Origin of the sequence: Thermoactinospora rubra (assembly GCF_002093975.1) — a bacterium.
GTDB lineage: Bacteria > Actinomycetota > Actinomycetes > Streptosporangiales > Streptosporangiaceae > Nonomuraea > Nonomuraea rubra_A.
In genome coordinates this window covers 1-189,509 of sequence record NZ_KZ084332.1, presented here as the reverse complement: position 1 = coordinate 189,509, position 189,509 = coordinate 1, and the positions used below count along the sequence as shown (strand labels likewise).

The following is a 189,509-nucleotide window of genomic DNA, read 5'->3' as shown; positions in this document are numbered from 1 at the left end:
CTCCCGGCCCTGAAGGACCGGGCTTCCTCCGGTGGTCTAGGTGAGAGCTCAGCCGCGCCGGGCGACCGCCTCGGCGTAGCAGCGGTCGAAGCTGTCCAGCACGACCGGCCAGGACCCGGCCGTGGGCTCCGCCGCCCGGTTGTGCGCGGCGATCGACGCACGCAGCTCCCCGTCGGCCGCCAGGCGCGTCACGCACGCCACCAGCTCGGCGAAGGAGCGCCCCAGCAGCCCCTCCCGGCCGTGCCGGACGAAGTCGGCCACGCCGCTCTGGGCCCGCGCCACGACCGGCAGCCCGGCCGCGCGGGCCTCCAGGGCGGCGATGCCGAACGACTCGCGCGGCGCGGGCGCGACGAACACGTCGGCCGAGGCCAGCACCTTGGCGATCTGCTCGCGCGTGTAGCGCCCGGGCAGCGAGACCCATCCGGTCATGCCGTGCCTGGCCAGGTAGCGCTCCATCGACCCGCGCGCCGGGCCGTCGCCGATCACCGTGGCGCGCAGCGGGACGCTCGCGGGCACCCCGGCGCGCACCCGGCGCAGCAGCTCCAGCAACCGCACCGGCTGCTTGCGCGGCGCCAGGCGGCCCACCGCCACGATGTGCACCTCGCCGTCGTGCGCGGCCGGCGCCGTCGTGGCCCGCCAGCCCGACAGGTCCAGCCCGTTGGAGACCACGTGGACCGGCACCCGGCGGCCCGCCACCGCCCTGATCGGCGCGGCGGCGGCCGTGCTGACCGCGGTGCCCACCAGGCCCCAGCGGTGCCAGCCGTACGCGAGCCTGAGCAGCCGGTAGACGCCCGCGGTGACCGGGTCCCACATGCTGTGCACGGTCACCACGACGGGCAACCCGGCCCGTACGGCGGCGCGGACCCCCATCCAGGCGAACGGCGAGACCGCCCCCGTGTGGACGTGGACCACGTCGGGACGCCGCAGCGCCATGAGCCGGGTCAGCCGCCCCACGCCGCGGGGGTGGACGGGCAGGTCGAACGGCACGCGGGCGACGATCCTGTGCACGCCGGCCAGGGCCTCCCCCCTGGTCGCCGTGGCGACCTCCACCTCGTGCCCGCGCTCGCGCTGCATCCTGACCAGATCGGCCACCTGCACCTCGATGCCGCCCAGCCGGGGCAGGTAGCAGTCGCTCACGTGAAGGATCCGCACTCGATCCACCCTACTGAGCGTCCAACCCGGCGGCCCCGCCCGTGGCCTGTCAGTAATCTGGGCTCGTGCCTCCACGTACCGCTGTGTTCTTCCACGCCCACCCCGACGACGAGGCCCTGCTGACCGCCGGGACCATGGCCATGCTGGCGGCGGAGGGACACCGCGTGGTCCTGGTCGTCGCGACGGCCGGCGAGCGCGGCCTGGCGGATCTGGAGCCGGGCGAGCAGCTCGGCAAGCAGCGGCTCAAGGAGCTGTACGAGTCGGCCGCGGTGCTCGGCTGCGCGCGGGTGGAGTGCCTGGGCTACGGCGACTCGGGGCTCAGCCCGACCGGCGGGGTGGCGGCCGAGCGGCCGGGCAACGCCTTCATCGACGCCGACACCGAGGAGGCGGCGGGGAGGCTGGCGGCGATCCTGCGGGAGGAGGAGGCCGGCCTGCTCACGATCTACGATCCGGCGGGCGGGTACGGGCATCCTGACCACGTGCAGGTGCACCGGGTGGGCAGGCGGGCGGCCGAGCTCGCGGGGACCCCGGTCGTGCTGGAGGCCACCGTCAACCGGGATCCGCTGGTCAGGGCGCTGCGGCTGGCCGGGCGGTTCTACCGGTTCCCGCCGGACTTCGACCCGCGCGTCTTCGAGAGCGCCTACACGCCGGGGGCGGAGATCACGCACCGGGTGAACGTGCGGCGCTACGCGAGGCAGAAGCGCGCGTCGATGGCGGCGCACGCCTCGCAGGCGGCCGGTGGCGACGGCGAGCGCACGCTGGCCGTGATGCTCAGGATTCCGGGGCCGTTGTACCGGCTGGTGTTCGGGACCGAGTGGTTCGTGCGCCGCGACCTGCCTCCGGGGACGCGCCTGCGGCATCCCTTCGACGCCTTTCCGTCCTAGGCTCCGTCCTAGGCCGGCCCCGCCCTGCCGTACCCGCGCGAGGGGATCACCCGGCAGACTGGGGGACGATGAAGAACTCCTGGCTGCAGATCGCGCTGTCCGTCCTGTCCCTGGCGCTGGCGGCGACGCTGGTGGTCTACCTGCCCCAGATCGTCCAGGCGCTCACCGGCAAGCCCGTGTCCTGGACGGAGATCGGCAGGGAGTTCGCCGCGCTGAACCCGGCCGTGATCGGCCTGATGGCGGTCACCTGGCTGGGGAGCCTGCTGGCCTACACCTTCGTGCTCACCAACTCCCTGCCCGGCCTGACCCACATGCAGGCCCTCACCCTCAACGCCGCCGGCAGCGCGGTGAGCAACCTGCTGCCCTTCGGCGGCGCGGCGGGCGTGGCGCTGACGTTCGCCATGACGCGGGGCTGGGGCTTCGCCAACCGCCCGATCGTGGTCATGACGCTGGTCAGCGGCGTGTGGAACATGCTGTTCCGCTTCCTGCTGCCCGCCGTCGGCATCATCGCGCTGCTGATCGCCGGGGTGGTCCCCGATCCCGAGGTGGCCAGGCTGGCCTGGACGGGAGCGCTGTCCCTGCTCGGCCTGGTCGCCGTGCTCGCGGCGGCGATCTACTGGGACCGCGCCGCGCAGCTGCTCGGCCGCGGCCTGGACAAGGTGACGCCCCGGCGCTTCCACGTCGCCGAGGCGCTCCACAAGCTGCGCGCCGACATCGCTGGCATCGTCAGGACCCGCTCGCCCGGCCTGTCCGCCGGCATGGCGGCGTTCCTGGCCTTGCAGTGGCTCATCATGATCGAATGTCTGCATGCGACGGGCGCCTATCCCGGCCTGGCGCAGTCGGTCGCCGTGTTCGCGGTCTCGCGTGTCCTCACCAGCGCGTTGGTGACGCCGAGCGGAGCGGGCATCATGGAAGGAGGGGTGGTGCTGCTGTTGACGCAAGTCTTCGGGGTGGCCGCCGCTTCCGCGACCGCCGCCGCGTTGCTCTTCGGCTTTTGGACCTACACAATCGAGATCCCCTTCGGTGGCCTGGCGCTGGGGGGGTGGGCCCTGTTTCGCAGGCGGGGCGGCCGGGCCGCGACCGCAGAACCGGTGAGGGCCGAACAGTGAGTGACCAGAACGAAACAAAGACCTTGTGCGTGCTTCACGGGCCCGCATAGCGTGGCGGCTGACATGATGGCGTTCCGGGTTCTGGGCCCAGTCGAGGCGTATGACAGCGACACCGGCGACGAGATCGACCTCGGCGGGCTGCGTCAGCGTGCCGTCCTGGCACGCCTGCTCGTGGCCAGAGGGCAGGTCGTGCCGGTCGACACGCTGCTGTACGACCTGTGGTCCGACGACGCCGCCAAGGGCGCCCAGTCGGGGCTCCAGGTCTACATCTCACGGCTGCGCCGGGTGCTGGAGCCCGGCCGGCCCCGCGGCGGCCCCAACCGGCTGCTGGTCACCGTCGCGTCCGGCTACGCGCTGCGGGTCGCGCCCGAGCAGGTCGACGCGCTGATGTTCGAGCAGCTCGTGCGCGCGGCCGGCGAGCACCTGGAGCACGACGACCCGCAGTCCGCCCGCCTCCGGCTGGAGAAGGCGCTGGGGCTGTGGCGCGGCACGCCGTACTCCGACTTCGCCGACCAGCCCTGGGCGGAGGCGGAGGTCAACCGGCTGGCGGAGCTGCGGCTGGTGGCCCGCGAGCGGCTGGCCGACGCCGGGCTGCGGCTGGGCCTGCACGCCGAGACCGTGCCCGACCTGGAGGCCATGACCACCGAGCATCCGCTGCGCGAGGAGGGCTGGCGGCTGCTGGCGCTGGCGCTGTACCGCTGCGGCCGGCAGGGCGACGCGCTGGCCTCGCTGCGCCGCGCGCGCACCATCCTGGCCGACGAGCTGGGCATCGACCCGGGGCCCGCGCTGCGGAAGATGGAGTCCGACATCCTGGCCCAGTCGCCGGAGCTGGAGCTGACCCACAAGCCGGTACGGCAGGCGCCCCCGCCGGTCAGCGAGACCTGGCCGCCCCGCCCGTCGGTCCCGGTCGAGCCGCCTCCGCTGGAGCCCGAGCCGTTCGTCGGCCGCGACGCCGAGCTGGGCAGGCTGCTGGCGGCGGCCGGCCGTACTGGAAGGTTCCAGGCGGCGATCGTCACGGGCGACGCGGGCGCGGGCAAGACCACGCTGGTGCGCCAGCTGGAGAGCCGGCTGACCGCCGACGGCTGGCGCGCCGCCTCCGGCGCGTGCCCCGACTCCAGCGCCACCCCGCCGGGCTGGGCGTGGGTGCAGATCCTGCGCAGCCTCATCGACGCGACCGGCCCCGGCGAGTACGGCGCGCTGCTGGCGCCCATGCTCGACGACGCCGAGCCCGACCCGGAGGACGACGAGGTGTCGGGCGGCTTCCGGCTGCACCGGGCGGTCGGCGGCTACCTGGCGGGCGTCGCGCGCAAGACCCCGGTGCTGCTCACGCTGGAGGACCTGCACTGGGCCGACGACCAGACGCTCGCGCTGCTGCGCGCGCTGCCCAGCCTCCTGGCCACCAGCCGTGTCATGCTCGTGGTGACCTGCCGCGACAGCGAGCTCGACGACCGGCAGACCGACGTGCTGGCCTCGCTGGCCCGGCTGAGCCCGGTCCGGGTGGCGTTGTCGGGCCTGGACCCCAAGGCCGCGGCCGAGCTGGTCAGGGCCACGTGCGTGCGGGAGCTCGACGAGCAGGCCGTCGAGTCGATCGTCGAGCGCACGGGCGGCAACCCGTTCTTCGTCAGGGAGACCGTCCGCCTGGTCGACGCCGAGCGCGCCGACCCGTCGGAGGTGCTGTCGCAGGTGCCGTCCGGGGTGCGCGACGTGCTGCGGCGGCGCATCTCCCGGCTGCCGCAGGAGGCGCAGCAGATCCTCCTGCAGGCCGCGGTCATCGGCCGCGACGTGGACGTGGACATCCTGGTCGACGTCGCCAAGGACGCCGGCAAGGACGAGGACGCCGTGGTCGACGCGGTCGAGGCGGCGATCCTGGCCGGCCTGGTCGCCGAGCCGGGGCCGGGCCAGCTGCGCTTCGACCACGACCTGGTGCGCGACACGATCTACAACGACGCCTCGCGGCTGCGCCGCACCCGGCTGCACCTGGCCGTGGCCAACGCGATCGAGCAGCGCCACCCCGGGGACGTGGCCGCGCTGGCGCACCACTACTTCGCCGCCGACGCCGCCGACAAGGCCGTCCACTACGCCAAGCTGGCCGCCGAGCAGGCCGAGCGCCGCTTCGCGCACCGGGAGGCGGCCCAGCTGTGGGGGCAGGCGCTGGCCGCCTTCGACCGCACCGGGCGCGACATGCGCGAGCGGCTGAACCTCATGCTGGGCCAGATCAGGGCGCTGGCCATCTGCGGCGACATGACGGCGGCGCGGCGGCTGCGGCGCGAGGCCATGGACCTGGCGCTGCCGCTGGGCGACCAGGTGCTCACCGCGCGGGTGGCCGCCTCGCTGGCGGTGCCGCACAAGGGCATGGCGCGCGACTTCACCCGCACGGCGTGGGAGATCGTCGACGTCACCGAGCGGGCGCTGATGGAGCTGCCCGAGGAGGAGCAGACGCTGCGCGCCAGCCTGCTGACCACGCTGGCGCTGGAGCTGGAGGGCTCCTCCTCGCCGGAGCGGGGGCGGCAGGCGTCGCTGGAGGCGCTGGAGCTGGCCCGGCAGAGCGGCGACCCGGCGCTGCTGGCCGCGGCGCTCAGCGGGCGGCTGCGCCAGTCCTACGACATCCCCGCGGTCGACATGCGGGAGAACATCGGCCGCGAGCTGCTGGAGGTGGCCCGCAGCTCGGGCCAGATGGAGGTGCAGGCCCTGGCCCACCTGGTGCTGCTGGAGTGCGCGGCCGCCCGCGGCGACTTCGCCGAGTCCGACGAGCACGCCAAGCACGCCGAACGGCTGGCCCGGCAGTACGACATGTCGGCTCCGGCGGCCGTGGTGGCCTGGTACTCCGGCATGAAGCTCATGATCGCGGGCGACTACGCGGGAGCGGAGAGCGCCTACCGGGAGGCAGCCAGGATGACGGCCCGGGCCGGCATGCTGGAGGGCCGCCAGGACCTGCCGCTGATCACCACGTTCTGCCTGCACCTGGTGCAGGGCAAGGCGGCCGAGACCGTCGACCTGCTGGCCGAGGCCCACCAGCGGGGCGCCAAGTGGACCCTCGACGCCTACGCGGTGGCCCTGGCCAGCGCCGGGCACCTGGCCGACGCCAAGGCGGTGGCCAGCGTGCGCCCGCCCGTGCGGCCCGACTTCCTCTACGAGCTGGCCATGACCTGGCGGGCGCTGGCGGGCATGCTGCTGGAGGACCGCGAGCGCATGGTCGACTGCTACGACAAGCTGGGGCCGTTCTCCGACCGCATCGCGGGCGCCGGCACGGGCGTGGTGGCCCTGTGGCCGGTCGCGCTGACGCTGGGAGACCTCGCCGTACGGCTGGGCCAGCCCGAGGAGGCCCGGCGGCACTACGTCAAGGCGCTGGAGGTGGCCGAGCGGGTCGGGGTGGAGCGCTGGGTGGAGGCGGCCAGGCGGGCGCTCAGCAGCTCACCTGGAAACGGTCGCTCCTGAGCGTCTTGCCGCCGCGCACGGCCAGCTCGATGCGGTACCAGCCGGGGTTGTCGGCCACGACGGCGCGCCATTCGAGGGTCTCGCTCGCACCGCCGAACCCGGCGTAGTCGGCCACGTGCGTGCGCCACTCGCGGGCGGTCGGGCTCCAGCGGGACAGGCGCCAGCCGTACAGGGCGGTCCCGTCGGGGTCGGGGTTGAGAAGGACCGTGCGCGCGGTCAGCGTCCGGCGGCACGGGCCGGCCGCGGCCGAGGTGACCGTGATCGTGCCGGGGGTCGCGGGCGGTTCCGCTGTCACGGTGACCTGGCCGGTGGCCTGCGCGGTTGCCTGCGCGGTTGCCTGGGTGGTGGTCGCCTGGGTGGTCAGCGTGAGGGCGTTGGCGGGGGCCGAGTCGGCGCTGCCGTACGCGGACAGACCGGCGTACGCGCCCGCGAAGGCCAGGGTCGCCACGACGAGCCTGACGGCGTGGCCCGCGCCGGTGGCCAGGACGGCCGCGCTTCTCGACACCATGATCAACACCTTCCCTTTCACCTTCAGGTGTAGGGGAAGGCGGTTGAGCGCTACTTGTCCGCCGCTTGCAGCCGGGTGATCGAGGAGATCAGCAGGTCCAGGCCGAACTCGAAGTCGGCGTCGTGGTCGTCGGCGACCAGCTCCCCGGCCAGGGCGCGCACCCGCCTGAACTCCTGGCCGGGCAGCTCCGCAGGCAGATGCTTGATCATTTGCTGGAACATGGTCTCGCGGGCGATGGTGCCGACGGCGTAGGAGATGAGCGCGCGCATGATCCGCACGGCGGTCGGGCCGTCGAACCCGGCGTCCTCGGCGATGGCCAGGGCGTGCTCGACGGGGCGCAGCGCGCTCGGCGAGGCGGCCTGCCGGGTGAGCGCGAGCTGGACGCAGCGCGGGTGGGCGCGTGCCACGCCGCGGAAGGCGCGGACCAGGGTCCGGCCGCGGTCCTGCCAGGAGGCGCCGGGCTCGTCGGCGAAGTCCAGCGCCGACATCACCCGCTCGGCCACGCCGTCGAGCAGCGCGTCTTTGCTCGGCACGTGGTTGTACAGGGACATGGCCGCCACGCCCAGCTCGGCGCCCACGCGGCGCATGGACACGGCCGCGACGCCCTCCCGCTCGATGAGGTCCGCGGCGACGTCGAGGATGCGCTCCCGGCTCAGCCTCTTCACCGGACAATCCTATTGACCTGCGTTGCAAGCGTGATGGCTGAGGTGATCATCCGGTGCGGCGGCCGCACGCTGGCGCCTCGCGCCGGCGTCCATCCCGGCTGCTGGCGGGCGGCCTTGAGCCAAGGAGGCACCGGCGGCTTCGGTAAGCGCGCATCGCCGTGCTGTCATAGCGTGGACCCTGCGCGGGGCGATCGCGTCCTTTGCGGAGATCGGCCTGATCGACGACCGGGGAGGCGGGTGTGGCACCGGTTCGGGTCATCAAATAAGGTAAGCCTGACCTAATGTATAGCTAGGGGTGGTGATGCACTGCCATGACAGCCTTTGTAGCCATCCCTGGCCGGATCTTGAGCGTCATTCCCGACCGGATCTTGAGCGTCATCCCCGACCGGATCTTGAGCGTCATCCCCGACCCCACCCGGGCGTACTGGTTCGGCCTGCCGTTCTGGCTGTGGGTCCTGCTGGGCGCGATCGCCCTCTTCGGAGCGTTCCAGGCGTACTACTGGATCGGCTACAAGCTGGGCGAGAAGCTGTATGAGTCGCGCCTGGGCAAGCGCCTGCCGCGGGAGCAGATCCGCAAGGTGGAGCGGGTCGTGGAGAAGTGGGGCGCGCTGGCGGTCTATGCGTGCTTCTGGGTGCCCGTGCTCCGGCACACGCTTCCGTGGGTCGCGGGCGTGCTGCGCGTGTCGTACCCCTGGTATGTGGTGGCGAGCGCGCTGGGGTGCCTGACGTGGGTGCCGGTGACGTCCTTCGCGCTGTACGGGGTGATCTGGGGGTGGCTGCAGCTCGCGGCGCACTCGCCCGTGATCGCGGGGATCGTCGCGGTCGTGGCGGTCACCGTGGTGGTGGGGGTGGTGAGCTGGCGGAGGCGGCGGAAGGCGCTCGTGCCCTGATATTTCTCGATTTGTCACGATGCGCCGGTCCTTGGGGCGGATGAACCTCCCTGACACCTTCCCGGCACCTTCCCGGCACGACGATCTTCCCGTTTGCCGCAGATGACGATCATTTACCCACGTCACCCGCGTGTTTCCCGGATTGCCGGGTCAAGTTCCTGCCATCCTGGCGCCATGCGCATGGGGGCATTGATCCGCGTTCTGTTGTGCGCCTTGGTGTGCACGCTCGCCGGCTTCGCCGTACCCACCGCGGCCTCGCCCGCGCGGGCGGAGGCGAGAGCAGGTGTGCAGGCCGGAGCGCCGCCGGTCGCCGCCCGGGCCGCCTACGTCGCCGACTCCGAGGGCACGGTGCACGTCGCCAAGCGGGCCGACCGCAGGACGGCGGTGGCGAGCCTGGTGAAGATCATGACGGCGTACGTGGTGCTGCGCGAGGCCGAGCTGGACGACGTCGTCAGGGTGACCAGGGCCGACGTACGGCACGCGGCGGCCAACGGCGCCACGGCCGCGGCGCTGCGTGCGGGCGAGCGGCTGACCGTGCGCGACCTGCTGTACGGGCTCATGCTGCCCTCCGGGGCCGACGCCGCCAACGCGCTCGCCAGGACGTACGGCCCCGGCAAGGCGGCCTTCGTCGCCAAGATGAACGCCGCGGCCAGTGCCCTCGGCCTGCACGACACCCGCTACGCCAACGCCGACGGGCTGCCCTCCAGCGGCTACTCCACGGCCGCCGACCAGGTCAAGCTGGCCCAGGCGGCGTTGCGGCAGCCGGAGTTCCGCGCGATCGTCGGGCGGCAGGTGTACCGCGTGGCGAAGACGACGTGGCATTCCGCGCACGTCTGGAGGAACACCAACAAGCTGTTCGGGATGAGCGACGGGGTGATCGGCGTCAAGACCGGCTACACGCGCGCGGCCGGGTACTGCCTGCTGTTCGCCGCCGAGCGTGACGGCGTGCAGGTCGTCGGGGCGCTGCTGGGCGATCAGGACTCGCGCCGTTTCGCCACGGCCGCCAGGCTGCTGGACTACGCCTTCCCGCGCGTCGCCGCGTGACGGGCCGTTAAGGCATAGCAGGTCGCTCTTCAGCCAATACGTCTTGGCTAGCGCGGGTTTGACCGAAAGTCGGCCCACAGGTCTACCGCCTTCTGGAGATCCAGAGCGGCGACCTCCTCCCGCGACATCCCGACGGTGTAGATCAAGCGGTCCGCAAGCCAATCCGGAACCGGTTCCCTGGAGGGCGATCGATCGACCCGGAGGTGATCGGCCAGGGCGCCCAGGCGCTCAATGATCTGACCGAGCCGCACCACCTCGGGACGACTCTTCCCGGCGGCACGGACCCTGGCCGCGGCCTCGGCGTACACCTCCGCGTCGGCTCTTTCGCCCACGGCCCATATCTCGCAGATCTCGACCGACTTGTCCTCGGTGATCCGATAGACGACTCGCCAGGTGCTACGCCCGACCACAAGCTTGCGGAAGCAGGTCAGCTCCCCGCCCAAGGGATAGCCGGCCTCGGGATTCTCGAGCAGAAGAAGAATCTTCTTGAGCACCTTGGGCACCGCGTCGGGACCGATCCGCCGGAGATCGTCAACGGCGGCGGCCGTGAAGACGACGTCGGCCATGCCTACTCATCGTCCCCATCGTTCTCATCGTCCGGCATCGCGGCCAGCGACTCCCGGGTGTGCCCGAAGGCGCCGAGCACGTCGTCGAGCGGGATCCGCTCCCCCGTGTCGGTGATGGCGCGTGCGAGCACCAGCGCCAGGTCCCGCAGGTCGGCCGCCGTCTCCTCCAGCTCCTTCAGCCGCCGGATGCCGACAACCGCCGCCACCGGCCGATGCCGGCGGGTCACCACCAGGTCGGCCCCCTGCTCGGCGTCGGCAACCAAACGCGCAACGCCGCGCTGGGCGGCCTCCGTGACGCTCAGTTCGGTGGCGTCGTGCAGCATGGCCATACAGCTACTGTATAGGAATCTGCACAGGAGTTCGACCGTCTTGACCCAGAGAGAAGGCGCCTCCGCACGTAGGCGCTGGGGATTCTCGCCCTGAGTAGCGAATGTCCTCGGCGACTTGAAGGACGAGGCCAGCCTGAACGATCGCGGTTGCTCGACGGGGCAGCAGAGCTTGGCCAGCACGAATGATCCCTACCGAGCATGCTGCTTGAACCGATCCGGTTTTCGTGGAGGCTAAGGTGTGCCCCGAGTTTGGTGGAGTCGCGTTCCTGGATTGTCATGCCACGGTGGACGTGTTCTCGAACTGTATCGGGGTGAGCATGCCCAGGCTGCTGTGCCGTCGTTGCCGACGGTGCCAGATCTCCAGGTATTCGAAGATCGCGTTGGCGAGCTCGATGCGGGTGTTCCAGCGCTGACGGTCCAGGAGTTCGACCTGCGTCCGGGACCAGAACGACTCCATCATGGCGTTGCCGGAGCAGTCCCCGACGCTGCCTATCGACGGCAGCAGGCCGCAGTCCTTGGCCCGCCGGGTGAAGCCCCGGGAGCCGAATTGCACCCCCTGGCCGGAGTGGATGATCGTTCCTGCGAGTGGCGTGCGGTTGTCGATGGCCACGCCTGGGGCGCTGGTCACCAGGGTGGCGGTCTGGGTGGAGTCGATCGACCAGCCGGCCACCCGGCGGGAGTAGGCGTCCAGTACCACGCAGCAGTACACCTTGCCCTCGCGCGTCGGGTGTTCGGTGATGTCGGTGACCCACAGCTGGTCTGGCCCGGTCCGGGTGAAGGCCCGCTCGACCAGGTCGGTGGCAATGTCGGTGGCAATCTGGCCGGCTGGGTGCGCCGCCACGTGGGCCGGCCGCTGAGGCCTTCCGGCCCGGCCCGGCGCATGAGCAGCTCCACCGCGCCGTGGCTGACCGGCACCTGGTGGCCCAGGAGCAGTTCGGCGTGTACCCGCCGGGCTCCGTAGGTGCCGCGGGAGTGCTGATGGATCTGCCGGATCAGGTTGGTCGGCCAGGCGTGCTGGATGCTCCGCGGCGAGGGCGGCCGGCCCCGCCAGGCGTAGTAGCCGGACACCCACAGCCGGACACCGACACAGCCAAGACCCGGCAGGCCACCTCGACCGGGATGCCTTCGCCGGCCATCACGGCGATGGCTTCGAACCGTCTTTTGGGGTGCCGCCTCGCGGATCAGCTCGATCGCCCGGCAGGTGGCCTGCAGTTCGGTCTCTGACTCGGCGATGCGCCGTTTGGCGGCCGCCGGCTCGGCCTTCTCACCGCTGGTCAGGCCTGGCTCCAGGCCGCGGTCGATGCGGTCTTGACGCCGCCAGGTGTAGATCGTCTGGGTGCTGATGTCCAGGTTGCGGGCCAGCTCGGTGGCCGTGCCGCCCGCCTCCAGCAGATCCAGTACCCTGCGCCGGAACTCCGGCGGGTAGCCCCGTCGTCCCATGCCACTTCCTCTCATCAAGTGGCACAAGAATCCAGAAATCCGCCTCCACTCAAGCCGGGGCACACCATCCCGCCGCTCACGCTTCAAGATCGCAAGAATGGCCAGAGTCGAGCCTGCTCGTAAACCAAGTGCCGTCCAGCAATTTAGTTTCCGGTTAGGAGACTTCAGCGTCGGCGACTATCGCTGATGCAACAGCCGGCTCTTTGAGAATTCTCACTATCGCCTCCGGGGTGTTCTGCACGACGATTCCATGGATACGGACGTTCTCTGCCTGCTCTTGCAGCTCCGAGAGACTCAGACCGAGGGTCCCAAGCGCAGCGCTGTCACTGGCGCGCAGCTGTGATACCCATTTTTGGAAGCTAGCCGTAGCGGACTGCACTTTATGACAGAAGTCAAAGCCGCGGCGGCTCGCACAGGAAAGACCGGCGGTTCCCCAATCCCAGCTAATCGGGTTTTCATCACTGCCTCGAGGGGCAAATAAGAATACCTCCGGATTTGAGGCAAACGTTCTCACCTCAGCCTCAGCGAGTGGCTTTACCAGCCTGACTACAACCTTTATCGTCGCATTGGCGTTGAGCTTGCCGATGACTTTTATTTGCTGAGCTTTCTGTGGCCAGTCCTGCGCGTTCCCGAGAGATTGAATTGCATCAGTCATCCTCCACGGCCCGAGATTGGAAATGATAGAAGCTTGAGCGGCGAGATCCACCGTAAACATGGGGCGCAGCGAATTGACGCTGACCAGCCTCGGCGAAACGCCAATCCAAGGAAGGAATTCCACACCATACTTCTCGTTGAAGCATGCATGATTGGAGTCATAGGCTGACCAGCTGACACTATAGTCGGGATAGGCAACCGACAGGGCGGTCATCTGAACGAGCCTGAATCTCTCGCACGAGAATGATAATCTGCTCGATTGGTCTGGCCTAGTTAAGAACAGTACGGCGGCAGCCGACAGTAGTATGGCTATAGCGGCGATGCCGAGCTTCCTCATCCCTAGCCTCCTGGCTAGATTGTCATGATGCCGGTTTGATCTCTTCATTCAAGAAAGCATGCCCTCCCCGAAGGCGTTACATTAGCGCACCTCGCCTACTACAGCGATGCCCGATACAAGTTCACTCTTCGAGGAAAGCAGGCGGAGCACAGCGGCGGTCTGCCAAGTTACAAATCCGTAAATGCGGCCTTCGGCCGATGCCCGCTGGAGGACGTCTGCCTGCAATCCGATCTTGGCAAGATCTACCTGATCATCGGTGGAGAGGCTTGCCACCCATCGTTGGAATTGAGTTACAAGCTTGCGCTCCGCACCGCCCGCACAGGCGTCAAACCCGCGTGCCTGGCAAATTGTTGTGTGATCCCATGAGAGCGGTTTTCTGCCGGAAGCACTTGGAGATAAGAGAACCGTGTCCACCCATCCCGTCCAGAGCTTTCGCAGTTCGTCTTCTGTCATGGGCTTCCTGAGGTAGACGACTGCAAGATATGGGTTCTCCGCCGGTAGTGACGCCAGCCTCGCGGTCATTGCCTCTGGCAGGCTCAGGGCGCCAGCGAACCGGAGGGTCTCGGTCATTCTCCAACTCGGAAGACTCGATGGCAGTTGCTCGCTCATGGGACGCCGATAGTCGACCCATGTGACCACCGATGGAGATCCGTCGCCTCGCGCGGTACGTGCGCCGACTCTCAGAACAGCCCCGCCGACACCGGAAGGGCACTCTCTGTCAGGTGCCGGGAAGTCCACTCGATAATCCGGATTTTGAACGGCGAGCCCGTTCAACAGGACCCGACGAAACTTGTCACATTCGATGGCCCAGTTCTTCGGCCTCTGCCGCTCTCCCGGGAGACCGGCAGAAGGTTGCCGGATAAGCAACAGCAGAGTAGTTGTCGCGGCGACGATGGCTGCAAGCGCAGCAATGGATGCCCTTTGAGCGCCTGGACGCGAAAATAACACCTGACGAATCCTACTGCAAACATGATGGTTGCCGGAGGTACGAAGACGATGGTCCCGGACAGTTTCCTGAGCCCCGCCTTCATTTACTGAGTTTAACGTGTGAAGTTACAATGGCTTGAGGGTCAGGCCGGTCCCGGCCAGACAGCCGTCGATCGCCCTGGCTCTCGAACCAGGGCGATCGTGTACCCGACACTACGCATTCAACCTGTGGACCCCCACATGGGGGTGATTTCCACCACGTCGTCCTCGACCACGTGATCGGCGGTGCCTCAGCTCCTCGCTTCGAGGGCGGAAAGAACACTTTCTCGACATCACCGTGCCAAGCTGCCTCCACTTCTCCGGGGGTCAGTGGGCGCTCGAACCAAGCGACGGCGGTCACCCAGAAGGGGCCACGCACACCCGCCAGCATGTCCTCGACAGGCTCTGTCTTGAACGCGAGCCTCCTGTAGGCGACGGTGATGCGCGAACTCCACAGTGTAGGCAGTCTGATGGAGCCACCCGGGAGCAGCTCGCTCGTCGTCTCGAAGCGGAGATCACTGCCCAGCTGGCCTGGCCGGGGTGACAGAACCAGCCGCAGCCTGCCCCCCTGATCCGAAAGTTCGGCGTCCTCCTGGCGCGATTCCAGAAAGTCGATCGCGTAGTCAGGGTTTGCTGAGGCGAAGCCGTTCACCAGAACTCGCCAAATGTCGTGGATGGTGTGTCTGTCCCGCCAAAAGCTCTCGGAAGGCGTTGGATGGGTGATTACGTAGGTGCCCACAGCGGCCAGCGCGACCACGACCACAGCGATGATCACGCTCCAGTGGCGAGCCTTGGCTCTCGCAGCTGACAACCTGACTCCACAGAGCTGAGGGTGGCAGAAAACGATGTGCGAGTCATCGCACGAATTGGCCTCCGAGCTCCATACGTTTCACGAGCTCCAATCCGACGACCGCATCAGCCCGTGGCATGCGATCGCGGCCGCGGCGACGACGTTGAGCGAGTCGACTCCCGCCTCCATGGCGGCCGGGCTCATCGGGATGCACACCGCCTCATCGGCCTCGTGCAGCCACCGCGAGGACAGCCCGTCCCCCTCCGACCCCAGCAAAAGAGCCACCCGCTCCCCCAGCTTCACCCTGTCGACAGGCGTCGCACCCTGATCCGGCGTCAACGCCAGCAGCCGGTACCCCGCCTCCCGGACCTCCCCCAACCCCGCATACCAGTCGGCCATCCGCGCGTACGGGATCGCGAACACCGCCCCCATCGACACCTTCACCGCCCGCCGATACAGCGGATCAGCGCACCGCGGCGACAGCACGATCCCATCCACCCCCAGCGCCGCCGCACACCTGAAGATCGCGCCGACGTTCGTATGGTCCACGATGTCCTCGAGGACCACGACCCGCGTCGCCTTCCCGATCACCTCGGACACCGAGGGCAGCGGCAGCCGTTCCATCGAGGCCAGCGCGCCCCGGTGCACCTGGAACCCGGCGATGCGCGACATCAGCTCGTCGCTCACCAGGTAGACCGTCGCTCCCCCGAGCACGTCGGCCAGCGGCTTGAGCCACCGCTCCGTGGTGAGCACCGAGCGGATCGGGTGACCGGAGGCGATCGCCCGCCTGATCACCTTCTCGCCCTCGGCCAGGAACAGCCCCCGTTCGGCCTCCAGGCTCTTGCGCAGCTCGACGTCCCGCAGGCTGGTGTAGTCCGCCAGGCGGGGATCGTCGAAGTCGGTGACGTACTCGATGACGTACTCAGCGCGCGCTTGACCCACGCCTTGAATACTGCCAGTGCCATCCGGCCGCGTAGGCCAGGAGCACGACGGCCGGGCCCACGAGCGTGCCGGCGCCGACCTTGGTGATCACGGCGGGGAGGCCGAAGAGCGGGTTCGGCTCGTCCACCAGCGGCCACAGGAGCGCGCCCGCGACCATGCCGGCGCCGCACGCCGCCAGCATCACCCGTCTGAGGCGGGCGGTGGTGGACAGGTGCGCGGGTACGGCGGCGCCCGCCATCCGCGACAATCCCCGCCACACCCACCACCCGACGATGGCCAGGCCGGCGACCGACGAGATGTACTGCAGCAGGCGGAAGACGCTGATCACACCGAGCACGCGATCGTCGAGCCAGCTCCAGCCCCAGATCTCGATGGCGTAGGAGTGGGTGAAGGAGTCCCACAGGACGTGGGTCGCGGCGCCGGCGGCGGCCCCCGCGACGACGGGAAGCGGGCGGAAGTCCCGGCGCAGCGTGGCGGCCCGCCCGGCGAGCGCCGGAGGCAGCAGTGAGATCAACGGCTCCCACAACACCTGCTGGACCAGCCCGAGGACCACGATCACGGCGACCACGTCGATCGTCACCACGCCGTGGACGCTGTGCCAGTCGTCGTAGTCCGGCAGGAAGGGCAGGAAGATCGGCATGTCGGGAATCATCGCGCCGATCACCAGCGCCCACGGGTCGAGCCAGCGACGCGCCCGGCCCGAGGACACCAGCGGCAGCACGGCCGCCACATGGGCCGGAGTGAACGGCATGGCCGCAATCTACCCAACTCGCCCCTACCCTGACGGCCCATGTTCTGCCCGGGTTCGCCCAGCCGGCCCTCATGATGCGACACGTCAGGAAGTTATCCACAGCCGCCGGCCAACCCGGGCTGGAAACGCTGCGTAATCGCTAATGTGCATATCGTGCATGCCGTACAGACCCAGCAGACTCATCCGCCGGCATGGTTGCGCGACGCCCGCCGGGCCCGCACGCTGGCGCAGCTCACCCTCGCCTGGCTCGCCGTCGAAAGCGTGCTCGGCTTCGCCGCCGGGCTGCAGTCGCATTCCGTCGCGCTCATCGGGTGGGGGCTCTCGGCCTTCGTCGAGGCCCTTGCCAGCCTCATCGTCGTGTGGCGCTTCACCGGCGCCCGGACCCTCTCGCCGCGCGCCGAGCACCACGCCCGCCGCGCCGTCGCCGTCAGCTTCTGGCTGCTCGCGCCGTATCTGATCCTTCACGTGTGGCACGACGTGGACGTGGGGCACCGCGTGACCCCGACCGTGCTCGGCGTCGTCGTGACGGCCGTCAGCCTGGTCAGCATGCCGGCCCTCGGCATGGCCAAGCGCAGGCTCGGCCGCAGGCTCGGATCGCCGGCCGCCCGCGGGGAGGGCACGCAGAATCTCATCTGCGCCGCCGACGCCGCGGGCGTCCTGACCGGTCTGTGGGCCGGGACGCAGGGGTGGTGGTGGGTCGATCCGGCCGTCGCTCTGGCGCTGGCCGCGGTAGCCGTACGGGAGGGTTGGCGGGCCTGGCGCGGTCACGAATGCTGCCATTGACCGTGGCGCCGCGTAATCGTTGCACCAAAAGAGTGGTTTTGTACCGCAAAGAGCAGCGAGTATCGTTCCTCAAGCATTGCGGAGCATCTCCCGCCAGGATCTCCGAGGGGCTCGACGCAGCACAACCAGGACCGAAGAGGAACCACCGTGGGGCGACACCGCACAGACGACTACGACCCTGGATACCGGGCCCAGCAGGCAGGCCCGAGCAGACGCCGGAGCCGGGGCGGGCGCGGCAGGGTGCTGGTGCCCCTGGCCGGGGCGGTGGCGCTCGCCGTCCTCCTCGGCGTGGCCGCCTTCGTGATCTTCACCAGGGAGAACGCCTGCTCGGGTGACAAGATCACCCTGCGTGTCGTCGCCTCGCCGGACATCGAGCCGGCGGTCACCAAGGTCGCCAACACCTACAACAAGACGTCCCACGACGTCGACGGCCGGTGCGTTGAGGTGGCGGTGACCAAGGAGTCGTCGGCCAAGACAGCCGCCGCGCTGGCCGCGGGCAAGGCGCCCGCCGAGGTGTGGGTGGCCGACTCCAGCCTGCTCGTCGCCAGGCTGAAGGCGAGCGCCGAGGGGGTCGCGGTGTCGCTGCCGGAGGCCACCGCGAGCGTCGCCAGCTCGCCCATCGTCCTGGCCGCCTCCGCCGCCTCGGCCAAGAAGCTCGAGGGCACGCTGCAGCCCAGCTGGGAGGGCATGATCAGCGCGGCCAACGTCGCGAACCCCGACGGCCTGGCCAAGAAGATCCGCGTGCTGGCGCTGGACCCGCAGAAGAACTCCGCCGGCCTCAACGCGCTGCTGGCCGCCGCAGGTGCGGCCCAGGCGGCGGGCACCGACAACAGGGCGCTCATCGGCGCGCTGAAGAAGCTGTCCCGCGAGGTCGTGGCCGAACCCAGCGCGCTGCTGGCGAGCCTGACGGTGAAGTCGGGGCAGCGGGTGCCGATCGGCGTGGCCTCCGAGCAGAGCATCTGGGCCCACAACGCCAAGAAGCCCGACCTGCCGGTCGTGCCGCTCTACCCGGCCGAGGGCACGTTGAGCCTCGACTACCCGTACGTGGTGACCACGCCCGACGCGGTCACGCGCAAGGCGGCCGAGGACTTCGCCAAGGAGCTGGCCACGGAGCCGGCCAAGAAGATCCTGCGCGACTACGGCTTCCGCACGCCCGACGGGAAGGGCGGCCCGGCGCTGTCGGAGAACAAGGGCTTCTCCCCCAAGGCCCCGCAGGCGCTGCCCGCGCCCGACGCGCAGACGGTGGCGAGCATGAGCCAGTCGTGGAGCCGGCTCAACCTCGGCACGCGGCTGCTGGCGTTGCTGGACATCTCCGGCACGATGGCACTGCCGGTGCCGGGCACCAACCCGCCGCAGACGCGCATGCAGGTCATCGCCAAGACGGCGCTGGGCGGGCTCGGCATCTACGACGCCAAGGCGGAGATCGGCGCCTGGCTGTTCTCCACGCACCTCGACGGCCAGGGCAAGGACTACCGGGAGGTCGTCCCGGTCGGACCGCTCGGCGAGCCGATCAACGGCGTGCTGCGCAAGGACCGCCTGGCGCAGATGCTGACCACCGTCCAGGCCAAGCCCACGGGCGACACCGGGCTGAACGACACGATCAAGGCCGCCTACGGCCAGATGGTGGAGAACTACGCCGAGGACAAGATCAACGTTTTGCTGATCTTCACGGACGGCGCCGGCAACGACGACCCGGACGGCGGCGTCGGCGACAGGGAGATCCTCGACTACCTGAAGAAGACCTACGACCCGAAGCGCCCGGTCAACATCCTGCTCATCGCGTTCGGCCCGGACGCGCCCAAGGGCAAGTCCAAGATGGACGCGCTCGCCCAGGCGACCGGCGGCGAGGCGTTCATCGTGGAGAACCCGCTGGATGTGCGGGAGGTGTTCCTCAAGGGCATGGAGCGCCGCCTGTGCGCGCCGAACTGCAAGGACGAGGGCTGACGCGACCCGGCGCCTCGTCGTCGTGACCCGCCGGGAAGTGTCGTGACCCGCCGGGAAGTACCGCCGGCGCGCGTCCGCCCGATCCGTCCGAGGCGGACGCGGCGCCCCAGGCGTCCCAGGCGTCCCAGGCAGCACAGCCGTACCGCCCGCCCCACCCCGATACCCACTCGTTATGCGCAGTCCTCCACACCCGCCAACCCGGCGTCCTTCCGAACGTGGGGCTCACCCGCACACGTTCTTCTGGGAGGACCTCCCGTGCCCGGATGGCCTGACGTCGACCGCGCCGACGACCACCGAATCCTGGACGCTCTGCGCCGTGGCGACGGCCAAGCCCCCGCCCGCCTGTACGACGCCTACGCCGAGCGCCTCCACGACTACGCCTGCGCCCTCCTGGGCGACCGCGACGCGGCCGCGGAAGCCGTACACGACGCCCTGGTCACCGCCCACGGATGCGCCGCCAGGCTGAAGGAGCCCGCCAGGCTCCGGGCCTGGCTGTATGCGCTGGCACGGTTCCAGTGCGTCGCCAGGGCCAAGACGGCGACCGGCCAGGGCACGCCGCCGCCCGTGCTGGACGACCCCGAGGACCACGAGCTGGCCGAGCTGGTCCGCGAGGTGGTGGCCGGCGAGTTGAGCAAGCAGGAGCGCGAGGTGCTCGAGCTGTCGGTGCGCCACGGGCTCACCCCCTCGGAGGCAGGCTCGGTGCTCGGGCTGACCTCCCGGCAGGCCGCGTCGAGGCTGGCACGGGCCCGCGACCATCTGGAGAACGCGGCGGCCGCCGTCGTGCTGGCCAGGACCGGCCGCGCCCACTGCCCCGACCTGTCGGCGATGGTGGACTCCTGGGAGGGGCCGCTGACTCCGATGCTGCGCCGGCGGCTGTCGGGGCACATCGGCGGGTGCGAGGTGTGCACCGAGGGCAAGCAGCGCCAGGTGTCGGCGGCGCGGCTGCTCGACATGGCGCCGGTGGCGTTCCCGCCCATCTCGCTGCGCCGCAGGGTGATCGAGACGTGCGGCTCGCCCGAGCTGGACCACACCCGCACGCTGATCATGGACAGGGCCGAGAGCTTCGACCGGACCGGCTTCCCCGTGGCCGCCGAGCACCGCCGGTCCCGCCGCCGGCCGCGCCGCCTGGCGCCCGTGGTGGTGCTGGCGGCGGGCGTGCTGGCCGCGACCGGCGCGGCCGCCTGGCTCGGGGGCGGCGACGAGCCCGGCACGCCCACGGCCATGCGCCTGCTGCCCACCGGCGGGCCCAGCCACGCCGTCGCGCTCCCGGAGCCCGACCCGCAGACCCAGGACCCGGAAGCCCGGAACGACCCGGAAGACGACGCCGAGCCGGAGGAGGACGCGGCGGCGACGCCCACCCCCACGCCGCCCGCCGCCCGCCCGACCGTCACCCGGCCCCCGGCCCGCCGCCCGGCGACCCAGCCCACCCGGCGCCGGCCGGTCCCCGCGGCGCCGCGCCTGAGCGTCGGCTGCCCCGCCGGGTTCGACGGCGTGGGGTCGGTACGGCTCAGCGCCGCGGGCGCCGCCGTGCGGTGGCACGCCACGGTGTCGGAGGGCCTGCTCCTGCTCCCGTCGAGCGGGACGCTGAGGGCGGGCGGCTCGGCGTCGCTGTCGCTCGTCGCGGAGGACCCGGCGGCTCCGGGCAGCGGCACGGTGGCGTTCAGCTCCAACGGCGGCGCCGCCACTTGCACTGTGAGCTGGGACGGTGAGAAACCTCACACGTCCGACCCGCCCACCGACGGCCCGACGCCGTCGGTGGGGCCCAGCGAGTCGCCGCAGGCCAGCGAAACTGCGGAAACCGAGCATTCCTGATCGGTCGCAAAAATCTTGGCTATCCGGTAAACCTGGACGGACTGTCAACCGTCGCCGTTGACGTGCAGGATGCCAGATTGGTCCCATGAATTGGATCAAATGTCTTCCTGCCTGTCCAGGAGCCTGAACGTTGCTTCGCAGAGTATTGAGCTGGGCGGTCGCCCTCGCGTGCGTCGCGGGCGCGGTCATCGCGCTCGCCGACATCCACACGCCGCTGCGGCCGTACTTGGTGTCGATGTTCCTGCTCGTCGTGCCGGGTGTGGCCGTCGCAGGACTGTTGCGAGATCGTGATCCAGTCGCCGGACTATCGGTAGCGGCCGCGGCGAGTCTGGTGCTGAACGTTCTTCTAGCGCAGGCCATGCTGCTGTTCGATGCGTGGTCGCCTCGTGCGGGCGTCGCGACGGTCGCCGTCCTGGGCGGCTTCCTGTACGTCCTGCGAGTGCTCTACCGGGGACGGGACACGTTGGCCGAACAGGGGGTCGGGTCGCAGTGAACATCCAGGTGACACGCCCGGGAGAGCTGGGTGCCGCGGAGCGTTCCCGATGGCGGGAGCTCCAGAAGGCCGATCCGAGCCTGGACAACCCGTTCCTGTCGGTGGAGTTCGCGCTGGCGATGGACCGGCTGCGCGACTACGTGAGGGTCGCGGTCGTCCACGACGGCGGGCGGATCGCCGGGTTCTTCCCCTTCGAGCGGCACGCCTTCGGCATCGGCAAGCCGCTCGGCGGCTTTCTGACGACCTACCACGGGCTCATCTCCGAGCCCGGCCTCAGGCTTCCGGCCAAGGAGCTGCTGCGGGCGTGCGGGCTGACCGTCTACGAGTTCGACCACCTGGTGGCCGGGCAGCCGACCTTCACGCCGTATGAGACGGACGTGCGTCCCGCGGCGGTGATGGACTTCTCGGCGGGGTTCGACGCCTGGCTGGCGCAGGTGCAGAAGAACTCCCCGAAGAACCTCAAGACCGTCCGCTACAAGGAGCGCAAGCTGGCCCGCGAGCAGGGGCCGCTGCGCCTGGAGTGGAACTCCGCCGACGCCGGCGAGCTGGACCTGCTGCTGCGGTGGAAGTCGGACCAGTACCGGCGCACGGGCCGGGTGGACAGGTTCGCCCAGCCGTGGATCGTCGAGCTGACCCGCCAGATGCACGCCGAGCGCTCCCCCGACTTCTCCGGCGTGCTGACCATGCTCTACGCCGGGGACACCCCCGTCGCGGGCCACTTCGGCCTGCGCACCGCCACCACCCTGGTCGGCTGGTTCCCCGCCTACGACACCGACTTCGCGCGCTACTCGCCCGGCATCGTCCACCACCTGCACATGGCCAGGCGCGCCTGCGAGGCCGGGATCCGCCAGGTGGACATGGGCAAGGGCGGCAAGGAGTACAAGGACTGGCTCAAGAGCGGGGTCGTGTACGTCAGCGAGGGCCGCGTCTCACGGCCCTCCCCCGCGGCCGCCGTCCACTGGATCGGACGAACTCCTTTCACCAAGGCGCGAACAATCGTGCTCGATCGGCCGTCTCTCTATAAGGCAGCCGATCGGGTACTCAAGAGCTTCGGTCGGTTGCGTAGCCATTTGCACCCTCAGTCACCCAACGCAGCCACCAAGCAACAGTGGGGGGTCCGCTGATCTTTCGCTGAACGACCCGACACCGCACAACATCCTCACGCCAGCTGGACCCGCCCATCGGCACGTCAGGCCACCGCGCCGTGGACGAGGTCCTGGAAGGATTTCCCCGACAATGAGTCCCGAGAGCATTCGGCACAACAGAGCAGTGCACACCACGCCCCTTCGTCCGGACCAGCCGCTGCGGTCCATCCCGCCTCTGGAACAGTTCGTCCCGGTCACCCCGCACCTGGCGATCTCGCCGACGGTGTCGGTGGTGATCCCGGCGATGAACGAGGCGGACAACCTCCCGCATGTCTTCGCCACGCTGCCGCATTGGGTCGACGAGATCGTCCTGGTGGACGGCAACTCCGTCGACGACACGGTGGAGGTGGCCAGGCGGTTGCGGCCCAACGTGAAGATCGTCACCCAGCCCGGCAGGGGCAAGGGCGACGCGCTGGCCGCGGGGTTCGCCGCCGCGTCCGGCGACATCATCGTGATGATCGACGCGGACGGGTCGACGGACGGGCGCGAGATCATCTCCTTCGTGGCCGCTCTGGTGAGCGGCGCCGACTTCGTCAAGGGGTCCCGCTACGCCTCCGGCGGCCACAGCGACGACCTCACGTTTTCGCGGCGGTTTGGTAACAAAATCCTGACAAAGATCGTCAACTTGCTGTACGGCACGCAGTACACGGACCTGTGCTACGGCTACAACGCCTTCTGGGCCCACCACCTCCGCACGCTCGACCTCGACTGCGACGGCTTCGAGGTCGAGACGCTGATGAACATCCGCGCCGCCAAGGCCGGTCTCAAGGTCGTGGAGGTGCCCAGCCACGAGCGCTGCCGCATCCACGGGGAGAGCAACCTGCGCGCCGTCCGCGACGGCCTGCGGGTGCTGCGGACGATCGTCCGCGAGTGGCGGCGCGGGCCCGTCTACCTCGAGGTGGAGCCGGCCGGCGCCCCCGCCGCCGACCGTGGCGTGGCGTAACGCGGCAGGGAGATCCGTCAGTGCGCACGTCAGTGATCATCTGTGTCTACACCGAGGAACGCTGGGAGGACATCAAGCAAGCCGTGGGCTCGGTGGAGCGCCAGACGCGCCCTCCGCATGAGCTGATCCTGGTCGTGGACCACAACCCCGGGCTGCAGCGCAGGCTCGAGGAGGCCTACCCGCAGGCGCGGGTGGTGGCGAACGCGCACGAGAAGGGCCTGTCAGGCGGCAAGAACACCGGCGTGGAGGTGGCGACGGGCGACCTCGTCGCGTTCCTCGACGACGACGCCGTGGCGGACCCCGGCTGGCTGGAGGCGTTGGAGGAGGGCTTCCAGGAGCCGGACGTGGTCGGCGTGGGCGGCAGGACCGAGCCCGTCTGGGCCTCGGGCCGCCGGCCACGCTGGTTCCCGCCGGAGTTCGACTGGACGGTGGGCTGCACCTACCGGGGCATCCCGCTGGTCAAGGCGCCGATACGCAACGTCATGGGCGGCAACGCCGCGTTCGTGCGCAAGGCCGTCGCCGAGGTGGGCGGCTTCCACAGCGGCATCGGCCGCAGCGTGCAGGGCCGCAAGAGCCGCCCGCTGGGCTGCGAGGAGACCGAGTTCTGCATCCGGCTGGCCCAGCGCAAGCCGGGCTCGGTCATGCTCTACCAGCCGGCCGCCGTGATCGGCCACAAGGTCTCCCGCCAGCGCGAGAGCGTAGGCTATTTCCTGTCACGGTGCTTCGCCGAGGGCCTGTCCAAGGCCCTGGTGACGCGGGAGGTCGGCGCCGCCCAGGGGCTGGCCAGCGAGCGGGCGCACGCCATGAAGACGCTCCCGCTGGGCGTGCTGCGCAGCCTGGGCGAGGCGCTCAGGGGCGACGTGGGCGGGCTGGGCCGGGCGCTGGCGATCGTCGCCGGCCTGGCCTGGACGACGTGGGGCTACGTCCTGGGCAGCTGGAGGGTGAGGTCGAGATCATGACGCGCGTGCCGATCCTCATGTACCACTCGGTCACCGACCGGCCCAACCCGCTGACCGCGCCGCTGGCCGTACGGCCGGGCGACTTCGCCGAGCAGATGGCCTACCTGGCCGACCGCCGCTTCACCCCGATGACCATGTCGGGGCTGGTGGCGGCGCTCAACCAGGGCAACGTGCCGCCCAGGCCGATCGTGGTGACCTTCGACGACGGGTACGCCGACTTCCACGAGCACGCCCTGCCCGTGCTGGAGCGCCACGGCTTCCCCGCCACGGTGTTCCTGACCAGCGGCTGGGTGGCCGACGCCGGTCCGGATGCGGCCGGCCGCCCGCTGGACCGCATGCTGAGCTGGAGCCAGGCCCGCGAGGCCGCCCAGGCCGGCATCGAGATCGGCGGGCACAGCCACAGCCACCCCCAGCTCGACCAGCTGCCCGACGCCGAGCTGCGGCAGGAGCTGCGCAGGAACAAGGCGCTGCTGGAGGACAAGATCGGCCAGCCGGTCGCGACCATGGCCTACCCCTACGGCTACTCCAGCGCCCGGGTGCGCCGCGAGGTCTACAAGGCCGGGTACTTCGCCGCCTGCGCGGTGAACAACGCGGTCGCCGCGGACCGCCACGACCTGCTGGCCATCCCCAGGCTGACCGTGGGCAGGCACACCACCGCCGAGCGGTTCCGCCGGGCGGTGGAGGGCAGCGCCGTGCCCATGATCTACCTGCGGGAGCGGCTGCTGACGAAGGGCTACGCGATCGTGAGGCGGACCAGGTACGGCATGCGGCGGGTCATGGGCCATGTCTAGGGCCATGTCCAGGGCCCTGTCCAGCCTGCGCCGCCGTCTCCTGAACGACCTGCGCAACCCCCTGCTGCGCAACGGCTACGCGCTCATGGCCAACACCGCCGTCACGGCCGTGCTGGGCATGGGCTACTGGCTGCTGGCCGAGCGGCTCTACACGCCCGAGGAGTTCGGCAGGGGGCAGGCTCTCATCACCGCGATGCGGCTGTTCGCGTCGCTGACCGCGCTGGCCATGGGCGGGGCGCTGGCCAGGTTCCTGCCGATCGGCGGGCGCCGTACGGCGGAGCTGATCCTGCGCGGGTACGGCCTGGCCGCGGCCACGGGCGGCGCGGCGGCGGTCGGCTTCCTGCTCACGGTGCCGCTGTGGGGCTCGACCTACTCCTGGCTCGGCGGGTTCGGTCCCGGCCTGTTCTTCCTGGGCGCGGTGCTGGTGTGGGCGGTCTTCACGCTCCAGGACGTGGTGCTGACCGGGCTTCGCCAGGCGGTCTGGGTGCCGGTCAACAGCCTGGTGTTCGGCCTGGTCAAGATGGGCCTGCTGGTGGCGCTGGCCGGGGCCATGCCGGACGGCGGGATCTTCGTGTCGTGGATCGTGCCGACGGCGATCGCCCTGATCCCGGTGAACTGGCTGATCTTCGGCGTGATCGTGCCGCGTCACCTGAAGGACAGGGGCACCGAGGGCCGCCCGCCGCGCCTGCGCGAGATCGGGCGGTTCCTGGCCGGCGACTACCCGGGGACGCTGTCCATCCTGGCCATCATCTACCTGGTGCCGACCGCCGTGGCCACGCAGATCGGCCCCGCGCAGTTCGGTCGCTTCTCGATGGCGCACACGCTGGGCTGCCTGATCGAGCTGCTGGCCATGAACATGGCGGTGTCGCTGACCGTCGAGGGCTCCTTCGACCCCGCCCGCCTGGCCCGCCAGTGCCGGCGGGCGCTGCGCCGGGCGTTCACGATCATCGTGCCGATCGTGGCCGTGACGCTGGTCGCCGCGCCGTACATCCTGCTGGTCTTCGGCCGGGAGTTCGCCGACGAGGGCAGCACGCTGCTGCGGCTGATGGCGCTGGCCGTGCTGGCGCGGGTGCCGATCGAGGTGTACCTGAGCGTCCTGCGGGCGCGGGGCCAGGCGCGGCTGCTGGCGCTGGTCCAGATGGGGCTGGCCGGGCTGATCCTGGTGTCGGTCTTCGCGCTGTTCCCGCTCGCCGGGATCAACGCGGTGGGGTGGGGGTTGCTGGGCAGCGAGGCGCTGGTCGCGCTGCTGATTTCCGGACGGCTGCGCTCAGTCCTTAGGCTTGACCGGACAGACCAGGTCAGGCCGACACGACAGGCAGCGACATGACCGACTCGGCGGACGACGACACCACGGTGAACCGTCGGCGCCCGGCGCCCTCAAGCGTGCATATCGGACATCCTCCGACGGAGGAGGATCCACCGACGGTGGAGCTGCCGGCGATCTCCGCGTCGCCGGCGGCGGCTGAAGCCGAGCCGGAAGCCCGGACAGAAGCCCAGCCGGAAGCCGAGCCGGAGGATGACGTCCACGACCAGACGGTGCCCGTGGCGCGCCCGCTCCCGGCCCGGCGCCCGCCGGAACCGGCCGAGGCCCCACCGGCCCCACCGCCGGTCACCCCGTCGGCCACGCCGGCGCCTGAGGCACCGCCGGCGCCCGAGGCCGCGCCGAAGCCCGAGGTTTCGGCTGCGGCCGCGGCTCCGGCGCAGGCCGCTCCGGGGAGGGCCCCGGCGACGCTGCTGACCCGGGTCCACCGCTGGCTGCCCGTGGTGCTCATGGTCGAGGGCGTCATCATGTACTTCCTCGCCATGACGCTCGACCCCGGCCCGCTGCGCGGGGTGCGGCCGGTCGACATCGACGGGCTCGGGCTGATCTCGGCCATGCCGCTGAGCGCGTTCGCCGGGATCCTCATCATGATCGTGTCGTTCTTCGTCACGGTCACCCAGGCGGTCGACCGCAAGATCCTGCTGCTGGTGCAGATCTCGGCCATCACGCTGGCCCTGCACGGCGCGGGCTCCCTCGTGGCCGACGAGCCGCGCTTCCCGACCGCCTACGTCCACGCCGGGTTCGTGGAGTTCATCGCCAGGACCGGGGAGGCGGCCACCTCCATCGACGCCCGCATGGGCTGGCCCGGCTTCTTCGCCCTGTTCGCCTTCGTGACCAGGACGGCGGGCGTCACCGACCTGACGACGATCCTGCAGTGGACGCCGCCGGTGATGAACCTGCTCTACCTGCTGCCGCTGGTGCTGATCTTGCGCCAGGTGGTGGCCACCACCCGGGCCAGGTGGTACGCGGCGCTGCTGTTCGTCATCGTCCAGTGGATCGGCCAGGACTACTTCTCCCCGCAGGGCTTCACCTTCGCGCTGTACCTGGCGTTCGTGGCGATCGTGCTGCGCTGGTTCGGCCGCGTCGAGCCGCGCGTGAAGCCGCTCCCGCGCAAGGGGCTGCGGCGGCTGCTGGCCAAGCTCGACGCGATGACGCCCGGCGAGCTGGCCAACCCCGGCGTGCACGGCGCGGACCGGGTGCTGCTGCTGTGCCTGCTGATCGCGCTGTTCGTCGCCGCGACGGCCTCCCACCAGATCACCCCGTTCATGATGCTGGGCGTCGTGACGGCGCTGCTGCTGGTCCGGCGCACGTCGCTGTCGTGGGCCCTGCCGTTCTTCCTGGGCCTGATCGTGCTGGCGTGGATCAGCTTCCAGGCGGTCGGGTTCTGGGCGGGCAACATCGAGAGCATGTTCGGCAGCCTCGGGCAGATCTTCACCAACCTCCAGCGCAACACCGGCGACCGCATCGCCGGCACCGACCCCGAGCACGCGCTGGTGCTGAAGGCGCGGCTGGGCATCTGCGCGGCCGTCCTGGGGCTGGCCGGGGTGGGCCTGCTGCGGCGGCTGCGCCGCGGCGTGGTCGACAGGGCGGCGCTCGTGCTGCTGTGCGTGCCGGTGATGGCGCTCGGCCTGCAGAGCTACGGCGGCGAGATCGGGCTGCGCATCTACATGTTCACGCTGCCCGGAGCCTGCCTGCTGGCCTCCTACGCCTTCTTCCCCAACCTGCCGGGCGCCAGCGGCGACGCACGCGACGAGACGATCCCGATGCGCAAGCGGCGCGTCCGCCTCAACCCCCAGGTCACCAGGAAGGTCTCCCTGGCCCTGGCGCTGTGCGCGGCGATGGCCTTCTCCATGGCCTTCCTGGTCGCCCGCTACGGCAACGAGAAGTTCGAGCGCGTGACCACCGGCGAGATCCAGGCCATGCACTACATCTACGAGCACGACAGGCCCAGCGCCCGCGTGCTGTACCTGGTGCCGAACCTGGGCCCGGAGAGCACGCCGATCCTGCCGTGGGGCGAGCGCGACGTGGACCGGATCGAGTACCGCAAGGCCCTGGTCCACAAGGACCCCACTCAGATCAAGGACGCCCTCGACGCGCTGCGCCTGAGCGAGCGCAACACCTACCTGGTGGTCACCACGGCCCAGGCCGACTACCTGAAGCTCAACGAGGACTTCCCGGCCGACTGGGGGCGGCGCTTCCGCACGGCCCTGGACGCCTCGCCGGACCTGCGCAAGGTCGTCGACAACCGCGACGCGGCCGTCTACGTCTGGAAGAACGTCCCGAAGAGCACGCCGATCCCCGACCCGGCCGCCTACACCGGGCGGGACGATCCCGGCTCGCCGTGGACCCCGGTGGGCGCGGTCGCGCTCGCGGTGACCTGGGCGGCGCTGTTCGCCTACGAGGTGCTGAGCCTGCGCGGCAGGGAGCGCGGCGGGCGCGGCAGGCGGCGCCTGCTGTTCGTCGCCGTCCCGGCGTTCCTGCTGTCGATGGCGGTGATCGTCGAACGCTTCCTGGTGATCGCCGGCAGTTAGGGGGCGGCCCGCCAGTGCGCGGGCCGGGCCAGCGAGGGCGGCAGCACGGTCCGCGAGTCGCCCCTGGCCGACTCCAGCTGCGACTGGATGAGGAACAGGCTGCCGGACAGGTCGGCGCCCGACAGGTCGGCGCCGCGCAGGTCCGCCCCGGTGACGTCGGCCTGCCGCAGGTCGGCCCGCCGCAGGTCGGCGCCGATCAGCACCGCGCCGCGGAGGTTGGCGCCGCGCAGGTCGGCGCCCGCGAGCCGGGCACCGATCAGCATGGCGCCCCGACGGTCCTTCCTCTTGCCCAGTACGGCGGAACGGGCCAGCTCGCTGGCGGCCAGCAGCAGCTCGCTGACCGCGGCGCGCAGCGGCCCCACGTCGAGCCCGGCCAGCACGTCGGCGCCGGCGGCGGTGAGCGCCTCGATCTCGGCCCTGCGGGCCTCCAGGTCGCCGCGCAGGGACCGGGCCGGCTCCAGCGTCAGGGCCTCGGTCAGGTAGGCCAGCAGCTCGTGCAGGTGCCGCATGACCGGGAAGACCTCCGCCATGCGCGGGTCCCGCCGCCCGCCGAAGGTGACCTGGGAGACCTGCTGCCCCGCGCCGAAGCAGTCGTAGACGGCGCAGCCGGGGAAGCCGCGCTCGCGCAGCGAGTCGTGGATGCCGCAGCGGTGGTCGGCCAGCAGGTTGGGGCAGGGGCGGCCGGCCGGCTTGTCGATGGCGAAGTCGGCGGAGGCGGTGAAGGCGGGCACGACGCAGCACAGCGCGAAGCAGCGGCCGCAGTCGGCGCGAAGAGATGCGGACAAGAGCGGTCTTTCACGGCAAGAGCGGATTTCTCAGCCGGTCACGCCGCGCGGGCTCCACTTGATCTCGTAGGGCTTGAGCGTGACGGTCTTGCCGTCCACGGTAGCCGACAGCTCGGCGTCGGTGGTGTTGACCATGACCATCATGCGTTCCTGGGCCAGCACGCGGACCCGCTGGTCGGACACGCTCACCTGCGCCAGCGGCACCCCGGCGGGGAACCACTTGGTGAAGCCGCTCAGCAGCCCTGCCATGGGCATCTCCCGGCCGTTGCCGGGGACCCACAGGCAGCCGGGGCAGTCCTTGCCGGTCTCGCGCTGCGGGTTCCAGTACAGGGCCGTGGTCGCGCCGCTGGCGGCGAACTCCATCATGGCCACGGCCTGCACGGCGGTGCGCTTGGCCTCGCTCCAGCCGGAGTTCGTCGGCTCGATGTACCACTCGGCCCACCACACCGGCAGGTCGCCGCTCTTTTGGCGCAGCCAGGTCGTGATGGCGCTGAACTTGGCCAGCGCGCCGAAGTCGTCGGGCACGTTGCCCTTGTCGGTGGTCATGGAGGCGCCGTCGACGACGATGAAGTCGGCGCCCTTCTTCTCCGACAGCCAGTACCCGATGGCGTCCAGCACCCGCTGGTCCATCACGCCCCACGGCCCCTTGAGCTCCGAGCCGGCGTCGCGCTGGGTGCTGTCCATCGGGATGTACGGCCCGCCCACCTGGATCTGCGGGTTCACCTTCTTCAGCGCGTCGTAGACCTTGTTGTACATCTCGGTGTACGCCTCGGCGTCCCAGCGCTGGTTGACCGGGTCCCAGAAGCCCTTGAACTCGTTCCACACCATGTAGTGCCTGACGTTCGGGTAGCGCTTGGCGATGCGGGCCGCGAGGTTGGCGAAGTCGTCGAAGTGCTCGCGCTTGGGGGCGACCGTCGCGTTCTTGGTCCAGTCGGTACGGCCCGGCGTGCCGCCCTTCATCCAGTCGGGCGCGCAGCACAGGGTGATCACGGGCACGCCCTTGGACTGCGAGATGAACTTCATGCGGTCGTCGAGCTGGCGGAAGTCGTAGCGGCCCGGGGAGGGCTCGGGGTTGCCCGCGCCCCAGCCCATGATGTGCTGGTTCTGCAGCATGGGCTCGCGCTCCAGCATGTGGGCGGCCTGCTCGCGGACCTTGGCCGGCTCGTGGTCGGCGCTGAACTGGGTGTGGGTGATGCCCCAGCGCGGCCAGTTCTCCACCGGCGGCGCGGGGTCGAGGCTCGGCGGCGGCGCCGGCGAGGTGGCCGCGGTGGCCGGCTCCCCCTTGGGCGCGGGCTCGCGCATCGCCGCGAATCCCAGGATGCCCCCGATCAGCAGCAGGGCCAGTAGACCGATCACGACGGCGACGATCGCTCCGGGCCGCTTGGCATGCCGCCCGCCGGATGGAATCACGTGGCCCTCCGCTTACGCTCTGCCTGCTTACACTCTGTCTTCCTCCTGCTGTTTATCAAGGTATATGCCGGTACTTGCACGATGCTTGCCACGGGACTTGCTCACAGCTTGTTGGGAGGTGGACGGCTCGTTCACCGCGAGGTAGACGGTGGCCGCTGCCCGCCCGCCGGCCCTGGGACGCCTGCGTGCCGGTAGGGTACCGGCTGCCTGCCCGGCTGGACGACCAGGAGCGTGCCGGGCTCCTCGGCGTAGAAGGCCGACTCGACCGCGGCGGCCACGTCGTCCGCGGTCAGCAGGGGGAAGCCGGCGTCGAGGAAGACCTTGCGCATGCCGGCCACCAGCGGCGTGTCGGTGAAGCCCGGGCACACCGCGCCGATGCGGATGTTCTGCTGGGCCAGCGGGGCGGCCAGCGCCCGCACCAGCCCGACGACGGCGTGCTTGGTCATGGTGTAGATCGGGTCGCCGTCGTAGCCGACGAGCCCGGCGAGCGAGGCGGTGACCACGATGGCGCCGCCTCCCGAGCGCAGCAGGGCCGGCACGGCCGCGGTGACGCCGAAGACCACGCCGTCGACGTTGACGGCCATGGCCCTGCGGTACTGCTCCAGGTCGAAGGCGGCCAGGTCGACGCCGCTGGAGATGCCGGCGTTGAGGTGCACCAGGTCGAGCCTGCCGTAGCGCTCCTCGGCCAGCGCCACGGCCCGGCGGGAGACCTCCGGGTCGCCCACGTCGCCGGCCACGGCCAGGCCGCCGACCTCCTTGGCCAGCCGTTCGGCGCCCACCTCGTCCAGGTCCACCAGCACGCAGCGGGCCCCGCCGCGGGCCAGCCGCCGGGCCACCGAGGCCCCGATCCCGCTCGCCGCCCCGGTGATCAACGCGACAGTCGACATCTCTCAGACCTCCTGGTCGAGCATCCGGTGGGCGCGGGCGATGAGGGTGGGCACGGCGCCGCCGATCCGGTCGAATCCCTCCCCCACCGTCTTACCCTGGCGGAAGCGGGCATGGATGCCCTCCACGATCACCGCCAGCTTGAAGTTGCCGAAGGCGACGTAGAACGGCAGGTCGGTGACGTCGCGGCCGGAGGCCTTGGCGTAGTGCGCGGCGAACTCGGCGGCGGTCATGAAGCCCGGGGTGAGCGTCACGTCGCCGGCCACGGGGATGCTCGCGCGTTCCGCGTCGCCTGGGTCGTGCCAGTAGGTGAGCGTCAGGCCCAGGTCGGCCATGGGGTCGCCGAGCGTGGACATCTCCCAGTCGACCACCGCCAGGATCTCGGCGTCGGGCGCGAGCCGTACCAGCGTGTTGTCCAGCCGGTAGTCGCCGTGGACCAGGGTGGAGGCGGAGGTCGCGGGCAGCCGCGCCCGCAGCCGCTCCACCAGGCGGGTGAACTCGGGCACGTCCCGGTCGGCCGACCGCTCCCACTGCTGGCACCACCGCTCCAGCTGCCGGGCCATGTACCCCTCCGGGCGGCCGAAGTCGGCCAGCCCCACCTCGCGGTAGTCGACGGCGTGGATGGCCGCCAGCACCTCGGCCAGCCGCTCCGACAGCCGCCGCGCCTGCTCCGGCGTCGCCCGCAGCTCCTCGCGGGTCCGGATGGCGGTGCCGTCGACGTGTCCCATGAGGTAGAAGGGCGCGCCGAGGACCTCGGCGTCCGGGCAGAACGCGACCGGCTCGGGGACCGGCACCGGCGTGGCCGCCAGAGCCGAGATGACGCGCCACTCGCGGCGCATGTCGTGGGCGGTCGGCAGCACGTGGCCGAGGGGCGGCCGGCGCAGGACCACCCGCCGCGCCGAGGCCGTCACGAGGTAGGTCAGGTTGGATCTGCCGCCGGAGATGAGCGAGACCGACTGCGGCTCCCCCGCCTCGGGGACGTGCGTGCGCATCCACGCGACCAGCTTCGGCCAGTCGATGCCGGGAACGTTCATGGGTTCACATTAGAACGTGACTCGGTACAAAGTGACCGGCTAAGAATTGCATGAGAGATCGTCCCGTGGTCCTGGGGATCCCGTACGGTGTAAACGTGCACCTCACCGTCGTTCACCCCCGTGATCTGACCGAGCAGGAGATCGGCCAATGGCGTGCGCTCCAGGAGGCCGATCCCGCGCTGGACAACCCGTTCCTCTCCCCCGAGTTCACGCTCACCGTGGGAGAGCTGCGCGACCGGGTCCGGGTGGCCGTCCTCCACGACGGCGGGCAGATCGTGGGCTTCTTCCCGTTCGAGCGCCACGCCTTCGGCATCGGCCGGCCGGTCGCCCACGGTCTCACCGACGCCCAGGGCCTGGTCGGTGTCAAGGACCTGGAGCTGGACCCGCGATGGCTGGTCCGGCAGTGCGGCCTGGACGTCTTCGAGTTCGACCACCTGGTGGCCGGGCAGGCCCTGCTGGCGGTCAGGCACGAGACCTATCCCTCTCCCGTCATCGACCTGCGCGCCGGCCACGACGCCTACACCGCCCACCTGCGGGCCAACTCCGGCAAGACCTACAAGACGACGCTGGCCAAGCGCCGCAAGCTGGAGCGTGACCGGGGCCCGCTGCGCCACGACTTCGCCATCGAGGACCTGGCGCCGCTGCACACGCTGCTGCAGTGGAAGACCGACCAGTACCGGCGGACGGGCCGCACCGACCGGTTCGCCCACCAGTGGATCGTCGAGCTCGTCGAACGGCTCCTGGCCATCAGGACCGACTCCTTCGCCGGCGTCCTCGACATGGTCTACGTCGACGGCACGCCCATGGCCGGGCACTTCGGCCTGCGCACCAGGACGACCCTGGCCGGGTGGTTCCCCGCCTACGACACCGCCTTCGCCAAGTTCTCCCCCGGCCTCATCCACCACCTGGCGCTGGCCGAGCAGGCCGCGGCGAACGGCATCGAGCTGATCGACATGGGCAGGGGCGACAAGGAGTACAAGGACAAGCTCAAGAACGGCGAGCTGCGGGTCGCCGAGGGCCGCGTCGTAACGCCCAGCGTGGGCGCGGCGCTGCACTCGCTGGTGCGCGTCCCGCTGCGCAAGACCCGGGCCACGGTCATGGCCAACCCGCTGCTGCTGCGGACGGCCGACCGCGCGCTGAAGACCTTCGGACGCCTGCGTACCGCGCTGTGAGCCGCACCACCCCCGACGGGCTGATCGCCGCCCGCACCGGACGCGCCTGCCTGCCGCTGCCCTCCAACCGCCTGGGCCTGTACCTGGCGTTGCGCCACTGGTGCTCGCCCGGCCAGCGGCTGCTCATGTCGCCGGTGTCGGCCGACGAGATCCTCTTCCTCGTGCTGGCCGCCGGGCTGCGGCCCGTGATGGCGCCGCTGTCGCCGCGCGACGGCAACATCGACGTCTCCCGGATCGACCTGGCGGCCGTCGACGCGGTCCTCACCACCAACCTGTACGGCCTGCCGGACCAGGTGGCCGCCTTCGCCGGGAAGATCCTCATCGAGGACGTCGCCCACGCCCTGGAGACGACGGTCGGCGGGCGCCCGCTGGGCACGTTCGGCCAGGCCGGGGTCTTCAGCCTGTCCAAGCACGCCGGGGCCGGATCCGGCGGCGTGCTGGCGGTGGCCGATCCGAGCGACCTCAAGGAGCTCACCCAGGCCAGGGATCGGCTGCTGGAGCCGGGAGCCTGGCGCGCCGAGCTGCTGAGCGTGGCCACCTCGGCGGCCCGCCGGGCGGCGATCAGGCTGGGCCTGGTGCGCCCGGCGCTGCGGCTCATGCGCGCGCTCGGCATGCAGGAGGAGCGCGAGGGCTACCGGATCGCGCTGCGGGCGGAGGAGCTGGAGCGGGCCGGGCGGAAGGCCGCGGAGCCGGCCGACGCCGAGCCGCTGCCGCTGTTCGACTCGTGGGTCCGCGCCGACCTGCACGACTACCGGGCCCGGCGCGGCCGGCCGGCGCGCTGGTACCAGGCGCGTGCGCTGGCCAGGGTGCCGAGGGAGCGGGACCGGCGGCTGGCGGGCGTGGCCGAGCTGGCGCGGCTGCCCTGCGTCGCGCCGGGCGTCCGCGACCACCTGGACCAGCCGCTCTTCCGCGTCCCGATGCTCGTGGAGGAGCGCGACGCGGCCGTCGCGGAGCTGGAGCGGCACGGGGTGTCGACCGGCTACCTCTACGATCCGCCCTACGACGACTACGCGCCCGGGTTCGTGGCCCCCTCCCCCGACCCCGGACCCGCCCGCTGGTGGGCGCGGCACGTGCTGCCGGTCGACCCGCTGCAGGCCCGCCGGGCGCTGCCGGTGCTCAGGAGGCTGCGCCCGGCCCGGTGGTGACGCCCGGCCCCGCGACGTCCGGCCCCGCGACGTCCGGCCCCGCGACGCCCAGCTCGGTGACGAGCTCGGCGACGATCCGGCAGCCGCGCCGCACGTCGGCGAGCGAGGCGGAGCCGTACCCGATGACCAGGCCGTGCACGCGCGGGCGCCCGTAGTGGTAGCGCTCGACGGAGTCCAGGCAGACGCCCCGGTCGCGGGCCATGTCCACGATCTTGGGGACGGCCTCCCCGGGCAGTTCGGCCAGCACGTGCAGGCCGGCGGTGTCGCCCCGCAGGCGGCAGACCGGGCCGAGGATCTCCACCACGGCGGCGCGGCGGCGGGCGTACTCCAGGCGCATGCGGCGCAGGTGGCGCTCCAGGTCGCCGCGGTCGAGCAGGTTGACCACGGCCTGCTGGACCGGGCCGCTGGTCCGGTCGGAGACGTCGTCGCGGCGGCGCGCGATGGCGTCGACGAGCCCGGGAGAGCCGACGAGCCAGCCCACGCCCACGTCGGGCGCGAGCGTCTTGGACAGCGTGCCGAGCAGCACCACCCGCGAGGGGTCCAGGCCGTAGAGGGCGGGCAGCGGCGCCACGTCGTAGCGGAACTCGGCGTCGTAGTCGTCCTCGACGATCAGCGCGCCGGTGCGGTCGGCCCAGGCCAGCAGCCGCTCGCGGCGCGGGATGGGCAGCCGGCCGCCCAGCGGGTACTGGTGCGCGGGCGTGGTGTAGAGGACGTCCAGGTCGTCGGGCAGCTCCTCCACGATCACGCCGTCCTCGTCCACCGGGCACGGCACCACCTCGGCGCCCCGCGCGGCGAAGACGTTGCGCGCCACCCGGTAGCCCGGCTCCTCCACGCCCGCCCGCGTGCCGTGGCCCAGCAGGGCCAGCGCCACCAGGTCCAGGCCGTTGCCGGTGCCCCTGGTGACCAGGATGTTCTCGGCCCCGGCGGGGACCGCGCGGGCGCGGCGCAGGTGGGCGGCCAGCAGCTCGCGCAGGTGCGGCAGGCCGTGCGGGTCGGGGTCGTTGCCCGGCGGCAGCTCGGCGGCCTTGCGCCAGGCGCGCTTCCACGCCGCGTTGTCGTAGTCGTGCACCCAGGGCTCGCCCGGCGTCAGGTTGATCAGCTGCCTGGCGGGGCCGCGGCGGGCGGGGGGCCGGGCGGGCGCCTGCCGTACCGGCTCGGGCGGGGCCTCCCTGGGCTGGACCGTCAGATCCGTGACGAAGGTGCCCGAGCCGTGGCGGCCGTCGAGCCAGCCCTCGGCGTACAGCTGCTGGTATGCCTCGGTCACCACGGTACGGCTGACGCCCAGCTGCCGGGCCAGGCCGCGGGAGGAGGGCAGGCGCTCCCCCGCCGGCAGCGTGCCCGCCCGCATGGCGGCGCGCAGCCAGTCGCTCAGCTGGGTGGTGAGCGGCACGTCGGAGTCCCGCGAGAGCGAGACGGGCAGGTCGACGCTGGAGCGCATGGTGAGTGGTCTCCCGGAAAGCAAGGAGTGTGGCCATGGTCTGCCAGTCCACTATCTCACTACCGTCGGGCCATGCTTTCGACCACACCCCGTACCAGGCTCGGCCGTGAGAAGCAGCGCGGCAGCAGCGACCGCGACGACCTCTACGACGTGCTCGACACCGGGCTGGTCTGCCACCTCGGCGTGGTGGCAGACGGCTTTCCCATGGTGGTCCCGACGGGGTACGGCCGCATCGGCGACACGCTGTACCTGCACGGATCCACCGGCGCCCGCTCGCTGCGCGCCGCCGACGGGGCGCAGGTGTGCGTCACCGTGACGCACCTGGACGGCATCGTGCTGGCCCGCTCGATCTTCAACCATTCGGTCAACTACCGCTCGGCGATCGTCTACGGCCAGGCGCGCCTGGTCGCCGACGAGGAGGAGCGCATGGCGGCGCTGCGGGCGCTGTCGGAGCAGCTGGCGCCCGGCCAGTGGGACTACGCGCGGCGGCCGACGCGCAAGGAGCTGGCCGCGACGGCGGTGCTGGCGCTGTCCCTGGTGGAGGCGTCGGTGAAGATCCGCCGCGGCGCGCCCGGCGACGAGCCGGAGGACTACGAGCTGCCGGTCTGGGCTGGCGTGCTGCCGCTGGTCACGTCCTGGGGGGCGCCGGAGCCGGACCCGGCGCTCCGCTTCGATGTGGAGGTTCCCGCACACATCGCCACAAGACAGTGAACCTTGGGCGCTGATCGGACGTCTCATCGGATGGGCCTTTCCTGACGGGAGATCGCCATGACCGAATGGACCGCTCCGGGCTACACCGAGATCCGGCAGCTCGGGGCGGGGGGAAGCGGCCGGGTGGTCCTGGCCGTGCACGCCGAGACCGGCGTCAAGGTCGCCATCAAGTACCTGGCGGACGACCTGCGCCGGGATCCCGTCGCGCTCGGCAGGTTCCAGTCGGAGGCGCGGCTGCTCACCACCTTGCGCGACCAGCACATCGCCACGCTGTGGGAGTACATCCAGGAGCCCGAGGGCGCGGCGATCGTGATGGAGCTGGTCAACGGCGTCTCCCTGCGCGCCCTGCTGCGCGAGCACGGCGCGACCGGGCCCGAGGCGGCCCTCGTGGTGCTCAAGGGCTCGCTGCTGGGACTGGCCAGGGCGCACCAGGCCGGCGTGGTCCACCGCGACTACAAGCCCGAGAACGTCGTCGTCCGCGAGGACGGGTTGAGCAAGCTCGTCGACTTCGGCATCGCCGTACGGCGGGGCGCCGCCACCCGGGCGGAGGGCACCCCGCCGTACATGGCGCCCGAGCTGTGGGCGGGTGCGCCCGCCTCGCCCGCGACCGACGTCTACGCGGCCACCGCGACCTTCTTCGAGTGCCTGGCCGGGCACCGGCCCTACCGCTCCACCGAGCCCAGCGTGCTCGGCTACCAGCACCTGCACGCGCCGGTCCCGGTGGGTGACGTGCCGGAGCCGCTGCGCGGGCTGGTCATGCGCGGCATGGCCAAGAACCCCGCCAACCGGCCGCCGGGCGCGCTGTCGTTCCTGCGCGAGCTGGAGCAGGCGGCGTCGGCCGCCTACGGCGAGGACTGGGAGGAGCGCGGCAGGCGGCGGCTGGCCGCGCTGGTGGCGTTGCTGCCCACGCTGCTGCCCGAGCAGCCCGCCGCCCCCGCGCCGCCCGCCACCGGGTCCACCCTGTTCCGCAGCGTGCTCAACACGGCCCGGCGCAACGCCGTACGGCTGACCGCGGGCGTGGCCAGCGTCGTGGTCGCCGGCACGGTGACGTGGGCGGTGCTGGCCAGTCGGGACGGCACGCCACCGGTCACGCCCGTGCAGGCCGTGGCCGCGACCCCTGGGCCTTCCGAGTCCCCCGGCGCGGGGTCCCTCGTCGACCCGTCGCCCTCGCCTGTCGAGCCGTCCGCCGAGCCGTCCGCCGAGCCGTCCACCGAGCCGGGGTCGGCCGAGCCGACGTCGGGGGAGTCCGGGGAGCCCACCGCCGGGCCGACGCCGAGCCGGGAGCCGGTGGCCCAGCCCTCGGCATCCCCCACCGTCAAGCCGACGAGCAAGCCGACGGCCAAGCCCACGGCCAAACCGACGGCCAAACCGACGGCCAAGCCCACGAGTAAGCCGACGGGCAAGCCGACGCCCACGGTGACGCCCACGCCGCCCACCCGGATCGCGGGCATGGGCGTGTCCGGGCTGAGCGTGACCGAGGACGGCCGGGCGAGCGCCACCCTGTCCGTGCGCACCACCGGCCAGGCCGAGATCGCCCTCACCGCGCGGTTCGCCGTGGACGGCGAGACGATCCTCACCCAGCGCGTACGGCTGAGCGGCGCCACCTCCTACACCCGCACGCTCTCGCGCGACCTGGGCGAGCACCCCTGCGGCCGGCGCGTCACGCTGACCGTCACCGCGCCCGGCTGGTCGCGCGGCGCCGCCTACGACGTGCCCAGGTGCCCGACCCGGGTGACCGGCCTGTCGGCCTCGGTCCGGGTCAACGCCGACGGCGTGGCCCAGGGGCAGGTCACGGTGCGCGCCAGCGGCACCGACGCGGTGGAGCTGGCCGCCGAGCTGCGCCTGGACGGCAGGCGGATCGCCGGGACCGCCGACACGCTGTCCGGCGACACCTCCTACCAGCGGAGCCTGCGCCATGTCTTCCGGCAGCCGCCGTGCGGTCAGGTGGTGTCCATCGTGGCGCGCGCGGGCGGCCAGACCGCCACCGACCAGGTGCGCGTCACCTGCCCCGCCGCGGTGCAGGCCGTCGCGATCCAGCGGGCCGCCTTCGGCGACGGCGTCTTCTCCGCGCTGGTGCGGGTCACCGCGGAGAACGCCCAGCCGGTACGGCTGCGCGTGTCCTACCTGCTCGACGGCCAAGTGGTGAACACCGGCGAGTACACCCTGTCGGGTGAGACCGTCTACCAGCAGCAGGTGCGCTCCTCCACCTCCCTGAAGGTCACGTGCGGCGGGAAGTGGGCGATCACGGCCTCCACCGTGCCCCAGGCGGCCGGCGGCTCGGACACCGCCTCGGGAGCCACGCCACCCTGCCAGCAGCCCGGGTGATTCACGACATTCACCAAAAATCAACCACTAAACTCCCGGACGTTAGTCACATGAGTCGGCTACCGTACCGTCCGTCTGATGCGGGATGGGGGCCCAGAATTAGGAGACCCTGATGAACGGCATGCCCGACGGACGGTGGCGGGTCCCCGGCTACACGCACGTGCGCGAGCTGGGCGCGGGAGCGTCCGGGCGCGTGATGCTGGCCACCCGCGACAGCGACGGCGCCGAGGTGGCCGTCAAGTACCTGTCCGACGAGCTCAGAGCCGACGTCGGCTTCGTCGCCCGGTTCCGCCACGAGGCCAGGCTGCTGGCCTCGGTGCGCAGCCCGCACAACGCCCGGCTGATCGACTACGTGGAGACCGGCGAGGGCGCCGCCATCGTCATGGAGCTCATCGACGGCGTCTCGCTGCGCGAGCTCCTCGGCTCGGAGGGGCCCACCGGGCCGGAGGCGGCGCTCACCGTGCTGAAGGGCTCCCTGCGGGGGCTGGCCGCCGCGCACGCCGCGGGCGTGGTGCACCGGGACTACAAGCCCGAGAACGTCATCGTCCGCGGCGACGGCGTGAGCAAGCTCGTCGACTTCGGCATCGCCGTACGGGCCGGGACGGGCGCCTCGGCCGCGGGGACGCCCGCCTACATGGCGCCCGAGCAGTGGAGCGGCGGGGCCGCCACGCCCGCCACCGACGTCTACGCCGCCACCGCCGTGTTCTTCGAGTGCCTGACCGGCACCCGCCCCTACCGGGCGGCCAACATCGCCGCGCTGGCCAGGCAGCACCACAGCACGCCGCCGCCGGTGGAGCAGGTGCCCGAACCCCTGCAGGGGCTCGTGGAGCGCGGGCTGGCCAAGAACCCCGACGACCGGCCGCCCTCCGCCGAGGCGTTCGTGACGGAGCTGGAGGCCGTCGCGGCGGCGGCGTACGGGCCGGACTGGGAGGAGCGCGGCAGGCGCCGCCTGGCCCGGCTGGCCGGGCTGCTGCTCGTGCTGTTCCCCGGCGGCCAGGAGCCGCCGGCGCAGTCGGCCAGCACGCTGGCCGAGAGCAGGCTGCCCGGCATGCGGGGGCGCGCGGTCAAGCTGGCCGTCGGAGCGGTCTGCGCGGGCTTGGTGATCTCCACCGTGGCGATCCTCGTGTCGGGGCGCGGCGACGCGGAGCTGCGGGCCCGGACGAGCGCGCTCTCGCCCGCCACCCTGTCGCCCACGCTGCCGCCGCCGCAGGCCGAGCAGGGCGGGGAGGATCCCACCCCCACCGCGTCCGAGCCCACTCCCGAGCAGGCCGAGCCGAGTCCCACCGCCCCAGCGACGGGCCGGCCCACCGTCCCGCCGAGCGCCACCCCGACGCCGACGCAGACGCGCGCCCCGACGCCCAAGGCGAGCCCCGCCAAGAGCACCGCCAAGCCGTCCCCCTCCAAGGACGCGCCCGGCCGGACCTGGCCGGGTCAGACCGGCGAGCCGTCGCGCGGCAAGCCCACGCCCACCCCCTCGGCGACCACCACGTCGCAACGGCCCCCCACGCCGCGTCCCACCAGGCCCACGCCGACCCGGACGCCGACCTCCACGCCGTCCCAGACCGCGACCGCCACCACGACGCCCACGACCTCGTCCTCGCCCACGACCTCCAGCACCGACACCGACGGGCCGCCCGCCCCCTCGGCGACCCCGCCCGGCCCGACGCCGTCCGCCATGGCCGCCGCCCCCGCCGCGCTGCTCGCGCTCGGGCTGGTGACGTCGGGGACCGTACCCGTCACACTGACGGTGACCGGCCACGTCGCCGGGCGGCGCCGCAGGAGGATCGGAGGATGAGCGACCAGTCGGCCAGGCACGGGATCGCGGGCTTCCAGCTCACCGAACGCACCCGGGTGACCGAGCTCGGCACGTGGATCGACGCGGTGGGCCCCGACGGGCGGCGCGGCGGCGCGCTGCGCTTCGACCCGGCGGTGATGAGCCTGCCGGGCGTGCGTGACCGGGTGGTCTCCACCGTCGTGACCGACCGGCAGCTCACCCAGGCCGGGATCGCGGGGCTGGTGCCCGTCGCCGACATGGTGGCGGCCGGCGAGGAGGTGTGGCTGCTGACCCGCCAGGCCACCACGCCGACGCTGTCGGACCTGATGTCCCGCCCCGGGCTGGACCCGCCCTCGGCCGCCGCCGTTCTGGTGGAGACCGCGCAGACCCTGCTGGCCCTGCACTCCTCGGGCATCGCCCACGGCTCGCTGCACCCCGGCACGGTGGTGATCGCCGAGGACGGAGCCGCGCTGCTGGCCGAGCGCGGGCTGGCCGACGCCGTCCGCGGGCAGCAGCCCTCCGCCGACCGCGACGTGGTGGCCTGGGCGGCGCTGGCCCGCGGCCTGGCGGCGGTGGCGGGTACGGCACGCGCCGCAGACCTGTTCGAACGCGCCGCCGCCACGGCCACGACCCACGGCCTGGCCGCCGCCAGGGACACGCTGCTGGCCGGGCGCGACGCGCTGGGCGCCATCGGCAGGGACCGGCTGGCGGAGGCGGCCCGCCGGTGGGCGGTCCCGGCCGCGCCCCCGGGCCATGCGGCGGGCGAGGGGGAGGACGAGGGGGAGATCGTCACCCTGCTCCACGTCCCCGGCTCGGCGCAGCACTTCGGGCCCGGCGTACCCGGCCGTCCCACCGAAGCCGGCGCGCAGCAGACCACGGCCGAGAAGATCTGGGCCGCCGGCGCCGCCCCTCCCCGGGCCCGGCGCCGCCGTACGGGCCGCTGGACCACCGTCGGCGCCGCGGCCGTCTTCGCGCTGATCCTCGCGGGGGCGGTGCTGGCCTGGATGCGGCTGGGCGGCTCCTCGGCGCCGCTGGCCGTGCAGTCGGTGGAGGTCGTGGCGCCGAAGAAGACGCAGGGCTGCGACGCGGTCGTGCGGATCGTGGGGACGCTGCGGACCAACGGCTCGGCCGGGACGATCGTCTACGAGTGGCAGCGCAGCGACCGCAAGGAGCGCATCCAGCAGAAGGAGGTCGTCTCCGAGGGCAAGACGTCGGTGACGGTGCCGCTGGAGTGGACCGTGAAGGGCGAAGGCAAGAAGAAGTACACCGCCACGCTGCACGTCCTGTCCCCGGTGCCCGCCGGGAAGGCCCTTCGCGACAAGGCCACGTTCAGCTATTCATGCTGAACAATGCATCTCAAACCGGTTCTTACTACTCTGACGTCCATGACTCCGCAGACCCCCGCAGGCTGGTATCCCGACCCCTACGGATCGCCGCTTCTTCGCTGGTGGGACGGCAACCAGTGGACCGACGCCACCCACCCGCTGGAACAGCCCGCGGGCACGGCCCAGCCGCAGCCGGGGACCGGCCCCTCCGCGCCGCCCTCCCCTGACCCGTCGGCCAGCCCGGCCAACCCGACGCTGCGGTTCGGCGAGCCCATCTACGGCCAGGGTCAGCAGGGGGTGTACGGCCAGCCGCCCAGCGGAGCGTCACCGGGAAGCGGGGCCCAGCCGTACGGCGGAGCGTCTCCGGGGAGCGGGGGCCAGCCCGCGTGGGGCGGCCAGCCGGCGCCGGGCGGCGATTTCGCGCCGGGCGGCCAGCAGCAGCAGTGGGGGGCGTGGCAGGGCCAGCCGGGACAGCCGGGACAGGGCCAGCCGCAGTGGGGCACCGCCCAGATGCCCGCGCCGGGCTTCGGCGCCCCGCCCAAGAAGGGCGGCGGCGCGCTGCCCTGGGTGCTGGGCGGCATCGCCGCGCTGGTCGTGGTGGGGCTGATCGTCACGGTCGCGGTCGTGCTCATCAACCGGTCCGGCACCGTCACCGCCGAGCCCTCCCCGGTGCCCACGCTCTCGGAGTCGCAGCCCACGCCCGAGGAGACCGAGCCGCCCACGCAGGCGCCCACGCAGCCCGCCGGCGAGCTGCCCCAGCCGCAGAACGGCCGCGTCACCGACCCGCAGACCGGCATCTCCTTCGAGGTGCCCGAGGGCTGGACGGTGCCGCAGTACTCGCAGATCAACGGCACCGACCCGCGCATGCAGGTGTGGACCGCCGCCGTCCAGGCGGTCTCGCACGAGAAGTACAACGGCGAGGACGACTGGATCGGCAACGTCTACACCGGCCCGCTGAACCAGATCTACCCCTACACCGGCAAGGAGAGCCTGCAGAGCACCGTCGCCACGGTGTTCGTGGACTTCTCCCGCTTCTACGGCATCAAGCACTCCCGCAAGATCCTGCAGAACAAGGCCATCAAGGTCGGCGACCACGACGCCTGGCTGCTGGAGTTCGAGCTGGACTTCTCCGAGGAGTCGGAGAAGAACGGCTACAAGTGGAAGAAGGAGCGCGGCGCGCTGGTGCTGGTGGACCGCAACGGTGAAACGCCCGCCCTGGTCTACGTCTCGGTGCCCGACAACCTCGGCACCGACGTCGTCGGCAAGGTGCTGGACTCGCTGCAGGCATCCTAAGACTTGTTCGACACTTCCCACATTCCGGGCAACGGATGCGCTGTGTCACACAACCCCTACCCTTGTCTGTAGAGGCAAGGAGACTGCATGAGTGACTTCCTGGTCTGGATCGACTGCGAGATGACCGGGCTCGACCTGGGGCGTGACGCGCTCATCGAGGTGGCCTGCGTGGTCACCGACAGCGAGCTGAACCAGCTGGACGAGGGCGTCGACGTCGTCATCAAGCCGCCGCCGGAGGCGCTGGAGCAGATGTCGCAGGTGGTGCGCGAGATGCACACCGCCTCCGGCCTGCTGCCGGAACTGGCGGAGGGAGTCACGCTGGCCGAGGCCGAGTCGCTCGTGCTCGACTACGTGCGCCGGCACATCGCCGAGCCCAAGAAGGCGCCGCTGTGCGGCAACTCCATCGGCACCGACCGCACGTTCCTCGCCCGCGACATGCCCGCGGTCGACGCCTACCTCCACTACCGCATGATCGACGTCTCCTCCATCAAGGAGCTGGTGCGCCGCTGGTACCCGCGGGTGTACTTCGCCGCGCCCGAGAAGCAGGGCGGGCACCGCGCGCTCGCCGACATCACCGAGAGCATCCGGGAGCTTCGCTACTACCGCGCCGCGGTCTTCGTCGGCCAGCCCGGCCCCGACTCGGCGACCGCCCGCGCGCTCGCCGAGGGCGTGACCCGCTAATCGGGTGGCGTGAGAACTCCGGAACACCGCTACACTTTTCCTGTGCCGCTCGCGCGGCGCGCATGGTGGGCGTAGCTCAGTTGGCAGAGCGCCAGGTTGTGGTCCTGGATGTCGTGGGTTCAAGTCCCATCGCTCACCCCACGGGGAAGGCCCGGTCACCGAGGTGACCGGGCCTTTCGCATGGAGAGAACCGTCACTCGCCGAAGCGGGACAGCTTGCCGTGCGCCCTGGCGTACCGCAGGGCCCAGCCGAAGACGGCCAGGGAGATCCCCAGATAGACGACGTCGAGCAGGGCCGCGAGCGCCAGGTCGCCCCACGGCACGGCGCCGCCGTTCAGCACCGTGCGCATGCCCTCGAAGACGTACGTGCCCGGGATGAGGTGGGCGACCGTCTGAAGAGGCGCGGGCAGCACGCTGACCGGGTAGAAGATGCCGGTCAGGGGCTGCGCGACGAACACCAGAGACCAGGCGATGACCTGGGCGTTCTCGCCGAACCTGAGCACGGCCGCGATGCCCACCAGGCCCAGGCTCCAGCCCATGACCAGCAGCAGGGCCATGAACGGCACCAGGCCGAGGCCCATGGCGGTGACGCCGAAGCCGTACAGCGCCAGGCACAGCGCCGACATGACCGCGACCGCGAAGGCCACCTTGCCCAGCGAGAACACCATCAGCCCGATCAGGTACTCCACGCTGGACAGCGGGCTGACCTGCACGTTGAGGAGGTTCCTGCTCCAGATGTCCTCCAGGAAGGCGATGGAGATCTCGTTGCTGGCCTTCTGCAGGACCTGCCAGAGCAGCACCGCGCCGAGCAGGAAGCCGACCGCGAAGGGCACCTTCTGCGTCTGCAGGAAGAGGGTGACGAACCCCCACAGCACCAGCTCGACCGTGGGCCAGAACACGATCTCGAACATGCGGATGGGGCTGCGCCGCAGCGCCGCGAAGTCACGGCGTACCACGCCGAGCACACGACGGCCGCGCGCCCGGGCGCCGAGGGGAGGGAGGGTGGCGAGAGGGGGGAGGGTCGTCGTCATCCGCGTGCCACCTTCAGGAACACCGCTTCCAGATCGTCGGCCTCGAAGGAGGCCGCCAGCTCGGCGGCGCTCCCGCTGGCGACGATGCGGCCCTCGGCCATGAAGTGGATCCGGTCGCACATCCGCTCCACCTCGGGCATGTTGTGCGAGGTGATCAGCATGGCCCTGCCCTCCTCCCTGGCCAGCCGTACCAGGAGCGTGCGGATGCGGTCGCCGGCGTCGGGGTCGAGGTTGGCGGTCGGCTCGTCGAGGATCAGCAGGTCCGGCTCGTTGAGCAGGGCCTTGGCCAGCTGCACGCGGGTCCGCTGGCCGGAGGACAGCTCCATGACCTTCCGCCTGCGCAGGGGGCCGAGCTCCAGCAGGTCGAGGAGCGCGGCGACCTTCGCGGCGGGCCGGTCGACGGCGTAGAGGTCGGCGAAGACCTCCAGGACCTCCTGCACGTGCAGGGTGCCGGGGAGGTCGACGTAGCTGGCGGCGAAGTTGATGCGGCTGAGGACCTCCACCCGGTTGCGGTGGAGGTCCTTGCCGAACATCGTGACGCTGCCCTCGTCGGGGGTGATGAGGCCGAGCAGCATGTGGAGGGTCGTGGACTTGCCCGCGCCGTTGGGCCCCAGCAGGCCGACGACCTCGGCGCGGCCCACGGCGAGGTCGAGCCCGTCCACGGCCGTGACGGCGCCGAACCGCTTGGTCAGGGAGCGCGCTTCCAGGATGGCCACCAGGCAAGGATGCGGATGGTGGGAGCGGTTCCGCAAACGGTTTCCTGGGCGCCGGCGGGAAGGGTCAGCGCTCCCCGCGGGGGCCGAGCCACAGGCCGCCGTTGGTCTCCAGGACCTGGCCGGTGACCCACCGGGCGTCGTCGGAGGCGAAGAACGCCACGGCGTCGGCGATGTCGCCGGGCTGCCCGTGGCGGCCGAGCGCCGTCATGCCGGCCACCTTCTGGGCCGACTCCGGGTCGCCCAGCCAGCCGTTCATGTCGGTCTCCGTGATGCCCGGGGACACGGTGTTGACCGTGATGCCCCGCGCGCCCTGGGTGTGGGCCAGCGAGCGCGTGAGGACGTTCAGCGCGCCCTTGGTCATGGAGTAGACGACCTCGGGGATGGCGAACCACGTCACGCCCGAGGAGACGTTGATGATGCGCCCGCCGTCCGGCATGATCTTCAGCGCCCGCTGGGTGATGAACAGCGGCGCCCGCACGTTGACCGCGAACAGCCTCTCGTACGCCTCGGGGGTCGCCTTCTCGATCGTGGCGTCGTAGTCCATGATGGCGGCGTTGTTGACGAGGATGTCCAGCGGCCGCCCCTCCAGCCCTCGTTCCAGCCCGGCGAACAGCGTGTCGACGTCCCCGTCCACGCCCAGCTCGGCCCGCACGGCGAAGGCCTGGCCCCCGCTCCGCCGTATCGCCGCCACGGTCTGCTCGGCCGCGGCGTCGTTGCTGCCGTAGTGCACCGCCACCAGGGCGCCGTCGGCGGCCAGCCGTTCGGCGATCGAGCGTCCGATGCCCCGCGAGGCGCCCGTGACCAGTGCCGTCTTCCCTGTGAGTCCAGTCATCGCTCCATCCTTTGTTAGGGATCGTTCCCTAACAACAGGTGGCAGGGCGCCGTGATTCCGGCAGGCCACCGTGACGGGGATCACACCCCCAAGGGAACGATCCCTAACAAATGGCTACACTCGATGCCATGGCGAAAGCGAGAGCGGCCCGCCGCAGCTCGGCCGAGACCCGCCGGCACGTGCTGGAGGTCGCCCACGAGCTGTTCTACTGGCAGGGCATCCGGGCCGTGGGCGTGGACAAGGTGGCCGCCGAGGCCGGGATCGCCCCGACGACGCTCTACCGGCTGTTCCCCTCCAAGGACGACCTCGTCGCCGCCTACGTCGAACGCGCCGAGGCCGGGTACCGGGAGTGGTTCGACGAGGCGGTCCGCCGCGCCGGGCCCGACCCGCGGGAGCGCATCCTGGCGGTGTTCGACTCGCTCATGGAGCAGATCCATCCGGACCGCTGCCGCGGCTGCCCCTTCCTCATGACGCTGACCGAGTTCCCGGATCCCGGCGTGCCCGGGCACCGGCACTCCGTCGCCCTCAAGGAATGGGTCCGCGCCCGCTTCGGCGAGCTCGCCGACGACCTGGCGCGCGGCGCCCCGGTGGACGACCCCGCGGTGCTGGCCGACCGGCTCGCGCTGGTCATGGAGGGCGCCTACGCCTCCGTCCAGGCCCTCGGCGCCGACGGACCGGCCCGGCAGGCCCGCGCCCTGGCGGAGGCGCTGCTCCCCCCGGCTCCCCACCCCGTCCGGCGGTGACAATCCGCTAGACGGCGGAATCGGACTGTTGTGGTTTTCTGCGTCTCGTCCCAAAATCATGACAATGCGAGTTATGCTCGCTGTCTAGCGTTCACGCCGGAAGCACGGGGGCCCTCGGCGATCTGACCGTCTTCGCCGCCCCGGAGGCCGGATGAGAGTCGACGACGCAACGTCCGAGCACGTGGCCGTCTCGTTGAGCAAGCGAGAAGCCGAGGTCATGGACCTGATCGCCCGTGGCGAGTCCAACGGGCAGATAGCACGACGGTTGTTCCTCAGCGAGAAGACCGTCAAGAACCATGTCAACCGCATCTACGCGAAGCTGGGCGTCGACTCGCGGGTCACCGCCATCAAGGTGTGGCTCAGCCGTCCATCCGGACAGGACACCGCGCTCGTGCAGGGCCAGGATTCCTAGCCGGACCCACAACGGGGAAGGCGAGGGGACGCGCGTCCCCTCGCCTGCGCCGGCCGGGCCCTGTCGCGTTCCCCGGCCGCGGGAGCGTCAGACGCGGGACAGGACCCGCGAGAACGCGGCCAGGGCGAACTCCAGGTCCTCCTCCGCCACGTTGAGCGCCGGGCGGAGGCGGATGGACCGCTCGCCCGAGGGAAGCACGAGCACCCGCTCCTCCTCACGCAGCCGCGCGATGACGGCGTCGCGCACGCCGGGGTCCGGCAGGTCGAAGGCGCACATGAGCCCCCGGCCGCGCGTGTTGGAGACCAGCTCGGGGTGTTCGGCCTGGAGCTTGGCGAGCCGTTCGAGGAGCCACTCGCCCAGGCGCCCGGCGCGCGGGATGAGCGAGTCGCGTTCGATGATCTCCAGGAGCAGCCGCGAGCGGACCATGTCGGTCAGCCCGCCGCCCCAGGTGGAGTTGATCCGCCCGCTGACCCGGAAGACGTTGTCCGGCACCAGGTCGACGCGGCGGCCCGCCATGATGCCGCCGACCTGGACCTTCTTGGCGAACGCGACGATGTCCGGGGCCAGGCCGAGCTGCTGGTAGGCCCAGGGGGTGCCGGTGGTGCCGCCGCCGGTCTGCACCTCGTCCAGGACGAACAGCGCGTCGTACTCGTGGCAGAGCGCCTGCATCGCCTGCAGGAACTCCGGCCGCATGTGGTTGTCGCCCCCCTCCCCCTGGATGGGCTCGGCGATGAAGCAGGCGATGTCGTGGGGGTGGCGTTCGAAGGCCGCCCTGGCCTGCGCGAGCGCGCGTTCCTCGGCCGCCTCGACGTCACCGAGGTGGATGGCGGGGACGTCGATGCGGGGCCAGGGGAACTTGGGGAAGCGCTCGGTCTTGTTCGGGTCGGTGTTCGTCAGGGACAGGGTGTAGCCGCTGCGGCCGTGGAAGGCGCGGGTCAGGTGCATGACCTGGGTGCCGAGCTCCGGGGAACGGCCGGCCGCCTGGTTGCGGCGGCTCTTCCAGTCGAAGGCGGTCTTCAGGGCGTTCTCGACGGCCAGCGCGCCGCCCTCGACGAAGAACAGGTGCGGCAGCTCGGGGTCGCCGAGGACGCGCGTGAAGGTGTCGACGAAGTCGGCCAGCTCGGCGGTGTACATGTCGGGGTTGGCGGGCTTGTTCGCGGCGACCCGGCCTAGGAGCTCCCGGTCCACGGGCGGGTTCACGCCGAGGGGCGCGGAGGCGAAGAAGGTGTAGAAGTCCAGGTAGCGGTGGCCGGTGCGGGCGTCGACCAGCCAGGAGCCGCGGCTGCGCTCAAGGTCGAGCACCAGCCGGTAGCCGTCGACCAGCAGGTGGCGGGCAAGCCTGTCCAGAACGTCCATACCGCATATCTTCCCCGCCCAATCGTGGATGTACCGGAAAACTTTTCGCAATCAGTACGTCACAGCGTGAGGTTCTTCACCGCGGCGCTAGGCCGTGGCGGCCAGCTTGCGCACCCTGAACGACAGGATCGTCAGCGCCACGCCGTACACCAGCGCGAAGGCTCCGATGAGCACGACGAGGGCCAGCGCGCCCGAGGCCGGCATGGCCACCAGCAGGATCCCCAGGATGACCGACAGGGCGCCGCCGACGATGAGCATCCACTCGTTCTCGATCTCCTTGCGGAGCCGGATGCCGGCCACGATCTCCGTCACCCCCGTGAAAACGGCCCAGAAGGCGATCACGTACAGCAGGACCAGCGCGGTGATCCCGGGCCAGACCAGCGCGATGATCCCCGCCAGGACGCTGAGGACTCCCGTGACGAGGAGCCACACCTTGGACCGGCTCGAGTGCCGGAACGCCGCGCCGATCGCGAAGACCCCGTCCACCACCGCGTAGGCCCCGAAGAGCCAGACCAGGGCCAGCAGCGTGATGCCGGGCCAGACGATCGCCAGGATCCCGAAGATGATCGCGGCGATGCCCCGGATGAGCAACATCCACCAGTTGCGTGCCAGAAGCTCCATGCGCACGCTCTTCCCTGGATCATCCAGGAAAAGCACCATCCGCAGCTAAAGTCCGCGTAGAAATCGGGCCGCGACCGTGGGCGCGTCCGTCGCGGCGCCGGAGCCGCGCACCACCAGCACGGAGAACGCCAGGTCGCCCCGGTAGCCGACGAACCAGGAGTGGAACTCCCCGCCCCAGACCGCCGCCACGTCCTCCGGCGTCTCCTGGGGCGGCACGGCGGCCTCCATCATGCGGCGGAGCTGCTCGGCGATGCCCGCATCCACCCCCACGGCGTCCGCGGTGCCCCCGGCTTCGCCGTCCCGCTCCGGCAGCAGCCAGGGCTCCCGCCACACCCCGCCCCGCACCGTCGCGGCGATCACCGCCATGCACAGCGGCGTGACCGCCACGCCCCCGTAGCCGACCGCCGCGTCCTCCACCTCGTCGGGCGTCGCGAGCCGGTCGGGCGTACCCCCGCAGGTGCCCTGCGCCCCGGTGGCCGGCAGGTACCGGCCAAACCCCCACTCCGCCGCGGCGGCCACCAGGTCGGCGCCGGTGAGCCGCCGCATCGCCTGCTGGGCCAGGGTGGTGGCGCACGGCCGGCCGAAGGCCTGCTCGAAGGTGAGCGCGCCGCCGTCGAAGAGGTCGTCGTTGCGTACGGCGCCCGCGTAGGGAGGACACTCCACCGGGCTGCCGGGGTCGAGTCCCGCCTTCAGCAACGCCGCCGCGGTCACGATCTTGAAGGCGGCGCCGGGCGGGTAGAAGCCGGTGATCGCGTCCGCCTGGACGAGCCGGTCGGACACGGCCAGGATCTCCCCGGTGCCCGCCCGCACCGCGACGATCGCCGCGTCCGTGACGCCGTCCAGGGCCCGCGCCGCCGCGGCCTGCACCGGCCGCGACAGCGTCAGCCGCTGCTCGCGCCGTTCGGGCCGGATCTCCTTGAGCTTGCGGCCGCCCGCGACCAGCTCCCAGCCCTCGCGCTCCGGGGCCAGCCCTTTGGCGATCTCCTCCAGGTACGGCTCGTTGTAGCTGTTGCGCGGGATCGGATCGCCCTCCGCGGTGAGCAGCTCCACCCCCGGGCTCAGCGTCCGCCGCACCTCCACCCTGCCGCCGTCCTTCAGCAGCGGGTGCAGCGTCTCGGGCGACCACAGCACCTTCCACTGCCGGTGCCGTACGGCCAGCCGCAACGTCGCGGTGAACTCCCACGGCCCGAACTCCCGCAGCCGCAGCGTGCCGGTGAAGGGCGCCTCCGCGGTCTGCTCCCCGGTACGGCGCAGCGGCATCGGCCGCAGGGTGATCGACTCCACGTGGAGCGCTTCGGCCAGGGCGAGGTGACGGGCGGCGAAGTCCTCGGGCGGGTCGTCGACCAGCTTCTTCATGGCCTCCAGCTCGCCCCTCCCCCAGGCGCCGAAGTACGCGGCGGCGGTCTGGGCGGCGCTGCCGCCGACCGGCTGCCGGCCCGCCGCGACCGCGAAGGCCCCCGAGACCACGACGGCCAGGAGCGCCACCGCGAGGGCGATCAACCTCCGGCGTCGCATACCGTTTTCTCCATGAAGAGGGGACTGCGGGAGCCTGTGCCCGGCATCTACCAGACGACCTTCGGCGAGGTCGAGCTGCTGCGTGACCTGGACAGGCAGGACGGCTGGATGCTGTCCAAGGATGGCGTACCGCAGTCCTATGTCGACCTTCAAGACCCGACATATCTGGATTTCGAGTACGTACGGCTCATCGCCGACGTCGTCGACCTGCTCGACGAGGGCCCGCTCAGCTGCGTCCACGTCGGCGGCGGCGCCTGCACGATCCCCCGCTACATCGCCGCCACCCGCCCCGGCTCCCGCCACATCGTGGTCGAGCACGACGGCCTGCTCGTCAACCTGGTGCGCGAGCAGCTGGACCTGAAGTCGGTGCCGCGGCTGAAGGTCCGGATCCAGGACGGCCGCGAGGGCATCACCGGGCTGTGGGACGCCTCGGCCGACCTGTTCGTCCTGGATGCGTTCACCGGGGCGACCATGCCGGTGGAACTGGCGACCGCCGAGTACATGGCCGACGTCGCCCGCGTCCTGCGCCCCACCGGGACGCTGGTCGTCAACATGGCCGACGGCAAGGGGCTCGCCTTCGCCAGGCGTGTGGCGGCGACCGTGAACGGCGCCTTCAGGCACGTCGCGCTGCTGGCCGACCCCGGCGTGCTGCGGGGGCGGCGCTTCGGCAACCTCATCGTCGCGGCCTCGCCGTCCCCGCTGCCGGTGGACCTGCTGAGCCGCCGCGCGGCGGGCGGCCTCACGCAGGCCAGATGCCTGTACGGCGAGGCGTTGACGAACTTCGTGGCGGGAGCGGCCCCGATCAGGGACGGCGAGCCGGTCCCCGTCCCGCAGCCGCCCCCGGCGATCTTCGAGTGACCTTCCGTACGGCGCGGCCTCAGCGGCCGGCGGCCAGGTCCAGGAACAGGGCGGCCGACCAGCCGAAGCCGGCCGCGGCGCGCTTGGCCCGGGCGCCGGTCAGCGGGTTCCAGTACTCATACAGGCCGCCGCCATCCCTGACCATGGCGAGCACGCGGCCGGCGAGGCGGTCGGCGACGTCCGGGTGGCCCGAGCGGTGCAGGCCCTCGATGAGCAGGTGGTTGACGTTCAGCCAGACCGGGCCGCGCCACATCGCCTCCGGGTCGAAGCGGGGGTCGTCGAAGGCCACCGACGGCACCGGCGCCCAGAAGCTCGGCGAGGTCAGGTCCGCCACCAGCCGGTCGGCGACGGGCCCGGGCAGCCTGCCGGTGACCAGCGGCATCAGCTCCAGCGGCGTCCTGACGTCGGCGACCCGGCCGCCGGACAGGGTGACGAAGCGGTCGCCGCTCCAGCGCCGGGCGACCATCAGGTCGACGAGCGCCTGCGCGTCCCGGCGCCATCGGGCGGCCTCCTCCCGGCGGCCGAGCGCGTCGGCGATGTCGGCCAGGCAGTCGGCCTGCAGGGCCAGGTAGGAGTTGAGGTCCGGCGGCTCGGCGCGCGGGCCCAGGTCCCAGATGGGCGAGTCGTCCAGGCCGGAGGAGTAGGGGTGCAGGTACTCGGCCAGGCCGTCGCCGTCGGGGTCGGAGCAGGCGAACCACCAGCGCTGCGCGCGGACGAGCGGCTCGTAGACCTCGGCCAGGAAGGCGGGGTCGGGGGCGGCCTCGTGGACCTTCCACACCGCCCAGGCGGCCAGCGGCGGCTTGGTGACCGGGACCGGGTCGCGCGGCGCGCCGCCGCCCACGTGCCGGTCCATGCGCTCGATGTCGGAGCGGGGCAGGTCGGCGGTCTCGGCGAGCACGCCGTGGTCGTGGATCACGTCGGGGAGCTGCCCGTCGGGGCGCTGGTGGGCGAGGAGGAGGCGGATCTGCTCGCGGGCCAGGCCGGGGTGGCCGTGGCGGAGGCCGACGGCGTGGAAGAGGGCGTCCCAGTTCCAGAGGCCGACGTAGCCGTTCTTGGCGGGCACCAGGGCCTGGCCGCCTTGGATGTGGAGGATGTTGACGCCGAGGGTCCACCAGGCCGTCTCGGCGATGTCCTGGAGGTCTTCCGGTACGGCGGGCATGCGGGCGAGCCAGTCGCGCCACCGGGCTTCGGCGGCGGCGAGGACCGTCTCGGGGTCGAAGGAGCCTTGGCCGACGAGGGTGAGGGAGTCGCCGAGGCTCGCCGACCCGCCGTCCCAGACGACGCGGAACGTCCCGCCACAGGTGGTGGAGAGGACGAGGGTGTCCGGGTCGGCGAAGGCCAGCGTCACGCCCTCGTCGAAGTCGACGCGCCACGGCAGCGCACGCCGTACCGCCAGCTCGCGGTCGCCCGCGAAGACCCGCAGGCCCGTCAGGACGGCCGCCTCCGTCGGCGGGGTCTCGTAGAGCGCCCGGGCCACCCACAGCGAGCCGTCGTCGGCGGCCATGACCAGCAGCCGCGACCTCGGCTCGGTGAACGGCCGTTCCCGCAGGTCCAGCTCCATCAGCGGCCTCCCAGGCCCGACGCCGCCAGCGAGTTGATGATCCGCTTCTGCCCGATGAGAAAGGCGATGAGGGTCGGGATCACCGAGATCGCCGAGGCCGCCAGGATGAGCCCGTAGTCGATCGCCCCTCGCTCGCTCGCGAAGCGCTGCAGCAGCAACGGCACGGTGAAAAGCTCCTCGGAGGTCAGGAAGATCATCGGGAAGAAGAACGAGTTCCACGAGGTCAGGAACACGATGATGCCCAGCGCGCCGAGACCGGGCCGGATGGCCGGCAGCACGATGCTCCAGAAGATCCGCAGCCGCCCGGCGCCGTCGAGCTTGGCCGCCTCCTCCAGCTCCAGGGGCACCGCCCGGATGAACTGCCGCAGCAGGAACACCGCGAAGGGGTTGGCGATCGCCGGGACGATGAGCGCCAGGTGCGAGTCCACCCAGCCGAGCCGCGCCAGCACCAGGTACAGCGGCACGATCGTCACCTGGACCGGCACCATCTGGGTGACGAGGAACAGCAGGAACAGCGCCCCGGAGCCGCGGAAGCGGATGCGGGCGAAGGCGTAGGCGGCCATCGCCGAGGTCAGCAGGGTGAGCCCGACGGTCAGGACGGCCACGTAGAAGCTGTTCCAGTACGCCAGGCCGAAGGGCATCTTGCCGAGCGCCTCCGGATAGTTCTGCGGCACCCAGGGGTCGGGCAGCCAGGCCATCGGATCGTTGATCATCTGGCGGACGCCCTTGAAGGAGGTGAGCAGCATCCAGACGAAGGGGAACAGCATGAGCAGCCCGCCCGCGGCGAGCATGCCGTGCAAGGCGATCTGGCCTCTGCGCATGGGATGCCTCTAGGTGTCGTAGTGGACCAGGCGCTTTTGCGCCGCGAACTGGGCGAGGGTGGCCAGCAGCGTCAGCACGAGCAGGATGAGCGCGGCGGCGCTGCTCATGCCCAGCTCGAACTCCTTGAAGCCGAGCCGCCAGACCTCGTAGACGATCGTGCGGGCGCCCTCGTTGTGCTCGGGGTTGACCAGCACGTAGATCTGGTCGAACGCCTGGAAGGAGCTGATGACCGCGACGACGGTGGAGAAGAAGACCGTGGGCGACAGCAGGGGCAGCGTCACCGACCGGAAGGCCCGCCACGGCCCGGCGCCGTCGATCCGGGCGGCCTCCAGCAGCTGCGGCGGGATGGTCTGCAGCCCGGCCAGGAAGATGACGACGTTGAGGCCGAGCGAGGACCAGATGGTCACGATCGCGACGGCCACGATGACCCAGCCGGGGTCGCCCAGCCAGTCCGGCCCGGTCACGCCGAGCCAGCGCTTGAGCGAGGTGTTGAGCACGCCGTTCTCGTCGCTGGCGAGGATGACCTGCCAGATGAGGGCGACGGCCACCGAGCTGGTGACGACGGGCGTGAAGTAGACGACCCGGTAGACGTTGGCGGCCCGGCCCTTCAGCGAGTTCAGCCCCACCGCGATGGCCACCGCCAGGCCCAGGCCGACCGGGACGGTGATGAGGCCGAGCTTGACGGTGTTCCAGACGGCGCGGAGGAACTCGGGGGAGGTCAGCTGGGCGGCGAAGTTGCCCAGCCCGGCCCAGCGGATCTCGGTCAGGCCGTCCCACTGGACGAAGGCCAGCGCGACCGCGATGACCAGCGGCGCGAGCAGGAAGGCCAGCAGCGCCGCGACCTGGGGAGCGAGGAAGAAGGCGGCCCACCAGCCGTCCCGGGTGCGCACCTTGACGGGCGCGGCCGGGACGGCGGCGGACCTGGCCTTGGTCAGGACGGCCACGGCGTCAGCCCAGTTTGCTCTCGACGAGCCGCTGCAGCTCGGTCATGCCCTGGTCGAAGGGCACCTTGCCCTGCCAGACCTTGAGCAGGTGCTCGTTGATCTCGGCGGTCAGGCCGGGCACCGACACCTCTTCCGGGTAGTTGGCGAAGCCGGTGTCGCGCACGTCGATGAACGTCTGCGCGTGGGCCGGGTAGCCGGTGAGCACGACCGACTCGGCGCCCTTGACCGACGGCACGGCGCCGCCGTCCTTCAGCCGCAGCGTCTGGCCCTCCTTGCTGACGAACTCCGTCAGGAAGGTGAAGGCCTCCTTGGGATGCGCGGTGTCCTTGTTGATGGCCAGGTAGGAGGCAGCCACCGCGCCGGAGATCGGCTCGCCGGTCTCGGAGGGGAAGGGCACGATGTCGTAGTTGTCCGGCTCGCCGCCCTTCTCGACGACGTCGACGACCCAGCGGCCTCCGGCGTAGAAGCCGGCCTTGTGCTTGACGAACTGGGTGTCGGCGCCGTTGCTGGCCGGCAGGAGGTCCACCGAGACGAACGTCTTGTCCCGGTAGCCCTTGGCCAGGGTCTCCAGGGCCTTGCGCGCCTTGGGGTCGGTGGTGGCGACGAACTTGCCGCCGTCCCAGACCTTGCCGCCGAAGCCGTGGATCATGCTGTAGGTCGAGCCGTACCAGTTCCACAGCAGCGATCCGGACTTGCCCGCCTGGACCAGCTTGGCGTTCATCTCCAGATATTTCGCCATCGTCCACTGCCCGGCCTCGTGGAGGGCGGCGGGGTCCTCGGCGATCCCGGCGTCCTTGAGCGCCTTCTTGTCGTACCAGAGGACCTCGGGGTTGACGTCGTTCGGGACGCCGTAGATCTGGCCGTCCTTCTTGGCTCCGCCGTACACGCCCTCGAAGAAGTCCTCGGGCCTGCTCTTGGAGTCGGGGCCGGACAGCTTGTCGTTGAGCGGGGTAAGCACCCCGGCCGAGACGAACTTGCCGATGTTGTCGTCGCCGACGAAGAACACGTCCGGCGCCGTCTTGCTGGTCAGCTGGGTGAGCAGCTTGGGGTGGTAGTCGGCGTACTTGGGCACCGACTCCAGCTTGAGCTTGATGCCCGGGTGGCGCTTTTCGAAGTCCGCCACGAACGGCTCATACAGCTTCATGTCGTCCGCCGAGCCCCAGGTGGCCCAGCGGACGACGACCTGGCCGCCCTGCTGCTTCACGCCCGGCCCGCTCCCGCCTCCGCCGCTGCAGGCGGCGGTCGCGGCGGCGAGGAGGAGTACGGCTAGCGCACGTTTCATGGGAACACTCCGTTAGGCAAGCCCGCCGCCGTCGACGACGAGGGCGGAACCGGTGATGTAGCTGGCGGCGTCGCTCGCCAGGAAGAGCACGGCCCGGGCGATCTCGTCCGGCGTGCCCGCGCGGCCCATCGGCCGGTCGGCGGCGTCCTTCTCGAACGCCGCCCAGTCCTCCCCGAGCTGGCGGGCTTCCTCCCGCAGCATGGGCGTGTCGGTGTCGCCGGGATTGACGGAGTTGACCCGGATCCCGGCCTTGGCGTGGTCGATCGCGAGCGCCCGCGTCATGTTGACCACGGCGGCCTTGGAGGCGCAGTAGGAGACCGCGTTCGCGCCGCCCTTCAGGCCCCATCCGGAGCCGGTGTTGACGATCGAGCCGCCGCCGGTCATGGCGGGGATCGCGTACTTGCACATCAGGAAGACGGAGCGGACGTTGACCGCCATCACGCGGTCCCACTCCTCGACGTCGAGGTCCAGCACGGTGGTGCGGCGGATGATCCCGGCGTTGTTGAACAGCACGTGGAGGCCGCCGTAGGCGTCCACGGCCGCGGCGACGACCCGCTCGCAGTCCTCGGGGCGCGACACGTCCGCCTGGACCGCCACGCCGCCGATCTCCGCGGCGACCCGGCGGGCGCCCTCGCCGTCGAGGTCGGCGACGACGACCCTGGCGCCCTCCTGCGCGAACAGCCGCGCGGTGGCCCTGCCGATCCCCGAGGCGCCGCCGGTGACGATGGCGACCTTGCCGTCGAGTGCCTTCACGTTGTCTCCATCCGGTAGATCGTGCTCTCGCGGTATCCGGTGATCACCTGGACGTGCCCGCTGAGCTTTCTGTCGGTGTCCTCATCGCCCGTGTCGACCAGGAGGGGCCGCCCGCCGAGCGCGGCCAGCTTCTGCTGGGTGGCCAGGACCAGCAGGCCGCCGGTACGGCTGAGCACCCGGGGCGAGATCTGCTGGTTGCCCCGGCCGAGCACGAAGCCCTGGCCGCCGATCACCGACAGGACCAGCACCGCCCCGCCGGCCAGCCCGGCCAGCTCGCGCTCGGCGACGTCGGCGGCCACGATCCGGCCGTCCCTGACCACGTCCACGCCGAGCAGCGTCGTGGCCAGGCCAAGCGCCCTGCCGACCGCCTGGGTGGTGGCGCCGGGGCCGAGGATGTAGGGGACGCCCGGCCGCATGCGGGAGACGACCTCGCGGGCGATGCCCTCGACCGTGCCGGGGGCGGCCGCCGCCGAGCCGGTCTTGCGTCCCGACAGCCGGGTCCTGGCCGCGGGGACGCGCAGGACGCCGTAGAGGCGGGGGCTCACCCGGCCCTGGCGGTAGCGGTCCTCGTCCAGGTCCACGACCTCGGCCTCGACGGTCGCGCCCGAGGTCCACAGGCCGGCGAGCTCCCCGGCGGCGGCCGGGCCCACGGCGAAGCAGCCCGAGTAGACCTTCACCCCGGCCGGGACGCCGAGGACGGGCGGCGCCTGGCCGCCGAGCTCCCGGACGGCGTCGAGCACGTCGCGCGCCGTGCCGTCGCCTCCCGCGAACAGGAGGAGGTCGACGTCGCGTAGCGCCAGGACCGCCGCCCGGGTGTCGGCCGCCGTCGTGGTGGGGGCTGCCGGTCGCGCAAGCCGGACGAGGCCCGGTGACGCGCCGGCCGCGCGGGCGCTGTCCTCCCCCATCGCCCCCGGCACCGTGACCAGCCGCACGCCGGGGCGGGCGGCCAGCAGGGCGCGCACGGCGCGGGCCGCGCGCTCGCCCGAGCGGGGCGTGGCGCCCGCGGCCAGCGCGGCGCGCTGCACCTCGGCGCCGTCGCTGCCCTTGAGCCCCGCCGTGCCGCCCAGCCCGGCGACCGGGTTGACCACGAGTCCCACCACGAACCCCACTGTCGTCGCCACGGCTCAGCCCAGGTGCTTGCGGACGTACGCGCGCCAGGTCGGCGCCCACTGCTTGGGGTCGTCCAGCGGCGTCGGGTCGATCTTGTGGATCGTCTGGTTGTACGGCGCGCCCTTGACGAACGCCGGATCCCTGCGCGCCTCGTCCGCGACGTGGGCGAGGATGGCCGCGTACTCGTCGAGGTCCTCCTTGGAGTAGGACTCGGTGGGCTCCAGCGTGAACGGCTCGGGCACCACGTGGGGGTGGTGGGAGGTCCAGTAGTGCACCCCGAAGTCGGCCGCCCGCACGCCGATCTCCTCCGAGTGCACGCCGGTCTCCTCCGACAGCTCCCGCCAGGAGTAGCGGACCTGCTCGATGCGCCGCTTGTCCCAGGGGGCCGACGTGCCCGGGATCCGCAGGACCCTGCTCATGAGGTAGTTGTTGTTCAGCGCCGCGGTCTCCGCCACGGCGCGCAGCCCCTCGGCGCCCAGCGCCATGATCCATGCGTAGGCGCGGACGATGTTCGGCGTCACGCCGAGGCCCGGCCGGATCTTCCCGATCGACCGCTCGGGCGTCTCCAGGCCGTAGGAGGTCCCGTCGAAGGTCACCACCGGCCCCGGCAGGAACGGCGCGAGCGCCTCCGACACCCCGCACGCGCCCGCCGCCGGGCCGCCGCAGGCGTGCGGGGTGGAGAACGTCTTGTGCAGGTTGAAGTGCCCCAGGTCGAACCCGGCGTCGCGGGCCCGCGTGATGCCGAGGATGCCGTTGGCGTTGGCCTGGTCGTAGCAGGCCAGGCCGCCCACGGAGTGGACGAGGTCGACGAACTCCTTGATGCGCGGGTTGAAGATCCCGGTGTCCTCGGGGTTGGTGATCATCAGGGCGGCGGTGCGCGGGCCGATCGCCGCCTTCAGCGCCTCGATGTCGGGGTAGCCGTCGGCGTCGGGCATCAGCGTGACGATTTCGTAGCCGGCCGTCTTGGCGCAGGCCGCGTTGGAGGGGTGCGAGAACAGGGTGGTGATGACCTGGTCGCGGTGGCCCTCGCCGCGCGAGGCGTGGTAGGCGCGGATCATCGCGACGTTGGCGTAGATCGCGGCCGAGCCGGAGCCGGGCTGGAGCGACACGCGCGCCATGCCGGAGATCTCGGCGAGCATCCGCTCCAGGCGGTGGTAGATCTCCAGCACGCCCTGGACCGTGTCGACCGGCTGGGCGGGGTGCAGCTCGGCCACCTCGGCGGCGAAGCGGTCGTTGACCTTGGGGCTGTACTTCATCGTGCAGGTGCCCTGGCCCACGTCGACGTTGAGGTCGGCGCCCAGGTTCTCCTGCGACAGCCGCAGGTAGTGCCGCAGCACGTGCGGCTGGGACAGCTCGGGCAGCCTGGGCGGCTGCGCGCGCCGTACCGCCTCGGGCAGCTCCACCTCCGGCGCGCCCGGTTCTGGTACGGCGATGCCGCGCCGGCCCGGCCGCGACAGCTCGAAGATGATCGGCTCGTCCCAGCGGGCCTGGTGGAAGCGGCGCAGCGGCGGCTTCGGCCGCACGGGCAGCTGCCCGTGCGGCTCGGCGAAGGACTCTCCCGTGCTGTGCTTATTGGTTCGCTCGGCAAGCTCGCTCACGTCATGACCTCCCGTACGGCTGCCGCGAGCCGGTCGATGTCGGCGATGGAGTGGCGCTCGGTCACGCAGACCAGCACCGTGCGGTCGTCGAGCGGGACGCCGCCGAAGATGCCCTTGGCGCGCAGCCGCTCCAGCAGGCCGGGCGGCGCCTCGATCGCGAACTCGCGGAAGTGGATCGCGTCCTGGTGCAGGACGGTGACGTGGGGCGCGAGGGCGTCCATGGCGTAGCGGGTGCGGGCCAGGATGGTCGCGCCGATCTCGCGCATGCCCTGCGGGCCCATGAGAGCCAGGTACACCCCGGCGGTGATGCCCCACAGCGCGGCCGCGGTGCCGACCCACTCCTTGCCGTCCTCGCGGTGGGCGAAGGAGGTGCGGTCGTAGAAGACGTCGCCGAAGCCGTACTCACCGGGCACGGCGGTCGGCGCGATGCCGAACAGGCGGCTGGGGAACTCGGCGACCAGCGGCTCGTGGTCGTGGGTGGCGATGTAGCCGGCGTGGCCGCCGCCGTAGGACTGGTGCATGCCGAGCGACTGGATGTCGCCGCAGGCGATGTCGGCGCCGTAGGCGGCGGGCGGGGCCAGCACGCCGAGCGAGATCGGGTCGGCGCCGACGACCAGCAGCGCGCCGTGCGCGTGCGCGAGGTCGGCCAGATCCCGGCCGCGCGTCTCGACGACGCCGTAGACGTTGGGGGTCTCCAGGTAGATCGCGGCGAAGCTGTCGTCGATCCCCACGTCGCCCATCTCGCCGTTGCCCGCGACAGGGGCGAGCACGATCTCGATGTCGGGGGCGAGGAAGTCGCGCAGCTTGCTCAGCTTGTCGGCGCTGATCGCGGAGCTGAGCAGGACCCTGGCCCGCCCGGTGTGGCGGCAGGCCATGCGCAGGGCGGTGCCGGTGGCCTGGAAGCCGTCGTAGGTCGGGACGTTGACCACGTCCATCTCCAGCAGCTCGGCCATCATGCTGGTGTACTCGAACAGCGCCTGGAACCGGCCGTGGTCCTCGTACGGCTCGCCGGCGTAGGCGGTCAGGAACTCGCTGCGGGAGTTGACCTCGTCGCACACCGCCGGGACGTGGTGCGGGTAGATGCCGTGGCCGAGGAAGCTGAGCGTCTCGACCGTGTCGGTGTTCCTGCGCAGCAGGGCTCGCATGTGGCGGACCAGGTCGTGCTCGGCGACCAGCGGCTCGGGCAGGTCGAGGGGGCGGTTCAGCCGCAGCTCGGCGGGGATGTCGGCGTAGAACTCCTCGACGCTTTCGACGCCCAGCTCGGCGAGCATCTCGGCGCGGACGCCGGGTTCGGAGTTCGGAATGTACGGGTGTGTTTTGAGACCTCCTTCGTCGGTCTCAAAACACGAGTGTGCTGTGCTCATTGGTGTCCTCACTTCGTTCGGCCACGGCTTCCTTCGATCCTGAGCACGACGGCGTCCCTCGCCGGGAGCTCGACGTGGTCTCTCATGGGCTTGCGGGTGAGCAGGTCGAAGCCCGGCCACGGCAGGGCGACCCGGCGCGGCTCGGTGGTGTGGTTGAGGAGGAACAGGTGGCCGCCCCTGCGGACGGCCTCGACCCCCGGCGGGACGTCGAGGCCCGCCACGCCGGCCCGGGTCAGGACGTCGTCCAGGACCGGGGTGACGTCGTCGAGCAGGCAGCTCAGGTAGGTGACCTCGCCCCTGCGGGTGATCGCGGGACGCCCGTCGAGGTCGCCGCCCTCGTAGCGGGCGACGGGCTCGGCGCCCTCCAGGCGGATCCACTCGGCCCACGTGCGCGCCGCGCCGAGCGTGGTCCGCTGGACGCGGCCGTCGGGCAGCGGCCAGAACTCCTCCACGGCCACGCCCAGCAGCTCGCACAACGGCCCCGGGGCGCCGCCGGGATGCACCTGGTCGCGGGCGTCCACGACGCCGCTGAACGGCCCCACGACCAGCTGCCCGGCGAAGCGGGCCAGCTCCTTGGCCGTCTCCTCGGTGCATAGGTAGAGGTTCGGCGCGATCACCACGCGGTAGCCCGACAGGTCGCGTCCGGGCGGCGCCAGGTCGACGAGGATCCCCCGCGCGTGCAGCGGCGCGTACCAGGCCAGCATCAGCTCCTTGAGCCTGAGCCGGTTCGACGGCATGGACTCCGGCGCCTCCAGCCCCCACCAGCTCTCCCAGTCCAGCAGCAGGGCGACCTCGCCCGGGGAGTGCGAGCCGGCGACCTCGGCCAGGGCACGCAGGTCGCGCCCGAGCCGGAGCGTCTCCCGCCACCCCCTGGTCCGCTCGCCCCCGTGGGGCAGCAGCGCAGAGTGGAACTTCTCGGGCCCGTAGCGCGCCTGGCGCCACTGGAAGAACATCGCCCCGTCCGACCCGCGCGCCACCGCCTGCAGGCTGTGCAGGCGCATGACCCCCGGCGGCTTGGGGACGTTGACCTCCCGCCAGGAGACCGCCGACGGCGCGGACTCCAGCAGCAGCCACGGCCGGCGCTTCAGCGAGCGCATCAGGTCGTAGCTCAGCGCCACGGCCACGTGGGAGGACGGGTCGGCCGGGTCGGGGTAGGCGTCGTCGGAGACCACGTCCTCGGCCTCCGCCCACTTCCAGTAGTCCAGCCCGTGCAGGATGCTCATGAAGTTCGTGGTCACCGGCACCCGCGGGGTGACCTCGCGCAGCACGTCCCTCTCCGCCTCGAACAGCTCCAGCAGCGCGTCGCTGCAGAAGCGGCGCCAGTCGAGCAGCTGGCCGGGGTTGACCGGTCCCGGCGCCCGGCGGGGCGGCGCGACCTGCTCGAAGTCCGTGTAGTGCTGGCCCCAGCAGGAGGTGCCCCACGCGGCGTTGAGCGCCTCGACCGACCCGTGGCGGGCGGCCAGCCAGCGGCGGAAGTGCCGCGCCGACTCCTCGCAGAAGCACTCCAGCGTGTGGTCGGCGTACTCGTTGCCGACGTGCCACATCCGCAGCGCCGGGTGCCGGCCGTACCGGGTGGCCATGGTCCGCGCGAGCCGTACGGCGTGCTCGCGATAGACCGGTGAGCTGGGGCAGTACCCCTGCCGGGAGCCGAACTCCAGCCGCACGCCGTCCGCGGTCACGGGCATGACCGACGGGTGGTCGCGCACGAGCCACGGCGGCGGGGTGGCGGTCGCGGTGGCCAGGTCGGCCGCGACGCCGTGGGCGTGGAGCAGGTCGAGCACCCGGTCCAGCCAGGCGAAGTCGTGCTCGCCCGGGCGGGGCTCCAGCCGGGACCAGGCGAACACGGCGACGGTGACCATGGTGACCCCGGCCTCGGCCATGAGGCGGACGTCCTCCGCCCAGACCTCCTCCGGCCATTGCTCGGGGTTGTAGTCGCCGCCGAACAGCAGGCCCGGCATTCCCAGCACGTCGACTCCAGTTCTGTGACATGTACTATTTTGTATTCAGAATTCATAGTGCAGAATTTTGTATGACGTCAAGGGGTAAGGTGTGGCCATGCCGATCGAGAGACGACCCCTGCGGGAGCAGATCAGAGACGAGCTCCTGCGCAGGCTGGACCGCGGCGACTTCTCGGCGGGGACCGATATCAACGAGGCGGCGCTGGCCGCCGAGCTGGGCGTGAGCCGCACCCCGCTGCGGGAGGCGCTCATCACGCTGGCCGGCGAGGGCGTGCTGGAGAGCAACCAGGGCCGCGGGTTCCGCTTCGCGCCGGTCAGCCGCAAGGAGTTCAGGGAGCTGTGCGAGATCGTGGCGGCGCTGGAGTCGCTGGCGCTGGAGCTGTCGGATCCCGAGCACCTGCGGAAGATCGGCCCGGAGCTGCTGCGGCTGGCCCGCGAGTTCCCCGACTCCGTCGCCGCCCAGCAGGACATCGAGCGCCACGACGACGAGTGGCACGACCTGCTGCTCAGCGGCTGCCCCAACGAGCGGCTGCTGGACCTGGTGACCAGCGTCAAGGCGGGGATGCGGCGCTACGCCCACCTGCGGGCGGGCGACGACGCGCCGCTGGAGCGCGAGGCCGACGAGCACTGCCGCGTCGCCGAGAGCCTGATCGCGGGCGACCTGCCCGCGGCGACCCGGGCGCTGCGCGACAACTGGGTCAACGGGATGGAGCGCATGATGGCCCGCATCCCGGAATAGCTATGCCTTGGCGAGCGTGAGGCAGGCCACCCGCGGCCCCGCCGTACCGTCGCGCTTGGTGGTCTTGGCGTGCACCACCACGGACCCCGGCAGGCGGTCGGCGCCGAGCTTCCACGTGTGCCGGGCGGTGGAGCGCGCGGCGCCGGAGGAGTCGGTCGTGAAGTCGAGCCACACCTCGCTGTTGGCGTCGACGTGGCCGGGATCGTGCTGGTAGTGCGGCCCGGAGTCGTCAGGCTTGGCGCCGCACCGCTTGGCGTGCAGGTGGGCGCCGTAGGCGCGGCCGGGCACGAACCCCTCGACGGTGAGGGAGGAGATCGTGCCGGTGTCGGAGGAGTCGACCGTGGCGCTGAGCCGCGCCCCCTCGGGGGCGAGCTTGCTGTCGTAGACCATCAGGTCGCCGCTGCCGGTCAGCCGGATCGGCTGGATCGGCTGGCTCGGCTGGGTGTGATGCGCGCCCGAGGGGCCCGAGCATCCGGTGGCGAGAAGGACGAAGACGAGGACGGGCAGGCGCATGACGACCCCCAGAGTGTACGGCTACGCCGTACACTCTAGTGACTACGCTCCGTGTCTGGCGGCGATGTCGTCGATGATGTCGGCCAGCTTGTAGTCCAGGTCCGTCAGCCCGCCCTTGTCGTGGGTCGTCAGCGACAGGTGGAGCTTGCGCCAGCGGATGTCGATGTCCGGATGGTGGTTGAGCTCCTCGGCCTTGACCGCGATCTCGTCCACGATGCGGATGGCCGTGGGGAAGTCCGGCGCCTCGATCGTGCGCCGCAGCTCGTTGCCTACCTGTGTCCACATGAGGGCCACGTTACTTCAGGGCGCCGGCTCCGAGCCCGGACTGGATCTGCCGCTGGAAGACGATGTAGACGATCAGCACCGGGATGATGGCCAGGTTGAGCGCGGCGAACAGGGCCGGCCAGTCGGCCTCGTAGCCCGCGATGGTGGAGATGTCGGCGATGCCCTGGGTGATCACCCACTTGCTCCGGTCGCTGGGCACCAGCGCCAGCGGCAGCAGGTACTGGTTCCACTGCCCCAACACGTTGAAGATCGTGATGCTGACCATGCCGGGTTTCGCCATGGGGAGCATGACCTGGAAGAACGTCCGCGTGTGCGAGGCGCCGTCGATCCTGGCCGCCTCGGCCACCGCCTCCGGCAGGGTGCGGAAGAAGGCCGCCAGGAAGAACACCGTGAACGGCAGCGAGTAGGCGATGTAGACGACGATCAGGCCGACGTGCGACTCCAGCAGGCCGAACTGCTTGACGACGAAGAACAGCGGCCCGATCGCGAGGAACACGGGGAAGGCCATGCCGGAGACGAACAGCAGATAGATCAGCCGGTTGCCGGGGAACCGGTAGCGCGCCAGCACGTAGGCGGCCATGGAGCCGAACAGCATGGTGCCCGCCGTGCTGAAGAACACCACGACGACCGTGTTGACCATGTAGATGCCGACGTTGGCCTTCTCCAGCGCCCGCGCCCAGTTGTCCCACCGCAGGGCGCCCGGGAGCTGGAGGGCGTCGCCGAAGATCTCCGTGTTGTTCTTGAACGACGCGAGGAAGATCCACAGGAGCGGCAGGATGATCAGCAGCGTCCAGACGATCAGCGCGACGTGGGACAGCGCGCTGAAGACGCTCGGCTTGGGCTTGTCACGCATGCTCTACAGCTCGATCTTCTCGCGCCGCGTGACGCGCAACGTCAGCACGGCGAAGGTGATGGTCAGGAAGAACAGGGCCACGCCCATCGCCGAGGCGTAGCCGACCTTGGAGTAGCTGAAGAAGTTCTTGAAGATCTCGACGGGCAGCACGGTGGTGGCGCCGTCGGGACCGCCCGCGTCCACGGTCAGCACGTTGACCAGCGCGAAGCAGTCGAACGCCGCGATGCCCAGGTAGACCCAGGCGACCTGGAGGGTGTCGCGCAGCAGCGGCAGCGTGATGGTGAAGAACAGCCGCACGCGCCCGGCCCCGTCCAGCATCGCCGCCTCGAAGTAGTCCTTCGGGATGGCCGCCATGCCCGCGGAGAAGAGCACGACGTAGAAGCCGACCGCCTGCCAGACCATGACCGCGAGCAGCGCCCACAGCGCGGTCTCCGGCTCGCTCATCCAGCCGACGGGCTCCATGCCCAGCTTGACGAGCGCGCCGTTGATCACGCCGTTCTCGTCCGGCCGGTAGATCTGCTTCCACAGCACACCGACGATGGCCACGGCGAGGACCTGGGGAGCGAAGAAGACGACCTTGTAGAAGGCCGACCCCCCGACCCCCGCCATGCCGGCGCCGCGCGAGCCGCCGCCCAGGTTCAGCAGGAACGCGAAGACCAGGGCGATCGCGATGGTGACGAGCGGCAGCACGAGCAGGGTGATCCCGTGGGTGCGCAGCGCCTGCCAGAAGACCTCGTCGCGGACCAGCCGGGCGAAGTTGTCCAGCCCCACGTAGGTGACGACGGAGGAGATCCCGTTCCAGCCGGTCAGCGAGAGCTGGAACGCCTGGATGTACGGGCTGATCACGAACACCACGTAGAGCGTCACCGGGACGGCCAGGAACCCGGCGACGAAGCCGTACTTGCGCAGCCGCTCGCCCATCGGCTCAGGCGTCCCTGGTCTGCTTGGTGACCGAGGAGTCGGCCTTGATCTCGTCGGCCTTCCTCTGGACCTTGTCCATGAACTCCTCGACGCTGATCCGGCCGCCCATCAGCGAGTTGGTCTGCTGGGTGGCGTAGTCGAACAGCGGCTTGTACCAGCCCTCGAACCGCGCGTCGGTGATGATGTTCGCCCCGGCGGCGTCCTGCGCCTTGGCCGCGCTCATCAGGCCGGGCGGCAGGTCCAGGCCCTCGGCGGCGCCGTTGACGACGGTGAGGTTCTTGGTCTTCTCGGTGAAGCCGCGCGCGCCCTCCTTGGACAGCATCAGGCGCAGGTACTCCAGGCCGCCCTGCGGGTTCTTGCCCTTGGCCGCGACGAAGAAGACCTCGCCCACGCCGACCTGGATGGCCTCATACGGCATCTTGTCGGCGGCGGTGACGCTGGGCACCGGCGCGATGGCGTACTCGAAGTCGGCCGGCTTGTCCTTGGCCATCTCGTTCTCGATCCACGAGCCGACCGGGTAGAACAGCACCTTGTTCTGCAGGTGCTTGATCTGGGTCTGGGTGTGGTCCAGGCCGAGGTAGGACTTGTCGGAGTAGCCGGTCTGGATCTCCAGCCAGGCGGTCAGCGACGCCTTGACCGCCTCGGACTTCCAGGCGCCCTCGACGAGGTTGTCGATGTCGACGATGACCTGGTTGCCGCCGATCTTCGCGGCCGTGTAGAGCATGTTCCACAGCTGGTAGTAGGGGCCCTTCTGGCCGGGGTAGGCGAAGAGGTGGATGCCCTCCTTCTTCGCGGTCTCGCCGAGCGCCTTGAACTCCTCCCAGGTCCTGGGCACAGTCCAGCCCTTGGCCGCGAAGAGCTTGGCGTTGTACCACAGCGCCCGGTGCGACACCGAGTAGTTGAGCACCAGGTCCTTGCCGTTGAGCTTGGCGTTGGTGATGGCGGCGGGCGTGATGGTGTCGCGGACCTTCTTGGCCGGGTCGTCCGCGGAGGGCGCGTCCCACAGCGCGGTCAGGTCCGCCAGGTGTCCCTCGGCGGCCAGCGCGGCCAGGTCGAGCGCCTCGGGGCCGGAGTTGTTGACCACGTCGGGCACGTCGCCGGACAGGAAGCGGGGGCGCAGCTGGGTGCCGATGTTCTGGGTGGCGTTGTGCTTGATCTGGGCGCCGGCGTACTTCTTGGCGTACAGCGCCTCGTGGATGTCCTTGGCGTAGGCGTCGCCGTACCCGCCGCTGAAGATGGTGACCTCGAGCGGCTTCTTGGCGTCCACGCCGAACGGGTTGGCGGGGCTGGTGGCGACGCCGCCTGCGGTGGTCGCGGGGGCCGCGGAGGGCTGGGAGCCGCCCCCGGTGGCGCAGGCCGACAGCAGGCCCGCGCCCGGGCCGACGACGACGGCGGTCAGGCCGATCCGGCGCAGCAGGTCGCGCCTGGTGAGCTCTCCCGGATGGGTCATGCGGGCTCTCCTGTCCGAGATTTAATAGGAAAGTTTCCTAAACGATTGCCCGACAGTACGAACGGGTGCCGAGCTGCGTCAAGAGGCGCAACACAGCCGTGACCCAGGGGGATCCGAAATGCGATCGGCGCCGCGACCGGCTAGGGTCCGCGTGCATGAGGGAACTGCTCTGCGAGTACGGCAGGCGCGCCGTCGAGCTCGGCCTGGTCCTCGGGACCTCCGGCAACCTGAGCGTACGGCGGGACGACCTGGTCGCGGTCACGCCGGCGGGCCTCGCGCTGGACCGGCTGACGCCGGAGCGGTGCCCCGTCGTGGACGTCGGGGGGCACCTGGTGGAGGGCGACCTGCAGCCTTCGTCGGAGACGCCCATGCACCTGGCGGTCTACCGGACCACGCCGGCGCGGGCCGTGGTGCACACGCACTCGACGTTCGCGACCGTCGTGGCGAGCACGATGCGGGAGCTGCCGGCGATCCACTACAACGTGCTGCAGCTCGGGGGGCCGGTGCGGGTGGCGCCGTACGCGACCTACGGCACGGCGGAGCTGGCGGCGAACGTGCAGGCGGCGCTCGAGGGGCGGACGGCGGCGCTCATGGCCAACCACGGGGCCGTGGCGATCGGGGAGTCGATGGAGGAGGCCTTCGAGCGGGCGCGGCTGCTGGAGTGGCTGTGCGAGGTCTACGTCCGGGCGTCGGGGGTCGGGACGCCGGCGCTGCTCACCGAGGCGCAGCTCGCGGCCGTGGCGGAGCGCTCACGCACCCCGCCCACCTTCCCCCGCCGGAGTTAGCCGAGGGCGGCGCGTTCCGCGAGGCCCAGCGGCAGGCCGCCCGAGCCCGCGATGCGGTCGTGGAAGTCCTTCAGCGACCCGGAGAACCGCTCCCTGATCCGCTCGATCTCCAGCGCCCCCGTCAGGTACGACGGCGCCTGGGTCGGCCAGGCGCAGTAGCGGTTGACCTCGCCCTTGGCCGTCTCCGCCGACAGCGCCGACTTGGTGGCCATGAACAGCTCGGCCTCCTCGATCGACATGTCGTCGCAGTGCAGCGCCGTGTCCACGACCATGCGCGCCGCCCGGAAGATGCGCCCGTCCAGGAACGCCAGCTCGGTCGCCGGCGTGTCGAAGTACCCCTGCTCGTGCATCATCTTCTCGACGTACAACCCCCACCCCTCGGTGAAGTACGGCGTGCGGAACACCTTGCGCACCGCCCGCGGGTTGCCCGCCATGTGCGACAGGTGCCAGTGGTGTCCCGGATACGCCTCGTGCACCGCCGTGTCCGGCATGCTGGCCCGGTAGTTGCTGCGCAGGCGCTGCCGTACCTGCTCCTCGGTGAAGTCGTCGGGGGTGTAGGGCACGAAGAAGTACCCCTTGCGCGACGGGGTGAGCGGCGGCGGCGCGATGTAGTGGGCGACGGCCAGGATGGGCCGGTTGTACTCGGCCGAGGGCAGCACGACGCACTCCTCCCCCTCGGGGAAGGTGACGAGGTCGCGCGCCAGCACGAACTCGCGCGCCCGCCGCGTCTCCGCCTCGTATTCCTCGCGCATGGCCGCCAGGGTGGGCGGATGGTCGTCCATCAGCGCCTCCAGCGCCGCGCGCCAGTTGTCCTGGCCGAGGCGCGCGGCCACCCGGGCCATCTCCGCGTCGAGCTCGGCCCACTGCCGCCGGCCCTTCTCGTGCAGCTCGGCGGCGCCGTACCCGAGCATCTCGCGCTCCAGCAGCAGCGTGGAGTAGAGCTTCTCCCCCATCCGCCAGGTGCCCCCGGCCCGGAAGCCCTCCAGGAAGGCGACGAAGTCGTCGAAGGCGCGGGCGGCGGGTTCGGCGGCCTCGGCCAGGCGGGCGCGCAGCGCCTCGTCCCGCACCATGCCGGGGATCGTGCGGGTGATCAGGCCGCGGGCCGTGCGCGCCTGGCCCAGCCCCCGCTTGACCAGCAGGTCGGCCGCCAGGTCGGGGTCCAGGTTGGCGCGGCAGGCCGCGAGCACCCCGGGCACCTCGGCGAGCTGGGCGACGGCGGCCTCCACCAGCTCGGCCTCGGGCTTGAGTGCGCGCTGGAACGGGACGAACAGGGACGAGAAGACGGCGCCGAGGTAGGCGGACGGGTCGCGGCGCCACCACGGCCACTCGGCCAGGGCGAGCTCGCCCCGTAGGTGCGACATCACCAGCCCCCGGTCGAGCTGGTCGTCGAGCGAGCCGTCCTCGGTCGCGGAGAGCCGCTCCAGCCAGGAGGCGGCCTCCCTGACGTAGGACTCCAGGCCGGCCGCGGTGAAGTCGCCGAGGGTGCGCTCGTAGCCTTCCGCCCCGAGAAGCGTGGCGCTGATGGGATTGTGAGAGAAGTACCAGCTGAGAAACTCGTCCACGTCCGCACCATATCCTGAGATCCATGGCCCTCCAGATCACCGGCGCGCTGGGCGAGCCCGAGCTCATCCGCCTTCCCTGGCACCTCCCCCTCGCGGAGTGGCCCGAGCACCACCTCGTCGACCTCCCCCGCGGCATCTCGCGGCACGTGGTGCGCTTCGCCAGGCTCAACGGCAGGGTCTACGCGATCAAGGAGATCAGCGAGCGGTACGCCAAGCGGGAGTACAAGCTGCTGTGGGACCTGGCCAGGCTGGACGCGCCCGCGGTGGAGCCGGTGGCGTACGTCACGGGCCGCGAGGAGGGCCTGGACGCCGCGCTGATCACCCGGCACCTGCAGTTCTCGCTCCCCTACCGGGCCGTCATGTCCGGCACGCTGCGCCCCGACACGCTGACCCGGCTGCTGGACGCGCTGGTCGTGCTGCTGGTGCGGCTGCACCTGGTCGGCTTCTACTGGGGCGACTGCTCGCTGTCCAACACGCTGTTCCGCCGCGACGCGGGCGCCTTCGCCGCCTACCTCGTCGACGCCGAGACCGGCGAGGAGCACCCCATGATCAGCGAGGGGCAGCGGCTGCACGACATCGAGATCGCCCACACCAACATCTTCGGCGAGATGCTGGACCTGCAGGCCGGCGAGCTGCTGCACCCCTCCGTCGACCCGGAGGAGACCGCCGACGACATCGTGGCCCGCTACCACCGGCTGTGGGCGGAGCTGACCCAGGACGAGATCATCGAGGAGGTCGACTGGCACCGGGTCGAGCAGCGCATCCGGCGGCTCAACCTGCTCGGCTTCGACGTGGCGGAGATGATGGTGCGCCGCAAGGTCGGCACCGGGCGGCTCATCGTGCGGCCCAAGGTGGTCGACGCCGGGCACCACCAACGCCGCCTGCTGCGCCTGACCGGGCTGGACGCCGAGGAGAACCAGGCGCGGCGGCTGCTGAACGACCTGGACGGGTTCCGGGTGGCCAAGGGGCTGCGGCACGAGGACGAGGCGGTGGTGGCCCACCGGTGGCTGGCGGAGGTCTTCCAGCCGACGATCGCGGCCGTGCCCGAGGAGCTGCGCAGGAAGCTCGATCCGGCCCAGCTGTTCCACGAGGTGCTCGACCACCGGTGGTACCTGTCGGAGGCCGCCGGCCGCGACGTGGGGCTGGACGCGGCGGTGAAGTCGTACGTGGACAACGTCCTGGTGTTCAAGCCGGACGAGAAGGCGCTGCTGCCCGAGAGTGACAGTTGAGGAAGCTGCCAACCGGTGGACATTTCCTTCTATGTAGGTAGAAGGATCTGTAGTTCCTGAAATTTCTTCACCTGTCAGGTGAGGGGGTCTTCCTTACGCTGTCCCGGTGCTTGGACTCGACGACTTCGTCACCGAGGTCATGGCCATCCCGGGCGCCCTCGACGCCCTGATCGTCGACCACAACAGCGGCATGCCGGTCGCCTCCGGAGGGCTCGGCCCCGGCCTGGAGCACTCGGCCGCCGCGCTGAGCGAGACGCTGCGCGCCGCCATGGAGGGCCTGGCCACCTCGGCCGGCGGGACGGTCCGCATCGCCGACATGATCGTCGTCAGCGACCGCGGCTACCACCTGTTCCGCCCGCTGGAGACCCGCTTCGACGGCCCGCTCGTCGTCTACGTCCACCTTGACCTGGAGCGTTCTAACCTGGCCCTGGCCAGGCACCGGCTGGAGTCCATCGCCGCGAGGCTGGACGCCTAGCCGATGGCCCCGCTCGACGACACGCTCACCGGCCTGGCCGCGGAAGGAGCCTCCGGCGCGCTGCGCGTCGGCCGGATGGGCACGCTGTTCCTCACCGGCGGGCGGGTGACGTACGGCGAGTGCGTCACGGCCGTCCGGCTGGAGGACCTGCTCGTCGCGGCGGGGCGCGGGTCGAGGGCGGCGCTGCGCAGGGCCATCCAGGGCGAGGGTCCCGGCCTGGTCGAGCAGGGCGTGGTCAGCCGGGGCGAGCTGCAGTACTGCGCGCTCCTGGTGACCATGGACGCCGCCTTCTTCCTGCTGCCCGCCGCGACCGGCCGTCCCAAATTCGTGCCAGGCGAGCGGCACTGGCTCAGCCCCCAGTGGTACTTCGAGGTGACCGGCCTGCTGCGCGAGTGCCGGAGGAGGAGGGCCGCGTTGGAGCAAGCCTGGCCCTCGGCCGAGTTCGACGGGCGTCCCGTCGTCCCGGCCGCCCGGCTGCCCGGCCACCACGTCGTGCTGAGCGCGCTGCAGTGGGAGATCCTCACGCGCGCCGACGGCCAGGCCACCCCGCTGGAGCTGGCCAGGCGGCTCGGGCGGCCCGCGTTCACCGTGCTGCTGGCCGTACGGCGGATGGCCGCGGAGGGACTGCTGGACAGGCCGCCCGACGGCGAGGGTCGGGCGGCCCTCCCCCGGCGTCCCAGGACGGGCGGCCCGCCGCCCCCGCCGCCGACCGGCCACACCGACCTGGCCGTGCTGCTCAGGCTCAGGAAGGCGCTGGAGGAGCTGGCGTGAGGTTCCTCTCGTTCGTGAGGGCTGGAAGGAGACCGTCCATGGAGACGCGCGAGGACGTGCTCAAGGAGCTGATCCGCCTGCGCGAGCGCACTCCGGGCATCGCCGGCAGCCTCGCCTGCACGGTGGACGGCTTCATCGTGGCGTGCGAGCCGGAGTGGGACACGGCCGAGCAGATGGCCGCCCTGTCCTCGGCCCTGCTGTCGCTCAGCCGCCGCATGCTCACCCTCTCGTCCAAGGGCGCGCTGGAGGAGACGGTCGTCTCGGGCAGCGCCGGCCTGGCCGCCTTCTACGCGGCTGGCCCCACCATCGTCCTCGCGGTCGTCGCGGAACCGGGCGCCAACCTGGGCCTGCTGCGGCTGGAGGGCCGGAAGACGGCGGCGAACCTGGCCGCCATCGCATCCCACACTGGAGGAAAGTGATGGCAAGCATGGACGTCTCCCTCAAGGAGATGATGTCCATCGACGGCGCCCTCGGCGCCTCGGTCGTCGACTACAGCAGCGGCATGGCGCTCGGCATGCTGGGCGGGTCCAAGGAACTGGACCTGCAGGTGGCCGCCGCCGGCAACACCGAGGTGGTCAAGGCCAAGATGCGGACCATCGACACGCTCGGCCTCAGCGACAGCATCGAGGACATCCTCATCACGCTGTCCGGCCAGTACCACATCATCCGCCCCATCACCGGGCGCGGCGGCAAGGGCCTGTTCCTCTACCTGGCCCTCGACCGCGCCAGGGCCAACCTCGCGCTGGCCCGCCACCACCTCAAGTCCATCGAGGAGAAGCTGGAGATGTGAGCGCCGGGACGGCTCGCGCCCCGAGGGGGACGGGCGCGAGCCGTACCGGATCTAACGGGAGGCCGTCAGCGCGGCGATCTCCCGGATGATCGGGTCCCACAGCGGGCGGGGCAGGTCGTGCCCCATGCCCGGGTAGGTCACCAGCCGCGCGCCGGGGATGGCCGCGGCGGTCGCCTTGCCGCCCTCGAGCTGGACGAGCGGGTCGGCCTCGCCGTGGATCACCAGGGCGGGGATCCGCAGGGCGGCCAGCCGTTCGGTGCGGTCGCCCGAGGCCAGGACGGCGGCCAGCTGGCGGCTCACCCCGGCGGGGTCGTGGCCGCGGTCGTAGGCGAGTCCGGCGATCCGGGCGATCCGGTCGCGGTCCATCTCGTAGCCCGGCGAGCCGAGGATCCGCCACACCTCCAGCGCGCCGGCCACGACGGCCTCGCGGTCCCGGGCGGGCGGCGAGAACAGCACCGCGGCGGCCTCCGGCGTGGGCCGGCCGATCTCGGGGCTCGGCGTGGACATGATGGAGGTGAGGGTGAGCACCCGGTCCGGGTGGCGGATGGCCAGCTCCTGGGCGATCATGCCGCCCATCGAGGCGCCCACCACGTGCGCCGCCTCCCACCCGAGCGCGTCGAGCAGGCCGGCGGCGTCGTCGGCCATGTCGGCCAGCAAGTAGGGGGCGGTGCCCGTGCCGGCCATGACCGCCCCGAGGTCGGGCGCGCCCAGCTCCGTCAGGTGCGTGGACAGGCCCACGTCGCGGTTGTCGTAGCGGACCACGTGGTGGCCCTGCTCGGCGAGCCGTTCGCACAGCTCGTCGTCCCACATGATCATCTGGCTGCCGAGACCCATGATGAGGAGCAGGGGCTGTCCGCCGGGACGGCCGAAGCTCTCGTAGGCGATCTCGATCCCGTTGGCGTTGGCGCGCATGGTCACGGGAACCAGAATGTCATTCGGTTTCGCTGTAGTAAAGCCCGGGGTCAGCGACTCGCCCGGCGGCGCAGCACCTTGCCGCGCGCCAGGTACAGGCCGCCGCCCAGCACGCCCAGCCCGGCCAGCAGAGCGGCGGGGGTCGTCGAGCCGTCCTGCTCGCCGCGGGTCTTGGCGGCCGCCGCGGTCGTCTTCGTGGTCGCCGTCGTGGTCGCCGTCGTGGTCGCCGTCTTGCCGGTGATGGCCTGCTGCCCGGCGCCGCCCGAGCCGGCCGGGGCCTTGTTCGCGGCCTTGTTCGCGGTCTCGTCCTCGGCCGGGATCTCGGTCTTGGCCTTGGCGGGCGCCTTGGCGACCTGGACCGGCTGGTCCTTCGGCGGCTTGGCGGGGTTGCGGTCCCTGCGCGACCAGGCGCCGGTGGAGAAGGGGACGGGGTGGTTCTTCTTGCCCACGCCCGGGCCCCACTTGGTGATGACGTACTCGACCTTGATGTGGCCCTGGCCGCCGACGCCGTCGACGTGCAGCGTGCGGCTGTTGAACCGGCCGCCGAGGAGGTAGGCGAAGGTCTTGGCGTCGAGGTCGAGCATGATGCCGCGGTTGGAGGGGGAGCCGGGGCCGCGGTCGCCGACGAAGAAGGGCGCCTTCCTGCCCTTGTAGACCACGTAGCCCTCGGTGAACAGCGGCCAGCTGGGGCTGGCGGCCATGCCCTTCTGCATGGGGTGGCCGCTGGCGGGCAGGCCCGTGTCGCCGGCGCGGCCGGAGCCGTCGTCCCAGTAGTAGGAGGCGGTGGTGGAGCCCTTGAGCAGGACCTGCTTCTCCAGCTGACGGCTCACGGGGGTCACGTCGACGTCGGCGGAGACGGGCGAGGCGAAGACGGCGAGCCCGGCGAGGGTCGCGGAGGAGACCGTGGCGAAAGAGCGCAGGGCAAAGCGGACGGACATGGAAAGGTGAAGTCCTTCGTGCGGGGACAGGGGGAAGGGCGCCGGAGATCAGCGGAGATCAGCAGGGCGTAGCCGGGCAGGATGGCCGGACGGTCGCTACGCGCGGCGCCTGAAGAAAAGGGGGAAAGCCTGGGGAAGGCTGACGATCAGCACCCGGGCGCGGTCAGGGCACGGCGATCCGGGCTGTCGTGGTCAAAGCGCCTGTCGTGGTCAAAGCGCATGGCAAAGGTCCTCTCCATCTCGCCTACCGGGTTAGCTGACGGGTTCGGACATGGAGCTGCCCTACCGACATGGCTGTCGGATTCACCCCAGAAGTTGGGTCCCCGGCTCCCGCGCGGCGCGGGACTCGGCATAGGCCCCCTTGGGGGCTTCTTGACGTCAAAGGACACTAGGCCAAGAAACGGGCAAGTGCAAAGCTAAACCCATAAAACGCACAAAAGATCTACCTGATCAGCCAAAACAGGAGGCGCGGCATGCATGCCGCGCCTCCTGTTCAACCGGCTCCCGACCAGGGCGTCGGAGCCTTCGGGTCAGCCGCTCTTGCGCCGGAACTGCCGCTTTCCGCCGACGGGGCCGTGGGCGCCGTGGATCTTCGACGAATCCCTGCCCCTGCCACCCGCGTCGCCTCCGGCATGCTGGTTGCGCTTGCGCTCCAGCGCCTCGCGGAACTTGCGCTTCATCTCATCCTCTGGAGCTTGCTCGGCCTTCTCGGGCTCCTCTGCGGACTCAGTCATGAGGACCTCCTGGGTGTAGGGACATCCACAGCTTCGCACGGTCCAACCGCAGGTGCGACACCAGGTCCGCCCGGCACGCGGAAACGGCCGGTCACGCGCGGCCGCCGCGGGGGAAGCGCCGCTCGTTCACGTCGATCTTCTCGTGCGCGGCGGCGACCAGGTCCACGCCCAGCACGTCCGCCAGCCGTACCAGGTAGAGCGTCACGTCGGCGAGCTCGGAGCGGATGCGGGCGGCCGAGGCCGGGTCCTCCATGACGCGCGCCGCCTCCTCGGGCGTGAGCCACTGCAGCTCCGCCAGCAGCTCCCCCACCTCTCCGGCCAGGGCCATCGCCAGGTTCTTGGGCGTGTGGTACCGGTGCCAGTCGCGGTCGTCGGCGAAGCGGCGCAGCCGGTCGGCGAGGTCCTTCATGGGTCACATCCTCACAAACCATCTGGTCTGTTGGTGTGATTTGTGGCACAGCCACGAAACTAGAACGAGATTTTAGAACTCGGCTCGGGACGAGGAGGGCACATGGTCGTCGCACCGGACCGCGGGCGGCTGGGAGCGCCGCCCAGCAGGGGCATCAGCGCCAAGGACCTGGCACCGTTCGGCTGGGCGCCGCTCGTCGTGCTGTTCGTGGTGGGCCTCGTCGACCGCATCGAGGCCAGCCTGATCAGCGGCGTGCTGCCGCTGATCCAGGAGGAGTTCGCCATCGGCGACACCGCGGCGGGAGCCATCCCGAGCGCCGCGGCCCTGGCCGCCGCGCTGGTCGCCCTGCCCGCCGGCTGGCTGGCCGACCGCTACAGCCGCACCGGCGTCATCGCGGTCGTCGTGTTCTGCTGGGGCCTGGCCACGCTCGGCTCCGGCCTGGCGGCCACGTTCTCGATCTTCTTCCTCATGCGCGTGCTGCTCGCGGCGGCCGAGAACATCGACAACCCGGCCTCGGGCAGCCTCCTGGCCGACTACTACCCGCCCGTCAACCGGGCCAAGGCGTACGGGATCGTCCGCATCACCACCTACCTGGGCGGCATCGGCACCGCGCTGGCGGGCGTGCTCGGCCAGGCCCTGGGCTGGCGGATGACCTTCATGGTGATGGCGATCCCCGGCGTGCTGACCGCGCTGCTGGTGTGGTGGCTGAAGGAACCCCCGCGCGGCTTCCTCGACCAGGTCATCGCCCGCGGTGGGGGGGAGCCCGTCCCCGTCCCCGCGGCCACGGCCCGCCGTACCGGGGAGAAGCTGAGCGACCGGGTGACCGCCAGGCTGCGCTTCGCCGGGCAGTTCGGCGAGCTCATGCGCGTGCCGACCGTCACCCTGGTCTCGGTCGGCCTCGGGCTGCTCACCCTGGGCCTGGCCGGCATCCACTACTGGCTGCCGTCCCTCATCTTCCGTGAGTTCAAGGTACCGCTGGCCCAGGCGTCGTCCACCGCCGGGCTGCTCAGCGTCGCCGGCGTGGTCACGGGCACGCTCATCGGCGCCTGGCTGGCCAAGCGCGTGCACGGCGTCCTCAAGGGCGGCCAGCTGCTCGTCGGCGGCGTCGGCATCACGGCGGGCTCGCTGGTGCAGGGCGCGGCGTTCCTGATGGGCTCCTACGGGCCGTTCCTGGCGCTGTGCGTGCTCGCCTGGACGCTGTCGTCGGTGGCCATCCCGACCATGACCGCCTCGATCGCCGACGTCGCCCGCGCCGACTCGCGCGGCCTGGCCTTCGCGATCGTCCAGCTGTTCATCACCGCCGGCGCGGCCTTCGGCCCGCTGGTCGTCGGCTTCTCCTCCGACCAGGCCGGCTCGCTGCTGACCGCCATGTACATCCTCATCGCCCCGATGGTGACCGGTGGCCTGCTGTGCCTGCTGGCCAGGGGCTTCTTCGGCCGTGACGCGCAGCGCGTCCTGGACGCCGCCCGGGAGGCCGCCATCCGCTGACGACCGGCCCGGTCAGGCGGCCTCGAGGGTGACAGACCCCGAGATTTCCGTACGATCACCACATGACCGAAGTGCCAGCAGGCATCGACCCCACCGTGCCGAGCGTCGCCCGCATGTACGACTACTACCTCGGCGGCAAGGACCACTTCCCGGCCGACCGGGAGGCCGCCGAGCAGATCATCGCCCTGGCCGGCGAGCTGGGCGCGGACGTCAGGGAGATGGCCCTGGCCAACCGCGGCTTCCTCATCCGCGCGGTGGAACACCTGGCCCGCTCCGGCGTGCGGCAGTTCCTCGACATCGGCACCGGGCTGCCGACCCAGGACAACGTGCACCAGGTGGCCCAGCGGGTCGCGCCCGGCGCCAAGGTCGTCTACGTCGACAACGACCCCATCGTGCTGGCGCACGCGCGTGCCCTGCTGGCCGACAACCCCGACACCGTCATCATCGACGGCGACCTGCACGACCCGGCGGGCATCCTCGCCTCGGCCGCCGAGCACCTCGACTTCAGCCGGCCCGTCGCCGTCATCGTGGCGGCGGTGTTCCACTTCTTCCCCGACGACGAGGAGGTCGCCCGGATCGTCGCCGCGCTGCGCAAGCCGCTGGTGTCCGGCGGCTACCTGGTCGTCTCCCACGCCTACGTCGAGGAGGACTCGACCGTCCCCGAGAAGGTCGAGGAGGCCAGGGGCGTCTACCGGCGCACCCGCTCGGGGGCCATCGCCTGGCGGGACCGGGAGACCGTCCGGGGCTACTTCGACGGGCTGGAGCTGCTGGAGCCGGGCGTGGTGCCGGTGCAGGACTGGCGCAACGACGAGCCGTTCACCCCGCCGGGGCTGGGCATGGGCGGGGTGCTGGGCGGCGTGGCCCGGGTGCCGTAGCCCACCCCCGCAGCCGTCCTACAGCCGTCCCCGCCGGCACGGGTGACCGCCGGGCTCACTCGGGCACGAGCTCGACGAACGACACCCCCGGCATCGGCAGCTCGAACGACAGCTCCACGTCGCCTGTCACGGTCCGCGCGGGCTCCAGCTCCTCCAGCGTGTTCGCCGCCCGCAGCTTGTCCCACTGGCCGGCCGCCGGCCAGTCGCCGCCGCCCATCGACTCCCACACGGCCTCGATGTTGGAGTGCTCGGAGTCGATGCGGTGGTGGGTGACGGTGTGCCGCCCGGACAGCCCGGTGACGGCCAGCCGTACCCGCCGGGCCAGCTCGGGGGCGCCCGCGGCCTGCGCGTTGTTGAGCGTGCCGTTCCACACCAGCACGCCCACCCGGCCGTCGGGGTGCCGGGCCGCCCACGCCTCGACGCCGCCGACGTCGCCCGACAGGCCGGTGGCCAGCTCGAGGTCGCCGAGCCGGTGGGCCAGGGTGAGGGCGTGGAAGCGCGGCTTGCGGAGGTTGCCCACGGTCAGCAGGCCGAACCCGCCGTGGAAGAGGCGGGGCGGGCGGCCCAGCTCCTCGAAGTGGTCGGAGGCCACCCAGTGGGAGACGGCCTCGACCCGGCCCGCGGCGGACTTCATGCCGTGGAGCAGGAAGGCCGCGCCGAAGGGGCCGTCGCCGATGCCGTGGAAGTGGGTGGGCGTGGGGCCCCACTCGGTCCACCAGACGGGCGTGCCGGCCCGGCCGTGCCGCTCCAGCGCGGGACGCCAGTCCAGCGGCGCGTTGCCGTAGGTGTGGGTGGAGACGAAGTCCAGCGGCGCGCCCGAGGCGCGGACGTGGGCGAGCAGCTCCTCCACCCAGCCGTTGGCGGCCGAGCTGGGCCCGCCGACCCGCAGGCCGGGGTCGACGCTCTTGACCGCGGCGGCCGTGACATCGTAGAGGCGGAAGTACTCCTGCGGCGTGCCGGACCAGAAGACCGCCAGGTTGGGCTCGTTCCACACCTCGAAGGCCCAGTTGTCGACCAGCTCGCGCAGGCCGTACCGCCCGGCCAGATGCTCCACCAGGGCCCGCACGAGGTCGCCCCACGCGCCGTAGTCCTTCGGCGGGGAGATGATCGCCTGGTAGGCGAAGACGGTCTTGCCCGGGTCGGCGGCCAGGTCGCGGGGCATGAACCCGATCTCGACGACGGGGCGCAGCCCGAAGGACATGATCGTGTCGTACACCTGGTCGACCTTGGTGAAGTCGTAGACCGGCGCGCCGTCGACCTCCCGGTAGACACCGAGGTCGTCGCCCAGGATGGCGTGGGCGCGCACGGTCCGCACGCCGAACTCCTCCCGCATGATCCGCAGGGCCTCGGCCAGCTCGGCGCCGATCGGGCGGCCGCCGGTGCGGTCCCGGCACAGCAGGTGGGACAGGTGCTCCGAGCCGATCATGTGGGTCCACGGCCGGGCCAGCGTCCCGGTGACCGCCGAGGCGTCCACGGCCACCGACACCTCGGCCACCTCGGCGTGGTCCGACGGCGGCAGGGGCGCGGCCGACACCGGCTGCGACGGCGGCCCGGTCAGTTCCATCGTGGCGACCGCGGCGACGGTGTAGGTCGCGGGCCCGTGCCCGGTGTCGACGTACCGGCATCCGGGCACGGCGGGCACGTCCACGTCGGGCTGCGTCACCGGGACGCCGTCGCGGTGGACCAGGTAGCCGATGGCGCCCGGCACCGGGTCCCAGGTCAGCGTCACGTGACCGGCGCCCGGAGTGGCCCGCAGGCCGGCGGGCGCGGGCAGGGCGATCTGCGTCACCGGCGCGACCTGCCCGGAGGCCTGGTGGATGCGTTCCCGCCAGTCGCGTCGTGCGGCGTCAGCCGTACTCATCGAAAGACTTCTCCCCGATCGTTAGCGTGCGTCCCATTCCTCGAGCGAGAGGACGGGCTTGAGCTTGGCGGCCACCTGCGGGGTGGCGAAGTAGCGGCGCATGGCGTCGCCGGCGAGCGCGTTGCCGATCGCCGCCATGATCATGCCCTGGTCGAGGGCGAGGTGGTATTTGGAGACCTGCCCGGACCGTACGGCTATCGCGTCGTAGAAGCCGCCCGGCCCGTAGGCGTCGAAGTTCCTGCGCAGCCTGGCCAGGTTGTCCAAGGCCTGGCGGGGCGCGTAGCGGTAGGCCAGGAAGACCGCGTGGGGGGTGACCACGCCGTCGCCGTAGGAGGCGGGCTCGGGCTGGGCCGGGCGGCAGCCCTCGTAGCCGGGGTCGACGCTCGTGCGCTCGCGGTCGGAGGTGTATCCGGCGGCGTCCATGCCGAGCGGGTCCACGCCGTACTCGCGGTAGCCGCCGTGCGGGTCGTTGGACGGCGAGAAGCCCCAGTAGCCGTATCCGGCCTCGTGGAGGCCGTGCTCGATGTGGGCGCGCACGACCACCGGGTGGTTGCGGCCCCAGGACTTGGCCGCCCACACGTTCTCCGGCACGATGAGGTCGTTCATCAGCTCCTCGAACATCGAGCCGCCCCAGGTGGGGACGAACCGCATGCCGCGGTAGCCGTAGGTGCCCTGCCAGACCTTGACGCCGAGGTACTCCTTCCAGGAGCCGACCGGCTTCTGCTCCTGCCAGGCCCAGTCGCAGCCCGCGTCGGGGAAGGTGCGGTACAGGCCGAAGTAGTGCTCCCTGGGCAGCTGGCCGAGCGCGATGCCGACGTAGGTGGCGATCCTGGTCTCGGCGGGCGCGCCGTAGTGGTGGCAGGTCATGAACAGGCCGGAGGGGGTCTCGACCGAGCAGCCCTCGGGCCGCTCGACCCAGAAGCCGCCGCGCAGCAGCCCGGTGCCCGCGTCGGGCCGGGCGGCCGGGTCGTAGTAGGCGCGGAAGTCCATGGTCTGGAGGATGGCCCGGGCCTTGGCGCCCTGGGAGGGCACGGCCTGCGGCACCATCATGAGCGCGGCGGCCAGCCAGCCGTTGTCCACGCTGGAGGCGAACGGCCGGACGGGGTCGCCGGTGTCGGGCCAGGTGCGGACGAGCTGGAGCGTGGCCGGGTCGTACCAGTTGAAGAACTGCCCGGTCGGCGCGTGCCGTTCGAGCCTGGCGACCGAGTCCAGCGCCTTGGCCACCCGCGCCTCGGCCTCGCGGCGGCCGATGAGGCCGATGTCGCGGGCGGCGAACACCGACCACAGGTAGGTGGCGACGTTGGTGGGCGAGGTGACCTTGGCGCGGGTCTTCAGGTCGCCGGTGACCTTGTCGGCGGGCAGGCCGGTGGCGGGCTCGACCATGGCGGCCATCGAGCGCCAGGTGGCCGCGGCGTAGGTCCGTAAGGTGTCGGCGGGCGGGTGGAGCGGGCCGAGCGCGAGCACGCCCGACAGGACGATCTTGAGCATCGGGGTCTCCCTACTTGATGCCGGTGGTGGCGATGCCCTGGACGAAGAAGCGCTGGAGGAAGACGAACAGGACCAGGATCGGCGCGATGACGACGACCGATCCGGCGACGAGCAGGTTGTAGTGGGTGCCCTCGTGGCCGTTGAGGATGTTCAGCGCGACGGGCAGCGTGTACATCTCCTCGCTCTGGGCCACCACGGCGGGCCACAGGAAGTTGTTCCACGCGCCGAGGAAGGTGATCAGCCCGAGCGTGGCCAGCGCCGGCCCGCACAGCGGCAGGATGACGCGGAAGAAGATGCGCAGCTCCCCCGCCCCGTCGACGCGGGCGGCGTGGATGAGCTCGTCGGGCAGCTCGGAGATGAACTGCCGCATCATGAACACGCCCAGCGGCGTCACCACGGTCGGCAGGATGATGCCGAGGAAGGTGTTGACCAGGCCGAGGTTCGCGATCAGCACGAACTGCGGGATCATCACCACGATGGCCGGGATGGCCAGCTGGACCAGCACGAGCGCGAAGGCCAGGTTCCTGCCGCGGAAGGGCAGCTTGGCGAAGGCGTAGCCGGCCATCGAGCAGAGCAGCAGATTGGTGGCCACCAGCACGAGCGCGATGAGGAGGCTGTTGGCGAACGCCTGGCCCATGTTGACGCGCTCGAACAGCTCGGTGAAGTTGTCGAGCGTGAACGTCCGCGGCCACAGGGTGGGCGGGTCGCGCCTGATCTCGGCCTCGGGCTTGACCGAGCTGAGCGCGGTCCACACGAACGGCCCGACGACCAGCAGCAGGCCCAGGCCGAGGCCCAGGTAGACGACCGCCCGCTGGCGGCGGGTGCGCCTCACGTCCGCCTCCCTGCCCTCAGCTGGAGTACGGCCAGCGCCACGATGACGGTGAACAGCACGCTCGCCGCCGCGCCCGCGTAGCCGTAGTTGCCGACGCCGAACTGGTTGAAGATCGCCAGCGAGGCGGAGATCGTCGAGTTGAGCGGCCCGCCCCTGGTCATGACCAGCACCTCCTCCATGAACTGCATGAAGCCGACGGAGGTGTAGACGGTGCAGAACAGCAGCACCGGCCGCAGCGCGGGCAGCGTCACGGCGCGGAAGCGCTGCCAGCGGCCCGCGCCGTCGACCTCGGCCGCCTCGTACAGCTCCCGGGGGATGCCCTGGAGCGCGGCCAGCAGCACGACCATGTCGAAGCCGAAGCTGCGCCAGGCGGTCATGACGATGATCGACGGCAGCGCGGTGGACTCGTTCTGCAGCCAGTTCGGCCCGTCGATCCCGGCCATTCCGAGCAGCCGGTTGACCAGCCCGGCCTCCGGTTCCAGCAGGAACTTCCAGGCGACCGCGATGCCGATGATGCTGGTGATCGTCGGCAGGTAGTAGCCGAGCCGGAAGAAGGCCGCGGGCAGCCGGGCGATGCCGGAGTTGAGCAGGACCGCCGACCCGAGGCCGAGCGCGATGGTCAGCGGCAGGGCGGTGGCCACGAAGATCACCGTGTTGACCGCCGCCCTGCGCATCGTCTCGTCGTTCATCAGGCGCAGGTAGTTCTCGACGCCCACGACGTCGACCGCCAGCGGGTCGGCGACGTCGGTGCTGCGCATGTCGGTAAAGCTCATGCCGATGCCGACGAGCAGCGGCCCCAGGTAGAACACCGCGAACATGACGACGAACGGCAGGACGAAGATCCAGCCGACGCCGCCGGGGCCCATGCCCAGCCGTACCGGCCTCGCCAGGACGGCCATGGCGCTACAGGCCGGTGCCGATGGTGTCGGCCTGGGCCTGGATGGCCTTGGCCGTCTCCTGCGGGGTGGACCTGCCCTTGGCCAGCTTCTCCAGCTCGGCCTCCAGGACCTTGGCCACCTGCTCCCACGTCGGGTACGGCGGCGGCGTCTTGGCGTCCTTGAGCTGCTCGCCGAAGACCTTCAGCTGCGGGTCGGCGGTCAGCTCCGGCTCCTGCCAGGCGGCCTGGACGCTGGGCAGCGCCTTGACCGTGGTGTACCACTTGGCCTGGACCTTGGGGTCGGCGAGCCACTGGACGAACTTCCAGGCCGCGTCGCGGTTCTTGGCCTTCTTGAAGACGACCATGGCCGCGCCGCCGACGAAGCTGGTCGCCGAGACGGGTCCCTTGGGGTACGGCGCGACGTCGAACTTGTCCTTGAAGCCGGGGCCGCCGTCGCCCGCGAGCACGCCGATCATCCACGGGCCGGAGAAGAAGCCGCCCACGTCGCCCTTGATGAAGTTCTGCGGGAAGGCGCCCTCGGGGGTGTCGTTGCGGGCGAGCTTCTCGGTGAACATCGACTGGTAGAAGGTCAGGGCGGTGACGGCCTGCGGCGTGTCGAAGGTGTACTTGCCGTCCTTGACGATCTCGCCGCCCGCCTGCCAGATGAGCGGGAGGACCTCCTGCCAGGAGGCGCCGAGGGTGTAGCTCTGCTGGAAGCCGTCCTTGGCGCCGCCCTTCTCCTTCAGCGCCTTGGCGAACGCCTTGAACTCCTCCCAGGTCCGCGGCGGCTCGGCGCCCGCCTTCTCGGCCTGGTCGGTGCGGTAGTACAGGACGCGGGTCTCGACGTACCACGGCACGCCGTACGCGGTGCCGCCGACCTCGACGGTCTGCCAGGCGCCGGGGAAGAACGCGGCCTTGTCCACCAGGCCCGAGGGGGTGGGGTCCAGGACGCCGGTCTTGGCGAACTCGCCCGACCACGTCGAGCCGATCATCGACACGTCGGGGGTGGCGTTGCCGGCGATCGCGGAGGTGAGCTTGTCGTGGGCGACGTCCCAGCCCATGGGCGTGACGTTGACCTTGATGCCGGGGTTGGCCGTCTCGAAGTCCTTGACGAACGCGCCGAGCGCCTTGCCCTCCTCGCCCATCGCCCAGACCGTCACCTCGCCGGTCGCCTGGCCGGTGTCGACGGGGGCGGCGCGCTCCGCCGTACGCCCGCCGTCGCGGCCGCACGCCGTCACCGCCAGCGCGACGGCGAGCAGGGCCACGGCCGATCGCCTGCTGATGGGATTCACTTCGGGTCCTCCTGGGGGTGTTCGCCGCAGCTCTTCCTGATGACGAGCTCGGTGGCCAGGGTCTGGTGGGCCGAGGTCGCGCGGACGCCGCCGATCAGCTCGTCCAGCGCTCTCGCGGCCCGCGCCCCCAGCTCACGCATCGGCTGGCGGATCGTGGTGAGGGCCGGGCGGGCGTGCCGCGCGGCCATGATGTCGTCCCAGCCGGTGACGGCCAGGTCATCGGGTACGGCGAGGCCGAGCTCCTCGGCGGCCAGCAGCGCGCCCAGGGCGACCTCGTCGTCGGAGCAGATGAGGGCCTGCGGCCTGGTCCTGCCGCGCAGCAGCTTCAGGGCGGCCTCGTAGCCGCTGTCGACGGTGTACTCGGCGGTCAGCACCGGCTCCACCGCGTCCTTCAGCACCGCGGAGACGCCCTCCCAGCGCTGGGAGATGTCGTCGCCGGGCTGGTGCGGCGCGCCGAGGAAGGCGAAGCGGGCGTAGCCGTGGCCCTGGAGGTGGCAGGCCAGCCGCCTGGCCGACTCGACGTTCTCGCTGCGCAGCGTGTCGGCGCCGGACATCGGCTCGCGGGAGATGAACACCAGCGGCATCCCGGTGGCGACGAGCTCGGCGACCAGGTCGTCCGGCGCGGTGCTGCCGAACACCACCAGGCCGTCGACGCGGCCCGCCAGCTCCTTGATCGCCTCGCGCACGTTGGGGCGGCCCTTGGTGGACAGGATGACGACGGACCGGCCCAGCTCCGAGGCCACCTCCTCGTAGCCCAGCAGCACCTCGGTGTAGTAGGGGCCCGAGAGGTTGGGGAACACGATGCCGTTGGCCGCGTGCCGGCCCTCCGCCAGGCTCACGCCCAGCCGGCTGGGGGTGAACCGCAGCTCCTGGACCGCCTTCAGCACCTTCTCCCGGGTCTTGGCCGACACGGGGCCGGTGCCGCGCAGGGCCCTGGACACGGTCGCGATCGACACGCCCGCCCGCTCGGCGACCTGGTAGATGGTGACGTCCATCGGCCTCCCATCCGGTGGTGTAAGCGCTTACACTCCGGCGTGTGCGTCGGTGTAAGCGCTTACAGGATTTGGCCCATTGTGGCAGCGGGTGAGGATTCTGTAAAGGGCGCGTAACATGCGGTGAATCATGAGGGTGCTGGGCGTCGACGGGTGCAGGCGGGGCTGGATCGGCGTCGCGCTCGACCCGGGCGGCCCGGTGCGCGGGTACTTCGCCGAGGACATCGCGGCCCTCACCGCGCTGGCGGGCCCGGTCGACGTCGTGGCCGTGGACATGCCCATCGGGCTGCCCGACGCCGGGGTACGGCAGGCGGACGTGCTGGCCCGCAGGGCCGTCGGGCGGCGATGGCTGTCGGTGTTCCTCACCCCGTCGCGGGCGGCGCTGGAGGCCGGCGACCACGCCTCAGCCGTCGCGGTGAACCGGCGGCTGACCGGCCAGGGCGTCTCGCGGCAGGCCTACGCCCTGCGGGAGAAGGTGCTGCAGGTCGACCGGTGGGTCCGCGGGTGCCCGTCGCGGGTGGTGGAGGTCCATCCCGAGGTGTCCTTCGCCCGCCTGGCGGGGGCCGCGCTGCCGTGGAGCAAGACGACGTGGGCGGGCATGTCGCAGCGGCGCGCCCTGCTGGAGGGCGCCGGGATCGTGGTGCCCGCCGATCTCGGGGCCGCGGGCGCCGCGGCGGCCGTGGACGACGTGCTGGACGCCGCGGTCGCCGCCTGGACCGCCCGCCGCGTCGCGGCCGGGCTCGCCGTACCGCTGCCGGACCCGCCCGAGGTCTTCGGCGACGGCCTGCCGTGCGCGATCTGGTCGTGAGCCGGGACGGGGGCCGACCGGCGGGTTTGCCCGGCGGGCGGCGGGTAGGCGCAGGGTATGGACCAGAACGCGCTGATCGACAAGATGAACGAGGACCTCGGCACCGAGTACCGCTCGATCGTGCAGTACGTCCAGCACATCGCCACGATCAAGGGGGCCGAATACCAGAGCATCCTCGACGAGCTCAAGGAGCATCTGGCCCAGGAGCTCAACCACGCGATGACGCTCGCCGAGCAGATCGACTTCCTCGGCGGGACCCCTTCGGTGCAGGTGCCGCAGGTGCCGGTGGAGACCGACGGGGCCGCGGCGCTCCAGCTGGACCTCGACCTGGAGGAGCAGCAGCTCCAGCGGTACCGCGAGCGCGTGGCGCAGGCGCAGGAGCTGGGGCTGCCGGACGTGGCCGAGGCGCTGCGCCCGCTGCTGGAGCAGACCCAGGACCACGTGATGGAGCTGCGCACCGCGCTGGGCAAGTGACCCGGCGGTCCCGGACGGGATGATGGACAGGCCGAGCGGCGCCCGCCTGCTCGGCCTCCTCCTTGACGCGGCCGGTTGACGCGGCCGGCGGTACGGCCTAGCCGCCCGACGCGGCCCCGACGTGGTCGGCCAGCTCGGTGACCCCCTCCTCGCGGGCGCAGTGGGCGCAGCAGTAGAAGTGGCCGCCGGCCTCGACGCCGTGCCCGATGATCCGGCACGAGCAGTGCTCGCAGATGGGCGCCATGGCCTGGATCGCGCACTCGAAGCAGTCGAACGTGTGCGACGCACCCTGGGCGTGGATCTCGAAGGCCATCGCGTAGTCGTTGCCGCATACCTCGCAGCGAGCCATCTGGACCCCCTCCTTCGATGGTCGGCGTCGTCGCCTACCCGCGATCCCGCGCGTTACACCGCGGCCGGGAACGTCTCGTACTCGGCGTCCTCGGGAGGCTCGCCGTGCAGGGGGCGCAGGGCCTCGGTCCGGTCCAGCCACAGGAAGGCGTCGTAGCGGCGCCCGGCGACGGTGGGCACGTAGTTGCCGTAGCGTTCCCGTTCCGGGTGGTAGACGACGCCGATGGCGCGGTGCCCCATCGTCTGGTCGTACCAGGGCGCGCGCTTGTCGCCGAAGACGAACAGCGCCTGCTCCGGCCCGGAGTCGTGCAGCAGCGCCTCCAGGGAGCCCGGCCGCGCGGGCGGCACCTCCATGACCCTCGCCGGGGCGCCCCAGCGGCCCGCGGCGATCACCGTGCCGCGGTGGGTGCCGAACCCGACGAGCACCGCGTCGTCGTGGTGGCGCTCCCTGGCCAGCTGCCCGAGGTTGGTCATCCCGGCCGCGGCCATGTCCGTGAACCGCGCGTCGCCGACGTGGGTGTTGTGCGCCCAGACCACGCCACGGGAGTCCGGCCCGTAGAAGCCGGCGAGCCGGTCGAGCGTGTCGGCCATGTGGATGTCGCGGATGTTCCACGACTCGGGCCCGCCGCGCACCATGGTCCGGTAGTACCTCTCCGCCCCGGCTACGACCTCGGCGTTCTGCCGTACGGCCAGCCCCGCCTCGTCGCGGGGCGCGCGCTCGGCCAGCGTGGCCAGCAGCTCGACGACCTCGTCCTCGCAGGTGTCGGGCAGCAGCCGGGCCAGCATGCCGTACTGCTGCGGGTCGTGCCCGTAGGCCTCGAAGCAGTGCAGGGCGCGCAGGACCGTGTCGGCGTGCTCGGGCAGGTGGGTGAGCGCGTAGCGGCGGATGGCGCGCAGCGAGTCCCACAGGCTGTAGACGTCCAGGCCGTGGAAGCCGCAGCGGCGCTCGGGCGGCCGGGCGTCGTTCCAGCGCCGCAGCCACCGGGCGAAGGCGGCCACCTCCTCGTTGGCCCACATGAAGGTGGGCCAGCGGGCGAAGCCGTACAGCGCCTCGAAAGGAGCCTCGACGGGGTCGCCGGCGCCGGTCACCGCGGCGTGGACGCGCCGGCAGTCGGGCCAGTCGCCTTCGACGCCGACGAAGCGGAAGCCCTTCTCCTGGATCAGGCGGCGGGTCAGCGCGGCACGCCAGGTGTAGAAGTCGTGCGTGCCGTGGCTGGCCTCGCCGATCAGGACGTACCGGGCGGCGCCGACGCGGTCGAGCAGGGGATCGAGGTCGGCCTCGCTCTCCAGCGGCAGCGCGACCCGCGTGACCGCGTCCATGGCGTCACAGCTCTCGCAGCGCGGGCAGCAGCTGCCGCTCGGCCCAGGTGACGAACTCCTTCTGGTGCTCGGCGCCGATCTGGCACAGCGCCACGTGGGTGAACCCGGCGTCGGTGAACGCGCGTACCGCCTCGACGTACGGCTCGACGTCCGGCCCGCACGGCACGCCGGCCACGACGTCCTCGGGGCGCACGAACCGAGAGTGGGCGGCGAAGTTGACCGGCCCGGGCAGCTCGGCCATCACCTTCCAGCCGGCGACGCCCCAGCGCCACAGCCGTCCCGCGCGTTCCCTGGCGGCGTCGGCGTCCTGGTCGTAGCAGACCGGCACCTGACCGTACTTCGGCCCCTCGCCGCCCGCCTCCTCGAAGGAGCTGACCAGCTCCGCCCGCGGCTCGGTGGCGATGAGCCCGTCGCCCAGCTCGGCGGCGATCTCCACCGACTCCTGTCCGGAGGCGGCGACCGCGACGGGCACCGGGTTCTCGGGCAGGTCGTAGAGCTTGGCCGAGTCGACCGTGAAGTAGTCGCCCTCGTAGTCCACGTACTCGCCGGAGAACAACGCCGTGATGATCTCCAGCGCCTCGCCCAGCATCTCGTGGCGCACCCGGACCGACGGCCAGCCGCGCCCGACGACGTGCTCGTTGAGGTTCTCGCCCGCGCCCACGCCGAGGGTGAAGCGCCCGTCGGACAGCACCCCCATCGTGGCCGCCTTCTGCGCCACCACGGCCGGGTGGTAGCGCATGATCGGGCAGGTGACGAAGGTCATCAGCGGGATGCGCTCGGTCGCCTGCGCCGCCGCGCCGAGCACCGACCAGGCGTACGGCGAGTGCCCCTGTTCCTCGATCCAGGGGAAGTAGTGGTCGGAGATGACCGAGAAGCCGAACCCCGCCTGCTCGGCGTCGACGAGATCGGCCACCAGCTGCTTGGGCGGCGTCTGCTCGCACAGGAGCGTGTATCCGAATTCCGTCATGGGCCGCCCCTACCCCGCAGGTCAGGGGGCATGCCGGCGTCACCAGAGGGTCGCGGGGAGCTCCACGCCGCGCGGGTGGTCGAACAGGATGACGGCGTCGGACAGCCGGCGCACCAGGATCTGCCGGGCCAGCCCGGCCCGCCGCAGGTTGTGCGCCGCCTCCCGGGCGATCTCCGGGAAGTGGTAGCGGTCCTCCGTGACGCCGTAGACGCCGCGGTCGCACCGCACCTCGTAGCGGTCGGGCGGCCACGGGTTGGGAAGGTCGGCGCCGCCGCGCGGCGTCCTGAGAGGCGTCATGCCCGGATCCTCTCATCCGCCGGTGGGTAGACGTGCCCGCCCTCGTGTCCCACCGGCAGCACGCAGCGCCGCCCGCTTCCGTTCACGCTGTGGCAACGCTCCGCTTCGTCGCGCCGCGGCAGTTCCTCACGTTGCATGCTCAGGTGTTCGTCTCCGGACGGGGGCCGAAGGAGTCTCCGGACAGTCTTCGAGGAGGTGAGGCTACCGGCGGGCGGGGGCGGGCAGGTCGCGCGACGGCAACGATCGGACGTCTGACCCGTCACAGTCCGGCCGGAGTCATGTTACCGTCAGTAACATGGCGCGGGGCGGTCTCTGAGCCGGCGCCGGGCGTCCTGTGCGTTCCCGGCGGTGCCGGTGCAGGAGGTGCCGTGACGGACGCCTGGCCGCGGCCGCGGAGCCGGCCGGCCGGTAGACTCGCCTCCGATGCGGTGGTGGGGCCCACCGCCCGCGCCCGCGGAAACCGCGGCGTTCGCCGCCAACGGTCCCTGCCAGGAGCCCGTGCTTGGTAGGAGACGACCATGCCGACCTCGAAGCCCACCCCTATGCCTACATCACGCGCCCTGGCCGCGGTCGCCGCGGGCGGCGTCGTCGGAGCGCTCGCCCGCCACGGCCTCACGACGGCCTTCCCGCACCCGCCCGGCGCCTTCCCGTGGACGACCCTGGCCGTCAACCTGTCGGGCTGCCTGCTGATCGGCGTGCTCATGACGGTGATCACCGAAGTACGGCCCGCCCACCCGCTCGTGCGGCCCTTCCTCGGCGCCGGCGTGCTGGGCGGGTTCACCACCTTCTCGGCCTACGTCGTGGAGGCGCTGTCGGCCCGCTCGGCGGCCGTCGCCGTGGCGTACCTCGGCGGCACTCTGGCGGGCGCGCTCCTGGCCGTTCTCGCGGGCGCGTGCCTGGTGCGCCGGATCGCGGGGCGGCGATGACGGTCCTGCTGGTGGCGCTGGGGGCGGCGGTCGGCGCGCCGCTGCGCTACGTGCTCGACCGGCTCGTCCAGTCCCTCGTCCGATCCCGCCACTGCACCGCGTTCCCGTGGGGCACGCTGGTGGTCAACGTCGCCGGGTCCGCCCTGCTGGGGTTCCTGACCGCGCTGCCGGCGAGCGGCGCGGTGATGGCGCTGGCCGGATCGGGCTTCTGCGGGGCGCTGACCACCTACTCGGCCTTCGGGTACGAGACCGTCCGGCTGGCCGAGGCCGGGGCGCGCCTGCACGCGGTGCTGAACGCCGTCGTCAGCGTCGCGGCGGGCCTGCTCGCGGCCCTGGCAGGCATGGCCCTCGCCGGGGCGGTCAGCTGAGCGCCTTCGCGATCTCCGCCCTGACCTCGGGGGTGTCCAGGCCCCGGACCGTGAGGGTGGTGCGCCGCCGTACGACGTCGTCCACGGTCACGGCCCACTCGTGGTCGCGGGCGTAGACGACCTGCGCCCAGATGTCCGGCCCGCCGGGATGGACGCGCTCGCCCAGCCTCGGGTCCTCCCGGATGAGCCGGGCCACGTCGAAGGCCAGCGTGCCGTAGTGGGTGGCCAGGTGGCGGGCCACGATCGGGTCCATGCGCGCGCCCGGCTCCCGGTCCGTCCACAGCCGCATGGCCACGGCGTCGGGGCTGGCCAGGCCCGGCAGCGGCACGGCGGGCAGGACCGGGGCCAGCTCGTCGCCGCCGAGCAGCCTGCCGAGCGTGCCGAGCACCACCCTGCCGATGTGCCGGTAGGTCGTCCACTTGCCGCCCGCCACCGACAGCATGCCGCCCGGGCCCTGGGTGACCACGGTCTCGCGCTTGGCCGCCGCGGTGCTGCCGGGGCCGCCCGGCAGCACGCGCAGTCCCGCGAAGGCGTAGGTGACGTCCTCGCGGCGCAGCCCGGCGACGGCCTGGCCGGCCTCGGCGAGGATCTGGTCGACGTCCGCCTCGGTGGCGCGCACCTCGGCGGGATCGCCGTCGTACTCCTCGTCGGTGGTGCCGAGCAGCAGGTGGTCCTCCCACGGGATGGCGAAGGACACCCGGTACTTGTCGATCGGCGTGGTCAGCGCGGCCTTCCAGGGCTCGCCCCGGCGCATCACCACGTGCGCACCCTTGGACAGGCGGATGCCGGGCGCGGCGCCGGGGTCCTCCATCCGGCGCAGCCGGTCCACCCACGGGCCGGTCGCGTTGAGCACCAGGCGGGCCGAGACGCCGAACTCCGTCCCGCCGACGCGGTCGCGCAGCTCGGCGCCGCACACGACGCCCCTGGACAGGCGCAGGCCCACCACCTCGGCGTGGTTGAGCACGACCGCGCCCGCCTCGACGGCCGCGCGGACGGTCATCACCGCGACCCGGCTGTCGTTCATCTGGTGGTCGCCGTAGAGCGCCGCCGCTCGCAGCCCCTCGGTGCGCAGGGCGGGCACGCGCGCCACCGCCTGGTGCGGGGTGATGAGCCGCCCGACGCCGTCCCCGAAGGCCGACAGCGCCGAGTACAGGAACACCCCGGCGCCCGTCTTGGCCGCGCCGTGCGGGCCGCCGCGGTAGATCGGCACCACGAACTCCAGCGGCTTGACCAGGTGCGGCGCGATGTCCTCGGCCAGCGCCCTGCGCTCGCGGTGGTTCTCGGCCACGAGCCTGAGGTTGCCCGTCTGCAGGTACCGCAGGCCGCCGTGGACCAGCTTGGAGGAGGCGCTGGAGGTGGCCCCGGCGAAGTCGCCCGCGTCGACCATGGCCACCCGCAGCCCGGCCTGGGCCGCCATCCAGGTCACCGAGGTGCCCAGGATGCCGCCGCCGATGACGAGCAGGTCGAAGGCGGCGCGGGCGAGCTCCTCGCAGGTCTCCTCGCGGGTGGCGCGGACACGGACGCTCATGAGGTCTCCTCCTCCGGATCGTTCGGCATAGTCGAACGCCTACTGGATGGTATCACCGGGCCAATTCCCGGCTGACGGCGCGTGCCGCGTCTCGCACGTAGGAGACGTAGTCCCGGCCGGGCTCGCCGTGGGGCGCCAGCCGTTCGATCGCGCCCCTGATGCCGATCGCCCCGACGACCACCCCGCGCCGGTCCTTGATGGGGGCGGCGATCGACACCTCGCCCTCCTCCAGCTCCTCCATGTCGGCGGCCCAGCCCCGGGCGGCGACCAGCTCCAGCTCCCGGTCCAGCGCGTCGCGGTCGACGATGGTCTTCTTGGTGCAGGGTGCCAGCGGCGTGAGCGGCTCGCCGTACGGGTCGCCGGCCAGCAGGACCTTGCCGAGGGCGGTGGCGTGCGCGGGCAGGTGGGCCCCGACCTGGAGCACCTGCATGCTGTCGTCGGGGCGGAAGACGTGGTGGATGACCAGCACCTGGCCCTCGTGCAGGGTGCCGATCCACACGCTCTCGCGGCTGCGCACGGCCAGCCCGTCGGCCCAGTTCAGCGAGCGCGCCCGCAGCTCGTTGACGTCCAGATAGCTGCTGCCCAGGTGCAGGAGCGTGGCGCCGAGCCGGTACTTGCCCGTCGTCTCGTCCTGCTCGACGAAGCCGACGTGGACCAGCGTGCGCAGGATCCCGTGCAGGGTCCCCTTGGGCAGGCCCAGCGCCCTGGCCAGCTCGGCCACCCCGAGCTGCCGCGTGCCGGAGGCCAGCAGCCGCAGGATGGCCGCCGCGCGCTCGACGGATTGGATCGTCTCTGCCACGCCGATCACGATATCTCCGTTCGGTATTGCCGAACAATGATGGCGGCCATACGCTCCGGGGCATGGCAGAGTTCAGCTTCGCGGGCACGCGCGGTGAGATCACCGCCCGCGTCTGGCCGCACGAGTCGCCCCGCTACGTGGCCGTCCTCGTGCACGGGTACGGCGAGCACATCGGCCGCTACGAGCACGTCGCCGATCATCTGGTACGGCACGGCGCCGCCGTCTACGGCCCCGACCACCTCGGGCACGGCAAGTCGGCCGGCGAGCGCGTGCTCGTCGAGGACTTCGAGGACGTCGTCACCGACGTGCACACGATGGTGGAGCGGGCGCGGGCCGACCATCCCGGGGCGCCGGTCGTGCTCATCGGCCACTCGATGGGCGGGATGATCGCCGCCCGCTACGCCCAGCGCCACCCCGTGGACGCCCTCGTGCTGTCGGGGCCGGTGATCGGCCGGTGGGCGGCGCTGGAGACCCTGCTCGCCTTCGAGGAGATCCCCGACGTGCCGATCGACCCCGCCACGCTCTCGCGCGACCCGGCCGTGGGTGCCGCCTACGCCGCCGACCCGCTGGTGTGGCACGGCCCGTTCAAGCGGCCGACCCTGCAGGCCCTGGCCGCCGCCCTGGAGACCATCGCGAAAGGGGGCGGCCTGGGCGCGCTGCCCACCCTGTGGATCCACGGCGAGGACGACCGGCTCGTCCCGCTCGCCGACAGCCGCACCGGCATCGAGGCGATCCGCGGGGAGAACCTGACGGAGATCGTCTATCCCGACGCCCGGCACGAGGTCTTCAACGAGACCAACAAGGAGGAGGTCCTCGGCGAGGTGACCGCCTTCGTGGACCGCGTCCTGGCTGGCCGCTGACCGCGCAGCCGAACACATGCTCGCCCGGCCCCGCCGCCGGCACGGTCCGCCGGGTTTTCCACAGGGCGGCAAACCCGTTGGCCGCGTGGGCGGCGCCTGTGGCACGGTGGTGCCCGTGTCCGACCAGCTCCCCCGCACCGTTGACGAGGCGATCGCCGCCGAGCGCGCCGGTCGCGCGCTGCGCTACCTGTTCTTCTGGGGCCACCGGCCCGCCCGCGACGGCAGCTTGGGCCCGGGGTGCCTGTCGCAGTGGTGGCCGGTGTCCTTCACCGAGGAGGGCCGCGTGTTCGCCTCGGCCGAGCACTACATGATGGCGCACAAGGCGTGGTTGTTCGGCGACGAGGAGAGCGCCGAGCGGATCCTCGCGGCCGGGCATCCCGCCGAGGCCAAGAAGCTGGGCCGCGCCGTGCGCGGGTTCGACGAGGAGGTCTGGGCCGCCCGCCGGTTCGACATCGTGGTGCGCGGCAACACCGCCAAGTTCGGCCAGCACGACGACCTGCGCGCCTTCCTCCTGGCCACCCGCGGCCGGGTGCTCGTGGAGGCGAGCCCGATCGACCCGGTCTGGGGCATCGGGCTGGCCGCCGGCGACGAGCGCGCCGCCTCGCCGTCCTGCTGGCGCGGGCCGAACCTGCTGGGCTTCGCGCTCATGGCCGCCCGCGACGCGCTGGAGCCGGTGACGTGAGCTTCGGCACGGAGGCGCGGCGCGTGCGTGACACCGCCCTGCCGCATCGCAGGCGCTACGGCGCCCTACGCTCCGCGGTCTCGCGCTACAAGCCGCTGGGCTTCCTGGCGACCTGGAGCTACATCACCAGCCACGCCGGTGATGTGCGCCGGGACGAGCGGGCCCTGGTGCGCGCGCTGGAGGTCCTGGAGGCCAGCCGTACGGCCTGGCATGCGGAGCTGGCGGCCTTCGCGCGGCGACGGGCGATCGACAAGCGGCGTCGGCGCGATGTGACGGTCGAGGAAGGGCGGTATCGCCACGGCTGGCGGTGGCACGGGCCGGACGCGCACGACGCGATGGCACGGACCGTGGCGGCGTTGTGGAGGCAGCACGAGGCCGCCCACGTGCCGGAGGCGGACGGCGGGATCGCCGAGATCATCCGCGGCTACGTCGAGCGCGGCGGGCGTCTCGACCCGGCCTGGGCTCCGCCGCTCCGGCGCTGGCTGGCGGACCGGCATCGGCTGCTGGACGGGCTCGCGTACGGCGACCTGCACAAGATGGCCGAGCTCATCGCGCATGACGCGCTCGCGCTCATCCGGCCGGGCGGGTTGGGCGACGCCGAGGAGATCGCCCGGGTCTTCCTGGCCGCGCGCGCCCAGATGACGTATCTGCCCCGCCTGCACACCGACGAGGAGACGCGGTGGTGGATCCGCGAGGTCGTGATCCCGGGCTCCCGGGTGTGGGTCGCCGAGCGGGAGGGCCGGGTGATCGGCTTCGCGGCGCTGCGCGGCTCGTGGCTCGACCACCTCTACGTGGCGCCCGCATCCCAGGCCGCGGGCGTGGGCACCGCGCTGCTCGACCGGGCCAAGCGGGGACGGCGAAGCCTCGACCTGCACGTGTTCCAGCACAACACCGGCGCCTGGCGGTTCTACGAGCGCCACGGCTTCACGCTCGTCTCGACGGGCGACGACAACGAGGAGGGTCTGCCCGACGCCCACCTGCGATGGGCGCGCCCGTGATCCCCGTCGTCCGGCGACGCGACAGCCGCCGGCCACGGCACCTCTCTGGGCGCGGCGGTCAGGCGGGCCGGTGGAGACCGCCGCGGCGGTAGCGCGCGTCCGGTCAGCGGCCGGCCGGCGGCAGGCGCCGGAGCAGGTACGTGTCCATGATCCAGCCCTTGCGCTCGCGCGCCTCGGCACGCAGCTCGCGGATGCGCTCGCCCACCTCGGCCACCGGCCCCGACACCAGGATCTCGTCGGGCGTGCCGAGGTAGGCGCCCCAGTAGATGTGGAAGCCGGACCCCACCCCGGTGAAGGCGCAGTGCGCGTCCAGCATGACGACCACGTCGTCGGCCGTCGGCCCCTCCTCGGCCAGGCGGCGGCCGGTGGTGATGTGGACCGGCCTGGCCACGCTGGTGAGGCTGGTGCGGTGGCGGGCCGTCAACGCCGACACGCTGCTGATCCCGGGGATGACCTCGTAGTCGAAGGCCACCCGGCCCCGCCGCAGCACCTCCTCCAGGACGCCCAGCGTGCTGTCGTAGAGGCCGGGATCGCCCCACACCAGGAACGCCCCGGTCTGCCCGTCGGTCAGTTCCTCGGCCACGAGCCTCTCGTAGACCTCGGCGCGCCGGGCCCGCCAGTCGGCCACGGCCTCGGCGTAGGCGGCGGCGGTCCGGTCCCGCTCGGGGTCGCGGGCCTCCACGATCCGGTACGGCAGGCGCCCATGCTCGGCGACGAGGTCCAGCCGCAGCCGGACCAGCTCATGCTTGACGCTCCCCTTGTCGATGAGGAAGAACACGTCGGTGGCCGCGATGGCCTTGACCGCCTGCAGGGTGAGGTGGTCGGGGTCGCCGGCGCCGATGCCGATGATCAGAAGGCGCTTCACGGACAAAGTGTCCCAGATCCCCACCGATACGATGCTTTCCGTGAACCTGGTCGACCTCGGCGAAGGCTTCGCCGCGTTCTGGCGCGAACGGCACCTGTGCACCCTGTCCACGGCCCGGCCCGGCGCGGCACCCCACGTGGTGCCGGTCGGCGCGACCCTCGACCTGGACGCCGCCGTCGCCCGCGTGATCACCTCCGCCGCCTCGCGCAAGGCCAGGCTCGTCGCCGCGGCCGGGCCGGAGGGCGCGCCGGTCGCGCTGTGCCAGGTCGACGGCCGCCGCTGGTCCACCCTGGAAGGCGTGGCGGTGGTCCGCGACGAGCCGGAGCGGGTGGCCGAGGCCGAGCTGCGGTACGCCACGCGCTACAAGCCGCCACGGCCGAACCCGTCCCGCGTGGTGCTGGAGATCCAGGTCACGCGCGTCATGGGCAACGTGTGATCACGGTCGTCGGGATCGGCGCGGACGGCTGGGCCGGGCTGTCCGGGGAGGCCCGGCGGGCGGTGGCGGAGGCCGAGGTGCTGATGGGCAGCCGCCGCCAGCTGGACCTCGTGCCGCCGGCCACGCCGACTGTGCCCCTGACCAAGCCGTCTGTGCCCCCGTCCGTGCCACCATCCGTGCCCCCGTCTGCGGCCGAGCGTGTCGCCTGGCCCTCTCCCCTGCTGCCGGCGCTGCCCGGGCTGCTCGCCGAGCACGCCGGCCGCCGGGTGTGCGTGCTGGCCAGCGGGGACCCCATGTTCTACGGCATCGGCACCACCCTGGTACGCCTGCTGGGCCCCGACCGGGTGCGGGTGGTGCCGCACCTGTCGTCGCTGTCGCTGGCCTGCGCGCGGCTGGGCTGGCCGGTGGAGGAGGTCGAGACCGTCAGCCTGGTCGGCCGCCCCGCCGCCGCCCTGCGTGCGGCCCTCTTCCCGGGCCGCCGCGTGCTGGTCCTCGGCGGCTCCCCCGCGCGGGTGGCCGAGCTGCTGGTCACGAGCGGGTACGGCCCGAGCCGCATGGTCGTCCTGTCGGACCTGGGCTCCCCCGGCGAATCCCGGGTCAGCGGCACCGCGTCGGGCTGGACGGCTCCCGCGCCCTCGGCGCTGCACGTCGTCGCCGTGGAGTGCGCGGCCGATCCTGACGCCGGGCCGCTGCCCGCCGTACCGGGCCTGCCGGACGAGGCGTTCGAGCACGACGGGCAGCTGACCAAGCGGGAGGTGCGCGCGGTCAGCCTGTCCCGGCTGGCGCCGCTGCCCGGGCAGCTGCTGTGGGACGTGGGCGCTGGCGCGGGCAGCATCGCCATCGAGTGGCTGCGCGGCCACCGCGCCTGCGAGGCGGTCGCGGTCGAGAGCGACCCGGAGCGCGCGGCCAGGATCCGCCGCAACGCCGAGACGCTGGGCGTGCCCAGGCTGCGCGTCGTCGAGGGCAGGGCGCCCGCCGCGCTGGAGGGGCTGCCCGCGCCGGACGCGGTCTTCGTCGGCGGCGGCCTGACCGAGCCCGGCCTGCTGGAGCTGTGCTGGGCGGCGCTGCGTCCGGGCGGCCGGCTCGTGGCCAACGCCGTCACCGTGGAGTCGGAGGCCGTGGTCTTCCAGTGGTACGGCAGGCTGGGCGGCGACCTGGCGCGGCTCGCGGTCCACAGGGCGGCGCCGCTGGGCCGCTTCGCCGGCTGGCGGGCCCTCGCGCCCGTGACCGTCTGGTCGGTCACGAAGGGCACGACCGCCGGAGACCCGGACGCAGAGGAGGGACAGCCTTGACCGTGTACTTCGTCGGCGCCGGGCCCGGCGCGGCCGACCTGATCACGCTGCGCGGGCTCGGGGTGCTCCGCCGGGCGCCGGTGTGCCTCTACGCCGGGTCGCTCGTCCCGCGCGAGCTCCTGGCGGAATGCCCGCCCGGCGCCCGCCTGGTCGACACCGCCCACCTGACACTGGACGAGATCGTCGCCGAGCTGGCCCGGGCCCACGCGGACGGGCTCGACGTGGCCAGGCTGCACTCGGGCGACCCCTCGGTGTTCTCCGCCATGGCCGAGCAGATGCGCAGGCTGGACCGGCTCGGCGTGCCGTACGAGGTGGTCCCCGGGGTGCCGGCGTTCGCGGCGGCGGCCGCCTCGCTGGGCAGGGAGCTGACCGTGCCCGGCGTCGGCCAGACGGTCATCCTGACCCGCACAGCGGCCAGGGCCACGCCGATGCCGGAGGGGGAGGACCTGGCGACCCTGTCGGCGAGCCGGGCCACGATGGTGCTGCACCTGGCCGTGCAGCGGATCGACCAGGTGGTGGCCGAGCTGCTGCCCGCCTACGGCGCCGACTGCCCGGTCGCGGTCGTGGCGCGCGCAAGCCGGGACGACGAGGTGATCCTGCGCGGCACGCTCTCCGGCATCGCCGCTCAGGTGCACGAAGCCGGGATCAAACGCACCGCGGTCATCGTGGTGGGCCGGGTGCTGGCGGCCTCGGAGTTCCCCGACAGCCACCTGTACGGCACCGGCAGGGACAGAACGTGCGCGTCCTGATCCTCGGCGGCACGGCCGAGGCCAGGGCGCTGGCCGCCGAGCTGGCCGCCCGGGGCGTGCACGTCGTCTCCTCCCTGGCCGGGCGGGTGTCCAATCCCCGGCTGCCGGTGGGCGAGGTGCGCGAAGGCGGCTTCGGCGGGCCCAAGGGGCTGGCCACCTGGCTGCGGGAGCACGCCGTCGACCGGCTGGTGGACGCCACGCACCCGTTCGCCGCGCGGATGACCGCCTCGGCGGCGCGGGCGGCGGGCGCCACCGGCGTGCCGCTGCTGGTGCTGCGCCGCCCCGGCTGGCCGGCCGAGCCGGGCTGGCAGCGCGTGGGCTCCCTTCAGGAGGCCGCCGCCCGCCTCCGGGCGCCGGCCAGGGTGTTCCTCACCACCGGCCGCCGCAGCCTGCCCGTCTTCACCGGCAGGCCGGGGATCTGGCTGCTCGCCAGGAGCGTCGATCCGCCCGAGCCGCCGATCCCGCCCAATGTCCACGTGGTGCTGGACCGCGGGCCGTACACGCTGGAGGGCGAGCTCGCGCTCATCCGCGAGCACCGCCTGGACGTGCTGGTCACCAAGGACAGCGGCGGCGAGCTGACCTCCGCCAAGCTCGACGCGGCCCGCCTGCTCGGGATGCCGGTGATCATGGTTGACCGGCCGCCCCCGCCCGCCGGGGTGCGCCTGGTGGAGACGGTGGCCGAGGCGGTGGCGTGGATCGAGGGAGCGGGGGCTCAGGGGTAGCGGCGCGGGGTGTAGACGGCCCCGGACGGGGTGACGCGCGTGCGCGAGGAGCCGACGATGACCAGGCAGCGCATGTCTGCCTGCGAGGGGTCCAGCTCGCCGAGGGTCGTGACGGTGACGCTCTCCTCCTCGCTCCCCACGCCGCGGCCGATCACCACCGGCGTGCCCGGGTCCCGGTGCTCCAGCAGCAGGTCGCGGGCCGCGGCCAGCTGCCACGTACGGCTGCGCGAGGCCGGATTGTAGATCGCCAGCACGAGATCCGCCCGCGCCGCGGCGGTGATGCGGCGCGCCACCACGTCCCACGGCTTGAGCAGGTCCGACAGCGACAGCACGCAGTAGTCGTGCCCCAGCGGCGCCCCCACCCGGCTCGCGACGGCCTGCGCGGCGGTCAGCCCGGGCACCACGCGCACCGGGACGTCCGGGAAGTCCCCGGCCGCCTCCAGCACCGCGCCGGCCATCGCGAACACCCCCGGATCGCCCGAGGACACCACGGCCACCCGCCTGCCCTCGCGGGCCAGCTCCAGCGCGTGCCGCGCGCGGTCGGCCTCCTCGCGGTTGTCCGTGCGGTGCCGCGTCTGGCGCGGGTTGGGCGGCACCCGGTCCACATACGGCCCGTATCCCACGATGTCGGTCGCCCACGCCAGCGCCTCATGCGCCTCCGGCGTCAGCCACGCCCGCCCGGCCGGGCCGAGACCGACCACCGCCACCTCTCCCCGCCCCGCCTCGGCGACCGGCGCCGGGACGAAGCCGTCCTGGGCGGGGCTGGTGAGCAGGGCCAGGGAGAAGTACGGCACGCCCTCGGGGTCCACGTCCTTCAGCGGCGCCACCCGCTGGGCGCGCATCGTGGCCCGCTCGACGTACCAGGCGTCGTCGAGCCGTCCGGCCTCGGCCAGGGCGTCGCGCACCTTGGCGAAGGCCCGGCCCAGCTTGAGCACGGCCGCCGAGTCGGTCGAGCGCAGCCGCTCGGCCAGCTCCCCGGCCTCCAGCGTGCCGGGCAGGACGGTGAGGATCTCCTCCTTCTCCACCAGCGGCCGGCCCAGCACCGCGGCGGCGGCGCTGACGGAGGTGACGCCGGGCACCACCTCGGTCGGGTACCGGTGCGCGAGCCGCTTGTGCATGTGCATGTAGGAGCCGTAGAACAGCGGGTCGCCCTCGGCCAGCACGACCACGGTACGGCCCGCGTCCAGGTGGGCGGCCAGCCGCTCGGCGCAGTCGGCGTAGAAGTCGTCCAGCGCGCCCTGGTAGCCGCCCGGATGGTCGGTGGTCTCCGTGGTGAGCGGGTAGAGCAGCAGCTCCTCGATCTGGCCCTCCCGCATGTACGGCGCCGCGATCGAGCGGGCGATGCTGCGGCCGTGCCTGGCCGCGTGGTAGGCGATCACGTCGGCCTCGCCGATCAGCCGGGCGGCCTTGACCGTGACCAGCTCGGGGTCGCCGGGGCCCAGGCCCACGCCATACAGCCGTCCCGTCATGTCAATCCGCCTCACTCGCGATGGCGTTGACCGCCGCCGCCGTCATCGCGCTGCCGCCGCGGCGGCCGTGCACCACCAGGTACTCGAGGCCGCTGTCGGCCAGCGCCCGCTTGGACTCGGCCGCGCCGACGAACCCCACCGGGACGCCGAGCACGGCGGCCGGCCGGCCCGCGCCCTCGGCGACGAGCTCCAGCAGGCGGAACAGCGCGGTCGGGGCGTTGCCGATGGCGACCACCGAGCCCTCCAGGCGGTCGCGCCACAGCTCCAGCGCGGCGGCGCTGCGCGTGGTGCCGAGCCTGGCGGCCAGCTCGGGCACCTCGGGGGCGTCGAGCGTGCAGACCACGTCGTTGGCGGCGGGCAGCCGGCTGCGGGTGACGCCGGAGGCCACCATCATCGCGTCGCACAGCACGGGCGCGCCGGCCCGGAGCGCGGCGCGGCCCCGCCGTACGACATCGGGGGAGAAGTCCAGGTCGTCGACCAGGTCCGTCATACCGCAGGCGTGGATCATCCGCACGGCGACCCGCGCCACGTCCGGCGGCAGGCCGGACAGGTCGGTCTCGGCGCGGATGGTGGCGAACGAGCGCCGGTAGATCTCGGTCCCGTCGCGTAGGTAGTCGATCACGGCTGCCTTTCGTCGTAGCCACGTCCGGTGGCGACCATCTGGACGACCTCGCCCCTGGGCAGGCCGCACCGCCGTTCGCAGCCCGCCCAGTGCGTCGGGGCGCGGGAGGGGCGGCTCGCGACCCAGGCGGCGGCGTCGGCGCGCACGTCGGCCAGCGCCTTGCCGCACCCGGGCCGCCCGGTGCAGGCCGTGACGCCCACCCAGGGCGAGCCGGGGTCGGTCGCCAGGCCGGCCGCCTCCAGGGCGGCGGCGAGCTCGGCGGCCTGCTCGCGCGTGAGGTCGGGGACGATGACGGTCCGCCAGGGGGTGAACCGGGGGGCCGGGCCGGCCGCGTCGGCTGGAGTGCGGGCCGTGGCGCGCATGGTGGGCCGGGTGACGGCGTCGGCGACCGCCTGTGCCTGGAGCGCGGTCAGCCGTCCCAGCGGCGGCACGGCCTCCAGCGCCACGCGGCCGTCGCGCTGCTCCAGCAGCCCGGCGCGTTGCGGGCGCGGCGGCGAGGGCGGCCTGCCGGACAGCGTGCCGCCGAGCAGGGCCGCGATGGGGGCGGGGCCGCCGGGCAGCTCCGCGATGCGCCAGGCGCCCAAGGCGACGTCGAGGAACGCCTCGGCGGCGGCCAGCATGAGCGCGACGGGATCGCCGTCCAGGCGGAGGGCGGCTCCGGCCAGCAGCAGTCCGGACGGGGTGAAGGTGACGTCCGCTCCGAGCCCGGCCACGTCGCCCGTGCCGTCGTCGACGGCGAACAGGAACCGCCCGGGCAGCCGGGCCAGCCGCGGCCGGGCGCACAGCCCCTCGTCCAGCGCCTCCACCAGCGGCTCGGTATCCACCCGGCCCGCGACCTCGCGCCCGCCTGACGACTCGGGCTCCGCCCAGGCCGCGAGGCCGCGCCCGCTCAGCGGCGAGGCGACGATGTTGCGCACGCGCTCATGGGACGGCGACGGCAGCAGGCCGGCGGCGGCGACGCGCCCGGCGAAGGCCGCGGGGTCGCGCAGGCCGCGCACCTGCACGTTGGCCCGTGAGGTCAGCTCGATCACGCCGGAGCCGAGCTCCGCGGCGCAGGAGGCCAGCTCGCCCAGCTGGGAGGGCGCGACCACGCCGCCCGGCAGCCTGACCCTGGCCAGCGGGCCGTCCGCCGCCTCGTGGACCTGGAGCGCCCCCGGACAGGCGTCTGGACGCGCTCGTCCGGGAAAGTCGGCTATGGCCACGAAGAGGATGGTAACGCCGGATCTTGGCGTCGATAGTCTTACCCAGCCGACCGCCCCGAGGGAGGATTGTCCACGTGCGCGACAGCCGTACCGTCCTGTTGCTGTCCACCTCCGACACGGACCTGCTGAGCGCACGTGCCAGCGGCGCCGCCTACCGCCTGGGCAACCCCGCCAGGCTCGCCGTCGACGACCTGCCCGCCCTGCTGGAGGGCACGGACCTCGTCGTGGTGCGCGTGCTGGGCGGGCGCCGCGCCTGGGAGGAAGGGCTGGACCGCCTGCTCGCCGGTCCCCGCCCGGTCGTCGTGCTCGGCGGCGAGCAGGCGCCCGACGCCGAGCTGATGGAGCTGTCCACCGTCAGCGGCGGCGTCTGCGCGGAGGCGCACGCCTACCTGGCCCACGGCGGCCCGGCGAACCTGGCCGAGCTGCACGCCTTCCTGTCCGACACGGTCCTGCTGACCGGCCACGGCTTCGCCCCTCCCCAGGCCGCGCCGTCCTGGGGACGGCTGGAGCGCGCCGCGCGAGGCGGCGCAGGCCCGGTGGTCGGCGTGCTGTACTACCGCGCCCACCACATGGCCGGCAACACCGCCTTCGTCGAGACGCTCTGCCGGGCGATCGAGGACGCGGGCGGCCGGGCGCTGCCGGTCTTCTGCTCCTCGCTGCGTACGGCGGAGCCGGAGCTGCTCGACACGCTGCGGGAATGCGACGTGCTCGTCGTCACCGTGCTGGCGGCGGGCGGCACCCGTCCCGCGCTGGCCGGGGCGGGCGGCGACGACGAGGCGTGGGACGTGGGCGCGCTGGCCGAGCTGGACGTGCCGATCCTCCAGGGCCTGTGCCTGACCACCGGCAGGAGCGAGTGGGCCGGCAACGACGACGGCCTGTCCCCGCTGGACGCCGCCTCCCAGGTCGCCATCCCGGAGTTCGACGGCCGCATCATCACCGTGCCGTTCTCCTTCAAGGAGGTCGACGCCGACGGGCTGACCGTCTACGTCGCCGACCCCGAGCGGGCCGCCCGCGTGGCCGGCATCGCCGTACGGCACGGCCTGCTCCGGCACACGCCTCCCGCCGAGCGCCGCCTGGTCGTCATGCTGTCGGCCTACCCCACCAAGCACTCGCGCGTGGGCAACGCGGTCGGCCTGGACACCCCCGCCAGCACGGTACGGCTGCTCGCCCGGCTCGCCGAGGCCGGCTACGACCTCGGCGAGGGCTTCCCCGGCGTGGCCGAGCAGGACGGCGACGCGCTCGTCCACGCGCTCATCGCCGCGGGCGGCCAGGACGCCGACTGGCTGACCGAGGAGCAGCTGGCCGCCAACCCGGTGCGCATCTCCGGCGAGTCCTACAGGCAGTGGTACGGCACGCTCCCCGAGGACCTGCGCACGGATGTCGAACGCCACTGGGGCCCGCCGCCGGGCGAGCTGTTCGTCCACGACGGCGACATCGTGCTGGCGGCCCTGCGCTCGGGCAACGTCGTGGTCATGGTCCAGCCGCCGCGCGGCTTCGGCGACAACCCGATCGCCGTCTACCACGACCCCGACCTGCCGCCCAGCCACCACTACCTGGCCGCCTACCGCTGGCTGTCGGCCGAGTTCGGCGCGCACGCCATGGTCCACGTGGGCAAGCACGGCAACCTGGAGTGGCTGCCGGGCAAGTCCGCCGGGATGTCGGCCTCCTGCGCCACCGACGCGGCCATCGGCGACCTGCCGCTGGTCTACCCGTTCCTGGTCAACGACCCCGGCGAGGGCACCCAGGCCAAGCGGCGGGCGCACGCCGTCCTCGTGGACCATATGGTGCCGCCGATGGCCCGCGCGGAGACCTACGGCGACATCGCGCGGCTGGAACAGCTGCTGGACGAGCACGCCACGATCGCGGCCATGGACCCGGCCAAGCTGCCCGCGATCAGGGCACAGATCTGGACCCTCATCCAGGCCGCCCGGCTCGACCACGACCTCGGGTTGACCGACCGGCCCCACGACACCGAGTTCGACGACTTCCTGCTGCACGTGGACGGCTGGCTGTGCGAGGTGAAGGACGCGCAGATCCGCGACGGGCTGCACGTGCTGGGCGAGGCGCCGACCGGCCCGGCGCGGGTCAACCTGGTGCTGGCCATGCTGCGCGCCCGCCAGCTGTGGTCGGGCCGGGCCGCCCTGCCCGGGCTGCGCGAGGCGCTGGGGCTGGCCGAGGACGGCACGGCCGGGCTCGGGGAGGTGGACGCGGCGGAGGCGGCCGCCCGGGCGCTGGTCGAGGCGATGGAGGAGCGCGGCTGGGACCCGGACGCCGCCGCCGAGGTCGCCCCCACTCCCCAGGTGCGGAAGGTCCTGGAGTTCGCCGCGACCGAGATCGTGCCGCGCCTGGCCCGCACCACCGACGAGCTGGACAACATCCTCCACGCGCTGGACGGCGGCTACGTCCCGGCCGGGCCCAGCGGCTCGCCGCTGCGCGGCCTGATCAACGTGCTGCCGACCGGGCGCAACTTCTACTCCGTCGACCCGCGTGCCGTACCGAGCCGGCTGGCGTGGGAGACCGGCCAGGCGATGGCCGAGTCGCTGCTGGAGCGCTACCGCGCCGAGACCGGCGGATGGCCGCGCTCGGTGGGGCTGTCGGTGTGGGGGACCAGCGCCATGCGGACCGCGGGCGACGACGTGGCGGAGGTGCTGGCGCTGCTGGGGGTGCGGCCCGAGTGGGACGAGGCCTCGCGCCGAGTGACCCGCCTGGAGCCGATCCCGCTGGCCGAGCTGGGCCGTCCCAGGATCGACGTGACCGTGCGCATCAGCGGCTTCTTCCGCGACGCCTTCCCGCACGTCGTGCGCATGCTGGACGATGCGGTGCGGCTCGTGGCCGGGCTGGACGAGGCGCCGTCGGACAACTACGTGCGAGCCCACGTGAATGCTGATATTTCCGGACACGGGGATCGCCGCCGCGCCACCATGCGCATCTTCGGCTCCGCCCCCGGAGCCTACGGCGCCGGGCTGCTGCCGCTCATCGACAGCCGCAACTGGCACGACGACGCCGACCTGGCCGAGGTCTACGCGGTCTGGGGCGGCTACGCCTACGGCCGCGACCTGGACGGCGTCCCGGCCCGCGCCGACATGGAGAACGCCTACCGCAGGATCGCGGTCGCCGCCAAGAACGTCGACACCCGCGAGCACGACATCGCCGACTCCGACGACTACTTCCAGTACCACGGCGGCATGATCGCCACCGTCCGCGCCCTCACCGGCCGCGCCCCGGCCGCCTACGTCGGCGACAGCACCCGCCCCGACGCCGTCCGCACCCGCACGCTGTCGGAGGAGGTCTCCCGCGTCTTCCGCGCCCGCGTGGTCAACCCCTCCTGGCTGGCGGCGATGCGGCGCCACGGCTACAAGGGCGCCTTCGAGCTGGCCGCGACCGTGGACTACCTGTTCGGCTACGACGCCACGACGGGCGTGGTCGCGGACTGGATGTACGACAGGCTGGCCGCCGCCTACGTGCTCGACGAGGAGAACCAGGCGTTCATGGCCAGGTCCAACCCGTGGGCGCTGCACGGCATCGCCGAACGGCTGCTGGAGGCCGCCTCGCGCGGCATGTGGCAACACCCGGCCCCCGACGTCCTCAGCGGGGTCCAGGAGGTCTACCTCAAGACCGAGGGCGACATCGAAGGCGGTCAGGAGTAGAGGTCGCCGAGGGCGACCAGGTGCACGTCGCCCGCGTCGCCCGACAGCAGCTCACGACTGAACCCGGCGCCGGAATAGCAGGCCAGCACCGTGTCCCTGGTGTCGAAGCCCTTCACGGCCAGCAGGTCACGCGCCCGGGCGAGCCGGGCGACATGCTCGGCTCCCATGACACGGTCCCACTTCGCCTCTCCCAGGGACAGGATCCGGCGCGGCCGTCCGTGGTCCGCGGGCGCGAGGACGGCCACGTCGACCTGGATCCGGGAGCGGTTGGCCGGGTCCGCGACGATGCCGCTGCCCACCTCGCCGGCCTCGGGATCGGCCTGGAGAGCGTACTCCCGGCAGAGCGCCTCGAAGTGCGGGCCGACGACCTGGGACAGGAAGCGTGCCCGGCTGCCCCGCCAGACGGTGGCCGCCGCGCCGCGTTCCAGGCGTGTCCACTCCCTCGCCATGATCGCCTGGTAGAAGGTGATCAGGGGTTCGGCGATGCGGTAGAGGGCCCGTGCCGGCCGGAAGACGTCGCGCTCCTTGACGAGGAGGTGACAGTCCTCCAGCACCCGCAGCGGGTGCGCGATCTCGTTGGACTTGCGTCCCACGTAACCGGCGATCCCACCCGACGTGGTGTTGCCTTCGGCGACGGCGGCCAGGACGGAGTGGTAGAGCGAAGGGTCGCGGATCTCGGTCTCCTCCGCCAGGAGGTACCGGGCCTCCCTGAAGAGCGGAACCTGGGGGTTCAGCACGGTCCTGACCACCCAGTCGTCGAAGTCGTCCAACCCGCCGGGCGTGTCGTCGCCGACGAACTCCCGCCGGTACGCCGGGGTGCCGCCGACCACCGCGTGGACCAAGACGGCCAGCCGCGGATCGGTGATCCCCCAGAAGCCGGCGGCCTGCCGGTATCCGAACGGCCGCACGTCCAGCTCCAGTCCCGCCCGGCCGCGCAGCGGAGCCGTGCCGGACAGCAGACCGCCCATCACCGACATCGCCGACCCGCACAGCAGCAGCCTGGCCGTGCTGTCCTTGCCGGAGCCGCCGGGGCCCAGTTCGCGCTGGATGACCGACGGCAGCTCGGGAGACGCCTTGACCAGGTAGGGGAACTCGTCGAAGACCACGGGCACCGGCCGGTCCCGCACGATGCCGAACAGGTAGGGGATGGCGTCGATCCAGTCACGGAAGGCCGGAACGGGGGCCCGGGTGAAGCGGATCAGCTCCTCCGCGAACAGCCGCAGGGCCACCGCCTCGGTGACCTCCAGCGCGGGGAAGTAGATGCCGCCGAGGCCTGTCGCCAGCGCCTCCAGCAGGTAGCTCTTGCCCTGCCTGCGCCGGCCGCTGACCACGCCGAGCCGGGCGCCGCGACGGGAGTCGGCGGAGAAGGACACCAGCCCCCTCCACTCGTCGTCCCGGTCGAACACATGCTCCGGCTTCCTCATGGTGTGAAGTATAGTTGAGCGAACCACAGTTGACTCAACTACACTTCACCACTCTTGAGGCGAGGGCCGGGCAGCCTGCCCAGTGCAGGTGCAGGTAGGAGGCGGTCAGGCGGGCCTCGCCGTACCCGTCGCCGCCTCCCGGCCAGGCGAACACCGGCCGCTCGGGAGCCGGTACGGCGGTGCGGTGGAACTCGTGGCCCCTGAAGCGCTCGCCTGGCCGGGTCAGCAGGGACTCCCGTACGGCTGTCGCCTCGCGGTAGCCGAGGGTGAGGTGATCGGTCATGCGAGCTGTTGTCCGGATTTTTCCGCACATGGGGTGACCGTCGAGCGCCTCGCACAGGTACAGCAGCCCCGCGCACTCGGCCGCGATCGGCCCGCCGAAGGCGGCGATCCGGGCGCGCAGCGGCTCGTTGGCCGCCAGGTCGGCCGCGTACGCCTCCGGGAAGCCGCCCCCGACGACCAGCGCGGCCGTGCCGTCGGGCAGCTTCTCGTCGCGCAACGGGTCGAAGACCGCGACCTCGGCCCCGGCGGCACGCAGCAGCTCGACGTGTTCGGCATAGCCGAATGTGAACGCCGCTCCCCCGGCCACCGCCACGACAGGACCGCTCCGGGCCACGCCTGGCGCCTCGGGGACCGTCGCGCGGACCGTCTCGCTGGCCCCATCCGGGCCTTTCACCGCGAGGACCGGATCCCAGGGCGTCGCCTCCAGCGGCGGGGCGGCCCGCGCGAGCCGTACCAGAGCCTCCAGGTCGCAGGAGCGGGCCACCAGCGCGGCGAGGCGGTCCACCGCCGCCACGGCCTCGGCCCCGCGTTCGGCGGCCGGCACCAGGCCCAGGTGGCGCGACGGGACCGCCACGGCGTCGTCGCGGCGGATCGCGCCCAGCACCGGTATCCCCCTCTCGCCCAGCGCCGCCCGGCACAGCTCCTCGTGCCGGTCGGAGCCGACCCGGTTGAGCACCACCCCGCCCACCTGGATCCGCGAGTCGAACGAGGCGAACCCGTGCACCGTGGCCGCGACCGACCGGCTCTGCCGCGAGACGTCGACCACCAGCACCACCGGGGCCGCCAGCAGCCCGGCCACGTGCGCGGTGGAGGCGAAGCCGGTCCCGCCTCTGCCGTCGAACAGGCCCATGACGCCCTCGACCACCGCCACGTCGCACCCCGACGCGCCGTGGGCGAACAGCGGCGCCACCAGATCCTCCCCCACCAGCCAGGGGTCGAGGTTGCGGCCGGGGCGCCCGGTGGCCAGCGCGTGGTAGCCGGGGTCGATGTAGTCGGGCCCCACCTTGTGCGGGGAGACCTTCAGCCCGCGCCCGCGCAACGCGGCCATCAGGCCCGTGGCCACCGTGGTCTTGCCGCTCCCGGAGGCGGGCGCGGCGACCACGAGCCGCGGGACTACCACTCGATGCCCTTCTGCCCCTTCTGCCCGGCGTCCATGGGGTGGCGGACCTTGACCATCTCCGTCACCAGGTCGGCGGCCTCCAGCAGGCGTCCGGGGGCGTCCCTGCCGGTGATCACCACGTGCTGGGCGCCAGGCCGGGTGGTCAAGGTCTCCACCACGTCGTCCAGGTCCAGCCAGCCCCACTTCAGCGGGTAGGTGAACTCGTCCAGCACGTAGAAGCGGTAGGTCTGCGCGGCCAGGTCGCGCTTGATCTGCGCCCAGCCCTCGCGGGCGTCGGCGGCGTGGTCGGCCTCGGCGCCGGGCCGCTGGATCCACGACCAGCCCTCGCCCATCTTGTGCCAGGTCACCGGGCCGCCCTCGCCGGTCTCGCCGAGCACCCTGAGCGCGCGCTCCTCGCCGACCCGCCACTTGGCCGACTTGACGAACTGGAACACCCCGATGGGCCAGCCCTGGTTCCAGGCGCGCAGCGCCATCCCGAAGGCGGCCGTGGACTTGCCCTTGCCGGGGCCGGTGTGCACGATCAGCAGCGGCCTGGCCCTGCGCTGGCGCGTGGTCAGGCCGTCGTCGGGGACGACGAGCGGTTTGCCCTGCGGCATCTCATCCAGCCTTCCTGTGGTCACGCCGCCTGTAGTCATCGACCGCCGGGCCGAGGTCGTCGAGCGTGACCAGCCGGGCGCGCAGCCGGGCCGCCAGCCCGCGGGCCAGGCCCAGCCGTACCGGGCCGGTCTCGCAGTCGACCACGACGCTCGCGGTGCCCTCCAGCAACGCGGCGGCCGCGTCCACCGGGGTGCCGGAGGTCGCGCGCCCGTCGGTCACCAGCACCAGCAGCGGGCGGCGGGCCGGGTCGCGCAGCCGCTCCACGCGCAGCACCTCGGCGGCCTTCGCCAGGCCCTCGGCGAGCGGGGTGCGTCCCCCGGTGGGCAACTCCCGCAGCCGCGCCGCGCCGGCCTCCACCGACGAGGTCGGCGGCAGCACCACGCGGGCCTCGCGGCCGCGGAAGGTCACGAGGCCGACCTTGTCGCGCCGCTGGTAGGCGTCCAGCAGCAGGCTCAACACCGCGGTCTTGACGACGGTCATGCGCCTGCGCGCGGCCATCGAGCCGCTGGCGTCCACCACGAACAGCACGAGGTTGCCCTCGCGGCCCTCGCGCACCGTCTCGCGCAGGTCCTCGCGGCGCAGGAGCAGGCCGGGCCCGGTGCGCCCGCGTTCCTTCTGGTACGGCGCGGCCGCGGCGATCGTCGCCGTGAGGTGCGGCTCGCTGAGGCGTCCGGCCCGTGGCCGCCTCGCCCCGATGGCGCGCCCGTGGCGGGTGCGCGCCCGGGAGCGCCGCCCGGCCGCCCCGCCGCCGACGCCGGGGACCTGCAGGAGCGGCACCCGGTACGGCCGAGCCACCCGGGCCACCGCCTGGGCGCCACCCGCTCCCCCGCCCTCGGCCCCCGCCTGGACACCGCCCGCTCCCCCGCCCTCGGCACCGGCCTGGGCGCCACCCGCTCCCCCGCCCTCGGCACGGTCACGTGCCTGCCCGGTCCCGGCACCTGACGCCCCAGGGCCTCGCGCTTCCCCGGCCCCGGCATGGTGCGTCTCCGGGGCCCGCGCTTCACGGTCCCGCGTTCCGGCGTCGTGCGCTTCTCCCGGCGGGGCGTCCTGCGCCGCGCCGGATATTTCATGATCCGGCGGCCCTTGTCCCCCTCCGGGATCGTCCGGCCCCTCCGGCTCGGACTCCCGCAACAGCTCCTCCAGCAGCGCCTCGTCCAGCCCCGGCGCGTCGAACGGGTCGCGACGCCGCCGGTGCGGCAACGCCAGCCTGGCCGCCGCCCGCACGTCCTCCCCCGTCACCTCCTCCCGCCCGTGCCAGGCCGCGTGCGCGATCGCCGCGTTCGCCGTGACGAGGTCCGCCCGCAGGCCGTCCACCTCGAACCCCGCGCACACCGCCGCGATCTGCCGCAGCCGCCCATCCGCCAGCCGCACCCCCGGGATCCTGGCCCTGGCCTCGGCGATCCGTGCCGCGAGCGCCGCCTCCTCGGCCGCCCAGCGAGCCGCGAACCCCTCCGGGTCGGCCTCGAAGGCCAGGCGCCGCCGTACCACCTCGGCCCGCTCGGCCGGGTCGCGCGAGGCCCGCACCTCGACCGTCAGCCCGAACCGGTCCAGCAGCTGGGGCCGCAGCTCGCCCTCCTCCGGGTTCATGGTCCCCACCAGCAGGAACCGTGCCGCGTGCCGTACCGACACGGTCTCCCGCTCCACGTAGCAGGTCCCGAGGGCGGCGGCGTCGAGCAGCAGGTCCACCAGGTGGTCGTGGAGCAGGTTGACCTCGTCGACGTAGAGCACGCCGCGGTGCGCGGCGGCCAGCAGGCCGGGCTCGAACGCCTTGACCCCCTCGGTCAGCGCCCGCTCCACGTCCAGCGACCCGACGAGGCGGTCCTCCGAGGCGCCCACCGGCAGCTCCACCAGCGCGGCGGGACGGCGCAGGCGCGGCTCGCCCGGCTCGTGCGGCCCGTCGGGACACGCCGGGCCGGGCGCGTCCGGATCACACGCGAACCGGCATCCGGCCACCACGTCCACCTCCGGCAGCTGGGCGGCCAGCGCCCGCACGATCGTGGACTTGGCCGTGCCCTTCTCGCCCCGCACCAGCACCCCGCCCACCCGCGGCGAGACGGCGTTGAGCACCAGGGCCAGTTTCAGGTCCGCCAGCCCGACGACGGCGCTGAACGGGTAGGTGACGATCACGATGCGACCTTCCGGTTGACGTGGGCGACCCGCCAGCCGCCGTCCCCGGCGCGGGTCAGCTCGGTGGTGGACAGCGGCGCCAGGTCGAACCGCGCCGCCGCCCGCGAGTCAAGGCCCAGCGCGTGGCCGAGCGCCGCCCTGATCGCCCCGGCGTCGCAGACGGCGACGACCGGCCCGTCCGGCGCGGCCTCGAGCCAGGCCGCCACCCTCGCCGCCAGCTCGGCCAGGCTCGTGCCGCCGTGCGGGACGGCGTGCGGGTCGCGGAGCCAGCGCGCCAGGTCCTCCGGCTCCTCGCGGGCGACCTTCTCGTACGGCAGGCCGCTCCAGCGCCCGTGGTCGGCCTCCGCGAGCGCGGGCGCCACGGTCGCGGTCACGCCCATGGCCTCGGCGGTCTGGGCGGCGGCCGGAGCGGGAGAGACAAACCCGGCCATCCCGGACACCGCCTCCCGGAGCGCCGCCGCCCTGGACAGACCGGCCGGATCGGCGCGATCGAGCCGCGGGTCCGGGAAGCGCGCCGCGCGCATGGCGGGCGTGCTCGCCTGCCGTACGAAGATCACGAGGTTCCGCCCCGCGCTCAGGCCGGGACCGCCGACGGGCGGGCGGCACGCTCGGCGAGCAGGCCGAACAGGACGCCGAGGGCCGTCCAGAAGACGAGCTGGGTGCCCAGCGACGCCAGCCTGAACTCCCACAGCAGGGTGGCGGGGAAGCCCTCGGGCACCTCGTCGACGGCGGGCAGCAGCACCCAGGCGGCGACCACCGGGACCAGGAACGCCGCCACGGCCGCGCTCCAGCGCGCCCACGGGCCGCCCGTCACCCGCCGCGCCGTGGCGACCGCGACGGCCGTGGCCGCCAGGCCGACGAGGACCATGACGACGTAGAGCAGCGTGCGGCCGGTGATGGTGCCGGGATCGCCCACGGCCGGAGGATTGGCCGGGTACTTCACGAACGGCACGAGGACGGTCGCCACGAACCCCGTCCCTGCCGCCGCCAGCGCCAGCCCGCCGTCCGAGCGGGGGCCGACCCGGTTCCGCAGTCCGGCGTACACCAGCGCGAAGATCCCTCCGGCCGCCACGCCGTACAGGCCGGTGGCCAGGAACAGCCCGGCCTTCTGCAGGGGCCTGCCGACCACCGCCTCCTCGCCGTGCTCGTGACCTTGCTCGCCGGCGGGGCTGCGGTCGTGGGAGTGGCCCTCCTCCAGCGCGATGGCCTGCTCCAGGCGCGGCTCGCCGAAGAGGAAGGCGAACCCGCCCGCTACCAGGCCCGCCAGCAGGCCTGCGAGCAGCCCCCTGACCAGCAGGGCGCGAATCACCGCCACGCCTTCAGTGGCAGGGCACGCCGAGCAGGTGCCGCCCGTCGTGCATGAGCTCGTGCAGGTAGTCGCCCATCTGCGACACGGCGCCGTTGTCCATCAGCACCAGGTACCCGAGCAGGAGCAGCACCGGCACGACCGGCAGCAGCCACCGGCCGAGCCGCGGCAGGGGAACGACGGACGGAGTGGTCAACTCGCTCACAGAACCTCCCAAGGGATGACGCGTCCCAGCTATCGAGGTCACGGCAGCCAAGCGACCTGGCTCCCGGGCTCTGCGTCCCGGATACAGTGGCGCGTCCGCACCGGCTTCTCACCGGATTTCCCTTGGACAACCGTGAAATCCCCCGGAACGTACCTTTTTCCCGGGTGGCCGTCAACCGCGCCGCAGCCCTAAGCCAGGAAAGATCAGGTCGGTCCGCCGGAGGGCGCGGCCCCGGCGCAGCCGCGCCACCCAGGACACCGGCGGCCGGTCCGGCCCCAGACGGCAGGCCTCCAGCAGCCAGTCGGCCAGGCGGTCCCGGTCGACGACGATCAGCCCGTGCTCGCGCGCCGTGCGGGCGGCCTGGGCGCTGAGGCGGTGCGTGGTCACCAGGACCCCCTGGTGGTCGCGGTACGGCCTGGCCCGCAACGCGCCGACGAGGTCGCGCACCTCGCCGGGGCCGACGGGCCGCGTGTAGTACTTGCACTGGATGGCGTACGGCCGGCCGCCCGGCGCGACGCCTACGACGTCGACGCCTCCGTCGCCCCTGCCGCCGACGACGCGGACCCCGCGGAACCCGTCCCGGCGCAGCAGCTCGGCGGTCAGCTCCTCGAAGCGGCGCGGATCCAGCCGGTCCAGCCCGGCCCGCGCCAGTGCCTCCCGGCGGTAGGCCGCCCCCAGGCGGCGGGCGGCCAGGACCGCGACGGCCGCCAGTGCCGCGACCAGGGCGATGCCGGCGACCAGGGCCATCCAGGCCGACCTGACGAAGTCGGCGGCCACAGGCAGGAGGACGAGCGCCGCGAGCGGGACGACAAGCCACAGCGGGCCGGCCCTCCTGCGGCGCTTGCGGCCGCCGCGCCCGCGTGCCGGTGATCCGCGCCTCGCCATCGCGACCTCCAGGCTCGAAGGGGAAGACGAGCCACAGTCTGAACGCGCCCGCCGACAAAACCACGGCGACGAAATCACGGGGGCAAGTCGCGGCCGCCGGTCGACGACGGCACGCCTCCCGGCCGGCGCCCGCTACGTGCCGCGCACCGGGTGGCCTGGCCTCTCCCGGCGCTGCCGTACTCCCGGCGTGTGCCCGAAGGCACGGCGGAAGACGTCGATGAACGCGCTGGCGGACGACCAGCCGCACGTGTGCGCCACGACGGTCACCGGGACGCCGTCGGCCAGCAGGAGCAGCGCGTGATGGAGCCGCAGCTGGGTGCGCCACTGCGGGAACGTCATGCCGAGGTCGGCCTTGAACAGCCGCGACAGCGTGCGCTCGCTCGCGCCGACCTGCTCGCCGAGGGCGGCCAGGGTGCGGTTGTCGGCCGGATCGGCGTGCAGGATCGCGCAGAGCGACTTCAGCCGCGGATCGGCGGGGGTGGGCAGGTGCAGGGGCTGCTGGGGCGAGGCGCGCAGCTGGTCGAGCAGGACGGCCAGGAGCCGCCCGCGCTCGGGGCCGTCGTCGTGCGGGGCGCGGGTGTAGGCCAGGATCAGCTCCCGCAGCAGCGGGGCGACGCTCAGCACGGCAGGTTCATGCAGGCCGAGCGGGTTGCCGGTCGCGGGCAGGCCGACCAGGTGCAGTTCGAGTTCGCCGTGGGCCTGGTGGGCGTGCGCGGTCCCGGCCGGCACCCAGATGGCGCGGGTGGCCGGCGCGATCCACGTCCCCGCGCCGGTCGTGACGGCCACCACGCCGCGGGCGGCGTAGACGATCTGGTGGTCGTCGTGGCGGTGGAGGTCGATGACGGCCCCGGGCGCCAGCCACTGGGCGCGGGTGGGCGCGCACGGCTGGTGGCGGATTTCCGTCATTGATCGGCAGTTTATTGGAAGTGCGACACGCCGCCGAGAGGTGAGCATGCCCCTGTGGTGAACAACAAGCCGATCGTCGCGCTGTCGGCCGGGCATGCCTGCGTGGACGTCTACCAGGGCGCCGTGGCGGCGCTCGTCCCCTTCCTCGTCGCCGAGCGCGCCTACACCTACGCCGCGGCCTCGGGGGTCGTGCTCGCCGCGTCGCTGCTGTCGTCGGTGGCGCAACCGCTGTTCGGCGCGCTGACGGACCGGTGGCCGCTGCCCTGGCTGCTGCCCGTCAGCACGCTCCTGGCCGGGCTGGGGATCGCGCTGAGCGGGCTCAGCGGCTCCTATGCGGTGACGCTGGGGCTCGCGGCCGTGTCCGGGCTCGGCATCGCGGCCTACCATCCCGAGTCCGCCCGCGTGGCGCGGATCGCCGCGGGCGGGAGCCACACCGCGATGGGGTGGTTCTCCCTCGGCGGCAACCTCGGCTTCGCCGCCGCGCCGCTCCTGGTCGCGGCCGTGGTCGCCGCCGGCGGCCTGCGGTTCACGCCGCTGCTGGCGGTGCCGGCCGTGGTCGGCTGCCTGCTGTGCCTGCCCGTCCTACGCGGGCTGAACTCTCCGGTACGGCCGGCCGCCCGCGACGCCTCACCGGCGGGGCGCGACGATGTGGCCTCGGATGCGGCCTCGGATGCGGCCTCGTTCGTGAGGTTGTCGCTGGCCGTGGTGTGCCGGTCCGTCGTGTTCGTCGGCCTGAGCACGTTCATCTCCCTGTATGTGCCGGCCCGCGCGGGCGGCGGCACGGCGGCGGGCACCGCGGCGCTGTTCGTGCTGTATCTGGGCGGCGCGGTGGGCACCGTGCTGGGCGGCGGCCTGGCCGGCCGGTGGGGCCGGGTCACGGTGGTACGCGCGTCGTATCTGCTCAGCGTCGCCGCCGTCGCGGGAGTCGTGCTCGTCCCCGGTCCGGCGATCTATCTGTTCGTGGCGCTGGCCTGCGTCGGCCTCTACGTCCCGTTCTCGCTGCAGATCACCCTCGCCCAGGACTACCTCCCCACCCGCGTCGGCACCGCCGGCGGCGTCACCCTCGGCTTGACGGTGAGCGTCGGCGGCCTGGCCGGCCCGCTCATCGGCGCCCTCGCCGACGCCACCTCCCTGCAGACGGCCCTCGCGCCGCTGATCGCCATGCCCGCCCTGAGCTGGCTGGCGTTCCGGACGCTGCGCGAGCCCGCCGCCCGCATCCCGGCGGTCCGGCGACCTTAGCGGATCGTGTCCCGAGTGTTACCCGCAAGTGTTGACTTGAGATTTGTTATCGCTAACACTCCTGTGAACGCTAACAAACACCCCGTCCGCTCGTGCCGTGAGGAGAAACGATGAGCTTGCGACGACTCCCCGGCCTGCTCGCGACGTTGGCGCTGGCCATCACCGCGACGGCCTGCGGCTCCAGCCAGAAGACGATCGACGCCGAGGCCCAGTCCGGCAGCAAGGCCGGCGCTCTGGTCGGCGTGACGATGCCGACCAAGTCCTCCGAGCGCTGGATCCACGACGGCGAGAACGTCAAGAAGCAGCTGGAGCAGCTCGGCTACAAGGTCGACCTGCAGTACGCCGAGAACGACATCCCCACCCAGGCCAACCAGATCGAGAACCAGATCACCAAGGGCGCCAAGCTCCTGATCATCGCCTCCATCGACGGCACCGCGATCACCTCGCAGCTCCAGCAGGCCGCCGACAACAAGATCCCGGTCATCGCCTACGACCGCCTGATCCGCAACAGCCCCAACGTCGACTACTACGCCACCTTCGACAACTTCAAGGTGGGCGTCCAGCAGGCCACCTCCCTGCTCGTCGGCCTCGGCGTGAAGAAGGCCGACGGCTCGGAGGGCGACAAGAAGGGCCCGTTCAACGTCGAGCTGTTCGCCGGCTCCCCCGACGACAACAACGCGACGTTCTTCTTCAACGGCGCCATGTCGGTGCTCCAGCCGTACATCGACAAGGGCGTGCTGAAGGTCGCCAGCGGCCAGACCGACTTCAAGACCGTCGCGATCCTGCGCTGGGACCCGGCCACCGCGCAAAAGCGCATGGAGGACATCCTCACCAAGACCTACACCGGCGGCAAGAAGGTCGACGGCGTGCTCTCGCCGTACGACGGCCTGTCGATCGGCATCCTGTCGGCGCTGAAGAGCAACGGTTACGGCACCGGCGGCCAGCCCTACCCCGTCGTGACCGGCCAGGACGCCGAGCTCGCGTCGATCAAGTCGATCGTGGCCGGCGAGCAGTACTCCACGATCTTCAAGGACACCCGCGAGCTGGCCAAGGTCACCGTCAAGATGGCCGACGCGGTCCTCAAGGGCGGCAAGCCCGAGGTGAACAACACCAAGGACTACGACAACGGCGTCAAGGTCGTCCCGTCCTACCTGCTCGAGCCGGTGATCGTGGACAAGTCCAACTACGAGCAGGTCCTCGTCGGCAGCGGCTACTACACGGCGGACCAGCTGACGTGACCGAGCACATCCTCCAGATGCGGGGGATCACGAAGACCTTTCCCGGCGTCAAGGCGCTGTCCGACGTCAACCTGGCGGTACGGCGGGGCGAGATCCACGCGATCTGCGGCGAGAACGGCGCCGGGAAGTCCACGCTGATGAAGGTGCTCTCCGGCGTCTACCCGCACGGCAGCTACGACGGCGAGATCGTCTTCGAGGGCGAGGTGTGCCGGTTCGGCGGCATCCGCGACAGCGAGCGGGCCGGCATCGTCATCATCCACCAGGAGCTGGCGCTCAGCCCGCAGCTGTCGATCGCCGAGAACATCTTCCTCGGCAACGAGCGCGCCAGGCGCTGGTTCATCGACTGGAACCGCACCAACTACGAGGCCGCCGAGCTCATGCGGCGCATCGGCCTCGTGGAGAACCCCACCACCCCGGTGTCGGAGATCGGCGTGGGCAAGCAGCAGCTCGTCGAGATCGCCAAGGCGCTGTCCAAGCGGGTCAAGCTGCTCATCCTGGACGAGCCGACCGCCGCGCTCAACGACGAGGACTCCGCGCACCTGCTGGACCTGCTGCGCGGCCTGCGCGACGAGGGCATCACCTGCGTGATCATCTCGCACAAGCTCAACGAGGTCATGGCGATCGCCGACGCCGTCACGATCATCCGGGACGGCCGGACGATCGAGACGCTCCCGATCGAGCAGGCCACGGAGGCGCGGATCATCTCGGCCATGGTCGGCCGGGCGCTGGAGAGCCGTTTCCCGCCGCACGAGCCGAAGATCGGCGAGGAGGTGCTGCGCATCGAGGACTGGACCGTGCACAGCCCCACCCAGCCCGACCGCAAGGTGGTCGACGGCGCGAGCCTCACCCTGCGCGCCGGGGAGATCGTCGGCCTGGCCGGGCTCATGGGCGCGGGCCGTACCGAGCTGGCCATGAGCCTGTTCGGCCGGACCTACGGGGTGAACATCTCCGGCAAGGTCTTCAAGAACGGCAAGCCCATCGAGATCCGCACGGTCCAGGACGCCATCCGCCACGGCATCGCCTACGCCACCGAGGACCGCAAGCGCTACGGCCTCAACCTCATCGAGGACATCCAGCGCAACGTCTCGGCGGCCGGGCTGCCCGGGCTGGCCCGGCGCGGCTGGATCAACCAGCACGAGGAGCACCGGGTCGCCGAGGAGTTCCGCAGGCGGATGAACATCAAGGCGCCCGGCGTCTCCAGCGTCGTCGGCAAGCTCAGCGGCGGCAACCAGCAGAAGGTCGTGCTCTCCAAGTGGATCTTCACCGAGCCCGACGTGCTGATCCTGGACGAGCCCACACGCGGCATCGACGTGGGCGCCAAATACGAGATCTACACCATCGTCAACAAGCTCGCGGACGACGGGAAGGCCGTGCTGGTCATCTCCTCGGAGCTGCCCGAGCTGCTCGGCCTGTGCGACCGCGTCTACACCCTGTCCCAGGGCCGGATCACCGGAGAAGTCCCCCGCGAGGAGGCGACCCAGGAACGCCTCATGCAGCTGATGACCAAGGAGACCCGATGACCCTCACCGCGGCCGGGCCGCAGGCCGATCCCGGCACCCGGCGGCGATCGCTGCGCGACCTGCCGATCAACGTGCGCTCCAGCGGCATCTACATCGCCTTCGCGCTGATCGTCGCGCTGTTCTCGGTCCTGACCGACGGCGCGCTGCTGACCCCGCAGAACATCTCCAACATCGTCGTCCAGAACTCCTACATCCTCATCCTCGCGATCGGGATGATCCTGATCATCATCGCCGGGCACATCGACCTGTCGGTCGGCTCGGTCGTGGCCGTCACCGGGGCGATCGCCGCGGTGCTCATGGTGAACTACGGCGTGCCGTGGCCGGTGGCGCTGCTGGTCACGATGGTGGCGGGCGGCCTGATCGGGGCCTGGCAGGGCTACTGGATCGCGTACTTCGGCATCCCGGCGTTCATCGTGACGCTGGCCGGGATGCTGCTGTTCCGGGCGCTGACGCTGACCGTCCTGGGCAACCAGGGCATCGGCCCGTTCCCCGACGCGGTCCGCACCCTGGCCAACGGCTTCACCGACGGCTACCTCGGCAACGTCGGCCTCGGCCCGCTCGGCGGCGCCGACCTGTTCAGCCTGCTCGTGGGGCTCATCGCGGTGGGCGGCATGGCGGCGGCCCAGTGGCGGGCGCGGTCGGGGCGGATCCGGTACGGCCAGGCCGTCGACGCGATGCCACTCTTCCTCGCCAAGGTCACCGGCTCGGCCGTCCTCATCATGGCGATCGTGGTGCAGCTGGCCCGCTTCAAGAACCTGCCGTGGGTCCTGGTGCTGCTGGCGATCCTCGTGCTGGGGTACTCGACCCTGGCCAACCGCACGGTCTTCGGCCGGCGCATCTACGCCATCGGCGGCAACCTCCAGGCGGCCGTGCTGTCCGGCGTCAAGGTCAAGCAGGTCGTGTTCTGGATCTTCGTGAACATGGGCGTGCTCTCGGCGATCGCGGGCGTGATCTTCGCGGGGCGGCTGAACCAGGCGGGGCCGACCGCGGGCAACAGCTTCGAGCTGGACGCGATCGCGGCGGCGTTCATCGGCGGCGCCGCCGTCCAGGGCGGGGTCGGCCGGGTGGTCGGGGCGATCACCGGCGGCCTCATCATGGCGGTGATCAACAACGGGATGTCACTGATCGGAGCGCCGAGCGAGCGGGTGATGCTGGTCAAGGGCGCGGTACTGCTGGCGGCGGTCGCCTTCGACGTGTGGACGAAGCGGCGGGCGGTGTCCTGAAGGCGGCGGGTCGGACCAGGCGGCGGGCGCGTCCTTGACGTGACGGCGGCGGGGGCGGTGGCCCGCCCCTTCCGTCCGGCCTTGCTAGAGCGCCTCCTTCCGCTCCAGCCCCGGCAGCGCCTCCTGCTCGACGGCCGCCGCCGGCCGTACCACGTCCGCGCCGCGCTCCCCCAGCAGCTCCATCAGCTCGGCGGCGTTGCGCTGCGAGTAGTCGCCGCAGCAGTTGTTCGTCACCACGTGGGTGACCTCGGCGTCCTCCGCGAGCCGGGCGATCCGGTCCGCCCAGCCCGCCAGCTCGGCGGTGGAGTACAGGTAGCCGAACCGCTCCTCGATGACCTTGCTGGTCCACCGTTCAGAATGGCCGTGCAGGCGCACGACCGCCAGGTCCGCAGTGGCGGCCAGCACCGGCGGCACCGAGGAGGGGTGGCCCTGCGGCATGTCGACCGCGACGTACGGCAGGCCGTTGTCGGCCAGGAAGCGCAGCGTGTCGTGCCGGTTCTCCTCGTTCATCCAGGTGGCGTTGCGGAACTCCACGCAGATGCGCATGGGCGCGCACCGGTCGCGGCACTGCAGGATGTAGCGCCGGTTGGCGGGCCCGGCCGGGAACCACGGCGGGAACTGGAACAGCAGCGCGCCCACCTTGCCCGCCTCGTGCAACGGCCGCAGCGCCGCCAGGAAGCGCCGCCACACCTCCTCGGCGACCGCCGGTCCGACGTCGCTCAGGTAGAGCGTGCCGGTGGGGTCGCCCAGCCGTACGCGCAGGTCCTTGTAGAGCGCCCGCGGCCGGGTGGGATGCTGGGTGAGCAGGGAGAATGCCTTGACGTTGAAGGTGAAGCCGCCGGGCGTGCGGTCGCGCCACAGCTCGGCGGTGCGCTCGGCGGGCGGGTGGTAGTAGGTCGAGTCGACCTCCACGAGCGGGAAGCGGGTGGTGTAGTAGGCCAGGCGCGCCTCCGGCGTGGTGGCGTCCGGCGGATACCAGCCGGAGGCCAGCAGCGACTTGTCCGTCCAGGACGCCGTGCCGACGAGGATCTTCCCCATGGTGGCGATCTGCCCGCGTTCGCCGGTTCCATACGCCTGGCCGGGGCCGGTGAGCCTGGCGGCACGGACGCGGTGCCTTGACGGGTGGATGTTAGCGCTCATACGCTTTCGGTCGGTTATAACGATTTAACGCTCCGCACCCCCAAGGAGCCCTCCATGCGCCCCGCCCGCTTAGCCCTCACCCTCCTGGTCGCACTCGCGTGCGCCCTGCCCGCCACCCCGGCCGCCGCCGACCCCCGCATCAGGATGGAACGCCTCGACCGCGGCCTCGTCGCCGCGACGACCCCCGAAGGCGTCTTCCTGAGCTGGCGCTTCCTCGGCACCGAGGTGACCGGGGCCGGCGCCCGCGGCATGGTCGGCGCCGACTTCCGCGTCTACCGCGACGGCCGCCCCATCGCCACCGTCACCGACAGCACCAACTACCTCGACACCTCGGGCTCGGCCGCCTCGCGGTACAGCGTGGCGCCGGTCGTGAAGGGCAAGGAGGGCCACCGCAGCCCTTCGGTGCGTCCGTGGAGTGAAACGTTTTATGACATTCCGCTGCGCAAGCCCGCCGACGGCGTCACCCCGGCGGGCGAGCCGTACACCTACGCCGCCAACGACATGAGCGTCGGGGACGTGGACGGCGACGGGCGGTACGAGGTCGTCGTCAAGTGGGAGCCGTCCAACGCCAAGGACGTCTCCCAGCGCGGCTACACCGGCCCGACCTATCTGGACACCTACACGCTCGACGGCCGGCTGCTGTGGCGGCTGGACCTGGGCGTCAACATCAGGTCGGGCGCGCACTACACGCAGTTCCTGGTCTACGACTTCGACGGCGACGGCCGCTCGGAGATGATGCTGAAGACCGCGCCGGGCACCAAGAGCATCCGCTACGACGCCGCCGGAAACCCGACCCACGAGCGGTTCGTCACCATGCCCGCGCAGGACGTCAAGGCGGGCTACTCGCACGCCGACGACTACCGGCTGAGCGCCGAAGGCTATTTCGAGCACGTCGTCCAGATGTTCATGAAGTGGCACGAGCATCCCGAGGTGGTCGCGGGACGCTGGCCCGCGACGCTGGAGGAGGCCTTCGGGATCGCCCCGGCCCATTCCTACCCGCTGTCCAGGGAGTCGGCGGTCCAGCTGGCCACCCACTTCATCGACGTCTACGCGCCCTCGCGCAGCGGCAACAACCGGCTGCGGGAGTTCGCCGGGTTCATCCTGTCCGGTCCGGAGTACCTGTCGGTGTTCGACGGCGCCACCGGCCGGGAGCTGCAGACCGTCCCCTACAAGCCGGGCCGCGGCGACGACGGGCTGATGTGGGGCGACTACGCCATGAACCGGATCGAGCCGGGCAACCGGGTCGACCGTTTCCTGGCCTCGGTCGCCTACCTCGACGGCAAGCGTCCCTCAGCGATCTTCGCCCGCGGCTACTACACCCGCACCACCCTGGTCGCCTACGACTGGAACGGCCACAGGCTCAAGGAACGCTGGTACGTCGACTCCGGCCACGCCCCGATGGCCAACCCGTTCAACGCCGGCCCGCACGGCGTCGACGGCGCCAACCCGGCCTACGCCACCCTCACCACCCAGGGCTTCCACTCGATGAGCGTCGCCGACGTGGACGCCGACGGCAGGCAGGAGATCGTGTACGGCGCGGCCACCATCGACGACGACGGCAGCCTGCTGTACTCCTCCTTCGACGTGGCGCCGCCGCAGAGCAACGTGCCGGGGCAGCGGGTCCGGCTCGGCCACGGCGACGCCATGCACGTGGGCGACCTCGACCCCGACCGGCCCGGCCTGGAGATCTGGACCGTGCACGAGGGCGGCGCCTGGGCGCCGTACGGCTGGGCCATGCGGGACGCCGCCACCGGGAAGGTGCTCTTCGGCGGCTACAGCGGCCGCGACACCGGCCGCGGCATGGTCGGCGACATCGACCCGGCCGTCCGTGGCCTGGAGGCGTGGTCGTCCATGCCGCCCAACCAGGAGATCGTCTCCGGCCTGTGGTCGGCCCGCGGCGAGCACCTGGGCCGCGTCACGCCCGGCACCAACCAGAGCATCCGCTGGGCGGCCGACATGACCACCCAGCTCGTCAACGGCACGGCGGCAACGGTGCTGCAGACCCCGACGATCGACGACTGGAAGCGCGGCACGCTGCTCACCGCCACCGGCACGCTCACCAACAACTGGACCAAGGGCAACCCCGGCCTGGTCGCCGACATCCTCGGCGACTGGCGCGAGGAGCTGGTCGTCCGCACCGCCGACAGCACCGCCGCCCGCGTCTACCTCAGCACCGAGCCGACCGATCGCAAGCTCTACACGCTCATGCACGACCCGCAGTACCGCGTGGAGGTGGCCAGGCAGCAGACCGGCTACAACCAGCCCGCCTACCCCAGCTTCTACCTGGCCTCCGACATCGACTGGTCCAAGGTCCCGATCCCCAGGATCCGCTGAGGGACCACGCCCTCCCCGTCCGGCGGCGCATCGTGCCGGACGGGGAGAGACAGGTGGGCTACGAGGCCGACGGCCAGAACTTCGGCGGCGCCACAGCCGGATCGACGATCTGCAGTCGGCTCGCCGGTGTGGGATCGACGCCCCGCAAGGTGATGAGCCTCTGGCCGTCGGCCTCATGGAGCGATGCCAGCGCACACGGCAGTCCTGCCGCGACAGTCGCGATCGCCATGCCTATGCCGGCCAGGCCAGGGTGTTTCTGCGGATACTCGATCCGATGCAGTCCGGACGCGGCGATAGCCGCCACCTCACGGGGCCGCCGCATCTGGCGGCTGTCATTGGTCAGCACGGCATCGAAGCCCTCGGCCGCCGCCTTGGGATACAGGGCCTCATCCCGGATGCCTGACCAGCCGTCGAGATCCAGCAGGTGAACAATCTCATGCTGCTGGACGAAGGTGGTCAGGACTCGGTGCAGAGGGCGGGGGACGTTCTCATCCAGCAGCAGCCGCACGGTGATCCCTGGGGGGGTCGTAACTGTCGACGTAGTCGGCGAAGTCCACCGCGTCACGCGCGGCGCCGGCCGACACGCTCGGGTAGTACTCTGCGATCCGCTCGGCCGGGACGCCGTCGCGCAGGAGTCCTGCGACCTCGTCGTACGGCACGCGGGTGCCTTCGATCACCGGTATGCCGCCGCGCACGGCGGGATCGACAGCGACGTGCTCACGCGGTCGCAGCAGGTCGGGGATGTGCCGCCCGTCGCGATAGAAGGGCCGCAAGACGTCGACCATCTCGTGAATCACGATGTTGGCCTTGCGGTGCACCAGATCCGTCGCTTGTCCCGGCTCGACCAGATAGATCGTCGACCCGTCGGCCACCAGCCGATACTCCGACAGGTGCTCTCGTTCCCGCAGGTCGTCGCGCAAGGTGTCCAGCGCGCGGCGGATCTTCTGCAGCGAGGCGTCGTTGCGGAGCTTGACACAGGTCCGCAACGCGACCAGGTCGCGGAACGAGTAGAGCACCGGCCGCCTGGCGGAGACCTCGGGGACGAGCACAGCTCCACGACCCGTGCCGGCATTGCGCCAATGGGCCAGCTGGCGAAGCGTGGCACCCGACAGTGCCGCGGCAAGCTTCGGACTGTAGGACACCAAGCTCACCCCCCATATCTGGCCGATGACGCCTCTGCCCAGATCATCATTGCAAACGCCGTCACGCCCCGCACGCCATTCCCGGCGACCCCGCAGACACCGGTCGGGTCAACCGTACGGGCGCTCTCGCAGGAAAGGCAGACGCCCCCGACCGGCAACCGGCCGGGGGCGCCACGCCGTACGGCTAGCCGAGCCCGCCCTTCATCGCGGTGATCAGCTCACCGCCCGCGGTGTCTCCGCTGAGTTCCCAGAAGAACGCCCCGCCGAGGCCCTGGTTCTTGGAGTACGTCATCTTCCCGCCGATGGTGCTCGGCGTGTCGTAGCTCCACCACTGCCCGCCGCAGAAGGCGTAGGCGGTGCCCGCGACGGTCCCGGTCGCGGGGCAACGGGTCTTGAGGACCTTGTAGTCCTCGATGCCCTGCTCGTAGGTGCCGGGGGCGGGGCCGCTGGCCGAGCCGCCGGGCGTGGACTGGGTGACGCCGGTCCAGCCGCGGCCGTAGAAGCCGATGCCGAGCAGGAGCTTGCTCGCCGGGATGCCCTTGCTCTTGAGCTTCTGGATGGCCTTGTCGGAGTGGAAGTCGGCGATCGGGATGCCGCTGTAGGAGTGCAGCGGCGAGTGCGGCGCGGTGGGCCCGTCGGCGTCCCAGGCGCCGAAGAAGTCGTAGGTCATGACGTTGTACCAGTCGACGTACTGCGCCGCCCCCGCGTAGTCGGCCGCGTCGATCTTGCCGCCGTCGGTGCCGTCGGCGGTGATGGCCGCGGTGACCAGGTTGCCCGAGCCGAAGCGGGAGCGCAGCGCCGACATGAGGTTCCTGAACGCCGCCGGGCCGCTGCTGTCACAGGTCAGGCCGCAGGCGTTGGGGTACTCCCAGTCGATGTCGATGCCGTCGAACACGTCGGCCCAGCGCGGGTCCTCCACCAGGCGGTAGCAGGACTCGGCGAAGGCGGCGGGGTTCTGGGCGGCCTGGCCGAAGCCGCCGGACCAGGTCCAGCCGCCGAAGGAGAAGAGCACCTTCAGGTGCGGGTACTTCTTCTTGAGCTTGCGCAGCTGGTTGAAGTTGCCGCGCAGGGCTCCGGCGTCCCAGGTGTCGGCGACGCCGTCCACGCTCTCGGCCGCGCTGTAGAAGCGGTCGTAGTCGGCGTAGCTGTCGCCGATGGTGCACTGGCCGTTCTGGACGTTGCCGAAGGCGTAGTTGATGTGGGTGAGCTTGGCCGCCGAGCCGCTGGTGTCGATGTTCTTGACGTGGTAGCCGCGCTGGTAGACGCCCCACTGCACGAAGTAGCCGAGCAGCTTGTTGCCGCCTCCGCCGGTGCAGCCGGTCGTGGTGGCGGTGACGGAGGCGCTGGGGGCGGACTCGCCGTTGGAGTTGTAGGCGCGGACGGTGTAGGTGTGCGTGGTGCAGGCGCTCAGCCCGCTGATCGTGGCCGTCGTGCCGGTGACCTGGGCGCGCTGGGTGCCGCCCTCGTAGACGCGGTAGCCGGTCACGGTACCGCTGGAGGCGCCCCACGACAGGGAGATCGAGGTGTTGGTGGTGCCGGTGACGCTGGGCGCGCCGGGCTGGCCGGGCACGCCGGTGTTCCCGCCGGAGGTGGTGACGGTGAGCGCGTTGCTGGCCGGGGAACGGTTCCCCGCCGCGTCGCGGGCCCGGACCGTGTAGGTGTAGCTGGTGGCGGCGGTCAGGCCGGTGTCGGTGTGGGAGGTGCCCGTCACCGTGGTGACCAGCGTGCCGCCCCGGTAGACCTCGTAGCCGGTGACGCCGACGTTGTCGGTGGAGGCGTCCCAGGCGAGGGCGACGCTGCTGGAGGTGACGGCCGTGGACCGCAGGTTGCCGGGCGCGGACGGCGGCGTGGTGTCGCCGCCCCCGGTCACGGGCGCCCACAGGGCGGGAACGTTGGGCGGTTCCCAGCCGGGCTGGGAGGTGTGGCTCTGCACGCACCGGTAGTCGGTGCCGTTGTAGGTCACCACGGTGCCGGCGGTGTAGGCGGTCCAGGGCTGCCAGGCGGGCGCGGCCAGGGTGACGTGGGCCGCCCCCTGGGCGGCCGGGGCGCTGACGAGGACGCTCAGGGGCAGCAGTAAGGCCCCTAAGGCGGCGATGAGGATGCGCTTCACGTGGTACTCCGGCATGTTGGGGGGTGTCAAGGAAACTATTAGGAAAGTTTCCTTTTTGATGATGCCAAGGTAACCGCGAGGACTCCCGGAGTCAACGCTCCCTTCGCATGCCGTACGGCCCGCCGCGGCCATGCGTATGGCGATCAGCGTTTCGTCGGCATTCCGTCAGCAATGACGCCATCATGCTGCCATGGCTGACGTCACCATCCGCCGAGTGCCCGACGAGGCGCTGAAGGCGCTTGAGGGCCGGGCCGCGCAGGCCGGAAAATCACTTCAGTCGTACTTGCTCACGCTGATCACACGTGAAGCGACGCGACCCACGCTGGCCGAGGTCACCGCACGCGCGGAGGCGGAGGCGAGCGCATCCCTTTCCGTCGATGACGTCCTGGGGGCGATCGACGAAGGACGAGCAGGCCGTTGATCGTCATCGACTGCTCCGCTCTCGTCTTCTACCTGACAGACGAAGGTCCCATCGGCCAGAACGTACGCAAACGTGTGGCGCAGGTCGCCGCCTCGGCGGTGGCCGGAGCCCGGCCACCCTGCCCGTCATGGACGAGTACCTCACCGTGAAAGACCTCAGAGAGCGAGGCTGGACACCCGCCATGATCCGGGCCCTCCTCGATCCTCCCGACGCCCTGCGCCCCAATCCCGTCTTCCGCTCGGCCGCCCCCGTGCGTCTCTACGACAGCGAGCGTGTACGGCAGGCCGAGTCATCCGACCGGTTCACCGCCATGCGCCGGGCAGCCGATCGCCGGTCGCGCTCGGCGCTGATCGCCGCGGAGCGCAGGCACGCCCAGACGATGGCCCAGGTGGAGGACCTGGCCGTCGATGTCCCCCTGCTCGACCGGAACCGCCGCGACGCCGAGCGCGCCCTGGATCGCGGTGATCATCTGCCGACTCCCGCGACGGTGTCCCAGGTGGACGCGGAAACCCTACATCGATGGATCGTGAACTACCTCCGTCACGCGACGACCCGCTACGACGAGGCAGCGGATCGGCTGCTCGGCAAGGTCGGCAGGGCCGCCGGCACAGACCGGCTCAGAGAGCGCGTCTACGCCGCGATCGCCCGGCGCTACCCGCGGCTCGCGGACGAATGCGCACGCCAGCTCGCCCTGAGGCGGGGGCCGTCGTCGCGAGATCAGCCGGCCTCGTCGCCCTCGTCGCCCTCGTCGAAACCCTCGCATCCCGGCTCCTTCACCAGATCCTCGACCAGCTCGGTGACGAGCCGCTCCTCCATGACCGCCCGGCCGGTGGCCGCCATGCGCGCCGCGAGGTCCGGCGCCCACGGGCTGACGGCCGGGCTGCCCTTCAGCGGCTCCGATTCGCCCCGGTTCAGCGCCCGCTCGTAGGTCGCGACGTCCATCCGCCATGGCGTGGCTCCGTATCTGGCCAGAGCCTCGGCCGTGGTCCGCAGTCCCGTCCAGTCGAAGTCGCCGCGCCACCACACCGACCGGCCCGCGCAGGCGGCGAGAAGGCGGTGGCAGGCCAGGGAAGGAATCCCTTCCGTGCAGATCAGCGCCACCTGACCCACGCCCACGGCCGCACGCAGCACCGCCGGGTTCTCGCAGACGTACACCCGCGGCGAGGTGATCCGCAGCGGCATGGTGGCCAGCTGGTGCAAGGTGATGCGGAACGGCGTGGCTGTCTCGGCCGCGGCCGTCAGCCACTGCGCCAGCGGCGACCCGGTCGCCCGCACTCCGAGGACGAGTACCTGGCTGGCCAGGTCGTCCACGATGACGCCGGCCGATTCCCACAGCGCGCGGCGTCCCGCGGCGGTCGCGGTCACCGGCGTCCCGGCCCGCGCGGCCAGCGCCCGCTCCACGAGCCTGGCCAGCGGTGTCCCGGACAGCGCCTTGGTGTCGCCGGTGGCCTGCTCGGCCAGCACGCTGATCGGCCGGGCGTCGGACGGCAGCAGATCCAGGACGGCACGCGCCCGGCGGATCACCTCGCCGCCCTGCCGTACCGCCTTGGTCAGGGTGCCGTCGGCGATCAGGCCCGCCGTCCACTCGGCGAACCACGGTTCGCCCGCGTGGCGGCACCCGGACAGGACATCCAGCAGTTCCGCCCGCGCCCGCTCCTCGCGTGCCCGTTCCTCGGCACGCACCGGCACCGGCCCCGTCAGGGCGAGCACGGCCGCGTGCAGGTCATCGCAGATCCCGGCCCGCTGCAGCGCCGCCTCGACCGCACGCGGGGGCACTGTGAGGCGAGCCGCGCCCCGGTCCCTTCGGCCCAGCAGCGCCGCCACCGCCCGGCGTTCCACGTCGGTGACGTCGCTGAGCACCACGGGCGCGTAGAAGTCCCTGCCGTGCTCGATGCGCGCCGCCAGACGCGACAAGACCCGTGCCAGCCCGGGTGCGCCGAGAGTACGGCGCAGCCTGGCCGGATCGCTCACCACAGGCCGTCCTCCGGCTTCTCCTGTGCGGCAGGCATGCGGCTGGAGGTCTCGCGCTCCACCCGCTGCGCCTGCACGCCGTCCCATTCCCAGGTGGTCACGTGAACCGCGTCGATGCCGTCTCTCCGCACCAGCTGGTGGGTGGCGATGCCGGGGACGGTGGGGTAGAAGCCCCATTCCCGCTCGCTGGTCATCGCCACATCCAGGTCGAACGTGGTCAGCAAGCCCAGGCACTTGGCCCGCGCGTCGTCGTCCACGCCGGCGAAGGCCTCATCCAGCATCACCAGGCGGGGCGCGTGCGGGTGCGCGGAGCGGTAGTGGGCCGACGCGGCGGCGAACAGCGGCAGCGAGACGGTGAGCACCCGCTCGCCGCCGGAGGCCGGGCCGGTCGCGGGCCGCCAGCGGCCGTCCTGGTAACGCTCGATCACGAAGGTGTGCCAGGTGCGGTAGTCCAGGGCCCGGCGCAGGTGCTCGGCCCAGGTTCCGTGTTCGTCCTCACGCCGCTGGGCTTCGATCTGGGCTTGCAGGAAGTCGGCGACGGCCGAGCGGTCTGCCGGTGACCACAGGTCCGCGCCCTGCCGCAGCAGCCTGGTGCGGGCCTCGGCCAGCCCGGCGGGCGCGTCCTTGGCCGGAATCCAGGACATCCGCAGCTTCATCCCGGTCGAGGTGGGCCGCTCCTCCAGCTCGTGGTTCATCTGGGCGACCTGCTCCTCGGCGTCGGCGATGAGCTGCTGGAGGTGTGCCGCCACGTCGTTGACCAGGTGCTCTTCGACGATCTCGCGCTGCCTGGCGGTCAGGGTGCGCTCACGGTAGTCGATCTCGGCGTCGAGCAGCTCGGTCAGCTCGCCGAGCGGCCGTTCCCTGCCCTGGAACTGGATGGTCACCACGAACCAGTCCACCAGCCCCGCCATGGCGTGGTGACCGTGCCGGGACAGCGCCTCCGACAGCTCGCCGTAGCGGCGGGTGATCTCGTCCTGCACCCTGCGCCAGGCGTCGTCGGAGTCGTCGACGTCCGACAGGAGCTGCTCGATCCTGCGTGCCAGCCGTACCGCCGGGTCGGGGGCCCACGAGCCCGAGCGCTCCACCTCGCAGGCGACGTCGAGCAACCCGGTCTCGGTGAAGCGCCGCAGCGCGTCGATCGCCGCCTGGCGGCGTTCCACGGCGGCGGCCAGTTCCGCCGTGAGCCGCTCCTGCTTCCCCTCGGCTCGGGCGCGCTGCTCCACCGCCTTCCTGTGCGCCTGCTCCAGCGACTTGATCTCAGTGGTGAGCGCGGAGATCCTGGCCTTGGTCTCGGACAGGCGGGCCCTGAGGTCCTCCACCGAGGCGCCGATCGAGGCCCGCAGGGTTTCCAGCCGCGCCTGCTCCTGCGCCGCCCGCTGCCTGGCATCCCGCTCCTGGTCGCGTGCCCGGCTCACCTCCGCCTCTGCCGCGTCGGCCTCATTCGCCCAGGTGGCCGCCTCGGCGAGCTTCCCGGCGTGCAGGCGCGCGGCGGCCAGCAGCTCGGTGACCGCCTGCCGGTATGCCGCCAGCGCCGTCCCGACTTCGGCCAGCCCGGCCGGGTCCGGGGGCAGGGCCGTGTCGGCGGCCGCCCTGTCGCGTTCCTCCACCGCCGCGGCCAGGTCGTCCTCGGCCCAGCGCACCTCCTCGGCCTGCTCCTCCACTGCCCGCACCGCGTCCTGGTGGCGCTCGGCTGCGGTGGCGACCGCCGCGTGCGCGTCGCGCACGTCCGTGTCGAGCGGATGCCCGGACAGTTCGGCCGACAGGGTTTCCTGCCGCGCGGCCAGCGTGTCGACGACGGCCCCCGCGTCGGTGAGCGCCTGCTCAGCCTCGGTAATGAGGGCGGCCAGCTCGGCGAGCCGCCGCCGCCTGGCCTCCTCGCGGGCGGTCGCGCCGAGGTACTCGGCGGCCGGTTTGTCCCACGCGCCGTGCAGGGGACCGAGCCGCCACCTGCCGTCGGCGCACACGTACGGCCCCGCCTGCTCGCCCACGCCGATGGAGTCCAGTACGGCTCGCGCCGCCGGGTCGGCGGTGACCAGCGCCTGGCTCAGCGGCCGGGCGGCCCGCTCGCCGGGCAGCGCGACCACGTCGTGGGTGCCGGGGTCGAGCAGCCGCCCGTCGGGGGTGACCCAGGCGTCCAGCAGGCCGGAGGCTTCCAACGCGGCCTCCAGCCCTGCCCGGGAGCGGGCGTCGAGGTCCTCGCGGAAATCGGCGAGCGCCCACAGCGGCGCGCCGGGCCGCCCGTCCCTGACACCTTCCGCCCTGGTGTACGGCGGGCGCGGCCGGGCCGGTTCGCCGGCCGCCAGCCGGTCGCGCTCGGCTTCCAGCTCGGCGAGGGCGGCTTCGGCCTGGTCACGGCGGGCCGTCGCCGCGGCCTGCGCGTGCGCCAATTCCTGGGCGGCCCGCTGTCCCGCCTCGCGCAGGGCCCGCTCGCCCGGATGCGGCCCGGCGAGGGTCTCGGCCCACGCGGCCAGGCCGTACTCCTCCGGGTCGGGCAGTGTCGTCTCGCGCAGGCCGAGGCCGTAGCGGCGCCAGGCGGTGACGTGGGCGGACACGGCGGCGGCCAGTTCCTCCCTGGCGCTGGCCAGCCGGTCGGCGGCCGCGTCGCGTTCGGCCTCACGCCTGGTCAGGGCGGTCCTGGCTTGGATGAGGTCACGCTCGCGTGCCGCTGCCGTCTCGGCCAGGTGGGTGACGTGCGCCAGGGCCGTCGCGCGTGCGTCCGCGGCGGCCCGGATCGCGGCCTCGGCCGGTCCCGTGTCGAGGTCGGGCACCCGGGTCGCGGCCTCGGCCGGTTCTGTGTCGAGGCCGGCCACTCGCTGGGCGGGCTCGGTGCCGAGGCTCGCCAGGAGGGTGGCGTGCGGCGCGGCCAGCCCGGCGCGTTCGGCGAGCGGAGCGGCCCCGCTCTCGCACGCCGCCACGGTGCGGCGGCTGAGCTCCGTCGCGGCCGTCGCCTCCTCGTGCTTGAGCTTCCTGGCCGTGGCCGTGGCCTGGGCACGTTCCACTGTTTCGACCGCGGTCGCGACCGCCTTGGCGGCCTCCTCGGCGTAGCGCTCGGCCGCGTCCAGATCCTTGATCCGGGAGTCGCCCGCCAGCTCCTCCTTGATCGCGTCCTGTTCGGCCAGCTCGTCCCGCGCGTGCTCGGCGCGGGCCTCGGCCTCGGCCTCGGCCTGTGCGGCCTGCTCGATCTGCTCGGCCACCGCGGCCAGGTCGCGGTTGACATGCTCGTAGGAGGAGTGGGCCAAGCGCAGCTCAGCGCTCTGCCTGCGCGCCGCCACCGCGGCGTAGCGCTGGTAGCGGACCAGGAAACGGCGTACGTGCTCGCGTGTGTCACGCAGCCCTGCCAGCTCCTCGCGCTGCTGCTCCAAGTCGTGGAAGGCGGCGGCGACGTCGGAGATGAGCGCCTGGTCGACCGGGGTGAGCGCCTGCGACAGCGCCGCCGACAGCTTCTTCTCGTCCGGGCGCTTGGACAGCTGCGGCTGGCGCAGCTGGATGAGGAGGTTGATCAGCGCCTCGTAACGCTCCAGGCCCAGGCGGAACAGGTACTCGTCCAGCAGCCTGCGGTACCCTTCGGCGGTCTGCGTCACCTGGCCGGACAGGCCGACCGCCTCGATGAGCCGGTCGCGGGTGAGCGCGGTGCCGTTCTTGCCGATGAGGAACAGCTCCTCGCCCACGCGCTGGGAGGTCAGGAAGAACCAGCGATCCGCGATGCCCTTGCCCTTGACGGCCTTCAGCCCGCACCCCACGGTGAGGTAGGCGTGCTCGCCGTCTTCGGTGATCCGGCCGAACTCCAGCCAGGTGTAGCCGAGCCGTTCCTCGTAGCGGCCTCCCAGCAGCAGGTTCCACTCCATGCGCTTGCCCGGGTCGCCGTCGGGCTCCACCCGGCTGGGCGCGAGCTCGCCGTCCAGGAGGAACGGCAGCGTCAGCGCCAGCACCTTCGACTTGCCGGTGCCGTTGTTGCCGCGGAAGAGGATGCGCCCATCGCGGAACCGGAACTCCTGGTCGTCGTAGTAGAACAGGTCCACCAGGCCGGTGCGCAGCGGCTGCCAGCGGATGGTGGAGGCGGTCGGCAGGCTCATGTCTCGCTGTTCCTCGATCCTGAGATGACCGGTTCGCCGAAGCCGAAACGGGCCAGCGCGGGCAGGGGGACGACCGTGGTGCCGCGCAGCCGGATGAGCCCGAGGGCTTCCAGGCGGTGCACGGCGCCCGCGGTCAGCTCCGGGACGGTGGCCGTCTTGCGCCACAGCGTGCGGTACTGCTCGGCCGTACGCTCCATGTGGGCGCGCAGGTCGTCCAGCTCGACCGGCTCGCCGGGGCAGGCGCGCAGCCCCGCGGCCAGGTGCTCGGCGAGCAGCAGCGTGGCGTGGCCGTCGGTGCCCTCCTCCGGCATGCCGAGGTCGGTGGCCTCGCGTGTGGGGTCCAGCAACGCGATGCCCTCGGCCCTGACCTCCGCCACGAAGCCGGTGGCCTCGGTGATCCGCTTGAGCATCGGGCCGCGCTGCCGTTCCAGGTAGGCACGTTCGGCCTCGGTCAGCTCCCGGTAGTAGAGCACCGGATCGTCCAGCAGCCTGCGGGTCAGCGAGTGGCGGATCATCCGGTTGTGGCCGTCCTCGGTGTCGGGAACCAGCTCTTCGGTGATCGCGGCCAGCCGCTCCTCCAGAGCGGTGGCCGTCACCGTGGACGGGCCGCGCCGGGTGGCGAGCAGGACGGCCAGCACCCGGCGGTGCACGTCGTAGAGGGCGTCGCCCGATCCGCTGACGTAGGCCGACTCGTCGCCCGCCACCTTCGCCAGGACGCCCGTGGCGATCAGCAGACCGGCCACCGCGGCCAGGTCCGCCCGTTCCTCCCTGGTGCCCAGCGTGAAGGTCATGCCGGCCTCGGCCAGCTCGGGATCGCGGGCGAAGGCCAGCAGCCGCTCGGCCAGCCAGCCCAGCGTCACCTGGCTCTCCGCGCGTTCGAGGGCGGCCAGCGCGAGGCAGGCAAGGACGTAGCGGCGGCGGCTGAAAGGCACCTTCCCCTTCACCTGGGCGGCCCTGGTGCCGTCGGCGTGGCGGGCGGGGACCTTCCGCAGCCTGGCCACCGCGGTGTCGGCGTGCAGCGTCCAGCCGGTCTCGCGGGCGAACCAGTCGGCGAGCCAGCCCTGGTGCCTGCGGACCAGGCGATAGTCGGCGTCGCCCGGGGTGAGCAGGGGCCGCCGCAGCAGCGCGCGTACCGCCCTGCGGCGCTCGTCCTCCCGCTGGGCGTCCTGAAAGTCGCGCAGCTCAGCCGCCATGGGCCGCTGCCTCCCTGGGCGTCACCAGATCGGTGATCACAAGCTCGTGGTCGGGGCCGCGCAGCACGCCCGCCTCGGTACGGATCTCGGCGTACCCGTCCACCGGCCGCAGGCGGATCTCCAGGGCGCCGTCGGCCGTCCTGGTGGTCACCTCGCCCGGGCCCAGGGCCAGGGCCTCGCCGAGCAGCCGCAGGAACAGCCGGAACTCCGCGGGGTCCAGCTCGCCGAGCTCGCTGAGCAGCACGGGACGGCCGGTGGCCAGCCGCTTGCGTGCCAGCTCCGCCTGCTCGCGTTCGGCGGCCACGAACGCCGCCAGCCGCTCGCGTTGCGCGCTGCGGTCCACGACCTTGCTGGGGGCGCCGCGCCTGGTGTAGCTGCCGGTGGCGCGCAGCCGTACCGAGATCTCCGCCTGCGGGGCCTCCAGCCAGCTCGTGGCGGCGGGCACGTCCTCGGCCGGCTCGGTCTCCACGGTCAGGTGCCGGGCGGAGGTCAGCCCGAAGGCGGCCCGCCACAGCCGGTGGGCGTCGGCGTCGCTCGGGCACTGGGCGAACCAGCGGGCGAGGGTCCGGAAGTCGGCGGAGCGGTCACTGCGTCCGGCTCTGCGCTCGTGCAGCACGCTGATCGTCGCCAGCAGGTCGGGGATGGCCTGCCGGGCCCGCGTGCGCAGCAGGTCCGCCTGGCACGGATGCGCGCGGTCGCCGACGAACCACGACCGCAGGCCCGACCAGCGGTCGCGCCACTCGGCCAGCTTGGACTCCAGCGCCGGCCGGTCGTCCTCCTCGCCCGGCGCCGCATCGGCCGTCTCCCGCTCGGCGGCGAGCCTGAGCAGTTCGTCGACCCTCTCCAGGCCGCGGATCTTCTCGGCGATGTCGAAGGCCTTGACGACCAGCTCGGAGACGAACCGCTCCAGATAGGAGATCAGCCTGTCCTTGTAGGCGAGGAACGCCTCCTCCTCGATGTCCTGCAGGTCGATGGTGCGCTGCAGGCCGCCCATGAACGCGATGGCGTTGGCCGCCAGGCTGTCGAGCCTGCTCATGACCTCCAGCAGCAGGTTGTGGACGATCGCCGGGTCGGGCCGCTCGCCCACGCCGGCCAGCGCGTGCAGCCGGACCCGGATGTCCTCCAGCGCCACCGCCTGCAGCTCGCCCCTGCGCCCCAGCTCCTGCTCGAAGACCTCCAGCGCCCGTTCGGCCGCCTCGCCGTCCTTGCTGAGCTGGTACAGGAAGCGTGCCCGGTAGAAGTCCTCGACCGTGGTGACCCGTCCGGTGTCGGGGTCGGCCCGCAGGTTCCCCCAGTCGCGCAGGCTGCTCAGCGCCGCGTCGACCTGCTCCTGGGTGACGGGCTCGCCGCCGTCGCCGCGCAGGGCCTCGGCCACGTCCTCCGGCCGGAGATGCACCACGAACCGCCGCTTGTTGGCCATGAAGACGGCCATGACACGGCGGTACAGCGGAGCGGTGGGAGTGCTGAGGTGCGCGAAGACCTGTGTACGCGGATGCGACATGACAACACGCCATTATGGCGGTCACATCCTTGCCCACGGTACGCACCGGCCAGCACGCAAGCCCGAAATCACGGAAAAGTGCCGGTGCCATATGGCAGGCTCGGCAGGCGGTCGTCAGCTGAGCCGCACGTGAACAGGATCACGCAACGCCGCCCGCGCCCCCTCGAAGTCCGCCAGCCGGGCGGCGACCGTCGCCATGGCCAGCCGTTCGGGAAGGACGGCCGCGAACTTGAGGCCGTGGACGGCTCGGGGATCGACGTCGGGCAGGACGAGCGGCCGGCCGTCGCCCGCGTCCGCCAAGGCCGTTCGCCACCGGCCGACGGTGAGGTCCTCGCGCAGCCGCACGTAGAGGTCGGTGGGCCGCTGAACCGGGTCGGCCACCGAGGACAAGGTCGCGGCCAGGGTCGCGTTGGCGCGGTACCCGGCCCACGTCCACCAACGGACGTCGTCGCCGGAGCGTGTCACGAGGGTTCCCCCGGGGTGGACGAGGCGGCAGGCCTCCTCCTCGCGCCACTCCGCGAGGGCTGCCCGTGCCCGGCGGGTCAGCGAAACGGGCGGATCGGCACCCAGCAGCACGTCACGCATCGCGCGGGTGAGAGAGAAGGACAGGCCGGCGATCCCGGAAGCGGTCCATTTGGCCACGCCGCCCCGGTCCGCGGGTTCGACGAAGACCCGCCTGCGCGTCCAGTCGATGTAGGTCACGCGCCAGCTCCGCCCGCCCAGCAACAGCAGCCGGGGTCCCCGACGCTCCTCGGTCAGCACGGAGGCGTCGGCAAGTCCCACCTCGCGGCGTCCCGCCAGGACGGTGAACTGCGGCGGCGCGGTGAAGGAAGCCGTGAGTTCCATGAAGTGCCGGCGTCCGAACCGGCGCTCGGCCTGCGGGCCGATGAACAGCAACCCGCCGTCCTGGTCGAGGAACCCCTGCTCCACCAGGTGCCGCAGGATGGGGGCAGCCGAGCGGTCGAAGGGCGCCAGCCCGTTCCATTCCCGGTGCCAGAGCCGATCCCCCACGGCGTGCCGCTGGAGCGTGACGGCCAGCACCTGCTGGGCGACCAGATGGCGTGGCTCGGGGGGCGGGCTCACCTGCTCCACCCAGCCGCGGCTCCACAACAGCAACAGCCCCGCCGCCTGGAGCAGTGACTGTTTTCCCGTGGCCAGGAAGAGGCAGTTACGCGAACTGCCGGAGCGCCGTCCGGTGCGCCCGATCCGCTGCAGGAACGAGGCCACGGTGCGGGGCGCGTCGATCTGGATCACCCGGTCCAGGTCCCCTACGTCGATGCCGAGTTCCAACGTGGAGGTCGAGACGATGACGCAATCCCGCGCCTGCGCGAACGCCTGCTCCGACCGGGCACGCTCCTGCGCGGAGAGGGAGGCGTGGGAGACGAACACGTTCACCTCACGCGCACGCAGCGCGGCGCCCAGATGCTCGGCCTGCCGGCGGGAGTCGCAGAACACCAGGCGCTTGTCACCCCGGTGGAGAGCCGCGATCAGCTTGGCCGCGTTGTCGAGGGAGCCGACGTAGTCAAGCTCGACCTCCGCGGCGGGCGCGGCATCCTGATCGGCCGTGATGACGCGGCCGACGGCCTTCCCCGCCGAGGACCCTTGCAGCCATGTGAGCATCTGCCGGGGATTCCCCACGGTCGCCGACAGCCCGACGCGCTGGATCCGGCGCCCGGCCAGGCGCTCAAGCCGTTCCAGTACGGCGAGCAGGTGCCAGCCCCTGTCATCGCCCGCGAAGGCGTGGACCTCGTCGACGACGACGGCCCGCACCCGCCCCAGCAGGTGCTCGTGATCGGTCTTCGCGCTGATCAGCATCGCCTCGAGCGATTCGGGCGTGGTGAGCAGCAGGTCCGGCGAGTTGTTCCCGATCCACCGCCGTTGTGACGGGGGGACGTCGCCGTGCCAGAGGGCGGCCCGTCGCCCCAGCCACTGGGCGTAGGAGTCGATCCTGGCCACCAGATTGTTGAGCAACGCCTTGAGCGGGCAGATGTAGAGGACGGAGGTGCCCGTCCAGTGCTGAGCGGCCATCCTGGACAACAGCGGGAAACAGGCCGCCTCGGTCTTGCCGCCCGCTGTCTGGGCCAGCACGATCGCGTCCTCGCCGTTCATCAGCGGCTCGATCGCCGCCCGTTGCATCGGCCGCAGGTCCGGCCAGCCGAGCGTGTTGACGATGTGGTGGAGCACGACCGGGTCGAGCCGCTCCACGGGATCGGGCATCACAGGTCCAGGTCGACGTCGTCGGCGGAGGCGGCGAGGTTCCGTTCCGTCTCGGTCAGTTCTGCCTCGCAGAGGGTGAGGCGGTAGTGCTGCCGGGGGTCGAAGTCCTCGAACTGGTCGATCCGGTCGAGCACGTCGCCGACGAGCTTCTTCAGGAACAGCCGCGGCGCCACTCCTGCCTTCCCGCCAAGCGCGCCGGCCACGGCGCGGGCGAGGTCGGCGACGTAGGCGTCGTCGGCGATTTTCGTGACCCGCTCCGACGCGCCGGTGGCGTACAGGTCCCGGATCGTCACGCCGAGCGCCACGAGCGAGTCGAAGGTGAACCCGGGCAGGCGGAGCTGGACCGCACGCGGGTTGTCGAAGCGGGGATCGGTGCTGAAGTCGGTGGCCAGCCGCTGCGCCAGCGGAGCCAGCCGCTGCACGCCCTGCTGCCCGTCGTAGAACGCCGGCGTCCCGGTGATCATCAGATAGAGCCCCGGGAACCGTCCGGCGTGTACCTCGTCGACGAGTTGGCGCAGGGCGTTCAGTGCCTTGTCGCGGGAATCCGAGCGGACCCGCTGCAACGTCTCGACCTCGTCCAGCACGACGAGCAGCCCCGGGTGCCCGCTGTCGCGCAGCACGGTGAGCAACCCCTGGAGGAAGCCGAGTGCCCCGAAGTGGTCGAGATCGCCGCGGACCCCGGCGGATCGCCGCGCCGCCGCAGCGACGTGCGGCTGCCCGCCCAGCCAGGCCAGCACCGACGCGGCCGTGGCCTCGTCCCCGGCGAGCAGCGCCGCCCGATACCCGCGCAACGCGGCGGCGAAGGACGGCGCATGCCGCGACACCTCGGCGAGCCGGGCGGCGAGCAGCCGCTCCACCTCCGCCTGCAGGTCCTCGGCGCTCGCCCCGGCGGCGAGCGCGTCCTCCTCCAGCGCGTAGAACCAGGCGTCCACGACGGGCCTGAGCGCGCTGGGCGGGAAGCTGGCGGTGGTGAGCCGTTCCGTCAGCCGCCGGTAGACGGTCTCCAACCGGTGCAGCGGGGTCTCCGTCTCCGAGATCTGGATCTCCGCGACGGCGAAGTTCCGCCGTTTGGCCCGTTCGCCGAGCCATCGGGCGAAGAACGTCTTGCCCGAGCCGTACTCTCCCCTCACCGCCTTGAACACCGACCCGCCCGCCGCGACCGTGTCCAGTTCGTCGTCGAGAGCCGCCTCGAACCGGTCCAGCCCGGTGGCGAGCAGGTCAAGACCGCTTTCCGGTACGGCTCCGCGCCGCAGCGCGTCGATCACGGCTCGCCGTCTCGCGGCGCTGACCTGGGTGGATCTGGGCAAGCTCACCTCGTCAGTGTCCCAGCTCGAACTGCTCACGCAGCAGCGTGGTGTTCAAACGCAATGTCCGGCCGTCGGGAAGGGTCTCCAGGACCTGGACGCCGTCGTAGTTGAGCACCTGCCGGAGCACGGCGGCGAAGCCGTCCGCCCGGGTGACGGATTCCCCGACGCGCTGCGCCAGGGCGGTGACCGGAAGCGTCCCCGCGTCGAGCAGTACCCGGATCGCCTGCTCCACCTTGGCCATGGCGGGTTTGCGCGCCATCGCCTCAAGCTGGGCCTGGAAGATCGGAGAGGCCAGCAGGGCGTCCACGAGGGCGTCGCCGGCAGTGCGGAGGCCGGGCGTCAGCAGGGCGTCCTCGCCCGGGGTGAGGACCACGTCGAACAGGGCTTCGCCCCTGTCCGCCCGTGCCTGGCCGCGCTTGGCCGGCTTGCTCGGTCTGCTCGGCTTGTCCGGCGCGGGGAGAGCGGCCGCCTGATCGCGGATCCACCAGGGGGGACGCTGGTCACCGAGTTCCCGCCAGCCCTTGGGGGGTTCCGCGCCGAACGGCAGCAGGGCCAGGATGGGGACGCAGACCTCGGCCAGGGCGGCGCCGCCGTGATAGCCGGCCTTCTGCGCGGTGTAGCGGGAGTCGGCGTCCCAGAGCGCGACGATCTCGGCGCCCGGTTCCGGCCAGACCACCCGGGGACCGGAAAGCCTGACCTCGGTCGCCGCCAGCGGTCCTCCGGGCAGCCGGTGTCGTGCCGACTCGATCCCCTCGCCCGCGACCTTCACGCCGTGCCGGTCCACGACATGACCGTGGTCGCTGACCAGGATCACCGCCATGCCCTGCTCGGCGGCGACGCGGAGCAGCTCACGCAGGCCGCCGATCTCGTCCACCCGCCATGTGCCGTCGCCTCGCTTCTGCTCCTTGGCCAGCCGGTCGTCGATGGTGTTCAGCACGACGGCGACATGGGTCCGCTCGTCGGCCAGCGCATCGGCCAGCTCGGGGCCGAAGACGGCGCCGGCACTCTCGCTGCGCACACCGCCCTTGTGGAAGACGGCTGCCGGTGCGCCACGCCAGCACGGGTGTGCGGGAAACAGGCGCTTCTCATCCGCGTCGGTGCCCTTCATGAGCCTTCCCGCCAGCAGCGAGGTCCGGGAGACCGCGGTCACCGTCGGCAGAGCGGCCGCCATGGCACGTCGCCGCGGCATGCCCTCGGCGGGCAGCGGGTCGTATTCCGCCCAATGCCCGCGCAGCTCCTCACCGAGCTCGGTGGCGATCGCCGCGCTCATGCCGTCCAGGACCAGCAGGAGCAACCTCCTGCCTGTCCTGGCCACGATCAGCGGCTTGACCACGCGGCTCAGGAACGACTCGACGGTCGGCATGCCGCCCGGGTCCGTCCCGGCCGCCAGCTGCCTGGCGAAGGACTCGTCCAGAGCCCGCCGCCGCTCCCTGACCCGGCTCGCCAGCGCGTCATAGGCGCGCCTCAGTTCCGGCTCCGGATCGCCGCCCGCTTCCAGGTGCTCCAGGGCCTGATCGACCCAGCCGGTCTCGGCGATGTGCCGCTCGATCCCCGCGGCCACCGTGCCGGCCTCGGTCGAGGGGTTGCCGGCCAGCCAGCGGGCGAGCCGCTGCGCCATCCGGACCCGCTCGATCCTGATCCGGACGTCCCGGTCGGCGGCGAACTGGTGCTCCTCCAGAGCACGAACCGCTTCGGCGATCTCGCCGGGTGTTCCGGCCACCAGAGTACGGCCGGCCGCCGCGAACCGGGCTTCCAGCCCCGCGCCGAGGACGGGACTGGCGGCCACGGCACGCTCGGCGCCGAACTGCCTGGCCAGGGAAGCCGCCCGGTCCAGCACGGCGCCGACGGTCCGTCTGGCCTGCCGCGCCCGTTCCTCGTCCGTGCCGGCGCGGCTCGTGGCCAGCAGGGTCCGCACGAACTGCTCACACGCCTCGCCGAAGGCGACGATGAGCGCGTCCAGCGCTTCGCCCTGTGCCGGGGGCTCCTCACCGAGCCAGCGTTCGGCACGTCCACGCGCCCGATACGTGGCCTCGTCCGGCTCAGCGTGGGTCCACAGCGCCGCGCCGACCAGCCCGAAGGCGACAGCGTCCGGCCCGTGGCCGGCGGTGACCAGCGCGAACAACGCTCGCGCGGCCCGATCGTCCGCGCCGAGGAACGCCACCAGCCCGGCCCGCTCCGGCTGGCGCAGGCTCAGCAGCCGCGCCGGGCCGCCGGGGTCCATCGTCCAGCGAAGCAGCGTGTTGATGTCGAGCCCGTCGCCGGGGTCGAGCCCGAGGCGGCGCTGCGCCAGCAGAGTGAGCGCCGTGGCCCGCGACAGCATCCCGCCGCCGAGGCGCGGCCAGCCGCCCGGCGGAGCCGCGTCCAGCAGCGCCTCGATCGCCCAGGCGTCCGCACGCAGGCGCGGGTCCACCTGCTCGGCGCCGAAGGCCTGCTTGACCACGTCGAGCGTGTCGACGGCGAGGATGCGCTGCCTGAACGCCCCGCGGGCCAGGATCGCGGGGTCGAGTTCGGGCTGCTCGCGGTCGGTCAGCAGCACCAGGACCCTGGGTTCCCCGTCGCGCGCCAGATGGTCGAGGATCAGCTCGTGCACGGCGAGCGGCGACGGCGCCGCCGCCACCCGGGCACGCCGGCCGTCTCCGAAGTCAAGCTCGGCCGCCCCGTTCCATTCGGGTACGGCACGCAGCAGCACCACGCGCCGCCGCTCGTCGAGCGTCAGGGCCCGCTGATGCGACGACAGGTACTGGGCGATGGCGGCGGCGCTGGGCCGCAGCGCGGTGCTCACCGGTCGCTCACCGGTCGCTCCACGACCCTCCACCTGATCTCAACGGTGGCCTTGGGCTCGCTGTCGGCCAGCGCGGCGAGCTCCTCGCGGAGCTCCTCCACAGCGCGCTCGGCGGCCGTCACCTTGACGCCTTCCCTGACGGGCGTGACGCGCGCGGGGCGTGGACCTGGGGTGGGTGGCGCCGGGTCGTCCACTGGATCGGGTTGCGCCGGCGGGTTCCTTGCGAGCAACGCGGTGACCTGGGTCCGGGCTTCGCGCAGCGCCGCGATGAGATCGGCGGTGCGCTGGTCGGCGCGGGCCGCGCCACGCAACGCCTCCAGCAGCGCCTCCCCTTCCGCGCCAAGCCCTTCGGCGAGGCGTATCACGTCCCAGGAGGCGGTGGCCAGCGCCTGCGCCACGGCGGTGGCGCGCTTGATCGACGTTCCGTACCGGTCGGCGCTGGTCTGGCCGAGGTCGAAGCCCGCCAGCGTTTCGACGACCTTCTTGGCGCCGCCTTTCCCGGCTGCCCCCAACGCGTCCAGCAGTTCCAGTGACCGCCGCGCCAGCGGCAGCCGGCCGGCTTCCTCTGTGTCGTTCAGCCCGAGGAACGCGGCGTGCCGCTCCAGCTCGTGCAGGAGGCCGGCAACGCCCTCACGGTGTTCGCGGGCGGCGTCGACGATCTGCCGGGCCAGCTGGTTGACCATGCGCCCGCGGCGCAGCGACGGCGCCTTGACACCGAAGACGGCCTCGAAGCGCCTGCGGGCCTCCTCCCAGCTCTCCTCGCTGGGCAGCGGCTGGGTGCGCAGCGCGTCGCGCGGCTTGATCTGGGACAGCTCCGGCGCCGGCTCCAGCGGCACGCCCTCACGCACCCAGACCCGGTCGTCCATCTCGGCGAAGGCGGCGATGACGAGGTTGGCCACGTGGGTTTCCAGGCCGCGCGGCTCGGGCCGGTCGATCCAGTCCGTGAGGGTGATCACGCTCAGGTCGCCGCCGGCCCCCTCGCGCTGTGCCTGGAGGCGGAAGTGGTCGGCCCAGCGGGTGGACAGCTCGAAGTACGCCTCCTTCTGCCGGCCGAGGCCGAGCGGGACCGCCAGCCGCTGCATGAGCCTGCGGTCCTTGGCGGGCACTTCGGCCCGGCCGTCGCGGGCTTCGGCGGCGGCCCTGACGTGGGCGAAGACGGTTTTCACGTCGAGCGGCCTGACCGGGACACCGGTGTTGTCGGGATCGAGGTCGGGGTGCGCGGGGAACTGGTGGGCCAGCAGCTTGCCCGCCAGATCCCGGACGGCCTCGCGCGGCGACCGCCCGAAGGGGACGGCCAGGCCGTCGACCTCGGGCAGGGCGAACAGGTGCTCGTCGAAGCCGAGCTCCACGTCCGCGGCCTTCTTCTCGGCCAGGCCGTAGGCGGCCTTGAAGGCGCCTTTCACCTGCTTGAGAAGGGCCTCTTTCTGGCTCTCCAGCAGGGCCTTGGCCCTGGCCCGGTTGTCGGGGTTGAGGTGCCCGGCGTACTGGGTGTTGAAGCGCTGTTCGTCGGCGAGTGCCTTGTCGATGACGACCAGGCGCCGGAAGTCGGCCCACCGCTGCGCCGACAGGTGGGCGGGCACCCAGGCCAGGGTCTGCGGCGCCTTGCCCTCCCGTGGCCGGTCACGCAGCTTGCGCAGGCGGTTGATGTCGTCGATCGGCGTGTACTCGCCCTCGTCGAAGGGCAGGTCCACGACGATGCGCCACTGCCCTTCCAGCGTGGGCTGGAGCTCGTAGTCGGGCAGCTCGTCGTCGTCCGCGACGTTCCCGAAGATCACTTCCATGGTACGGCTGGAGCCGCGCCAGACCAGGTGGAGCTCGTCGGCGCCCATCCTGCCCTCGGTCCTGTGCACGCCGAGCTCCTCGGCCAGCAGCTTCTTGGCGAGCGCGACGCGGTTGCCGGGGTTGTCGTTCACGGCCGCGTTGGCCAGCACCGAGTCGACGTCGACGCCCGTCAGCTCCAGCCGGACGCCGGGGTTGGCCTCGGTGCCGGTCTCCTTGATCTCGGGGAAGCGCGCCGCCCACTCCGCGATCTTGCTCTTGATGATCCCCACTTCGCTGCCCGGGATGGGCGCGGTGACCGATCCGTGGTTGAGCGCCGCCAGGCGGCGGATCGTCAGGTCGCTCAGCGCGGGCACGCTCGGCGCGAGAGCCGACAGCAGCAGCGTGCACATCAGCCGGTTGTCGCCGACGAACATCTTGCAACGCTGGGCCAGCCGCTGATCGGTGATCGTCTCAGGACGGTGCAGGTACCGGTCGACGTCATCCTCGGACACCTCGCAGGCGCCGAGAAGGTAGGGGCGGAGCTTGGTCTTGTAGAGCCGGTCCGCGGCCTCGAAGACGACGCGCAGGCTGTCCACGAACGGCTTGTCGCCCCCGCCGGCGATCACCGGGTAGAGGTCTCCCACCGGGACCAGGTCGCCCAGGCGCAGGTTGTCGCGGTGGTCGGAGAGCAGCTGGCCCATGAGCTTGAGGCCGGTGCGGGAACGTTGCAACGCCGAGGAGATGTGGACGAGGATGTCCATGAACGCGGGCGAGAAGGGATAGCTGAGCCGGAAGGACTCCTCATCCGCCCCTGTCGTGCTCTGGTCGGAGCCGAGCAGCGTGTCCCAGACCTGCGGTCCGAGCCTCTTGGTCTGCTCGAACGCGGCGTCGATCAACGCCTCCTTGCCCGGCTTGGGCCTCAGGAGCCGCGCGTTGGCGATCTGGGGAAGGTTCCGGTCCTCCAGGGTGATCTTGTCGAAGCGGCCGGAGGCCAGGTTCAGCGTGTCCTGGATCGAGGCTTCCGCCGCGCCGGACATCTCCTCGCCGACCAGCTCACGCAGGTCACGCTGGCGCGCGATGAAGGAGACGATGGGGATGGCCCGCCTGGCGTCGCCGCCCTCCACGAAGTTCGTGATCTTCCCGGCTTCCCTCGCGACGAACTTCTGGTCGTGAATGAGGGTGGCCAGCCACAGGATCAGCTCGTCCAGGAACAGGATGAGGCCGTCGTAGCCGAGTGACCTGGCGTGCTCGGCGATCACCGACAGGCCCGCGTCGAGCGAGATGAAGCCGTGTTCGTCCTCGGCCGCGCTCTTCGCAAAGCCGGAGAACAGCGTGGCGCCGGCGTCGTGGACCAGCTTGGCCCGCAGCTCGGGCGGGGTGCTGGGGTGAACCAGATCCAGCTGTTTGCGGTCCTCCTCCTCGGGATCGACGCCGTCGTGCCACTCCTGCGCCGCCAGCGCGATGTCGAGCAGTTCGGGCGTCCAGGCGAAGGACTCGCCCCACTCGTCCTCCTCCTCGCCCGGACCGCCCAGGAGCCTGATGAACGCCTCGTCGCCCATCCCGGCCCGCATGGTCCTGATGCTGTCGAAGAGCGCGTCGGTGCGGTAGACCGGCGGCGTGGGCGCCTGCGGGTGCAGCTTCTTGACGTGGCTGACGTAGCCGCCGAGCACCCGCTGCTCCAGGCTCTTGGCCCCCAGCATGTGGTAGGGCACGAGAAGGAACCGCTTGCCGTCGCGCTCCAGCCACTCGTGCCTGCTCAGCACCGGGTCGAACTCGGTGCGCCGCCACGCCTCCGGGTTCCTGCCGAGCAGCGCGTAGAGCACCGCCATGAAGTGCGACTTGCCGGAGCCGAACGAGCCGTGCAGGTAGGCGGCCTTCGACTTGCCGCTGTCGAGCGCGGCCTTGATCAGCCCGAGGGCCTCGTCGAAGTTGTCCAGCAGGCGCTCGGTCACCACATAGTCCCGCAGCGCCTCGCTCGCGCCGTCGGAAGTCACCGCGGTGGACAGGCTCAGCACGTAGTCCGAGACGGAGATCGATTCCTTGATGTCGATCACTTCGCGGAGCAACGGCTGCTGGGCCATGGGCGGTCAACCTCTCCTTCGGGGGTGCTGGATATTCTTCTACGGTCGCGACCGGTGGTGCACGCTCCAACCAATCCGACTACTTTCCGTGCTTGTTCATGCCCTCTCTGTGAGATCGCGCTTGACTCGATGCCCGATAGCGTCGATACTGAAGCCGTCCGAGAGGACGCTTACACGCTGTGCCGGACGTAGGGGCCGGCAGATGAGTTAGATCGAGGGCGGGCCTGCGGTCCGCCCTCGATCGCGTCACGGGACAAGCGGGCTGGAGACCGCCTGGTAGAGCGGGTTGCCGTCACGGGTCTCGCCCGCAGCCACGGTGACATAGCGGGCGCCGATCCCGCCGCGGAAACCGCGTGGCAGCCGTGCCACCACGGCCCGCCCGTCGGCCAGCACGGCCTTCGCCACTCCCGTCCCGGGGAGAAAGCCCGTGATCTCGGCGATAAGCGGTGTGAGCAGTGGCGAGGCACCGGAGGTCACTCCCTCCAACCCACCGACGAATCGGGCGCGATAGCCGTCGTCATAGACCACGATGGCCCGCCCCACGGCCACATTGTCCACCGGGACATCCACCTTGACCCCACGCGGCCCGCCGGGCAGGTCGACCGACACCAGGGTGGGCCCGATCCGCTCGACCACTTTGACCTTGAGCAGGTTCGGATCCCGGACGGCGGGCGCGCACCGAGCGAGCGCCACCCAGGGGAACTCGGCATTACGCTCGCCCAGATCCACACCGGCGGGGTAGAGCCGGTGAACGCTCCGCGGAGCCGGGCGGCATCCGCCGAACTCGGCCAGCGGCACGGTACCCGGCACGCCGGCGGCATTCCGGAGCTGAACCACCTCCCGGCCCTGCCGCGTGGCGAAGCCCGACACCGTCCAGTCATAGGGGCGATCCCACCGCTCGAAGGCCAGCCTCGCGATCTGGTCGCGCAGCCCGTGACCGACCGTGCCCCTGGCCTCCGTCATCACGGCCAGCGCCGCCTGGCCGAGCAGGAGCCAGTGATCGAGGTTGCGATTGTGCACGACCGAGGGCGCCGCGAAGTAGACCGGCACGTCAAGAGTGTGCGCGAACTCCGACATCGGTGTGAGATCGGCGTCCTTGCTCAGCAGCACGATCGCCCGAGACGGCGAACCCTCATGGCGGGCTGCGTACGCGGCGGAGGCGATGGCTCGGGCGCACAGCACGTCAACCTGCTTTTCCTCGGGCCTGCCGAACTTCTCGCGAAGGTAGCCCCTCAGCACGTGACCGCCCGCGTCCTCGATGCGTTGCGCGTAGTCGCAGTTTCGGCGGATCTCGCGAGCCAGCCAGGTACCCGCCCCACCATCCGCCCGCGTGGCGACAGCCGCGATGACCTGATGGGCGGCGAAGCCGTACATTCTCAGCGCGGCCTCCACGCCCGGAACCGTCGGATAGCGGCGTGCGCCGAGCACTTCGGCAGCCTGGCCGGCGAGGTTGCGGCTGTCGATGATGACCGTGGCCGGGATGAGGGGGCGGAAGGCTGTTTCAAGCTGGCCGGTCACTTCCGCACCTCCGCGCGCCGATCACCTCATGGGCTACTTGTGACGAATACTCTACCGAGAGTAGCGGCGCGGATCACTTTTTCTTTACCCGGCTGGGCTTGCCGGGCCGCCAGGCGCGCAGGTCGTCGTCGGTCAGGCCGTGCTCGCCCTGTTTCTGGCGGCGGTAGGCGGCGAAGAAGCCGGCGGGCGAGCCGCTGTAGAGGATGTCGAACTCGTCGTGCCACTGGTCGAGCCAGGGCTGGAGTTCGAGCAGCCCGGCGAGGAACGGGGTGATCTCCTGCGTGGTCATCGGGTGGTTGGTGAAGTACGTGGCCAGGGCCTGCGCCTGCTCCCGGTGGTCCCAGCCCGCCCAGCCGTACAGGTCGGGGGTCTGGACGTTGGCGTCGCCGTAGGAGATGAACCGCTCCTTGGGCACGTCCAGCTTGCCGCGATGCGTCCAGAACGACGGGCGGAGGAAGTCGGCCGAGGTGTACTTCGGCGGCACCGGGATCGTGTCGCGGATCTGCTTCTTGGTCTTGACGGCCGGGTCGTCGGAGAACTCCGGCGCGGCGTCCTCCTGCCGCTGCAGCTCCCAGACCTCCTCCCAGTCGGCGCGCTTCTTCAGCCCGCTGGGCTTGTAGCGGAGCGCGGCCAGGAACGGGACGTGCTCGGTGGAGATCAGGTCGGCGACGAGCCGGTGCAATTCCTGCCGCGGGGCGTAGAGCCTGGCGACGGAGACGAAGTCGGCGTCGCGGGAGAGCTGGTCGGCCAGGCGCGCCAGGGTCAGGATCGCCGGCCGGCCGTTCTCGTCGTACCAGAGGTCGCGGGACTCCATCCGGTCGAGCAGCCAGGAGCGCAGCGCCTTCTCCTGGAGCGCGTCCCACCCTTCGGTGGCCCAGCGGCGCTTGTATTCCGGCCGCTCGACCATGCCGATCGCCCGGGAGCTCTCGATGGCGTCGATCCGCCTTTGGACCGTTTTCTTGTACGGCTCGGGCCAGTGGCCGGGGATCTCGGTGACGGGTGTGGAGTTGTGGCGCCTGAACCATTCGCCGGAGGCTTCGCCGCCGGCGACCTTGCGGGCGAGGACGATCTCGAAGGCACGCTCGCCGAGGGCGAGCTCGGGGACGGTGTCCTCGGGAGCGCGCAGGTCTTCGGGGTGCAGGTTGTAGAGGGAGTAGACCTGCCAGTCGAGTTCTTCCTGGAGGGCGATCATGCGGGCGCGGATGGAATGCCATCTGGCCTTGGCCTCGCGCAGGGCGGTGGCCGTTGGGGGTCCGGCGGCGACAACCGCAGTGGGAGTGATCGCGGCGAGCTGCTGAGCGAGGTTGTCCAGCTCCGTTGCCAGCTCAGTCGGGTAGCTGGCGGGGAGAGGGAACTCCTCTAGGCTGGTGCCGGTAAACTCGTAGCGCTCCTCCCAGGCTTCGCTTTGAATCCCCCGCCCGAGGCCACTGCCTCCCTTCCCTTGACTCACCTGCTTCAGCCAGAAGCAGGCGGTGGAGCTGTTGAGCAGCCCGAGCAGGCGCAGGTGCTCTTCCTCGGTTGCGCCCTCCCGCAACTTGATCACGGGTGCGGAACGGTTGAACACCTTCCCGCCCCGGTCCAGCACGAAGTGGTTGTGCGTCGCCACAAACGCGAATGCAATGCCAAGCGGCACCGAATATCTCTCGGGGTGCCACCGACTCCATTCGTACCACGTAAGTCCGATCTCTTCATGTATGCCGCCCGGTTCTCGACGCTCCCGCAGCAGCTTGCGATAGCGCCACAAGATTGGGGCAACATCGGAAGTAAGCTCCGCCCGAAGATCCGCCCCATACGGAAACAGGGACTCCGTTTCCTCCGAAACCCGCCAGTCCCGGACAGTGTCGCCTTCCACCAAGGGCACAATGTGGCGGCCTTGCACACCGAATCGTTTCCACGACCCACTAGGCGCAAAATAGACCGCATCGCTTCCTGTATGCGTATAGCGCCCAATCGTCTGCCTTGAAGCTATCAGCCGTTCAACCGACGCCGCGTTGAGTTGCTCGACCATCTCCAGGCCACCATCGGCTAGGATCCACGGCTGCTTGCCGAAGTAGCGGTCACGTTTCAGGTCGTCCACCGAAACCCACTGGCTGACCGAACCAGGCTTATCGATCTGGTCAACAATCGCGCGCCAGACCAATCCGTTTTCGGCGTTGTCCGGCGTGGACGGCTCCCCCTGAACGCTTCGCACGGTCCGCACCGTGTCTCCCCGCAGGCGACCGGACCGCCGGGTGCCGATGAGGATGACCGTCGGCGTGCCGTGACCAGGGATGTACGCCCCGGACGTGTCGATGACCTCAGTCAGCTCAACCTTGTGGGCGAAGAACTCCTCAATGAGCTTCGTGCCGAACTCGCGCTTCATGAACGAGTTGGCCGTGATCTGGCCGACCAAACCGTAGCCGCGCCCATCCGCATCGCCACGCTTGGCCAGTTCGAAGAAACGTTGCGCGAACGGCACTGAGAGGGCGTACTGCATAGCGCAGGCGTCGTAGAGCTCCCGGTAGAGCTCGTTCAGCTTCCTGTCCTTGACCGTGATGTACGGCGGGTTCCCGACCACCACGTGGTAGCGCCCCGGCTCCAAAATCCCCGGATGCTCGTGCACGTCCTCGGTGAAGTACGCGAAGTCGGCCAGCGGATCGCCCGGCACCTCCTCACCCAGCGTCAGGGGCAGCTGCCGCGCCTTGATCAGCGAATCGCCCACCGCCAGGTGGATCGGCCACTCGTACCTGGCCGCCTCCCTCATGGTGCGGACCCCGGCCGCCGCCATCGCCGCCACCAGCAGCCGGAACCGGGCGACGGCCACCGCGAACGGGTTGAGGTCCACCCCGTGGACCGAGTCCAGCGCCGCCCGGACGCGCTCGTGCCGGTCCCGGTGCGGCTGCCGCTCGCCGTACAACCTGACCAGCCGCCGGAAGGCGCCCAGCACGAAGTGACCTGACCCGCAGGTCGGGTCGATCATCTTCAGCTCTTCGTGGCCGAACTCCCTGATCGCCGGCTCCAGGGTCCGGTTCAGAATGAACTCCTCGACGAACTCCGGCGTCTGCAGCAGCGCATACGTCTTGCGCGCCGCCTCCGACAGGTCCTGATAGAGGTCGCCCAGGAACCGCGTGTCCCACCCGGACGTGCCGTCCTCGCTCAGCGGGTCGGTGAAGTCGTGGATCAGGACGCCGCTCTCGTCGCGCCGCCGCCAGAACTCGACCAGCTCACCGGCCCCGTCGTGGCTGAGCGGGATCTGGAAGAGCGGGTTGTGCCGGGGGTCGAACAGCAACCGCCCGGCCTGCCCCTCCCCCAGCTCGGCGAAGGCACGTTCCAGCCATCCCCGGTAGGTCGGGTCGGCATCGGTCTCGACATACGCCTCATACCGGGCCTGTGCCATGTCGCGCCGCTCGGCCTCCGGCGCGGTCAGGTACGGCTCGGCGATCAGCCGGTTGTCCTCGCAGAACCGGACGAACACCGTGCCGAGCACCCACGCCACCGCGACCTGCGTGATCCGCTCGTCCAGCCAGGCGCTCCACGTGGCCGCCGTCCTGCCCAGCTTGCGTGCCTGGTCGTATTCCGCGCGCAACCGCGCCGCCACCGCCGGGAGCTCCCCCACCTGCCTGCCGAGATCGGCCTCGGCCAGCTTGACCTGCTGCTTCAGGTCCTCCAGGAGCGCCTTGCGGTCAATCACCGGTCTCCTCCGAAGGGGGGCGGGGGCACGCGACAGACGGATGCTATCGGCTACCCCGCGCCTGCACCGGCCCGATGCAGGTTCGTCACCCACGAGTCCGGCAGTTCGATCCACTCCCCCAGACCCGCCTGGTACGGCACCGCGACAGTGCCCAGCCGGGGCTCGCGGCCCGGGTCGGCCTGCGGGCACAGCAGCCACAGCCCTCGCGTGCCCTGCCGCGCGGCGGCGGCCAGGCGGTCCAGCACGCTCATCGCGTCGTACCTGGCGAACACCGCGGTGTCGATGAGCAGCACGGGCCCGCTCCCCGACCCCAGCAGCGCCCGGAGCCGCGGCTCGACCCGCGCCCACGCGGTCCTGCTGTACTCGGCGAACTTCAGCGCCGCCCGGCTGCCCGGCTCGGCGACGTCGGCGCGCAGGATCGTCTCCCAGGTCGGCTTGGTGCCCGGGGGAACCAGCTCGTGCATGGCCTGGAGGAACAGCTCCGTTACGGAGACGACCTGGGCGCCGAAGCGGCTTCCGCCCAGTTCGGCAATCGCGCCGCGGACCCTGGCGGTGTGCACGGTCAGCACCCGGAACCCGTCTCTGCGCGCCGATGCGGCCAACTGCTCGTCCGCCCTGACGGCGCCCGCCAGCTCGGGGTCGTCGGCGTATCGGTCGGCCTGGCTGAGCCGGGTGGCCCGCCGCTGGGCGGAGGCCGTCACGCTGCTGGTGATCCTGTCCAGGTTCCTGGGCAGGTAGCGCTGGTTGCCGGTGCCCTCGCGGGTGGACAGCACGAGGTCGAACCCGGCCTCCTTCAGAGCCCTGGTCAGCACGGCCCCGGTGGGCAGGCTGCCGTCGCCCAGCTCGGGGAAGCGCGCCCGCACCCGCTCGTGTATCTCCTCCACCGTCAGGCCCGGCTGCCGCTCGTCCGGCACCCCGGGGATGTGCCGCACCAGGCCGGCCTGGGTGAGCCTGAGCGCGCGGACCAGCGACAGGTCGCGCGGATAGATCTCCAGGCGCGGGGTGACCGCCGCGTTCTTGGAGGCGGCCACGGCGAGCTGGACCATGCGCCGCTCGTCCCACTCGATCGTGCCCTGCGGGGGTGTGACGGCGCGTAGCTGGGTCAGCACGGTGCTGGCGGTCGGCAGCGTGTCGAGCTTGGCCAGGTTGTCGGCGGCGCGGCCCAGCCGTACCGCGTAGTCCAGCAGGCCGGGAGCCGAGGGGGTGGTGGGCGGTTCGCCGTCCGCCACCTCCATGGCCAGTAAGCCGGGGGTCTCGTCACGGCCGGCCGTGTGCATGAGCCTGCGTTCGCGCGGGTCGAGCTGTTCCATCTCGACGACGGCGCGCGTCACCGCGAGGGCGAGGGCCCGCCGCTGCCCGCGTTTGTTCAGCCGGGTGCCACGCCGCAGGATCAGCGCGTCGGCCACCTCCGTGACGGAGGCCACCCGGCCCAGCTCGGCGACGATCTCGATGACCTGCCGGCGGAGCGCCAGCAGCGCGGGCTGCTGCTTCCAGCGGATCCGCTGGGCCTTGAGCATCTGCGGGATGCGGCCCCGGCTCAGGCCGAGCGCCTGCGCCACCGTCTTCTGCGACGGCCAGACCGCCTGCCCGGGCAGTTCCCCGTGCTCGTCCGGGATACGGAGCAGGAGCCGGACCATCTCCGCCTCGTTGCGGTTGGAGCCGTTCTTCTTCGGTTCCGGCACGAGGAGCGAGGCCAGCGTGTCGAGGCTGACGCTGCGGAGGGCCTTGGCGGGCAGCTCGTCCGCGTGCCCGCCGGTGGCGAGGCCGTCGATGAGGGCGGCTTCGCCGGCACTGAGGCCGTCCAGCTCCTCCTTGGCGGCGCGGCGTCCCTCGGGAGTCAACGGGGAGACGGGTTCGGCGCGAAGCTGCCTGCCCCACTGGACGATCCGCCGCTGAATCTCCTCACGGGTCTTCGCGCCCAGCCCGGGGGCGTTGACGAGGGTGCGCTGGCTGTAGTCGAGCAGGCCGCCGACCGTGGTGATGCCCAGGTCGTACAGGAAGGACTCGGCGGCGGGCGTCAGGCCCGCGGCAGACAGGTGGGTGTCGCGGGTGACCGCCGCGGCCAGCCGTTCGCGCTGCTGATCGGCCTCCTCGTCGGGCAGGGCGTGGCCGGTTGACGGCGTCGTCTCCGCGTCGAGGAAGATCTTCCGCCAGGCGTCCCGCATCCGCTTGAGGTCGGGGAAGCGCCGGTTCGCGTCCCGATGCAGAGCTTTGCGGAAGAACGCGACCAGGCCGTCGCGGATGGCCGGGTCGAAGGCGTCGGCCGCGATCGTGGGATAGGGCCACTCGTCCGGATCGGTCTGTGACGGCAGGACCCGGCCGTCGCCCCACTTCGGCATCTCGCCGGAGGCCATCTGGTGCAGCGTGACGGCCAGCGCGTAGCGCTCGGCGTGGGCGTCGTAGACCGACCGTGTCAGCGTGCCGATGAAAGGATCGAGGTAACCCTCCGTGCCGGCCTTGGTGTCCTGGACCGGATAGCCGGCCAGGGAGAAGTCGATCAGCACCAGCTGGCGTGTCCGGTTGCGGCGGACCCGGATCGCGATGTTGTCGGGCTTCAGGTCGCGGTGCCAGACACCCTCGCCCTCCAGGAAGTCGACGGCGCCGAACAGGTAGTCGCTGTAGGCCTCCAGCTGGTCGATCGGGAGCCGTCCGCGCTCGCGGAGCTGACGGGCGACGGTCTCCTCGCGGCGGCGTGGCCTGTCGGGCCGCTCGCCGTCGTCGTCGCCGTCGCGCTCGTCGCCGACGTACTCCAGAGCCAGCGCCGTCCGGCCGCCGACGGTCAGCGGCCGGTGCTCCACGAGCTTGATCACTCGGGAATCCGCCGTGAGCCGGTTCAGGACCTCGGCCTCGCGGATCAGGATGCCGGCGCGCGTGTCCGAGAGCGCGATCTTCAGCACCGCCAGGCGGCGATCCTTCGGATCGGAGTGGAGATCGCGGACGAGGAAGGCCCGGCTGGTGGAGCCGGTGCCCAGGCGGCGGCGGACCTCCCAGCGGCCGGCCAGCACGTCGCCGGGCACCGCCTCCAGCGGGTCCTTCTCCTCGACGGCCTCTGCGGCGGTCTCAGCGGCGGTCTCAGCGGGAGCCGGCGCGGTGAGCGAGTCCTCGACGCACTCCAGCATCTCCAGGAACTCGTCGACCGTGGCCGGCCTGTGCTCCGGCTTGTAGGCGGTGGCCGCCTGGACCAGCTCGTCGATGTCCGGAGACAGGCCGTCGACGAGGGCGCTGGGACGCAGTCCTTCCCCGGCTTCCATCCTGGCGAGCAGCTCGGCCTGGCTGGGCGCGGGCGCCTCACCGGTGACCAGGAAGAAGGTCAGCGTGCCCAGGCCGTAGACGTCGAGGGCTACGGGATCGGGATTGGGAGCGGTCAGCTCGGGCGCCAGGTAGGCCTCCGCGTCGTCCGGCAGGTGGATCGCCGAGAGAGCCGAGGGCGCCAGCCTGGTCGCCCCCAGGGACTGGGGGCTGGGACGGTGGGTGGCGATCTGCCAGTCGGAGATCTGCAACTGTGGCGTCAGCCAGGCGGTCTCCTCTCCGATCGCCTGCCCCTGAACGCCCCTGTTGCGGGGGATCACATGCACGGAACGGGCAGCCAGGGCACGGTGGTAGACACGCCGGGAGTGCGCGGAGCGCATGGTTTCCGCGAGCTGACGCACCAGCGCCATGCGCCCGACGATGTCGAGCTTGTCGCCGAACTGGGCGAGGTAGTCATCCAGGCGGAGCGTCTGCGGGTGGTAGCCGAAGCTGAGAGCGGGGCCTGCCGAGTGGCCCGACGGGTAGTACTCCTTGAACTGGACGACTCCGGGGTGCCGGAAGCGGCGGAGCACATCCGCCTCCCGGCGCGCGGCATTCTCCACCGACGCGCGGATGCTCTCATCCGCTCCACGCTCGCGCAGGTAGATGCGAATGCGCGCCGGCTCGGGAAGTTCGCTGTGCTTGGCCAGGTAGTCGGCCCAGGTCGGCCCGGAGTCGAACGACTTGCGTTCGAGCAGATAGGGGCCGACCTTGAACTCGGCGTCGCTCCGCCGGATGCCGATCTTCTCCAGCGTCGCCTTGATGGCGCGCGAGTCCGACGGCGTGATGCGGTGCCGTTCGTCGCGTGGCGGCCCCTTCAGCAGGTTCACCAGCTCCTGAACCGTGTAGACGCCGTTCTGGTCGTTGGGCGGCAGGTTGACGCGCAGGTGGCCGCTGGTGAAGCACACCGCCTCCTGGACCCACACCCGCTTGCCGCGGCTCAGCAGCCCGGCCAGCTCCTTGGCCTTCCTGTTGGCCAGGTGCAGAGGGTTTCCATGAGTGATGCGCCTGCCGCTGGGCGTGGTGTTCACCCATGTCCCGCGCTCCACGGCGAGGCTGCCGCGCCAGTCTTTGAGCTCGACGAGGTACACCCCGTTGGGGGCGACGACCAGGAGGTCCACCTCTCGGACGTGGCCGGTGGCGGCCGTGAAGGTGAAGTTGGACCAGGCACGCCAGGGTTCCGCGTCGGGAAGCCGCTCGCGGATCGCCTCCAGGCCCCGACGCTCATGGTCGAACTCAGACTCGGTGACGGTGGTCCACCGGCCTTCGCGCATGCGCCAGCTCCGGTCGTGAGTGCTCCTCGCCGGCCGCCGATCGCGGGGCCGGGCTTTGCTCAGGATGCTATCCGGCGGGTGCGACGGAAGATGACCTCTCGGCCGGCCTGGAACACTCGATGCGGACGCTCTCCACAAGGTCACAGTCCACGGCGGTCGAATTCGGCCATGAGGTTGCGCTTGCGCCTGTGGGCGGTACGCAGCCGCGTCAGGTAGGCGCGCGCGTCATCGCCGCGGCCGAGCCGTTCACAGAGGGTCTTGACCTGCGCCGCGAAGTCGGCGGCCTCGGCGTAGGCCTCCCTCTTCATCACAAGGATCTTGGCCTCCGCCAGGCGCTGGTAGATAGGGATCGCCTCGGCCGGGTGAGTGGCCGCCCGCAGCCGTGCCAGGCGCGCCCACTGGCTGTCGGCCGCGCCCGACTCGGTGGCGGCCTGCCATGCCTCCTCGGCGGCGTTCTCCCACAGCAGCACCTCCACCAGGGGCGAGCCCGCCGGGACGCGGCGAGGGTCGGCGGCATCGCGGCGCAACAGGTCCAACGCCCAGGCACGCAGCTCCGGCCAGCGGTACGGCGGAGCCAGGGCGTGCAGCTCTTGATAGGCCGCCAGGGAGCGCTCGCGTTCGAACTGAGCGCGGCGCAGCGCGAGCGCGTCGTCCTCGCGCCCGGCGGCGGTGTAGGCGGCCACGGCGAAGTCGGCCAGCCGCCGGTCGTAGGCGCCTTCGGCGGCGGCCAGCCCCCGCTCGGCCCACTCCAACGCCTCCCGCGTCCGGCCCGCCTCCCGCAGGGTCTCGACGACGGCCGGGTAGGCGACGCCGTCGCCGCCCCGGCTGAGCACGGACACCAGCAGGTCCACATCGCCCCGGGCCCGCGCGTATTCCTCCATCAGCGCGTGCGTGAGCCAGTCCTCCTCCATCAGCCGGTCGCCGCGGGGCAGGCGTCGCTCCCAGATCCGCCGCAGCCGCTCCCCGTAGGCGTCGATCCCGATCTCGCCGAGCGCGTCGGCGTAGTCCTCGAGCGACACCTCCGGGACGTCGGCCTCGCCGAGCTGGAAGTCCAGCAGCCACGAGGCCAGCTCGGCGGGGTCCGTCCCGGCCGCGGCGCAGGCGGCCGCGTGCACCGCGACCAGCGCCCGGCCCGCCTCGCCGACCTGCCCGTCGGAGTCGTCCACCAGCTCGTAGTTCTCCCCCAGCCGCCGCATCGCCCGCTCGGCCAGGGCCGCCACCGCCTCGCTCCGGCCCGCGCGGTGCAATCGGCCCAGCTCGCCGGCGACCTTGCGGACCGCCTGCGCGTACCCCCAGCTGTCCTCCCACTCGACGTAGCCGCGGACCTGCAACGCGCGGTCGATCAGCCGATGCAGATCCTGCGCGTCCGGGTCCCCGGCCGGGTCGGCCGCGGCCCGCAGCTCCAGCCGGCGGCGGACCGCCCGGTCGTTCTCGGCCACCTCCACCAGCAGGTCCACCAGCTCGCCCGGGTCCAGCGACCGCAGGTAGGAGCGCAGGTCGAACCGTTCGGGCACGGGATCGCCGTGCTCCCGCTCGCGCAGGCAGACCAGGCCCACCGCGACGCAGTGCTTGCAGAAGTTGCCCTCCTCGCCCCACGGGCAGCTGCAGCTTCCCTCCAGCCCGTGCCGGCCGACGGTCAGCTCCACGTCATAGGGCTCACTGCCGTACACGGTCGCGCAGATCGTGGCGCCGTCGGCCTGGAGGTCCTCGACCGCGTCGACGTAGCCGACGCCGCGGTTGTAGGACTTGCTCCCTGCCAGCGCCAGCAGGTCCTCTTCGCTGAACTCGGCCATCATGCTCCCGGACTCGGCACTGGTGACGTATGAGATGATTCCCGCGCCCGTCACCGGCTGGAGAGCATTCTCACAGGTTGCCCGCGTTCTCCGCAGAGTCGCCAAGCGCTGTTTCCGTTTTGCCGATCGGGCGCAGGTGCCGCAGCAGCGTCACAGCGGCCACGGCGAGGCCGAGCACGAGCACGGCGCTCAGGGCGGCGACGGCCAGCAGGCCCTGGTTGAAGGCGGCCTGCGCCTCCGCCACGAGGGCCGCGGCAGGGCCCGGCGGCAGGTCGTCGGCGGCGTCGAGCGCCTCGCTCAGCGAGTCGCCCGCCTGCGGCGAGGTGACGGCGCTGCCGTAGACGGCCGTGCCGACGCTGCCGAGCAGCGCGATGCCGAGCGCGATTCCCAGCTCGCCGCCGCTTTCGGCCATCGCGGACGCCGATCCGGCCCGTTCCGGCGGCGCCGATCCGACGACCAGGTCGAGTCCCAGGGCGCCCACGGGGGCCATGCCGAGGAAGGCCACCGTGACGCCCGTGACCAGCCAGCCCAGTCCGTCGCCCGCCACGACGACGGCGAACCCGGCGGCCGACGCCACCAGCCCCGCCCCGACGACCAGGCCCGGCCGGAAGACGCCGGCGACGACCGGGGCGGCGAGGGAGCCGGCCACCAGGCCCAGCGCCGGAACCGCCATCCACAGCCCGGCGGCCAGGGGCGACAGCCCCTCGACCAGTTGTAGATGCTGGCTCATGAACAGGTACACGCCGCCCTGCACCACCATGGCGACCGCCATGATCGCCAGGGCCGCGCTGAACGAACGGTTGCCGAACAGCCGCAGGTCCACCAGCGGCTCGGCCAGCCGGCGCTGCCGCCGCACGAACGCCACGCCGAACACCGCACCGATCACGATCGCCGCGTAGGCGGCCACGCGGGCGGGATCGTCGGCCAGCTCCTTCAGGCCGTAGACGACCGGCAGGATCGCCGCCAGCGACATCGCCACGCTGGCCGGGTCCAGCCGGCCGGAGCCCTCGGCCGCGGCCTCCGGCAGCAGGATCAGGCCGCCCGCCACGACCAGGACCATCACCGGCACGCCCATCAGGAACACCGACCCCCACCAGAAGGTCTCCAGCAGGAACCCGCCGATCACCGGCCCGGCCGCCGCCCCGCCCATGAAGCACGCGGTGAACACGCCGATGGCCATGGCGCGCTGCCTGGCGTCGGCGAACAGCCCGGCCACCAGCGCGAGCGCGGTGGGCCCGATCGCGGCGCCGGAGATCCCCAGCAGCACGCGGGCGGCGATGAGCATCTCGGTGGTAGTGGAGTACGCGGCCAGCGCGGACGCGGCGGCGAACGCGGTCGCGCCGGCCAGCAGCAGCCTCCGGCGGCCGATCCGGTCGCCGAGCGAGCCCATGGTGATGATGAATCCCGCGATCATGAACCCGTACACGTCGGTGATCCACAGCAGCTCGGTGGCGCTGGGATCCAGGTCGGCGGCCAGGTGAGGCAACGCGAGCACCAGGACCGTGTTGTCCACGGCGAGCAGGAGCGTGGCCAGCGCGAGCACGGACAGTCCCAGCCATGCGCGCGCCCCGGCCCGGGTAGTGGTGGTAGTCGTCATGCGATCAGCCTGGGGCGCGGGCGTTAGGGTCGAATTCGGAATCGTTGAGGGTGAGGATCATGCGCTTCGCCGTACTGGGGCCGCTGGAGGTGACCGCCGACGACGGCCGTGCCGTACGGGTGCCCGAGCTCAAGGTGCGGGCGCTCCTGGCCTGCCTGCTCGCCCACGACGGGCGGGCCGTGCCGGCCGGGCGGCTCATCGAGAGCCTGTGGGGGCCGCAGCCGCCCGGCAGGCCGCTCACCGGGTTGCGTGCCAGGGTGTCGCAGCTGCGCAGGGCGCTCGACGAGGCCGAGCCGGGAGCCAGGAAGCTGGTCGTCGCCCGGCCGCCCGGCTACCTGATCGACGCCGACACCGACGCGGACCGCTTCGGGCAGGCCCTCGACCGCGCCCGGGCCGCCGGCGACCCGGCCGAGCGGGCCGTACTGCTGGCGGAAGCCCTGTCGTGGTGGCGCGGGCCGGCCTTCGCCGACTTCGCCGAGCTGGCGCTGGTGCGCGGGGCCGCGGCCCGGCTGGAGGAGCAGCGGCTGACCGCCCTTGAGGACTACGCGGAGGTACGGCTGGCGCTCGGCCAGGACGCCTCGCTGGTCGGCGAGCTCGCCGAGCTGGCGGCGCAGCACCCGACGAGGGAGCGCTTCCACGGCCTGCTCATGCGCGCGCTCTACCGGTCGGGACGGCAGGCGGAGGCGCTCGAGGTCTACCGGGCGCTCCGCGAGCGCATGCGCGAGGAGCTGGGCCTGGACCCCTCGCCCGACCTCGTCGCCCTGCACCAGGCGATCCTGGAGCAGAGCCCCGGCCTGCGCCGCCCTCCGGCCCCTCCGGCGCCCGCGCCCGCCCGGCTGCCCGAGCCGCTCACCGAGCTGGTGGGCAGGGACGAGGAGCTGGCCGAGCTGGTCGCCCTGCCGGGTACGGCGCGGCTGGTGACGCTCACCGGCGCGGGCGGGGTGGGCAAGAGCCGCCTGGCGCTGGAGGTCGCCCGCCGGCTGGCCCCCGGCTTCCCCGATGGCGCCTATCTGGTGGAACTGTCGGCGGTGCCCGCCGCACCCCCGCCGGACGAGGGCGACGTGGCCGAGGCGGTCGCGGCGGCGCTCGGGCTGCGCGACGACGGCGGGGCGGCCGACCCGGGCGAGCGGATCGCGGCGGCCTTCGGCGCCCGCCGGGCGCTGCTGGTGCTCGACAACTGCGAGCACGTCGTCGAGCCGATCGCCAAGCTCGCCGAGCGGCTGCTGCGCGCCGGCCCCGGGTTGCGGATCATCGCCGCCAGCAGGGAGCCGCTGGGCGTGTCGGGCGAGGTCGTGCGGGAGGTCGCGCCCCTGGACGTCGACGCCGCGGTGCGGCTGTTCACCCTCCGCGCGGCGGACGCGCAGCCGGGCTTCGCGATCGGCCCCGCGGACCTCGACGCCGTCGAGGTGATCTGCCGCCGCCTCGACGGCATCCCGCTGGCGCTGGAGCTGGCCGCGGCCCGGGTCCGGTCGCTGGGCGTGCGCGCCCTCGCCGAGCGGCTCGACGACCGCTTCCGCCTGCTGTCCACCGGCCGCCGGGCCGGTCCCGCGCACCAGCGGACGCTCAGGGCGACGATCGACTGGAGCTGGGAGCTGCTGACGGAACCGGAACGGATCGTGCTGCGCCGCCTGGCAGTCCAGGTGGACGGATGCACGCTGGAGGCCGCGGAACGGGTCTGCGCGGCGCCCATGCCCATCCCCGGAGGCCCGCCGGGCGACGCCGACCTGGCCGCCGAGGCGCGGGACGCCGGCCCCGACCTGGATCCCGCCGACGTCGCCGACCTGCTGGCGCGCCTGGTGGACCGGTCGCTGGCGGTGCGCTCGGGCGACCGCTACCGGCTGCTGGAGTCCGTGGCCGCCTACGGGCTGGAGCGGCTGCGCGAGGCGGGCGAGCACGATCGCGTCCTGCGCCGGTACGCCACCTACTACACGCAGCTCGCCGAGTGCGCCGAGGCGTACAAGACCGGGCCCGCGCGGCACCGCTGGATCCGGCGGCTGGACGCCGAGACCTCGAACCTACGCGGCGCGCTGGAGGCCGCCATGCGCCTGGGCGACACGCGGCTGGCCGCGCGGCTCACCGGCTCGCTCGGCTGGTACTGGCTCCAGGCCGGCCGGTTGGGCGAGGCCCGGCGGGCGCAGGACGCGGCCCGGCTCGGCGGGCGGCGGGCCACGGCGGCCGCGGGCGTGACGTCCGCGTGAGCGTGACAGCCCGCTTGAGGACGGCACCCGGTCGCCCACCGGAGACGACCAGGGCTCAGGCCGGCGTCCAGGACGGGTCGCGGCCGATGAACCCGAGCAGCCGGGTCTGGGCGTCGGCGTCGTCCGGGGTGGGGACGCGCGGGCCGAACTGGCCCGAGGCGCGCATCACATCCTCGATCGGCTCCATCCCGGCCAGCAGCACCGCGCACTCCTCCACGTCGAGCCGGTCGTCCTGCCCGGTGGCGCGGGCCAGGTCCCAGGTGTGCATGAACACGTCGGAGGTGTAGAACCGGTCGATCGCGCGGTCCAAGGGCACCTCGCCGATGTGCCGGTTGACCAGCATCCGCCGCGGGGTCTCCGGGTCGTCCAGCAGCGCCTGCACCGCGGCGCGGCGTTCCTCCCAGGCCGCGACCGGGTCGTCGTCCACGCTCGGCACGTCCGGCAGCTTGACCCCGGCGCCGGCGGCGAGGAACGGCGGGAACCATTCGACGAGGTGGCGCACCACGTCGCGGGCGGTCCAGCCGGCGACCGGCGAGGGGGCGTCCCAGTTCCGGGCGCCGTGGACGCGGTCGGCGAAGGCGGCGGCGATCCGGCGGTGCCGTTCGGCGGGCGGCAGGTCAGACAGCGCCATCGGCCAGCATCCTGTCGAGCTTGGCGTAGCCCTCTTCCACGCCGGTCTCCATGCCGCTCTTCAGCCAGGCGTCGCGCCCCTCGAAGCTGTCCACCAGCGACTGGGTGCGCAGCCGGGTCCGGCCGTCGCCGAGGTCCTCGATCCACAGCGTCTCCAGGGCCACCCCGTCGGGGTCGCCCTCGTAGGTGAACGTCTGCACGATGCGGTCCGGGCGCACCTCGTGGAAGGAGCCGTGGAAACCGTACTCCTGGCCGTCGTCGCCGACGGAGACGAACCGGAAGCTGCCACCGGTGCGCGCGTCCCAGTGGTCGATGCGGGTGCTCGTGGAGTCCGGGCCGATCCACCGCGCGAACAGCTCGGGGTCGGTGTGCGCCCGGAACAGCTGGCCGGGCGTGGCCTGGAACTCGCGGGTGATGCGGATGACGGGGACCCTGGGGTCCGCCTCGATGCTCGTCGTCATGGCTGGCGCTCCTCGTGCTCGTCGTGCTCGCCGGCGTGTTCGCCGGCCTGGTCCATCGCGGCCAGCACCCGGTCCAGGCGCCGGTAGCGCTCCTCGGCCCGGCGGCGGTACCGCTCGATCCACTCCTCCAGCAGGTCGAACGCCCCGGCCTCCAGGCGCACCGGCCGCGGCTGCGGTCCCGGCGGCCGGCTCACCAGCCCCGCTTCCTCCAGCACCCGCAGGTGCTTGTACACGGCCTGCACGCTCATCCGGTACGGCTCGGCGAGCTGGTTCACCGTGGCGTCGGCGACCGCGAGCCGGGCCACGATGTCGCGGCGGGTCGGGTCGGCGAGGGCCGCGAAGACCCTGGACAGGGCGTCGGTCGGCATCGGCGTCCTCTTGTTTAAACCAATTGGTTTAAAGGAACGCTAGCCCGGCGGTGCGGCACGGTCAACCCTCTTTTCCGCCATAGGCCCCGAAAGCATCGGATAACCTCACCGTGACCGTGGAGCGGCGACGGGCAGGTGGGGCGGGAGTGGCAGAGCCGGACGACAGGCGGTACTCCGCCCGGGAGGCCGACGCGCTCTGCACGCGGGCGGAGCTCCTGCTCGACCGGGCGCGGACGCTCCTGCGGGACCACGAGACCGCGCGGGCGGCGGCCCTGGAGGCACTCGGCGCCCTGCGGGCCGAGCTGTCCCGAGCCGAGCTGGCGCAGATCCCGGTCGCCAGGATCAAGGACGTCACCGAGGGACGCCTGCGGATCGGCGCGCTGGAGGAAGCCGGGTACGCGACGGTCCTGGACGTGTGCGACGCCTCGCCGTACCGGCTGCAACAACTGCCCGGCATCGGCGCGCAGACGGCGAACCAGATGCACGCCGCGGCCCTCCAGATCGCCAGGGCCGCCGCGGCGGCCGCGAGCATCAGGATCGACGTCGACCGGCGGGATCGCACGACCACCGATCTGGTCATCGCGCTCCACCGCCTGGTCGCCGCCGGCCCGGAGCTGAGCCGCGCGGCCGAGGCGGCCCGCCGGCTGGCTGAGGAGCTGGCGCCACTGCTGGCCGAGGCCCGCCCGGCACGGCGGCGCCGGCGGATGTGGCTGACCGGCGGCGAAGGCCGGCGCAGGGCCCGGCAGGCGCTCGCCCGGCTCGCGGACCTGGCCGAGCAGGCCGGGGACACCGGCCTGCTCCTCACCCAGGTCACCACCGACCTGCTGCGGCCGCCGGCCTCCGAGCTGGAGGCCTGGGTGGACTTCGAGCACCGGTCCGCCGAGTACTACGGCCTGCTCGCCGACCTGGCCGGGGAACCCCCCGCCGCGGGCCAGGGGCTCCTTCCCGACGACCTGGTCGCGAAGGTCACCGCGCAGGAGCTCGACGACACGCACCGGCGCGTCTCGCTCCGCGGCTACCAGGCGTTCGGCGCCCGCTTCGCGCTCGCCCAGCGGCGGGTCATCCTCGGCGACCAGATGGGCCTGGGCAAGTCGATCGAGGCCATCGCCGCGCTGGCCCACCTTCGCGCGAAGGGCGAATCCCACTTCTTAGTGATCTGCCCGACCAGCGTGCTGATCAACTGGACCCGCGAGATCGAGTCCCGCAGCACGCTGCGGGCCTACCCGCTGCACGGCCCCGACCGGCGGGCCGCCCTGCAGGAGTGGGTACGGCAGGGCGGGATCGCCGTCGCGACGCTGGGCAGCCTCCACCAGATCGCGGTCCCGGCCGAGGTGAAGGTCGGCATGGTGGTGGTCGACGAGGCGCACCTGGTGAAAAATCCTGAAGCGCGGCGATCCAAGGCGGTGGCCGAGTGGTGCCGCCGGGTCGACCGGGTGCTCTTCCTCACCGGCACCCCGATGGAGAACCGCGTCGAGGAGTTCCGCACGCTCGTCGCCTACCTGCAGCCGGAGCTGGCCGCCACGCTGCGCACCAGCGACGTCGTCGCCGGCGCCCAGGCCTTCCGCAAGGCGGTGGCACCCGCCTACCTGCGCCGCAACCAGGAGGACGTGCTCACCGAGCTGCCCCACCGGGTCGAGTCGCGCGACTGGGTGGAGTTCAGCGGCGCCGACCTGGCCGCCTACCGGCAGGCCGTACTCGACCGCAACTTCATGGCCATGCGCCGCGCCGCCTTCGCCCACCCGGAGACCTCCGCCAAGCTGAAGCGCCTGCGCGAGCTGGTCGACGACGCCCGCGACAACGGCCTGAAGGTCCTGGTCTTCTCCTATTTCCGCGACGTGCTCGCCACGGTGGCCGAGGCGCTGGGCGACGCGCGCGTCCACGGGCCGGTCTCCGGCTCCGTCTCCCCTGCCCGCCGCCAGGAGATCGTCGATGCGTTCTCGGCGGCGAGCGGGCATGCCGTACTGCTGAGCCAGATCGAGGCGGGCGGCACCGGCCTGAACATCCAGGCGGCCTCCGTGGTGATCGTCTGCGAGCCGCAGCTCAAGCCGAGCGTCGAGGACCAGGCCGTGGCCCGGGCCCACCGGATGGGCCAGGTCCGCACGGTGCACGTCCACCGGCTGCTGGCCGTGGACTCGGTCGACCAGCGGCTGCTGGAGCTGCTCGGCGCCAAGGCGGCGCTGTTCGGCGAGTACGCCCACCGCAGCGACCTGGCCGAGTCGGCGCCGGAGGCGGTGGACGTCTCCGAGCACGCGCTCGCCCGCCAGATCATCGAGGAGGAGCAGCGGCGCCTGCAGGCGCAGTCCGGCGGCCACGGGCCCCGGAAGGGCCGGTAGACGGCCGGCTTGACCCTGGCCCAAGGGCAGGGCGGCACCCTTGGGCGCATGAACACGTCACACGAGGTTCCGCTGGGGCGGCTCTACCGGGTCGGCGGGCGTCGGCTCTTCCTGCACCGCTCGGGCGCGCGAGGTCCGCGACGCGCTCATCGCGCGGCACCTCACCGTCGACGCGCAGCGGGCGGGCGCCCTGGAGCGCAGCGACCAGCCGCAGCGGGCCGAGGAGCTCAAGGCCGCCGGGCCGGTGCCCGGCAAGCCGCTGATCGCGCTCACCGCGACCGGCGTCGACGCCGCACTCAAGCTCACGATGCCCACGAGACTCCTGCGGGAGATGACCGACGGCAAGCTCCGCATGCACCGGGACATGGCCGCGTCCGTCGCCGGAGGCGAGCACCGCGTCCTGCCGTGGGCCAGGCACACTACGATCGGCAGCGGGCGCTCGGGTTCAGCGACCGGCTGATCCGGATCGAACGCGACTCGTGGATCATGGTGGCCGCGCTGGCCCCGGAGTCGATTCCGCGGTGGGTGGCCGCCAAGAGCGCCGCCCTCGACGACCCCGAGTTCGTGCGGCTCTACCTCGCCTGCGACCAGGCGCTGGACTGGGCGGCCGACGACCCGCGGCTCCCCGGGCTCGCCGAGGCGATCGCCGCCTGGGACGCCGGCCACCCCGCGACGGCGGCCTCGCCGAGGGAACCGCCGCCCTGCTGGCCTCCAACGCCGTCGAGTCCTCCCCCGCCTGGGCACGCCTGCTGGAACCGGTGACCGCTTAGGGACTTCCGACCCGCGCCGGCATGGCGTTTCGAGAGCGCGGCCCAGCAGTGATCTCCCCGCCAAGGTAAATCACTTTTGTTCTTTATGTCCACTTATCGGCAGTTCGTGTAGCTTACGTACGGACAAGGGAGTTTCAAGAAGTCACCAAGCCAGCGGACGGGAGAGAAGTGTTCAAGGCAACCGGCAGAAGATCGGTCGTGCTCGCCATGCTCATCGCGGCCGGGTTCGCGATGACCGCCGCATCCCCTGCCGCGGCGGGCGCGGGCCGCCCCGCCATCATCGGCGGGAAGGACGCGACCGAGGCCTACCCGTTCATGGCCTCCTTCCAGCTGAGCAGACTGCGCGAACACCACTGCGGCGGCTCCCTCGTCGCCCCCGACTGGGTGGTCACGGCCGCCCACTGCAAGGGACTCATGAAGCCCGGCAAGACCCGGGTACGAATCGGTTCTCACGAGCGCGACACGGGCGGAGTCCTCGCCGGTGTCGAGCGCGTCGTCACCTACCCCTACCACGACCGGCGCGGCATGTGGGGAGCGCGCAAGCACGACATCCTGCTCGTCCAGCTGGACCGGCGGGTCGACCTCGAACCCATCCGCATCGCCGGCGATCCCGGCCGGGTGGGGGAGCCGACCCGCATCATCGGCTGGGGCATGACCTGCGACGACCTGGACGATCCGGCGTGTTCGAGCGGTTCGCGGCGGTTGCAGGAACTCGACACCGTCCGCCTGCCCGACACCCGATGCTCCGGGTTCAACCGCGGCACGGAGCTGTGCACGGGCGACCTGCGCGGCCGTGCGGCCAGCGCCTGCAACGGCGATTCGGGAGGTCCGCAGATCCGCCGGGTGGCCGGCCGGTGGGAACTGATCGGCGTCACCTCGCGCGACGGCGACGACGTGAACGACCGCATGGACGGCGACGCCGGCTGCTCCACCGGTCCGGACGGCGAACCGGGAGTCGGCATCTGGACCGACGTGACCCATTACCACTCCTGGATCGCCGAGGTCACCGCGGCCGGCACTCCCGCGGCCCGGCACAGCCGGTCGTAGCCATCGGACGAGCCGAGCCCTGAACGGACCGGAGAAGACGGCCGGCACGTCGAGCGCGTTACTTCGCGCACATCGCTTCGAGGTCGGGAACGATCTCCGAGAGGGTCGGCGTGGCCAGCATCTCCTGCTGGACCTCGGCGGCGCACCTGGCGAACGACGGCTCGCAGATCAGCCGTTCCACCCGGTCGCGAACGGCCTCGGGAGTGACGTCCTCGAGGTCGAGCAGCAGGCCGTTGCCGCGCTTCTCCTGCGCGAGCGCGGAAGCCCGCTCGCTCCACGTGGTGCCCGGGACGATGAGCTGCGGCACGCCGTTGATCACGGCGTTGCCGATGGTGGCGCCCCCGCCCTGGTGAACGATGGCCGAGCAGGTGGCGAGAGCCTCGTTCATGGGAACGAAGTCCACCGCACGGACATTGTCGGGAACCCGGCCGACGCCGGCCAGCTGATCGGCGCTGAGCGTGGCGATGACCTCGACGTCCAGCGGGCGCAGCCCTTCGAGCAAGGCGGCGACCGATGCCTCCTCCCGCCCGTGCACCTGGCGGTTGGAGACTCCCAAGGTGAGCAGGACCCGGGGACGGGAGGGCGGCTCCACCACCCAGCGCGGAATGGGCAACGGCCGGTTCACCGGGACGAAGCGGACGGGGATGTAGTCGACGTCGAGGTCGTAACGGATGTAGGACGGCGACGGGTCGATGGTGGCCATGCCGAAGCGCAGGCTGTCGTCGAACGTGCAGCCGTGCCTGCCCAGCCAGTCCGCCATCCACGCCACGACCGGGTCCGGTTCGCCCAGCTCCTGGTACTGGAAGCTGATGCGGGCGGTCTGGTCGGCCGCGTAGAGCATCCGCACGTGGGCGGCGCCCACCGCGTGGGCGACCAGGGGCCCGGCGTACATCATCGGATCCCAGACCACCAGGTCGGGCCGCCACTGCCGAGCGAACTGCAGCAGTTCCTCCAGCAGCCGATCGGGAGAGGTCCACCGGAAGACACCGGCCCAGGTGTGGTAGACGGATCGCACGTAGTCCTCGGTGTAGCGCTCCGGCCTGGACTCCGAGAGCTTGTACGGCCCGTCCATCGCCTCGCTGCCAAGCTTGCGCTCACGGGCGATGTCCAGGTCGGCACCGAACCACATGGACTCAAGGCCGGTCTCCAGGAACGGCTCGATCTCCGCCGGGTTGCGCGGGCCGACGTAGCGCACCTCGTGTCCGGCGGCACGCAGGGCCCAGCCGACCGGAGCCATGCTGTAGACGTGTGTTCTGGTCGGGAAGACGATCAGCATGACGCGCACGCTCCGGACGCTAACCGGCCGCGGCAGGCGTGACCACGGCTCCCGCCGAATCTGGGGTGCCACCCCTAAGGGGTTGGCCGGCGTCCCGGCGCACCGTTAGACAGGAGCATGCCTGCCAAGGGAACTGTGCCTTTTCGCGGGTGGCGCACGTGGTACCGCATGACCGGAACACCCGGCACCACACACCTGCCGACCGTCGTGGTGCTGCACGGTGGCCCCGGCAGCACCCACGACTACCTCCTCTCCCTGACCGAGCTCAACCGGGAGGGGTGGCCGGTGCTGCACTACGACCAGCTCGGCAGCGGCGGCTCCACGCACCTGCCGGACGCCGGGCCGGACTTCTGGACCGTGGAGCTGTTCCTCGAGGAGCTCGACAACCTGCTGCGGAGCCTGGGGCTGGCCGACAACTATGTCCTGTTCGGCCACTCGTGGGGCGGCATGCTGGCGGCCCGGCACGCCGCGGACCGGCCCGGCGGCCTGCGCGGTCTGGTGATCGCCAACTCCCCCGCCTCCTACCGGCTCTGGCGGCAGGAGATGGAGGTGCTGCGCGCCGCGCTGCCGCCGGAGGTGGACGCCGTCCTGCGCAAGCACGAGGCGGCGGGCACCACCGACAGTCAGGAGTACTTCACCGCCATGCGGGTCTTCTACGACAGGCACGTGTGCCGGGTCGTGCCGTGGCCCAGGGACTACCTCGCCTCGTTCATGGACACGGCCGACAATCCCACCGTCTACCACACGATGAACGGGCCGAGCGAGTTCCACGTGATCGGCACGCTCAAGGACTGGTCGGTCGAGGACCGGCTGCCCGACATCGGCGTTCCCACCCTGGTGATCTCGGGCCGGTACGACGAGGCGACTCCGGTGACCGTCCGGCCGTTCCACGAGCTCATCCCGGGCGCGCGCTGGGAGATCTTCGAGAACTCCAGCCACGTGCCGCACCTGGAGGAGCCGGAACGGTTCTTCGAGGTTGTGACGAGGTTTCTGAAGGAGCTGGCCTGATGAGTGCCACAGCCGTCGTGTTCCCCGGAATGGGACCGATCCGCTTCGCCGACGTCGGACGGTTCCTGGTCGTCAACCCGGTCGCCAGGAAGCTGGTCGCCGAGGCGGACGCACGCCTGGGATACCCCCTGCTGGAGCGGCTGCGCTCCAGCGAGGGGGACTACACCGAATACGCGCAGGTCGCCTTCTTCGTCAGCTGCGTGGCGCTGGCCCGGTGGGCCGACGAGGAGTACGGCGAAGCCCCGGCGTACGCCACCGGGCCCAGCTTCGGGGAGAAGCCACTGGCCGCCTACGTGGGCGCGCTGTCCTTCTCCGACGGGGTGTGGATGACCTCACGGCTGGCGCGCTGCCTGGAGGAGTACTTCGCGAGCGAGCACCAGGACGTCGTGACGCACTCCTTCGTCCGCGTGCCGCGGGAGCGGGTCGTCGAGATGCTCGCGGAGCTGCCCTGGTCGGAGATCTCGTGCTACATCGACCGGGACTTCCACATGGTGACCCTGCGCGAGCGGCACCTGGACCGGCTGACGCGCCAGATCCGCGCCAACGGCGGGCTGTCGCTGTACACGATGCGCCCGCCGATGCACGCGAGCGCGTTCGGCGCGCTGCGGCGCAAGGCGGAAGACGAGGTGATCGGCAAGCTGACCTTCGCCGAGCCCGCGCTTCCCGTGATCGCGGACCAGGACGGCGCGGTGCTGCGGACCGGCGAGGAGATCCGGGAGATGCTGCTGAAAAGCTTCGTCCAGCCGCTTCGCTGGCCGGATGTGGTCGGCGCGTTGAAGCGGCTGGACGTCGGCGCCGTCCGGGTGTGCGGCCCGGACAGCTTGTTCGGCCGAGTCGCGGTGACCAGGCAGGCCTTCGAGGTGGTCGCCGTCAACCCGCGTACGGCCCTGCAGCCCCGGGCTCAGCGGGCCACGGCCTGAGCGGCCTGCACGGCGTTCCACAGGCTCGCGGGCGTCTGGAAGGTCTCCATGCTGAGCGAGTCGTCCTCGAAGCGGATCCCGTACCGGCTCTCCACCGAGGCGAGCAATTCCACGGTGGCTATGGAATCGAGCCCGAAATCGCGGAGCGTGAGATTTTCCGCCAGCGGCTGGGAAGGCGGGAGATACGGCAGGAAGCTGCGCAGCAGCTCTTCGAACTGGGCGTCCCACATTTCGCTGTCGCTCCTTAAATCAAGGGTTGCCAGGACGACCGGCGGTCGTTATCGAGTTAACCATCACTGCGATGTCGGTCGAACCCCTATTTATGGTGGAGGTCGCGTATGGACGGGCTGGCTCGGCGATTCGTCCGGGGGCTGGCCGCCAGTCCCGACGGAATTGCGGTGAAGGCCGGGCCCACGGTCCTCACCTACCGCCGGCTGCACGAGCTGGCGCTGCTCTGGGGCGGGGCGCTGGCCCGCACCGGCACCCCGGCGGTGGGCGTGCTGGCGGGCAAGGGCGGCGTCGCCTACCCCGGCATCCTCGCCGCCCTGTACGCGGGCGCGGCCGTCGTGCCGCTGCGGCCCGACTTCCCCGCCGCGCGGACCCGGCAGATGCTGCTGGCCTCCGGCGCCAGGGCGGTGATCGCAGATCGGCGCGGCCTCGCCGTACTGCCCGAAGTGCTGGAGGACCGCGCGGACGTGGCGGTTCTCGCGCCCGAGGAGGAGCAGCCGGAGCGGCGGCACGCGCTGGAGGCGCCAGCGAAGGCCGCGCGGGACGACCCGGCCTACATTCTGTTCACCTCGGGCTCCACCGGCCGCCCCAAGGGCGTCGTGATCACCCATGGCGGCACCGACCACTACTTCCGCCTGCTGGACGAGCGCTACGACTTCACCGCCGAGGACGTCTTCTCCCAGGCGTTCGACCTGAACTTCGACTGCTCGGTCTTCGACCTGTTCTGCGCGTGGGGCGCGGGGGCCGCCGCGGTGGCCGTGCCGCCGCGCGCCTACCGCGACCTGCCCGCCTTCCTCGCCGAGGAACGCATGACCGTGTGGTTCTCCACCCCGAGCGCCATCGACCTGATCCGGCGGATGGGCGGGCTCGGCGAGCACGCCCTGCCCGGCCTGCGCTGGAGCTTCTTCGCCGGGGAGGCGCTGAAGTCCCGGGACGCCGAGGACTGGCAGCGCGCGGCCTCGCGCTCCACGCTGGAGAACCTCTACGGGCCCACCGAGGCGACCATCACCGTCACCGCCTACCGCTGGCGGAGCCCGGACGTCGCGATCAACGGCGTGGTCCCCATCGGCCGCGTCCATCCCGGGCACGACTACCTGCTGCTGGGTGACGACGGTACGGCCGACGCCGCCGAGGGCGAGCTGTGCCTGGCCGGGCCGCAGCTCACTCCCGGCTACCTCGATCCGGCCGACGAGCGCGGGCGCTTCTTCGAGCGGGACGGCAAGCGCTGGTACCGCACCGGCGACCGGGTCCGCGTGCTGCCCGGCGGCGAGCTGGCCTACCTCGGCCGCCGGGACTCCCAGGTCCAGGTGCAGGGCTGGCGGGTGGAGCCGGCCGAGGTCGAGCACGCCATGCGGGCCTGCGGTGTCCACGACGCGGTCGTGGTCGGGGCCGACACGGGCGCGGGCACCGAGCTGGTCGCCTTCTACACCGGCGAGCCGATCGCGCCGGCCGATCTCGTCCGGGCGCTGCGAGACCGGCTGCCCGACGGAATGATTCCCCGGCATTTCCACCACCTGCCGGAATTCCCGCTGAACTCGAATCGCAAGATCGACCGCCTGGAGCTGGCGGCGCGCGCGGCCGGGCTGCACGGCGGAAAAATACGGGTCGCATAGGGGTATGGCGCGCCGCGCACCCCGCGCTAGCGTTTCAACAAAAAGGGGATCACGGCATTGCTCGTTCATTCTCTGCTCGACGACGCGGTCACGGCGGCGCCGTCCGCACCCGCCGTGCGGGATATCGCCGGAGTATGGAATTACCGCGAGACCGCCGATTACAGCCACGCGGTCGCGGCCTGGCTGCGCGACCGGGGGATCGGACCCGGCGACCACGTCGCGGCTCTGCTGCCCACGGTCCGGGAAACGGTGGCGCTGATGTTCGGCGTGTCCCGGCGCGGCGCGGTCTTCGTGCCGCTCAACCCGGCGATGAAGGAGTTCCACCTGCGCTCGGTGCTGGCGAACGCCGAACCCAAGCTGGTCGTCCGGGACGTCGCCGAGTTCTGGCCCGACGTGGAGGCGCGGCTGGGCACGCAGGCTCCGCCGGTGGACGTGCGGCCCGACGACATCGCCGTGCTGATCTACACCTCCGGCAGTACGGCGGCGCCCAAGGCGGTCATCTGCCCGCATCGCCAGATGACCTTCGCCACCGAGGCGATCCAGGCCGAGCTCGGGTACCGCCCCGACGACGTGGTCTTCTGCCGGTTCCCGATGTACTGGGACTACGGCCTGTACAAGGTGCTGCTCTCCTGCCTCGGCCGGTCGCAGATCGTGCTGGCCGGCACCGAGTCCGACCTGCTGCTGCTCAAGCGCATGCGCGAGGTCGGGGCGACCATCGTGCCGATCGTCCCCTCGCTGGCCTCGATGATCGTCACCCTGGCGGAGCGTGACCGGGAGCCCGCTCCGCCCGTCCGCATGTTCACCAACACCGGCGCCGCCCTGCCCGCCGCCACCATCGACCGGCTGCGGCGGTTCTTCCCGGGCGCCAGGATCGTCCGGCAGTTCGGTCAGACCGAGTGCAAGCGGATCTCCATCATGCCGCCCGACCAGGACCGCGAGCGGCCGGACTCCGTGGGCCGCCCGCTGCGGGGCACCCGGGTCCTGATCCTGGACGCCGACGGCGGCGAGCTGCCCCCGGGCGAGGTCGGCGAGATCGTGGTGACCGGACCCCACGTCATGCCCGGATACTGGCGCGCCCCCGAGCTGAGCGCGCGCACCTTCCGCCGGGACGAGCGCACCGGCGCCCTCCGCCTGCACACCGGCGACTACGGCTACCTGGACGAGGACGGCTACCTGTACTTCGTCGGCCGCCGCGACGACATGTTCAAGCGCAAGGGCATCCGGATGAGCACGCTGGAGATCGAGGCCGCCGCCATGGACATCCCAGGAGTGCGGGCGGCCGCCGCCATCCCGCCCTCCGGTGAGCGCGATCTGACGCTGTGCGCCGAGACCGACCTCGAACCGCACGTCGTCCTGCGGGAGCTGGCCAAGCGCCTGGAGCCGCAGAAGGTGCCGGCCGCCTGCTACGTCTTCGACGAGCTCCCGCTGACCGACCACGGCAAGAACGCGACCAGGCGGCTCGCCGAGATGCTGGAGGGAGCCGGACGATGAGCGAGCTGGCCGAGCGGTTCGGCACCCCGCTGTACGTCTACGACCTGGACGCGGTCGCCCGCCAGCGCGACGCCCTGTTCTCCGCGCTGCCGGAGGGATTCGAGCTCTTCTACGCCGTCAAGGCCAACCCGCATCCCGACATCGGCCGGGTCCTGTCCGCCGGCGGCTGCCGGGCCGAGATCAGCTCGACCGGGGAGCTCCAAGCCGCGATCGCCGGCGGCTTCTCCCCCGCCGAGTGCCTCTACACCGGCCCGGGCAAGACCGATGCGGAGCTGGAGGCCGCCCTCGCCGCCGGGGTCCGGATGTTCTCCGCCGAGTCGCTGGACGACCTGCGGCACATCGGCGCCGCCGCGCGACGGCACGGCACCGTCGCCCGATGCCTGCTGCGCGTCAACACCGCCTCCGCCGCCGCGTCGACCGGCATCCGGATGATGGGCCGGCCCTCGCAGTTCGGCATCGACAGCGAGACCCTGCCGGACCTGATGCCCGCGCTCGCCTCGGTGCCGGGAACGCGGCTGGTCGGCGCCCATTTCTTCACGATGAGCAACGCCGAGAGCGAAGACGCGCTCCTGGCGGAGTACCTTCACGTCGTCACCACGGCCGCCGAGCTGGGCATGCCGCTGGAGTTCCTGGACATCGGCGGCGGGTTCGCCGCGCCGTACGCCACCGGAGGCGAGCCCGCCCGCTACGAGAAGCTCCGCACCGAGCTGGAGGCGATGCTCGACCTGCACCTGCCGGGATGGCGGGCCGGATCGCCCCGGCTGGCCTGCGAGTCCGGCCGCTACCTGGTCGCCTCCTGCGGCAGGTTGCTGGCGCGCGTGGTGAACGTCAAGCGCAGCCGCGGCAGAACCTTCGTCATCCTGGACGCGGGTATCAACGTCCTGGGCGGGCTGTCCGGCCTGGGCCGGCTGCTGCCGGTCGCGGTCCGGCTCGACGGCGAGGGCGCCACGGAGGTGGCCACCCTCGTGGGCCCGCTGTGCACCCCGGGCGACACGCTGGGCCGGGACGTTCAGGTGCCCCACCTCGAGCCCGGCGACCTGGTCACCGTCCCCAACGTCGGCGCGTACGGCCCGACGGCGAGCCTGCTGAGCTTCCTGGGCCGCCCGGCTCCGGTGGAGGTGGCGGTACGGCAGGGCGAGATCCAGTCGGTGACACGGCTGGAATACCGCCGGGTGGAGGTCGCATGAGCCTCCTCCCCGGCAAGGCCGCAGGTCGCACGGACATCGCCCGATGCCGGCGCGGGCCCGTCATCGTCTCCAGCGTCGCCTCCGACGCGCACACCTGGAACCTGGTCTACCTGCAGCTGGTCATCGAGGAGCTCGGGTACGAGGTGGTCAACCTCGGCCCGTGCGTGCCCGACGACCTGCTGGTGCAGGAGTGCCGCGCCCGCCTGCCCGCCATGGTGGTGATCAGCAGCGTCAACGGCCACGGGTACCAGGAGGGCCTGCGGGTCGTCCAGCGGCTGCGGGCCTGCCCGGAGCTCCGCGGCATCCCCATGGTCATCGGCGGCAAGCTGGGGATCACCGGCGGGGAGAGCAGCGGCCACATCGACGACCTGCTCAGCGCCGGGTTCGACGCCGTCTTCGACGACGGCACCGCGGGCATCGCATCCTTCCGCCGGCTCCTCACCGCGCTGTCACCGCCCGAGCCGATGCTGGAAGTCGCGTCGTGAACTTCGGAGATTTCGTACGGCGGTGCCACCGAGCGGGCAAGCTCGTGGTGCAGCCCCGCATGGGCATGAGCTCCCCGGCCCGGATGCGCGCCGGGCTCCTGGCCACCAAGAACGCCAACGCCACCACGGTCGGCACGATCACCCTGGACAGCTTCACCAGGAACGGGGACCTGGCGTCGGTCGAGCGCGCCCTCCGCGACGGCGTCGGGCTGAACGGCTACCCGATCGTCCACTACGACCCCGACGTCACGCGCGCCATGCTGGACGGCGTCATGGCCGCCGACTTCCCGGTGCAGGTGCGGCACGGATCCGCCCGGCCGCTGCCCATCATGAAGGCGCTCGCCGCGGCGGGACTGCACGCGACGGAGGGCGGCCCGGTCTCGTACTGCCTGCCGTACGGCCGGACGCCCCTCGCCGAGTCGGTGCGCAACTGGGCGGCGTGCTGTGCGGTGCTGCGCGACTCGGTGGAGGGCGAGCCGCACGTCGAGACCTTCGGCGGCTGCATGATGGGCCAGCTCTGCCCGCCCAGCCAGCTCGTGGCGCTGAGCGTGCTCGAGGCCATGTTCTTCTACCAGCACGGCATGCGCAGCATCTCGGTCAGCTACGCCCAGCAGACCAGCGTGGCCCAGGACCTCGAGGCGTTGGCGGCGCTGCGCCGGCTCTGCGCGCAATTGCTGCCGCACGCGCGCTGGCACGTCGTCGTCTACGCCTACATGGGCCTTTATCCCCGCACGCCGGCCGGAGCGATGACCCTGCTCGGCAAGGCGGCCGAGCTCGCGGTGAGGTCCGGGTCCGAGCGGCTCATCGTCAAGACCGTCGCCGAGGCGCATCGGATCCCCACCATCGAGGAGAACGTCTCGGCGCTCGAGCACGCGGCCGCCGTGGCCGGCGGGACCGTCGCCCACGCGCCGGCCCGGGAACCGGACGGCGGCCAGGTGTACGCCGAGGCGTACACGCTCGTGGAGGCGGTGCTGAACTGCGGCAGCGACATCGGCGCCGCCCTGTCGACGGCGTTCCGGCGCGGCCTGCTGGACGTGCCGTACTGCGTGCACCCGGACAACGCCGGGCGCACGAGAAGCTTCATCGACACCGACGGACGGCTGCAGTGGGCGGACATCGGCTCGCTTCCCCTGTCCGGCGTCGTCGGCCGGCGTCGCAGCCGGAGCGTCACCGCGGCCGACCTCATGGAGGCGTTGTCCCACATCCAGCGGGTCTTCGACGCGGAGGCCCTGGAGCAGGCGAACCGGAGGGCACTGTGACGGTCATTCGCGACTATCCATTCGACATGCACGAGATAGGCATCTCCCCGATCTATGAGCAGCTGCGGGCCACCGAGCCGCTGTGCCGGGTGCAGATGCCGTACGGCGAGCCGGCCTGGCTGGCCACCCGCTACGCCGACGTCAAGCTGGTCATGACGGATCCGCGGTTCAGCCGCGCCATCGCCCAGGGGCTGGACCAGCCGCGGCTGCGCCGGCAGCTGGTCGGCGACGGCATCATGGGCATGGACCCGCCGGACCACACGCGGCTGCGCAAGCTGGTCTCCAAGGCGTTCACCTCGCGCCGGATGGAGCAGATGCGCACGAGCGTGCGCGACCTGGCCGCGCGGCTGGTGGACGACATGATCGAGAAGGGTCCACCCGCCGACGTGGTGGAGGACCTGGCGCGGCTGCTGCCGGTGAACGTCATCTGCGACCTGCTCGGCGTGCCGTTCGAGGACCGGCATCTTTTCCGGCGCTGGACCGACGGCCTCACCAACGACGAGACCGCCAAGTCGGACACGCTGTTCGAAATCGGCTACGAGCTGGACAACTACGTCGCCGGCCTGGTCGCGCAGCGCCGTAAGGAGCCCACCGACGACCTGCTCGGCGCGCTGGTCTACGCCCGGGACAACGGCAACAAGCTGGATGACAACGAGCTGCTCGCGCTGGCCGGCGCCGGGCTGCTCACCGGCGGTGTGGAGACCGTGGCCGCGGCGCTGCCGAGTTTCGTCTTCACCCTGCTCACCCGGCGTGAGCTCTTCGAGCAGCTGCAGGCGCAGCCGGAGCTGATCCCGTCGGCGGTCGAGGAACTGCTGCGGTACGTGCCGATCAACACGGCCGCGATGTTCGCCCGCTACGCGCTGGAGGACGTGTGGATCGGCGACACCCTGGTGCGGACCGGCGAGCCCGTGCTGCCCGACCTGCACGCCGCGAACCGCGACCCCGAGGTCTTCGAGAATCCGGAGACCATCGACTTCACTCGCAAGCACAACCCGCACCTGACGTTCGGGCACGGCTCGCACTACTGCATCGGCGCGCAGCTGGCCCGCCTGGAGCTGCAGGAGGCGCTGAAGGCGCTGCTGTCCCGCATGCCGGAGATGAAGCTCGCGGACGGCGTGGAGGGCGTGGAGTGGAAGTACGGCGTCATCGTCCGCGGCCCGTCGCTGCTCCGCATCAGCTGGTGAACTCTTCGCACGCCATAGCTCTTCGCACGTCATAACAGATGTCACCGGGTGGAACGGTTCCACCCGGTGACATCTGTTTATGGGGGCCGTCACCGGGGGCGAGGCTCCGGTGACGGCTCCCTCACTTGGTGAGGCCCTCGTCCAGCAGGGCGAACAGTTCCTCGTCCGTTGCGGACTCGATGTCCTGCTCGACGTCCTGCCCGGCTTCTTCGCCAGCGTCGCCGCGCCAGCTCCGCAGCAGCGCCTCCAGCCGGGCGGCGACCGCTCCCCGGTCGGCGTTCATTCGCTGCAGAGCCTCCGCCAGGCGGTCCACTTCCGCCAGCGCCGCGGCCGTCGGGTCGGCCTCACGCTCGATGAGCTGGTCGCCCAGGTGCTTCGCGAGCGAAGCGGCAGTCGGATAATCGAACACCAGCGTCGCCGGCAGCCGCAGCCCGGTCGCCGAGCTCAGCGCGTTGCGCAGCTCCACGGCGGCCAGCGAGTCGAAGCCCATGTCACGGAAGACCCGGTCGGGGTCGACCGCCTGCGCTCCCTGGTATCCCAGCACCGCCGCCACGTGGCCGCGAACCAGCTCCAGCAGGAACGCCTCGGGGTCCTTCACGGCCGCGAGCCGCTGCCGCAGATCACCGCCGTGCTCCACCGCCTTGCGCGACCGCGAGGGCACCAGGCCGCGCAGCAACGCGGGCACCTCGTCCGCGCGGGAGCGGAGAGCCGCCGTGTCGAACCGGATCGGCAGCACGACCGCCTCCTCCACGCCGAGCGCCGCGTCGAACAGCGCCAGCGCCTCGTCCGTCCCCAGCGCGGGCATGCCGAGCCGCTGCATGCGCTGACGTCCGGCATCGTCCAGCAGTCCGGCCATGCCCGACTCGGCCTCCCATAGCCCCCAGCCGAGCGAGACGGCGGGCAGTCCCAGCTCGCGGCGGTGGGCGGCCAGCCGGTCGAGGAAGGCGTTGGCGGCGGCGTAGTTGCCTTGCCCGGCGCCGAGCAGGGTGCCCGCCGAGGAGGAGAACAGCACGAACGCGGACAGATCGTGGGTGAGTTCGTGCAAGTTCCACGCGGCGTCCACCTTGGGCCGCAGCACCCTGTCCACCTGCTCGGGAGTGAGGTCGGCGACCAGGGCGTTGTCCACGACGCCCGCGGCGTGCACGACCGCCCGCACGGGGTGCGCGGCCAGCAGAGCGGCGACCGCCTCGCGGTCGGCCACGTCGCAGGCCACGATCTCGACCGCGGCGCCGAGCCGGGTGAGCTCGTCTCGCAGCTCGCCCGCGCCCTCCGCCTCCGGGCCGCGCCGGCTGACCAGCACCAGCCGGCTTGTGCCGTACTTCCGCACCAGATGGCGGGCGACGATCGCGCCGAGGCCGCCCGTCCCACCGGTGATCAGCACGGGTCCCTCGATGGCCGGGGTTCGTGTCTCGGTGACCCTGGCCAACCGCGGCACCCGGATCTCGCGGCCGTGGATGACCAGCTCCGGCTCGTCCAGCGTGACGGCCCTGGAGAGCATCCGGGTGTCGGCATCGCGCAGGTGGACGAGGACGATGCGGCCGGGATGCTCGGCCTGGGCGGCACGGACGAGCCCGGCGAGCGGTGCGCCGGCCAGCCCCTCGCCGAGGGTGAGCACCAGCGAGGTGGCGGCGAAGCGCGGCTCGGCCAGCCACGCCGCCAGGACCCGCAGGAGGCCGGTCGTCGCCCGGCGCACGGCCTCCGGCACAGAGCCGTCGTGGTCCGGGCAGTGATACGCGACGACGTCGGGAACCGGGTCCGGTATCGCCGCCGGCTCGTCATACGCGGGGCACCCCAGGCCGTGGACGTCCGGGCCCAGCACCGCCCAGCGCCGGGTGTCCGCGCGCCCGGCGGTGACAGCCGTGTACGTGATCCGGTAGAGCGACCTCTGACCGCCGGTCAGCTGGTCGGCGGACACCTGGCGCGGCACCAGTCCCGCGACCGAGGCCACCGGGAGCCCGTTCTCGTCGGCGACGGTCATGGAGACCATGTCGTCGCGACCGGCCGGCGCGATGCGGACCCGCACCCGCCTCGCGCCCTCTCGGTGCAGCGTCACTCCCGTCCAGGCGAACGGCACGAGCGGCGGCTCGTCCCCGGCTCCCAGCAGCATGGCGTGCCAGCAGGCATCCAGCAGGGCCGGATGCNCCGTCACCGCCGGCCCCTCCAACCCCAGCACATACGCCACCCGGCCGGTGGCCACGCTGTTGAGCGTGCCGTTGCCGAGGTAACCGACCAGGTCGTCGGGGACAGCGGTCAGCTTGGTGCCGTAGTCGCTGTACATGATGCCCGCGAAGATCCCCGTGTCGCTGCCGTGCAGCGAGGTGGGGTCGATGCCGGCATGCTCGATCGCCTCCCAGGCCGTCTCCAGCAGCAGCCGCTGCTGCGGGTCCATGGCCAGCGCCTCGCGCGGGGAGATGCCGAAGAAGTCGGCGTCGAAGCCGGCCGCGTCGTGCAGGAACCCGCCGTGCCGCACATACGACTTGCCCGGCACACCCGGCTCGGGATCGTACAGACCCGCCACGTCCCAGCCCCGATCCTCCGGGAACGGCGAGATCGCATCCACCCCGTCGGCGACCAGCCGCCACAGATCCTCCGGCGAGGCCACCCCGCCCGGATACCGGCACGCCATCCCCACGATCACCACCGGATCGTCGTCGTCGGCCTGCCGGGTGGTGGTCACCACGGGCTCGGGCGTCTCAGCCAGCAGGTGCTCGGCGAGGGCGTACGGCGTCGGGTAGTCGAAGACCAGCGTGGTGGGCAGCCGCATGCCGGTCGCCGCGGAGACCTTGTTCCGGAACTCCACCGCGGTGAGCGAGTCGAAGCCGAAGTCGCTGAAGGGGCGGCGGGGATCGACGTCCTCCGTGCTGTCGTGGCCGAGGACGGCCGCCACCTGCGCGCGTACCAGGTCCAGGGCGAGGGACTTCCGCTCCTCGGCGGGCAGCCCGGCGATCCGGTCCTGGAAGGACACCGCGGCTTGAGCGGCCGCCCGGCGCTTGGACGGGCGGCGGACAAGATCACGCAGCACCGCAGGCGGGTCCTCGTCGCCGGCCCGGAGTGCCCTGGTGTCCAGCCGTACCGGGCAGACGACCGCCTCTCCGCTCGCCAGGGCGGCGTCGAAGAGCGCCAGCCCTTCCTCGGTCGACATCGCGTGGATGCCGGAGCGGTGGATCCGGTCCTGGTCCGCGGCGCCGAGCCGGGCGCCCATGCCGTCCTCGGCCCAGAGGCCCCAGGCCATGGAGATCGCGGGCAGCCCGAGCTCGCGGCGGTGGGCGGCCAGCCGGTCGAGGAAGACGTTGGCGGCGGCGTAGTTGCCCTGGGCGGCGGCGCCCAGGGCGCCGCTGGCGGAGCTGAACACCACGAACAGCGACAGATCACGGCCGAGCTCGTGCAGGTGCCACGCGGCGTCCACCTTGGGGCGGAAGACCGTGTCGAGCCGGTCGGGCGTCATCGACTCGATGAGGGTGTCGGCCAGGACGCCCGCGGCGTGCACGACTCCGCCGACGGGATGCCGGTCGAGGATCTCGGCCACGGCGTCTCGATCGGAGACGTCGGCGGCGACGATGGTCACCGTGGCTCCTCGGGCGGTCAGGGAGGAGCGTAGTTCCTCGGCTCCGGGCGAGTCCGCGCCGCGCCTGCTGACCAGGACCAGCTCGCGCACGCCGTACCGCTCGACCAGATGCCTGGCCACCGCCGCGCCGAGCCCGCCGGTCCCGCCGGTGATCAGCACCGCCTCCGGCATGGAGACGGCCTCCGTCGCGGTTGCCCGCGTCCAGCGCGGCACGAGCAGGGCGCCGTCGCGGATCGCCACCTCCGGCTCCGCCGTGCCAAGAGCCGCCCTGATCGCCCGCTCATCGGCTTCGCCGGCCTCGATGAGCACGAACCTGCCGGGATGCTCGGCCTGGGCCGCGCGGACCAGGCCCCACACCGGCGCGTGCGCCAGGCCGGTGCCGGTCAGGATGGCCAGGCGCGCGTTCTGGAACCGCTCCTCTCGCAGCCAGGTCTGGACGGCCGCGAGCGCCTTCGCGCTTGTCGCCCTGGCCGCCTCCGGTGCAGGGCCGTCGCCCGGTTCGATTCGGAGCACCACGGCCTCCGGCACGTGCTCGGGCACCTCCGCGAGGCTGCCGACCACAGCGATCGTGCCGTCGAACGGCACGCCGCCTGGGCAGTCCCGCCACTGCGTCCGGTAGAGGGACTCGGCTCCGGCTGCGGCCACCGGCCGGGTCACCAGCGTTTCCACCGTCACGACCGGCGTGCCCGACGGGTCGACCGCGGCGAGTGCCACGTCGTGCTCGCCTCGCCGCGTGAGCCGTACCCGCAGCCGTGTGGCCTCGGTCTTGTGTACGGCGACGCCGCGCCAGACGAAGGGCAGCGCCGCCGCGCCGGTGTCGGTGAGAGCACCGGCGTGCAGGGTCATGTCCAGCAGGGCAGGGTGGAGGCCGAAGCCCGTGGTGTCGGCGTCCTCGGGGAGGGCGACCTCGGCGTAGACCTCCTCGCCCCGCCGCCAGGCGGCCTGCAACCCCTGGAACAGCGGGCCGTAGTCCAGGCCGCTGTCCGCCAGCCGTCCATAGGCGTCCGCGATGTCGAGCGGCTGGGCGTCAGCGCCCGACCACCACTGGCCGGCGGTCGCCGGAGGGATCTCCTCCTCGGTGAGGGTTCCGCTCGCGTGCTCGGTCCACGGTTCGTCGACGGCTCGGCCGTGTACGGCTATCGCCCGGCGGCCGGTCGCGTCCCTGGCTCCTACGGTGACGCGCAGGCGTACGGCACCGCCGGACGGGATGGTGAGGGGGGTGTGCAGGGTCAGTTCCTCGATGGCGGCGCAGCCGACGTAGTCGGCGGCGTGGCGGGCCAGCTCCACGAACGCCGCTCCTGGGACCGTGACGGTGCCGTGGACGGCGTGGTCGGCCAGCCACGGGTGGGTCTGCGTCGACAGCTGGCCGGTGAAGGTGACACCGTCCGAGTCCACCTCGTCCAGCGCCGCGCTGAGCATGGGGTGGTTGGCGGGGTCCTGGCCGGTGACGGCGGGGTCGGCGGCCGGTGGCGGGGTGAGCCAGTAGCGGNTGGTGTCGGCGTCCTCGGGGAGGGCGACCTCGGCGTAGACCTCCTCACCCCGCCGCCAGGCGGCCTTCAGGGCCTGGAACGTCTCCCCGTAGGCGTACCCGCGGTCGGCCAGCTCGTCGTAGGCGTCCGCCACGTCCAGCGGCTGGGCGGCCGGTGGCGGCCACTCCGTCAGCTCCGCGCCCGGCGTATCGGACTCGGCGAGGAACCCGGCCGCGTGACGGCGCCATTCGCCGCCTTCCGGCCGGGAGTGGATCCGCACGCTCCTGCGGCCGTGCTCGTCCGGCTCTCCCACATTCACCTGTACGGCGAGCGTCCCGGTTTCCGGGATCACCATGGGCGCTTCCAGCGTCAACTCCTCGATGCCGGTCGCGCCGACCTCCCGGCCGGCCCGCAACGCCAGCTCCACCAGCCCGGTACCCGGGACGATGACGGTGCCGTGGACGGCGTGGCCGGCCAGCCACGGGTGGGTCTGCCGCGACAGCTGCCCGGTGAGGGTGACGGTGCCGTCGTCCGGTGTGGCGACCACTGCCGCCAGCATGGGGTGGTTGGCGGGGTCCTGGCCGGTCAGGCCCGGGTCGGTGGCCGGTGGCGGGGCGAGCCAGTAGCGCCGGTGCTGGAAGGGGTAGGTGGGCAGGTCGGCCGGGAGGGCCGGGGGCAGCAGGGCGGGCCAGGCCGGGGCCAGGCCGGCGGTCCAGGCCCGGCCCAGCGCCAGCAGCAGGCTGCGGGTCTCGTCCTGGCCGCGGCGCAGGGTGGGGATGAACAGGGCCTGGTCGGTGATGGCCGGGCCCAGGGCCGACAGCACCGCATCCGGGCCGATCTCGATGAACCGCGTGACGCCCGCTCGCCGCAGCGCGGCCACGCCGTCGGCGAACCGCACCGGCTCACGCACCTGGCGCGCCCAGTAGCCGGGACCGAGCTCGTCCACCGGCGTGCCGGTCAGCGTCGAGACCATCGCGATGCGCGGCCTGCCGTACCGGAGATCCTCCAGCACCTCGCGGAACCGGGGCAGCATCGGCTNGGCCCAGGGCCGACAGCACCGCATCCGGGCCGATCTCGATGAACCGGCGCACCCCCCGGCCTTGCAGGCGGTCGATCAGGTCGGTGAAGCGGACCGGGCGGCGTACCTGCTGCACCCAGTAGGTGGGGTCGGTGGCCTCACCCAGCACCTCGATCGGCACCTGCGGGGGGTGGAAGGTCAGGCCGGCCGCGATGGGGGTGAAGGCGGGCAGCATCGGCTCCATCAGCGCCGAGTGGAAGGCGTGGGAGACCCGCAGCCGGCGGGTGTTCGGGAAGCGGGCCGCCACCGCCTCCACCGCCTGCCCGGGTCCGGCGATCACCACCGAGGCCGGGCCGTTGACCGCCGCGATGTCCACCCCGTCGGGCCCCTCGGCCAGCACGGCGCGCACTTCGGCTTCGGGGGCCGCGATGGCCACCATCGCCCCGCCGGCCGGCAGCTCCTGCATCAACCGGGCCCGCGCGGTGATGAGGGTGCAGGCGTCCGGTAGCGACAACACCCCGGCAATGTGGGCCNCGGCCTGTTCGGGTCCGGCGATCACCACGGAGGCCGGGCCGTTGACCGCCGCGATGTCCACCCCGTCCACCCCGTCTGCCAGTACGGCGCGCACTTCGGCTTCGGGGGCGGGGATGGCCACCATCGCCCCGCCGGCCGGCAGGTCCTGCATCAGCCGGGCCCGCGCGGTGATGAGGGTGCAGGCGTCCTGGAGCGACAGCACCCCGGCGATGTGGGCGGCGGCGATCTCGCCCACCGAATGCCCGGCCACCACATCCGGCCGCACCCCCCAGGCCTCCAGCAGCCGGGCCAGCGCCACCTCCACGGCGAACAACGCCGGCTGGGCGATACCGGTCTGCGCCAAGGCCTGCTCATCACCGCCCCACATCACCTCACCCACCGCCGGATCCAGGAGGCTGAGCACCTCCTCCAGCGCCCGGGCGAAGACCGGGAACCGGGCGGCCAGCTGCCGGCCCATGCCGGGCCATTGCGAGCCCTGCCCGGTGAAGATGAAGGCCACCGGGCCGGGCAGCGGCGACCCGGCCACCACCCCGGCACCCAGTTCGGCATCCACCCCGGCCACCTGTCCGGCGGGCAGCCCCGACTCGCCTGGGCCCGACTGGTCGTGGCGGGCCAGTGCCAGTAGCCCGGCCCGCAGCTGCGCGGCATCGCCGCCCACGACCACCGCCCGGTGGTCGAACACCGCCCGCCGCGCCGCCGTCCGGCACACCGCGGCAGCATCAAAGCCGGAGTCCAAGGCCTCGGGATCCAGGGCGGCGGCGAACCGGGCCGCCTGCTCCCGCAGCGCCCGCTCGGTGNGAAGGCCACCGGGCCGGGCAGCGGCGACCCGGCCACCACCCCGGCATCCACTCCGGCGTCCGGGTTGGCGGGCAGACCCGACTCGTCCTGGTCCGGCTGGTCGTGGTGGGCCAGTGCCAGCAGCCCGGCCCGCAGCTGCGCGGCATCGCCGCCCACGACCACCGCCCGGTGGTCGAACACCGCCCGCCCCGCCGCCGTCCGGCACACCGCGGCCAGCCAGCCCCGCTCCCCGGCAGACCCGAAACCGGCCTCAACACCGGAGTCCACGCCGGTGTCCACGTCCGCGGTGTCCAGGGCGGCGGCGAACCGGGCCGCCTGCTCCCGCAGCGCCCGCTCGGTCCGCGCCGACAACACCAACGGCCACACCGGCAACCCGGCGGACGCGACCACATCGACACCCTCGCCGCTGGCACCCTCGGCGGCGGTGAGAGCACCATCGGCACCGGCGGCGCCGTCGGCAGGAGCCGTGGGAATCGTGGAGTCCGCAGCAGCCGTGGGGGTGAGGGCGGGGTCGGGTTCTTCCAGGATCACATGCGCGTTGGTGCCGCTGATCCCGAACGACGACACCGCCGCCCGCCGCGGCCGGCCCTCCCGCGGCCAGGCCACCGGCTCGGTCAACAGCCGCACCCGCCCGGCCGCCCAATCCACATGCGGGGAGGGCGCATCCACATGCAACGTCTTGGGCAGCACGCCGTGCCGCATGGCCATCACCATCTTGATCACCCCGGCCACCCCGGCCGCCGCCTGCGCATGCCCGATGTTGGACTTGACCGACCCCAGCCACACCGGCCGCCCCTCCGGCCGGCCCTGGCCATAGGTGGCCAGCACCGCCTGCGCCTCGATCGGATCCCCCAGCCGCGTCCCGGTGCCGTGCCCCTCCACCACATCCACCTCCGCGGCCGCCAGCCCGGCGTTCGCCAGCGCCGCCCGGATCACCCGCTGCTGGGCCGGCCCGTTCGGCGCGGTCAACCCGTTGGAGGCACCGTCCTGGTTGACCGCCGACCCGCGCAGCACCGCCCACACCCGATGACCGCGCCGCCGCGCCTGCGACAACCGCTCCACCACCACCACCCCGGCCCCCTCGGCCCAGCCGGTGCCATCAGCCGCCGCCGCGAACGCCTTGCACCGCCCATCGGCCGCCAGCCCCCGCTGCCGGGAGAAGTCCACGAACGTGCCCGGCGTGGCCATCACCGTCACCCCACCGGCCAACGCCAGGGCGCACTCCCCCGACCGCACCGCCTGCGCCGCCAGATGCAAGGCCACCAACGAGGAGGAACACGCCGTGTCCACCGTCACCGCCGGCCCCTCCAACCCCAGCACATACGCCACCCGGCC

General features: G+C 72.1%; 158 protein-coding genes, 1 tRNA gene, 4 pseudogenes and 1 riboswitch. Of the genes and pseudogenes, 67 read left to right on the top strand and 96 right to left on the bottom strand.

All coding sequences use genetic code 11. The features are described 5' to 3' along the window. Positions 1-48 precede the first annotated feature (48 nt). Entirely contained in the window at positions 49-1,152 is a 1,104-nt protein-coding gene (locus BSB02_RS12865) for a glycosyltransferase family 4 protein (RefSeq protein ID WP_084958984.1), read from the bottom strand. A 65-nt stretch (positions 1,153-1,217) separates the two neighbouring features. On the opposite strand from BSB02_RS12865, the gene BSB02_RS12860 reads away from it, so the two are divergent. The 3 genes from BSB02_RS12860 to BSB02_RS12850 all read left to right on the top strand — a co-directional run bounded on the left by BSB02_RS12860 (position 1,218) and on the right by BSB02_RS12850 (position 6,580). Beyond that, positions 1,218-2,036 carry a PIG-L deacetylase family protein gene (locus tag BSB02_RS12860; RefSeq protein ID WP_240506396.1) on the top strand — a complete coding sequence of 273 codons (819 nt, stop codon included), beginning with the start codon at positions 1,218-1,220 and terminating at the stop codon, positions 2,034-2,036. A gap of 68 nt (positions 2,037-2,104) precedes the next feature. Next, complete coding sequence (locus BSB02_RS12855; RefSeq protein WP_084958982.1) at positions 2,105-3,145, top strand: lysylphosphatidylglycerol synthase domain-containing protein; 1,041 nt, start codon at positions 2,105-2,107, stop codon at positions 3,143-3,145. A gap of 63 nt (positions 3,146-3,208) precedes the next feature. After that, a complete protein-coding gene (locus BSB02_RS12850) occupies positions 3,209-6,580 on the top strand; it encodes an ATP-binding protein (protein ID WP_084958981.1) in 3,372 nt (1,123 codons plus the stop codon). Here the strand turns inward: BSB02_RS12850 and BSB02_RS12845 are convergent. Continuing rightward, the gene (locus BSB02_RS12845) at positions 6,549-7,088 is read right to left on the bottom strand and encodes a hypothetical protein (RefSeq protein WP_143590574.1); all 540 of its coding nucleotides are present in this window, start codon (positions 7,086-7,088) and stop codon (positions 6,549-6,551) included. The genes BSB02_RS12850 and BSB02_RS12845 overlap by 32 nt on opposite strands. Before the next feature lie 50 nt (positions 7,089-7,138). Further along, complete coding sequence (locus tag BSB02_RS12840) at positions 7,139-7,753, bottom strand: TetR/AcrR family transcriptional regulator C-terminal domain-containing protein (RefSeq protein ID WP_240506395.1); 615 nt, start codon at positions 7,751-7,753, stop codon at positions 7,139-7,141. 311 nt (positions 7,754-8,064) lie between these two features. Here BSB02_RS12840 and BSB02_RS12835 point away from each other — a divergent pair, with 311 nt between their 5' ends. Continuing rightward, positions 8,065-8,643 (top strand): DedA family protein, encoded by a 579-nt coding sequence (locus BSB02_RS12835; RefSeq protein ID WP_084958979.1) that lies wholly within the window; start codon positions 8,065-8,067, stop codon positions 8,641-8,643. 174 nt (positions 8,644-8,817) lie between these two features. Further along, positions 8,818-9,687: a D-alanyl-D-alanine carboxypeptidase family protein gene (locus BSB02_RS12830; RefSeq protein ID WP_240506394.1), complete on the top strand. Its 870-nt coding sequence runs from the start codon at positions 8,818-8,820 to the stop codon at positions 9,685-9,687. Between the two features lie 47 nt (positions 9,688-9,734). On the opposite strand, the gene BSB02_RS12825 is transcribed toward BSB02_RS12830, so the two are convergent. The 8 genes and pseudogenes from BSB02_RS12825 to BSB02_RS12800 all read right to left on the bottom strand — a co-directional run bounded on the left by BSB02_RS12825 (position 9,735) and on the right by BSB02_RS12800 (position 16,462). After that, positions 9,735-10,253, bottom strand: a complete 519-nt coding sequence (locus tag BSB02_RS12825; RefSeq protein WP_084958978.1) for a type II toxin-antitoxin system RelE family toxin — start codon at positions 10,251-10,253, stop codon at positions 9,735-9,737. A 2-nt stretch (positions 10,254-10,255) separates the two neighbouring features. Then, positions 10,256-10,582: a type II toxin-antitoxin system Phd/YefM family antitoxin gene (locus BSB02_RS12820; protein WP_084958977.1), complete on the bottom strand. Its 327-nt coding sequence runs from the start codon at positions 10,580-10,582 to the stop codon at positions 10,256-10,258. 274 nt (positions 10,583-10,856) lie between these two features. Then, entirely contained in the window at positions 10,857-11,423 is a 567-nt protein-coding gene (locus tag BSB02_RS42160; RefSeq protein WP_084958976.1) for an IS3 family transposase, read from the bottom strand. Between the two features lie 38 nt (positions 11,424-11,461). Continuing rightward, positions 11,462-12,022 (bottom strand): annotated as a pseudogene (locus BSB02_RS43490) (transposase); the annotation flags it as partial. 154 nt (positions 12,023-12,176) lie between these two features. Continuing rightward, entirely contained in the window at positions 12,177-12,890 is a 714-nt protein-coding gene (locus BSB02_RS39550) for a hypothetical protein (RefSeq protein WP_143590570.1), read from the bottom strand. A gap of 204 nt (positions 12,891-13,094) precedes the next feature. Beyond that, positions 13,095-13,622, bottom strand: coding sequence for a hypothetical protein (locus BSB02_RS39545; RefSeq protein ID WP_143590567.1), 528 nt, complete (start codon positions 13,620-13,622; stop codon positions 13,095-13,097). A 1,246-nt stretch (positions 13,623-14,868) separates the two neighbouring features. Next, a complete protein-coding gene (locus BSB02_RS12805) occupies positions 14,869-15,711 on the bottom strand; it encodes a TrmH family RNA methyltransferase (RefSeq protein ID WP_240506393.1) in 843 nt (280 codons plus the stop codon). Continuing rightward, on the bottom strand, positions 15,692-16,462 hold the full coding sequence (locus BSB02_RS12800) for a DUF4184 family protein (protein WP_084958974.1): 771 nt from the start codon (positions 16,460-16,462) through the stop codon (positions 15,692-15,694). The genes BSB02_RS12805 and BSB02_RS12800 overlap by 20 nt, the downstream gene beginning before the upstream one ends. A 153-nt stretch (positions 16,463-16,615) precedes the next feature. Between BSB02_RS12800 and BSB02_RS12795 the strand changes: the two genes are divergently transcribed. The 10 genes from BSB02_RS12795 (at position 16,616) to BSB02_RS12745 (ending at position 29,184) form a co-directional block, all read left to right on the top strand. Next, the gene (locus tag BSB02_RS12795; RefSeq protein ID WP_143590565.1) at positions 16,616-17,245 is read left to right on the top strand and encodes a cation efflux transmembrane domain-containing protein; all 630 of its coding nucleotides are present in this window, start codon (positions 16,616-16,618) and stop codon (positions 17,243-17,245) included. A 147-nt stretch (positions 17,246-17,392) separates the two neighbouring features. Then, positions 17,393-19,189, top strand: coding sequence for a substrate-binding domain-containing protein (locus BSB02_RS12790; RefSeq protein WP_240506392.1), 1,797 nt, complete (start codon positions 17,393-17,395; stop codon positions 19,187-19,189). 255 nt (positions 19,190-19,444) lie between these two features. Further along, positions 19,445-21,001: an RNA polymerase sigma factor gene (locus tag BSB02_RS12785; protein ID WP_158088613.1), complete on the top strand. Its 1,557-nt coding sequence runs from the start codon at positions 19,445-19,447 to the stop codon at positions 20,999-21,001. A gap of 130 nt (positions 21,002-21,131) precedes the next feature. Continuing rightward, on the top strand, positions 21,132-21,494 hold the full coding sequence (locus BSB02_RS12780) for a hypothetical protein (protein WP_084958970.1): 363 nt from the start codon (positions 21,132-21,134) through the stop codon (positions 21,492-21,494). An 8-nt stretch (positions 21,495-21,502) separates the two neighbouring features. Beyond that, positions 21,503-22,618, top strand: a complete 1,116-nt coding sequence (locus BSB02_RS12775; RefSeq protein ID WP_338064339.1) for a GNAT family N-acetyltransferase — start codon at positions 21,503-21,505, stop codon at positions 22,616-22,618. 145 nt (positions 22,619-22,763) lie between these two features. Continuing rightward, positions 22,764-23,582: a glycosyltransferase family 2 protein gene (locus BSB02_RS12770; RefSeq protein ID WP_240506391.1), complete on the top strand. Its 819-nt coding sequence runs from the start codon at positions 22,764-22,766 to the stop codon at positions 23,580-23,582. 20 nt (positions 23,583-23,602) lie between these two features. Next, positions 23,603-24,541, top strand: a complete 939-nt coding sequence (locus BSB02_RS12765) for a glycosyltransferase family 2 protein (RefSeq protein WP_084958967.1) — start codon at positions 23,603-23,605, stop codon at positions 24,539-24,541. Beyond that, positions 24,538-25,332: a polysaccharide deacetylase family protein gene (locus BSB02_RS12760; RefSeq protein ID WP_084958966.1), complete on the top strand. Its 795-nt coding sequence runs from the start codon at positions 24,538-24,540 to the stop codon at positions 25,330-25,332. Before BSB02_RS12765 ends, BSB02_RS12760 begins: the two co-directional genes overlap by 4 nt. A 4-nt stretch (positions 25,333-25,336) precedes the next feature. Next, complete coding sequence (locus BSB02_RS12755) at positions 25,337-26,659, top strand: lipopolysaccharide biosynthesis protein (RefSeq protein ID WP_084958965.1); 1,323 nt, start codon at positions 25,337-25,339, stop codon at positions 26,657-26,659. Positions 26,660-26,757: 98 nt separating this feature from the next. After that, positions 26,758-29,184 (top strand): hypothetical protein, encoded by a 2,427-nt coding sequence (locus BSB02_RS12745; RefSeq protein WP_143590563.1) that lies wholly within the window; start codon positions 26,758-26,760, stop codon positions 29,182-29,184. Here BSB02_RS12745 and BSB02_RS12740 read toward each other — a convergent pair. From BSB02_RS12740 to BSB02_RS12725, 4 genes are all read right to left on the bottom strand, one after another. Continuing rightward, positions 29,181-29,969 (bottom strand): pentapeptide repeat-containing protein, encoded by a 789-nt coding sequence (locus BSB02_RS12740; RefSeq protein ID WP_240506390.1) that lies wholly within the window; start codon positions 29,967-29,969, stop codon positions 29,181-29,183. The two genes, BSB02_RS12745 and BSB02_RS12740, sit on opposite strands and share 4 nt — an antisense overlap. Before the next feature lie 30 nt (positions 29,970-29,999). Next, positions 30,000-31,325 carry a GH39 family glycosyl hydrolase gene (locus BSB02_RS12735; protein ID WP_240506389.1) on the bottom strand — a complete coding sequence of 442 codons (1,326 nt, stop codon included), beginning with the start codon at positions 31,323-31,325 and terminating at the stop codon, positions 30,000-30,002. 185 nt (positions 31,326-31,510) lie between these two features. Continuing rightward, positions 31,511-32,266: an SDR family oxidoreductase gene (locus BSB02_RS12730; RefSeq protein WP_084958960.1), complete on the bottom strand. Its 756-nt coding sequence runs from the start codon at positions 32,264-32,266 to the stop codon at positions 31,511-31,513. 3 nt (positions 32,267-32,269) lie between these two features. Then, positions 32,270-33,298: a phosphotransferase family protein gene (locus tag BSB02_RS12725; RefSeq protein ID WP_084958959.1), complete on the bottom strand. Its 1,029-nt coding sequence runs from the start codon at positions 33,296-33,298 to the stop codon at positions 32,270-32,272. Between the two features lie 95 nt (positions 33,299-33,393). On the opposite strand from BSB02_RS12725, the gene BSB02_RS12720 reads away from it, so the two are divergent. Then, the gene (locus tag BSB02_RS12720) at positions 33,394-34,470 is read left to right on the top strand and encodes a GNAT family N-acetyltransferase (RefSeq protein WP_240506388.1); all 1,077 of its coding nucleotides are present in this window, start codon (positions 33,394-33,396) and stop codon (positions 34,468-34,470) included. Next, positions 34,467-35,615, top strand: coding sequence for a DegT/DnrJ/EryC1/StrS family aminotransferase (locus tag BSB02_RS12715; RefSeq protein WP_084958958.1), 1,149 nt, complete (start codon positions 34,467-34,469; stop codon positions 35,613-35,615). The genes BSB02_RS12720 and BSB02_RS12715 overlap by 4 nt, the downstream gene beginning before the upstream one ends. On the opposite strand, the gene pdxR is transcribed toward BSB02_RS12715, so the two are convergent. Further along, positions 35,587-37,053 carry a MocR-like pyridoxine biosynthesis transcription factor PdxR gene (gene pdxR / locus BSB02_RS12710; protein WP_084958957.1) on the bottom strand — a complete coding sequence of 489 codons (1,467 nt, stop codon included), beginning with the start codon at positions 37,051-37,053 and terminating at the stop codon, positions 35,587-35,589. The two genes, BSB02_RS12715 and pdxR, sit on opposite strands and share 29 nt — an antisense overlap. A gap of 72 nt (positions 37,054-37,125) precedes the next feature. On the opposite strand from pdxR, the gene BSB02_RS12705 reads away from it, so the two are divergent. The 7 genes from BSB02_RS12705 (at position 37,126) to BSB02_RS12675 (ending at position 45,303) form a co-directional block, all read left to right on the top strand. After that, on the top strand, positions 37,126-37,764 hold the full coding sequence (locus BSB02_RS12705; protein ID WP_084958956.1) for a pyridoxamine 5'-phosphate oxidase family protein: 639 nt from the start codon (positions 37,126-37,128) through the stop codon (positions 37,762-37,764). 57 nt (positions 37,765-37,821) lie between these two features. Further along, positions 37,822-40,089, top strand: coding sequence for a protein kinase domain-containing protein (locus tag BSB02_RS12700; RefSeq protein ID WP_084958955.1), 2,268 nt, complete (start codon positions 37,822-37,824; stop codon positions 40,087-40,089). Positions 40,090-40,201: 112 nt separating this feature from the next. Then, on the top strand, positions 40,202-41,884 hold the full coding sequence (locus tag BSB02_RS12695; RefSeq protein ID WP_084958954.1) for a serine/threonine-protein kinase: 1,683 nt from the start codon (positions 40,202-40,204) through the stop codon (positions 41,882-41,884). Continuing rightward, the gene (locus BSB02_RS12690; RefSeq protein ID WP_084958953.1) at positions 41,881-43,209 is read left to right on the top strand and encodes a protein kinase family protein; all 1,329 of its coding nucleotides are present in this window, start codon (positions 41,881-41,883) and stop codon (positions 43,207-43,209) included. The genes BSB02_RS12695 and BSB02_RS12690 overlap by 4 nt, the downstream gene beginning before the upstream one ends. A 39-nt stretch (positions 43,210-43,248) precedes the next feature. After that, a complete protein-coding gene (locus tag BSB02_RS39540) occupies positions 43,249-44,481 on the top strand; it encodes a DUF2510 domain-containing protein (RefSeq protein ID WP_158088612.1) in 1,233 nt (410 codons plus the stop codon). Between the two features lie 87 nt (positions 44,482-44,568). Beyond that, entirely contained in the window at positions 44,569-45,162 is a 594-nt protein-coding gene (gene orn / locus BSB02_RS12680; RefSeq protein ID WP_084958952.1) for an oligoribonuclease, read from the top strand. Between the two features lie 65 nt (positions 45,163-45,227). Next, positions 45,228-45,303: transfer RNA gene (locus BSB02_RS12675), tRNA-His, on the top strand. A gap of 52 nt (positions 45,304-45,355) precedes the next feature. On the opposite strand, the gene BSB02_RS12670 is transcribed toward BSB02_RS12675, so the two are convergent. From BSB02_RS12670 to BSB02_RS12660, 3 genes are all read right to left on the bottom strand, one after another. After that, the gene (locus tag BSB02_RS12670; protein WP_084958951.1) at positions 45,356-46,192 is read right to left on the bottom strand and encodes an ABC transporter permease; all 837 of its coding nucleotides are present in this window, start codon (positions 46,190-46,192) and stop codon (positions 45,356-45,358) included. Next, on the bottom strand, positions 46,189-46,908 hold the full coding sequence (locus BSB02_RS12665; RefSeq protein ID WP_084958950.1) for an ABC transporter ATP-binding protein: 720 nt from the start codon (positions 46,906-46,908) through the stop codon (positions 46,189-46,191). The genes BSB02_RS12670 and BSB02_RS12665 overlap by 4 nt, the downstream gene beginning before the upstream one ends. 64 nt (positions 46,909-46,972) lie before the next feature. Continuing rightward, entirely contained in the window at positions 46,973-47,740 is a 768-nt protein-coding gene (locus tag BSB02_RS12660) for an SDR family NAD(P)-dependent oxidoreductase (protein WP_084958949.1), read from the bottom strand. A gap of 128 nt (positions 47,741-47,868) precedes the next feature. Here BSB02_RS12660 and BSB02_RS12655 point away from each other — a divergent pair, with 128 nt between their 5' ends. Then, positions 47,869-48,483, top strand: coding sequence for a TetR/AcrR family transcriptional regulator (locus BSB02_RS12655; RefSeq protein ID WP_084958948.1), 615 nt, complete (start codon positions 47,869-47,871; stop codon positions 48,481-48,483). A gap of 151 nt (positions 48,484-48,634) precedes the next feature. After that, positions 48,635-48,895 carry a helix-turn-helix domain-containing protein gene (locus BSB02_RS12650; RefSeq protein WP_084958947.1) on the top strand — a complete coding sequence of 87 codons (261 nt, stop codon included), beginning with the start codon at positions 48,635-48,637 and terminating at the stop codon, positions 48,893-48,895. 87 nt (positions 48,896-48,982) lie between these two features. On the opposite strand, the gene lat is transcribed toward BSB02_RS12650, so the two are convergent. The 3 genes from lat to BSB02_RS12635 all read right to left on the bottom strand — a co-directional run bounded on the left by lat (position 48,983) and on the right by BSB02_RS12635 (position 52,387). Next, positions 48,983-50,251 carry an L-lysine 6-transaminase gene (lat, locus tag BSB02_RS12645; protein ID WP_084958946.1) on the bottom strand — a complete coding sequence of 423 codons (1,269 nt, stop codon included), beginning with the start codon at positions 50,249-50,251 and terminating at the stop codon, positions 48,983-48,985. An 87-nt stretch (positions 50,252-50,338) separates the two neighbouring features. Continuing rightward, positions 50,339-50,872, bottom strand: coding sequence for an HdeD family acid-resistance protein (locus tag BSB02_RS12640; protein ID WP_084958945.1), 534 nt, complete (start codon positions 50,870-50,872; stop codon positions 50,339-50,341). 45 nt (positions 50,873-50,917) lie between these two features. After that, complete coding sequence (locus tag BSB02_RS12635) at positions 50,918-52,387, bottom strand: penicillin-binding transpeptidase domain-containing protein (protein WP_084958944.1); 1,470 nt, start codon at positions 52,385-52,387, stop codon at positions 50,918-50,920. Positions 52,388-52,399: 12 nt separating this feature from the next. Here BSB02_RS12635 and BSB02_RS12630 point away from each other — a divergent pair, with 12 nt between their 5' ends. Next, on the top strand, positions 52,400-53,245 hold the full coding sequence (locus tag BSB02_RS12630) for a spermidine synthase (protein WP_143590559.1): 846 nt from the start codon (positions 52,400-52,402) through the stop codon (positions 53,243-53,245). Positions 53,246-53,264: 19 nt separating this feature from the next. Here BSB02_RS12630 and BSB02_RS12625 read toward each other — a convergent pair whose 3' ends face one another. Genes BSB02_RS12625 through BSB02_RS12585 form a run of 9 tightly spaced genes read right to left on the bottom strand, consistent with a single transcriptional unit; the run spans position 53,265 to position 64,637 of the window. Then, positions 53,265-54,806 carry an amylo-alpha-1,6-glucosidase gene (locus BSB02_RS12625; protein WP_143590557.1) on the bottom strand — a complete coding sequence of 514 codons (1,542 nt, stop codon included), beginning with the start codon at positions 54,804-54,806 and terminating at the stop codon, positions 53,265-53,267. After that, on the bottom strand, positions 54,806-55,627 hold the full coding sequence (locus tag BSB02_RS12620) for a carbohydrate ABC transporter permease (RefSeq protein ID WP_084958943.1): 822 nt from the start codon (positions 55,625-55,627) through the stop codon (positions 54,806-54,808). The genes BSB02_RS12625 and BSB02_RS12620 overlap by 1 nt, the downstream gene beginning before the upstream one ends. Positions 55,628-55,636: 9 nt before the next feature. Next, a complete protein-coding gene (locus BSB02_RS12615; RefSeq protein ID WP_084958942.1) occupies positions 55,637-56,572 on the bottom strand; it encodes a carbohydrate ABC transporter permease in 936 nt (311 codons plus the stop codon). A 4-nt stretch (positions 56,573-56,576) separates the two neighbouring features. After that, entirely contained in the window at positions 56,577-57,854 is a 1,278-nt protein-coding gene (locus BSB02_RS12610) for an ABC transporter substrate-binding protein (protein WP_084958941.1), read from the bottom strand. 12 nt (positions 57,855-57,866) lie between these two features. Further along, positions 57,867-58,607: an SDR family NAD(P)-dependent oxidoreductase gene (locus BSB02_RS12605; protein ID WP_084958940.1), complete on the bottom strand. Its 741-nt coding sequence runs from the start codon at positions 58,605-58,607 to the stop codon at positions 57,867-57,869. Beyond that, positions 58,604-59,707 carry an ATP-NAD kinase family protein gene (locus BSB02_RS12600; RefSeq protein ID WP_240506387.1) on the bottom strand — a complete coding sequence of 368 codons (1,104 nt, stop codon included), beginning with the start codon at positions 59,705-59,707 and terminating at the stop codon, positions 58,604-58,606. Before BSB02_RS12600 ends, BSB02_RS12605 begins: the two co-directional genes overlap by 4 nt. Before the next feature lie 24 nt (positions 59,708-59,731). After that, positions 59,732-61,315 carry an aminomethyl-transferring glycine dehydrogenase subunit GcvPB gene (gcvPB, locus tag BSB02_RS12595; protein ID WP_206184655.1) on the bottom strand — a complete coding sequence of 528 codons (1,584 nt, stop codon included), beginning with the start codon at positions 61,313-61,315 and terminating at the stop codon, positions 59,732-59,734. Then, the gene (gene gcvPA, locus BSB02_RS12590; RefSeq protein ID WP_084958938.1) at positions 61,312-62,679 is read right to left on the bottom strand and encodes an aminomethyl-transferring glycine dehydrogenase subunit GcvPA; all 1,368 of its coding nucleotides are present in this window, start codon (positions 62,677-62,679) and stop codon (positions 61,312-61,314) included. The genes gcvPB and gcvPA overlap by 4 nt, the downstream gene beginning before the upstream one ends. An 8-nt stretch (positions 62,680-62,687) precedes the next feature. Then, a complete protein-coding gene (locus BSB02_RS12585) occupies positions 62,688-64,637 on the bottom strand; it encodes a beta-galactosidase (RefSeq protein WP_084958937.1) in 1,950 nt (649 codons plus the stop codon). Positions 64,638-64,734: 97 nt separating this feature from the next. Between BSB02_RS12585 and BSB02_RS12580 the strand changes: the two genes are divergently transcribed. Further along, entirely contained in the window at positions 64,735-65,376 is a 642-nt protein-coding gene (locus BSB02_RS12580; protein ID WP_084959003.1) for a GntR family transcriptional regulator, read from the top strand. Here BSB02_RS12580 and BSB02_RS12575 read toward each other — a convergent pair whose 3' ends face one another. Genes BSB02_RS12575 through ngcE form a run of 5 tightly spaced genes read right to left on the bottom strand, consistent with a single transcriptional unit; the run spans position 65,377 to position 69,398 of the window. Continuing rightward, the gene (locus BSB02_RS12575; RefSeq protein ID WP_143590555.1) at positions 65,377-65,889 is read right to left on the bottom strand and encodes a superoxide dismutase family protein; all 513 of its coding nucleotides are present in this window, start codon (positions 65,887-65,889) and stop codon (positions 65,377-65,379) included. A 42-nt stretch (positions 65,890-65,931) separates the two neighbouring features. Then, positions 65,932-66,174: a 4a-hydroxytetrahydrobiopterin dehydratase gene (locus BSB02_RS12570; RefSeq protein WP_084959002.1), complete on the bottom strand. Its 243-nt coding sequence runs from the start codon at positions 66,172-66,174 to the stop codon at positions 65,932-65,934. Between the two features lie 10 nt (positions 66,175-66,184). Next, entirely contained in the window at positions 66,185-67,027 is an 843-nt protein-coding gene (locus BSB02_RS12565; protein ID WP_084958936.1) for a carbohydrate ABC transporter permease, read from the bottom strand. A gap of 3 nt (positions 67,028-67,030) precedes the next feature. Next, the gene (locus BSB02_RS12560) at positions 67,031-67,948 is read right to left on the bottom strand and encodes a carbohydrate ABC transporter permease (RefSeq protein ID WP_084958935.1); all 918 of its coding nucleotides are present in this window, start codon (positions 67,946-67,948) and stop codon (positions 67,031-67,033) included. A gap of 4 nt (positions 67,949-67,952) precedes the next feature. Next, entirely contained in the window at positions 67,953-69,398 is a 1,446-nt protein-coding gene (gene ngcE, locus BSB02_RS12555; protein ID WP_084958934.1) for an N-acetylglucosamine/diacetylchitobiose ABC transporter substrate-binding protein, read from the bottom strand. Between the two features lie 155 nt (positions 69,399-69,553). Between ngcE and BSB02_RS12550 the strand changes: the two genes are divergently transcribed. Then, a complete protein-coding gene (locus BSB02_RS12550) occupies positions 69,554-70,183 on the top strand; it encodes a class II aldolase/adducin family protein (protein WP_084958933.1) in 630 nt (209 codons plus the stop codon). On the opposite strand, the gene BSB02_RS12545 is transcribed toward BSB02_RS12550, so the two are convergent. Beyond that, the gene (locus BSB02_RS12545; RefSeq protein WP_084958932.1) at positions 70,180-71,745 is read right to left on the bottom strand and encodes a DUF885 domain-containing protein; all 1,566 of its coding nucleotides are present in this window, start codon (positions 71,743-71,745) and stop codon (positions 70,180-70,182) included. The two genes, BSB02_RS12550 and BSB02_RS12545, sit on opposite strands and share 4 nt — an antisense overlap. A gap of 23 nt (positions 71,746-71,768) precedes the next feature. Between BSB02_RS12545 and BSB02_RS12540 the strand changes: the two genes are divergently transcribed. From BSB02_RS12540 to BSB02_RS12520, 5 genes are all read left to right on the top strand, one after another. Next, the gene (locus tag BSB02_RS12540) at positions 71,769-72,974 is read left to right on the top strand and encodes a DUF4032 domain-containing protein (protein ID WP_084958931.1); all 1,206 of its coding nucleotides are present in this window, start codon (positions 71,769-71,771) and stop codon (positions 72,972-72,974) included. Positions 72,975-73,080: 106 nt separating this feature from the next. Beyond that, positions 73,081-73,449 (top strand): hypothetical protein, encoded by a 369-nt coding sequence (locus BSB02_RS12535; RefSeq protein WP_084958930.1) that lies wholly within the window; start codon positions 73,081-73,083, stop codon positions 73,447-73,449. A 3-nt stretch (positions 73,450-73,452) separates the two neighbouring features. Next, complete coding sequence (locus BSB02_RS12530) at positions 73,453-74,220, top strand: helix-turn-helix domain-containing protein (RefSeq protein WP_084958929.1); 768 nt, start codon at positions 73,453-73,455, stop codon at positions 74,218-74,220. A gap of 38 nt (positions 74,221-74,258) precedes the next feature. Then, positions 74,259-74,639, top strand: a complete 381-nt coding sequence (locus BSB02_RS12525; RefSeq protein WP_084958928.1) for a roadblock/LC7 domain-containing protein — start codon at positions 74,259-74,261, stop codon at positions 74,637-74,639. Then, positions 74,639-75,010: a hypothetical protein gene (locus tag BSB02_RS12520; RefSeq protein WP_084958927.1), complete on the top strand. Its 372-nt coding sequence runs from the start codon at positions 74,639-74,641 to the stop codon at positions 75,008-75,010. Before BSB02_RS12525 ends, BSB02_RS12520 begins: the two co-directional genes overlap by 1 nt. 51 nt (positions 75,011-75,061) lie before the next feature. On the opposite strand, the gene BSB02_RS12515 is transcribed toward BSB02_RS12520, so the two are convergent. From BSB02_RS12515 to BSB02_RS12505, 4 genes are all read right to left on the bottom strand, one after another. Next, positions 75,062-75,922: an alpha/beta fold hydrolase gene (locus BSB02_RS12515; RefSeq protein ID WP_084959001.1), complete on the bottom strand. Its 861-nt coding sequence runs from the start codon at positions 75,920-75,922 to the stop codon at positions 75,062-75,064. A gap of 50 nt (positions 75,923-75,972) precedes the next feature. Next, positions 75,973-76,860, bottom strand: a complete 888-nt coding sequence (locus BSB02_RS41390; RefSeq protein ID WP_206184653.1) for a hypothetical protein — start codon at positions 76,858-76,860, stop codon at positions 75,973-75,975. Positions 76,861-77,086: 226 nt separating this feature from the next. Beyond that, positions 77,087-77,222, bottom strand: a riboswitch (cyclic di-AMP (ydaO/yuaA leader). A gap of 168 nt (positions 77,223-77,390) precedes the next feature. Then, positions 77,391-77,594 carry a DUF5302 domain-containing protein gene (locus BSB02_RS39535; RefSeq protein ID WP_143590554.1) on the bottom strand — a complete coding sequence of 68 codons (204 nt, stop codon included), beginning with the start codon at positions 77,592-77,594 and terminating at the stop codon, positions 77,391-77,393. Positions 77,595-77,685: 91 nt separating this feature from the next. Continuing rightward, positions 77,686-78,003, bottom strand: a complete 318-nt coding sequence (locus BSB02_RS12505) for a nucleotide pyrophosphohydrolase (RefSeq protein ID WP_084958926.1) — start codon at positions 78,001-78,003, stop codon at positions 77,686-77,688. Positions 78,004-78,105: 102 nt separating this feature from the next. Between BSB02_RS12505 and BSB02_RS12500 the strand changes: the two genes are divergently transcribed. Both BSB02_RS12500 and BSB02_RS12495 read left to right on the top strand, forming a co-directional pair. Beyond that, complete coding sequence (locus BSB02_RS12500; protein ID WP_084958925.1) at positions 78,106-79,491, top strand: MFS transporter; 1,386 nt, start codon at positions 78,106-78,108, stop codon at positions 79,489-79,491. Between the two features lie 62 nt (positions 79,492-79,553). Further along, positions 79,554-80,366, top strand: coding sequence for an SAM-dependent methyltransferase (locus tag BSB02_RS12495; protein WP_084958924.1), 813 nt, complete (start codon positions 79,554-79,556; stop codon positions 80,364-80,366). 55 nt (positions 80,367-80,421) lie between these two features. On the opposite strand, the gene BSB02_RS12490 is transcribed toward BSB02_RS12495, so the two are convergent. The 6 genes from BSB02_RS12490 to BSB02_RS12465 are packed head-to-tail and all read right to left on the bottom strand — an operon-like array spanning position 80,422 to position 87,711. Continuing rightward, positions 80,422-82,227: a GH39 family glycosyl hydrolase gene (locus BSB02_RS12490; RefSeq protein WP_084958923.1), complete on the bottom strand. Its 1,806-nt coding sequence runs from the start codon at positions 82,225-82,227 to the stop codon at positions 80,422-80,424. A 21-nt stretch (positions 82,228-82,248) separates the two neighbouring features. Beyond that, positions 82,249-83,715: a glucoamylase family protein gene (locus BSB02_RS12485; RefSeq protein ID WP_143590552.1), complete on the bottom strand. Its 1,467-nt coding sequence runs from the start codon at positions 83,713-83,715 to the stop codon at positions 82,249-82,251. Between the two features lie 10 nt (positions 83,716-83,725). Further along, positions 83,726-84,547 (bottom strand): carbohydrate ABC transporter permease, encoded by an 822-nt coding sequence (locus BSB02_RS12480; protein ID WP_084958922.1) that lies wholly within the window; start codon positions 84,545-84,547, stop codon positions 83,726-83,728. Then, entirely contained in the window at positions 84,544-85,446 is a 903-nt protein-coding gene (locus tag BSB02_RS12475; RefSeq protein WP_084958921.1) for a carbohydrate ABC transporter permease, read from the bottom strand. The genes BSB02_RS12480 and BSB02_RS12475 overlap by 4 nt, the downstream gene beginning before the upstream one ends. A gap of 4 nt (positions 85,447-85,450) precedes the next feature. Further along, positions 85,451-86,716, bottom strand: coding sequence for a sugar ABC transporter substrate-binding protein (locus tag BSB02_RS12470; RefSeq protein ID WP_206184652.1), 1,266 nt, complete (start codon positions 86,714-86,716; stop codon positions 85,451-85,453). After that, positions 86,713-87,711 carry a LacI family DNA-binding transcriptional regulator gene (locus tag BSB02_RS12465; protein ID WP_084958920.1) on the bottom strand — a complete coding sequence of 333 codons (999 nt, stop codon included), beginning with the start codon at positions 87,709-87,711 and terminating at the stop codon, positions 86,713-86,715. The genes BSB02_RS12470 and BSB02_RS12465 overlap by 4 nt, the downstream gene beginning before the upstream one ends. Before the next feature lie 127 nt (positions 87,712-87,838). Between BSB02_RS12465 and BSB02_RS12460 the strand changes: the two genes are divergently transcribed. Together BSB02_RS12460 and BSB02_RS12455 are read left to right on the top strand one after the other, a co-directional pair. Continuing rightward, positions 87,839-88,516: a DUF429 domain-containing protein gene (locus BSB02_RS12460; protein WP_143590550.1), complete on the top strand. Its 678-nt coding sequence runs from the start codon at positions 87,839-87,841 to the stop codon at positions 88,514-88,516. A gap of 57 nt (positions 88,517-88,573) precedes the next feature. After that, positions 88,574-88,990, top strand: coding sequence for a ferritin-like domain-containing protein (locus tag BSB02_RS12455; RefSeq protein WP_084958918.1), 417 nt, complete (start codon positions 88,574-88,576; stop codon positions 88,988-88,990). Positions 88,991-89,087: 97 nt separating this feature from the next. Here BSB02_RS12455 and BSB02_RS12450 read toward each other — a convergent pair whose 3' ends face one another. Genes BSB02_RS12450 through BSB02_RS12435 form a run of 4 tightly spaced genes read right to left on the bottom strand, consistent with a single transcriptional unit; the run spans position 89,088 to position 91,922 of the window. After that, positions 89,088-89,339, bottom strand: coding sequence for a hypothetical protein (locus BSB02_RS12450; protein ID WP_084958917.1), 252 nt, complete (start codon positions 89,337-89,339; stop codon positions 89,088-89,090). Between the two features lie 53 nt (positions 89,340-89,392). Next, positions 89,393-90,658 carry an erythromycin esterase family protein gene (locus tag BSB02_RS12445; protein WP_084958916.1) on the bottom strand — a complete coding sequence of 422 codons (1,266 nt, stop codon included), beginning with the start codon at positions 90,656-90,658 and terminating at the stop codon, positions 89,393-89,395. Positions 90,659-90,662: 4 nt separating this feature from the next. Next, positions 90,663-91,625: a TIGR03557 family F420-dependent LLM class oxidoreductase gene (locus BSB02_RS12440; RefSeq protein ID WP_084958915.1), complete on the bottom strand. Its 963-nt coding sequence runs from the start codon at positions 91,623-91,625 to the stop codon at positions 90,663-90,665. Between the two features lie 39 nt (positions 91,626-91,664). After that, positions 91,665-91,922, bottom strand: a complete 258-nt coding sequence (locus BSB02_RS12435; RefSeq protein WP_084958914.1) for a hypothetical protein — start codon at positions 91,920-91,922, stop codon at positions 91,665-91,667. Positions 91,923-92,464: 542 nt separating this feature from the next. Between BSB02_RS12435 and BSB02_RS12430 the strand changes: the two genes are divergently transcribed. Continuing rightward, positions 92,465-92,848 carry a FluC/FEX family fluoride channel gene (locus BSB02_RS12430; RefSeq protein WP_240506386.1) on the top strand — a complete coding sequence of 128 codons (384 nt, stop codon included), beginning with the start codon at positions 92,465-92,467 and terminating at the stop codon, positions 92,846-92,848. Continuing rightward, entirely contained in the window at positions 92,845-93,216 is a 372-nt protein-coding gene (locus BSB02_RS12425; RefSeq protein ID WP_084958912.1) for a fluoride efflux transporter FluC, read from the top strand. Before BSB02_RS12430 ends, BSB02_RS12425 begins: the two co-directional genes overlap by 4 nt. Here BSB02_RS12425 and BSB02_RS12420 read toward each other — a convergent pair. Both BSB02_RS12420 and BSB02_RS12415 read right to left on the bottom strand, forming a co-directional pair. Further along, positions 93,209-94,744 carry a glycerol-3-phosphate dehydrogenase/oxidase gene (locus BSB02_RS12420; RefSeq protein WP_084958911.1) on the bottom strand — a complete coding sequence of 512 codons (1,536 nt, stop codon included), beginning with the start codon at positions 94,742-94,744 and terminating at the stop codon, positions 93,209-93,211. The two genes, BSB02_RS12425 and BSB02_RS12420, sit on opposite strands and share 8 nt — an antisense overlap. Before the next feature lie 52 nt (positions 94,745-94,796). Then, positions 94,797-95,543, bottom strand: a complete 747-nt coding sequence (locus tag BSB02_RS12415; RefSeq protein ID WP_084958998.1) for an IclR family transcriptional regulator — start codon at positions 95,541-95,543, stop codon at positions 94,797-94,799. 62 nt (positions 95,544-95,605) lie between these two features. On the opposite strand from BSB02_RS12415, the gene BSB02_RS12410 reads away from it, so the two are divergent. The 3 genes from BSB02_RS12410 (at position 95,606) to BSB02_RS39530 (ending at position 98,083) form a co-directional block, all read left to right on the top strand. Beyond that, positions 95,606-96,403, top strand: coding sequence for an alpha/beta hydrolase (locus tag BSB02_RS12410; RefSeq protein WP_084958910.1), 798 nt, complete (start codon positions 95,606-95,608; stop codon positions 96,401-96,403). A 109-nt stretch (positions 96,404-96,512) separates the two neighbouring features. Beyond that, positions 96,513-97,085: an NADAR family protein gene (locus BSB02_RS12405; protein ID WP_240506399.1), complete on the top strand. Its 573-nt coding sequence runs from the start codon at positions 96,513-96,515 to the stop codon at positions 97,083-97,085. Next, positions 97,082-98,083 (top strand): GNAT family N-acetyltransferase, encoded by a 1,002-nt coding sequence (locus BSB02_RS39530; RefSeq protein WP_143590548.1) that lies wholly within the window; start codon positions 97,082-97,084, stop codon positions 98,081-98,083. The genes BSB02_RS12405 and BSB02_RS39530 overlap by 4 nt, the downstream gene beginning before the upstream one ends. Before the next feature lie 103 nt (positions 98,084-98,186). On the opposite strand, the gene cobF is transcribed toward BSB02_RS39530, so the two are convergent. Beyond that, positions 98,187-98,948, bottom strand: coding sequence for a precorrin-6A synthase (deacetylating) (cobF, locus tag BSB02_RS12395; RefSeq protein WP_206184651.1), 762 nt, complete (start codon positions 98,946-98,948; stop codon positions 98,187-98,189). Positions 98,949-98,988: 40 nt separating this feature from the next. Between cobF and BSB02_RS12390 the strand changes: the two genes are divergently transcribed. From BSB02_RS12390 to BSB02_RS42150, 4 genes are read left to right on the top strand one after another with little or no spacing between them, the layout of a single operon-like run. Beyond that, positions 98,989-99,384: a pyridoxamine 5'-phosphate oxidase family protein gene (locus BSB02_RS12390; protein ID WP_420855846.1), complete on the top strand. Its 396-nt coding sequence runs from the start codon at positions 98,989-98,991 to the stop codon at positions 99,382-99,384. Then, positions 99,381-100,676: a precorrin-6y C5,15-methyltransferase (decarboxylating) subunit CbiE gene (gene cbiE, locus BSB02_RS12385; RefSeq protein ID WP_084958908.1), complete on the top strand. Its 1,296-nt coding sequence runs from the start codon at positions 99,381-99,383 to the stop codon at positions 100,674-100,676. The genes BSB02_RS12390 and cbiE overlap by 4 nt, the downstream gene beginning before the upstream one ends. After that, positions 100,673-101,425: a precorrin-4 C(11)-methyltransferase gene (gene cobM / locus BSB02_RS42155; protein ID WP_240506385.1), complete on the top strand. Its 753-nt coding sequence runs from the start codon at positions 100,673-100,675 to the stop codon at positions 101,423-101,425. Before cbiE ends, cobM begins: the two co-directional genes overlap by 4 nt. Then, positions 101,413-102,147 (top strand): cobalt-precorrin-6A reductase, encoded by a 735-nt coding sequence (locus BSB02_RS42150; RefSeq protein WP_240506384.1) that lies wholly within the window; start codon positions 101,413-101,415, stop codon positions 102,145-102,147. Before cobM ends, BSB02_RS42150 begins: the two co-directional genes overlap by 13 nt. Here BSB02_RS42150 and BSB02_RS12375 read toward each other — a convergent pair. From BSB02_RS12375 to BSB02_RS12365, 3 genes are read right to left on the bottom strand one after another with little or no spacing between them, the layout of a single operon-like run. Next, positions 102,138-103,616: a precorrin-2 C(20)-methyltransferase gene (locus tag BSB02_RS12375; RefSeq protein ID WP_084958907.1), complete on the bottom strand. Its 1,479-nt coding sequence runs from the start codon at positions 103,614-103,616 to the stop codon at positions 102,138-102,140. The genes BSB02_RS42150 and BSB02_RS12375 overlap by 10 nt on opposite strands. Position 103,617: 1 nt before the next feature. Then, positions 103,618-104,238 (bottom strand): precorrin-8X methylmutase, encoded by a 621-nt coding sequence (locus tag BSB02_RS12370; RefSeq protein WP_084958906.1) that lies wholly within the window; start codon positions 104,236-104,238, stop codon positions 103,618-103,620. Beyond that, on the bottom strand, positions 104,235-105,440 hold the full coding sequence (locus tag BSB02_RS12365) for a precorrin-3B synthase (protein ID WP_240506383.1): 1,206 nt from the start codon (positions 105,438-105,440) through the stop codon (positions 104,235-104,237). Before BSB02_RS12365 ends, BSB02_RS12370 begins: the two co-directional genes overlap by 4 nt. A 74-nt stretch (positions 105,441-105,514) precedes the next feature. Here BSB02_RS12365 and cobN point away from each other — a divergent pair, with 74 nt between their 5' ends. After that, positions 105,515-109,087 (top strand): cobaltochelatase subunit CobN, encoded by a 3,573-nt coding sequence (gene cobN / locus BSB02_RS12360; RefSeq protein WP_084958905.1) that lies wholly within the window; start codon positions 105,515-105,517, stop codon positions 109,085-109,087. Here cobN and BSB02_RS12355 read toward each other — a convergent pair. The 9 genes from BSB02_RS12355 to BSB02_RS12315 form a co-directional block, all read right to left on the bottom strand. Continuing rightward, a complete protein-coding gene (locus tag BSB02_RS12355) occupies positions 109,078-110,511 on the bottom strand; it encodes an AAA family ATPase (RefSeq protein ID WP_084958904.1) in 1,434 nt (477 codons plus the stop codon). The genes cobN and BSB02_RS12355 overlap by 10 nt on opposite strands. Before the next feature lie 34 nt (positions 110,512-110,545). Continuing rightward, positions 110,546-111,913, bottom strand: a complete 1,368-nt coding sequence (locus BSB02_RS12350; RefSeq protein ID WP_084958903.1) for a cobyrinic acid a,c-diamide synthase CobB — start codon at positions 111,911-111,913, stop codon at positions 110,546-110,548. Then, on the bottom strand, positions 111,907-112,509 hold the full coding sequence (gene cobO / locus BSB02_RS12345; RefSeq protein WP_084958902.1) for a cob(I)yrinic acid a,c-diamide adenosyltransferase: 603 nt from the start codon (positions 112,507-112,509) through the stop codon (positions 111,907-111,909). Before cobO ends, BSB02_RS12350 begins: the two co-directional genes overlap by 7 nt. Position 112,510: 1 nt before the next feature. Further along, positions 112,511-114,637, bottom strand: coding sequence for a VWA domain-containing protein (locus BSB02_RS12340; protein ID WP_143590546.1), 2,127 nt, complete (start codon positions 114,635-114,637; stop codon positions 112,511-112,513). Beyond that, complete coding sequence (locus BSB02_RS12335; protein ID WP_084958901.1) at positions 114,634-115,194, bottom strand: histidine phosphatase family protein; 561 nt, start codon at positions 115,192-115,194, stop codon at positions 114,634-114,636. Before BSB02_RS12335 ends, BSB02_RS12340 begins: the two co-directional genes overlap by 4 nt. Positions 115,195-115,211: 17 nt before the next feature. Beyond that, positions 115,212-115,952 (bottom strand): CbtA family protein, encoded by a 741-nt coding sequence (locus BSB02_RS12330; protein ID WP_240506382.1) that lies wholly within the window; start codon positions 115,950-115,952, stop codon positions 115,212-115,214. Between the two features lie 4 nt (positions 115,953-115,956). Then, positions 115,957-116,148 carry a CbtB domain-containing protein gene (locus BSB02_RS12325; RefSeq protein WP_084958900.1) on the bottom strand — a complete coding sequence of 64 codons (192 nt, stop codon included), beginning with the start codon at positions 116,146-116,148 and terminating at the stop codon, positions 115,957-115,959. A gap of 171 nt (positions 116,149-116,319) precedes the next feature. Next, the gene (locus BSB02_RS12320) at positions 116,320-117,033 is read right to left on the bottom strand and encodes a restriction endonuclease (RefSeq protein WP_084958899.1); all 714 of its coding nucleotides are present in this window, start codon (positions 117,031-117,033) and stop codon (positions 116,320-116,322) included. A 132-nt stretch (positions 117,034-117,165) separates the two neighbouring features. Beyond that, positions 117,166-117,939 carry an AraC family transcriptional regulator gene (locus BSB02_RS12315; protein WP_084958898.1) on the bottom strand — a complete coding sequence of 258 codons (774 nt, stop codon included), beginning with the start codon at positions 117,937-117,939 and terminating at the stop codon, positions 117,166-117,168. 54 nt (positions 117,940-117,993) lie between these two features. Between BSB02_RS12315 and BSB02_RS12310 the strand changes: the two genes are divergently transcribed. From BSB02_RS12310 to mmsB, 4 genes are all read left to right on the top strand, one after another. After that, positions 117,994-119,178 (top strand): MFS transporter, encoded by a 1,185-nt coding sequence (locus tag BSB02_RS12310; protein ID WP_084958897.1) that lies wholly within the window; start codon positions 117,994-117,996, stop codon positions 119,176-119,178. A gap of 110 nt (positions 119,179-119,288) precedes the next feature. Beyond that, a complete protein-coding gene (chvE, locus tag BSB02_RS12305) occupies positions 119,289-120,416 on the top strand; it encodes a multiple monosaccharide ABC transporter substrate-binding protein (RefSeq protein WP_084958896.1) in 1,128 nt (375 codons plus the stop codon). A 17-nt stretch (positions 120,417-120,433) separates the two neighbouring features. After that, positions 120,434-121,936: a multiple monosaccharide ABC transporter ATP-binding protein gene (gene mmsA, locus BSB02_RS12300; protein WP_420855850.1), complete on the top strand. Its 1,503-nt coding sequence runs from the start codon at positions 120,434-120,436 to the stop codon at positions 121,934-121,936. Next, positions 121,933-123,159, top strand: coding sequence for a multiple monosaccharide ABC transporter permease (mmsB, locus tag BSB02_RS12295; protein ID WP_084958894.1), 1,227 nt, complete (start codon positions 121,933-121,935; stop codon positions 123,157-123,159). The genes mmsA and mmsB overlap by 4 nt, the downstream gene beginning before the upstream one ends. A gap of 84 nt (positions 123,160-123,243) precedes the next feature. Here the strand turns inward: mmsB and BSB02_RS12290 are convergent, their stop codons facing one another. Next, complete coding sequence (locus BSB02_RS12290) at positions 123,244-124,299, bottom strand: DUF72 domain-containing protein (RefSeq protein WP_240506381.1); 1,056 nt, start codon at positions 124,297-124,299, stop codon at positions 123,244-123,246. A 54-nt stretch (positions 124,300-124,353) separates the two neighbouring features. Between BSB02_RS12290 and BSB02_RS12285 the strand changes: the two genes are divergently transcribed. Beyond that, a complete protein-coding gene (locus BSB02_RS12285) occupies positions 124,354-126,633 on the top strand; it encodes a rhamnogalacturonan lyase (RefSeq protein WP_084958892.1) in 2,280 nt (759 codons plus the stop codon). 58 nt (positions 126,634-126,691) lie between these two features. Here BSB02_RS12285 and BSB02_RS12280 read toward each other — a convergent pair whose 3' ends face one another. From BSB02_RS12280 to BSB02_RS12270, 3 genes are all read right to left on the bottom strand, one after another. Next, on the bottom strand, positions 126,692-127,141 hold the full coding sequence (locus BSB02_RS12280; protein ID WP_084958891.1) for a PIN-like domain-containing protein: 450 nt from the start codon (positions 127,139-127,141) through the stop codon (positions 126,692-126,694). Beyond that, a complete protein-coding gene (locus tag BSB02_RS12275; RefSeq protein ID WP_084958990.1) occupies positions 127,122-127,775 on the bottom strand; it encodes a DUF433 domain-containing protein in 654 nt (217 codons plus the stop codon). Before BSB02_RS12275 ends, BSB02_RS12280 begins: the two co-directional genes overlap by 20 nt. A gap of 184 nt (positions 127,776-127,959) precedes the next feature. Then, a complete protein-coding gene (locus tag BSB02_RS12270) occupies positions 127,960-129,915 on the bottom strand; it encodes a glycosyl hydrolase family 18 protein (RefSeq protein WP_240506380.1) in 1,956 nt (651 codons plus the stop codon). A gap of 160 nt (positions 129,916-130,075) precedes the next feature. Between BSB02_RS12270 and BSB02_RS12265 the strand changes: the two genes are divergently transcribed. After that, entirely contained in the window at positions 130,076-130,306 is a 231-nt protein-coding gene (locus tag BSB02_RS12265) for a FitA-like ribbon-helix-helix domain-containing protein (RefSeq protein ID WP_084958889.1), read from the top strand. Positions 130,307-130,595: 289 nt separating this feature from the next. Here BSB02_RS12265 and BSB02_RS40550 read toward each other — a convergent pair whose 3' ends face one another. The 14 genes from BSB02_RS40550 to BSB02_RS12195 all read right to left on the bottom strand — a co-directional run bounded on the left by BSB02_RS40550 (position 130,596) and on the right by BSB02_RS12195 (position 162,332). Beyond that, entirely contained in the window at positions 130,596-130,775 is a 180-nt protein-coding gene (locus BSB02_RS40550) for a hypothetical protein (RefSeq protein WP_158088611.1), read from the bottom strand. Positions 130,776-131,023: 248 nt separating this feature from the next. Beyond that, entirely contained in the window at positions 131,024-132,280 is a 1,257-nt protein-coding gene (locus BSB02_RS12255; RefSeq protein WP_240506379.1) for a TIGR02679 family protein, read from the bottom strand. Further along, positions 132,274-136,350, bottom strand: coding sequence for a TIGR02680 family protein (locus BSB02_RS12250; RefSeq protein WP_084958887.1), 4,077 nt, complete (start codon positions 136,348-136,350; stop codon positions 132,274-132,276). The genes BSB02_RS12255 and BSB02_RS12250 overlap by 7 nt, the downstream gene beginning before the upstream one ends. After that, entirely contained in the window at positions 136,347-137,543 is a 1,197-nt protein-coding gene (locus tag BSB02_RS12245; RefSeq protein WP_084958886.1) for a TIGR02678 family protein, read from the bottom strand. Before BSB02_RS12245 ends, BSB02_RS12250 begins: the two co-directional genes overlap by 4 nt. Beyond that, entirely contained in the window at positions 137,533-139,044 is a 1,512-nt protein-coding gene (locus tag BSB02_RS12240; protein ID WP_084958885.1) for a TIGR02677 family protein, read from the bottom strand. Before BSB02_RS12240 ends, BSB02_RS12245 begins: the two co-directional genes overlap by 11 nt. 114 nt (positions 139,045-139,158) lie before the next feature. Further along, positions 139,159-141,261 carry a DEAD/DEAH box helicase gene (locus BSB02_RS12235; protein ID WP_084958884.1) on the bottom strand — a complete coding sequence of 701 codons (2,103 nt, stop codon included), beginning with the start codon at positions 141,259-141,261 and terminating at the stop codon, positions 139,159-139,161. Continuing rightward, positions 141,261-142,574, bottom strand: a complete 1,314-nt coding sequence (gene brxD / locus BSB02_RS12230; protein ID WP_084958883.1) for a BREX system ATP-binding protein BrxD — start codon at positions 142,572-142,574, stop codon at positions 141,261-141,263. Before brxD ends, BSB02_RS12235 begins: the two co-directional genes overlap by 1 nt. Positions 142,575-142,578: 4 nt before the next feature. Continuing rightward, positions 142,579-145,350 (bottom strand): BREX-2 system phosphatase PglZ, encoded by a 2,772-nt coding sequence (gene pglZ / locus BSB02_RS12225; RefSeq protein ID WP_084958882.1) that lies wholly within the window; start codon positions 145,348-145,350, stop codon positions 142,579-142,581. Beyond that, positions 145,347-149,192: a BREX-2 system ATPase PglY gene (pglY, locus tag BSB02_RS12220; protein WP_084958881.1), complete on the bottom strand. Its 3,846-nt coding sequence runs from the start codon at positions 149,190-149,192 to the stop codon at positions 145,347-145,349. Before pglY ends, pglZ begins: the two co-directional genes overlap by 4 nt. Before the next feature lie 246 nt (positions 149,193-149,438). After that, the gene (locus BSB02_RS12215) at positions 149,439-150,710 is read right to left on the bottom strand and encodes a hypothetical protein (protein WP_084958880.1); all 1,272 of its coding nucleotides are present in this window, start codon (positions 150,708-150,710) and stop codon (positions 149,439-149,441) included. Positions 150,711-150,783: 73 nt separating this feature from the next. Then, on the bottom strand, positions 150,784-154,473 hold the full coding sequence (gene pglX, locus BSB02_RS12210) for a BREX-2 system adenine-specific DNA-methyltransferase PglX (RefSeq protein WP_240506378.1): 3,690 nt from the start codon (positions 154,471-154,473) through the stop codon (positions 150,784-150,786). Then, positions 154,431-158,942: a BREX system serine/threonine kinase PglW gene (pglW, locus tag BSB02_RS12205; RefSeq protein ID WP_084958878.1), complete on the bottom strand. Its 4,512-nt coding sequence runs from the start codon at positions 158,940-158,942 to the stop codon at positions 154,431-154,433. Before pglW ends, pglX begins: the two co-directional genes overlap by 43 nt. A 140-nt stretch (positions 158,943-159,082) precedes the next feature. Further along, complete coding sequence (locus BSB02_RS12200) at positions 159,083-160,738, bottom strand: SWIM zinc finger family protein (RefSeq protein ID WP_143590544.1); 1,656 nt, start codon at positions 160,736-160,738, stop codon at positions 159,083-159,085. Between the two features lie 67 nt (positions 160,739-160,805). Further along, a complete protein-coding gene (locus tag BSB02_RS12195; protein WP_084958876.1) occupies positions 160,806-162,332 on the bottom strand; it encodes an MFS transporter in 1,527 nt (508 codons plus the stop codon). A 59-nt stretch (positions 162,333-162,391) separates the two neighbouring features. Between BSB02_RS12195 and BSB02_RS12190 the strand changes: the two genes are divergently transcribed. Further along, on the top strand, positions 162,392-164,530 hold the full coding sequence (locus BSB02_RS12190) for an AfsR/SARP family transcriptional regulator (protein WP_084958875.1): 2,139 nt from the start codon (positions 162,392-162,394) through the stop codon (positions 164,528-164,530). 55 nt (positions 164,531-164,585) lie between these two features. Here BSB02_RS12190 and BSB02_RS12185 read toward each other — a convergent pair whose 3' ends face one another. The 3 genes from BSB02_RS12185 to BSB02_RS12175 are packed head-to-tail and all read right to left on the bottom strand — an operon-like array spanning position 164,586 to position 165,989. Continuing rightward, positions 164,586-165,161 carry a TIGR03086 family metal-binding protein gene (locus BSB02_RS12185; RefSeq protein ID WP_084958874.1) on the bottom strand — a complete coding sequence of 192 codons (576 nt, stop codon included), beginning with the start codon at positions 165,159-165,161 and terminating at the stop codon, positions 164,586-164,588. Then, on the bottom strand, positions 165,148-165,621 hold the full coding sequence (locus BSB02_RS12180) for an SRPBCC family protein (protein ID WP_084958873.1): 474 nt from the start codon (positions 165,619-165,621) through the stop codon (positions 165,148-165,150). Before BSB02_RS12180 ends, BSB02_RS12185 begins: the two co-directional genes overlap by 14 nt. Continuing rightward, positions 165,618-165,989, bottom strand: coding sequence for an ArsR/SmtB family transcription factor (locus tag BSB02_RS12175; protein WP_084958872.1), 372 nt, complete (start codon positions 165,987-165,989; stop codon positions 165,618-165,620). The genes BSB02_RS12180 and BSB02_RS12175 overlap by 4 nt, the downstream gene beginning before the upstream one ends. Before the next feature lie 146 nt (positions 165,990-166,135). Between BSB02_RS12175 and BSB02_RS12170 the strand changes: the two genes are divergently transcribed. The 4 genes from BSB02_RS12170 to BSB02_RS12155 all read left to right on the top strand — a co-directional run bounded on the left by BSB02_RS12170 (position 166,136) and on the right by BSB02_RS12155 (position 170,139). Then, positions 166,136-168,322 (top strand): DEAD/DEAH box helicase, encoded by a 2,187-nt coding sequence (locus tag BSB02_RS12170; protein WP_143590541.1) that lies wholly within the window; start codon positions 166,136-166,138, stop codon positions 168,320-168,322. A 244-nt stretch (positions 168,323-168,566) separates the two neighbouring features. Beyond that, positions 168,567-168,782, top strand: a complete 216-nt coding sequence (locus BSB02_RS40545) for a hypothetical protein (RefSeq protein WP_158088609.1) — start codon at positions 168,567-168,569, stop codon at positions 168,780-168,782. After that, the gene (locus BSB02_RS12160; protein ID WP_084958870.1) at positions 168,728-169,084 is read left to right on the top strand and encodes a hypothetical protein; all 357 of its coding nucleotides are present in this window, start codon (positions 168,728-168,730) and stop codon (positions 169,082-169,084) included. The genes BSB02_RS40545 and BSB02_RS12160 overlap by 55 nt, the downstream gene beginning before the upstream one ends. A 176-nt stretch (positions 169,085-169,260) precedes the next feature. Continuing rightward, positions 169,261-170,139 carry a S1 family peptidase gene (locus BSB02_RS12155; protein WP_206184648.1) on the top strand — a complete coding sequence of 293 codons (879 nt, stop codon included), beginning with the start codon at positions 169,261-169,263 and terminating at the stop codon, positions 170,137-170,139. 58 nt (positions 170,140-170,197) lie between these two features. Here BSB02_RS12155 and BSB02_RS12150 read toward each other — a convergent pair whose 3' ends face one another. Next, positions 170,198-171,415, bottom strand: a complete 1,218-nt coding sequence (locus BSB02_RS12150) for a nucleotide disphospho-sugar-binding domain-containing protein (RefSeq protein ID WP_240506397.1) — start codon at positions 171,413-171,415, stop codon at positions 170,198-170,200. Positions 171,416-171,532: 117 nt separating this feature from the next. On the opposite strand from BSB02_RS12150, the gene BSB02_RS12145 reads away from it, so the two are divergent. Both BSB02_RS12145 and BSB02_RS12140 read left to right on the top strand, forming a co-directional pair. Then, entirely contained in the window at positions 171,533-172,423 is an 891-nt protein-coding gene (locus BSB02_RS12145; protein ID WP_084958869.1) for a proline iminopeptidase-family hydrolase, read from the top strand. Next, positions 172,423-173,343, top strand: coding sequence for an ACP S-malonyltransferase (locus BSB02_RS12140; protein ID WP_240506376.1), 921 nt, complete (start codon positions 172,423-172,425; stop codon positions 173,341-173,343). Before BSB02_RS12145 ends, BSB02_RS12140 begins: the two co-directional genes overlap by 1 nt. On the opposite strand, the gene BSB02_RS12135 is transcribed toward BSB02_RS12140, so the two are convergent. Continuing rightward, on the bottom strand, positions 173,325-173,573 hold the full coding sequence (locus BSB02_RS12135; RefSeq protein ID WP_084958867.1) for an acyl carrier protein: 249 nt from the start codon (positions 173,571-173,573) through the stop codon (positions 173,325-173,327). The two genes, BSB02_RS12140 and BSB02_RS12135, sit on opposite strands and share 19 nt — an antisense overlap. Before the next feature lie 108 nt (positions 173,574-173,681). On the opposite strand from BSB02_RS12135, the gene BSB02_RS12130 reads away from it, so the two are divergent. Genes BSB02_RS12130 through BSB02_RS12105 form a run of 6 tightly spaced genes read left to right on the top strand, consistent with a single transcriptional unit; the run spans position 173,682 to position 180,790 of the window. Beyond that, entirely contained in the window at positions 173,682-175,184 is a 1,503-nt protein-coding gene (locus BSB02_RS12130) for an AMP-binding protein (protein WP_084958866.1), read from the top strand. A 57-nt stretch (positions 175,185-175,241) separates the two neighbouring features. Further along, complete coding sequence (locus BSB02_RS12125; RefSeq protein ID WP_240506375.1) at positions 175,242-176,675, top strand: AMP-binding protein; 1,434 nt, start codon at positions 175,242-175,244, stop codon at positions 176,673-176,675. Further along, positions 176,672-177,862 carry a type III PLP-dependent enzyme domain-containing protein gene (locus BSB02_RS12120; RefSeq protein ID WP_084958865.1) on the top strand — a complete coding sequence of 397 codons (1,191 nt, stop codon included), beginning with the start codon at positions 176,672-176,674 and terminating at the stop codon, positions 177,860-177,862. Before BSB02_RS12125 ends, BSB02_RS12120 begins: the two co-directional genes overlap by 4 nt. Then, a complete protein-coding gene (locus BSB02_RS41075) occupies positions 177,859-178,347 on the top strand; it encodes a cobalamin B12-binding domain-containing protein (RefSeq protein ID WP_084958864.1) in 489 nt (162 codons plus the stop codon). The genes BSB02_RS12120 and BSB02_RS41075 overlap by 4 nt, the downstream gene beginning before the upstream one ends. After that, the gene (locus BSB02_RS12110) at positions 178,344-179,606 is read left to right on the top strand and encodes a methylaspartate mutase (protein ID WP_084958863.1); all 1,263 of its coding nucleotides are present in this window, start codon (positions 178,344-178,346) and stop codon (positions 179,604-179,606) included. The genes BSB02_RS41075 and BSB02_RS12110 overlap by 4 nt, the downstream gene beginning before the upstream one ends. A 26-nt stretch (positions 179,607-179,632) precedes the next feature. Further along, positions 179,633-180,790 carry a cytochrome P450 gene (locus BSB02_RS12105; RefSeq protein WP_084958985.1) on the top strand — a complete coding sequence of 386 codons (1,158 nt, stop codon included), beginning with the start codon at positions 179,633-179,635 and terminating at the stop codon, positions 180,788-180,790. A 121-nt stretch (positions 180,791-180,911) separates the two neighbouring features. Here BSB02_RS12105 and BSB02_RS43485 read toward each other — a convergent pair whose 3' ends face one another. From BSB02_RS43485 to BSB02_RS42145, 7 genes and pseudogenes are all read right to left on the bottom strand, one after another. Continuing rightward, positions 180,912-182,897, bottom strand: coding sequence for a type I polyketide synthase (locus BSB02_RS43485; RefSeq protein ID WP_476756183.1), 1,986 nt, complete (start codon positions 182,895-182,897; stop codon positions 180,912-180,914). 35 nt (positions 182,898-182,932) lie between these two features. Further along, positions 182,933-183,494, bottom strand: a 562-nt coding sequence (locus BSB02_RS43865) for a beta-ketoacyl synthase N-terminal-like domain-containing protein (RefSeq protein WP_476756182.1), incomplete at its 3' end; no start/stop codon positions are given. Between the two features lie 9 nt (positions 183,495-183,503). Beyond that, positions 183,504-185,774 (bottom strand): annotated as a pseudogene (locus BSB02_RS43480) (type I polyketide synthase); the annotation flags it as partial. A gap of 71 nt (positions 185,775-185,845) precedes the next feature. Further along, the coding region (locus BSB02_RS43475; protein ID WP_420855848.1) for a polyketide synthase dehydratase domain-containing protein at positions 185,846-186,383 on the bottom strand (538 nt) is incomplete at its 3' end. Between the two features lie 480 nt (positions 186,384-186,863). Further along, positions 186,864-187,375 (bottom strand): annotated as a pseudogene (locus tag BSB02_RS43470) (acyltransferase domain-containing protein); the annotation flags it as partial. A gap of 1 nt (position 187,376) precedes the next feature. Further along, positions 187,377-187,833 (bottom strand): acyltransferase domain-containing protein (locus BSB02_RS43465; RefSeq protein ID WP_476756181.1); only part of this gene is annotated, 457 nt, incomplete at its 3' end. 449 nt (positions 187,834-188,282) lie between these two features. Continuing rightward, positions 188,283-189,509: pseudogene (locus BSB02_RS42145) on the bottom strand (beta-ketoacyl synthase N-terminal-like domain-containing protein); the annotation flags it as partial.

Excerpts from the sequence above, each read along its gene's own strand:
- BSB02_RS41390 (WP_206184653.1), bottom strand. The coding sequence starts at position 76,860 with ATGTCCGTCCGCTTTGCCCTGCGCTCTTTCGCCACGGTCTCCTCCGCG.
- BSB02_RS12560 (WP_084958935.1), bottom strand. The coding sequence starts at position 67,948 with ATGGGCGAGCGGCTGCGCAAGTACGGCTTCGTCGCCGGGTTCCTGGCC.
- BSB02_RS12430 (WP_240506386.1), top strand. The coding sequence starts at position 92,465 with ATGCCTACATCACGCGCCCTGGCCGCGGTCGCCGCGGGCGGCGTCGTC.
- BSB02_RS12650 (WP_084958947.1), top strand. The coding sequence starts at position 48,635 with ATGAGAGTCGACGACGCAACGTCCGAGCACGTGGCCGTCTCGTTGAGC.
- BSB02_RS12440 (WP_084958915.1), bottom strand. The coding sequence starts at position 91,625 with ATGACGGAATTCGGATACACGCTCCTGTGCGAGCAGACGCCGCCCAAG.
- BSB02_RS12565 (WP_084958936.1), bottom strand. The coding sequence starts at position 67,027 with ATGCGTGACAAGCCCAAGCCGAGCGTCTTCAGCGCGCTGTCCCACGTC.
- BSB02_RS41075 (WP_084958864.1), top strand. The coding sequence starts at position 177,859 with ATGAGCCTCCTCCCCGGCAAGGCCGCAGGTCGCACGGACATCGCCCGA.
- BSB02_RS39550 (WP_143590570.1), bottom strand. The coding sequence starts at position 12,890 with ATGACCGCCCTGTCGGTTGCCTATCCCGACTATAGTGTCAGCTGGTCA.
- BSB02_RS12245 (WP_084958886.1), bottom strand. The coding sequence starts at position 137,543 with ATGGCGGCTGAGCTGCGCGACTTTCAGGACGCCCAGCGGGAGGACGAG.
- BSB02_RS12620 (WP_084958943.1), bottom strand. The coding sequence starts at position 55,627 with ATGCGCAGAGGCCAGATCGCCTTGCACGGCATGCTCGCCGCGGGCGGG.
- BSB02_RS12760 (WP_084958966.1), top strand. The coding sequence starts at position 24,538 with ATGACGCGCGTGCCGATCCTCATGTACCACTCGGTCACCGACCGGCCC.
- BSB02_RS12700 (WP_084958955.1), top strand. The coding sequence starts at position 37,822 with ATGACCGAATGGACCGCTCCGGGCTACACCGAGATCCGGCAGCTCGGG.
- BSB02_RS39545 (WP_143590567.1), bottom strand. The coding sequence starts at position 13,622 with ATGAGCGAGCAACTGCCATCGAGTCTTCCGAGTTGGAGAATGACCGAG.
- pglW (WP_084958878.1), bottom strand. The coding sequence starts at position 158,942 with ATGCGCGAAGGCCGGTGGACCACCGTCACCGAGTCTGAGTTCGACCAT.
- BSB02_RS12570 (WP_084959002.1), bottom strand. The coding sequence starts at position 66,174 with ATGTGGACACAGGTAGGCAACGAGCTGCGGCGCACGATCGAGGCGCCG.
- BSB02_RS12690 (WP_084958953.1), top strand. The coding sequence starts at position 41,881 with ATGAGCGACCAGTCGGCCAGGCACGGGATCGCGGGCTTCCAGCTCACC.
- BSB02_RS12575 (WP_143590555.1), bottom strand. The coding sequence starts at position 65,889 with ATGCGCCTGCCCGTCCTCGTCTTCGTCCTTCTCGCCACCGGATGCTCG.
- BSB02_RS43485 (WP_476756183.1), bottom strand. The coding sequence starts at position 182,897 with ATGCTGCTGGGAGCCGGGGACGAGCCGCCGCTCGTGCCGTTCGCCTGG.
- BSB02_RS12425 (WP_084958912.1), top strand. The coding sequence starts at position 92,845 with ATGACGGTCCTGCTGGTGGCGCTGGGGGCGGCGGTCGGCGCGCCGCTG.
- BSB02_RS12500 (WP_084958925.1), top strand. The coding sequence starts at position 78,106 with ATGGTCGTCGCACCGGACCGCGGGCGGCTGGGAGCGCCGCCCAGCAGG.
- BSB02_RS12640 (WP_084958945.1), bottom strand. The coding sequence starts at position 50,872 with ATGGAGCTTCTGGCACGCAACTGGTGGATGTTGCTCATCCGGGGCATC.
- BSB02_RS12550 (WP_084958933.1), top strand. The coding sequence starts at position 69,554 with ATGAGGGAACTGCTCTGCGAGTACGGCAGGCGCGCCGTCGAGCTCGGC.
- BSB02_RS12625 (WP_143590557.1), bottom strand. The coding sequence starts at position 54,806 with ATGGAGCTGGACCTGCGGGAACGGCCGTTCACCGAGCCGAGGTCGCGG.
- BSB02_RS12240 (WP_084958885.1), bottom strand. The coding sequence starts at position 139,044 with ATGTCGCATCCGCGTACACAGGTCTTCGCGCACCTCAGCACTCCCACC.
- BSB02_RS12200 (WP_143590544.1), bottom strand. The coding sequence starts at position 160,738 with ATGATGGCCGAGTTCAGCGAAGAGGACCTGCTGGCGCTGGCAGGGAGC.
- BSB02_RS12755 (WP_084958965.1), top strand. The coding sequence starts at position 25,337 with ATGTCCAGGGCCCTGTCCAGCCTGCGCCGCCGTCTCCTGAACGACCTG.
- BSB02_RS12455 (WP_084958918.1), top strand. The coding sequence starts at position 88,574 with ATGGACCAGAACGCGCTGATCGACAAGATGAACGAGGACCTCGGCACC.
- BSB02_RS12850 (WP_084958981.1), top strand. The coding sequence starts at position 3,209 with ATGATGGCGTTCCGGGTTCTGGGCCCAGTCGAGGCGTATGACAGCGAC.
- BSB02_RS12525 (WP_084958928.1), top strand. The coding sequence starts at position 74,259 with ATGGAGACGCGCGAGGACGTGCTCAAGGAGCTGATCCGCCTGCGCGAG.
- BSB02_RS12635 (WP_084958944.1), bottom strand. The coding sequence starts at position 52,387 with ATGCGACGCCGGAGGTTGATCGCCCTCGCGGTGGCGCTCCTGGCCGTC.
- BSB02_RS12120 (WP_084958865.1), top strand. The coding sequence starts at position 176,672 with ATGAGCGAGCTGGCCGAGCGGTTCGGCACCCCGCTGTACGTCTACGAC.
- BSB02_RS12845 (WP_143590574.1), bottom strand. The coding sequence starts at position 7,088 with ATGGTGTCGAGAAGCGCGGCCGTCCTGGCCACCGGCGCGGGCCACGCC.
- pdxR (WP_084958957.1), bottom strand. The coding sequence starts at position 37,053 with ATGCGCTCCAGCGTCGACCTGCCCGTCTCGCTCTCGCGGGACTCCGAC.
- BSB02_RS12235 (WP_084958884.1), bottom strand. The coding sequence starts at position 141,261 with ATGCCCGATCCCGTGGAGCGGCTCGACCCGGTCGTGCTCCACCACATC.
- BSB02_RS12800 (WP_084958974.1), bottom strand. The coding sequence starts at position 16,462 with ATGCCGTTCACTCCGGCCCATGTGGCGGCCGTGCTGCCGCTGGTGTCC.
- BSB02_RS12195 (WP_084958876.1), bottom strand. The coding sequence starts at position 162,332 with ATGACGACTACCACCACTACCCGGGCCGGGGCGCGCGCATGGCTGGGA.
- BSB02_RS12465 (WP_084958920.1), bottom strand. The coding sequence starts at position 87,711 with ATGGACGTCACCATCTACCAGGTCGCCGAGCGGGCGGGCGTGTCGATC.
- BSB02_RS39540 (WP_158088612.1), top strand. The coding sequence starts at position 43,249 with ATGACTCCGCAGACCCCCGCAGGCTGGTATCCCGACCCCTACGGATCG.
- BSB02_RS12610 (WP_084958941.1), bottom strand. The coding sequence starts at position 57,854 with ATGAAACGTGCGCTAGCCGTACTCCTCCTCGCCGCCGCGACCGCCGCC.
- lat (WP_084958946.1), bottom strand. The coding sequence starts at position 50,251 with ATGGACGTTCTGGACAGGCTTGCCCGCCACCTGCTGGTCGACGGCTAC.
- BSB02_RS12180 (WP_084958873.1), bottom strand. The coding sequence starts at position 165,621 with ATGACGACGAGCATCGAGGCGGACCCCAGGGTCCCCGTCATCCGCATC.
- BSB02_RS12130 (WP_084958866.1), top strand. The coding sequence starts at position 173,682 with ATGGACGGGCTGGCTCGGCGATTCGTCCGGGGGCTGGCCGCCAGTCCC.
- BSB02_RS12320 (WP_084958899.1), bottom strand. The coding sequence starts at position 117,033 with ATGGCGAGGCGCGGATCACCGGCACGCGGGCGCGGCGGCCGCAAGCGC.
- BSB02_RS12660 (WP_084958949.1), bottom strand. The coding sequence starts at position 47,740 with ATGACTGGACTCACAGGGAAGACGGCACTGGTCACGGGCGCCTCGCGG.
- BSB02_RS12355 (WP_084958904.1), bottom strand. The coding sequence starts at position 110,511 with ATGAGGAAGCCGGAGCATGTGTTCGACCGGGACGACGAGTGGAGGGGG.
- BSB02_RS12145 (WP_084958869.1), top strand. The coding sequence starts at position 171,533 with ATGCCTGCCAAGGGAACTGTGCCTTTTCGCGGGTGGCGCACGTGGTAC.
- BSB02_RS12285 (WP_084958892.1), top strand. The coding sequence starts at position 124,354 with ATGCGCCCCGCCCGCTTAGCCCTCACCCTCCTGGTCGCACTCGCGTGC.
- BSB02_RS12250 (WP_084958887.1), bottom strand. The coding sequence starts at position 136,350 with ATGAGCCTGCCGACCGCCTCCACCATCCGCTGGCAGCCGCTGCGCACC.
- BSB02_RS12530 (WP_084958929.1), top strand. The coding sequence starts at position 73,453 with ATGGCCCCGCTCGACGACACGCTCACCGGCCTGGCCGCGGAAGGAGCC.
- BSB02_RS12820 (WP_084958977.1), bottom strand. The coding sequence starts at position 10,582 with ATGGCCATGCTGCACGACGCCACCGAACTGAGCGTCACGGAGGCCGCC.
- BSB02_RS12190 (WP_084958875.1), top strand. The coding sequence starts at position 162,392 with ATGCGCTTCGCCGTACTGGGGCCGCTGGAGGTGACCGCCGACGACGGC.
- pglY (WP_084958881.1), bottom strand. The coding sequence starts at position 149,192 with ATGGCCCAGCAGCCGTTGCTCCGCGAAGTGATCGACATCAAGGAATCG.
- BSB02_RS12135 (WP_084958867.1), bottom strand. The coding sequence starts at position 173,573 with ATGTGGGACGCCCAGTTCGAAGAGCTGCTGCGCAGCTTCCTGCCGTAT.
- BSB02_RS12630 (WP_143590559.1), top strand. The coding sequence starts at position 52,400 with ATGAAGAGGGGACTGCGGGAGCCTGTGCCCGGCATCTACCAGACGACC.
- BSB02_RS12375 (WP_084958907.1), bottom strand. The coding sequence starts at position 103,616 with ATGACGGGACGGCTGTATGGCGTGGGCCTGGGCCCCGGCGACCCCGAG.
- BSB02_RS12290 (WP_240506381.1), bottom strand. The coding sequence starts at position 124,299 with ATGAGCGCTAACATCCACCCGTCAAGGCACCGCGTCCGTGCCGCCAGG.
- cobO (WP_084958902.1), bottom strand. The coding sequence starts at position 112,509 with ATGCCGCAGGGCAAACCGCTCGTCGTCCCCGACGACGGCCTGACCACG.
- BSB02_RS12540 (WP_084958931.1), top strand. The coding sequence starts at position 71,769 with ATGGCCCTCCAGATCACCGGCGCGCTGGGCGAGCCCGAGCTCATCCGC.
- BSB02_RS12185 (WP_084958874.1), bottom strand. The coding sequence starts at position 165,161 with ATGGCGCTGTCTGACCTGCCGCCCGCCGAACGGCACCGCCGGATCGCC.
- BSB02_RS12265 (WP_084958889.1), top strand. The coding sequence starts at position 130,076 with ATGGCTGACGTCACCATCCGCCGAGTGCCCGACGAGGCGCTGAAGGCG.
- BSB02_RS12670 (WP_084958951.1), bottom strand. The coding sequence starts at position 46,192 with ATGACGACGACCCTCCCCCCTCTCGCCACCCTCCCTCCCCTCGGCGCC.
- BSB02_RS40550 (WP_158088611.1), bottom strand. The coding sequence starts at position 130,775 with ATGATCACCGCGATCCAGGGCGCGCTCGGCGTCGCGGCGGTTCCGGTC.
- BSB02_RS12445 (WP_084958916.1), bottom strand. The coding sequence starts at position 90,658 with ATGGACGCGGTCACGCGGGTCGCGCTGCCGCTGGAGAGCGAGGCCGAC.
- BSB02_RS12695 (WP_084958954.1), top strand. The coding sequence starts at position 40,202 with ATGAACGGCATGCCCGACGGACGGTGGCGGGTCCCCGGCTACACGCAC.
- BSB02_RS12435 (WP_084958914.1), bottom strand. The coding sequence starts at position 91,922 with ATGACGCCTCTCAGGACGCCGCGCGGCGGCGCCGACCTTCCCAACCCG.
- orn (WP_084958952.1), top strand. The coding sequence starts at position 44,569 with ATGAGTGACTTCCTGGTCTGGATCGACTGCGAGATGACCGGGCTCGAC.
- BSB02_RS12140 (WP_240506376.1), top strand. The coding sequence starts at position 172,423 with ATGAGTGCCACAGCCGTCGTGTTCCCCGGAATGGGACCGATCCGCTTC.
- BSB02_RS12835 (WP_084958979.1), top strand. The coding sequence starts at position 8,065 with ATGACAGCCTTTGTAGCCATCCCTGGCCGGATCTTGAGCGTCATTCCC.
- BSB02_RS12520 (WP_084958927.1), top strand. The coding sequence starts at position 74,639 with ATGGCAAGCATGGACGTCTCCCTCAAGGAGATGATGTCCATCGACGGC.
- ngcE (WP_084958934.1), bottom strand. The coding sequence starts at position 69,398 with ATGACCCATCCGGGAGAGCTCACCAGGCGCGACCTGCTGCGCCGGATC.
- BSB02_RS12515 (WP_084959001.1), bottom strand. The coding sequence starts at position 75,922 with ATGCGCGCCAACGCCAACGGGATCGAGATCGCCTACGAGAGCTTCGGC.
- BSB02_RS12730 (WP_084958960.1), bottom strand. The coding sequence starts at position 32,266 with ATGTCGACTGTCGCGTTGATCACCGGGGCGGCGAGCGGGATCGGGGCC.
- BSB02_RS12705 (WP_084958956.1), top strand. The coding sequence starts at position 37,126 with ATGCTTTCGACCACACCCCGTACCAGGCTCGGCCGTGAGAAGCAGCGC.
- mmsA (WP_420855850.1), top strand. The coding sequence starts at position 120,434 with ATGCGGGGGATCACGAAGACCTTTCCCGGCGTCAAGGCGCTGTCCGAC.
- BSB02_RS12655 (WP_084958948.1), top strand. The coding sequence starts at position 47,869 with ATGGCGAAAGCGAGAGCGGCCCGCCGCAGCTCGGCCGAGACCCGCCGG.
- BSB02_RS12830 (WP_240506394.1), top strand. The coding sequence starts at position 8,818 with ATGCGCATGGGGGCATTGATCCGCGTTCTGTTGTGCGCCTTGGTGTGC.
- BSB02_RS12490 (WP_084958923.1), bottom strand. The coding sequence starts at position 82,227 with ATGAGTACGGCTGACGCCGCACGACGCGACTGGCGGGAACGCATCCAC.
- BSB02_RS12450 (WP_084958917.1), bottom strand. The coding sequence starts at position 89,339 with ATGGCTCGCTGCGAGGTATGCGGCAACGACTACGCGATGGCCTTCGAG.
- BSB02_RS12175 (WP_084958872.1), bottom strand. The coding sequence starts at position 165,989 with ATGCCGACCGACGCCCTGTCCAGGGTCTTCGCGGCCCTCGCCGACCCG.
- BSB02_RS12485 (WP_143590552.1), bottom strand. The coding sequence starts at position 83,715 with ATGCTCAAGATCGTCCTGTCGGGCGTGCTCGCGCTCGGCCCGCTCCAC.
- BSB02_RS12585 (WP_084958937.1), bottom strand. The coding sequence starts at position 64,637 with ATGCCGGGCCTGCTGTTCGGCGGCGACTACAACCCCGAGCAATGGCCG.
- BSB02_RS12855 (WP_084958982.1), top strand. The coding sequence starts at position 2,105 with ATGAAGAACTCCTGGCTGCAGATCGCGCTGTCCGTCCTGTCCCTGGCG.
- BSB02_RS12475 (WP_084958921.1), bottom strand. The coding sequence starts at position 85,446 with ATGGCCGTCCTGGCGAGGCCGGTACGGCTGGGCATGGGCCCCGGCGGC.
- BSB02_RS12150 (WP_240506397.1), bottom strand. The coding sequence starts at position 171,415 with ATGCTGATCGTCTTCCCGACCAGAACACACGTCTACAGCATGGCTCCG.
- chvE (WP_084958896.1), top strand. The coding sequence starts at position 119,289 with ATGAGCTTGCGACGACTCCCCGGCCTGCTCGCGACGTTGGCGCTGGCC.
- BSB02_RS39535 (WP_143590554.1), bottom strand. The coding sequence starts at position 77,594 with ATGACTGAGTCCGCAGAGGAGCCCGAGAAGGCCGAGCAAGCTCCAGAG.
- BSB02_RS12315 (WP_084958898.1), bottom strand. The coding sequence starts at position 117,939 with ATGACGGAAATCCGCCACCAGCCGTGCGCGCCCACCCGCGCCCAGTGG.
- BSB02_RS12825 (WP_084958978.1), bottom strand. The coding sequence starts at position 10,253 with ATGGCCGACGTCGTCTTCACGGCCGCCGCCGTTGACGATCTCCGGCGG.
- BSB02_RS12495 (WP_084958924.1), top strand. The coding sequence starts at position 79,554 with ATGACCGAAGTGCCAGCAGGCATCGACCCCACCGTGCCGAGCGTCGCC.
- BSB02_RS12460 (WP_143590550.1), top strand. The coding sequence starts at position 87,839 with ATGAGGGTGCTGGGCGTCGACGGGTGCAGGCGGGGCTGGATCGGCGTC.
- BSB02_RS12725 (WP_084958959.1), bottom strand. The coding sequence starts at position 33,298 with ATGAACGTTCCCGGCATCGACTGGCCGAAGCTGGTCGCGTGGATGCGC.
- gcvPA (WP_084958938.1), bottom strand. The coding sequence starts at position 62,679 with ATGAGCACAGCACACTCGTGTTTTGAGACCGACGAAGGAGGTCTCAAA.
- mmsB (WP_084958894.1), top strand. The coding sequence starts at position 121,933 with ATGACCCTCACCGCGGCCGGGCCGCAGGCCGATCCCGGCACCCGGCGG.
- BSB02_RS12105 (WP_084958985.1), top strand. The coding sequence starts at position 179,633 with ATGCACGAGATAGGCATCTCCCCGATCTATGAGCAGCTGCGGGCCACC.
- BSB02_RS12580 (WP_084959003.1), top strand. The coding sequence starts at position 64,735 with ATGCCGATCGAGAGACGACCCCTGCGGGAGCAGATCAGAGACGAGCTC.
- BSB02_RS12410 (WP_084958910.1), top strand. The coding sequence starts at position 95,606 with ATGGCAGAGTTCAGCTTCGCGGGCACGCGCGGTGAGATCACCGCCCGC.
- BSB02_RS12505 (WP_084958926.1), bottom strand. The coding sequence starts at position 78,003 with ATGAAGGACCTCGCCGACCGGCTGCGCCGCTTCGCCGACGACCGCGAC.
- BSB02_RS12420 (WP_084958911.1), bottom strand. The coding sequence starts at position 94,744 with ATGAGCGTCCGTGTCCGCGCCACCCGCGAGGAGACCTGCGAGGAGCTC.